General features: G+C 69.8%; 224 protein-coding genes, 1 tRNA gene, 1 pseudogene and 1 riboswitch (1 of these 227 only partly in view). Of the genes and pseudogenes, 105 read left to right on the top strand and 121 right to left on the bottom strand.

Annotated elements, in window-relative coordinates; all coding sequences use genetic code 11:
* The 4 genes from ABD798_RS25075 to ABD798_RS25060 all read left to right on the top strand — a co-directional run.
* Positions 1-228 carry the final stretch of a DUF4232 domain-containing protein gene (locus tag ABD798_RS25075; protein ID WP_344879351.1) on the top strand. The gene continues 270 nt to the left of window position 1, outside the view, so the window shows 228 of its 498 coding nt (coding positions 271-498); its start codon lies beyond the left edge, outside the window; the stop codon is at positions 226-228.
* Positions 210-1,409, top strand: coding sequence for an APC family permease (locus ABD798_RS25070; RefSeq protein WP_344879348.1), 1,200 nt, complete (start codon positions 210-212; stop codon positions 1,407-1,409). The genes ABD798_RS25075 and ABD798_RS25070 overlap by 19 nt, the downstream gene beginning before the upstream one ends.
* 9 nt (positions 1,410-1,418) lie before the next feature.
* Complete coding sequence (locus ABD798_RS25065; protein WP_344879344.1) at positions 1,419-1,922, top strand: hypothetical protein; 504 nt, start codon at positions 1,419-1,421, stop codon at positions 1,920-1,922.
* 79 nt (positions 1,923-2,001) lie between these two features.
* Entirely contained in the window at positions 2,002-2,394 is a 393-nt protein-coding gene (locus tag ABD798_RS25060) for a VOC family protein (RefSeq protein WP_344879342.1), read from the top strand.
* Between the two features lie 22 nt (positions 2,395-2,416).
* Here ABD798_RS25060 and ABD798_RS25055 read toward each other — a convergent pair whose 3' ends face one another.
* From ABD798_RS25055 to ABD798_RS25045, 3 genes are all read right to left on the bottom strand, one after another.
* The gene (locus ABD798_RS25055; protein ID WP_344879339.1) at positions 2,417-2,845 is read right to left on the bottom strand and encodes a YciI family protein; all 429 of its coding nucleotides are present in this window, start codon (positions 2,843-2,845) and stop codon (positions 2,417-2,419) included.
* Positions 2,846-2,924: 79 nt separating this feature from the next.
* Positions 2,925-3,650, bottom strand: coding sequence for an HNH endonuclease family protein (locus ABD798_RS25050; protein WP_344879336.1), 726 nt, complete (start codon positions 3,648-3,650; stop codon positions 2,925-2,927).
* A complete protein-coding gene (locus ABD798_RS25045; protein ID WP_344879334.1) occupies positions 3,647-5,008 on the bottom strand; it encodes an AAA family ATPase in 1,362 nt (453 codons plus the stop codon). The genes ABD798_RS25050 and ABD798_RS25045 overlap by 4 nt, the downstream gene beginning before the upstream one ends.
* Positions 5,009-5,383: 375 nt before the next feature.
* On the opposite strand from ABD798_RS25045, the gene ABD798_RS25040 reads away from it, so the two are divergent.
* The 3 genes from ABD798_RS25040 (at position 5,384) to ABD798_RS25030 (ending at position 8,200) form a co-directional block, all read left to right on the top strand.
* Positions 5,384-6,505, top strand: coding sequence for an HNH endonuclease signature motif containing protein (locus tag ABD798_RS25040; RefSeq protein WP_344879331.1), 1,122 nt, complete (start codon positions 5,384-5,386; stop codon positions 6,503-6,505).
* A gap of 41 nt (positions 6,506-6,546) precedes the next feature.
* Positions 6,547-7,533, top strand: coding sequence for a methyltransferase (locus ABD798_RS25035; RefSeq protein ID WP_425549263.1), 987 nt, complete (start codon positions 6,547-6,549; stop codon positions 7,531-7,533).
* A gap of 133 nt (positions 7,534-7,666) precedes the next feature.
* A complete protein-coding gene (locus ABD798_RS25030; protein ID WP_344879328.1) occupies positions 7,667-8,200 on the top strand; it encodes a hypothetical protein in 534 nt (177 codons plus the stop codon).
* A gap of 67 nt (positions 8,201-8,267) precedes the next feature.
* Here the strand turns inward: ABD798_RS25030 and ABD798_RS25025 are convergent, their stop codons facing one another.
* The 8 genes from ABD798_RS25025 to ABD798_RS24990 form a co-directional block, all read right to left on the bottom strand.
* Positions 8,268-8,852 carry a dihydrofolate reductase family protein gene (locus ABD798_RS25025; protein ID WP_344879325.1) on the bottom strand — a complete coding sequence of 195 codons (585 nt, stop codon included), beginning with the start codon at positions 8,850-8,852 and terminating at the stop codon, positions 8,268-8,270.
* Complete coding sequence (locus ABD798_RS25020) at positions 8,849-9,661, bottom strand: metalloregulator ArsR/SmtB family transcription factor (RefSeq protein ID WP_344879322.1); 813 nt, start codon at positions 9,659-9,661, stop codon at positions 8,849-8,851. The genes ABD798_RS25025 and ABD798_RS25020 overlap by 4 nt, the downstream gene beginning before the upstream one ends.
* Positions 9,662-9,693: 32 nt before the next feature.
* The gene (locus ABD798_RS25015) at positions 9,694-10,215 is read right to left on the bottom strand and encodes a DUF6886 family protein (protein ID WP_344879319.1); all 522 of its coding nucleotides are present in this window, start codon (positions 10,213-10,215) and stop codon (positions 9,694-9,696) included.
* 11 nt (positions 10,216-10,226) lie between these two features.
* Positions 10,227-10,805 carry a VOC family protein gene (locus ABD798_RS25010; RefSeq protein ID WP_344879316.1) on the bottom strand — a complete coding sequence of 193 codons (579 nt, stop codon included), beginning with the start codon at positions 10,803-10,805 and terminating at the stop codon, positions 10,227-10,229.
* A gap of 124 nt (positions 10,806-10,929) precedes the next feature.
* The gene (locus tag ABD798_RS25005) at positions 10,930-12,039 is read right to left on the bottom strand and encodes a ribonucleotide-diphosphate reductase subunit beta (protein ID WP_344880965.1); all 1,110 of its coding nucleotides are present in this window, start codon (positions 12,037-12,039) and stop codon (positions 10,930-10,932) included.
* Complete coding sequence (locus ABD798_RS25000; RefSeq protein WP_425549262.1) at positions 12,030-14,870, bottom strand: ribonucleoside-diphosphate reductase subunit alpha; 2,841 nt, start codon at positions 14,868-14,870, stop codon at positions 12,030-12,032. The genes ABD798_RS25005 and ABD798_RS25000 overlap by 10 nt, the downstream gene beginning before the upstream one ends.
* A 326-nt stretch (positions 14,871-15,196) precedes the next feature.
* A riboswitch (cobalamin riboswitch) is annotated at positions 15,197-15,410 on the bottom strand.
* A 64-nt stretch (positions 15,411-15,474) separates the two neighbouring features.
* Positions 15,475-16,224, bottom strand: a complete 750-nt coding sequence (locus ABD798_RS24995) for an ABC transporter permease (RefSeq protein WP_344879313.1) — start codon at positions 16,222-16,224, stop codon at positions 15,475-15,477.
* Complete coding sequence (locus tag ABD798_RS24990) at positions 16,221-17,177, bottom strand: ATP-binding cassette domain-containing protein (RefSeq protein ID WP_344879310.1); 957 nt, start codon at positions 17,175-17,177, stop codon at positions 16,221-16,223. Before ABD798_RS24990 ends, ABD798_RS24995 begins: the two co-directional genes overlap by 4 nt.
* A gap of 240 nt (positions 17,178-17,417) precedes the next feature.
* Between ABD798_RS24990 and ABD798_RS24985 the strand changes: the two genes are divergently transcribed.
* The 4 genes from ABD798_RS24985 (at position 17,418) to ABD798_RS24970 (ending at position 20,552) form a co-directional block, all read left to right on the top strand.
* Positions 17,418-18,062 carry a PadR family transcriptional regulator gene (locus ABD798_RS24985; RefSeq protein ID WP_344879308.1) on the top strand — a complete coding sequence of 215 codons (645 nt, stop codon included), beginning with the start codon at positions 17,418-17,420 and terminating at the stop codon, positions 18,060-18,062.
* 148 nt (positions 18,063-18,210) lie between these two features.
* Positions 18,211-19,401, top strand: coding sequence for an FAD-dependent oxidoreductase (locus ABD798_RS24980; RefSeq protein WP_344879305.1), 1,191 nt, complete (start codon positions 18,211-18,213; stop codon positions 19,399-19,401).
* A 244-nt stretch (positions 19,402-19,645) separates the two neighbouring features.
* Positions 19,646-19,999, top strand: a complete 354-nt coding sequence (locus ABD798_RS24975; protein WP_344879301.1) for a VOC family protein — start codon at positions 19,646-19,648, stop codon at positions 19,997-19,999.
* A gap of 103 nt (positions 20,000-20,102) precedes the next feature.
* Positions 20,103-20,552, top strand: a complete 450-nt coding sequence (locus tag ABD798_RS24970; protein WP_344879298.1) for a TIGR03618 family F420-dependent PPOX class oxidoreductase — start codon at positions 20,103-20,105, stop codon at positions 20,550-20,552.
* 210 nt (positions 20,553-20,762) lie between these two features.
* Here the strand turns inward: ABD798_RS24970 and ABD798_RS24965 are convergent, their stop codons facing one another.
* Complete coding sequence (locus ABD798_RS24965; protein ID WP_344879295.1) at positions 20,763-21,464, bottom strand: FadR/GntR family transcriptional regulator; 702 nt, start codon at positions 21,462-21,464, stop codon at positions 20,763-20,765.
* Positions 21,465-21,629: 165 nt separating this feature from the next.
* Between ABD798_RS24965 and ABD798_RS24960 the strand changes: the two genes are divergently transcribed.
* The 5 genes from ABD798_RS24960 to ABD798_RS24940 all read left to right on the top strand — a co-directional run bounded on the left by ABD798_RS24960 (position 21,630) and on the right by ABD798_RS24940 (position 26,529).
* Positions 21,630-21,914, top strand: a complete 285-nt coding sequence (locus tag ABD798_RS24960) for a hypothetical protein (RefSeq protein WP_344879292.1) — start codon at positions 21,630-21,632, stop codon at positions 21,912-21,914.
* 27 nt (positions 21,915-21,941) lie between these two features.
* On the top strand, positions 21,942-22,226 hold the full coding sequence (locus ABD798_RS24955; RefSeq protein ID WP_344879288.1) for a hypothetical protein: 285 nt from the start codon (positions 21,942-21,944) through the stop codon (positions 22,224-22,226).
* 87 nt (positions 22,227-22,313) lie between these two features.
* Positions 22,314-23,564 (top strand): SLC13 family permease, encoded by a 1,251-nt coding sequence (locus tag ABD798_RS24950; protein ID WP_344879285.1) that lies wholly within the window; start codon positions 22,314-22,316, stop codon positions 23,562-23,564.
* Between the two features lie 10 nt (positions 23,565-23,574).
* A complete protein-coding gene (locus tag ABD798_RS24945) occupies positions 23,575-25,020 on the top strand; it encodes an acyl-CoA synthetase (RefSeq protein ID WP_344879282.1) in 1,446 nt (481 codons plus the stop codon).
* 183 nt (positions 25,021-25,203) lie between these two features.
* Positions 25,204-26,529, top strand: a complete 1,326-nt coding sequence (locus tag ABD798_RS24940; protein ID WP_344879279.1) for a carboxyl transferase domain-containing protein — start codon at positions 25,204-25,206, stop codon at positions 26,527-26,529.
* Here the strand turns inward: ABD798_RS24940 and ABD798_RS24935 are convergent.
* The 4 genes from ABD798_RS24935 to ABD798_RS24920 all read right to left on the bottom strand — a co-directional run bounded on the left by ABD798_RS24935 (position 26,511) and on the right by ABD798_RS24920 (position 30,631).
* On the bottom strand, positions 26,511-28,268 hold the full coding sequence (locus ABD798_RS24935; protein ID WP_344879276.1) for a GTP-binding protein: 1,758 nt from the start codon (positions 28,266-28,268) through the stop codon (positions 26,511-26,513). The two genes, ABD798_RS24940 and ABD798_RS24935, sit on opposite strands and share 19 nt — an antisense overlap.
* Positions 28,269-28,363: 95 nt before the next feature.
* Positions 28,364-29,521, bottom strand: a complete 1,158-nt coding sequence (locus tag ABD798_RS24930; protein WP_344879273.1) for an MFS transporter — start codon at positions 29,519-29,521, stop codon at positions 28,364-28,366.
* A gap of 55 nt (positions 29,522-29,576) precedes the next feature.
* Positions 29,577-30,155, bottom strand: coding sequence for a TetR/AcrR family transcriptional regulator (locus ABD798_RS24925; protein WP_344879270.1), 579 nt, complete (start codon positions 30,153-30,155; stop codon positions 29,577-29,579).
* A 32-nt stretch (positions 30,156-30,187) separates the two neighbouring features.
* Entirely contained in the window at positions 30,188-30,631 is a 444-nt protein-coding gene (locus tag ABD798_RS24920) for a MarR family winged helix-turn-helix transcriptional regulator (RefSeq protein WP_344879267.1), read from the bottom strand.
* Positions 30,632-30,752: 121 nt separating this feature from the next.
* On the opposite strand from ABD798_RS24920, the gene ABD798_RS24915 reads away from it, so the two are divergent.
* The 3 genes from ABD798_RS24915 (at position 30,753) to ABD798_RS24905 (ending at position 33,735) form a co-directional block, all read left to right on the top strand.
* On the top strand, positions 30,753-31,820 hold the full coding sequence (locus ABD798_RS24915; protein WP_344879263.1) for an oxidoreductase: 1,068 nt from the start codon (positions 30,753-30,755) through the stop codon (positions 31,818-31,820).
* Between the two features lie 212 nt (positions 31,821-32,032).
* Positions 32,033-32,314 (top strand): metal-sensitive transcriptional regulator, encoded by a 282-nt coding sequence (locus ABD798_RS24910; protein WP_086829598.1) that lies wholly within the window; start codon positions 32,033-32,035, stop codon positions 32,312-32,314.
* 29 nt (positions 32,315-32,343) lie between these two features.
* Positions 32,344-33,735 (top strand): ATP-binding protein, encoded by a 1,392-nt coding sequence (locus tag ABD798_RS24905; RefSeq protein ID WP_344879258.1) that lies wholly within the window; start codon positions 32,344-32,346, stop codon positions 33,733-33,735.
* Between the two features lie 209 nt (positions 33,736-33,944).
* On the opposite strand, the gene ABD798_RS24900 is transcribed toward ABD798_RS24905, so the two are convergent.
* Together ABD798_RS24900 and ABD798_RS24895 are read right to left on the bottom strand one after the other, a co-directional pair.
* Positions 33,945-34,457, bottom strand: coding sequence for a DUF6218 family protein (locus ABD798_RS24900; RefSeq protein WP_344879254.1), 513 nt, complete (start codon positions 34,455-34,457; stop codon positions 33,945-33,947).
* Positions 34,454-35,674: an exonuclease domain-containing protein gene (locus ABD798_RS24895; protein ID WP_344879252.1), complete on the bottom strand. Its 1,221-nt coding sequence runs from the start codon at positions 35,672-35,674 to the stop codon at positions 34,454-34,456. Before ABD798_RS24895 ends, ABD798_RS24900 begins: the two co-directional genes overlap by 4 nt.
* A 171-nt stretch (positions 35,675-35,845) precedes the next feature.
* Here ABD798_RS24895 and ABD798_RS24890 point away from each other — a divergent pair, with 171 nt between their 5' ends.
* The 3 genes from ABD798_RS24890 to ABD798_RS24880 all read left to right on the top strand — a co-directional run bounded on the left by ABD798_RS24890 (position 35,846) and on the right by ABD798_RS24880 (position 37,110).
* Positions 35,846-36,019 carry a CsbD family protein gene (locus ABD798_RS24890; RefSeq protein ID WP_344879249.1) on the top strand — a complete coding sequence of 58 codons (174 nt, stop codon included), beginning with the start codon at positions 35,846-35,848 and terminating at the stop codon, positions 36,017-36,019.
* Between the two features lie 131 nt (positions 36,020-36,150).
* The gene (locus ABD798_RS24885) at positions 36,151-36,660 is read left to right on the top strand and encodes a DinB family protein (RefSeq protein ID WP_344879246.1); all 510 of its coding nucleotides are present in this window, start codon (positions 36,151-36,153) and stop codon (positions 36,658-36,660) included.
* Positions 36,661-36,780: 120 nt separating this feature from the next.
* Positions 36,781-37,110 carry a hypothetical protein gene (locus ABD798_RS24880; RefSeq protein WP_344879243.1) on the top strand — a complete coding sequence of 110 codons (330 nt, stop codon included), beginning with the start codon at positions 36,781-36,783 and terminating at the stop codon, positions 37,108-37,110.
* 127 nt (positions 37,111-37,237) lie between these two features.
* Here the strand turns inward: ABD798_RS24880 and ABD798_RS24875 are convergent, their stop codons facing one another.
* From ABD798_RS24875 to ABD798_RS24850, 6 genes are all read right to left on the bottom strand, one after another.
* The gene (locus ABD798_RS24875; protein WP_344879240.1) at positions 37,238-38,470 is read right to left on the bottom strand and encodes a hypothetical protein; all 1,233 of its coding nucleotides are present in this window, start codon (positions 38,468-38,470) and stop codon (positions 37,238-37,240) included.
* Entirely contained in the window at positions 38,467-39,627 is a 1,161-nt protein-coding gene (locus ABD798_RS24870; RefSeq protein WP_344879238.1) for a hypothetical protein, read from the bottom strand. The genes ABD798_RS24875 and ABD798_RS24870 overlap by 4 nt, the downstream gene beginning before the upstream one ends.
* On the bottom strand, positions 39,628-40,380 hold the full coding sequence (locus ABD798_RS24865) for an ABC transporter ATP-binding protein (RefSeq protein WP_344879235.1): 753 nt from the start codon (positions 40,378-40,380) through the stop codon (positions 39,628-39,630).
* Between the two features lie 7 nt (positions 40,381-40,387).
* Positions 40,388-41,233 (bottom strand): zf-HC2 domain-containing protein, encoded by an 846-nt coding sequence (locus ABD798_RS24860; protein WP_344879232.1) that lies wholly within the window; start codon positions 41,231-41,233, stop codon positions 40,388-40,390.
* Positions 41,230-41,781, bottom strand: coding sequence for an RNA polymerase sigma factor (locus ABD798_RS24855; RefSeq protein WP_344879229.1), 552 nt, complete (start codon positions 41,779-41,781; stop codon positions 41,230-41,232). Before ABD798_RS24855 ends, ABD798_RS24860 begins: the two co-directional genes overlap by 4 nt.
* A gap of 241 nt (positions 41,782-42,022) precedes the next feature.
* Positions 42,023-42,724, bottom strand: coding sequence for a class I SAM-dependent methyltransferase (locus ABD798_RS24850; RefSeq protein ID WP_344879227.1), 702 nt, complete (start codon positions 42,722-42,724; stop codon positions 42,023-42,025).
* 55 nt (positions 42,725-42,779) lie between these two features.
* Here ABD798_RS24850 and ABD798_RS24845 point away from each other — a divergent pair, with 55 nt between their 5' ends.
* The 3 genes from ABD798_RS24845 (at position 42,780) to ABD798_RS24835 (ending at position 47,107) form a co-directional block, all read left to right on the top strand.
* A complete protein-coding gene (locus ABD798_RS24845) occupies positions 42,780-45,848 on the top strand; it encodes a UvrD-helicase domain-containing protein (RefSeq protein ID WP_344879224.1) in 3,069 nt (1,022 codons plus the stop codon).
* Positions 45,848-46,621 (top strand): hypothetical protein, encoded by a 774-nt coding sequence (locus ABD798_RS24840; protein WP_344879221.1) that lies wholly within the window; start codon positions 45,848-45,850, stop codon positions 46,619-46,621. Before ABD798_RS24845 ends, ABD798_RS24840 begins: the two co-directional genes overlap by 1 nt.
* A 327-nt stretch (positions 46,622-46,948) precedes the next feature.
* Entirely contained in the window at positions 46,949-47,107 is a 159-nt protein-coding gene (locus ABD798_RS24835) for a hypothetical protein (RefSeq protein ID WP_344879219.1), read from the top strand.
* A gap of 158 nt (positions 47,108-47,265) precedes the next feature.
* On the opposite strand, the gene ABD798_RS24830 is transcribed toward ABD798_RS24835, so the two are convergent.
* A complete protein-coding gene (locus ABD798_RS24830) occupies positions 47,266-48,255 on the bottom strand; it encodes a LysR family transcriptional regulator (RefSeq protein ID WP_344879216.1) in 990 nt (329 codons plus the stop codon).
* Positions 48,256-48,358: 103 nt separating this feature from the next.
* Between ABD798_RS24830 and ABD798_RS24825 the strand changes: the two genes are divergently transcribed.
* The 4 genes from ABD798_RS24825 to ABD798_RS24810 are packed head-to-tail and all read left to right on the top strand — an operon-like array spanning position 48,359 to position 53,547.
* Positions 48,359-49,903: an aldehyde dehydrogenase family protein gene (locus ABD798_RS24825; protein WP_344879213.1), complete on the top strand. Its 1,545-nt coding sequence runs from the start codon at positions 48,359-48,361 to the stop codon at positions 49,901-49,903.
* Positions 49,904-51,058: an NAD(P)/FAD-dependent oxidoreductase gene (locus ABD798_RS24820; protein ID WP_344879210.1), complete on the top strand. Its 1,155-nt coding sequence runs from the start codon at positions 49,904-49,906 to the stop codon at positions 51,056-51,058.
* Positions 51,059-51,066: 8 nt separating this feature from the next.
* A complete protein-coding gene (locus ABD798_RS24815; protein ID WP_344879208.1) occupies positions 51,067-52,398 on the top strand; it encodes a hypothetical protein in 1,332 nt (443 codons plus the stop codon).
* Positions 52,399-52,401: 3 nt separating this feature from the next.
* Positions 52,402-53,547: a Glu/Leu/Phe/Val family dehydrogenase gene (locus tag ABD798_RS24810; protein WP_344879205.1), complete on the top strand. Its 1,146-nt coding sequence runs from the start codon at positions 52,402-52,404 to the stop codon at positions 53,545-53,547.
* On the opposite strand, the gene ABD798_RS24805 is transcribed toward ABD798_RS24810, so the two are convergent.
* Positions 53,525-54,046 (bottom strand): hypothetical protein, encoded by a 522-nt coding sequence (locus ABD798_RS24805; RefSeq protein ID WP_344879202.1) that lies wholly within the window; start codon positions 54,044-54,046, stop codon positions 53,525-53,527. The genes ABD798_RS24810 and ABD798_RS24805 overlap by 23 nt on opposite strands.
* Positions 54,043-55,413: an FAD-dependent monooxygenase gene (locus ABD798_RS24800; protein ID WP_344879199.1), complete on the bottom strand. Its 1,371-nt coding sequence runs from the start codon at positions 55,411-55,413 to the stop codon at positions 54,043-54,045. The genes ABD798_RS24805 and ABD798_RS24800 overlap by 4 nt, the downstream gene beginning before the upstream one ends.
* A gap of 102 nt (positions 55,414-55,515) precedes the next feature.
* On the opposite strand from ABD798_RS24800, the gene ABD798_RS24795 reads away from it, so the two are divergent.
* The 3 genes from ABD798_RS24795 (at position 55,516) to ABD798_RS24785 (ending at position 60,187) form a co-directional block, all read left to right on the top strand.
* The gene (locus tag ABD798_RS24795; RefSeq protein ID WP_344879196.1) at positions 55,516-56,124 is read left to right on the top strand and encodes a TetR/AcrR family transcriptional regulator C-terminal domain-containing protein; all 609 of its coding nucleotides are present in this window, start codon (positions 55,516-55,518) and stop codon (positions 56,122-56,124) included.
* 107 nt (positions 56,125-56,231) lie between these two features.
* Positions 56,232-58,961 (top strand): DEAD/DEAH box helicase, encoded by a 2,730-nt coding sequence (locus tag ABD798_RS24790; protein WP_344880959.1) that lies wholly within the window; start codon positions 56,232-56,234, stop codon positions 58,959-58,961.
* Positions 58,958-60,187 (top strand): SWIM zinc finger family protein, encoded by a 1,230-nt coding sequence (locus tag ABD798_RS24785; RefSeq protein WP_344879193.1) that lies wholly within the window; start codon positions 58,958-58,960, stop codon positions 60,185-60,187. Before ABD798_RS24790 ends, ABD798_RS24785 begins: the two co-directional genes overlap by 4 nt.
* 10 nt (positions 60,188-60,197) lie before the next feature.
* Here the strand turns inward: ABD798_RS24785 and ABD798_RS24780 are convergent, their stop codons facing one another.
* The 3 genes from ABD798_RS24780 to pepN form a co-directional block, all read right to left on the bottom strand.
* Positions 60,198-61,055, bottom strand: a complete 858-nt coding sequence (locus ABD798_RS24780; RefSeq protein WP_344879190.1) for an NmrA family NAD(P)-binding protein — start codon at positions 61,053-61,055, stop codon at positions 60,198-60,200.
* Between the two features lie 18 nt (positions 61,056-61,073).
* Positions 61,074-61,829, bottom strand: a complete 756-nt coding sequence (locus ABD798_RS24775; RefSeq protein WP_344879187.1) for an NAD(P)-binding domain-containing protein — start codon at positions 61,827-61,829, stop codon at positions 61,074-61,076.
* Positions 61,830-62,067: 238 nt separating this feature from the next.
* Complete coding sequence (pepN, locus tag ABD798_RS24770; protein WP_344879184.1) at positions 62,068-64,569, bottom strand: aminopeptidase N; 2,502 nt, start codon at positions 64,567-64,569, stop codon at positions 62,068-62,070.
* Positions 64,570-64,650: 81 nt separating this feature from the next.
* Here pepN and ABD798_RS24765 point away from each other — a divergent pair, with 81 nt between their 5' ends.
* Positions 64,651-65,448, top strand: coding sequence for an alpha/beta hydrolase family protein (locus ABD798_RS24765; protein ID WP_344879180.1), 798 nt, complete (start codon positions 64,651-64,653; stop codon positions 65,446-65,448).
* On the opposite strand, the gene ABD798_RS24760 is transcribed toward ABD798_RS24765, so the two are convergent.
* Positions 65,437-65,856 carry a VOC family protein gene (locus tag ABD798_RS24760; RefSeq protein ID WP_344879178.1) on the bottom strand — a complete coding sequence of 140 codons (420 nt, stop codon included), beginning with the start codon at positions 65,854-65,856 and terminating at the stop codon, positions 65,437-65,439. The genes ABD798_RS24765 and ABD798_RS24760 overlap by 12 nt on opposite strands.
* 92 nt (positions 65,857-65,948) lie before the next feature.
* Between ABD798_RS24760 and ABD798_RS24755 the strand changes: the two genes are divergently transcribed.
* Together ABD798_RS24755 and ABD798_RS24750 are read left to right on the top strand one after the other, a co-directional pair.
* Positions 65,949-66,530 (top strand): TetR/AcrR family transcriptional regulator, encoded by a 582-nt coding sequence (locus ABD798_RS24755; RefSeq protein WP_344879175.1) that lies wholly within the window; start codon positions 65,949-65,951, stop codon positions 66,528-66,530.
* 139 nt (positions 66,531-66,669) lie between these two features.
* Positions 66,670-67,437, top strand: a complete 768-nt coding sequence (locus ABD798_RS24750) for a putative protein N(5)-glutamine methyltransferase (protein ID WP_344879172.1) — start codon at positions 66,670-66,672, stop codon at positions 67,435-67,437.
* A gap of 160 nt (positions 67,438-67,597) precedes the next feature.
* Here ABD798_RS24750 and ABD798_RS24745 read toward each other — a convergent pair whose 3' ends face one another.
* Positions 67,598-68,788: an ATP-binding protein gene (locus tag ABD798_RS24745; RefSeq protein WP_344879169.1), complete on the bottom strand. Its 1,191-nt coding sequence runs from the start codon at positions 68,786-68,788 to the stop codon at positions 67,598-67,600.
* 858 nt (positions 68,789-69,646) lie between these two features.
* Positions 69,647-70,099, bottom strand: a complete 453-nt coding sequence (locus tag ABD798_RS24740) for a nuclear transport factor 2 family protein (RefSeq protein ID WP_344879165.1) — start codon at positions 70,097-70,099, stop codon at positions 69,647-69,649.
* Positions 70,100-70,133: 34 nt separating this feature from the next.
* Between ABD798_RS24740 and ABD798_RS24735 the strand changes: the two genes are divergently transcribed.
* The 4 genes from ABD798_RS24735 to ABD798_RS24720 all read left to right on the top strand — a co-directional run bounded on the left by ABD798_RS24735 (position 70,134) and on the right by ABD798_RS24720 (position 73,024).
* Positions 70,134-70,664, top strand: coding sequence for a DinB family protein (locus ABD798_RS24735; RefSeq protein ID WP_344879162.1), 531 nt, complete (start codon positions 70,134-70,136; stop codon positions 70,662-70,664).
* A 30-nt stretch (positions 70,665-70,694) separates the two neighbouring features.
* On the top strand, positions 70,695-71,084 hold the full coding sequence (locus tag ABD798_RS24730; RefSeq protein WP_344879159.1) for a RidA family protein: 390 nt from the start codon (positions 70,695-70,697) through the stop codon (positions 71,082-71,084).
* A gap of 10 nt (positions 71,085-71,094) precedes the next feature.
* On the top strand, positions 71,095-71,286 hold the full coding sequence (locus ABD798_RS24725; protein WP_344879155.1) for a hypothetical protein: 192 nt from the start codon (positions 71,095-71,097) through the stop codon (positions 71,284-71,286).
* 187 nt (positions 71,287-71,473) lie between these two features.
* Positions 71,474-73,024 (top strand): class I adenylate-forming enzyme family protein, encoded by a 1,551-nt coding sequence (locus tag ABD798_RS24720; protein WP_344879152.1) that lies wholly within the window; start codon positions 71,474-71,476, stop codon positions 73,022-73,024.
* 82 nt (positions 73,025-73,106) lie between these two features.
* Here ABD798_RS24720 and ABD798_RS24715 read toward each other — a convergent pair whose 3' ends face one another.
* The 3 genes from ABD798_RS24715 to ABD798_RS24705 all read right to left on the bottom strand — a co-directional run bounded on the left by ABD798_RS24715 (position 73,107) and on the right by ABD798_RS24705 (position 77,209).
* Positions 73,107-73,595: an SRPBCC family protein gene (locus ABD798_RS24715; protein WP_344879149.1), complete on the bottom strand. Its 489-nt coding sequence runs from the start codon at positions 73,593-73,595 to the stop codon at positions 73,107-73,109.
* Positions 73,592-73,966, bottom strand: a complete 375-nt coding sequence (locus ABD798_RS24710) for an ArsR/SmtB family transcription factor (protein WP_344879147.1) — start codon at positions 73,964-73,966, stop codon at positions 73,592-73,594. The genes ABD798_RS24715 and ABD798_RS24710 overlap by 4 nt, the downstream gene beginning before the upstream one ends.
* Positions 73,967-74,116: 150 nt before the next feature.
* Positions 74,117-77,209 (bottom strand): efflux RND transporter permease subunit, encoded by a 3,093-nt coding sequence (locus ABD798_RS24705; RefSeq protein ID WP_344879144.1) that lies wholly within the window; start codon positions 77,207-77,209, stop codon positions 74,117-74,119.
* Between the two features lie 184 nt (positions 77,210-77,393).
* Here ABD798_RS24705 and ABD798_RS24700 point away from each other — a divergent pair, with 184 nt between their 5' ends.
* The 4 genes from ABD798_RS24700 to ABD798_RS24685 all read left to right on the top strand — a co-directional run bounded on the left by ABD798_RS24700 (position 77,394) and on the right by ABD798_RS24685 (position 82,087).
* Positions 77,394-78,560: a YwqG family protein gene (locus ABD798_RS24700; RefSeq protein WP_344879141.1), complete on the top strand. Its 1,167-nt coding sequence runs from the start codon at positions 77,394-77,396 to the stop codon at positions 78,558-78,560.
* 98 nt (positions 78,561-78,658) lie between these two features.
* Positions 78,659-79,366, top strand: coding sequence for a response regulator transcription factor (locus ABD798_RS24695; protein WP_344879138.1), 708 nt, complete (start codon positions 78,659-78,661; stop codon positions 79,364-79,366).
* Complete coding sequence (locus ABD798_RS24690; protein WP_344879135.1) at positions 79,363-80,835, top strand: sensor histidine kinase; 1,473 nt, start codon at positions 79,363-79,365, stop codon at positions 80,833-80,835. The genes ABD798_RS24695 and ABD798_RS24690 overlap by 4 nt, the downstream gene beginning before the upstream one ends.
* Before the next feature lie 37 nt (positions 80,836-80,872).
* Positions 80,873-82,087 (top strand): cytochrome P450, encoded by a 1,215-nt coding sequence (locus ABD798_RS24685; RefSeq protein WP_344879132.1) that lies wholly within the window; start codon positions 80,873-80,875, stop codon positions 82,085-82,087.
* On the opposite strand, the gene ABD798_RS24680 is transcribed toward ABD798_RS24685, so the two are convergent.
* Positions 82,075-82,674, bottom strand: a complete 600-nt coding sequence (locus ABD798_RS24680) for a hypothetical protein (protein WP_344879129.1) — start codon at positions 82,672-82,674, stop codon at positions 82,075-82,077. The two genes, ABD798_RS24685 and ABD798_RS24680, sit on opposite strands and share 13 nt — an antisense overlap.
* 91 nt (positions 82,675-82,765) lie before the next feature.
* On the opposite strand from ABD798_RS24680, the gene ABD798_RS24675 reads away from it, so the two are divergent.
* Positions 82,766-83,197: a hypothetical protein gene (locus ABD798_RS24675; protein WP_344879126.1), complete on the top strand. Its 432-nt coding sequence runs from the start codon at positions 82,766-82,768 to the stop codon at positions 83,195-83,197.
* A 750-nt stretch (positions 83,198-83,947) separates the two neighbouring features.
* Here the strand turns inward: ABD798_RS24675 and ABD798_RS24670 are convergent.
* The 5 genes and pseudogenes from ABD798_RS24670 to ABD798_RS24650 all read right to left on the bottom strand — a co-directional run.
* A pseudogene (locus tag ABD798_RS24670) lies at positions 83,948-84,916 on the bottom strand (ABC transporter ATP-binding protein); the annotation flags it as partial.
* Positions 84,916-85,923 carry an ABC transporter ATP-binding protein gene (locus ABD798_RS24665; RefSeq protein WP_344879124.1) on the bottom strand — a complete coding sequence of 336 codons (1,008 nt, stop codon included), beginning with the start codon at positions 85,921-85,923 and terminating at the stop codon, positions 84,916-84,918. The gene ABD798_RS24665 and the pseudogene ABD798_RS24670, both read right to left, overlap by 1 nt.
* Positions 85,923-86,828: an ABC transporter permease gene (locus ABD798_RS24660; protein WP_344879119.1), complete on the bottom strand. Its 906-nt coding sequence runs from the start codon at positions 86,826-86,828 to the stop codon at positions 85,923-85,925. Before ABD798_RS24660 ends, ABD798_RS24665 begins: the two co-directional genes overlap by 1 nt.
* Positions 86,825-87,853 (bottom strand): ABC transporter permease, encoded by a 1,029-nt coding sequence (locus tag ABD798_RS24655; protein ID WP_425549261.1) that lies wholly within the window; start codon positions 87,851-87,853, stop codon positions 86,825-86,827. Before ABD798_RS24655 ends, ABD798_RS24660 begins: the two co-directional genes overlap by 4 nt.
* Positions 87,854-87,858: 5 nt before the next feature.
* On the bottom strand, positions 87,859-89,670 hold the full coding sequence (locus ABD798_RS24650) for an ABC transporter substrate-binding protein (RefSeq protein ID WP_344879116.1): 1,812 nt from the start codon (positions 89,668-89,670) through the stop codon (positions 87,859-87,861).
* 102 nt (positions 89,671-89,772) lie between these two features.
* Between ABD798_RS24650 and ABD798_RS24645 the strand changes: the two genes are divergently transcribed.
* Together ABD798_RS24645 and ABD798_RS24640 are read left to right on the top strand one after the other, a co-directional pair.
* On the top strand, positions 89,773-90,603 hold the full coding sequence (locus ABD798_RS24645; protein ID WP_344879113.1) for a M55 family metallopeptidase: 831 nt from the start codon (positions 89,773-89,775) through the stop codon (positions 90,601-90,603).
* Between the two features lie 9 nt (positions 90,604-90,612).
* Positions 90,613-91,440, top strand: a complete 828-nt coding sequence (locus tag ABD798_RS24640; protein ID WP_344879110.1) for an alpha/beta fold hydrolase — start codon at positions 90,613-90,615, stop codon at positions 91,438-91,440.
* A 152-nt stretch (positions 91,441-91,592) separates the two neighbouring features.
* Here ABD798_RS24640 and ABD798_RS24635 read toward each other — a convergent pair whose 3' ends face one another.
* Both ABD798_RS24635 and ABD798_RS24630 read right to left on the bottom strand, forming a co-directional pair.
* Positions 91,593-92,237, bottom strand: coding sequence for a class I SAM-dependent DNA methyltransferase (locus tag ABD798_RS24635; RefSeq protein WP_344879107.1), 645 nt, complete (start codon positions 92,235-92,237; stop codon positions 91,593-91,595).
* A gap of 10 nt (positions 92,238-92,247) precedes the next feature.
* Positions 92,248-92,751: a GNAT family N-acetyltransferase gene (locus ABD798_RS24630; RefSeq protein ID WP_344879104.1), complete on the bottom strand. Its 504-nt coding sequence runs from the start codon at positions 92,749-92,751 to the stop codon at positions 92,248-92,250.
* A 22-nt stretch (positions 92,752-92,773) separates the two neighbouring features.
* On the opposite strand from ABD798_RS24630, the gene ABD798_RS24625 reads away from it, so the two are divergent.
* Positions 92,774-93,412 carry a VOC family protein gene (locus ABD798_RS24625; RefSeq protein ID WP_344879101.1) on the top strand — a complete coding sequence of 213 codons (639 nt, stop codon included), beginning with the start codon at positions 92,774-92,776 and terminating at the stop codon, positions 93,410-93,412.
* On the opposite strand, the gene ABD798_RS24620 is transcribed toward ABD798_RS24625, so the two are convergent.
* Positions 93,387-94,343, bottom strand: a complete 957-nt coding sequence (locus ABD798_RS24620; protein WP_344879098.1) for an AraC family transcriptional regulator — start codon at positions 94,341-94,343, stop codon at positions 93,387-93,389. The genes ABD798_RS24625 and ABD798_RS24620 overlap by 26 nt on opposite strands.
* A 99-nt stretch (positions 94,344-94,442) precedes the next feature.
* Between ABD798_RS24620 and ABD798_RS24615 the strand changes: the two genes are divergently transcribed.
* Genes ABD798_RS24615 through ABD798_RS24605 form a run of 3 tightly spaced genes read left to right on the top strand, consistent with a single transcriptional unit; the run spans position 94,443 to position 96,103 of the window.
* Complete coding sequence (locus ABD798_RS24615) at positions 94,443-95,348, top strand: NmrA family NAD(P)-binding protein (protein ID WP_344879095.1); 906 nt, start codon at positions 94,443-94,445, stop codon at positions 95,346-95,348.
* Positions 95,345-95,773, top strand: a complete 429-nt coding sequence (locus tag ABD798_RS24610; protein ID WP_344879092.1) for an anthrone oxygenase family protein — start codon at positions 95,345-95,347, stop codon at positions 95,771-95,773. The genes ABD798_RS24615 and ABD798_RS24610 overlap by 4 nt, the downstream gene beginning before the upstream one ends.
* Before the next feature lie 45 nt (positions 95,774-95,818).
* Complete coding sequence (locus ABD798_RS24605) at positions 95,819-96,103, top strand: hypothetical protein (protein ID WP_344879089.1); 285 nt, start codon at positions 95,819-95,821, stop codon at positions 96,101-96,103.
* On the opposite strand, the gene ABD798_RS24600 is transcribed toward ABD798_RS24605, so the two are convergent.
* The 6 genes from ABD798_RS24600 to ABD798_RS24575 all read right to left on the bottom strand — a co-directional run bounded on the left by ABD798_RS24600 (position 96,061) and on the right by ABD798_RS24575 (position 103,611).
* Positions 96,061-96,987, bottom strand: coding sequence for a phosphotransferase family protein (locus tag ABD798_RS24600; RefSeq protein WP_344879086.1), 927 nt, complete (start codon positions 96,985-96,987; stop codon positions 96,061-96,063). The genes ABD798_RS24605 and ABD798_RS24600 overlap by 43 nt on opposite strands.
* A 223-nt stretch (positions 96,988-97,210) precedes the next feature.
* Positions 97,211-98,293 (bottom strand): winged helix DNA-binding domain-containing protein, encoded by a 1,083-nt coding sequence (locus ABD798_RS24595; RefSeq protein ID WP_344880953.1) that lies wholly within the window; start codon positions 98,291-98,293, stop codon positions 97,211-97,213.
* A gap of 47 nt (positions 98,294-98,340) precedes the next feature.
* On the bottom strand, positions 98,341-99,792 hold the full coding sequence (locus ABD798_RS24590; protein WP_344879083.1) for an amidase: 1,452 nt from the start codon (positions 99,790-99,792) through the stop codon (positions 98,341-98,343).
* Positions 99,793-100,019: 227 nt separating this feature from the next.
* Positions 100,020-101,144, bottom strand: coding sequence for a coiled-coil domain-containing protein (locus ABD798_RS24585; RefSeq protein WP_344879080.1), 1,125 nt, complete (start codon positions 101,142-101,144; stop codon positions 100,020-100,022).
* Between the two features lie 179 nt (positions 101,145-101,323).
* Positions 101,324-102,583: a hypothetical protein gene (locus ABD798_RS24580; protein ID WP_344879077.1), complete on the bottom strand. Its 1,260-nt coding sequence runs from the start codon at positions 102,581-102,583 to the stop codon at positions 101,324-101,326.
* Positions 102,584-102,621: 38 nt separating this feature from the next.
* Positions 102,622-103,611 carry a zinc-dependent alcohol dehydrogenase family protein gene (locus ABD798_RS24575; protein ID WP_344879074.1) on the bottom strand — a complete coding sequence of 330 codons (990 nt, stop codon included), beginning with the start codon at positions 103,609-103,611 and terminating at the stop codon, positions 102,622-102,624.
* Positions 103,612-103,694: 83 nt separating this feature from the next.
* On the opposite strand from ABD798_RS24575, the gene ABD798_RS24570 reads away from it, so the two are divergent.
* The gene (locus ABD798_RS24570) at positions 103,695-103,994 is read left to right on the top strand and encodes an ArsR/SmtB family transcription factor (protein ID WP_344879071.1); all 300 of its coding nucleotides are present in this window, start codon (positions 103,695-103,697) and stop codon (positions 103,992-103,994) included.
* Positions 103,995-104,003: 9 nt separating this feature from the next.
* Positions 104,004-104,507, top strand: coding sequence for a histidine phosphatase family protein (locus ABD798_RS24565; RefSeq protein WP_344879068.1), 504 nt, complete (start codon positions 104,004-104,006; stop codon positions 104,505-104,507).
* Here ABD798_RS24565 and ABD798_RS24560 read toward each other — a convergent pair.
* Positions 104,467-105,027, bottom strand: a complete 561-nt coding sequence (locus ABD798_RS24560) for a TetR/AcrR family transcriptional regulator (RefSeq protein WP_344879065.1) — start codon at positions 105,025-105,027, stop codon at positions 104,467-104,469. The genes ABD798_RS24565 and ABD798_RS24560 overlap by 41 nt on opposite strands.
* 51 nt (positions 105,028-105,078) lie before the next feature.
* Between ABD798_RS24560 and ABD798_RS24555 the strand changes: the two genes are divergently transcribed.
* A complete protein-coding gene (locus ABD798_RS24555) occupies positions 105,079-105,714 on the top strand; it encodes an FMN-dependent NADH-azoreductase (protein ID WP_344879062.1) in 636 nt (211 codons plus the stop codon).
* Positions 105,711-106,025 carry a DMT family transporter gene (locus tag ABD798_RS24550; RefSeq protein ID WP_344879059.1) on the top strand — a complete coding sequence of 105 codons (315 nt, stop codon included), beginning with the start codon at positions 105,711-105,713 and terminating at the stop codon, positions 106,023-106,025. Before ABD798_RS24555 ends, ABD798_RS24550 begins: the two co-directional genes overlap by 4 nt.
* Here the strand turns inward: ABD798_RS24550 and ABD798_RS24545 are convergent.
* Positions 106,015-106,350: a winged helix-turn-helix transcriptional regulator gene (locus ABD798_RS24545; protein WP_344879056.1), complete on the bottom strand. Its 336-nt coding sequence runs from the start codon at positions 106,348-106,350 to the stop codon at positions 106,015-106,017. The genes ABD798_RS24550 and ABD798_RS24545 overlap by 11 nt on opposite strands.
* 65 nt (positions 106,351-106,415) lie before the next feature.
* Between ABD798_RS24545 and ABD798_RS24540 the strand changes: the two genes are divergently transcribed.
* Positions 106,416-107,030 (top strand): NADPH-dependent F420 reductase, encoded by a 615-nt coding sequence (locus ABD798_RS24540; RefSeq protein WP_344879053.1) that lies wholly within the window; start codon positions 106,416-106,418, stop codon positions 107,028-107,030.
* Here ABD798_RS24540 and ABD798_RS24535 read toward each other — a convergent pair.
* From ABD798_RS24535 to ABD798_RS24515, 5 genes are read right to left on the bottom strand one after another with little or no spacing between them, the layout of a single operon-like run.
* A complete protein-coding gene (locus ABD798_RS24535; protein ID WP_425549260.1) occupies positions 107,027-107,512 on the bottom strand; it encodes a peptidylprolyl isomerase in 486 nt (161 codons plus the stop codon). The two genes, ABD798_RS24540 and ABD798_RS24535, sit on opposite strands and share 4 nt — an antisense overlap.
* Before the next feature lie 37 nt (positions 107,513-107,549).
* Complete coding sequence (locus ABD798_RS24530) at positions 107,550-108,239, bottom strand: isoprenoid biosynthesis enzyme family protein (protein WP_344879047.1); 690 nt, start codon at positions 108,237-108,239, stop codon at positions 107,550-107,552.
* Between the two features lie 52 nt (positions 108,240-108,291).
* A complete protein-coding gene (locus ABD798_RS24525; protein WP_344879045.1) occupies positions 108,292-108,723 on the bottom strand; it encodes a MerR family transcriptional regulator in 432 nt (143 codons plus the stop codon).
* Positions 108,720-109,331, bottom strand: coding sequence for a class I SAM-dependent methyltransferase (locus ABD798_RS24520; protein WP_344879043.1), 612 nt, complete (start codon positions 109,329-109,331; stop codon positions 108,720-108,722). The genes ABD798_RS24525 and ABD798_RS24520 overlap by 4 nt, the downstream gene beginning before the upstream one ends.
* A 42-nt stretch (positions 109,332-109,373) precedes the next feature.
* Positions 109,374-109,994: a hypothetical protein gene (locus ABD798_RS24515; RefSeq protein WP_344879040.1), complete on the bottom strand. Its 621-nt coding sequence runs from the start codon at positions 109,992-109,994 to the stop codon at positions 109,374-109,376.
* Positions 109,995-110,274: 280 nt separating this feature from the next.
* On the opposite strand from ABD798_RS24515, the gene ABD798_RS24510 reads away from it, so the two are divergent.
* The 3 genes from ABD798_RS24510 to ABD798_RS24500 all read left to right on the top strand — a co-directional run bounded on the left by ABD798_RS24510 (position 110,275) and on the right by ABD798_RS24500 (position 111,447).
* Positions 110,275-110,345 (top strand) — tRNA-Cys (locus tag ABD798_RS24510).
* Positions 110,346-110,380: 35 nt separating this feature from the next.
* Entirely contained in the window at positions 110,381-110,965 is a 585-nt protein-coding gene (locus tag ABD798_RS24505; protein ID WP_344879037.1) for a GNAT family N-acetyltransferase, read from the top strand.
* Complete coding sequence (locus ABD798_RS24500; protein WP_344879034.1) at positions 110,959-111,447, top strand: GNAT family N-acetyltransferase; 489 nt, start codon at positions 110,959-110,961, stop codon at positions 111,445-111,447. The genes ABD798_RS24505 and ABD798_RS24500 overlap by 7 nt, the downstream gene beginning before the upstream one ends.
* On the opposite strand, the gene ABD798_RS24495 is transcribed toward ABD798_RS24500, so the two are convergent.
* Genes ABD798_RS24495 through ABD798_RS24480 form a run of 4 tightly spaced genes read right to left on the bottom strand, consistent with a single transcriptional unit; the run spans position 111,428 to position 114,752 of the window.
* Positions 111,428-112,258, bottom strand: coding sequence for an alpha/beta fold hydrolase (locus ABD798_RS24495; RefSeq protein ID WP_344879031.1), 831 nt, complete (start codon positions 112,256-112,258; stop codon positions 111,428-111,430). The two genes, ABD798_RS24500 and ABD798_RS24495, sit on opposite strands and share 20 nt — an antisense overlap.
* Entirely contained in the window at positions 112,258-112,695 is a 438-nt protein-coding gene (locus ABD798_RS24490) for a helix-turn-helix domain-containing protein (protein WP_344879028.1), read from the bottom strand. The genes ABD798_RS24495 and ABD798_RS24490 overlap by 1 nt, the downstream gene beginning before the upstream one ends.
* A gap of 50 nt (positions 112,696-112,745) precedes the next feature.
* Complete coding sequence (locus ABD798_RS24485) at positions 112,746-114,197, bottom strand: carboxylesterase/lipase family protein (RefSeq protein ID WP_344879025.1); 1,452 nt, start codon at positions 114,195-114,197, stop codon at positions 112,746-112,748.
* A gap of 39 nt (positions 114,198-114,236) precedes the next feature.
* Positions 114,237-114,752: an F-box protein gene (locus ABD798_RS24480; protein WP_344879023.1), complete on the bottom strand. Its 516-nt coding sequence runs from the start codon at positions 114,750-114,752 to the stop codon at positions 114,237-114,239.
* Positions 114,753-114,912: 160 nt separating this feature from the next.
* Between ABD798_RS24480 and ABD798_RS24475 the strand changes: the two genes are divergently transcribed.
* Positions 114,913-115,890, top strand: coding sequence for a tetratricopeptide repeat protein (locus ABD798_RS24475; protein ID WP_344879020.1), 978 nt, complete (start codon positions 114,913-114,915; stop codon positions 115,888-115,890).
* Positions 115,891-115,912: 22 nt separating this feature from the next.
* Here ABD798_RS24475 and ABD798_RS24470 read toward each other — a convergent pair whose 3' ends face one another.
* Positions 115,913-116,269: a hypothetical protein gene (locus tag ABD798_RS24470; protein WP_344879016.1), complete on the bottom strand. Its 357-nt coding sequence runs from the start codon at positions 116,267-116,269 to the stop codon at positions 115,913-115,915.
* Positions 116,270-116,324: 55 nt separating this feature from the next.
* Positions 116,325-117,650 (bottom strand): MFS transporter, encoded by a 1,326-nt coding sequence (locus ABD798_RS24465; protein ID WP_344879013.1) that lies wholly within the window; start codon positions 117,648-117,650, stop codon positions 116,325-116,327.
* A gap of 68 nt (positions 117,651-117,718) precedes the next feature.
* Between ABD798_RS24465 and ABD798_RS24460 the strand changes: the two genes are divergently transcribed.
* From ABD798_RS24460 to ABD798_RS24450, 3 genes are all read left to right on the top strand, one after another.
* On the top strand, positions 117,719-118,201 hold the full coding sequence (locus tag ABD798_RS24460) for a winged helix-turn-helix transcriptional regulator (RefSeq protein ID WP_344879010.1): 483 nt from the start codon (positions 117,719-117,721) through the stop codon (positions 118,199-118,201).
* Complete coding sequence (locus ABD798_RS24455; protein WP_344879008.1) at positions 118,152-119,333, top strand: site-specific integrase; 1,182 nt, start codon at positions 118,152-118,154, stop codon at positions 119,331-119,333. The genes ABD798_RS24460 and ABD798_RS24455 overlap by 50 nt, the downstream gene beginning before the upstream one ends.
* A 63-nt stretch (positions 119,334-119,396) precedes the next feature.
* The gene (locus ABD798_RS24450) at positions 119,397-120,218 is read left to right on the top strand and encodes an alpha/beta fold hydrolase (RefSeq protein ID WP_344879005.1); all 822 of its coding nucleotides are present in this window, start codon (positions 119,397-119,399) and stop codon (positions 120,216-120,218) included.
* A gap of 189 nt (positions 120,219-120,407) precedes the next feature.
* Here the strand turns inward: ABD798_RS24450 and ABD798_RS24445 are convergent, their stop codons facing one another.
* Both ABD798_RS24445 and ABD798_RS24440 read right to left on the bottom strand, forming a co-directional pair.
* The gene (locus tag ABD798_RS24445) at positions 120,408-121,355 is read right to left on the bottom strand and encodes an alpha/beta fold hydrolase (RefSeq protein WP_344879004.1); all 948 of its coding nucleotides are present in this window, start codon (positions 121,353-121,355) and stop codon (positions 120,408-120,410) included.
* Positions 121,356-121,400: 45 nt separating this feature from the next.
* Positions 121,401-121,919 carry a winged helix-turn-helix transcriptional regulator gene (locus tag ABD798_RS24440; RefSeq protein ID WP_344879002.1) on the bottom strand — a complete coding sequence of 173 codons (519 nt, stop codon included), beginning with the start codon at positions 121,917-121,919 and terminating at the stop codon, positions 121,401-121,403.
* An 85-nt stretch (positions 121,920-122,004) separates the two neighbouring features.
* Here ABD798_RS24440 and ABD798_RS24435 point away from each other — a divergent pair, with 85 nt between their 5' ends.
* The 4 genes from ABD798_RS24435 (at position 122,005) to ABD798_RS24420 (ending at position 126,527) form a co-directional block, all read left to right on the top strand.
* Positions 122,005-123,360 carry a M20/M25/M40 family metallo-hydrolase gene (locus ABD798_RS24435; RefSeq protein ID WP_344879000.1) on the top strand — a complete coding sequence of 452 codons (1,356 nt, stop codon included), beginning with the start codon at positions 122,005-122,007 and terminating at the stop codon, positions 123,358-123,360.
* Positions 123,357-125,162: a S9 family peptidase gene (locus ABD798_RS24430; protein ID WP_344878997.1), complete on the top strand. Its 1,806-nt coding sequence runs from the start codon at positions 123,357-123,359 to the stop codon at positions 125,160-125,162. The genes ABD798_RS24435 and ABD798_RS24430 overlap by 4 nt, the downstream gene beginning before the upstream one ends.
* Positions 125,163-125,195: 33 nt before the next feature.
* Complete coding sequence (locus tag ABD798_RS24425) at positions 125,196-125,579, top strand: VOC family protein (protein ID WP_344878994.1); 384 nt, start codon at positions 125,196-125,198, stop codon at positions 125,577-125,579.
* Between the two features lie 204 nt (positions 125,580-125,783).
* Positions 125,784-126,527, top strand: coding sequence for a DUF6193 family natural product biosynthesis protein (locus ABD798_RS24420; protein ID WP_344878990.1), 744 nt, complete (start codon positions 125,784-125,786; stop codon positions 126,525-126,527).
* 220 nt (positions 126,528-126,747) lie between these two features.
* On the opposite strand, the gene ABD798_RS24415 is transcribed toward ABD798_RS24420, so the two are convergent.
* Positions 126,748-127,179, bottom strand: coding sequence for a YybH family protein (locus ABD798_RS24415; protein WP_344878987.1), 432 nt, complete (start codon positions 127,177-127,179; stop codon positions 126,748-126,750).
* 102 nt (positions 127,180-127,281) lie between these two features.
* Between ABD798_RS24415 and ABD798_RS24410 the strand changes: the two genes are divergently transcribed.
* The gene (locus ABD798_RS24410) at positions 127,282-127,653 is read left to right on the top strand and encodes a YciI family protein (RefSeq protein ID WP_344878984.1); all 372 of its coding nucleotides are present in this window, start codon (positions 127,282-127,284) and stop codon (positions 127,651-127,653) included.
* On the opposite strand, the gene ABD798_RS24405 is transcribed toward ABD798_RS24410, so the two are convergent.
* Complete coding sequence (locus ABD798_RS24405) at positions 127,654-128,775, bottom strand: HNH endonuclease signature motif containing protein (protein WP_344878981.1); 1,122 nt, start codon at positions 128,773-128,775, stop codon at positions 127,654-127,656. It abuts the gene before it with no gap.
* Positions 128,776-129,041: 266 nt separating this feature from the next.
* Positions 129,042-129,542, bottom strand: coding sequence for a tetratricopeptide repeat protein (locus tag ABD798_RS24400; protein ID WP_344878978.1), 501 nt, complete (start codon positions 129,540-129,542; stop codon positions 129,042-129,044).
* 56 nt (positions 129,543-129,598) lie between these two features.
* On the opposite strand from ABD798_RS24400, the gene ABD798_RS24395 reads away from it, so the two are divergent.
* The 6 genes from ABD798_RS24395 (at position 129,599) to ABD798_RS24370 (ending at position 134,803) form a co-directional block, all read left to right on the top strand.
* The gene (locus tag ABD798_RS24395) at positions 129,599-130,564 is read left to right on the top strand and encodes an MDR family NADP-dependent oxidoreductase (protein ID WP_344878975.1); all 966 of its coding nucleotides are present in this window, start codon (positions 129,599-129,601) and stop codon (positions 130,562-130,564) included.
* 15 nt (positions 130,565-130,579) lie between these two features.
* Positions 130,580-130,930: a MerR family transcriptional regulator gene (locus ABD798_RS24390; RefSeq protein ID WP_344878972.1), complete on the top strand. Its 351-nt coding sequence runs from the start codon at positions 130,580-130,582 to the stop codon at positions 130,928-130,930.
* Positions 130,927-131,613 (top strand): PP2C family protein-serine/threonine phosphatase, encoded by a 687-nt coding sequence (locus ABD798_RS24385; protein WP_344878969.1) that lies wholly within the window; start codon positions 130,927-130,929, stop codon positions 131,611-131,613. The genes ABD798_RS24390 and ABD798_RS24385 overlap by 4 nt, the downstream gene beginning before the upstream one ends.
* 117 nt (positions 131,614-131,730) lie before the next feature.
* Entirely contained in the window at positions 131,731-132,990 is a 1,260-nt protein-coding gene (locus ABD798_RS24380) for an ABC transporter substrate-binding protein (protein WP_344878966.1), read from the top strand.
* Entirely contained in the window at positions 132,987-133,937 is a 951-nt protein-coding gene (locus ABD798_RS24375) for a carbohydrate ABC transporter permease (RefSeq protein ID WP_344878963.1), read from the top strand. Before ABD798_RS24380 ends, ABD798_RS24375 begins: the two co-directional genes overlap by 4 nt.
* 47 nt (positions 133,938-133,984) lie before the next feature.
* Positions 133,985-134,803, top strand: coding sequence for a carbohydrate ABC transporter permease (locus ABD798_RS24370; RefSeq protein WP_344880950.1), 819 nt, complete (start codon positions 133,985-133,987; stop codon positions 134,801-134,803).
* 21 nt (positions 134,804-134,824) lie between these two features.
* Here the strand turns inward: ABD798_RS24370 and ABD798_RS24365 are convergent, their stop codons facing one another.
* From ABD798_RS24365 to ABD798_RS24350, 4 genes are all read right to left on the bottom strand, one after another.
* A complete protein-coding gene (locus ABD798_RS24365) occupies positions 134,825-135,691 on the bottom strand; it encodes a hypothetical protein (protein ID WP_344878960.1) in 867 nt (288 codons plus the stop codon).
* Positions 135,692-135,809: 118 nt separating this feature from the next.
* Positions 135,810-137,597 carry a thiamine pyrophosphate-requiring protein gene (locus ABD798_RS24360; RefSeq protein WP_344878956.1) on the bottom strand — a complete coding sequence of 596 codons (1,788 nt, stop codon included), beginning with the start codon at positions 137,595-137,597 and terminating at the stop codon, positions 135,810-135,812.
* Positions 137,598-137,625: 28 nt separating this feature from the next.
* The gene (locus ABD798_RS24355; protein ID WP_344878953.1) at positions 137,626-138,516 is read right to left on the bottom strand and encodes a DMT family transporter; all 891 of its coding nucleotides are present in this window, start codon (positions 138,514-138,516) and stop codon (positions 137,626-137,628) included.
* Between the two features lie 149 nt (positions 138,517-138,665).
* Positions 138,666-139,739: a winged helix DNA-binding domain-containing protein gene (locus ABD798_RS24350; protein ID WP_344878950.1), complete on the bottom strand. Its 1,074-nt coding sequence runs from the start codon at positions 139,737-139,739 to the stop codon at positions 138,666-138,668.
* 21 nt (positions 139,740-139,760) lie between these two features.
* Between ABD798_RS24350 and ABD798_RS24345 the strand changes: the two genes are divergently transcribed.
* The 3 genes from ABD798_RS24345 to ABD798_RS24335 all read left to right on the top strand — a co-directional run bounded on the left by ABD798_RS24345 (position 139,761) and on the right by ABD798_RS24335 (position 142,516).
* On the top strand, positions 139,761-140,336 hold the full coding sequence (locus ABD798_RS24345; RefSeq protein ID WP_344878947.1) for a CGNR zinc finger domain-containing protein: 576 nt from the start codon (positions 139,761-139,763) through the stop codon (positions 140,334-140,336).
* Between the two features lie 140 nt (positions 140,337-140,476).
* Positions 140,477-141,280 (top strand): phosphotransferase family protein, encoded by an 804-nt coding sequence (locus tag ABD798_RS24340; RefSeq protein WP_344878944.1) that lies wholly within the window; start codon positions 140,477-140,479, stop codon positions 141,278-141,280.
* A 123-nt stretch (positions 141,281-141,403) separates the two neighbouring features.
* Positions 141,404-142,516, top strand: a complete 1,113-nt coding sequence (locus tag ABD798_RS24335) for a S1 family peptidase (RefSeq protein WP_344878942.1) — start codon at positions 141,404-141,406, stop codon at positions 142,514-142,516.
* Between the two features lie 131 nt (positions 142,517-142,647).
* On the opposite strand, the gene ABD798_RS24330 is transcribed toward ABD798_RS24335, so the two are convergent.
* A complete protein-coding gene (locus ABD798_RS24330) occupies positions 142,648-143,976 on the bottom strand; it encodes an oxygenase MpaB family protein (RefSeq protein WP_344878939.1) in 1,329 nt (442 codons plus the stop codon).
* 216 nt (positions 143,977-144,192) lie between these two features.
* On the opposite strand from ABD798_RS24330, the gene ku reads away from it, so the two are divergent.
* The 3 genes from ku (at position 144,193) to ligD (ABD798_RS24315) (ending at position 147,637) form a co-directional block, all read left to right on the top strand.
* Complete coding sequence (gene ku / locus ABD798_RS24325; RefSeq protein WP_486303717.1) at positions 144,193-145,020, top strand: non-homologous end joining protein Ku; 828 nt, start codon at positions 144,193-144,195, stop codon at positions 145,018-145,020.
* A 215-nt stretch (positions 145,021-145,235) separates the two neighbouring features.
* Positions 145,236-146,720, top strand: coding sequence for a non-homologous end-joining DNA ligase (gene ligD / locus ABD798_RS24320; protein ID WP_344878933.1), 1,485 nt, complete (start codon positions 145,236-145,238; stop codon positions 146,718-146,720).
* Positions 146,717-147,637, top strand: a complete 921-nt coding sequence (ligD, locus tag ABD798_RS24315) for a non-homologous end-joining DNA ligase (protein WP_344878930.1) — start codon at positions 146,717-146,719, stop codon at positions 147,635-147,637. Before ligD (ABD798_RS24320) ends, ligD (ABD798_RS24315) begins: the two co-directional genes overlap by 4 nt.
* 174 nt (positions 147,638-147,811) lie before the next feature.
* Here ligD (ABD798_RS24315) and ABD798_RS24310 read toward each other — a convergent pair whose 3' ends face one another.
* The 3 genes from ABD798_RS24310 to ABD798_RS24300 form a co-directional block, all read right to left on the bottom strand.
* Positions 147,812-148,228 (bottom strand): acyl-CoA thioesterase, encoded by a 417-nt coding sequence (locus ABD798_RS24310; protein WP_344878927.1) that lies wholly within the window; start codon positions 148,226-148,228, stop codon positions 147,812-147,814.
* Entirely contained in the window at positions 148,225-150,261 is a 2,037-nt protein-coding gene (locus ABD798_RS24305; protein WP_344878923.1) for a putative bifunctional diguanylate cyclase/phosphodiesterase, read from the bottom strand. The genes ABD798_RS24310 and ABD798_RS24305 overlap by 4 nt, the downstream gene beginning before the upstream one ends.
* A gap of 135 nt (positions 150,262-150,396) precedes the next feature.
* Positions 150,397-150,756, bottom strand: a complete 360-nt coding sequence (locus ABD798_RS24300) for a hypothetical protein (RefSeq protein WP_254237927.1) — start codon at positions 150,754-150,756, stop codon at positions 150,397-150,399.
* Positions 150,757-150,823: 67 nt separating this feature from the next.
* Between ABD798_RS24300 and ABD798_RS24295 the strand changes: the two genes are divergently transcribed.
* The gene (locus tag ABD798_RS24295) at positions 150,824-151,606 is read left to right on the top strand and encodes a glycerophosphodiester phosphodiesterase family protein (protein WP_344878916.1); all 783 of its coding nucleotides are present in this window, start codon (positions 150,824-150,826) and stop codon (positions 151,604-151,606) included.
* 169 nt (positions 151,607-151,775) lie between these two features.
* On the opposite strand, the gene ABD798_RS24290 is transcribed toward ABD798_RS24295, so the two are convergent.
* The gene (locus ABD798_RS24290; RefSeq protein ID WP_344878913.1) at positions 151,776-152,387 is read right to left on the bottom strand and encodes a transglycosylase family protein; all 612 of its coding nucleotides are present in this window, start codon (positions 152,385-152,387) and stop codon (positions 151,776-151,778) included.
* A gap of 177 nt (positions 152,388-152,564) precedes the next feature.
* Here ABD798_RS24290 and ABD798_RS24285 point away from each other — a divergent pair, with 177 nt between their 5' ends.
* From ABD798_RS24285 to ABD798_RS24275, 3 genes are all read left to right on the top strand, one after another.
* Positions 152,565-153,980, top strand: coding sequence for an MFS transporter (locus ABD798_RS24285; protein WP_344878910.1), 1,416 nt, complete (start codon positions 152,565-152,567; stop codon positions 153,978-153,980).
* A gap of 206 nt (positions 153,981-154,186) precedes the next feature.
* On the top strand, positions 154,187-154,705 hold the full coding sequence (locus tag ABD798_RS24280) for a PadR family transcriptional regulator (RefSeq protein WP_344878908.1): 519 nt from the start codon (positions 154,187-154,189) through the stop codon (positions 154,703-154,705).
* Entirely contained in the window at positions 154,702-155,496 is a 795-nt protein-coding gene (locus ABD798_RS24275; protein ID WP_344878905.1) for an alpha/beta fold hydrolase, read from the top strand. Before ABD798_RS24280 ends, ABD798_RS24275 begins: the two co-directional genes overlap by 4 nt.
* Here the strand turns inward: ABD798_RS24275 and ABD798_RS24270 are convergent.
* The 4 genes from ABD798_RS24270 to ABD798_RS24255 form a co-directional block, all read right to left on the bottom strand.
* Complete coding sequence (locus ABD798_RS24270) at positions 155,468-156,601, bottom strand: cytochrome P450 family protein (protein ID WP_344878902.1); 1,134 nt, start codon at positions 156,599-156,601, stop codon at positions 155,468-155,470. The genes ABD798_RS24275 and ABD798_RS24270 overlap by 29 nt on opposite strands.
* A 21-nt stretch (positions 156,602-156,622) precedes the next feature.
* Entirely contained in the window at positions 156,623-157,669 is a 1,047-nt protein-coding gene (locus tag ABD798_RS24265; RefSeq protein WP_344878899.1) for an NlpC/P60 family protein, read from the bottom strand.
* Between the two features lie 279 nt (positions 157,670-157,948).
* On the bottom strand, positions 157,949-158,530 hold the full coding sequence (locus tag ABD798_RS24260) for a pentapeptide repeat-containing protein (RefSeq protein WP_344878896.1): 582 nt from the start codon (positions 158,528-158,530) through the stop codon (positions 157,949-157,951).
* Positions 158,527-160,416: a 4-alpha-glucanotransferase gene (locus ABD798_RS24255; protein ID WP_344878893.1), complete on the bottom strand. Its 1,890-nt coding sequence runs from the start codon at positions 160,414-160,416 to the stop codon at positions 158,527-158,529. The genes ABD798_RS24260 and ABD798_RS24255 overlap by 4 nt, the downstream gene beginning before the upstream one ends.
* Positions 160,417-160,666: 250 nt before the next feature.
* Here ABD798_RS24255 and ABD798_RS24250 point away from each other — a divergent pair, with 250 nt between their 5' ends.
* Positions 160,667-162,073: an FAD-dependent monooxygenase gene (locus tag ABD798_RS24250; RefSeq protein ID WP_344878890.1), complete on the top strand. Its 1,407-nt coding sequence runs from the start codon at positions 160,667-160,669 to the stop codon at positions 162,071-162,073.
* On the opposite strand, the gene ABD798_RS24245 is transcribed toward ABD798_RS24250, so the two are convergent.
* Genes ABD798_RS24245 through ABD798_RS24235 form a run of 3 tightly spaced genes read right to left on the bottom strand, consistent with a single transcriptional unit; the run spans position 162,054 to position 165,004 of the window.
* Positions 162,054-162,485 carry a hypothetical protein gene (locus ABD798_RS24245; protein WP_344878887.1) on the bottom strand — a complete coding sequence of 144 codons (432 nt, stop codon included), beginning with the start codon at positions 162,483-162,485 and terminating at the stop codon, positions 162,054-162,056. The two genes, ABD798_RS24250 and ABD798_RS24245, sit on opposite strands and share 20 nt — an antisense overlap.
* Before the next feature lie 5 nt (positions 162,486-162,490).
* Positions 162,491-164,359 carry a hypothetical protein gene (locus ABD798_RS24240; RefSeq protein ID WP_344878885.1) on the bottom strand — a complete coding sequence of 623 codons (1,869 nt, stop codon included), beginning with the start codon at positions 164,357-164,359 and terminating at the stop codon, positions 162,491-162,493.
* Positions 164,360-164,380: 21 nt separating this feature from the next.
* Positions 164,381-165,004, bottom strand: coding sequence for a helix-turn-helix domain-containing protein (locus ABD798_RS24235; RefSeq protein ID WP_344878883.1), 624 nt, complete (start codon positions 165,002-165,004; stop codon positions 164,381-164,383).
* Between the two features lie 66 nt (positions 165,005-165,070).
* On the opposite strand from ABD798_RS24235, the gene ABD798_RS24230 reads away from it, so the two are divergent.
* Positions 165,071-165,931 carry an oxidoreductase gene (locus ABD798_RS24230; RefSeq protein ID WP_344878880.1) on the top strand — a complete coding sequence of 287 codons (861 nt, stop codon included), beginning with the start codon at positions 165,071-165,073 and terminating at the stop codon, positions 165,929-165,931.
* Here the strand turns inward: ABD798_RS24230 and ABD798_RS24225 are convergent.
* A complete protein-coding gene (locus ABD798_RS24225) occupies positions 165,891-166,244 on the bottom strand; it encodes a nuclear transport factor 2 family protein (protein ID WP_344878877.1) in 354 nt (117 codons plus the stop codon). The two genes, ABD798_RS24230 and ABD798_RS24225, sit on opposite strands and share 41 nt — an antisense overlap.
* 98 nt (positions 166,245-166,342) lie before the next feature.
* On the opposite strand from ABD798_RS24225, the gene ABD798_RS24220 reads away from it, so the two are divergent.
* Positions 166,343-167,116 (top strand): MmyB family transcriptional regulator, encoded by a 774-nt coding sequence (locus tag ABD798_RS24220; RefSeq protein ID WP_344878875.1) that lies wholly within the window; start codon positions 166,343-166,345, stop codon positions 167,114-167,116.
* Between the two features lie 33 nt (positions 167,117-167,149).
* On the top strand, positions 167,150-168,088 hold the full coding sequence (locus ABD798_RS24215) for a zinc-binding dehydrogenase (RefSeq protein ID WP_344878872.1): 939 nt from the start codon (positions 167,150-167,152) through the stop codon (positions 168,086-168,088).
* On the opposite strand, the gene ABD798_RS24210 is transcribed toward ABD798_RS24215, so the two are convergent.
* Both ABD798_RS24210 and ABD798_RS24205 read right to left on the bottom strand, forming a co-directional pair.
* Entirely contained in the window at positions 168,078-169,130 is a 1,053-nt protein-coding gene (locus ABD798_RS24210) for a zinc-binding dehydrogenase (protein ID WP_344878869.1), read from the bottom strand. The two genes, ABD798_RS24215 and ABD798_RS24210, sit on opposite strands and share 11 nt — an antisense overlap.
* A 182-nt stretch (positions 169,131-169,312) precedes the next feature.
* The gene (locus tag ABD798_RS24205) at positions 169,313-170,068 is read right to left on the bottom strand and encodes a sugar phosphate isomerase/epimerase family protein (RefSeq protein WP_344878866.1); all 756 of its coding nucleotides are present in this window, start codon (positions 170,066-170,068) and stop codon (positions 169,313-169,315) included.
* Positions 170,069-170,191: 123 nt separating this feature from the next.
* On the opposite strand from ABD798_RS24205, the gene ABD798_RS24200 reads away from it, so the two are divergent.
* Positions 170,192-170,650 carry a MarR family winged helix-turn-helix transcriptional regulator gene (locus tag ABD798_RS24200; protein WP_344878863.1) on the top strand — a complete coding sequence of 153 codons (459 nt, stop codon included), beginning with the start codon at positions 170,192-170,194 and terminating at the stop codon, positions 170,648-170,650.
* Positions 170,651-170,660: 10 nt separating this feature from the next.
* Here ABD798_RS24200 and ABD798_RS24195 read toward each other — a convergent pair whose 3' ends face one another.
* Positions 170,661-171,371 (bottom strand): hypothetical protein, encoded by a 711-nt coding sequence (locus ABD798_RS24195; RefSeq protein WP_344878860.1) that lies wholly within the window; start codon positions 171,369-171,371, stop codon positions 170,661-170,663.
* Between the two features lie 430 nt (positions 171,372-171,801).
* Here ABD798_RS24195 and ABD798_RS24190 point away from each other — a divergent pair, with 430 nt between their 5' ends.
* Positions 171,802-172,212: a GNAT family N-acetyltransferase gene (locus tag ABD798_RS24190; RefSeq protein ID WP_344878857.1), complete on the top strand. Its 411-nt coding sequence runs from the start codon at positions 171,802-171,804 to the stop codon at positions 172,210-172,212.
* Here ABD798_RS24190 and ABD798_RS24185 read toward each other — a convergent pair.
* From ABD798_RS24185 to ABD798_RS24170, 4 genes are all read right to left on the bottom strand, one after another.
* A complete protein-coding gene (locus tag ABD798_RS24185) occupies positions 172,202-172,768 on the bottom strand; it encodes a dihydrofolate reductase family protein (protein ID WP_344878854.1) in 567 nt (188 codons plus the stop codon). The two genes, ABD798_RS24190 and ABD798_RS24185, sit on opposite strands and share 11 nt — an antisense overlap.
* 73 nt (positions 172,769-172,841) lie before the next feature.
* Positions 172,842-173,990 (bottom strand): epoxide hydrolase family protein, encoded by a 1,149-nt coding sequence (locus tag ABD798_RS24180; RefSeq protein WP_344878851.1) that lies wholly within the window; start codon positions 173,988-173,990, stop codon positions 172,842-172,844.
* Between the two features lie 12 nt (positions 173,991-174,002).
* Positions 174,003-174,497: a hypothetical protein gene (locus ABD798_RS24175; RefSeq protein ID WP_344878848.1), complete on the bottom strand. Its 495-nt coding sequence runs from the start codon at positions 174,495-174,497 to the stop codon at positions 174,003-174,005.
* Positions 174,494-176,251, bottom strand: coding sequence for a DEAD/DEAH box helicase (locus ABD798_RS24170; RefSeq protein ID WP_344878845.1), 1,758 nt, complete (start codon positions 176,249-176,251; stop codon positions 174,494-174,496). The genes ABD798_RS24175 and ABD798_RS24170 overlap by 4 nt, the downstream gene beginning before the upstream one ends.
* A gap of 96 nt (positions 176,252-176,347) precedes the next feature.
* On the opposite strand from ABD798_RS24170, the gene ABD798_RS24165 reads away from it, so the two are divergent.
* Positions 176,348-176,809 (top strand): MarR family winged helix-turn-helix transcriptional regulator, encoded by a 462-nt coding sequence (locus ABD798_RS24165; protein ID WP_344878842.1) that lies wholly within the window; start codon positions 176,348-176,350, stop codon positions 176,807-176,809.
* A gap of 12 nt (positions 176,810-176,821) precedes the next feature.
* Complete coding sequence (locus ABD798_RS24160) at positions 176,822-177,580, top strand: MerR family transcriptional regulator (protein ID WP_344878839.1); 759 nt, start codon at positions 176,822-176,824, stop codon at positions 177,578-177,580.
* Here the strand turns inward: ABD798_RS24160 and ABD798_RS24155 are convergent.
* Positions 177,577-178,461 carry a carbon-nitrogen hydrolase family protein gene (locus tag ABD798_RS24155; RefSeq protein WP_344878836.1) on the bottom strand — a complete coding sequence of 295 codons (885 nt, stop codon included), beginning with the start codon at positions 178,459-178,461 and terminating at the stop codon, positions 177,577-177,579. The genes ABD798_RS24160 and ABD798_RS24155 overlap by 4 nt on opposite strands.
* Before the next feature lie 30 nt (positions 178,462-178,491).
* On the opposite strand from ABD798_RS24155, the gene ABD798_RS24150 reads away from it, so the two are divergent.
* Positions 178,492-178,884, top strand: coding sequence for an NUDIX hydrolase (locus ABD798_RS24150; RefSeq protein WP_344880947.1), 393 nt, complete (start codon positions 178,492-178,494; stop codon positions 178,882-178,884).
* Here the strand turns inward: ABD798_RS24150 and thrS are convergent.
* The 4 genes from thrS to ABD798_RS24130 all read right to left on the bottom strand — a co-directional run bounded on the left by thrS (position 178,844) and on the right by ABD798_RS24130 (position 182,881).
* On the bottom strand, positions 178,844-180,040 hold the full coding sequence (gene thrS / locus ABD798_RS24145) for a threonine--tRNA ligase (protein WP_344878833.1): 1,197 nt from the start codon (positions 180,038-180,040) through the stop codon (positions 178,844-178,846). The genes ABD798_RS24150 and thrS overlap by 41 nt on opposite strands.
* Positions 180,041-180,198: 158 nt before the next feature.
* Positions 180,199-181,584, bottom strand: coding sequence for a dihydrolipoyl dehydrogenase (gene lpdA / locus ABD798_RS24140; protein WP_344878830.1), 1,386 nt, complete (start codon positions 181,582-181,584; stop codon positions 180,199-180,201).
* 291 nt (positions 181,585-181,875) lie between these two features.
* Positions 181,876-182,514, bottom strand: coding sequence for an AAA family ATPase (locus ABD798_RS24135; protein WP_344878827.1), 639 nt, complete (start codon positions 182,512-182,514; stop codon positions 181,876-181,878).
* A gap of 10 nt (positions 182,515-182,524) precedes the next feature.
* A complete protein-coding gene (locus ABD798_RS24130) occupies positions 182,525-182,881 on the bottom strand; it encodes a TFIIB-type zinc ribbon-containing protein (RefSeq protein WP_344878824.1) in 357 nt (118 codons plus the stop codon).
* A 151-nt stretch (positions 182,882-183,032) separates the two neighbouring features.
* Between ABD798_RS24130 and ABD798_RS24125 the strand changes: the two genes are divergently transcribed.
* The 3 genes from ABD798_RS24125 (at position 183,033) to ABD798_RS24115 (ending at position 187,340) form a co-directional block, all read left to right on the top strand.
* The gene (locus ABD798_RS24125; protein WP_344878821.1) at positions 183,033-183,773 is read left to right on the top strand and encodes a DddA-like double-stranded DNA deaminase toxin; all 741 of its coding nucleotides are present in this window, start codon (positions 183,033-183,035) and stop codon (positions 183,771-183,773) included.
* Positions 183,763-184,164: an Imm1 family immunity protein gene (locus ABD798_RS24120; protein ID WP_344878818.1), complete on the top strand. Its 402-nt coding sequence runs from the start codon at positions 183,763-183,765 to the stop codon at positions 184,162-184,164. Before ABD798_RS24125 ends, ABD798_RS24120 begins: the two co-directional genes overlap by 11 nt.
* Positions 184,165-184,826: 662 nt before the next feature.
* A complete protein-coding gene (locus tag ABD798_RS24115; protein WP_344878815.1) occupies positions 184,827-187,340 on the top strand; it encodes a DEAD/DEAH box helicase in 2,514 nt (837 codons plus the stop codon).
* Positions 187,341-187,418: 78 nt separating this feature from the next.
* Here ABD798_RS24115 and ABD798_RS24110 read toward each other — a convergent pair whose 3' ends face one another.
* Together ABD798_RS24110 and ABD798_RS24105 are read right to left on the bottom strand one after the other, a co-directional pair.
* Positions 187,419-187,850 (bottom strand): hypothetical protein, encoded by a 432-nt coding sequence (locus tag ABD798_RS24110; RefSeq protein WP_344878812.1) that lies wholly within the window; start codon positions 187,848-187,850, stop codon positions 187,419-187,421.
* Positions 187,851-188,014: 164 nt separating this feature from the next.
* Entirely contained in the window at positions 188,015-188,359 is a 345-nt protein-coding gene (locus ABD798_RS24105; RefSeq protein ID WP_086822700.1) for a histone-like nucleoid-structuring protein Lsr2, read from the bottom strand.
* A gap of 222 nt (positions 188,360-188,581) precedes the next feature.
* Here ABD798_RS24105 and ABD798_RS24100 point away from each other — a divergent pair, with 222 nt between their 5' ends.
* Entirely contained in the window at positions 188,582-188,962 is a 381-nt protein-coding gene (locus ABD798_RS24100; RefSeq protein ID WP_344878807.1) for a hypothetical protein, read from the top strand.
* On the opposite strand, the gene ABD798_RS24095 is transcribed toward ABD798_RS24100, so the two are convergent.
* The 8 genes from ABD798_RS24095 to ABD798_RS24060 form a co-directional block, all read right to left on the bottom strand.
* Entirely contained in the window at positions 188,959-189,909 is a 951-nt protein-coding gene (locus ABD798_RS24095; RefSeq protein WP_344878804.1) for a caspase family protein, read from the bottom strand. The genes ABD798_RS24100 and ABD798_RS24095 overlap by 4 nt on opposite strands.
* Entirely contained in the window at positions 189,906-191,834 is a 1,929-nt protein-coding gene (locus ABD798_RS24090; RefSeq protein ID WP_344878801.1) for a serine/threonine-protein kinase, read from the bottom strand. Before ABD798_RS24090 ends, ABD798_RS24095 begins: the two co-directional genes overlap by 4 nt.
* Positions 191,835-191,912: 78 nt before the next feature.
* Positions 191,913-192,284: a hypothetical protein gene (locus tag ABD798_RS24085; protein ID WP_344878798.1), complete on the bottom strand. Its 372-nt coding sequence runs from the start codon at positions 192,282-192,284 to the stop codon at positions 191,913-191,915.
* Positions 192,285-192,302: 18 nt separating this feature from the next.
* Positions 192,303-193,289 carry a methylmalonyl Co-A mutase-associated GTPase MeaB gene (gene meaB, locus ABD798_RS24080; RefSeq protein ID WP_344878795.1) on the bottom strand — a complete coding sequence of 329 codons (987 nt, stop codon included), beginning with the start codon at positions 193,287-193,289 and terminating at the stop codon, positions 192,303-192,305.
* Positions 193,289-195,493, bottom strand: a complete 2,205-nt coding sequence (gene scpA / locus ABD798_RS24075; RefSeq protein WP_344878792.1) for a methylmalonyl-CoA mutase — start codon at positions 195,491-195,493, stop codon at positions 193,289-193,291. Before scpA ends, meaB begins: the two co-directional genes overlap by 1 nt.
* The gene (gene mutA / locus ABD798_RS24070; protein WP_344878789.1) at positions 195,493-197,298 is read right to left on the bottom strand and encodes a methylmalonyl-CoA mutase small subunit; all 1,806 of its coding nucleotides are present in this window, start codon (positions 197,296-197,298) and stop codon (positions 195,493-195,495) included. The genes scpA and mutA overlap by 1 nt, the downstream gene beginning before the upstream one ends.
* Before the next feature lie 263 nt (positions 197,299-197,561).
* Positions 197,562-198,449, bottom strand: coding sequence for a serine hydrolase (locus ABD798_RS24065; RefSeq protein ID WP_344878786.1), 888 nt, complete (start codon positions 198,447-198,449; stop codon positions 197,562-197,564).
* Complete coding sequence (locus ABD798_RS24060; RefSeq protein ID WP_344878783.1) at positions 198,446-199,375, bottom strand: LysR family transcriptional regulator; 930 nt, start codon at positions 199,373-199,375, stop codon at positions 198,446-198,448. The genes ABD798_RS24065 and ABD798_RS24060 overlap by 4 nt, the downstream gene beginning before the upstream one ends.
* An 86-nt stretch (positions 199,376-199,461) precedes the next feature.
* Here ABD798_RS24060 and ABD798_RS24055 point away from each other — a divergent pair, with 86 nt between their 5' ends.
* Together ABD798_RS24055 and ABD798_RS24050 are read left to right on the top strand one after the other, a co-directional pair.
* The gene (locus ABD798_RS24055) at positions 199,462-200,409 is read left to right on the top strand and encodes an MBL fold metallo-hydrolase (RefSeq protein ID WP_344878780.1); all 948 of its coding nucleotides are present in this window, start codon (positions 199,462-199,464) and stop codon (positions 200,407-200,409) included.
* Between the two features lie 94 nt (positions 200,410-200,503).
* A complete protein-coding gene (locus tag ABD798_RS24050; protein ID WP_344878777.1) occupies positions 200,504-201,793 on the top strand; it encodes a glycosyltransferase 87 family protein in 1,290 nt (429 codons plus the stop codon).
* Positions 201,794-201,887: 94 nt separating this feature from the next.
* Here the strand turns inward: ABD798_RS24050 and ABD798_RS24045 are convergent, their stop codons facing one another.
* Entirely contained in the window at positions 201,888-202,109 is a 222-nt protein-coding gene (locus tag ABD798_RS24045) for a hypothetical protein (protein ID WP_344878774.1), read from the bottom strand.
* A 162-nt stretch (positions 202,110-202,271) separates the two neighbouring features.
* Between ABD798_RS24045 and ABD798_RS24040 the strand changes: the two genes are divergently transcribed.
* A complete protein-coding gene (locus ABD798_RS24040) occupies positions 202,272-203,795 on the top strand; it encodes a peptide deformylase (RefSeq protein ID WP_344878771.1) in 1,524 nt (507 codons plus the stop codon).
* 93 nt (positions 203,796-203,888) lie between these two features.
* Positions 203,889-204,221, top strand: a complete 333-nt coding sequence (locus ABD798_RS24035) for a hypothetical protein (RefSeq protein ID WP_344878768.1) — start codon at positions 203,889-203,891, stop codon at positions 204,219-204,221.
* Positions 204,222-204,278: 57 nt separating this feature from the next.
* Here ABD798_RS24035 and ABD798_RS24030 read toward each other — a convergent pair whose 3' ends face one another.
* From ABD798_RS24030 to ABD798_RS23990, 9 genes are all read right to left on the bottom strand, one after another.
* A complete protein-coding gene (locus ABD798_RS24030; RefSeq protein ID WP_344878765.1) occupies positions 204,279-204,968 on the bottom strand; it encodes a histidine phosphatase family protein in 690 nt (229 codons plus the stop codon).
* Positions 204,969-204,993: 25 nt separating this feature from the next.
* Complete coding sequence (locus ABD798_RS24025; protein ID WP_344878762.1) at positions 204,994-206,022, bottom strand: hypothetical protein; 1,029 nt, start codon at positions 206,020-206,022, stop codon at positions 204,994-204,996.
* Between the two features lie 10 nt (positions 206,023-206,032).
* Entirely contained in the window at positions 206,033-207,127 is a 1,095-nt protein-coding gene (locus tag ABD798_RS24020; RefSeq protein WP_344878759.1) for a glycoside hydrolase family 5 protein, read from the bottom strand.
* A gap of 106 nt (positions 207,128-207,233) precedes the next feature.
* Positions 207,234-209,348 (bottom strand): polyprenyl synthetase family protein, encoded by a 2,115-nt coding sequence (locus ABD798_RS24015; protein ID WP_344878756.1) that lies wholly within the window; start codon positions 209,346-209,348, stop codon positions 207,234-207,236.
* Positions 209,341-210,765, bottom strand: a complete 1,425-nt coding sequence (locus tag ABD798_RS24010) for a family 2B encapsulin nanocompartment shell protein (protein ID WP_344878753.1) — start codon at positions 210,763-210,765, stop codon at positions 209,341-209,343. Before ABD798_RS24010 ends, ABD798_RS24015 begins: the two co-directional genes overlap by 8 nt.
* A 186-nt stretch (positions 210,766-210,951) precedes the next feature.
* Positions 210,952-211,203, bottom strand: coding sequence for a hypothetical protein (locus tag ABD798_RS24005; protein WP_344878751.1), 252 nt, complete (start codon positions 211,201-211,203; stop codon positions 210,952-210,954).
* A 19-nt stretch (positions 211,204-211,222) separates the two neighbouring features.
* On the bottom strand, positions 211,223-211,825 hold the full coding sequence (locus ABD798_RS24000) for a DM13 domain-containing protein (RefSeq protein ID WP_344878748.1): 603 nt from the start codon (positions 211,823-211,825) through the stop codon (positions 211,223-211,225).
* Positions 211,826-211,895: 70 nt separating this feature from the next.
* Positions 211,896-212,729, bottom strand: a complete 834-nt coding sequence (locus ABD798_RS23995; RefSeq protein ID WP_344878745.1) for an undecaprenyl-diphosphate phosphatase — start codon at positions 212,727-212,729, stop codon at positions 211,896-211,898.
* The gene (locus ABD798_RS23990) at positions 212,730-213,776 is read right to left on the bottom strand and encodes an LLM class F420-dependent oxidoreductase (protein WP_344878742.1); all 1,047 of its coding nucleotides are present in this window, start codon (positions 213,774-213,776) and stop codon (positions 212,730-212,732) included.
* A 126-nt stretch (positions 213,777-213,902) separates the two neighbouring features.
* Between ABD798_RS23990 and ABD798_RS23985 the strand changes: the two genes are divergently transcribed.
* Complete coding sequence (locus ABD798_RS23985) at positions 213,903-214,880, top strand: aldo/keto reductase (protein ID WP_344878739.1); 978 nt, start codon at positions 213,903-213,905, stop codon at positions 214,878-214,880.
* On the opposite strand, the gene ABD798_RS23980 is transcribed toward ABD798_RS23985, so the two are convergent.
* Positions 214,856-215,461: a TetR/AcrR family transcriptional regulator gene (locus ABD798_RS23980; RefSeq protein ID WP_344878735.1), complete on the bottom strand. Its 606-nt coding sequence runs from the start codon at positions 215,459-215,461 to the stop codon at positions 214,856-214,858. The genes ABD798_RS23985 and ABD798_RS23980 overlap by 25 nt on opposite strands.
* A gap of 88 nt (positions 215,462-215,549) precedes the next feature.
* On the opposite strand from ABD798_RS23980, the gene ABD798_RS23975 reads away from it, so the two are divergent.
* From ABD798_RS23975 to ABD798_RS23965, 3 genes are all read left to right on the top strand, one after another.
* Positions 215,550-216,719 (top strand): cytochrome P450, encoded by a 1,170-nt coding sequence (locus ABD798_RS23975; RefSeq protein ID WP_344878732.1) that lies wholly within the window; start codon positions 215,550-215,552, stop codon positions 216,717-216,719.
* A gap of 159 nt (positions 216,720-216,878) precedes the next feature.
* On the top strand, positions 216,879-217,862 hold the full coding sequence (locus tag ABD798_RS23970) for a YncE family protein (protein ID WP_344878729.1): 984 nt from the start codon (positions 216,879-216,881) through the stop codon (positions 217,860-217,862).
* A complete protein-coding gene (locus tag ABD798_RS23965; RefSeq protein WP_168200778.1) occupies positions 217,859-218,086 on the top strand; it encodes a DUF5703 family protein in 228 nt (75 codons plus the stop codon). The genes ABD798_RS23970 and ABD798_RS23965 overlap by 4 nt, the downstream gene beginning before the upstream one ends.
* Before the next feature lie 232 nt (positions 218,087-218,318).
* On the opposite strand, the gene ABD798_RS23960 is transcribed toward ABD798_RS23965, so the two are convergent.
* Positions 218,319-219,659, bottom strand: coding sequence for a protein kinase domain-containing protein (locus ABD798_RS23960; protein WP_344878724.1), 1,341 nt, complete (start codon positions 219,657-219,659; stop codon positions 218,319-218,321).
* A gap of 3 nt (positions 219,660-219,662) precedes the next feature.
* Between ABD798_RS23960 and ABD798_RS23955 the strand changes: the two genes are divergently transcribed.
* A complete protein-coding gene (locus ABD798_RS23955; RefSeq protein WP_344878721.1) occupies positions 219,663-220,217 on the top strand; it encodes an RNA polymerase sigma factor in 555 nt (184 codons plus the stop codon).
* Between the two features lie 14 nt (positions 220,218-220,231).
* Here the strand turns inward: ABD798_RS23955 and ABD798_RS23950 are convergent, their stop codons facing one another.
* On the bottom strand, positions 220,232-221,119 hold the full coding sequence (locus tag ABD798_RS23950) for an alpha/beta fold hydrolase (RefSeq protein WP_344878717.1): 888 nt from the start codon (positions 221,117-221,119) through the stop codon (positions 220,232-220,234).
* Positions 221,120-221,265: the final 146 nt, after the last annotated feature.

Below are 221,265 nucleotides of genomic sequence, written 5' to 3'. Positions count from 1 at the left end.
GACGACCCCGGTGCGAAGCCGTTGTCGATCAAGCCCGCTGAGCAGGTGGTGGCGCACTTGTCGTGGCGGAACACGGTGACCGACATCGACCGGGTGCCGTATTCGGCGACGGCGTTGGAGATCGCGCCGGTGGAGTCGATGCCGGGTCAGAAGGTCGATCCGGGGACGACGTTGGACCTGGGCAACACCAGTCGGGTCGATGTGACGGCGTGGATGCCGAAGAAGTGAGCGGTCTGGTTCGCGGGCTCGGTCTCGGGGACGCGGTGCTGGTGGGCCTCGGCGCGATGATCGGCGCCGGGGTCTTCAGCGTTTTCGCGCCGGCCGCTGCGGCTGCTGGTTCGGGGTTGCTGGTCGGGTTGGCGATCGCGGCGGTGGTGGCTTACTGCAATGCGACGTCTTCTGCGCGGTTGGCGGCTCTGTATCCGGAGTCCGGTGGGACCTATGTCTACGGGCGTGAGCGGTTGGGGCCGTTCTGGGGGTATCTGGCGGGGTGGGCTTTCGTTGTCGGGAAGACCGCTTCGTGTGCGGCGATGGCGTTGACGGTCGGCTTGTACGTGTGGCCGGAGCGGGCTCATCTGGTGGCGGTGGTGGCCGTGGTGGTGTTGACGGCGCTGAACTACGTGGGTGTGAAGAAGGCCGCGCGGGTGATCGTCGCGGCGGTGCTGGTCGTGTTGGCCGGTGTGGTGGTGCTCGGGCTCCGGTCTTCGGGTGTGGAGCTGGGGAATGTGGGTTTCTCCGGCGGTTTCGGGGTGTTGGAGGCGGCGGGGCTGCTGTTCTTCGCCTTCGCCGGGTATGCGCGGGTGGCGACGTTGGGCGAGGAGGTCCGTGATCCTGCTCGCACGATCCCGCGCGCGATCTCTCTCGCTCTGGTGATCACGCTGGTGGTGTATTCGGTCGTCGCGGTGACGGTGTTGTCGGTGCTCGGTCCTTCGCGGTTGGCGGAGTCGACGGCGCCTTTGGTCGATGTGGTTGTGGTGGCGGGGTTTCCGGGCTTGGCGCCGGTGGTGACCGTGGGGGCTGCGTTGGCGGCTCTGGGTGCTTTGCTGGCGTTGGTGCTCGGGGTGTCGCGGACGGTTCTGGCGATGGCTCGTGATCGGCGTCTGCCGGTGGCGTTGGCGGCGGTGCACCCCCGGTTCGGGGTGCCGCACCGCGCTGAGCTGGTGGTCGGGGCGGTGGTGGCGGTTGCCGCTGGTGTGGCGGATCTGCGTGGAGTGATCGGGTTCTCGTCGTTCGGAGTGCTGCTGTACTACGCGATCGCGAACGCCTCGGCGTTCACGTTGGGGCGTCGGGTGGTGCCGGTGGTGGGTTTCCTCGGGTGCGTGGTGCTGGCGGTGACGTTGCCGGTGGCTTCGGTGCTCAGCGGTGCGGCGGTGGTGGTCGTGGGCGGAGTGCTGTACGCGGTCCGTTAGGTTTCGATCATGTCCTCCGGTCAGGTGCCGTTGTGGGTGCCCATCGTCGTCGGTCTTCTCGGTCTCTTCGGTGCTCTCGGAGCGCAGCTCGTCGGCGGGTGGCGGGAGGACCGGCGGTGGCGGCGCGAGGTGGAGCGCGAGGACCGGCGGTGGGAGCGGGAGCGCGAGGCGCGCCGGTACGAGGCGCGGGCGCAGGCCTACACCGATCTGGTTTCGGCGGTGGAGTCCTTCGACTGGGTGCTCTACCAGGCGCGGAAGTCCCCGTCGGCTGAGGTGATGGCGGAGCTGCGGGTGGTCAGCACGCAGGCCCGCAACTCCTTGGGCGGGGTGAACGTGCACGCGCCGGAGGCGATCCGGTCGCTGCTGCGCGAGTCGCTGATCCGGCGCTCGGACCTGGCGAAGCAGTTGCTGGAGGGGGAGAACGGGCCCGCGCAGGACCTGCTGTGGAAGGAAGGGCAGCGGGAGTACCAGGCGCTGCGGAGCAGGATGCGCGAGGACCTGGGGCTGGACTGATGTCCGGTTTCTTCAAGACCCCGCGGCGCGGTCGCGGTTAGCGTGCTCGCACTGGAGTCGCGGAGTTGATCGGAGAGTCATGGACGTGCAGCTGGACCTCGTGGGCATGGTCGTCGCCGACATGGGGAAGTCGCTGGCCTTCTACCGCCACCTCGGGCTGGACATCCCGGCCGGGGCCGATGCGGAGCCGCACGTGGAGGTGAGCCTGCCCGGCGGGCTCCGGCTGGCGTGGGACACGGTGGAGACGGTGCGGTCGTTCGAGCCGGACTACGTGCACCCGGCCGGGCCGATCCGGATGTCGTTGGCGTTCAAGTGCGGTAGCCCTGCCGAGGTCGACGCGGTGTACGCGAAGCTCGTCGGGCTGGGCTACGCCGGGCACCGCGAGCCGTGGGACGCGTTCTGGGGGCAGCGCTACGCGGTGGTCGAGGACCCCGACGGCAACACCGCGGACCTGTTCTGCCCCAACGCTTAGGCCGGGGTCCTCGACCTGGGGCTCAGGAGCGCTGCTGCTCGATCTTCTCGCGCAGCCGGTCCTCCTGGGCCACCATCTCCGGGGTCATCACCGGGGCGAAGTCGGCGGCCTCGATGACCTTGCGGATCTCGACCTCCACCGCCTCGGAGCCGGCGAAGGGGGCGCGCTTCACCCACTCCACGGCCTCCTCCAGCGACGCGACGTCGAGGATCCAGAACCCGGCGATGAGCTCCTTGGTCTCGGCGAACGGGCCGTCGATCACCGTCCGCTTGTCGCCCTCGAAGCGCACCCGGGCGCCCTTGGAGCTGGGCTGAAGACCGTCACCGGCGAGCATGATCCCGGCCTCGACCAGCTCCGCGTTGAACTTGCCCATGGCGTTGAGCTCCTCGGCCGTCGGCAGCGCGCCGGCCTCGGACTCCTCGCTGGCCTTCACGATCACCATGTAGCGCATCGCCTGTCTCCGTCCTGAAGGGTGTGCGTGCTTTCTACCCGAGCGTCGATCGGCGGCGCCGCTTTTCGACACCGAGTCCTCACGAAAGCAGCGCGGCGCGGAGTTCGGGGAGGCGCAGCAGCTCAACGACACCGGGGGAGTCGGAGAAGACCAGGTCCGCCCTCGGCAGCACGGCCTGGCGCAGCATCGACTGGCACACGTCGGCGAAGGGCTGCTCGCGCACGGTCAGCACGGCGCGCGCCCGGTTCGCCGCGCTGCGGGCGCGGGCCCATTCGCGCAGGCAGTAGACGACCACGCGCTGAGCCTGCACGCGGCCTCGGGTCAGCAGGGGGCGGTTGAGGCCGCAGACCTCGATCGTCGCGCGGCCCTTCGCGGTCAGCGGGTGGTACTCGCCCAGCGACAACGCCAGCACCAGGTGCTCGAAGGGGTCCTCGACCGTGGGGTCGATCAGCAGCGGTGTCCCGTCGGCGGCCACCGGGTAGCGGTCGCGCTTGACGTGGCTGTTGCACATCGAGCACGCCAGCAGGTGGTTGAGCCAGTCGAAGGTCCGTAAAGGGTTGCGGGACAACGGTTCGTGGTGATCGATGTCGGTGCCCTGGTTGTCGCCGCAGTACATGCAGTGCTGCCGCCCGGGGGCCATCGCGGTCAACGCCGTGCGCAGGGCCTTGCGATCGGGGTTGGCCCGCCACATCCTGCGCGCGTGCGTGGTCCGGCTCGCGCGCGGTGCCGTGCGCAGGCGTTCGGTGAGCCCCGCGAGCCGCCCGGCGACCTCCTCGGGCAGCTGGGCGCGGGCGAGCCTGATCATTCCTCTGACCAGTCGCGACGCAGGCTCGCCGCGACCTCGTCGACCCGCGCGACCGGAGAGCTGGTCAGCAGGTCCTTCAACTGCTGGTAGCGGTACTTCGCCGCGTCGCTGATCTCCCCCGCGAGCACGCCGACCTCCAGCTCCACCAGCTCGCGGCGGAGTTGTTGCGCGCGCTCGGAGTACGGGGTGTCCAGGCCGAAGAGCTCCGAGAGCACCGCGTCGTCGCCGCTGCCGAACACGATCCGCTCGTAGAGGTCCTGGTCCACCACCAGCGGCGGGTCCTCGCCGTCCGGGCCGGGCAGGCGGATCAGCCCGCCCTCGTCGGCCGCCTGGCACACGTAGGGGCTGTGCGTGGTCACGATGAACTGGATGTGCGGGAAGTGCTCCTTGAGCCAGCCGCCGATCCGCTTCTGCCACGAGACGTGCAGGTGCGCGTCCACCTCGTCGATGATCACCACGCCCGGCACGGTGATCACCGGGGTCTTGCCCTCCCTGCGCACCGGGAGGCTGCCGAAGGCCTCGTGGATCTGCTTGAGCAGGTCCACCACCAGCGCCGCCACCGTCCGGTAGCCGTCGCTCATCTCCCGCAGCGGGAACCGGTGCCCGCCGCGCACCACCCACAACCCGTCGGAGTCCACGCCCTCGATCCGGTAGGAGTCCGGCAGCAACCCGTCCGCCAGCACCCGCAGCGCCGTGTCCTTGAGCTCCAACGCCCCAGGCCGCCCCTCCAGCGACCGCAGGTGCTGCTCGATCAACCAGCTCACGCCCTCAGCGAGCGAGGCGTCCTCGTGGAACAAGCTCGCCAACCGGGCGACGGGCCCGGGGCTGAGCATCAACCGCTGCGCGTCGCTGGCCCCGCCCGCGAGCCTGCGGAACGGCCCGTACGCGGCGCAGAACCAGCCCGTCGGGTTGTCCTGCCACGGCCCGCGACGCGGCATCGCCCGCTGCCGCTCCGGGATCGCCTCGTGCAACGAGGGCTGCACGCTCGCCCGGTACACCTGCGTCTGCTTGTCCGGCGGCGTCCACGCCAGCCCCACCCAGAACTCGTTCTTCGGCGTCCTGCCCTGCCCGGTCATCCGGTCCACGTCCGGATCGAAGGCCAGCTGCACCCGCGTCGTCGCGGTGTCCCGCCCGGAGGTGATCCAGTTCTCGAAGTCCGGCACCAGGTTGCGGGACACAGCGGGACCGCTCACCGCGAGCGCGATCGCCCGCAGGAGAGAGGTCTTGCCGGAGCCGTTGCGGCCCGCGATCACCGTCCAGCCCGCGTGGGTGCCGTCCGGGCGGGTCAGCTCCAGGTCGACCTGGCGGGAGCCGTGGAAGCCCCGGATGTTGCTGAGCCTGACCCGCGAGATGTACATCCTGCGACTGTATCGTCGCGGGCTGTTGTCGGGTGGGAATGAAACCCAGGCGCAACTCAAGTGTGTTGGCTTTCGGTCCGTCGGCGATTCCTGGTGATTCTTATGTTTTGAGTCGTGAGTGAGGGGTTGTCCGCGCCGGTCCTTGCGTGGGGTCGGCTTGACCTGGGGGCCCCTTGCGCGTGCCCCTGGGCCTTACAGGGGCACGGGATAGAACCCCGGCCCTCGCGGAAGCGTATGGCACGCGCACCCCAGGTAAAGCCTCGGTCGTGTTGGCGTCTTGCGTTTTGTGGGGGTTGCGTTTTCGGGGTTGCGGGCGCCTAGGAATTCATTCTTTAGAGCCATGATCCACTATTATTTGCGGGTAGAATTGGGGGTATGACCCTCGATGAACTTCTCGTTGAGGTTGAGGCGAAACAGGCCGCTCTGTGTCATGCGAAAGCGGAACTCGCCACAGCCTTGATCACATTCCACACCGCCGCCGACGATCGCGATTACCGGTTCGTGCAGAATGAGATCGCCTGCGCCCTGCACATCTCCCGACGTGGCGCGGATCGCATCCTGTCCAACGCCTCCGAGCTGACCGAACGCCCCCGAGTGTTGGCGGCTCTGTCGGCTGGGTTGATCGATGAGAGCAAGGCCCTGCTCATCGTGGACCAGGTGCGGATCTTGAAGGAGTCGCAGGCTTCGATCGCCGAGGCGAACCTGCTGGAGTACGCCCCCACTCGCACCTACACCTCGATCCGGCGGCGTGCCCAGACGTTGATCCACAAACTCGACCCCAAGGCCGCCGATCTCCGGCACGAGGAGAAACGCAAACGCAGGTTGGTCGAGAAGATCAACCTCGACGACGGCATGGCCGAACTCCGCCACACCATGACCGCCCACGACACCGCGATGGCCTTCGACCACATCGACAGGATCGCGAAATCCCTGCCCAAGGATGACCGGACCCTGGACCAGAAACGAGCCGACGTCGCCCGAGACCTGCTGCTAGGCCTCGACACCCCGGCACCACAGGGCCAGACCATGGTGTACCTGACGATGCCCATCACCGCACTGCTCGGCCTCACCGACGACCCCGGCATGCTCGCGGGATACGGGCCGATCCCGACCCATGTCGCGCAGGACATAGCGGCAGGCGGAGTCTGGAAACGCATCCTGACCGACCCGGTCACCGGCATGGCCGAAGAAGTCAGCGACACCTACAGGCCGTCGCCGAAACAACGAGAACTCATCAACGCCCGCTACCCCAGGTGCACAGCCATCGGATGCCAGCAACCCGCCCAACGCTGCGACCTCGACCACTGCCGACCGTTCGACGGAACCAACACCACCATCCGCAACCTCCGACCCAAATGCAGGCACCACCACACCATGAAGACCCACTCGAACTGGCGGTGCGAAAACCGAGAAGACGGCACCCACCGGTGGACCACACCAGCGAAGCGCACCTACGACACCGAGCTCGAACCGATCGCAGAACCCGCACCCTTCTAAAACGCGGCGACCATTGCCACAAAGGTCTATAGCCTCGGGCGGTGGACCAAGCACAGTCGATTCTCGCCATGGCCGACCTCGCCACCCCCATGTCCATTCGCGTCGCCGCCACGCTCGGCCTCGTCGAACACGCGGGCGCGAGCGGCGCGACAGCGGAAACCCTCGCGGCCAAAACCGGAACCGACGCGGCGGCCCTGGAACGACTGCTCGAACACCTCGTCGCGGCCGGAGTCTTCGAAGTCGACGCCGAAAGGCGATACCGGGCGACGAGCCTCGGCGCGCAGATGAGCGATGACGCCCCGGAAGGCGTGAAACCCCTGCTCGACATCGACTGTGCCGGTGGACGCGCCGAACTCGCCTTCGTGGACCTGCTCGACACGGTCACCAGCGGCACTCCGGCCTACCCGAAGCGGTACGGACGCGACTTCTGGGCGGACCTCGACGCCCACCCGGAGTTGCGGCGCTCCTTCGACGCGCAGATGACCTGGCGATTCCGGACGCAGGTCACGCAGATCGCGGAGCGCTTCGACTGGAGCCGGTTCCCCCGCGTCGTCGACGTCGGCGGGGGAGACGGGAACGTGCTCGCCGCGATCCTCGAAGCCCATCCCGGGGTGCGCGGGCAGGTCGTGGACCTCGCGCCGACGAGCGGGGCCGCTGCCGAGCGGTTCGCGGCGGCGGGGCTCGGCGATCGTGCGGAGGCGGTGACCGGGAGCTTCTTCGCGGCGCTGCCGGCGGGAGCCGATGCCTATGTGCTGTCGGACATCCTGCACGACTGGGACGACGAGCACTGTCGCAAGATCCTCACCCGTTGCCGCGAAGCCGCCAGGCCGGACAGCACCGTCGTGGTGATCGAGCCCGTGCGCGGCGAAGGCGCCGACACCGGGATCGACCTGTTCATGCTGATGTGCTTCGGCGGCAAGGAAAGATCGGTCGACGAGCTGTCCGCGCTGGCAGGCGAATGCGGCCTGGTCCTCCGCAGGTCGCAGCCCGTCTCCCAAGGCCGCACAGCACTCGAGTTCACCACGTAAAATGGTTCGTGAGTTGGTGTCGGATTTGTCGCGAAAGAATTTCTGAACGTTGACGGGGAGCGGGCAGGGAAACCGCTTCAGGCTTTCCTGAAAGGGTTCGACGCCAAATCGCTTTCCGTGTGAGCGTCCTGCCGTGAAAATCGGACACAAGAAAACGGCGGCGATCGTCGCCGGACTCGTCAGCGTCGCCGGTCTGGTCGGCTCGGGCGTCGCCTCGGCCGCGCCTCAGCCCGGCGCCGCGACGGGCACGTACTGCATGACCACGCTCAAGAAGCTCAAGCCGGGTGAGACGGCATCCGAGGTCGTCTCGCGCGAGTGCGGTAACGACCTCGCCGTTGCCAAGAGCGCGGCGCGTGCCGAAAACGTCCTCGTCACGCTGTACACGGACAACAACTACAAAGGCCACTGGGAGATGTTTTTCGGGAAGGACGGGCCCTGTGACCACAGTGGCTACGGCATCTATACGGTCGGCTACGAGATGGAGAACGCGACTTCGTCGCTCATTACCCATTCGTGGTGCAACGACGTGACGTTGTACAACTGGGTCGGACGTGACCCGGGCGGCGGCACCTACCGGCTGAGGAGCCTTGGCAGTCAGATCTCCGACTGGGAAGCACTGCCGGGATTCAACGACATGACCTCCTCGCTCCACCTCTCCCGGTACTGACCGGAGTTCGCCGGTGACCACAGCTGCTCGCCCACGTGCAAGGCGAGCAGCTGTTCATGCGCGGGAGTCAGCGGAGGCGGTCGTAGACCAGGGCGACGGCGCCGTTGTCGCTGGTGGACTGGCTGACGAGCTTCCACCGGCCCTCGGGCAGCGTGCCGTCGAACATGCGCGGGCCACCGCCGAGGAAGATCGGGAAGATCATCAGCGCGAGCCGGTCGACCTCGTCGGCGGCGAGCAGGGCCTTGATGACGCTGACGCTGGAGAACACCACGATGTCGCCGCCGTCCTGGGCGCGGAGGTCGGCGATCACCTCGGCGGTGGGCTTGTCGACGACGGTCGTGCGCTCCCACGGCGCGGTGCCGAGCGTGGAGGACAGCACGACCTTGTCGGTGGCCACGAGCCACTTCGCGTACGCCTCGTCGCGCGCATCGACACCCTCGGCGCCGATGATCGTCGGCCAGAACCCGAGGAAGCCCTCGGCGTTGCGGCGCCCGAGGAGCGCGGTCGTGGCGGGCATCCACAGGCTGGTCATGTGATCACGCGCCACGTCGCTGGTCGCGTGGGGCAGCACCCAGCTCATGTCGGGGCTGTCCGGTTTGGCGTAGTGGCCGTCCAGGGACAGGTTGATGTTGGCGACGACTCGACGGGTCATGGGGTGCTCCTCCGGGTGATGTCCGCGGCGAGCTTGTCGAGGCTCTGGCCGAAGCCGATCTCGATGCCCGCGATGAAGTCCGCGGAGTCGACTGTGCTGTGGGTGATCCGGTAGCGGACGTCGAGGTCCACTCCGGTATCAGTGCTCTGAAGTGCGAAAACGACGTGTGCGGTGAACGCGGTGCCGCCGTCGGGCAGCAGCGGGGACAGCCGGTAGGCCAAGCGCGAGCCGGGGAGCGCCTCGTCGACGACTCCCTCCGCGCGCCCCACGACCACGTCGGAGCCGTCCGCGTCCTCGGCGTCGCGGTACTCCTGGACGATCCGTCCGCCCGGCCGCGCCTGGAAGGTCAGCTCGGAGACGCGCAGGTCCTCAGGCGTCCACCAGTGCGTGAGCAGATCGGGTTCGGTGAGGTAGCGCCACACCAGCTCCGGGTTCCCGGGCAGCGACCGCAGGAACGTGAACGAGCGGCCATCGGCCCATCCGGCCTCGTTCGCCGCGCGGCGCTCCGACTGGACGCTGTCGGTGTAAAGCTCATACGTACCAACATGATCCGCCGCATCCGCGAGCCTTGTCAGCTCCGCCGCGAGTTCCCGCAGAGCCTCGGCCCGGAGTGCGTAGACGCGGCGTTGGCCGGTGCGTTCGGAGGTGACGAGGCCCGCGCGCTCCAGGGCTTGCAGGTGCTTCGTCGTCTGCGGCTGACGCGCCTCGGCCAGCTGCGCGAGCACGCCGACCGACCGGGGTCGCTGTGCCAGCAAGCTCACGAGTCGCCAGCGGGCTGGGTCCGCGAGAGCCGTCAGGAGTGCGTCCATGCAGCCAGTATTCACACGTGGGAATATTCGTGTCAAGGAATAAGCCTGGGCGAGGCGTTGCGCAGCCGGATGCCGCTGAAGCCGAGCGTGCTCGCGGTGACGACGTCCCAGAACGGCCACAGCGTCGGCAGCACGCGCAGCTCGATGCCTGCCTGCTCGTGCAGCTCGAACAGATCGCCGACCGGCGACGGCGGGCCGAGCGGGTGGACGGTGCGCGTGGCGACGTGGGCGTTGTCCTCGAACGGCTCGAAGTCCGAGGCGCAGAAGCGGTAGGCGAACAACCGCACGGTGCGCATCGCCTCCAACGCCCGGTACTCCACCGCGTGCACGCGAGTGCCCATCAGCCAAGAGCGATCGTCCACAGTGGAGGACGGCGTCACCCACGCCATCGCGCGCGGACACTGCCGGGGAAACCAGTAGTCCGGCGAGCGCGCCGCGTCGACCGCCCACACGTACGCCTCGGGTTGGCGCGCGGTCGCCGCGACGTGCGGCACGAAACGGGTGATGTTCGGATCTTCGGAGAAGTGCAGAACCTCGCCGGGTGCGGCTCTCATAGCCGGAAGGTCTACCCGGCCGTGATCCGTTCGACCAACTCGTCGCGGAAGGCCTGCGCGGCCTGGAGTTCCGGTTCGGAGCCGTCGGTCCGTTTGAGCGCGCCTTCGAGGATCTTCAGTGCCTGCCGCTCGTCGCCCTTCGAATCGGCCAGCCGTGCCGCGTTCTCCAGGGCTTTCGCGAGCTTGGTGCTCGCCTCGGGTTCTTGAGCGGCCTTGTTGATCCGGATCCAGTTGCCACCCGGATCGACCACGCTGAACCCGGTGTAGCGGTCGTTGCGCAGCCGCGGTCTGGTCATGCGCGGAATGCCGGAGACGAGCATTTTCCCGTGCACGGCGCGCATTCCGGCCGCGAACGCCTCGAACAGCGGCCCGGTGTCCTGCACGATGATCAGGCACGAGCTGTGCGACTGTTCGGGAACGTGGCCGTCGAGCACGTAGAAGTGCAGGTTGATGTCCTCGCGTCGCAAGGCGAGATGTGGGTACGGCCGCCGCTGCCGATGGGTGATCGAGAAGCCGAGCATCTCGTAGAAGGACGCGATCTCGTCGATGTCCCGGCAGGGCAGGAGCGGGATCGTCAGTTCGTTCGCCATGTCTCGGACGCTAAGGCCGAAACGGCCGAAACGACACGGAGGTCTTTGCGGAAGCGAACATAAGAGCAGCGCGCCGGTGGCCCCGTGGGAGGGTTCGGGGCCACCGGCGACTACCGCTACCCAGCTAGTCCCAGTCGAGCGCGCCGCCGGACTGGTACTCGATGACCCTGGTCTCGAAGAAGTTCTTCTCCTTCTTCAGGTCCATCATCTCCGACATCCACGGGAACGGGTTCTCCGTCGCCGGGAACACCGGCTCCAGCCCGATCTGGGCGCAGCGCCGGTTGGTGATGAAGTGCATGTACTGCTCGCACAGATCGGCGTTGAGCCCGAGCAGCCCGCGCGGCATGGTGTCGCGGCCGTAGGCCACCTCCAGCTCGCACGCCTCGGTCAGCATGGTGCGGACCTCGGCCTGGAACTCCGGGCTCCACAGGTGCGGGTTCTCGATCTTGATCTGGTTGATCGCGTCGATGCCGAAGTTCAGGTGGATCGACTCATCGCGCAGGATGTACTGGTACTGCTCGGCGATGCCGACCATCTTGTTGCGCCGGCCGAGCGAGAGGATCTGGGCGAAGCCGGTGTAGAACCACATGCCCTCGAAGACCACGTAGAAGGCGATGAGGTCGCGCAGGAACGCCTGGTCGGTCTCGGGGGTCCCGGTGCGGAAGTCCGGGTCCTCCAGGTGCTGGGTGTAGGCCAGCGCCCACGCGGCCTTGTCGGTGATCGACGGGACCTCGCGGTACATGTTGAACAGCTCGCCCTCGTCCAAGCCGAGGCTCTCCACGATGTACTGGAAGGTGTGGGTGTGCACCGCCTCCTCGAAGGCCTGGCGCAGCAGGTACTGGCGGCACTCGGGGTTGGTCAGGTTGCGGTACACGGCCAGCACGATGTTGTTGGCCACCAACGACTCCGACGCGGCGAAGAAGCCGAGGTTGCGCTTGAGGGCGCGGCGCTCGTCCTCGGTCAGCCCGGTGGGGGACTTCCACAGCGCGATGTCGGCCTGCATGGACACCTCGGTCGGCATCCAGTGGTTGTTGCAGCCCGCCAGGTACTTCTCCCACGCCCAGTGGTACTTCAGCGGCAGCAGCTGGTTCACGTCGGCGCGGCAGTTGATCATGCGCTTGTCGTCGACGCTGACCCGCCCGCCGTCGCGGTTGATCTCGCCGAGTCCGCTGGCGATTTCGGTGTTGGTCACGTTCGTTGAGTCCTTACGAGCAGAGAGGCGGGTTACTGGCAGGCTTCGCAGTCGGGGTCCTCGATCGAGCACGCCACACCCGGGTTCGGATCGGCCGGGACGGGCGTGGGCACGACGGGGGAGACGGCGTTGAGCTTGCCGTCGGTGCCGCGCAGCGTGCTCTTCTCCACGTGCGTCGCCGACTGCGAACGCAGGTAGTAGGTGGTCTTCAGCCCGCGCAGCCACGCGTGCTGGTACAGCTCGTCCAGCTTGCGGCCGCTCGGCGCGGCGATGTAGAGGTTCAGCGACTGGGCCTGGTCGATCCACTTCTGCCTGCGCGCCGCGGACTCGATCAGCCAGCGGCTGTCCATCTCGAACGCGGTGGCGTAGAGCGCCTTGACCTCGGCGGGGATGCGGTCGATGGCGCCGAGGCTGCCGTCGAAGTACTTCAGGTCGCCGATCATCACCTCGTCCCACAGGCCCAGTTCCTTGAGCTCGCGGACCAGGGCCGGGTTCACCACGGTGAAGTCACCGGACATGTTCGACTTCACGTACAGGTTGCGGTACAGCGGCTCGATGGACTGCCCGACACCGGTGATGTTGGCGATGGTCGCGGTCGGCGCGATCGCCATCACGTTGGAGTTGCGCATGCCCACCTCGACAACGCGGGCCCGCAGCGTGGCCCAGTCCAAAGTGGACGAACGGTCCAGCTCCAGGTCCGCGCCGCGCGTGTCGGCGAGCAGCTGCACCGAGTCGATCGGCAGGATTCCCTTGCTCCACAAGGAACCCTCGAAGGTCTCGTACCTGCCGCGCTCGGCAGCGAGCTCGGCGGAGGCGGAGATGGCGTAGTAGCTGATCTCCTCCATGCTGCGGTCGGCGAACTCCACCGCGGCCTGCGAGGCCATCGGCACGCGCAGGGTGAACAGCGCGTCCTGGAAGCCCATCAGGCCCAGGCCCACCGGGCGGTGGCGCATGTTGGAGCGCTTGGCCTCGGGGATCGTGTAGAAGTTCACGTCGATCACGTTGTCCAGCATGCGAACGGCCGTGCGCACGGTCTTCTCCAGGCGCGCGTGGTCGATGCCGTCCGGGCCCACGTGCTGCGCCAGGTTCACCGAACCCAGGTTGCACACCGCGACCTCGTCCACCGTGGTGTTGAGGGTGATCTCGGTGCACAGGTTGGAGGAGTGCACGACACCGGAGTGCTGCTGCGGCGAGCGCAGGTTGCACGGGTCCTTGAAGGTGATCCACGGGTGGCCGGTCTCGAAGAGCATGGTCAGCATGCGCCGCCACAGGTCCTTCGCCTTGACCGTGCGGAACACCCGCAGCTCCCCGCGCGAAGCCGCCAGCTCGTAAGCGCGGTAGCGCTCGGTGAACTCCGAGCCGTAGCTGTCGTGCAGGTCCGGGACCTCGTCGGGGGAGAACAGCGTCCAGTCCCCGTCGGCGCGCACGCGGCGCATGAACTCATCCGGCACCCAGTTCGCGGTGTTCATGTCGTGGGTGCGGCGCCGGTCGTCGCCGGTGTTCTTGCGCAGGTCGAGGAACTCCTCGACGTCGATGTGCCAGGTCTCCAGGTACGCGCAGACCGCGCCCTTGCGCTTGCCGCCCTGGTTCACCGCGACCGCCGTGTCGTTGGCGATCTTGAGGAACGGGACCACGCCCTGGGACTGGCCGTTGGTGCCCTTGATGTGCGCGCCGATGCCCCGGACCGGGGTCCAGTCGTTGCCCAGGCCGCCCGCGTACTTCGACAGCAGCGCGTTGTTGCTGATGCCGTGGAAGATCCCCTCCAGGTCGTCGGCGACCGTGGTGAGGAAGCAGGAGGACAGCTGCGGCCGCGTGGTGCCGGCGTTGAACAGCGTCGGGGTGGAGCACATGAAGTCGAAGGTGGAGATCAGGTCGTAGAACTCGATCGCCCGCGCTTCGCGGTCTTCCTCCAGCAGCGACAGGCCCATGGCCACGCGCATGAAGAACGCCTGCGGCAGCTCGTAGCGGTGCTGGTCGCTGTGCAGGAGGTAGCGGTCGTAGAGGGTCTGCATGCCCAGGAACTGGAACCGCAGGTCGCGGTCCGGCACCAGCGCCGCTCCCAGCCGCTCCAGGTCGAAGTTCGCCAGCTCCGGGTCCAGCTGGCCGAGGCCGATGCCCCGGTGCACGAACTCGGCGAAGTAGGCCGGGTAGCGCTCGCCCATCTCGGTGTGGCTGGCCAGCTGCGAACCGCCGTAGACGAACTCCAGCGCCTCCTTGCGCAGCTTGTCCTGCAACAGGCGCGCGCTGACGAAGGAGTAGTTCGGGTCGTTCTCCACCATCGTGCGCGCGGCCATCACCGGCGCGACGGTCAGCTCCGAGACGGTGATGCCGTCGTAGAGGTTGCGCAGCGTCTCCGCCAGCACCGCCTCCGCCGAGACCGCCTCAAGGTCCGCGCACGCCTCGGTGATCACCAGCGTCAGGCGCTCGGTGTCCAGCGGCTCCGTGCGGCCGTCGGCGTGGCGCACGGAGAACGCCGGAGCGGTGACGGGCTCGCGCACCACGGGCTGCTGCGAGCGGGCCTTGGCGTGCTCCTCGCGGTAGAGCACGTAGGCGCGGGCGACCTTGTGGTGGCCGCCGCGCATCAGGGCCAGCTCGACCTGGTCCTGGATCTGCTCGATGTGCAGGGGGTTCTCCGGGCCGCTGTGCCGCAGCAGCGCGGTCTCCACGTGCAGCGTCAGCTCACCGATGAGCTCGCGGACGCGTGTGGAGGTGCCCGCCTCGCGGCCCTCGACCTCCAGGAACGCCTTGGTGACCGCGACGGAGATCTTGGTGGAGTCGAACGGGGAGGAGGTGCCGTCGCGGCGGATCACCGCGACGGAGGCCGGACGGGTGGCAGCGGACGTTGTGGCGGGCTCCGCCGGGTGCACGGTCAAAGGAAGGACTCCTGAACTTGCCGGAACGGTCTCTGGGCAGACTCCACCGTCCGAACACCCGGGAACGGTGTCCGGCAGCGGAAACTCAGTGGGGCGCAAGAGGTTCAGCGAACCTCCGCGCGGAGAGGGCTAGCGCGCCCGGGGGAGCGGGGCGGGAGTGCAGCCGGGTATGCCTGGTCGTGCCGGGGCGGTGAACACGGCGCTCTCCTCACTCGCGGGGCGTGGACCACGGGCCGCGCGGGGGCGAGGGCCGACCCGAACCCCTTGCGGGGCCTCAAGGTCGTCCGCTCGGCCCTCCCACGAGGCCGCGGACCGGGCGCGCCGGGCGGCGCACCCGTCGGATGGCAGGTCTTCGGACTCGCGGGCACTCACCGGTGGAACCGGCCGTCCTACTGACCGTCGCTTCCCGGGCGCGGAGCCCAGTGCTCATGACGGCGTTCGTTCCCACTCACCGCTGCGGGGCAGTCCCGGATTTCCACCGGGTTCCCTCTTGCCTCGCAGCCCCTTTCGGGACCGCGAACCATCGACGCGGGGAATACTACATCTAGTGGTTGATCACGCAAGCCAGCCCCAGATACCGCGTGTTGCGAGTCAGTGGGGATTGTCATAGGCCCTTGCGCATGGCTCTGACGCCCACCGCCAGACCGACCGCGGCGAAGCCGAACGCGGTGAGTGACCCGTACAGCACGGCCGGTTCGGCGAAGCGCCCGGCGAACAGCGCGCGCTCGGCGTCCACGAGATGGGACACGGGGTTGAGCGAGGCCACCACGCGCAGCCAGTCTGGCCCGGACTCCACCGGCAGCAGCACACCTGACAGCAGCAACACGGGAAACATGACCATCTGGGTGACTCCGTAGAACAGCTGCCCGCTCGGCCGGGAGGCGATCGCGAGCACGTAGGACAGCGCGATCAGCCCGGAACCGAACACCACCAGCAGGAGCAGCCCTGCCAGCACACCGAGCGGGAACAGCTCGAAGCCCAACGGCACCGCCGCCCCGATGATCAGCAGCGCCTGCACGAGCAGCAGCAGGAACTCCTTGAGCGTGCGGCCGAACAGCAGCGCCGAGCGGGTGATCGGACTGACCAGCACGCGCTCGAAGGAACCGCTCAACAGCTCGGTGAGCAGGGTGTAGCCGGACATCATCGGCCCGGTCAGGCACATCATGATCAGAATCCCCGGCACGAACCACTGCCACGGCGACGGCCCGCCCGGCGCACCGGTCAGCAGCGACCCGAACAGGATCAGGAACAGCAGCGGCTGACCCATCGTGAAGAGCAGTCCGCTGGGCGTGCGCACGGCGGGCATCAGCTCGCGCAGGAACACGGTCCTGGTGTCCCACAGCAGTTTCCTCACGCCGCCACCTCGTCCTCGCGCAGGCTGCGCCCGGTCAGGGCCAGGAACACGTCATCCAGCGTCGGCCGCGACGAAGCGGCGGTGACCGCCCGCACGTCCTTCTCGCCGAGCGCACGCAAGAACTCCGGCAACGCCGTGTCCGCGCGCGGCACCCGCACCCGCACGGTCGTGGATTCCCTTGCCACATCACCGAAGAACACCCCGACATCGGCGGCGCGCACCGCGTCGGCCTCCGTCGAGGTGGTCACCGTGACGCTGTCCCCGGCCAGTTCGCTCTTGAGCGAGGCGGCCGTGCCGTCGGCGATGATGCGCCCGTTGTCGATGATCACCACCCGCTCGGCCATCGCGTCGGCCTCCTCCAGGTAGTGCGTGGTCAGCACGATCGTCGTCCCGTAGTGCTCGCGCAGCCGCAGCACGTGCTCCCACACGTTGGCCCGGTTGTGCGGGTCCAGGCCGGTCGAGGGCTCGTCCAGGAACAGCAGCTCCGGCCGGTGCACCAACCCGATCGCGATGTCCAGTCGGCGCCGCTGACCGCCGGAGAGGCTGCCCGGCAGGCGCTTGGCCATCGGCCGCAGGTCGAGCAGTTCCAGCATCTCCTCCGCGCGCGCCCGCGCCGCCGCGCGCGAGAGCCCGTAGGCCAGGCCCTGCGTGACGATCTCGTCCAGCACGCGGTAGCTCTCGCCCGCGCTGGAGAGCTGGCCGACGTAGCCGATGCGCTCGCGCACCCCGGCCGGGTCGGTGGCGATGTCGCGGCCCGCCACCGTCGCCGAGCCCGAGGTGGGCGGCAGCAGCGTGGTCAGCATGCGCAGCGTCGTGGACTTGCCGGCGCCGTTCGGGCCGAGCACCGCGACCAGCTGACCGCGCTCGACGTCCAGGTCGACGCCGCGCACGGCCTCCACCGGATCACCTCGCCGGATCGGGAAGCTCTTGGCCAGTTTTCGGGCATGGATCATCGGCCCCTCCTTGCGAGTGGTTCTGGGCATGACGAAAAAGCCCTGGTGAAGGGCTGTTTGGGCGAGAAAGGCAATCTTGGGTGGCGCCGAGCGCGCTGTCAAACATGAACGCCGCGTTCATGTTTGCCCTGACCTGCGGAAACAGAATCGTGCGAGCGCGTTTGCGCAGGTGAGAAAAAATTGTGCTCGCTCCCTGATACTCGTCGACGTATACTCGGCTGCGAGTAGGAGGTGGCGGGGATGGAGCGGCGCAAGGTCGGCAACCTGATGGCTCTCGCGGTGCTCTCGGTCCTCGCGCAGCGGCCGATGCACCCGTACGAGATGGCCTCGATGCTGCGTGCCCGTGGCAAGGACGCCGACATGGGCATCAAGTGGGGCTCGCTCTACACGGTCGTGCGCAACATGGAGAAGCACGGCCTGATCGAGGCCGCCGAGACCGTGCGGCAGGGCGGACGCCCCGAGCGCACGATCTACCGCATCACCGACGACGGCCGCGCGGAGATGGTCGACTGGGTGCGCGAGCTGATCTCCGTGCCCGAACGCGAACGCATGCGCTTCCAGGCCGGGCTCTCCGTGCTCGCCGCACTGGGGCCCGAGGAAGTCGAAACACTGCTGCGGCAACGACTCGCGCTGCTGGAACGGGAAGCCGAGGACAAGCGCGCCGCGCACGAACGCGACTCCCGCGAGGTTCCCCGGCTCTTCCTCATCGAGAACGAGTACGAACTCGCGCTCCTGGACGCCGAACTGGCATGGGTGCGTGCCGTCCTGGACGAGCTGAGCGAGGGCACCTTCGCGGGCCTGGACCAGTGGCGGGCCCTGTACGAGACCGGGGAGGTGTCCGCCGAGCTGGCGGAGCTGGCCGAGAGGGGCAGCGTCACGGACTGAGCACAAGAACGGGCCCCGGCGAGGTGCTGCAACACCGCGCCGGGGCCCTCGACCTCGAACCGAAACCCCGCGAGGGAGCACCGGCCACAAGGTGGCAACCGCAACAATAGCCGGGCTCCTCCTCGCACACGCCCTCTGGAGGGGAAGCATGTCCACGGCACGCACGGCACTGGTCATCGGCGGCGGCATCGCAGGACCGGTCGCCGCGATGGCACTCCACCGCGCCGGAATCGAAGCAGTCGTCCACGAAGCCCACCGCGGCCCCGCTGACGGCGTCGGCGGCGGGCTCGGCCTGGCGCCCAACGGGTTGAGCGCGCTCGGCCTCGTCGGCGCCGAGGAAGCCGTCCGCGACATCGGCATCCCGGTCCCGGCGATGGTGATGCGCAGCTGGACCGGCAAGGAGCTCGCCCGCTTCAGCTCGGCGGACGGATCACCGATCATGCACACCGTCTGGCGCTCCGACCTCTACCGCGCCCTGTGCGACACCGCCGAACGCGCCGGAGTCAAGTTCGTCTACGGCACTCGACTGAAGTCCTTGCAAGAAAACGGCTCCAGCGTCACAGCGTCCTTTGTGGACGGAACGAGCGCGACCGCCGACATCCTCGTAGGCGCCGACGGGGTGCGCTCCACCGTGCGCGGCATCATCGACCCGGGCGCGCCAGGACCCAGCTCCACCGGCCTCGTCGGCTTCGGCGGCTGGTCGAGCGCGAAGATCCCCCACACCGACGGCGCGATGAACTTCGTCTTCGGCAAGCGCGCGTTCTTCAGCTACACCGTCGAACCCAGCGGCCGCGTCGGCTGGTTCGCCAACCTCCCGCGCAAAGCGCACATGACCATCGCCGACACGCAGGCCGTCGGTATGGACAAGTGGCTGCGCCTGCTGGAGGACACCTTCACCGACGACCGCGTCCCCGCCGTGCAGATCCTGCGCGGCAGCTCGCCCGACCAGTGCGTCACCACCGGAACCCTGGAGATCATGCGGCCCGCGCCGCGCTGGCACCGTGGACGCGTCGTGCTCATCGGTGACGCGGCGCACGTGCCCTCGCCCAGCTCCGGGCAAGGCGCGTCACAAGCCATCGAAGGCGCCGTGCACCTCGCGCGCTGCCTGCGCGACCTCCCCGTCGACCAGGCGTTCCGCGCGTACGAAGGACTGCGGCGTGATCGCGTCGAGCGCATCACGACCGCCGCCGAGCGCACCAACCGCAACAAGGCCGCCGGGCCGGTCGCGCGAGTGCTGCGCGACCTGACGATGCCGCCGATCATGCGACTGTTCGCCAAGCCGGACCAATTGGCCTGGCAGTACGACTACCGCATCGACTGGGACGCACCCGTCAGCTGAACCGCGCCGTCGTCAGCGGCCACCCGCTGGCCGCTGACGACGCCCGTTCTTGGACGCGGCCAGCCCGCGGGTTCGCCGGTCTTCATGACCCACAAACCCCCGTCCCAGCGGTCTTCAACGACCACAAACCCCGCGAGCCCGCCGAGTTCGCGGCGGTCAACGATGATCGACAGGGGGGTCGGTGGTCTTGACTTCTGCCGTAAACAGGCCTCGGCGGGGCCTGGGTGGGCCACAATCGCCGACCATGGGCTCAACCGTCTTCAACGTCGCTTTCGACTGCGCGAACCCCTACGAGCTGGCCGCGTTCTGGGAACAGGTCGTCGGCCACCCGCGCCACCCCGAGGACCGGCCCGGTGACGCGGAGACGGTGATCGCGCTCCCCACCGGGATGAACCTCCACTTCAACCGTGTCCCCGAAGGCAAGGTCGTCAAGAACCGCGTGCACGTGTGCCTGCGCCCCGACCAACCCCGCGACGCCGAGGTCGAGCGCCTCTTGGCCCTCGGCGCACGGTTGGTCTCCGACGAACGCAACCCCGACGGCACCGGCTGGGCCGTCCTCGCCGACCCCGAAGACAACGAGTTCTGCCTCCTGCGTTGAGTACGCGACGGCGTTCTTGGCGTCGGCGGTGAGCAAAGGTGTTGCGGGGGAACGAGGAAGTGCCTTCTTCACGAAGCCGCGCGCGAGGGGCACAATCGTGGGCATGAGCGACGAGAAGCCGAAGCCGCGGAGCCTGAGTGCCAGCGAGATCGACGAACTGCTTGCGGCACAACGGTTCGGGGTCGTGGCCACGGTGAAGAAGGACGGCACTCCGCACCTCGCCACGATGCTGCACACGTGGGACCCGGTGGGACGGGTCGCGCGGATCTCCACCACCGCCACACGCGCGAAGCCGGGGCACGTGCGCAGGCACCCGCGCGCCTCGCTGCACGTGGCGGAACCGGACCACATGACCTTCGCGGTGGTGGAAGGTCTCGGCGAGGTCTCGGAGGTGAGCACCACGCCGGGCGACGCGGCCGGACTGGAGCTGCTGGCGATGGCGGGGGAGGTCCCGGACAGAGACGCCTTCCTCGTGGAGATGGTCGCAGAACACCGCCTCGTCCTGCGCATCAAGGCCGAAAGGGTCACCGGGACCACCCTGCACCACGAGTAGGCGAGCCGCAGCAGCAGAGCCTCGGCCGGACCGGGACGACCCGCCCGGCCGAGCCACGCGGCGCCGAGCACGGTCAGCGCCCACACGCCGAGCCCGACCAGGGCTCACCCCCGCCGTGCTCGACATCGGCGAAGCTCTGGTCATGAAGTACGCGCTGGACCACGGCGCCGAACCACCGCAGAGCCACCTGGAGTCCATTGTGGACGAGGTTCAGTTCTCCGGCGTCCAGTCCAGCAACCTGACCCGAGCGACCGTCTTGAGGTGGCGGCGCATCGCCGCACTCGCCGCGCGCGGGTCACCGGCCCGGATCGCCTCGGCGATCGCGCGGTGCTGCGCCAGTGACCGCGACGGCCTGCCGGGCTGGCGCAGCGACTCGCGGCGGCTCTCGGCGACCGGGCCGGAGATGGCTCTCATGAAGTCCGCCAGCAACGTGCTGCGCGCCGCCGCCGCGATGGCCTCGTGGAAACGCCGGTCGCCCTCGTCCACCGCGCCGCCGGAGTCGATCAGCTCCGCCATCAGCTCCAACGCCGCGTCGATCCGCGCCAGGTCCTGCTCGGTGCGGCGCTCGGCGGCCAGCTCGGCGAGCTTGGTCTCCAACGCCTCCCGGGCCTCCAGCACGTCGGGCAACCTGCGCCTGCGCGCCTCCAACTCGGTCACGGGCTCGCCGTCGAGGGTGTCCGCGCGCAGGTAGATCCCGCCGCCCTGGCGCACGTCCACCAGGCCCTGCACCTCGAGCACCACCACGGCCTGCTTCACCGACGCCCGGCTGACCTGGAGCCGCTCGGCGAGATCGCGCTCGGTGGGCAGCTTGTCGCCCCGGCCGAGGCCGTTGGCGGCGACGTACTCCCGCAACCGGTGCAGCACCTGCTCGTAGAGGCGCGGCCTGCCCAGCGGGCGCAACGGTTCGGGCACATGATCAGGCTAACACCACCCTCCGTAGCCGGTCGGCGAATTCAAGTCTCCACATCGGCGATAAAGCTCCGGCCCCCGCCGAATGGTGAAGCACATTCAATTCGTGTTTGTGCATACTCCCGTTGCGGGGTCGATATGTCCCCGTCATCCCGTTGAGAGGAAGTCATGCGCGTTTCCCTGATCGCCACCGCAGTCGCCGCCGCCGTCCTCAGCTCCGGAGGCGCAGCCGTCGCCGCTGAGTCGCAGGTCGCGGGCAAGCAGAGCATGTGCTTCGTGGTCGCCAAGCGGAACACCCCCATTGTTGACATCGCCAGCAGGACTCAGGTCGGCACGCTCAGGAAGGGCAAGTCGAAGGATTCCGCGTGCAGCCCCAAGAAGGGACTCGTCTTCCTGGCAGGCGACAAGACGGTCGTGCTCGCCGAGGATGTCTCCATCAACGCTCGGGTCTGAGGAATTGTCCTTCAACGAGAGGAAGAAATGCGCGTTCTCCTGATCGCGGGCGCGGTGCTCGCCGCCTCCGTCGCTTCCGGTGGAGCGGCCGTCGCCGCCCCGGCTGCCAAGGCCGCGTGCTCGGTGGTCGCCCAGTACAACGGCACCAACGTCTACAACAAGTCGAACAAGCCGGTCGCCACGCTCTCCAAGGGCGGCTCCCGCTCCTCGGAGTGCGGCACCCGGACGTACAACAGGCGCTCCGTGGTGTTCCTCAGCGGCGGCAGCACCTACGTCGAGGCCGCCTACGTGAAGATCGTGCAGAGCGCCTGAGCGGGCGGGCGTGCTCCCCGGTGCTTGACACGGCCGGGGACGCACGCCGATATTGGCTGAGCCAATTGGCCAATCCGGGAGCCGCCGATGTCACCCGAGCTGATCTCCATCCTCGTACTGGCCCTGGTCTTCACCCTGGCCACCACGCTGTCGGTGAACATGGGCGGTCTCGGCTTCGCCGCGGCGTTCCTGGTCGGCACGGGAGTCGGCGGCCTCACCGCGGAGAAGGTGCTCAGCGGTTTCCCCGGCGACATCTTCGTGGTGCTGGTCGGGGTGACCTACCTCTTCGGCATCGCCCGCGCCAACGGCACCGTCGACCGGCTCGTCGACCTCGCCGTGCGGATGGTCGGCGGCCGGATCGCGGTCATCCCGTGGGTGATGTTCGGCGTCACCGGACTGCTCACCGCGATCGGAGCGGTCAGCCCGGCGGCCGTCGCCATCGTCGCGCCGATCGCGCTCAACCTGGCCAACCGCTACGGCATCAACCAGCTGCTCATGGGCGCGCTCGTCGTGCACGGCGCACAGGCCGGCGGCTTCTCGCCCATCAGCGTCTACGGCGCGATCGTCAACGGCGTCGTCGAGCGCAACAGCCTGCCGCAGAACGAGATCGCGCTCTTCCTGGCCAGCCTCGTGGCCAACGCGGTGATCGCCGCGATCGTGTTCGTGGTCTTCGGCGGCCTCAAGCTCGGGCGCGCCGACAAGCCCACCGAGAACTCCGAGAACACCGAGGCGGCGCCGCGCGAGCCGATCACCTTCCACCAGGTGCTGACGCTGCTCGGCCTGGTCACGCTCGTGGTGCTGACGCTGGCGTTCGACCTCAACGTCGGCTTGGTCGCGATCACCATCGCGGTCGTGCTCGGCGTGGCCGCCCCCAAGATCAACGCCGAGGCCGTCAACAAGATCACCTGGCCGACCGTGCTGCTCATCTGCGGCGTGCTCACCTACGTGTCGGTGCTGCAGCAGATGGGTGCGGTGACCTACGTCGGCAACGCCGTGCGGGACGTGGGATCACCCACGCTCGCGGTGCTCCTGCTGCTGTTCATCGGCGCGATCGTCTCCGCGCTCGCGTCCTCGGTCGGCGTGCTCGGCGCGACCATCCCGCTCGCGGTTCCGCTGCTCTCGGTGGGTCACATCGACCCCGTGAGCATGGTCGCCGCCCTCGCCGTCGCCGCGACCGTGGTCGACGTGAGCCCCTTCTCCACCAACGGCGCCATCGTGCTGGCCAACGCCCGCGATGTTGACCGCGACGCGTTCTTCAAGCAGCTTCTGCGGTACGGCGCGATCATCGTCGCCGCCTCACCGGTGGTGTTGTGGGCCGTCCTGGCAGTAGTCGGATGAAGGGCTTGAGATGAACTCCCCGCTGTTCCCGGCGTTGGCCGAACCTACAGAGCGCGAGGCGATCCGCTTCGGCGAGCGCGCGCTGAGCTACCGCGAGCTGGCTGGCGTCGCCGGGCACCTGGCGGGCGAGCTGGCCGGGGTGGGCCGGGTCGCGGTGTGGGCCACCAACAGCATCGAGACGTGCGTGGGCGTGGTCGCCGCGCTGCTCGCCGGTGTGCCCGCGGTCCCGATCAACCCCAAGATCGGCGAGCGCGAGCTGGCGCACATCCTCGGCGACAGCGCGCCCGGTCTGGTCCTGAGCGCACCCGGGACGACGCTGCCCGACGGCTTCGGCGACATCAGGCGCGTCGATGTCGGCCTCGACGTGCCCGCCACCGAGCCGGAGAAGCTGCCCGAGCCGGACGCCGAAGCTCCCGCGCTGGTCATCTACACCTCCGGAACCACCGGCGCCCCCAAGGGCGTCGTGCTGCCTCGGCGTTCGATCTCCAGCAACCTCGACAGCCTCGCGGGCGCGTGGGAGTGGACCAGCGAGGACGTGCTCGTGCACGGGCTGCCGCTGTTCCACGTGCACGGCCTGGGCGTCGGCGTGCTCGGACCGCTGCGCCTCGGCGGCACCCTGCACCACCTGGGCGCCTTCTCCACCGCCGGGATCGGCGCCGAACTGGGCGGCGCGGCCACGATGATGTTCGGCGTCCCGACCATGTACAGCCGCCTGGTCGCCGACGCCGAAGCCGACCCCGAACTGGCCAAGGCCATCGGGCGTGCCCGGCTGCTGGTCTCCGGCTCCGCGCCACTGCCCGCGAGCGTGCACCAGCGCATCTCCGACGCCACCGGCCAGCTCGTCGTGGAGCGCTACGGCATGTCCGAGACGCTGATGAACTGCTCCGTGCGCGCGGCGGGGGAGCGACGTCCCGGCACCGTCGGCCCGCCCGTGGACGGCGTGGACGTGCGGCTCGTGGACGAGTCCGGCGCGCCGATCGAAGGCGAGGACGACGAGACCGTCGGCGAGATCGAAGTCCGAGGCCCCAACCTGTTCCTGGAGTACCTCAACCGCCCCGACGCCACCGCCGAAGCCTTCCGCGACGGCTGGTTCCGCACCGGCGACGTGGCCACGCGCGGCAAGGACGGCTACATCCGCATCGTCGGCCGGCGCGCGGTCGACCTGATCAAGACCGGTGGCTACAAGGTCGGCGCGGGCGAGGTGGAGAACGCGCTGCTGGAGCACCCGGGCGTCGTCGAGGTCGCGGTCACCGGCGAACCCGACGACGACCTGGGAGAGCGGATCGTCGCCTGGGTGGTGCCCGACGGCGAGGCGCCGAGCCCCCAGGAGCTGGCCGACCACGTCGCCCGCCTGCTCACCCCGCACAAGCGACCGCGCGTCGTGCACTACCTCGAAGCGTTGCCCCGCAACGACATGGGCAAGGTCATGAAGAAGGCCCTGAGCCAGAGGAGCTAGACCGCGCCGCGAAAGCCGTCGGGTTCACCAGTCTTCAAGACCCACAAACCCCCGTCTCCACGGTCTTCAACCACGACACACCATCGGGGCCGCCCGAAGTAGGGGGCGGTTGGCGATGATCGAAAGGGGGGTTCGGTGGTCTTGAAGACTGCCCTACCCGCCCTCACACAGGACAGGAGCTAGATGGACCCGCGCAGTGCCCGTGACGTGCTCCGCCTGGTCGCTGAGTCCTTCTCCGGCTTCTCGGAGATCAGCGGCGAGGTGTCCGACCCGCTCGGGTGGCCGGGCTACGCGGAGAAGCAACGCGAGCTGAGCGCCGATCACGGCCCCCGCGAATCCGTCCTTTGTGGACACGGGCGGATTCGCGGGGGCGGCGAGTGCGTGCTGATCTCCTTCGACTTCCGCTACTTCGGCGGCTCACTCGGCTCGCGCACCGGAGACCTCCTCGTCGGAGCCTTCGACGAGGCCGTGCGACGGGGCCTGCCCGTGGTCTCGCTCGTCGCCTCCGGCGGCAGCCGCATGCAGGAAGGCATGCGCGCGCTGCTGCAGATGCAACGCATCGCGGGCGCGGCGGCGCGGCTCCGAGCTGCCGGATTGCCGCACGTCACCGTGCTGCGCAACCCCGTCGCGGGCGGAGCCTGGGCCTCGGTAGCCGCAAGCGCGGACGTCCTGCTCGCGGTCCCCGACGCCACGATCGGCTTCGCCGGAGCACGCGTGCGCGGCGACTCCGACAACTCCGACAACACGGAAGCCTTCACCAGCAAGGGAAAGCTCGCCCTCGGCCAGGTGCACCGACTGGTGGAGCTCGCGGACGTCGGCGCCGCGCTCGCCGAACTCCTGCCGCTGCTCGAACCCACCACCGCCGATGCCCCTGACGTGCCGAACGCGCTCGGGCACAACGACCTCCCGGCCACCGGCGCGGAGGCCGTGCGACGTGCGCGCGCCGCCGAGCGCCCCCGCGCCGAGGCCTACCTGGACGACCACTTCGACCGCCGCTTCCCCCTGGGCAGCGCCGACCCGGGCATGCTCTGCGGCTTCGGTAGCCGCCAAGGGAACACCCTCGCCTACGCCGCGCAGACCGGAACCGCCAACAGCCCAGCCGGATTCCGCGCCGCCGCGCGTCTGGTGCGGCTGGCGAACCGGCTGCGCCTGCCCATCTTGACGCTGGTCGACACGCCCGGAGCCGCCCACGACGCGCTCGCCGAGCAGGACGGGATCGGCCCCGCCATCGCCGAGCTGTTCACCGCCGTCGCCGACGCGAGCGTCCCGATCACCACGCTCGTCATCGGCGAAGGCGGCTCCGGCGGCGCGCTCGCCCTCACCTCGCACACCACGGTGTGGATCACTCCGGACGCCTACTTCTCCGTCATCGCACCCGAGTCGGCGAACGCGATCCTCAAGCGCGAGCCCGGAGAACTCGGCGCGACGATCGATCAACTCAAACTACGACCGCAGGACCTGATCGACCTCGGCGTCGTGCACGGGATCGCTCACCGGAGGAGCACGTAGCGGTCGAACTCCGCCTCCACCACGCCCTCACCACGCGTCAACCCCGGCAGAGCCTGCTGGAACGCGTGCACACGACCAGCCGGAATCTCCGCCTCCAGCTCGCACACCGCCCCACGCAGCACCGGCACCAACGGCACGCCGCGCAGTTTCGCCAACGCCGTCGACACCGCGCCGAGCGTGTCCGCGGGAACCTCCAACCGCAGACGGTGGATGGGCTCCAAGACCTCAGTGCCCGCGCGCCGCAACGCTTCCAGCAGCACCACCGGCGCCAAGCCCCGGAAATCGCCCGCCGTGCTCGACATCGACTTGTCGAAGCTGCCGTGCGCGTGGCTCTGCCGCGCCCAGTAACCCGATCGCGTCATCGTGACCAAGCAGTCGCGCACCTCCGCTCGCTGCAAAGCCGAGCGCACGGACTCTTCGACGGCGCGGAAGAACGAGAACGGCATCGAGCCCAGCTCGACCTCCAGCCGGAACTCCGCAGGCCCGGGCTCCACGCGCAGGCCGACCGTGGCGAGGAACGGATTGGAGTCGGTGTTGATCACCTCCACCGCCTCGCCGACGCCCACCGGCCGCTGGATGTGGATCGTCGTGGTCTCGCGGAAGTCCACGTCGATGCAGTACTCGGCGGCCAGCGTCGCCTGGATGACCTCCTTCTGCACCTCCCCGTACAGCGACACGGAGAAGTCCTCGCGCAGGTTGATCAGCGGGTCCTGCTCCGCCAGCTGCGTCAGCGCCGAGTGCAGCAAGCCCCGCTCCGACGGATCACGCGGCTCCACCACGGTCTCCAACGTCGGCGGAGCGAAGTGTCGCTCCACACCGGCTCGCGGGGCTCCGACGGCGTCGCCGACGCGGACCTTGGACAGGCCCCAGACCTTGCCGATCCGCCCCGAGCCCAGCTCACCGCCGCCGAAGACGCTCAGCGCGGTCACCTTGCCCGCATCGATCCGCTCGCGCGGCCGGAGCACCCCGGAGAACATCCGCACGTAGGCGATCTTCTCGCCACCCGCGCCGCGCTCGACCTTGAACACCGTGCCGGACAGCGGCCCGTCCGTGCTGGACTCCTCGGCGGGCAAGAACTCCGTGATCCCGGCGATCAGCTCGTCCACCCCGGCTCCGCTCACCGCCGAGCCGAAGAAGACCGGGTGCACCAGGGCGCGCCGCGTCTGGGCGACCAGCGCTGATCGCACCCACGAGACCTGGCCGTCCACATAGGACTCGATCAGCTCGTCGTCGTGCTCCGCCAGCACCTCCGCGAGCCGGGCGGTGTCGTCGAGCGGCACGACCGAGCGCGTCAGCTTCTCCGCCATCGCCCGCACCGTGCGAGCGGCGTCGGCGGTGGGCCGGTCCATCTTGTTCACGAACACCAGCGTCGGGATGCGCAGGCGCCGCAACGTGCGCATCAGCACGCGGGTCTGCGCCTGCACGCCCTCCAGGCCCGACACCACCAGCACCGCGCCGTCGAGCACGCTCAGCACGCGCTCGACCTCGGCGATGAAGTCCGGGTGCCCGGGGGTGTCGATGAGGTTCACGGTGACGTCGTCGACGACGAAGGACACCACGGCCGACTTGATGGTGATCCCGCGCTGCCGTTCGAGCGCGAGCGAATCCGTCTGCGTGTCACCGTCGTCGACGCTGCCGGGGCGCTCGATCACCCCGGCGGAGTGCAGCAGCCGTTCGGTCAGGCTGGTCTTACCGGCGTCCACGTGGGCGAGCACGCCCAGGTTGAGAGTGCGAACCACGAATCCCTGTCCTTCGGGTGGCCAACAATTCCCTTGAGGAAGGACGTGGGGACTGGCAACGTGATCGCCTCCGGAGCTCGCGGACGAAGGCCGGACTACACCAGCTGCGGCGCCTGTGAGGCAACCGATTTCCGTGCGGCGAGCAGGCTGGCCAGGCCGAGCACCGCGAACACCACGCCCACCCACAGCGGCGAGGTCAGGCTCAGCCCGGCGCTGATGCCGAGCCCACCCGCCCACGAGCCGAGCCCGACACCGAGGCAGATCACGGCCGTGTGCACGGTGTTCACCAGCGGTCGGCTGTCGGCCGCCCGCATCACGCGAGTCGCCAGCGCCGGGTTCATCGACACCCCGACCAACCCGAGCACCACCACCGCCACGACCGTCACAGGCTGGCTCCCCGCGAACAACGCGAACCCCGACAACGTCACCACCAGCGCGGCCAACCCGAACGTCAGGATCGGCATCATGTGGCGGTCGGCGAAGCGCCCGATCACGGTGTTGCCCACGACCGTCGCGGCGCCGTAGACGGCCAGCAGCACGGGAACGACGGTGGGGGAGAAGCCGCTGACCTCGATGAAGATCGGCGAGAAGTAGCTGAACGCCGCGAACACCGACCCCACCAGCAGCCCGCTGGTCGCGTAGGCCGCCCACAACCTGCCGTTGCGCAGCGCCGCCAGCTCGGTGCGCAGGCTCATGCCCTCCGGACGCGACCCCGACGGCACCACGCGCAGGATCACCAGCCCTGCCAGCAGCGTCACGACCGCGACAGCCCAGAAGCTCGCGCGCCAGCCGTAGAACTGGTCGACCACCGTCGTCGCGGGCAGGCCGAGCACCGTGCCGATCATCAACCCGCCCAGCACCACCGCTGAGGCCCGTCCCCGGCGCTCCGGGCCGGCCATGTCCACCGCGACCGCGATCGCCACCCCGAAGAACGCCGAGGACGCCACACCGGTGATCACCCGTGACAGCAGCATCACGCCGTAGTCCGTCGCGACCGCGCCCAGCGCTTGGCCGACCAAGAACACCCCGGTCAGCGCGAGCAGCGAGTGCTTGCGCGGCACCCGCAACAACCCGACGGTGAGCACCGGGCCGCCCACGACCATCGCCCCGGAGAACGCCGAGATCAGGTAGCCGATCGCGGCCACCGACACCCCGAACTCCCCGGCGAGCGAGGGCATCAACCCCGACACCATGAACTCGCTCGTGGTCATCGCGAAGATCCCGAGCCCCAACACGTACACGGCCAACGGCATGACACAGACCCCAGTTCTGGAACGTACTGTACAAAAGTCGGGCAGAAGAAAAGCACTACAGGGCGGACAGGGTGCCCTCGATGACGTCGAGCAGCGCGGCGCGGTCGTCGGTGACCTTGCCCAGCACGCGCAGCCCGTAGTAGGCGCTCTGGAAGAACCTCGCCGCCTGCAAGGGCGAGCGCTCCGAGGACAGCTCCCCGGAGCTCTGGCCGACGGCCATCATGTGGCAGATCGTCTGTTCCAGGCGCACGAACTGCTTGTGCGCCAGCTCCGCGATCTCCGAGGTGCGGCCGCTGGCGTCCATCGCCGCGTTGATCGCCAGGCAGCCCCGGCGCTCCGGGTCGGCCATGTCCACGTCCACGCACCACACCATCAGCGCGCGCAACCGGTCCTTCACCGAGCCCGGCCGCTCCAGGATCTCCAGCTGCCCCTGCGGCCCGATCACCGAGTAGCGGCGCAGCGCGGCCTCGTAGAGCTGGCGCTTGCTGCCGAAGGCGTTGTACAGGCTGCCGCGCCCCAAGCCCGTGCTCTCGCAGAGGTCCTGCGTCGTGGTCGCCTCGTAGCCCTTGCGCCAGAACACCTCCATGGCGGCGTGCACCGCGGCGGTGTCGTCGAACTCCCTGGGCCTGCCCACGGTCGAAGGCTAGGTGATTCTGTATCGCTCAGTCAACAAGTCTCGACCGAGCCGCGCGCGAACTCGCACAGGTTGCCCTCCACCCGCGCCAACGCCGAGGACAGCGCGGCGACCTCCGCCTCGCTCAGCCCGTTGAGGGTGATCTTCTCCAGCTCGTCCCACGCGGCGAGCACGCGCTCGCGCAGCGCCAGCCCGGCCTTGGTGGACTCCACTTCCCAAGCCCGGCCGTCCGTGCTGCACCGGTTGCGGCGCACGAAACCCGCGTGCTCCAAGCGCTGCACCGTCCTGGTCAGCGTCGAAGCGTCCACGTCCAGCGCCTCCGACAGTGCGCTCTGCCGCTGCGGTCCGTGGTCCCACACCTGCATCATCAGCAGTTCCTGGCCGGGGTGCAGGCCCATCTCGCGCAGCAGCTGGGCGGCCACCGTGCGGTGCAGCCGCGCCACGCGGATCACCTGGGTGTTGACGGGACTGGTCACCGGAGCCTCATTTCGTGGTCGACCACAATATTACGTGTGCCCCAGGTCACTGCCGCAGTCGGAATGTCCGCTCCCGGGAGTTAGTTGGTCGAACAAGTAACTGCGAACTCGGGGAGACGAGATGACCACGGCATTCGATTCGATCGACCTGGCGGGCACCAAGCTGGCCAACCGCATCGCCATGGCGCCGATGACCAGGAGCCGCGCGGGCGAGGGCGGCGTGCCCACCGAGACGATGGCGGCCTACTACGCGCAACGCGCCGCCGCCGGGCTGATCATCACCGAGGGCATCCAGCCGTCCGTCATCGGCCAGGGCTACCCCGACACCCCGGGTCTGCACAGCGCCGAGCAGGTCGCGGGCTGGCGCAAGGTCACCGACGCCGTGCACGCCGCGGGCGGGCGGATCTACGCGCAGATCATGCACACCGGCCGCATCGGCCACCCCAGCCTGCTGCCCGGCGAGCTCGTCCCGACCGGCCCGTCCGCCATCGCCGCGCAGGGCCAGGTCTTCACCGGCACCGGCATGCACGACTTCGTGACGCCGAAGGAGCTGACCGAGCAGGAGATCCACCAGACGATCGCCGACTTCGCCGCCGCCGCGCGCAACGCGATCGAGGCGGGCTTCGACGGTGTGGAACTCCACGGCGCCAACGGCTACCTGATCCAGCAGTTCCTCTCCAGCAACGCCAACGTGCGCACCGACGACTGGGGCGGGACCGTGCGCGGGCGCATCCGCTTCGCCGTGGAGGTCGCTACGGCCGTCGCCGCCGCGATCGGGGCCGACCGCACCGCGCTGCGCATCTCCCCGGCCGGCACCTACAACGACATCGCCGAGGACTCCCACCGCGAGGTCTACACCGCGCTGGTCCAGGAGATCGAGCCGCTCGGGCTGTCCTACCTGCACATCGCCGAGGGCACCGACCGCGACCTCACCCTGGCCATCCGCGAGCGCTTCAGCGGCGTGCTGATCCTCAACCCGTTCACCGAGGGCCGCCCGACCGACCACTCCGAACTGCACCTGGTCGAAGCCGGTGTCGCCGACGTCCTCGCCTTCGGAGCGCAGTTCCTCGCCAACCCCGACCTGCCGGTCCGCCTGGCCACCGCCGGGCCGTACAACACCCCCGACCCCGCCTCCTTCTACGGCGGCGACACCCGGGGCTACACCGACTACCCGGTGCTGACCCCCTGACCCGAGCGAGGGCTCACCCCACTGCGGACGGTGGCCGTTTTCGCGATTGTTGAGCCATGATCTCGACGAGAACGAAGACGGCGCCGGACACCTCGGGTTCGGGGAGGGGACCCGTACCTCGCCCCTGACGACCGCGTGGGACCGGCCGCACGGGCTGCCGTTCAACTCCGAGCCGCACATCATCCGGGCCTTCGACTCGCTAACCTAGACCGATGCGGGGATACACCGAGGGCAAGGACGGCTACCTCAAACGGCTGCGCCGGATCGAGGGCCAGATCCGCGGTCTTCAGCGGATGGTCGACAACGACGAGTACTGCATCGACGTCCTCACGCAGATCTCCGCGGCGACGAAGGCGCTCCAAGCCGTCTCCCTCGGTCTTCTCGACGAGCACCTCAAGCACTGCGTCAGCCAGGCCATCGCCGAGGGCGGCGAGGGCGCGGACGCCAAGATCCGCGAGGCGAGCGACGCCATCGCCCGCCTCGTCCGCTCCTGACCCGGTCCGGCAGGGGTAGCGTCGCGGGGGTGACGAGTCAGCCCTCCGCGCGCACCCTGGGCGAGCTGAAGAGCTCCGGTTACCAGTCCCGCGACGTCAAGACCGAGATCCGGCACAACCTCATCGCCGCGCTGCGCGGCGGAGAACGCGTGTGGTCGGGCATCGTCGGGTTCGACCACTCCGTGCTCCCGCAGCTCGAACGCGCGCTGCTGGCCGGGCACGACGTGGTGCTGCTCGGCGAGCGCGGGCAGGGCAAGACGCGCCTGCTGCGCTCGCTGGTCGCGCTGCTGGACGAGTGGACGCCGGTGATCGACGGCGCCGAGCTGCCGGAGGACCCGTTCGACCCGATCACCCCCGCGTCGCGGCGGCGGGCGGCCGAGCTGGGCGACCAGCTGCCGATCGCCTGGCTGCACCGCGACCAGCGCTACGCGGAGAAGCTCGCCACGCCCGACACCAGCGTCGGTGACCTGGTCGGCGACGTGGACCCGGTGAAGGTCGCGCAGGGCCGCAGCCTCGGCGATCCCGAGACCATCCACTTCGGGCTCGTCCCGCGCGCCCACCGCGGCATCATCGCGCTCAACGAGCTGCCCGACCTCGCCGAGCGCATCCAGGTGGCGCTGCTCAACGTCATGGAGGAGCGCGACATCCAGGTGCGCGGCTACACGCTGCGGCTGCCGCTGGACGTGCTGCTGGTCGCCACGGCCAACCCCGAGGACTACACGAACCGGGGGCGGATCATCACCCCGTTGAAGGACCGCTTCGGCGCGGAGATCCGCACCCACTACCCGCTGGAGATCTCCGACGAGGTCGCCATGGTGCGCCAGGAGGCCGATCTCTGCGCCGAGGTCGCCGACCACCTGCTGGAGGTCGGCGCGCGCTTCGTGCGGCACCTGCGCGAGTCCAACGGCGTCGACCAGCGCTCCGGCGTCTCCGCGCGCTTCGCCATCGCGGCGGCCGAAACCGTCGCGGCGGCGGCACTCCGGCGCGCCGCGCTGACCGAGGAGTGGCCCGCCGTCGCGCGCCCGGTCGACCTGGAGGCCGTGGTCCCCGTGCTGCGCGGGAAGCTGGAGTTCGAGGCAGGCGTGGAGGGCCCGGAGAGCGTCGAGCTGCTGACCCACCTGCTGCGCCGCGCCGTCGCCGACACCGGCCGGGCGCTGCTCGCGGGCGTGGACCTGGCCCCTCTCGCCGCGGCGGTCTCTGGCGGACAACCCGTCACCACCGGGGAGCGCGTACCCGCCACCGACGTGCTCAAGGCACTGCCCGAGCTGCCCGTGCTCGTAGACGTCGCCAAGCGCTTGGGCGTAGAACCCAACGACCCCGTGGGCCGCATCGCCGGAGCCGTCGAGTTCGCGTTGGAGCTCCTCTACCTGAACCGCCGCCTGGGCAAGCAGTCCACCACCACCCACACCACCTACACCTAGGGCTTGTCCTGTAAGTGGTTGCGCTGTGTGTTCCGGTCACGGTGTCGCTGGGGGTTGGGGTGTCTTCAAGACCACCAAACCCCTCTGTTGATCATCGCTAACCGCCGTAAACCCTGCGGTGTTGCCGGGTTTGCCGTCGTTGAAGACGGCTGGGGTGGGGGCTGGGTGGTCTTGAAGACCGGCAGACCCGGTGACTCACAGGACAGGGCCTAGCCGTCCCCCTCGCCTCGACGTGCGTTGAGGGCGTGGGCGAGGCGGAGGTGCGGGGTGGTGGTCTCGTGGTGGGCGGCGATGGTCCAGGTGAGCATGCGGGCCGTGGTCAGGGCTCGGGTCGCGGACGGGCAGGCGTCCTCCGGGCGCACGAGCCCGACGGCCCGGCGGAACGCCATCGCGGTGTCCGGTAGCGGATCAGGGATCACGCGAGTCCACTTCGGACTGTCCACTTGGGAGCGTCGAGCGGCCAGGACATCGTTCAACAGCAGGGGAATCGACGTGCAGTGCGACGGCGTGAAGCCGGTGCGGTCGCGCAGGAGCTGAACGGTGCGCGCGGGGTCCCACGACGCGAGCGAGCGGTCGGAGCACAGCGCGGGAAGGTGCGCGGCGGAGCTGGGGGACAGCAGCCACGCTCCGGTGTGCGTGCCGTCCAGGCCGACGTGCCAGACCGCGACGCTGTCGGCGCCGTCGTGCCCGGGGCCCTGTCCGATCGCGACGTAGCCGATCACCGCTGATCCCGGTCGAGGGCCGCGAGCAGGCGGTGGAACGCGGCCTCGGTGATCACCGGGACCCCGCGCTCGCGCGCCTGCCTGGCCTTGCCGGAGAGCGTGTCCGCGTCGGCCGCGACGACCAGGCGCGTCTTGCCGCTGACGTGGTCAGGCCGCACCACCAGGCCGGCACGCACGGCACGCCGCTCCCACTCCTCGCGCGGCAGCATCGTGTCGCCGGTGAACACCACCCTGTCACCCGGTTGGAGCCGGAAACCCCTGCGCGCCTGGGCCTTTCCGGAGCTCAACGCCTGTGTCACGGCATCGTCGGGCAGGCCGAGCATCCCCGCGACGTCGCGCAGCTCGGCGCGCTCGGACTCCCCGACCCAGCCGGAGCGCCGCGCGGCCGCCGCGAGGGCTTCGAGGTAGCCCAGGTGCAGTCGCTCCACGGTCTCGCGGTCCAGGCCGAGCGTCGCGGCGACCTCGATCAGCTCGTCCTGCTCGCTCAACGACACGTAGCGGTCCAGCATCGCCTTGTCGAGCACGGCCAGGTACGGCTCGGCCCCGGCGGGCTCGTGCACGCGGGGAAGCGTGTCCACCAGGCGCGCCAGGAAGTGCTCGGTCTCAGCACCGGCGACCGCGCGGCGCACGGGCCGCCGTCCCGGCTCGTCGAAGTGCGGCCACGACAGGCTCGCGGCGGAGCTGAGCAGCGAAGACCACGGCTCCGGCCGCCCGCACCGCGTCAGGTACACCGAGAGCAGCCCAGCGGCCGCGTGCGCGTCGTGCAGCGCGGAGTGCGCGTGGTCCAGCACCACACCCGCCACGCGGCAGCACGTGGCCAGCGAGCGCGACGGTGAGTCCAGGTAGGTCTCGGCCAGCGCCATCGTGCAGAGCCCGGACTCCAGCTCCAACGGCGTGCTGACACCGACGCGGTCGAACTCCGCGGTGAGAAAACCCAGGTCGAAGGCCAGGTTGTGGGCGACGAGCACCCGACCGGCCAGCTGAGCGGACAGCTCTCCGGCGATCTGGTCGAAGGTCGGGGCCCTGCGGACCTCGGCGGCTGTGATGCGGTGGATGCGCTGGGGGCCGAGGTCGCGCAGCGGGTTGAGCAGCGTGCACCACTCGCCGGTCACCGCGCCGTGGGCGTCGAGGTGCACCACCGCGACCTCCACGACGCGGTGGTGCATGCCGGGGAGCAGTCCGGTGGTCTCGACGTCGACGACGGCGTAACCCTTCATGATCTCCTGTGTACCGGGGCAAGCTTTCCGTTGTGTCACAACGAGAAGTGCTTCAGGCAACTACCTGGCCCAAGATTTTTCACGAGTAACGCGTTTGGCGGTGTCGCCGCCGGGAACCCGAAGTTCGACACACCAAGAGCTGACATCGACATCGACAACGGCGGAGGCGACATGAGCGACTCGGACAAAATCGAGAACAAGGCCGATGAGCTCAAGGGCAAGGCCAAGGAGAAGGTCGGCGAGGCCACGGACAACGAGCAGTGGCAGGCCGAGGGCAAGGGCGAACAGGTGAAGGCGAACCTGAAGCAGGCCGCCGAGAAGGTGAAGGACGCTTTCCGCGGATGACGGGATGACCCTCCGCTCCCAGTCCTCCGCGACGAAATGAGAAAGGCCCGGCGCAGCAGGGGCGCCGGGCCTTTCTCCTGCCCGGACAAATACCGCGCCGCGCGGGCTCGGGTGACGTAGCGTCCGAGCGCATGAGCCAACGCAAGCGCCCCGCGTTCACCGCGGACGAGCGGACCCAGCTGGTCGGCTGGCTGGACATGCAGCGCGACATCGTGCGCTGGAAGTGCGAAGGGGTCTCCGACACCGACGCTCACCGGGCCGTTCTGCCCGCGTCGCCGAACATGACGATGGCCGGGTTGCTCTCGCACATGCGCTGGACCGAGCAGATGTGGTTCGAGGTGATGCTGCTCGACGCCCCGGCCGTCGGACCGCAGTTCGACGAATCCGACGAGGACGCCGACATGAAGGTCGACGGCGTTCCGCTGGCCCAGTTGCTCGACGAATACGAACGGCAGTGCCACAGGTCCAACGAGATCGTGGCCGGGCTTTCCCTCGACGACATCGGCAAGAACCGGAAGTGGCCGGTCGGGCAGGCTTCCGTGCGCTGGGTCCTGTTGCACATGTTGGAGGAGACCGCGCGGCACCTCGGGCACATGGACGCCATTCGGGAGCTGCTCGACGGCGGGACGGGCTATTACTGAGCGCCATTCGGCCCAGCTCGAAACACGACCGCGAGATTCCGATGTGACTCGCCCGCGTCGACGCTCGCGTGTCAACCTGCGAACGCAGGATTCGTGTTAGCGGGAAAGGGTCTCCAAAAGATGCGCAAGATCTCCGCGTTCGCCGCCGCGACCGTCATCGCCGCCGGACTGTTCACCGTCGGGACCGGGGTCGCCTCGGCCGCCGGTTCGTGCACCGGGGTCGCCAACGCGGTGGCAGGCGTCCAGGTCGAGACCGTGCGCGGTCTGGACTGGGTCTGCCGGGGCAAGGGCGGCCAGTTCAGCAAGGGCTCGACCGCCGCGACGGTCACCGCGTGCTGGGGCAAGTCCGGTTACAAGGTGCAGCTCTACAACGGCTCCACGAAGATCGCCTGCCCCGCCCGGGGCAAGGAGGTCAAGAACTGGACCGGCTTCAAGGTCGTCAAGGCCTGAGCCGCTCCGACCTCGTTGTGGTCAGGCCACCAGCGCGGGCCTGACCACAACGGCGGATCTACGACGGCGAACAAGGTCGCCGGGTGAGCACGCTCGTCGGCCGCGCGGGCGCGGCCTGCTGCAGCCGTTACCGAAGGCTGCTCAGCTCGGCGCGGCCACAGGTTCGGAGGGCGCTCAGCGCACGACCCATCCAGGCGTTCTGCTCCGGCACGGGGAGCTGTTTCACCCGGGCGAGCCAGGCGGCGGCCTCTGGGGAGTGCCGCTCAGGTGAGAACTCCCCGACCCACCAGCCCTCAACGACGACAGTCAGCCACCCGGTGCCGACGCTGGCGCACGGGGAGTACAGGAGTCTGGAGACCATCGCGCGACGCAGTTCGGTGTCGTCGTGGCGGATGCGCCCGCTCCACGTGCGCACGTCGTCGGGCACCGAGATCGGCGCAGACACCCCCGCCCGCGTGCTCGGAAGTGCTTCCCTCGGCGCTCCCGGCACGTCGGCGACCCGAGCCAGCATCCGTCGAGCCGCGTCGGTGACCAGCGGCAACAGGCCCGCGTCTTCTCGTGTCACGCACACCTTCGGCACGCACACCAGCTCCGAAGCCCGGGGATCGACGCCGATGAAGTCCTCCACCGGGAGCAGGGACAGCGCCGTCCCGAGCACCACGGCCACCGCGACCGGTACGACGAGCCGCCCCGCCGCCACGACGGCCAGCAGCAGCACGATCACCGAGGCGAACCACGCGAGCTGGAGCAGTTGAGTGCAGGCCCACAGCTGGGCAGGCGGCCCGTTCAGCCACATGAAGGGCGGCAACGTGACGAGCTGCGCGGTGCCTCCGCCCAGCGACATCACCATCGGCTCGAACACCACGACCACGCCCAGTCCGACCACCGGGCCGACGAGCCGCCCGGGGATCGCCGATCCGAGAGCGACGCCCAGCGCCGCGTGCACCCCGACGCCGACGAACGCGCCCGCGATCATCCACGCCCACCCGCCGCCCAGGTAGTCGGCGTGCGGCGCGATCACCGCGACGTTGACGGCCAGCGTGACGAGCAGTCCGAGCCACGCCGCGCCCGTGATCGAACACCACGTGATCGCGATCCGCTTCCACGGCGCTCGTGGGGTGCTGGCCGACACCTCGTTGAGCCCGTGGTGACGGTCCCGGCCCGCCTGCCACGCGCCGAGCACCACCACGACCGGGCCGAGGACGAGCAGCATGCTGCGGAAGTCGACGGCGAAGCGCATCCACGGGCCGGGCCAGCCGTAGCCCTCGTCGTAGAGGAACAGAAGGCTCACCACAGCGGTGATCGCGGTGATCACCGGCCCGGTCCCGCGCCGGTACTCCGTCCACAGGACCCGGGTCATCGCAGCGCCGCCAACGCGGCGGCGTCGCAGCGCCGCAGCGCGCTCAAGTAGTCGCCGAACCACGTGCGCTGAGCCTCGGGGGAGAGCCGTTCCACCCTCGCCAAGGCTGCCTGCTCCTGGGGCGAGGACACGACACCTGTCCACCACGCCGAGGCGGCAGCCGACAGCTCGTCGTGGGCGGCGCACCGGGCGGTGACGACGGTCTGCACCAGCAAGCGCTTGTACCTGGGAGATTCGGGCTCGAAGAGCTGCTTGCCGTCCCAACCGGTGTGCATGCCGGTGACCCACAGGCTTGCGCCGGTGTTCGAGGGGGCGGCGGTGGTCGGCGCGCCAGGTATGCCCGCGACCTTGTCCAGCAAGGGTTTGGCGATCGCGAAGACCGTGTCGAGCGTGTGGACGGACGCGCGGGACGTGCAGACGGACTCTCGGCAGACCAGCTCCCCGGCACGCGGGTCGACCCGCCAGAACGAGGTCGTGTCGTCGAGGAACATCTGGCACACCAGAGCGGACGGCACCGCCAGCAACGCCATGCGGTGTCGCGAAGCCAACGTGATCAGGGCAAGCACTCCGATTCCGAGCGTGAGCGCGATCAGCGAGTGCGGCCCGGCATCCGGCGTCCAGTATCCGTCGAACGGCGGCCACCACCGGAACGGGCCGCGCCCCTCGCTCAGCACGACGTAGGCCGCCACCCCCAGGACGATCCCCAGCAGCGGCCACGGGAACACCACGCCGACCAACACCCCCAGCGCCGCGTCCGCGCCGATACCCAGGACGGTGATGATGAGCGGCCACCACCACCCCGGCGCCGCATACGCCCCGCGCGCCACCAGCAGCACAACGGCCACACCAACGACCAGGGCCACGCCAAGCGCACCACCGAGAACGATCGATGCCCAGGTCAGTCCCCGTCTGCGCCACGCGGCTCTCGCCGAGGAACCCAGTTGGTCGTCCATGTCGCGACGGCGTTCGCGGCTGGCCTGCCACACCGCGGCGGTGAACACCAGCGGTGCGATCGGTGCCGTGAGAACCTCCGTCGCCGAGTCCAACCACGACCCGGGGAACCGCAAGACCAGCCCGAACAGTCTGAGCCAGACCAGCGCCGCGACGGTGAGGGTGAGCAGCGGCCCCGCTCCGCGCCGGTACTCGGTGAGCAGCACTCAGCTCGCCGCTCGGAAGGCGCGCAGGACGCTGGTGTAGCCGCGCTCCACCGGGGTGTCGCCGTCGCAGTCGGGGTCACCCGCGGCGATGAGCTGCGCGGGGGTGCCCTGGAACACCGACTGCCCGGAGTCGATCAGCGTCACCGCGGTGCACGCGGCCGCCACGTCCTCGATGAGGTGGGTGCTGGTGATGACGCAGTTGTCCCGGCCGATGTCGCGCAGCAGCACCCGGAAGTCCATCCGCTGCTCCGGGTCGAGGCCCGCCGTCGGCTCGTCCAGCAGCAGCACCTCGGGGTCGTTGACGATCGCCTGGGCGATGCCGACGCGCCGGAGCATGCCGCCGGAGAGCGTCTTGAGCCGGTCGTCGGCGCGCTCGCCCAGCCCGACGCGCTCGATCGCCCGGTCCACCGCGTCGCTGAGCCGCCCGCGCGGCACCTCTTTGAGCCAGGCGAAGTACTCGACGAACTCGCGCACGGTGAAGCGCGGGTAGAAGCCGAAGGCCTGCGGCAGGTAACCGATGCGCCTGCGCACCGACCGCAGTCCCGCCTCCGAGCTGAGCGGGTCACCCAGCACGGTGAGCGTTCCGGAGTCCGGCCGGTTCACCGTGGCCAGCATGCGCATGAGGGTGGTCTTGCCCGCGCCGTTCGGCCCGAGCAGCCCGTGCACCCCGGTGCCGAAGCTCAGCGTGAGTCCCTTGATCACCTGGCGCCTGCGGTAGCCGAAGACCAGCTTGTGCGTCTTTACCTGCGGCATGACGGCCTCAGCTCCTGACAAGTTGCGGCGCGTAGGTGAACGAGCGTCGGCGCAGCAGCACCGTCGCCGACGACAGGATGATCACCGGCACCCACACCACCGGCAACGGCGAGGCCAGCACCTGCGGGACCGTCTTCACCAGCAGCGGCACCACGCACGCGGTCAGCCAGCCGCCACCGACCACCAGTGCCGCGTGCCGCAGCTGGACGACCGAGCCCAGCGCGAGGGTGAGCGAGGTCAGCCCGAGCCCCGGCAACAAGGTCAACACCGGGGTTCCGCGCTCGGTGAACAGGCCGATGACCAGCGTCGCGGGCACGACCGTGACCAGCACGAGCAGCGTTCTGATCAACAGCAGCCGAAGTCCGCCGAGCGGGGTGCTCCCGGTCATCTCGTGACAGGGGTCGATCCACGGTCCGTAGGACAGCGCCACCCCGGCGATCTGCAACAACGGCGCCACCAGCACGACGTAGGAGCCGTGGGCGAACCACCACGTGCCCGGCTCGCCGAAGCCCTTGGACAGCGGCGAAGCGTCCAGCAGGCTCGCCGCGACCAGCACCAGGCCCAACGCCAGCAACCAGCTCGACCGTGCTCCGGGAGCGCCGCGCAGCACCAGGAAGAACTGGCGCGTCCACCCCATCGGAGCGCGCCGCGCTGGCAGGTCCAGCTCGATCCGCTCGCGCACCAGGTCCACCGTCGCCGACGCGGGGGTGCCCGCGCTCGCCCTGGTCAGCGCCGCCCGGCAGTCCGCGCAAGCCACCAGGTGCGCCTCAACGGACCAGCTGTCCACGTCGGAGAGGTCTTCGACGGCGTAGGCGACCAGCGTCGGCTCGGGAACGTGCCACTGCCGACTCATGACATTGCCTCCCTGAGGCTTCCCCTGGCCCGCCGGGCCCTTGTCTTGACCGTTCCCTCCGGGATGCCCAGCAGGACGGCGGCCTCCTTCGAGGTCAGGCCGTCGAGCACCGTCGCCTGGAGCACCTCGCGCAGCTCCGGCGCGAGCCCTTTGAGCGCCGACGCCAGCCGCGCGTCGTAGAGCGGCGCCATCACCTCGTCCTCGGCGGAGGGAGCGGTGAGCACGCCCTCCTCGGGTTCGCCGACCGACTCGACCCGGCGCGAGCGCCTGCGCACGGCGTCGATGAGCCTGCTGCCCGCGATCGTCCACAGCCACCCCGCGACCTCGCCGCGCCCAGCATAGGAACCCGCCGAACGCCACACGGTGAGGAAGGTGTCCTGCAACGCCTCGGCGACCAGGTCCTCGTCGCGGGCGCGCCTGCGCAGGCGCAGGGTGATCCAGGTGGCGTGGCGGCGGTACAGCTCGTCGAACGCCGCGCGGTCACCCCGCACGACCCCGCGCAGCAGCACGGCGTCGTCGGCGGAGGTGACGTCGTGTCGATCCCTCACATCAGGTGTGGACGTACGTCAGGGCCGTGATGGTTCTGGCCGGGACACGTACTCCGACCGGCGATCGTGGTCGTCATGGTCAACGAAGGTCCCACTCTGCTCGCCGAATGCCTCGCCGTGTCCCGCGATCGGGTGGGAGGAAAAGCGGCGACGATGCTGGTGTGGCTCTCCGACCGGGCCGCCCACCGGCGTCCAGGGCACCAGCACCGTCACCGCAGCTGTAGTACCACAGGCGTAGTACTTAGCCTCTGATCAGCACTAACGCCTGGTTCTCGTTGGGGTCGCTCGTCCCCTCCACCGTGAGCACCCGCGACCGGACACCCTCGGCGGCCAGGGTCTCCAGCAGCTCCGCCAGCCTCGGATAGGGCACTCCGGAGGAGTCGGTGAGCGGGTGCAGGCGGACCTCGGGAGCCACGCGCAGCAGCTCCCGCAGCGCCGCGAGGTGGAAGGCGTGGTCGAACTGGTCGGCGTAGGTGAACAGCAGGAAGCCCGACAGCGCCAGCGCGAAGCTGTCGTCCTCGAAGGGCAGTTCGGGCAGCAGTGCCGCGCGGTAGTGGCCGGTGCCCTCGGCTCGGTCGCGGGCGAAGTCGGCGAGGAACCGCTTCGCCGAGTCCTGCCACACCGGCGAGTGCTCCCACACGCCGTCCTCGTCGAAGGTGAAGCGGCCGGGCTGCGTCCTCGCCCACTCGATCACCTGGGTCAGGCCGGCGTCGATCGTCGCGGTCAGGTCCTCGACGGAGAGGTTGTACGAGGGGTCCACGCTGACCGCCCGCCCGCCGCGCGCACGCAGCTCCGAGGCGAAGTCGGCGGCGCCGCCGGGGCAGTCCAGCACCGGACCGGCCAGCAGGTCGTCCTCGGTGACGGCGAACTGGCTCAGGTAGTTGGCGAAGGTGCGCGAGCTGATCAGCACCGGGCCCACCAGCGACCGGGGTTCCTGTGTCATGGGCGAGATCCTGCCAGTGCGGGGGACTGTCAGTCCCCTCTGCGAAGATCACGCGGTGCGCTTCTACGCCGACCTGCACATCCACTCGAAGTACTCCAGGGCGTGCAGCCGCAACTGCGACCTGCACCACCTGACCAAGTACGCCCGGCTCAAGGGGATCTCCCTGGTGGGCACGGGCGACTTCACCCACCCCGCGTGGTTCGAGCACCTCCAGGAGTGCCTGGTGCCCGCCGAGCCGGGGCTGTTCCGCATGCGCGAGGACGTGGACCGCGACATCCGCCGCGCGGTACCGCCGAGCTGTGCCGGCGGCGAGGTCCGCTACATGCTCTCGGTGGAGATCTCCACGATCTACAAGCGCGGCGACCGCACCCGCAAGGTCCACCACCTCATCTACATGCCGGACTTCGAGTCGGCGGCGGAGTTCAACGCGCGCCTGGGCCGGATCGGCAACCTGGGCTCCGACGGCCGCCCCATCCTCGGCCTGGACTCCCGCGACCTGCTGGAGATCACCCTCTCCAGCGGCTCCGGCGGCTACCTGGTGCCCGCGCACATCTGGACGCCGTGGTTCGCCGCGCTCGGTTCGAAGTCCGGGTTCGACGCGATCGCGGACTGCTACGTGGACCTGGCCGAGCACATCTTCGCCGTGGAGACGGGCCTGTCCAGCGACCCGGCGATGAACTGGCAGGTCTCCGGCCTGGACAAGTACCGCCTGGTCAGCAACTCCGACGCGCACTCCCCGCCGATGCTCGGGCGCGAGGCCACGGTCTTCGACACCGGTATGGACTACTTCGCGATCCGCCGCGCGCTGGAGACCGGCGACGGCTTCGGCGGCACCGTGGAGTTCTTCCCCGAGGAGGGCAAGTACCACCTCGACGGGCACCGCAAGTGCGACGTGCGGATGGAGCCGGAGCAGACCCGCGCGCACGGCTCGATCTGCCCGGAGTGCCGCAAACCGCTGACCGTGGGCGTGCTCAACCGGATCTCCGAGCTGGCCGACCGGCCGTACGGCACGCGGCCCGAGGGCGCGGCGAGCTTCCGCAACCTGATCCCGCTGCCGGAGATCATGGGCGAGATCCTCGGCGTCGGCCCCAAGAGCAAGAAGGTGCAGGCCGAGGTCGCCGCGCTGACCGCGGCGCACGGGCCCGAACTGTCCATTTTGGACGATGTGCCGCTCGACGACCTGAGCGCGTCCTCGACCCTGGTCGGCGAGGCGATCGCCCGGCTGCGGCGCGGTGAGGTGATCCGCGACTCCGGCTACGACGGCGAGTACGGCGTGATCAAGCTCTTCGAGCCCGGCGAGCTGGACCGCGTCAAGTCCAGGGCCAACCCCAGCCTGTTCGACCTGGATGCGGCGCCGGAGCCTGCTCCAGCGCCCAAGGTCTACGCCGCGCCCGCGCCGGTCGAGGTGCCCGTGGTCGAGGCGCCCGCGCGTTCGGCTCGGGTTTCCGACAGCACGTTGCTGGGCGGGCTCGACGCGGACCAGCGCGCCGCTGCCGAGCTGACCGACGGCCCGTCGCTGATCATCGCCGGTCCGGGCACGGGCAAGACCCGCACGCTGACCCACAAGATCGCGCACCTGGTCACCGCGTGCGGTGTCCCGGCTCAGCAGTGCCTGGCGATCACCTTCACCCGCCGCGCCGCCGAGGAGATGGCCGAGCGGCTGGGCGCGCTCGTCCCGGAGCACGCCGCCAAGCTGACCATCGCGACCTTCCACTCCCTCGGTGTGCGAATCCTGCGCGAGCACCACGCGCTCGTGGGCCTGACCTCGCGTTTCTGTATCGCTGACGAGGCCGCGCAGCTCGCCGTGCTGACCGAGCTGCTGGAGGACGAGAAGGCGGCCAAGCGCGCTCTGTCGGAGCTGTCCGCGCTGCCCGCCGACGCGGAGCTGGCCGACCGCTACACCAAGGCGTTGCGCGCGAAGGACCTGGTGGACTTCGACGAGCTGATCGCGCTGCCCGTGCGGCTGCTGGAGTCCTCGCCGGAGGTCGCCACGCTCTACCGCGAGCGCTTCCAGTGGATCTCCGTCGACGAGTACCAGGACGTCGATGAGACCCAGTACCGGCTGTTGCGCCTGCTCGCGCCGGAGAACGGCAACCTGACCGCGATCGGCGACCCCGACCAGGCGATCTACCGCTTCCGGGGCGCCGACGTCGGGTTCTTCCTGCGGTTCCAGCAGGACTACCCCGGCGCGCGGACCGTGCAGCTGACCCGCAACTACCGCTCCGGCCCGCACATCCTGGCCGGGGCGGTGCAGGCGATCACCCCGACCACGCTCGTGCCCGGTCGCGAGCTGACGCCCGCAGGGCACCACCCCGAGCCCGCGCTGATCGGGCTGCACCACGCCACCGACGAGCACGGCGAGGCCGCGTTCGTGGCGCGCACGATCGATCAGCTGCTCGGCGGCTCGTCCTTCCACTCGTTGGACAGCGGCCGCGTGACCGGCGACGGCAGCCAGGGGCTGGGCTTCGCCGACTTCGCGGTGCTCTACCGCACCGACGCGCAGGCCAAGGCGATCATGGAGGCGCTGACCAGGGCGGGCGTGCCGTTCCAGAAGCGCTCGCACGACCGCCTCGCCGACCGTCCCGGCGTCCGCGAGATCGTCCGCGAACTGCACTTCGAGGGCACCTCCGGCAGCGTCATCGAGCGCATCCACCAGGCCGCGACGCCCGAGGCGCACGCCGCGATCGACCTGCTCGCCCCGCTGGCGCGCCGCTGCGGGGACGACATCGAGCGCTTCCGCACCGAGATCGCGCTGGGCGCCGAGGTCGACACGTGGGACCCGAAGGCCGACCTGGTCACGCTGCTGACCTTGCACGCCGCGAAGGGCTTGGAGTTCCCCGTCGTGTTCATGGTCGGCTGCGAGGACGGCCTGCTGCCCATGCGGTGGCCCGGCGCCGAGCCGGACCAGGAGGAGGAGAACGAGGAACGGCGGCTGTTCTTCGTCGGCATGACCCGCGCGCAGCGGCACCTCTACCTCAGCCACGCCGCGCAGCGCGTGCGCCAGGGCTCTTCGCGGCCCATGCCACCGTCGCCGTTCCTCTCGGACCTGGACTCCGACGTGGTTGAGCGCATCGGCGACGCTCAGCCTCCGCGCCGCAAGGCCACGCAGCTCAGGTTGCTGTAGTGGACTTCCTGGTCGATGTGATCACTTCGGGCACCGTGCGGGGAGCCGACGCGTACTGCACGCCCGAGGAGGTCGCGGAGATCCTCGGCACGGACTTCGTGGTGAACCGCAGCCGCCGCTCCCTGACCCACGCCTACTCGGTTGCGGAGTTCTCGTGGACTCGCAGCACTCCACAGGACCCGTGGCTGGGCTGGACCTTCAAGGTCGTTCCGCCGGAGCAGCTGCTGTTCTCCTCCGTGCACGCGGCGGTCTCGGCGCGCGGGTTCTCGTTGCAGCCCGTTCCGAATGGCTGGTGGCAGCCCGACGCCGCCGTGCTGATCGTGGTGGACGACGGGCGCGTTCGCGGTGTCTGGGCTCCCCACCAACCGCGCCCGACCAAGGAGTTCCCCAGCCTGAACAAGCAGGCTGTCACCCATCTCCGCTCCGCGACCCCCGCCGAGCGCGAATCGTGGCTGGCCAAACGCCGCCCCACACCGGAGGACTCCGCCGAGTGGTGGCGGACCCTGCTCGCCACGATCCGCATCCGCGAGCAGGAGCACCACGGCCCCGCGTGGCCCTGGCTCCCGCTCTACCGCTGGGCCCTCACCCACGCCGACCTCCCGGCCCACGAACGCGCCCTGCTCTTGTCCGCCGCGGCCCCCGCCGAAGCGGTTTCCTTGTGCGAGTCCGCCCTCCCACCCATCACCACCGGCACCACCCCCGAGGCCGTCCGCTCCACGCGCATCCGCCGCGCCCTCCAAGCCGCGCTCGGGCTTCCCGCGAGCCGGAGGTGATCCAGCCACGAATCGCTAACGAACAGGTGTTTCCGCTTCGGTAACCGCCGGAGCGCGGCGCATGCTTGTTTCAGCTTCAACAACAAACCTCCCGGGAAGTCCACTGTGGACTTGCCGGTCGGGTTGTCACGATGACGACAGCAGGGTGCGGCAGGGGTGCCCTCCTGGCGTTGCGCCATTGGTGGGGCGTGATCGTGACACCACTCCGGCCGTTCGGGCCTCCTTCTCGTGTCGGGTAAGGGGGCCCGAACGGTCGTATGTAAGGGGTCGTAAGGCCCGAAGCACGTGATCGTCCGATGTCCGGCCCCACGCCTTACGGCAACTCTGGTGACCACACCGAGAGCGAAGGGGTCCGAGATGGACATGTGGAGCCAGGAACAGGTCAAGGCCGAGGTCGCCTACCGCCGCGAGCGCGCGCTGCGCACCGGCCGCCGCGTCCGCGTCGCCGCCAAACGGCGTTGGTGGGTGCGGGGGAAGGCCACCTAGCGCGTCTGACCGCGCACCACCCGGCCGCTGGGGAAGATCGGGCCCCAGCGGCCATTTTTATGCCCCGAGGGGTTCAGCGGTCTTCAAGACCACCCAACCCCCACCCCAGCCGTCTCCAACGACAGCAAACCCCCGTCAGGCCGCTGGGTTTGCGGCGGTTAACGATGATCAACAGGAGGGTTTGTGGGTCTTGAAGACACCCCAACCGTCGGCGGCACCGTCGCTCGCGTGGTGGGGGTGAGGAAGTCGCTGGCCACGGCCTCGCACGCGGCGGTCAAGGCGGCGAGCGCGGGTGGCAGCAGCGGGTTGGTGTTCGCGGTGCGGTGCAGCGCGAGGACGGTGCGCCGCACGGGGTTCCCGAACGGTCGGAGTGCGCGGAGCCCCTCGGAGGGCTGGTGGCCCAGAGCGGGCACGAGCGCCACGCCGACGCCCGCGGACACCAAGCCTTGGACGACGTCGTAGTCGTTGCTGCGGTGGGCGATGCGCGGCACGAAGCCGTGAGCGGCGCACAACCTCAACAAGCACGTCGAGCCCGCTGAGCCGTCGCGGCTGGCGATCCACGTGGCCTCGCGCAAGGACTCCAACCGCACGCGCGCGCCCTGGGCCGCAGTGTGCGAGCTGGGCAGGAGCACGACGAGCGACTCCTCCAGCAGCGCGGTCGCGGTCAGCTCGTCGGGCCAGCTGCGGGGCACGAGGTCGTAGGCGTAGACCAAAGCGATGTCGAGGTCTCCGCGCAGCACGGCGGGCAGGCAGTCGTCGGGCTCGCTCTCGTCGAGCAGGATCTCCGCCTCGGGCCGGTCACGGGTGAGGCTGGCAATCGCGTGCGGCACGACGCGCGCGCCCGCGGTGGGGAAGGTGCCCAACCGCAGCCGTCCGAGCCGCCCGGAGGTGAACGCGCCGATCTCCTCCTGCAAGCCCTCCAGAGCGGCGAGGAGTTCGGCGCCGCGCTCGGCGATGAAGTGGGCGGCGTCCGCGGTGCGGACGCTGTGCGCGGACCGCTCGAACAGGGGGAGGCCGATCGCTCGTTCGAGGGCGGAGATCTGTTGGGACACCGCCGACGGCGTGTAGCCGAGCTCGCGGGCGGCCTCGGCGAAGGACCCGGTGCGGACCACGACGGACAGCGTGCGCAGGTGCAACGGGTTGAGCATCAGCACAACTTACGCTCAAGGCCATCAGCTCGTGGTCTGCTCCCTCTTGGCGTGGCCGGGCTCCACCGCCAAGGTGGGGTGAGGCCCCCAGGAAGGACTTTCCGTGTCTCGTCTTGCCTCCGTTGTCGCAGGCGCCCCTGTTCCCGGCACTGCCGTCTACCGCTCGACCAGCTCCGCCGACACCGCTGACCTGGTCGCGGAGGTCGAACTGGGCGACGCGGGGACCTTCGTGAAGGCGGCTGAGGCGGCCAAGGCGGCGCAGCGGGAGTGGGCGCGGGTCCCGGCTCCGGTGCGCGGTCAGGTGATCGCCAACATCGGCCGGCTGGTGTCGGCGAACGCGGACGCGCTGGCGCGGCTGGTGACCCGTGAGATCGGCAAGCCGCTGGCGGAGGCGCGTGGCGAGGTGCAGGAAATCGTGGACACCTGCGACTTCTTCCTGGGGGAGGGCCGTCGCCTGTACGGGCAGACGGTGCCCTCGGAGATGCCGGACAAGCAGCTGTTCACCTTCCGCGCGCCGGTGGGCGTGGCGGCGGTGATCACGGCGGGGAACTTCCCGGTGGCGGTGCCGTCCTGGTACTTGGTGCCCGCGCTGTTGTGCGGCAACGCGGTGGTGTGGAAGCCCGCCGAGTACGCCTCCGCGAGCGCGAAGGCGGTGTTCGACCTGTTCACGCGCGGTGGTCTGCCCGAGGGGGTGCTGAACCTGGTCTTCGCCGAGGGGTCGGAGACCTTCAGCGGTCTGGAGCGCTCGCTGGAGCACGGACTGGTGCAGAAGGTCGGCTTCACCGGCTCGACCGAGGTGGGTTCCCGGGTCGGTGAGCTGTGCGGGCGACACCTCCAGACCCCGTGCTTGGAGCTGGGCGGCAAGAACCCGATGGTGGTCACCGAGGACGCGAACCTGGAGTTGGCGGTGGAGGGCGCGTTGTTCTCCGGCTTCGGCACCGCCGGGCAGCGCTGCACCTCGCTGGGCACGGCGATCGTGCACGAGTCGGTGCACGCGGAGTTCCTGGACCGCCTGGTCGCGGCGACCGAGGCGGCGCGCGTGGGCGATCCGGCGCAGGAGGTCCTGTTCGGGCCGTTGCTGGACGCGCGCTTCGCCGAGAACCACGAGCGGCACCTGGGCTGGATCGGCGAGCACCACCGCGTGCTGGGCTCCACGGGCACGGGGCGGATCACCTCGGCCAACCCGCGCAAGGACTTCGTCGGAGATCCGGAAGCCGGGCTGTTCTACCACCCGGTGATCGTGGACGGGGTGCGCTCCGACGACCGGATCTTCCTGGAGGAGACCTTCGGCCCGCTGATCGGCGTGACGACCTACCGCGAGCTGGACGAGGCGGTCGAGCTGGGCAACCTCCCCGGCTACGGCCTGTCGTGCTCGATCTACACCACCGACCCGGCGAAGGCCTTCCGCTTCCGCGACGGCATCGGCGCGGGCATGGTCAGCGTGAACAACTCGACCTCGGGCGCGGAGGCGCACCTGCCCTTCGGCGGCAACGGGCGTTCGGGCAACGGCTCGCGCCAGTCCGGGGTGTGGGTGCTGGACCAGTTCACCCGCTGGCAGTCGATGAACTGGGACTACTCCGGCAAGTTGCAGAAGGCGCAGATGGACGTGCTGGAGGTCTCCGCCGACCTGGACTTCCGGCTGTCCTAAGTGGACACATCAGCGGCGGTGGTGATCATCGGCGGTGGGGTGATGGGCGTGAGCATCGCCTTCCACCTCGCCGAGGCCGGGGTGCGCGACGTGCTGCTGCTGGAGCGCGCGGAGCTGGGGTCGGGCTCGACGTGCAAGGCGGCGGGCGGGGTCCGTGCCCAGTTCTCCGACGAGATCAACATCGCACTGGGCGCGCGCAGCCTCGCCGCGTTCGCCCGCTTCACCGAACGCCCTGGTCAGGAGATCGATCTCCAGCGCGACGGCTACCTCTTCCTGCTGTCGCGGTCGGAGGACGTGGCCGCGTTCGAGCGGAACGTGGCGTTGCAGAACTCCCTGGGCGTGCCCAGCCGCATGATCGACATCGACGAAGCTCGGCGGTTGTCCCCGCTGATCGACACCGACGGGCTGCTGGCGGCGGCGTTCTCCCCGGAGGACGGGCACTGCACGCCGGAGTCGGTGGTGCTCGGCTACGCCACGGCCGCGCGGCGGCTTGGGGCGCGGTTACGCACGCACGTCACCGTGACCGGCATCGGCACCGCTGGCGGCGAGGTGCGCGCGGTGCACACCGACCAGGGCTCGATCGCCACGAACACCGTGATCTGCGCGGCGGGAGCGTGGTCGCGCGAGGTCGGCGCGATGGCTGGCGTGGAGCTGCCGGTGACGCCGTTGCGGCGGCAGGTCCTGGTCACCGAGCCGATCTCCGACCTGCCGCCGGAGCTGGCGTTCACCATCGACTTCGCGAGCACCTTCTACTTCCACCGCGAGGGACGCGGGCTGCTCATGGGCATGTCCGATCCCGACCAGGAGCCCGGCTTCCACCTGCACCGCGACGACGCGTGGCTGCCGGGGTTGGCCGAGGCGATGCGGCGGCGCGCGCCGGGTCTGCTGGACGTGGGCGTTGCCTCGGGGTGGGCCGGGTTGTACGAGGTCACCCCCGATCACAACGCGCTGATCGGCGAGGACGCCTCGGTCGGCCGTTTCCTGTACGCGACCGGCTTCTCCGGGCACGGGTTCCTCCAGGGACCCGCGGTCGGCGAAGTGGTACGCGATCTCTACCTCCGACGAACTCCGGTGATCGACGTGAGCAGCCTCAGCGCCCAGCGCTTCAGTGCTGGATCACGCAACGCGCACCGGCCCGAACTCAACTGCGTGTAGGAGTGGTGATGGCGGAGTTCACGTGGGAGTTGCAGCCGAGGGCGGAGGCCCTGGTCGACGAGCTGGTCGACGCGGCGGTGCTCAACAGTCCCCGGTTGTCGGCGCTCGCGCGGAGCCTGGGCGCGCGGACCTCGACGCGGTTGCAGGACTGGCTGGACCACATCGGCGGCCCGGTCTCCGACGAGCAGTTGATCGAGGTCGGCTACGTCGAAGTGCTGCCTGACCTGTGGCGGCACCCCGGCGCGCAGCTGCCCGCGATCGTGCCTGGCGATCGGCGCCTGGTGGCGTTGCGGGTGGACGACGCGGGGGTGTTCGCGGTCGCGCAGGGCTCGGCGGCCGGCGTGCAGGGCAGCCCGCGCTCGGGATACCGCAGTGCGGTGGTCTCCGGCTCCGACGCCGTGGTGATCGCGGGCGTGGAGCGGCGGTCGTGGTCGTGCGGGATCACTCCGCAGGAGTTCGACCCGGGCGAGGTGTTGCGCTCGGCGCAGGCGTGGCGGCTGCTGGCGGAGCGCCCGCGCGGCTCGGGCGGGCCGGAGCAGGTGAGCGCGGCGACGGAGCTGATGGGCCAGGTGGTGAAGCTCGTCGGCGAGGACCTGGCGGCGAGCTACTTCCTGGAGCTGGAGCGGCAGTACTGGCAGCGCCGCAACACAGCTGCGGTACTCCAGCACTCGCGCCAGGACCGCCTCGGGCTCGGCTGGGGCAACAACGACCACCACACGTTCCGCTCCAGCCGGGCATGCTTCGATCGGTTGATCACCCTGCTCACGACCTTGGGTTTTGCCGTGCGGGAGCGCTTCTACGCGGGCGCTGAGGCGGGCTGGGGCGCGCAGGTGCTGGAGCACCCCGGCTGTGGTGGAGTGATCTTCGCTGACGTCGACCTCAACCCGTCCGACGTGGACCTGGACTTCGCGCACGTCGAGCTTCAGGAGGGCGGCAAGCTCGGCACGGTCGGCCTGTGGTGCGCTCTGCACGGCGAGTCGATCCTGGCAGCGGGCATGCACCACCTGGAGGGCCAGTTCGACTTCGACCGGCTGCGCGAGGACCTCGGCGTGCTCGGCGTCGGCCACATGAAGCCGTTCTCCGACTTCCCGCACCTGCGGCAGGCCTTCACCGAGGCGGAGCGCTGGCCCGTGCGGCAGCTGCGCCTGGCCGAGCTGGTCGCGGCCGGGCAGATCAGCGAGGAGACCGCCGAGGAGTTCGGCAGGCTCGGCGCCGCGGGCTCGCACCTGGAGAACCTGGCTCGGCGTGGCGGCTTCAAGGGCTTCAACCAGCACAACGTGTCGACGACGATGCGCGCGACCGACCCCCGGATCTACCGGCCCGTGAACGCGGGTGAGTGAGCCGTGTTCGAGCTGATCGACGAGTGGGGCCCGGAGAAGGTCGTCGTCGTGTCGGACTCGCGCACCGGGATGCGCGGAGCGCTGGTGATCGACAACACCGCGCGCGGCATGGGCAAGGGCGGCACGCGGATGAGCCCGACGGTGTCGGTGGCCGAGGTGGCGCGCCTGGCTCGGGTGATGACGTGGAAGTGGGCCGGGGTCGACCTCTTCTACGGCGGCGCGAAGGCCGGTATCCGCTTCGACCCGGCCTCGCCGGACAAGGAGGCGGCGCTGCGGGCGTTCGTGCGGCGGCTGTCGAACGAGGTCCCGCGCGAGTACGTGCTGGGCCTGGACATGGGCTTGACCGAGCGTGATGCGGCGATCGTGCAGGACGAGCTCGGTGATCGCGGAGCGGCCGTCGGAACGCCCGCTGAGCTGGGCGGAGTGCCCTACGACGAGCTGGGCGTGACCGGGTTCGGCGTGGCGGAGACGGCGTGCGCGGCCTCGGCGGTGATCGGGGTGCCGTTGGCCGGGGCGCGGGTGTCGGTGCAGGGCTTCGGCGCGGTCGGCTGGGCGGCGGCCAGGCGCTTCGCTGAGCTGGGCGCGTCGGTGGTCGCGGTGTCCACTGTGGAGGGTGTGCTGCACGATCCGTCCGGTTTGGACCTCGCGCGGTTGCTGGAGCTGCGCGCGGAGCACGGGGACGCGGTGGTGCGCTCCTACGGCGGCACGGTGCTGGCCTCGGGCGAGGAACTGCTGGTGGACGCGGAGGTGCTGGTGCCCGCCGCGGTGCAGGACGTGATCTCCGAGGAGCTGGCCGGGCAGGTCAAGGCCCGGCTCGTGGTGGAGGGCGCGAACCTGCCGACCACGCCCGCCGCGCAGCAGGTGCTGGCCGAGCGCGGGATCGCGGTGGTGCCGGACTTCGTGGCCAACGCCGGTGGTGTGGTGGCGGCGGGCTTCGCGATGGACGCGCGCTACTCCGCGTTCCGCCCGGAGCCCGCCGAGATCTTCGCGACGATCTCGGCGAAGCTGCGCGCCAACACCGAGCTGGTGCTGGCCGAGGCGGCTCGTCGGCGGTGCACGACGCACGTGGCGGCGCGGGAGCTGGCTCAGGGCCGGGTGCGCACCGCGATGGAACTACGGGGTCGGATCAGTACGCGCACTGGAGGGTGAAGTCGTCCAGCCGGACCCACTCGCCGTCGAAGCCCCGGTTGTTGTCCTGGATCTCGTAGCGGAAGTTCAGCGTCTTGTAGCCCTGGATGTCGACGTCGACGGTGATGGGCTCGTAGCCGCTGCCGTAGTGCAGGGACGCGTGCATGGTCGTGTAGAGGTGGCCTTCGGAGTCGGTGACGACGACACGGTCGATCTCGGTGCTGCGGTTGTTGAGCGCGTTGGCGTAGATGCGGGCGGTGCAGATGCTCGGCCCGTTGGTGCCGGTCGCGACGTTGATGTCGACGGAGGCGTTGCCCAGCGAGTTGCCGGTGTGCAGCCACGCGTTGTTCTGGCCGGTCCTGGCGTTGCCGATGTTGTAGTCGAACCCGGCGTGGTTGACCGCGCGCCACTTGGTCGCGGGGGAGCCCTCGAAGCCGTCCTGGAACTGGCGCACTCCGGCGTGCGCGGTCCCGGTGAACAGCAGCAGTGTGGTGGCGAGGGAGAGGGCCGTGATCTTCATGCCCCCAGGCTGGCCTGCGGTTCGCGTGCTGCCAATGGGCGAAGGTGCAGCCTTAGGTGCCGCAGGTACTCGGTCACCTCGTCGAGGTCGTCGGTGCTGATCGCGACGTGGCGGTCGGGGCGGACCAGGACGTACTCGCAGCCGTAGTGCTCGCGCAGCTCGTGCCCGGTGCCGAGGGTGAGCAGCGTGAAGTCCGGGCCGTGGACGGGCGCGGGGACGCGGTCGCCGCCGTGCTCGCCGCGCGCGAGGGAGCTGCCTCGGTAGGTGAGGTGCAGCTGCTGGGTTTCCTTGCCGCGCTTGAAGCCGTCGGCCTCGCCGCGGACGTTCTTGCCGAGCAGGTCGGTGCTGAGCCCGAGCACGCTGGCGGCGATGGGCAGGCGTTCTTCCTCGTAGGTGTCCAGCAGAACATCCGGTGAGCCGTTGAGGACTGCGGCGAGCTTCCACCCGAGGTTGTAGGCGTCCTGCACGCCGGTGTTGAGGCCTTGGCCGCCGGTGGGTGGGTGCACGTGCGCGGCGTCTCCGGCGAGCAGGACGCGGCCGACGCGGTAGGTGTCGACCATGCGCGCGTTGGAGCGGTAGACCGAGGTCCACGTGGGGTCGGTGAGGGTGACGTCCGTGCGGCCGGTGCGCTCGTGGAGTGCGTTGCGCAGGTAGTCCGCCGAAGATTCGCTCGCGGGATCGAGCAGTGACGCCGTGAGGTCGGGGTGCTCGTCCGGGCGCAGGCCGATCATGAGCTGGAAGCGGTCGGGCGCGCCGGGCAGGGGGCAGATGCCGATCATGGTGGGCTTCGCCTGGGGCCAGATGTGCCAGCGCTCGCGGTCCAGTCCGCGTGAGGTGACGTCGGCGATGACCATGCGCATCTCCTCGACGGGGTGGCCGTGGAAGGCGAGGCCGAGGTGCTTGCGCACGAAGCTGTGCCCGCCGTCGGCGCCGATGAGGTAGTCCGCGTGGATCTCGGTGTCGTTGACCGTGGCGGTGAGGCCGTCGTCATTCTGGGTGAAGCCGGTCAGTTCGCGGCCGAGTTCGACGTGCACGCCGTAGGTGGCGAGCTTGGCGCGCAGGATCGCCTCGAACTCGCCTTGGCCGAGCATCCAGGGCTTGGCGGCGTCGTCCTCGTGCATCGAACGGTCGGCGTGCCCGTCTGGGCCGTGCACGCGCAGCAGCGGGTAGGGGCAGCCCGAGGCGAGGACCTCCTCCAGCACGCCCAGATCGGCCAGTACTTCGAGGGTGCGGGGTTGCAGGCCCTTGCCGCGCGAGCCGACGAAGTGGTGGCCGGCCTTGTCGATGACGCGGACGTCGACGCCACGCCGGGCGAGGTCGATCGCGAGGGTGAGGCCGGTGGGCCCGGCTCCGGCGATGAGGATCACGACAGCTCCTTAACGTCATTAAATTTAACGTCGTTAAGGGTTACTTGAATGCTGTTAAGGTGTCAAGCCCCGAGCCCGTGACCACGACTGCGAGGACGCCGGATGGCCCTGGACCGCGACACCGTCGTGCGCACGGCGCTGCGTGTGCTGGACGAGGTCGGCATCGACAACCTGACGCTGCGCCGCATCGCCACCGAGCTCAACGTCCAGGCCCCCGCCCTGTACTGGCACTTCAAGAACAAGCAGGAGCTGGTCGACGAGATGGCCAGCACCGTGCTCGCCGAGGCTGTCGGTGCCGCGGAGTACGGTGAGGACTGGGCGGAGCTGCTGGTCAACTACGGTCGGGCGTTGCGCGGGGCACTGCTGAGCCACCGCGACGGCGCCAAGGTCTTCAGCGGCACCTACCTCACCCGAACCGATGTCTACAAAGGACAGGAGCAGGCGCTGCGCGTGGTCACCGACGCCGGTTTCTCCCTGGCCGAGGCAGTCGCCGGGCTGATGACCGTGCACTGCTACGCCACCGGCCACGCCGTGGAGGAGCAGGCCAGCACCGACGACCCGCGCTACGACCCGCGGGCGCGCGCCGAGCGCGTCGGTGACGAGCTGCCCCTGGCCCAGGCCGCCGGCGAAGGACTCTTCGAGAAGCCGGACGAGCGCTTCGAGCGCGGTCTGGCACTGATCGTGAACGGAATGCGGAAGGCGAGGGTGTGACCCGCTCCCACCAGTCCAGCCTGCTCAACCTGACCGCCGCGCAGATCGCGGAACTCAGCCGCTGCGCCGTGGTGTTCGAACCGGTCGACCCGCCGAGGTCGAGCCAGATGGCGTTCTGGTGCCCGGACGGCTCCGAGCCCCCTGAGCTGGGCGAACCCGGCACGCTCACCGTCGGCCTGCCGACCGGGGAGATCGACACCGTCCCGGCGCGGCGGCTCTACGTCGCCGAGTCCGTCCCGGTGCTCACCCGCGCGCGCTCGGCCGTGGCGGCGCACCCGGCGACCCGCTTCTGGGGCACGGCGGCCGTGCTGGCGTTGCAGTTCACCGCGCGCGGCCGGGTGCTGCCATGGGTGACCGACGACGACAACGACGCGTGGCGGATCGCCCAGCTCACCAGCGAGGACCTCGCGCAGGTGCGCCAGCTCGCCGACGCGATGCCCGCCGAGGCGCGCGCCACGCCGACCGAGTCCGCGGAGCTGCCCGCCGCCGAGCCGTTGCTGCGCGGGTTCCTGGACGCGGTCGCCGACGGGCTCCCGCGCACCGCGGCGTCGATCTTCGTCTCCGGCAAGCACGAGTTCGCCAAGGGCCCGCCGTTCCGCCCCAGCGAGGCCCGCAAGGTCCCGCAGCTGCGGAAATGGGCCAACGAGATCGCTGCCGGGCGCGATGACGGACTGCGGGTGTCACTGCGCGTGGAGGTCGCGAGCGGCGACTACGAGCGCGGTCGCTTCCACGCGGTCGTGCAGGTGCACAGCCTCGGCGATTCCTCCCTGGTGGCCGACGCGGCGCGGCTGTGGGCCGACCCCGACCACCCCTTCGGCGCGCAGGCGCACGTGGACGTGATGCTCGCCGTGCGCCGAGCCGCGCGCGCGTGGACTCCGCTGGAGAGCCTGCTCGCGTCCTCGGTCCCCGACGAGCTGGAGCTGGGTGACGAGGAGGTCGTGGACCTGCTCGGCGTCGGCGCGGCGCGGTTGGGCGCGGTCGGTGTGGACGTGCACTGGCCGAAGGAGCTGGCCCGCGAGCTGAGCGCGCACACCGTGGTCGGTGACGCCAAGCGCCAGCCCAAGGACATGGCCGCCTTCTTCGGCCGCGGCAGGCCGTTGAGCTTCAACTGGCGGCTCGCGCTCGGCGACACGCCGCTGACGCCGGAGGAGATGGACCAGCTCGCCGAGGCGCACCGGCCGGTCGTGCGGTTGCGCGACCAGTGGGTGCTGGTCGATCCGGCGCTCGCGGCGAAGGCCCGCAACCGCAAGATCAAGTCGCTGCCCCCGGTCGCCGCGCTCGGCGCCGCTCTGACCGGCACGGCGGAGGTCGACGGCGCGCTGGTCCCGGTCGCCACGACCGGCTGGCTGGAGGCCCTGCGCGAGCGGATCGCCGTCCCCGACGCCGATGTCACCGCCGATGGCACCGCCGGGGACGGCGCGATCGAGCAGCCCGCCGCGTTGCAGGCGAAGCTGCGCGACTACCAGCTGCGCGGTCTGCGGTGGCTGGACAGGATGAGCTCGCTCGGGCTGGGCGCGTGCCTGGCCGACGACATGGGCCTGGGCAAGACGATCACGGTGATCGCGCTGCACCTGCACCGCGCGGCCACCGCGCCCACGCTGGTGGTGTGCCCGGCCTCGCTGATGGGCAACTGGGAGCGCGAGATCGCCCGCTTCGCCCCCGGCACGCCCGTGCGGCGCTTCCACGGCGGCAACCGCACCCTCGACGGCGCCGACGGCGGGTTCGTGCTGACCACCTACGGGACGATGCGGCTGGACTCCGAGCTGCTGGCCGCGCACGAGTGGGACCTGGTCGTGGCCGATGAGGCCCAGCACGTGAAGAACCACCGCTCCAGCACGGCGAAGGCGCTGCGGGAGATCCCCTCGGCCGCGCGCGTGGCGCTGACCGGTACGCCGGTGGAGAACAGCCTGGCCGAGCTGTGGGCGATCCTGGACTGGACGACCCCCGGGCTGCTGGGCGGGCTGAGCGCCTTCCGGGGGCGGTGGGCCAAGCGGATCGAGGGCGAGCGCGACCAGGCGGTTGCCGAGCGCTTCGCCCGGCTGATCGCGCCGTTCCTGCTGCGGCGGCGCAAGTCCGATCCGGGGATCGCGCCCGAGCTGCCGCCGAAGACCGAGACCGACCACTCGGTGCCGCTGACCAAGGAGCAGGCCGCGCTCTACGAGGCGGTGGTGCGCGAGACGATGGCCGAGATCGCCGAGGTGGGCGGGATGACCAGGCGCGGGTTGATCATCAAGCTGCTGACCTCGCTCAAGCAGGTGTGCAACCACCCCGCGCACTACCTCGCCGAGGACGCCTCCCGGCTGGCCGGGCGCTCGGGCAAGCTCGACCTGCTCGAGGAGCTGCTGGCCACGATCCTCGCCGAGGGCGGATCGGTGCTGGTGTTCACCCAGTACGTCGCCATGGCCCGGTTGCTGGAGTCGCACCTGGCCGCGCGCGGGGTGTCGGCGCGGCTGCTGCACGGCGGTACCCCGGTGGCCGCCCGCGATGAGCTGGTCAAGGACTTCCAGGACGGAAAGATCCCGGTGTTCCTGTTGTCGCTCAAGGCCGCGGGCACCGGGCTCAACCTGACGCGCGCCGATCACGTCGTGCACTTCGACCGCTGGTGGAACCCGGCGGTGGAGGAGCAGGCCACCGACCGCGCCTACCGCATCGGCCAGACCCGGCCGGTGCAGGTGCACCGCTTCGTCTCCGAGGGCACGATCGAGGACCGCATCGCCGAGATGCTCACCGCCAAGCGCGAGCTGGCCGAGGCGGTGCTCAGCGGCGGCGAGTCGGCGTTGACCGAGCTGAGCGACGTGGAGCTGGCGAACCTGGTCGAGCTGAGGAGCGCCCGATGAGAACCGCCGCACGCGGGTTCCCCTCCTTCGGCCGCATCCCGCGCAAGCTCGGCCCGATCGCCGCCACCTCCTGGGGCAGGGCGTGGAACGCGGCCATGGAGGACGTGGCCGTCGACGAACAACCGCTCAAGGACGGGCGCAAGCTCGCCCACACCGGCGTCATCGGCCCGATCACCCTCAGCCCCGGCCTGGTGCGCGCCGAGATCGGCGACGGCGGCGAGCTGCTGGGCACGCTGATCGAGCTCCCGACGATGACCGACCGCGCGTGGGAACTGGTGCTGGAACAGATCTCCGCCCGCGCCGGGCACGTCGCGGCGCTGCTGGACGGCGAGCTGTCCGGGGAGCTGATCACCGAGCTGGCCGAGGCCGGGCTGCCGCTGGTGCCGTTGCCGTCCGAGCTGGAGCCGGAGTGCGACTGCTCCATGGGCTACGAGATCCCGTGCAAGCACGCGGCCGCGCTGAGCTACCAGGTGTCGTGGCTGCTGGATGCCGAACCGTTCCTGCTGATGCTCCTGCGCGGCATGGACCAGCAGGAACTGACCCGGCGGCTGAGCTCGCGCAAGCGCCCGCGCGCCCGGCCGCGCCGCGGCACCTCGATCGCCGCCGCCTACAAGCGCGAGCCCGGGCCGCTGCCGGAGATCTCCGCCGAGCCGCCCACCGGCCCCTACCCGGTGGTGGACATCGAGCCCCCGCCCGGACTGCCGGACTTCCTGGTGCCGCGCATGTTCGCCAACGCGGTGTGGCAGGCCCGCGACCTGCTGGGCGACCTCGTCAACGCCGAACCGACGCCGTGGATCGAGATGTACCAGGACAACGTGCGCCTGTCGGTGCTCTACCCGGAGCTGATCGCCGACCACCTGGGCTCGCACGAGACCGCGGCGGCCTGGCGCCTCGGCGGCCGCGCGGGCCTGGCGGTGGAGAAGGAGAAGCGCAAGCTCACCCCGACGGAGCTGGCCAAGGCGCGGGCCGCGCTGGAAGCCGCTGAGCTGGGTGAGTTCGAGGTGGGCAAGGAGTGGGGCGAGCCGTGCAACCACTTCACCTTCACCGGCCAGCGCAGGCAGCTGCGCCTGGGCGAGGACGGCCTCTGGTACTCCTACTACGACATGAAGGGCTGGGGCCAGTGGCTCATGGCGGGCCCGCCCGACCGGGACCCGGCGGTGGCCTTCGACGTGCCACCGCCGGACAAACCCAAGCGCGCCCTCAGGAGGCGCCTGCCCAAGTGCTAGCCCCCAGGGCTCAGGCGGCGAACTCGCGCGCGTGGTCGCGGGCCCAGTCCCGGAAGGACAGCGGCGCGGTCCCGATCAGCTCGGTGACGGTGGGGGAGACCAGCGCCGGCTGGCGTTCGAAGCCGTCCCAGGCGCCGAGCAGCCCGTCGGCGAACTCCACCGGCCACCCGTGGTCGATCATCCGCTGCCGCGCCGCGGCCGGGCTCAGCTCCTCGAAGCGCACGTCGCGGCCGATGACCTCGCCGATGATCCGCGCCTGCTCGGCCTGAGTGACCGGCTCCGGGCCGGTCAGCACGTAGCGCGCGCCCACGTGCCCGTCCTCCACCAGGACCTTCGCGGCGACCGCGGCGAGGTCGCGTTCGTGCACCACCGCGCGCGCCGCGCCGCCGTGGGCCTCGCGGACGGTGGAGCTGGCGCGGATCTCCTCGGCCCACCCGAGCGCGTTGGCGGCGAAGGTGCCCGCGCGCAGCATCGTCCACTCCGCCTTCGACGCCCGGATCGCGCGCTCGACGGTGAAGTGCAGTTGGTTGATCGGGTCGCTCTGCTCGTCGGCGCCGTCGTTCACGCCGAAGGAGGACAGGTAGACCAGCCGCCGCGTTCCGAGCGCCGCGACGGCCGCTTCGATGCCTTCCGGTGACAGGAACGGCCACATCAGGAACACCGCGCCGGTCCCGTCGGCGGCCTTGGTGAGGCTGGCGGTGTCGTGCAGGTCGCCCACGGCCAGCTCGACCCCGTCCGGCACCTCGGCCGTGGCGGCGTCGCGGACCAGTGCCCGGACGCCGACCCCGCGCTGCTGGAGCGCGCGCACCACGTTCCCGCCGACGTTGCCGGTCGCGCCGATCACCAGGACCTTGTCGTTGTCGCTCATGGTGATCACGCTAGAAACTCAACCGCGGTTGAGGTCAAGTCTCGTCAGCACCTTGTCCAAGCCCCGGCGCACCATCTCCGGCAGCCCGTCCGCGCGCAGCTCGGCCAGGAACTGCTCGTTGAGCCCGCCCGGCGTCATGTGCTTGCCCGTCAGCTCCGCCAGCGGCCCCGTGTGCTGCGCGAGGGACTGCCCGAGCTGGCCGAAGATGTGTGCGGTGTAAGCGGTCGCGGCTCCGGCCTCCACTCCGTGCTCGGTCATCCAGGCCGCGATCGCCGTGAGGTAGTCCAGGTGCGCGGCGAAAGTGGCCGTGGCCGCGCTGAAGACCTCCAACGCCTCTTCGGTGCTTGGTGTCAGCACTCCGCCGACCTGCGCGAACAGCTCGCGCGCGGCGGCGTGGTCGGGGTAGAGCACCGTCAAGCTCTGTCGGCGCGCGGCTTGGGGGAGGGGGATGGCACGCACCACCTGCGCGGGCGCGGTCCACACGCGCAGCTGCTCCAGGCGCACTCCGGCCAGCGCGCTGATCACCACGTGCTCCGCGCGGAAGTGCAGCTCGCCCAGTACCGCTTGGACGATGTCGGGCCGCACGGCGAGCACGACCGTGGTGGCGTTGTCGAGCACCTCCTGATTGCTGGCGCACACCTGCACGTGCTCGAAGCGCTCGGCCAGCTGCTGTGCGACGTGCCGTCCGCGCGGGGAGACGAAGACCGGCTTCGCCTCGCCCAAGCCTTCGACGATCGCCGCGGTGATCTCGCCCGTCCCGATGAACCCGTACACGGCGCTTCCTTCCAGCTGACGGTGCTAGAGCCTGTCCTGTAAGTGGTTGTGCTGTGTGTTCCGGTCACGGTGCCGCCGGGGTTGGGGTGTCTTCAAGACCACCAAACCCCCCTGTTGATCATCGCTAACCACCGCAAACCCCCGCGGCCTTGCAGGGGTTAGCTGTCGTTGGAGACGGCTGGGATGGGGGTTGGGTGGTCTTGAAGACCGGCGAACCTGACGACTTACAGGACAGGGCCTAGGCGTTCTGGGCGCGCAGCGTGCGCTTGAGCTCGTCACCGCATTCGAGCACCAGGCGCCGCAACCACCACGGGGGAGCGGCCTCGGCGAGGTAAGCCTCCGTGCTGGCCAAGGTCTCCTCCGACACCGCCGAGGACGGGTAGCCCGCCTTCGCCAGCACACGCGTCAGCTCGGTCGGCCACACCTCCGACACCGCCCGCAACGCCGCGAAGTACTCCTGCGCGTAGGGCGCCAGCACCTGGGCGTCCGCGACATCCTGGAAGCCGTCGAGCGTCGAGCGCAGGATCTCGTTCGACAGCTCGCCCGACACCACGCGCTCCCACGCCGCAGCCTTCGCGGTCGCCACGGCCGCACGGCACTCCGCGGCACTGCGCTCACCACTGGCGGTCGCATCGCGCTGAAGCTCAGCATCGATCTCCGCTTCACCCGCGCGCCCGTGCACGACCAAGCGCCGCAGCAACGACCAGCGCAGATCGGTGTCCACGGTCAATCCGTCCAGCACAGTCGACCCGTCGAGCAGCCCGGCCACGACGTCCAACTGCTCGGCCGAACACGCCACCGACGCGAAGGACTGCACGTAGGCCAACTGCTCCTCACCACCGGCCTCAGCGGCACGCGCCAAGCGCAGCACCCCGTCGGCCAACGCGCCCACGACCTCGGCCCGCGTGGACGGCGAGGTGTACTGCTGCGCGGCAGAACGCGCCTGATTGAGCAGCGTCCGCAGGATCGACACACCAACCGACGGCGCCCCGGAAAGCACCAACCGCACGTAGTCGCGCGCGGAAAGATCAGCGTCGCGAGTCATGTCCCACGCGATCGTCCAGCACACCGCCTGCGGCAGCGGATCGGCGAACTCACCGATCCCGCCGAGCATCGCCGCCAGCGACTCGTCGTCGAAGCGGATCTTGGCGTAGGTGAGGTCGTCGTCGTTGAGCAGCACCAGCTCCGGCCGCGCCACCCCGACCAGCTCCGCGACCTCGGTGCGCTCGCCGGAGATCTCCAGCTCCACCCGCCGCTGCCGATGTCCCTTGTCGTACAAGCCGATCGCGATCCGGTGCGGCCGCAACGTCGGGTAGTCCACGGGCGCCGTCTGCACGATGGCGAAGGAGCTGAACCGGCCTTCACCGTCGACAGTGAACTCCGGGCGCAGCGTGTTCGGCCCCGAGGTGCGCAGCCACAGATCGGCCCACGTCGACAGATCCCGCCCGGACTTCTCCTCCACCGCGCGCAGCAGATCCGCCAACGTCGTGTTGCCCCAGGCGTGCCGCTGGAAGTACAGGCGCAGGCCCGCCAGGAAGTCCTCCAGGCCGATCGAGGACACCAGCTGCTTCAGCACCGAAGCGCCCTTGTGGTAGGTGATCGCGTCGAAGTTCACCTCCATCGAGGTGATGTCCACGATGTCGGCCACCACCGGGTGCGTGGAGGGGAACTGGTCGGCCTGGTAGGCCAATCCCTTGTAGCGGTCGGCGAAACTGGCCCACCCGTTGTCCCACCGCGTCGCCGACACCAGCGCCAGCGACGCCGCGTAGGTCGCGAAGGACTCGTTGAGCCACAGGTCGTCCCACCACCGCATCGTCACGAGGTCGCCGAACCACATGTGCGCCATCTCGTGCAGGATCGTGGTCGCCCGGCGCTCGTAGTCGGCATCGGTGACCTTCGAGCGGAAGACGTACTGCTCGCGGAAGGTCACGCAGCCGGGGTTCTCCATCGCCCCGAAGTTGAACTCCGGCACGAACACCTGGTCGTACTTGCCGAAGGGGTAGCGCATCTCGAAGGCGCCCTCGTAGAAGCCGAACCCGCGCCGCGTCACGTCGAAGATCGCCTCGGCGTCCAAGTGCTCGGCCAGCGAGGCCCGGCACAGCAGCCGCAGGGGAATGCGCCCGTCGTAGTCCTCATCGGCCACCACGTGGTACGGCCCCGCGCACACCGCCGCGAGGTAGGTGGAGATCCGCTCGGAGGCCGGGAAGCTCCACCGCCGAGTCGCACCTTCGGTGGAGGCCGAAGAAACGGCGGTGTTGCTGACGACCTCCCAGTGCGCGGGCGCGGTGACGGTGAACGCGAACGCGGCCTTGAGGTCCGGCTGGTCGAAGCAGGCGAACACCCGCTGCGCGTCGGCGGTGGCGAACTGGCTGTAGAGGTAGACCTCGCCGTCGGCCGGATCGGTGAAGCGGTGCAGGCCCTGCCCGGAGCGCGAGTACGCGCAGTCCGCGACCACGCGCAGCTCGTTGTCCTCGGCCAGCCCCGTCAGCGGGATGCGCCCCTTCTCCGCGTCGTAGAGCGCGGGGTCCACGGGGGAGCCGTTCAACGTCACCTCGCGCACCACCGCGTCGGCGAGGTCGCAGAACACCTCGCCACCGCTCTCCGAGCTGCGAAAGCGCGCCACCGTCGTGGAGGAGAAGCGCTCCGGACCGGTGGTCAGGTCCAGTTCGACCGCGTAGGAGTCGACGGTGAGCAGACGGGAGCGCTCCAGCGCTTCGTCCCGCGTCAGATTTCCAGCCATCCCAGCACCCTAATCGGGGCGGCCGTTGCGCTGACGGCGGAACCTGAACCGATCGCGCACTCGCGCTCCTACGGTGGCCGCATGACGACTCCGATCACGGGCACCGCGGCGGGCGTGCCGTTCACCGCGCTCGGCCCGGCCGACGGCGGCCCCGCGCCGCTGATCATCACCTGGCACATGCTCGACGCACCGCGCTCGGACCCGGCCTTCGCCGCGGCGCTGCCGATGCACGGCCTGCCCGCGTGGCGAGTGCACCTCGGAATGCCGATGTGCGGGGCGCGCATGGTCAACGGCTCCATGGACGCGGCCCTGGAGCTGGTGCACAAGGACCCGCTCATGGCCTACCTGCACCCCTTCGTCGAGCAGGCCGTGAGCGAGTTCCCGGCCGCACTCGCCTCGATCCGCGAGCAACTGCCCGTGGGCGAGGGCCCGATCGGCGTGCTGGGCGGCTCCCTCGGCGGCGCCGTCGCGCTGCGCGTGCTCGCCGACACCCAGACGCCGATCTTCGCCGGAGCAGTGGTGAACGCCGCGATCCGCATGCGCTCGGTCGTCGAGCTGTTCCCCGGCGAGTACCCCTACGACGCCGCCTCCACCAAGGCAGTGGACAGCCTGGACTTCCTCGCCAAGACAGACGTCCTGGCCGAGCGCGCGCCGCTGCTGGTCGTCAGCGGCGAGCAGGACCACCCCGGGCTGCGCGCCGACGCGCTCACCCTCACCGAGGCGATGGGGGAGCGCGCGGAGCTGCTGTCGATCCCCGGCATGGCGCACCCGCTCGCCGAGGAACCCGGCATCGAGCCGGCCCCGCAGCTGCCGCACGCCCGCGCCGTCGACGACGGTCTCATCGCGTGGTTCGGCCGCCACCTGCGGTCACTGGGGTAAGGCCTCCGCGCTGTACTGCTCGACGAACTCCCCGGTCGGCGGGATCGGGGTGATCACGTCGATCAGCACGCCGTTGGGGTCGGCGACGATGAAGTGCCGCTGGCCGAACGCCTCGCTGCGCAGCGACCGCGCCAGCGGCAGGCCCGCCCCGGTGACCAGGCGCTCGTACTCGGCGTCCACGTCGTCGACCTCGAAGTTCAGCAGCAGTCCGGCCACCGGGGCGCCATAGCCGTCGGGAATGGTCGGGTGCGCGGGGTCGAGCACCGCGAGCTCGTAGCCGTCGAGCTGGAGGCTGATGTACCAGTCCGCCTCGAAGGTCACCTCGAAGCCGAAGTGCTCCACGTAGAAGTCCCGCGTCTCGGTCAGCTTGGTCGTCATGATCACCGGATAGGTGCTGGTGAGAGCCATGGTGTCCGCCTCTGATCGACAATACCGACTGTCGGTATGTATTATCGACCATAAGAAACCGACCGACGGTATGTCAACAGGGGGCGCCACCCATGGCCACCAAGCGCGAACAACGCGAACAGACCAGCGCCGCACTGCGCACCACCGCACGCCGCCTCTTCGCCGAACACGGCTACGCCCACGTCGGCCTGGAAACCATCGCCCAAGCCGCCGGCGTCACCAAAGGCGCCCTCTACCACCACTTCAGCAGCAAAGCCGTCCTCTTCCGCCAGGTCCTCGCCGACGTCCAGAACGAAGTGGGGGAGCAGGTCCAACACGCCGCAGAAGCCCAACCCGACCCCTGGACCTACCTCGTCGAAGGCTGCCGCGCCTTCCTCACCGCCAGCACCCACCCCGACATCCAACGCATCATGCTCATCGACGGCCCCTCCGTCCTCGGCTGGAACGACTGGCGCGCACTCGACGAACAGTCCTCGGCCCGCCTGCTCACCGAAGCCCTCACCACCCTCATCGACGCAGGCACCATCCCGCGCCAACCCGTCGAACCCGCCGCCCGCCTGCTCTCCGGCGCCATGAACGAAGCCGCACTCTGGCTCGCCCAGTCCGGCAACACCGACGCCGACCGCGACGCCACCATGACCGCGCTCACCCGCATGCTCACCTCGCTCAAGTAGAGTGACGCCCGACCGATCGCCAGCACCCGCGAGGGAGGTGGGAACCCATGTCCGCACCAGCAGGACGGGCGCTCACCCCCACCCCCACGCCCTAGGGGACACGCGAGCGCCCGTGGGACACCCCCGAAAGGCACTCCGCATGTCACACCAAGCGATCACCACCCGGCTCCGCGCGGCAGGATGCGTCTTCGCCGAAGACGAAGCACACCTGCTCACCACCGCCGCGACCGACACCACCCACCTCGACACCATGGTCGAGCAACGCGTCTCCGGACTCCCACTCGAACACATCCTCGGATGGGCCGAGTTCCACGGACTCCGCATCACCGTCACACCCGGCGTCTTCGTCCCCCGACGCCGCACCTCACACCTCGTCAACCACGCGATCCCACTGCTGCGCCCAGGCGCCGTCGTCCTCGACCTCTGCTGCGGCTCCGGAGCACTCGGCGCGGCACTCGCGACCGCCGAACCCCGCATCCACCTCCACGCCGCAGACATCGAACCCACCGCCACCGCCTGCGCCCACCACAACATCACCCCGCACGGGGGAGCGGTCCACCACGGCGACCTCTACGACGCCCTGCCCAGCGCACTGCGCGGCCGCGTCGACCTCATCGTCGCCAACGCCCCCTACGTCCCCACCAACGCCCTCGCGCTCATGCCACCCGAAGCACGAGACCACGAACCCCGCGTCGCACTCGACGGCGGCACCGACGGACTCGCCCTCCACCGCCGCATCACCGCCGAAGCGCCCCACTGGCTCGCCCCCGGCGGCCACCTGATCATCGAAACCAGCCGACGCCAAGCCCCCCACACCGCCGAAGCCTTCACCGCCAACGGTTTCCACCCCGCCACCCACCACGACGACGACCTCGGCGCCACCCTCGTCCACGGCACCCGCCCCTAGCCGCCCGTCCGGCCAGTCACGCGCCCCAACCCCAGCGCCGCCGGGGTTCGCCAGTCTTCAAGACCACCAAACCCCCTTCTCGATCATCGCCAACCGCCACAAACCCCGAGACCCACAGGACAAGGCCGAGCCGCCCCGAACCAGGGGAGGGGTGGCGGGGCTAGACGAGCTTCTCGATGCGGCCCTTGATCACGATGTACGGCGGCAACAGGGGATCGCGGAACCGGTAGCGAAAACGCCGAGACGTCCCGATCCGCTGCAGAATCCCACCCCGCGACCCCTCCGACGAGAAGTTCTTCAAGTGCACCGCGAACGCCGGGATGTCATACGCCTTCCCCGTGATCAACCGCAACTTCTCCCGCACATCAGGGGCACCGAAAGACCCCAGATCGTCCTTCTCCGCCACCGCGCACGCCAACAACACCTCCTTGTACAACGTCTCCCGATTGCTCTGCGTCGCCCGGTGATACCGCTCCCGCACACTCTGCGACGCCGCGTCCAACGCATCGGTCAACGCGTCCTCGAAGTCCGCCCGCTTCACCAGCTCCCGCCCGGCCTCCAACGCCCGCGTCGTCCCGTACTGCCCCAACAGGTGCGTGTAGTGCGGCAACCCCTGCGACATCTCCGCCACCGCGTCCACGAACTTCGGCTGCGCCTGCATCGACAACGCCCGCACACCCCGCCGCACGATCTCCCGCAACTCCTCGTCGGTCATCCGCGGCATCTGCACCTGCACCAACGACCGCTGGATCGACGCGTGCTCACTCACCAACTCGTCCACCGTGTCCGCGACACCCACCAGCACCACGGTCGCCTCGATCGACCGATCCGCCAGGATCTTGATCGTGTCCGCGATCAACGTCCGCACCCGCTGATCCCTCGGCCGGTCGAACTCGTCGATCAACACCACGATCGACACGCTCTCGCACAACATCGCCAGCACCCGCACCACCGAGTGCGGCGTCACCCGCCCCGGCAACAGATCCGTCCCCGACTGGAGCACGCGCCGCGCCGAGTGCCCGAACCCCATCCGACCCTCCTGCGTCAGGATCGGGATCTGCTCGAACACCCCCGTCCAGATCGACTTGAAGCTGTCCTCGGAATTGCACACGTAGTACGGCGCCACCACCGAGTCCGGCAACAGGTTCTGCGTCACCCGGGCCAACGACGTCTTCCCGACCCCGCGCTCCCCGTAGATCAACGCGTGCTGGCCCCGCTGCGCCGCCACCCCCGTCAACGTCCGCAACTGCGACTTCCGCCCGGCGAACAGATCCCGGTCCATGATCGGAGCCGCCGGGCTGAACGCCCGCCCGACCGCACCCGCCCGCTCCACGTACTCGACCTCGTCCACGGTGATCGCCTCCGACCGGTCGTGGTACCCCGAACCCCCGACTATCCCGAACCATGATCAGCGTCCAGGTTCGTTCCGGTCACGGTTCACACCCGGCTGAACACGGGGGACAGGCACGCGGTTCCCGCCAGGCGTCGTCAGCATGACGCTCCGATCACGAGGCCCCCTCACATCAACCGGGCGGGAACGCCCCGTCGCCAGTGCACGGGGTCTCATGTCAGCGAGCAGCCGCAGAAGCTGTCTGGACAACGAGCGCCACGCGTACTTCAAGGATTGAGGTGAGGGAGTGCCATCTGGGCTCCACGGGAGACCCTGGAACGCCTAGTTGACATAATGTAGATTATCGGCGTTTTGCCGACCTGCGAGAACGGTGTCCGAGAGGGGCCGCAGAACGCTTGGTGCAGCCAGGATTCTTCTGGGCTCGCAGCTCGCTGACGCTACGTGCGCCGCTGTTGTGACGCATCGCCGTCGCGCCGTGAACGCCGCCGGTTGTCTCGCTGCCATGGCGCGCAGCGGGGCCCTGGGGCAGCCAACGCCCCGGAGGGCCTCAAGGGGCTCGCCCACCGGCGTCCGGACACCTTCCCTCATTTCGTCACAGTGACGCATATGGGCATGGTGTCCGGGCGCCGACATGGAAGCGCGCATGTGCGCCCAAGCGAATTGAGGGACGATTCTCCCTCTCCCCGAGCGGGATTAGTGGAAATCGACCAAACCCCATCCGCAAGTGGTGGATAACAGTAATTATCCACCAAACTGGCAACGGTGGTTACTGTCCTGAGCGGCGGACAAAGCTTTGATGAGATCGCGAATGCGCGGGATGCCCACGGCGGTGAACGAATACGGCTCGTCGAGCGCGGATCAGGCGGGTGAACTGGCGCCTGGCGGGAGGCGGTCGATGTCGAAGGACGTGGAGATCTCGCGGTAGGTGATGCGCCAGATGCCGTTGCGGCGGGTGTAGACGTCGCGGTAGGTGCCGCCGCCGCGGACCCAAGAGCCGTCGGGGAACTGGACGGAGACTTCGGCGTCGGACTCGCCGCTGGCGCGGTCGCCGTCGAGGGTGATGACGAGGTTGGCGGTCCAGTGGTGCATCTGTTGGTACTTCTGCCATTCGGCCTTGATGCCGGTGCGGATGGCGTCGAGTCCGTCGTGGCGGCGGCCGGGTGTGGGCGCCCAGACGGCGTCCTCGTGCCAGATGGCGGTGAAGCGGCGCAGGTCCTGCTTGTCGGCGCCGTGGCAGTACTCGTGCACGAGCCGCTGGATGGCCAGCTCGCTCTCGACGCGGTCGAGCCGGTCGGCCAGGTCTTCTGTCATACCGGCGACTCTAGGCGGGTCTAGCCTCGGCGGAATGGCGAATGAGGTGTGGGGGCTCGACGGTGTTGCCCGATCGTGGCCGAAGGAGCTCGCTGCGGACGAGTTGCGGTTGCAGTGGGAGTTCTTGGCGTTCTTGCGCGCCACTGCGGTGAACAAGGTGGTGGGTGCGACGCCGGAGCAGGCTGCGGCGACGCCGTGGCCGACGTCGCCGTTGATGAGCTTGTTGGGCGTGGTGAAGCATTTGACCGCTGTGGAGCGGTTCTGGCTGTCGCGTGTCGGTGGTGGGTTGGACGTGCCGTTGTTGTGGGACTCGGAGGACGAGTGCGCGGAGTTCCGGCTCTCCCCCGCTGACACTCCCGAGGCGGTGTTGTCGGCGTATCAGGCGGAGTGGGTGCGCTCGGAGGAGGCGTTGGCTGGGTTGGGTCCGGATGATCTGGCGTTGCGCGAGGTCGGTGGGGACCGGACGGTGCGGTGGATCTTGGCGCACGTGGTGCAGGAGACGGCTCGGCACGTGGGGCACCTGGATGTGTTGCGGGAGTTCGCTGACGGGTTGGTCGGCGAGTAATCCGGTTGCTGTCGGCGGCAGGATCGTGGCATGGGTGTTGAGCTTGTTCGTGGTGTGAAGCTGAGTGATGTGGCCGAGTACGCGTACGCGTCGGTGGCGCGGGGTGTGGTGTTCACGGCGGGTGCGTGTCCGTTGGACGCTTCGGGCGAGACGGTCGCGGTCGGCGATTTCGCGGGGCAGGCGCGGCAGGTGATGGAGAACCTGGAGGTGGCGCTGCGGGCCGCGGGTTCGTCGTTGGGGCAGGTGGCGAAGTCGACGGTGTACGTGCGGTCGTCGGAACAGGCGGATCTGGTGGCGGTGTGGGAGGTCGTGCGCGCGGCGTTCGGTGATCACGATGCGCCGAGCACGTTGTTGGGTGTCGCGGCGCTCGGTTACAACGACCAGCTGGTCGAGGTTGAGGCTGTCGCCGTTCGGGGCTGAGGGGTCTCCGGTGGAGGTCTTCCTGCTCTGGCACGTTCGGCACGCCAGGAACCTGGACGACTCGGTCGATCACGTCGACGCTGACGGTGAGCTGGCCTGTGACGACGAGGAGGGCGATGACCTGAAGCTCCTCGGCGTCTGCTCGTCGGAGCGGCGTGCTCGTGAGCGGATCGAGCGCGCGGGGGCTGCCTGGTTTCGCTGATGAGCCCGACTGCTTCTTCACGATCTGGCGCGGGGTGGGCAATGGGTAGTTCGTGGGTGCGTCGACGGCTGTCGTCTGTGCGCGGAGTAATTACCTGCCGGTAACGGAATGTGATGAGCGGGTGTGGGCGGTACCGGTCCTGACGTAGCGTCGCTGGCCTTATCCCCTGCTGGACCAGGGAGGACCTGTGACCGCCTCCGCGTTGCACCCGCTCTCCCGCGTGCTGGAGTTCACCGCGCGTGGTTGGTGGGGGCCGGAGACGGTGGACGGGTTGTTCCGTCGGCAGGTGCGGGAGCGGCCGGGTGCGTTGGCGGTGGTGGACTCCCCCGAGAAGGCGGAGCTGACGGGGATCGCGTCGCACCGGTGGAGCTGGGCGCGGTTGCACGTGGAGGTGGACCGGCTGGCGGCGCTGTTGCAGCGCAATGGTGTGGGGCCGGGCGACATCGTGGGTGTGCAGTTGCCGGGCTGTGTGGAGCTGGTGGCGACGTTCCTCGCGGTGGTGCGCTTGGGGGGCGTGGTGTGTCCGTTGCCGGTGCGGTATCGGGAGTACGAGCTGCGGGCGTTGTTGCCTTTGGCGGGTGTGCGGACGTTGGTGACGGCGACGCGGATCGGTGGGCGGCGGCACGCGGAGGTGGCGCGTCAGGCGTGTGGTGACGCGGTGACCGTGCTGGCGTTCGGGCCGAAGGTGCCGCGTCGGGTGGTGAGTGTGGATGGGGCGGAGCGGGCGGTCGCGCGTGCGGGGTATGAGGCCGATCCGAACCACTGTGTGTCGATCTGTTGGACGTCGGGGACGGAGGGCACGCCGAAGGCGGTTCCTCGGGCGCACTACGACTGGTTGGCGATTGCGCGCGCGTGTGCCGGTGCGGTGGCGTTGACGGCGGACGATGTGATCGTGAGTGCGTTTCCGCTGGTCAACGTGGCGGGGATCGCTGGGGCGGTGTTGCCGTGGTTGTTGTCGGGGTGTCGGTTGGTCGCGGGGCAGCCGGTCGATCTGGTGCGTCAGGTCTCGGTGGAGCACGTGACGTGCGCGGTGTTGCCGCCCGCGTTGGTGGCGTCGTTGGTGCGGCGGGAGTTGCCGTCGTTGCGGGCGGTGGTGGGTTCGGGGTCGCTGTCCCCCGCTGTGGTGCGGGAGTGGCAGGAGCGGCGTGGTGTGCCGGTGGTGAGTTTTTTCGGCTCGTGCGAGGGCACGGTGCTGTTCAGCACGGCGGCGGATGTCGCTGATCCGGAGGCGCGGGCGCGGTTGTTCCCGCGTGGGGCGTTGCGGATGCGTTTGGTGGATCCGGTGTCGGAGCGGGAGATCACCGAGTCGGGGCGTGTGGGTGAGCTGCGGGTGGCGGGTCCGACGGTGTTTCCGGGTTATCTGTTGGGCACCGGTGATGATCCGTTCGATGAGCTGGGGTTTCTGCGGACGGGTGATCTGTTCGAGTTCGCCGGGCCGTTCCTGCGCTACGTCGACCGCGTGCGGGATGTGATCGTGCGGGACGGGGTGCGGGTGGTGCCGTCGGAGGTGGAGTCGGCGTTGGCGGAGCACCCGTCGGTCGTGGAGGCAGCAGTGGTGGCGTCGCCGGAGGGTGAGGTGTGCGCGTTCGTGGTGGGGCGCTCCCCTGGTGTGGAGGAGTTGGGTTCGTTCGTGCGGGGTCGTGGTGTGGTGGTGCCGGATCGGTTCGAGGTGGTCGACGCTCTCCCCCGCACCTTCGCGGGCACGTTGGTGCGGCGGGAGCTGCGTCGTCGTCTCTAGGGCGGTGCGGGTTTGCCGTCGTTGGAGACCGTGCGGGCGGGGGTTCGCGGGTCTTGAAGACTGGTGAACCGCGGTGGGTGGTTCAGAGGTCGGTGAGGAGTTCGTCGAGCTTCTGGTAGCCCTCGACGACGCCGGTCTCCATGCCGCTGGCGATCATGGCGTCGCGGGCTTCCATGGTGTCGACGACGGAGAGGCCGACGACGCGGCTGCGGCCGTCGCCGAGGTCCTCGAAGGTCATGGTCTCCAGGCTGACGCCGTCGGGGTAGCCGTCGTAGGTGAAGGTCTGGACGAGGCGTTCGCCGTCGCGGACCTCGTGGAAGGAGCCGTAGAAGGAGGCTAGGACCTCGCCGTTGCGGGAGTTGGTGAAGCGGTAGTTGCCGCCGGTGCTGGCGTTCCAGTCCTGGATCTCGGTGGTGACGCTGCGGGGGCCGATCCACTTGGCGTAGAGCTCGGGGTCGGTGTAGGCGCGGAAGACCTTGGCGGCGGGGGCGTCGAACTCGCGGGTGATGCGGATGGTGGGCAGGTCGGGGTCGGCCTCGATGGTGGTCTCGTTGCGGGTCGTGGTCGTCATGACGCTGCTCCTTCTTCGCGTGTGTCCTGGGTGTCGGTGTCGTCCATGGCCGCCAGGAGGGCGTCGAGGCGGGTGAACCGCTCTTCGGCCTGGCGGCGGTAGCGCTCGATCCACTTGGTCATGAGGTCGAACACCTCCGCTTCGAGGTGGCACGGCCGTTTCTGGGCGTCGCGGCTGCGGCTGACCAGTCCGGCGTCCTCCAGGACCTTGAGGTGCTTGGAGACCGCCTGGGTGGAGACCTCGTACGGTTCGGCCAGCTCGCCCACGGTCGCGTCGGCGAGGGAGAGCCGGGCGACGATGTCGCGGCGGATGGGGTCCGACAGTGCCGCGAAGACCCGGTTGAGCCTGTCGTCCGGTTGGGGCGCGGTCATCGGGTCACCTCCAGCTCGTTTGCAACCATTTGGTTGAGCAAGACTGTACGAGCGGGCGCCGACGTTGTCAACCGGGTGGTTGTGCAAGTGACTTGAGCTGCACGTACAGCGGCCCCCACCCATTCCGGGCGGGGGCCGCTGTGCGCCGGATCAGACGCGGGCGTGCTTGGGCATCGGCGAGGCGAGCGGGTCGATCTCCTCGTGCCGGCGACCGGTCAGCCTGTCGACCACCGCGTAGAGCACGGGCACCACCACCAGCGTCAGCAGCGTCGAGCTGACCAGGCCGCCGATCACCACCACGGCCAGCGGCTGCGAGATGAACCCCCCGCCGCCGGTCAGCCCGAGCGCCATCGGCGTCAGCGCGCCGATCGTGGCCAGCGCGGTCATCAGGATCGGGCGCAGCCGGTGCCGCCCGCCCTCCACGATCGCCTCCGTGGCCCCCATGCCCTCGGCGCGGTAGTGGTTGATCAGGTCGATCAGCACGATCGCGTTGGTCACCACGATCCCGACCAGCATCAACAGGCCGATCAGCGCGGGAACGCCGAGCGGGGTGCCGGTGACCAGCAGCAGCCCGAGCGCGCCGGTCGCGGCGAAGGGCACCGAGACCAGCAGGATCAGCGGCTGCACCAGGCTGTGGAAGGTCGCCACCATCACCAGGAACACCAGCACGATCGCGGCGACCAGGGCCACGCCGAGGTCGGCGAAGGCGTCCTGCTGCTGCGAGGTCGCGCCGCCGATCTCGTAGGAGGCGCCCGCGGGCAGCTTGAGCGCCTGCAACCGCTTGGACAGCTCCGCGCTGGTGGCGCCGAGGTCGGAGCCGGTGGCCGCGGCGGTCACGGTGGCGCTGCGCGCGCCGTCGGTCCTGGTCAGCTGCGTCGGCCCGGTCGAGGTCCGCACCTCGGCGATGCTGTCCAGGCGCACCGGGCCTGCCAGGGTCGGCACCTGCATCGCCTTGAGGCTGTCCACGCTGGACGGGGTGCCGGAGCCGCGCAGCACGACCTCCTGCTCGGTGCCGTTGACCACGACCTTGCTCAGCGTGGTGCCGCGCAGTGCCTCGCCGACGACCTGGCCGACGGCGGCTTCGGTGAGCCCGGCGCGCGCGGCGGCCTGGCGGTCGACCTTCACGTCGACCAGCGGGGCGTCGGCGGTGAGGTTGCTCGCCACGTCCGTGGTGCCCGGGGTCTCGGCGACCGTGCGGCGGACGTCGTCGGTGGCCTTGGCCAGCGCGGCGTCGTCGGGGCCTTGGACGAGGACCTCCAGCTTGGAGCCGTCGAAGCCGCCGCCTGCGGCCTGGACGCTGACCTTGCCGACCTCCACCAACGCGGTGACGCGGTTGCGCAGGTCCCTCTCGATCGCGGCCTGGTCGGCTTCCACGTCGGTGGTGACCGAGAACGACGCGGTGGTCGCGCCGCCCGCCGGTCCGCCGAGCCCGGGGAAGCCGCCCCCGCCGCCGATGGTGGCCTGGTAGGACTGCACGCCCTTGACCTTGCCCAGCACGTTCTCGATCTTCTTCGCCGCGGCGTCGGTGGTGGCCAGGCTGGTGCCGACGGGCATCTCCTGCTTGATCGAGAGGGTGTTCTGGCCGTCGCCGCCGATGAAGTTGGTCTTGAGCTGCGGCACCAGGGCGAGCGTGCCGAGGAAGATGCCGAGCGCGACGAGCAGGACGGTGGCGCGGTGGGTGACCGACCACCTCAGCACCGGGACGTAGCTGCGCTGGAGGAAGCCGTTGCGCTCCTTCTCCTCGGCTTCCTCGCGGTCGGCGGTGGAGGGCTTGAGGAACCAGTACGCCAGCACCGGCACGATGGTCAGCGACACCACCAGTGAGGCCAGCAGCGCCACGGTGACGGTGAGGGCGAAGGGTGCGAAGAGCTGGCCGACCATGCCGCCGACCACGGCGATCGGCAGGAACACCGCGACCGTGGTGATCGTGGAGGAGGTCACCGCGCCCGCCACCTCGCGGACGGCGGTGGTGATCGCCACGCCCTTGGGTTCGCCGTAGCCGAGGTGCCGTTTGACGTTCTCCAGCACGACGATGGAGTCGTCGACCACTCGGCCCACCGCGATCGTGAGCGCGCCGAGGGTCAGCATGTTCAGCGAGTACTCCCCCAGCCACAGCGCGATCAGCGCGATGAGCACCGACAGCGGGATGGAGACGGCGGTGACCAGGGTGGAGCGCACGGAGAACAGGAAGACCAGGATCACCAGGACGGCGAAGACGAGGCCGAGCAGGCCTTCGGTGGTGAGGCCCTCGATGGAGCGCTCGACGAAGGGGGCCTGGTCGAAGACCACGGTCAGCGCGGCGCCCTGGCCGAGTGCGGTGCGCAGCTGCGGCAGCTTGTCGTTGACGGCGTGCGAGATCGCCACGGCGTTGCCGTCGGGGCCGGCGGTGACGCCGACGCCGAGGCTGGGGCGCCCGTTGGTCCTGGTCAGCGTGCTGGCTTCGGCGAGGCCCTGCTCGACGGTGGCGACGTCGCTGAGCTTGACGGGCGTGCCGGGGCGGGTGGTGGAGCTCAGCGGCAGGTTCTTGAGGTCCTCGACGGAGGAGAAGGCGCCGCCGACGGAGACCGAGGAGGACTTGCCGTCGTCGGTGAGGGTGCCGCCGGGGATGGCGATGCCGTTGGCCTTGAGCGCGTTGCTCACCGACAGCGAGCTCATCCCGGCGCGCAGCATCTTCGCGGTGTCCGGGGTGATGGTGATCTGCGGGTCGCGGGCGCCGGTCAGCGCGGCCTCGCGGACGCCCTCGATGCCCTGGAGCTCGGGCAGGACGTTCTGCCGCAGCGCCTTGGCCAGCGCTTGTTCGTCGGAGCCGCCGCTGGCGGCCAGTTGCACCACGGGCAGGTCGCTGGTGGTGCCCGCGACCACGCGCGGGGTGACGTTCTCCGGCAGCTGCGCGGAGATGCGGCTGATCGCGCGCTCGACCTCGCCGGTGATGGAGGAGACGGCGGTGCCGTAGTCGAAGGTGATCTGCACGGTCGCCGAGCCGGAGCGGGAGAACGCGGTCGTCTCGGTCACCCCCTGCACGGAGCGGACGGCGCGCTCGATCGGGACGGTCACCTGGGACTCCACGATCGCCGGGGCGGAGCCCGGGTAGGGCGCGACCACGGAGATCGTGGGCAGTTGCAGGTCGGGCAGCATCTGCTGCTTGAGCGCGGGCACGGCCCACGCGCCGAAGCCGGTGATCGCGATCGCGATCAGGGCGATGAGCCCGCGGTTGGCGAGGCTGAGCCGGGCCAGTGCTGACATCTCGGGATCGTCTCCTCGCGGCAGGGGTCTCTGGAGAACAGCTGAGCACCCCAGCCCGAAGGACAGCTCGAACGAACCTGGAAGTCCGCTGAAAAATCGTCGCGACCTGCGTCACGACCGCTATGACGGCCGGTATGACGGCCGCTGTGAGGGCACTGTCAGACCAGCCGGGCAGGATGCGCGCATGGGTTTCACCACGCCGGACAAGCCGGTCGACGTCGCAGCGCTGTTCCCTGAACTGGCAGAGCTGGCCCGCACTGCGGTTCGCCTGCATCCCCGTGAGGGCACGACGACCGCGCACGAGTCGTCGCTGGGCGGGCCGCTGCTGTGGCCCGCCGAGGAGCCGTGGCCGGTGTGCACGATCGACCACGACGACCCCCGCCCGTTGACCAGCGCGGAAGGGCGGGTGCTGGAGGTGCGCAAGAACGCGCTCCACGACGAGATGAACGCCCTCGTCGGAGTGGGAACCCAAGGCGACATGGCGCCCTTCTATCGCGAGCTCGACAAGGTGCAGGCGAGTATCCGGGAAGTGCGGCGCGTGGAGTTCGCCGACGATCCGGCCGCTTCGTTGCCGATGGTGGCGATCGCCCAGTTCTACGCGCGCGACATTCCGGAACTGCCTTTCCCCGAGGGCACCGACGTGTGCCAGGTGCTGTGGTGTCCGGTCGACCACGAGCCTCACTACGCGCCACGACCCCAGGTGTGGTGGCGGGACAGCTCGACGGTAAAGGCGCTGGCCACGGCACTGGAACCCGATGAGGACAGCGAGCCTGGTTGCCTTCCCCGGGCTTGCCGGATCGCGCCGGAACGGGTGGTGGAGTTCCCCGACAGCGACGAGTTGGCCTCAGCGGAACTGCGCGATCGGATCGCCGAATGGGAGCAGGGGCAGAAGTGGAGGTACGGCCCGCACTTGTCCGCCGCTCCCGGAACGAAGGTCGGCGGATGGGGTTATTGGATTCAGGACATCGCTCAGCCGGAATGCTCCGAGGGGCACCGGATGGATCTCCTGCTGACCGTGGCTTCCGCTGAGCACGGCGACGTCGGTGTGTGGATGGCGCAGGAGACGGCCGCGGAGCTGGAGTTCCAGCGGGAGGTGCGCTTCACCTTGACCAACGGCTCCACCGGCAACACCTGGATCGGGAAGGACGAGGAGTTCGACGCCGCCGGGTTCTCCCTGTTCGGCCACGGCGTGGCACCCGGGTCGGTGACGGTCTCGGAGGAACTCGTCCCCGTCACCAACAGCGCGCCCAGAGGAATGGACCTGATGCTCGGCGACGTCGGCAACCTCTACCTCTTCGTGTGCCCCACCTGCCCCGACCGGCCCACCGCCGTGGAGTTCCAGTGCTACTGAGCGCCGCGCTTTGAGGTGATATTCAGGATCCGGTCAGGCTGCTTGCAGGCTCGTGCGCCAAGCTTCGCCCACACGCGACACGGGAGGAGACCGGCGGGGTGAGCGCCCAGGAGAAGACGCGGCTGCTCGTCGTCGACGACGAGCCGACGATCACCGCGCTGCTGAGCACCAGCCTGCGCTTCGTCGGCTTCGACGTCCGCACCGCTGCCTCCGGTACCGAGGCGCTCGCGGTGGCCTCGGAGTTCCAGCCCGAACTGCTGGTGCTGGACGTGATGCTGCCCGACCTGGACGGCTTCGAGGTCACCCGGCTCCTCCGCTCGCGCGGGGTGCGGGCTCCGGTGATCTTCCTGACCGCCCGCGACACCACCGACGACAAGATCACCGGGCTGACCATCGGCGGCGACGACTACGTCACCAAGCCGTTCAGCCTGGAGGAGGTCGTCGCCCGCATCCGGGTGGTGCTGCGGCGGGTCGGCGGCGAGGACGAGGCCGACCCGCCGCGCCCGGTGCTGCGCTTCGCCGACCTGGAGCTGGACGAGGAGACCTGCGACGTGCGCAGGGCCGGGCGGATCGTGAAGCTCTCCCCCACCGAGTACAAGCTGCTGCACTACCTGCTGCTCAACGCGGGCAAGGTGGTCAACAAGGCGCAGATCCTGGACCACGTGTGGCGCTACGACTTCACCGGGGACGCGCGGATCGTGGAGTCCTACATCAGCCTGCTGCGCCGCAAGGTCGACATCGTCGAGCCGTCGCTGATCCACACCCTGCGCGGCTTCGGCTACAGCCTGAGGCTGCCGCAGACGTGAAGCTGCTCAACCGCACCACGACCCGGCTGCGCAGGCTCTCCCTGCGCGCGCGGCTGCTCATCGGCACCCTGGTGGTGTCCGGGTTCGGGCTGCTCATCGCGGCGGCCGCGGCGGCGAGCCTGCTCGGCACCTACCTCACCGCGCGCATCGACGAACAGCTCAAGGTCGTGCACGAGGCGCTCACCCACCTCGAAGAGACCAACGACCCTTTCAACCCGCCGCCCAACGCCGTGCGCGTCGAGGGCATCCCGCACGAGTACGTGATCGAGTACCGCAGGCCCGACGGGTCGCTGGGCAGGCGTTTCGCCGCCGACGAGCGCCCGCGCACGCTGCCCGAGCTGCCGTCGCTGGACCTGGAGTCCGCGCGGGCGCGCGGCGGGCAGTCCTTCGACGTCCAAGCGCTCGGCGGAGAACGGCACCAGGGCTACCGCGTCAGCGTTCGCGTGATGGCCGGTGACCGGGGCGTCGCGGTCGTCGCCTTCGACACCACCAGCCGCGCCGAGACCCAGGGCAGCCTCGCGCTGATCGAGCTCGGCGTGGCGATCGTGGTGCTGATCGTGCTCACCACGCTCGGCATCGCCGCCGTGCGCGTCGGGCTGAAACCCCTGGAAGACGTCGAGGGGACGGCGGAGTCGATCATCGCGCGCGGCGACCTCTCCCGACGTGTCCCCGTGCGCAGCGGGCCGGGCACGGAGATCGGGCGCCTGGCGATGACGCTGAACACGATGCTCACCCAGATCGACGGGGCCTTCCAGCAGCGCGCGGAGTCCGAAGCCCGGTTGCGGCGCTTCGTTGCCGACGCCTCCCACGAGCTGCGCACGCCGCTGGCCGGGATCAGGGGGCTGGCGGAGCTGCACCGGCAGGGCGCGGTCACGCCGGAGGAGGTGACGCACCTGCTCAGCCGGGTGGAGGCGGAGTCGCGGCGGATGAGCGTGCTCGTGGACGACCTGCTGCTGCTGGCGCGCCTGGACGAGGAGCGGCCGGCGGACCGCCAGCCCGTGGACCTCATCCCGGTCGCGGCCGAGGCCGTCGAGTCGGTGCGCGCGCTGGACCCCGAACGCCCGGTCAGCCTGGTGATCCTGCCCGAGGACTCCGGCGACGACGTCGCACCGCCGCTGGTGCTGGGTGATGAGCAGCGGCTGCACCAGGTCGCGGCGAACCTGCTGGGCAACGCCTTCGCGCACACCCCGCCCGGCACACCGGTGACGGTGCGCGCCGGGGTGTCGCCGGACGGGGCGCACGGGCTGCTGGAGGTCATCGACCACGGCCCCGGCCTCACCGCTGACCAGGTCGAACACGCCTTCGAACGCTTCTACCGGGGTGATCCCTCGCGCACCCGCAGCACCGGCGGCTCCGGGCTGGGCCTGTCGATCGTGGCCGCGATCGTGGACACCCACGACGGCACCGTCGAGCACGTGCCCACCCCGGGCGGCGGCGCGACGTTCCGGGTGCTGCTCCCCCTGCTCTAGGGTGTCGGCACCCCCTGGTCGAAGGGTGGTGGGGTCGGTGATCAGCTGGCCGCTGCTCGGCCACCTGCCCGCCATGGCGCGCGGGCCCTTCGCGTTCCTGGCTTCGCTGAGCCGGCGCGGCGACCTCGTGCGCGTCGACGTCGGCACCCTGCCCGTGTACGCGCTGACCAGCCCGGAGCTGATCCACCGGGTCCTGGTCACCGACGCGCGCGACTACACCAAGGGCAGGCTCTTCGACCGCGTCCGGCCGCTGCTGGGCTCCGGCCTGGTCACCGCCGACCGCGAAACCCACCAACGCCAGCGGCGGCTGGTGCAGCCCGCCTTCCACCGCGCTCGCATGCCCGGCTACGCCGAGGTCGTGCGCCGCCGGGCCCACGCCCTCGTCGAGTCCTGGCAGGCCGGGCAGACCGTCGCGGTGGACAAGGCCATGCACGAGCTGACCCTCGGCGCGATCACCGAGACGATGTTCTCCGCCGAGCCCACCGAAGCCGCCATCGCCGAGATCCACCGCTCCCTGCCGGTGATCTCCCGCAACACCGCGATCCGGGCGCTCGCCCCAAAAGCGCTCGACCGCGTGCCCATCCGCGCGCACCGCGACTTCGACACCGCGTCGCGGCGGCTGCGGGCAGTGCTGGAGGAGATCATCAGCCACTACCACGCCCGGGGCATCGACCGGGGCGATCTGCTGTCGCTGCTGCTCTCGACGCCGATGAGCGACGCCCAGGTCCGCGACGAGCTGATCACCATCCTGCTCGCCGGGACCGAGACCTCAGCCGCCGCGCTGAGCTGGGCCTTCCACCACCTCGGCCAGCACCCGGAGATCGCCGCGCGCGTCCGGGAGGAGCCACCCTGCGCCGAGCGCGTGCTGGATGAAGTGCTGCGCCTGCACTCAGTACCGCTGGTGATGCGACGCGCCCTGGTGCCGGTGCAGTTGGCTGGACGAGAGTTGCCTGCGGGAACGGAACTGGTGATCAGTCCCTACGCGCTGCACCGCGACCCACGGTGGTATCCCGAGCCGCAGCGCTTCGATCCCGACCGCGCGCCGCCTCCGGCCGGGGCCTTCCTGCCGTTCGGTGAAGGCGCGCGCAAGTGCATCGGTGACACCTTCGCCCGCACGGAGATGACGATCGTGCTCACCACCGTCCTGCGACGGTGGCGCCTGGACCCCGTGCCCGGTCATCGCGTGCGCGAGGTCTTCGCCGGGGTCCCGCACCCGCGTTCGCTGCCGATGATCGTGGCTCAGCCCCGGTAGCAACGCGCCGCGGCGGTGATGCGCGGGTACTCGCGGACGATCGCGTTGCGCAACGTCACGTCGTTGTCGATCACCACGATGGTGCCCATCTCGCCGTTGAGCTTGACCAGCCGATCGGTCGGTTCCGCCGACGGCAGCCGCTTGCCCACGCTGTGCGAGCCCAGGATCGCGCGCAGCACGCCGTTGCCCGCGTCCACGCCCGTCACGTACAGCAGGAACGTCAGTCCGGGGCCTTCTTCGACCTGCGGCACCGGGTTCGGGTTGCCCGGCTCGGCGGTGATGAGCGTGATCTCCGGGTTGAACACGAACGGTTCCGTGCCGAAGAACGCCTCCGCGACCGTGCGCATCCACGGCTGGCCGAAGGCCCACTTCAAGGTCACGCCCTCGGCGCCGTCGTCGTCCTGGCGCAGCACCACGCGGTCGCCGTGCTCGTGCGTCAGGTTTCTGGCCTCCCGGAACAGCGGCCGCCTGTCGTTGCCGTTGACCTGCTCGACCAGCACCGCCACGCCGTACTTCGACACCTGCTCCACGACCTCGGCCGGATCGGTCTCGTACAGCTCGTACGGGAGGAAGGTGTCGTCGTACACGGCTGCTCCTGTTCTCCGGAAACGTCGGCGGATTCGACCACGGCGCGCTGCCCGGATGGCGGAGCCGCGCCAGGCACGAGATGGTGAAGCGATGACTACCCAGGTACCCAAAGCACCCGTGTGGTCGGAAGTGGCGCTGGTCGGAGCCGGTGCGCTCATCACGTGGTGGGCCGTCGGCGACCAGTCCGCGCAGGTGCCACCGGACACACGGCTGGACTACTACTACCAACTGCCCGCCTACCACCCCGCCGTCGACGTCGCGCTGGGCGTCGCTGGTGTCATCGTCGGCGTGGCGGTGTTCGTGCGCGCGAAGGGACTGTGGCGGTTGCCCTTCGCCGGAGCACTGCTGCTCGGCGCCGCGCTCGGCCTCTTCGGCCGCGTGCTCACCGCCGGAGGAATCGGCGCCAACATCGGCGCGGGCATGGTCTTCATGATCGGCCTGCCGCTCACCGCGCTGTGCCTCATCGGCCTGCTCACCGGCAGCAAACTCCACACGGCCCGCCAGCGGCGTGAAAGTAATTGACGAACGATCGCCGATCAATGTCAAAGTTTCACGCAGAACTGAACCTCTTCGCTCCGTGACAGTGACGCCGTTACTTTCGGGCGCCGTACCGGAGAATTGAGGAGAACACGATGAGGAAGTCCCTGTTCGCTGCGGCCGCCGTGCCCGTCGCCGTAGCTCTGGCCACCATGGGGACTGGAGTCGCCACCGCTGACACCAGCGCTGGGACGCGCGCCGCGGTCCAGCAGATGGCGAGCTGCGACTCGATCTCAGTCCTCAGTGACAGGGCCCACGGTACGTGTTACGGCATCGCATTCCGCGTGGGTGTCCGATGCGAATCGACTCGCGGCAACTGGCAGAACTTCTTCAGCCTCTGGACACTGCAGGGCCACCAAGCGACTGCCACCTGCCCTGCCACGTGGAAGGCCGTCAGCGCCGAATACGATCTGCCCGACTAAGAGCTGTCCTGCATGTCGTCAGGTTTGCAGGTCTTCAAGACCACCCAACCCCCGCCCCAGCCGTCTTCAACGACAGCAAACCCCGCAACACCGCAGGGTTTACGGCGGTTAACGATGATCAACAGAGGGGTTTGCGGGTCTTGAAGACACCCCAACCCCCAGCGACACCGTGACCGGAACACACAGCGCAACCACTTACAGGACAGGCGCTAAGAGCGAAGCGTCGACTCCCGAGCAAACCCCCGCGCTGAGGCGGGGGTTTGCTGTCGTTGGCGACCGTGCGGGCGGGGGTGCGGTGGTCTTGAAGACCGTCTTACCCGGTGGTGGCCCGGGCGGTTGCGACGTGGCAGGCGACCTGGGTCTGCTCGCCGCTGGTGAGGATCGGGACGTCCTGCGTGCGGCAGCGGCGCTCCATCTCCTCCGGCAGCCCGGCCGCCACCACCTGGCAGCGCGGGTGGAAACGGCAGCCGCCGGGGATGCGCGTCGGGTCCGGCGGCTCACCGGAGAGCACGATCGGCTCCTCCGTTTCCGAGAGCACCGACAGCAACGCCTGCGTGTACGGGTGCTTGGGCGCGGTCAGGACCTCCTCGACCGGGCCGACCTCCACGAGCCTGCCCAGGTACATCACCGCGACCCGGTCGGCGATGTTCCACGCCAGCCCCAGATCGTGGGTGACCACCAGCGCCGCGAGGCCCAGGTCCTGCCGCAACTTCAGCAGCAGAGCCAAGATCTCCCCGCGCACTGAGGCGTCCAGTGACGCGACCGGCTCGTCGGCGATGAGCAACTTCGGCTGCAACGCCAACGCGCCCGCGATCACCACGCGCTGCCGCTGCCCGCCGGAGAGCTCGTGCGGGAACGCCAGGAAGTACCGCTCCGGCGGCCGCAGCCCTGCCCTCGACAAGGCATCGGCGACCAGTTCGCGCTCATCACCGGGCACCTTGTGGATGCGCAGCCCCTCGGCCACCGCCTCGTAGACGCTGTGCCGGGGGTTGAGCGCGCCCGTGGGGTCCTGCAACACCAGCTGCGCCTGCCTGCGGTAGGCCTTGAGGCCCTTCGAGGTGGTCGGCAGCGGCTCGCCCTCGAACCGGATCGAGCCCTGCGCGGGCTGGACCAGGCCCAGCAGCGAGCGCGCGAGCGAGGTCTTGCCGCAGCCGGACTCACCGACCAGCGCCACGATCTCGCCCTTGCGCACCGTCAGCTCGACACCGTCCACCGCGCGCGCGGTCGCACCGCCGCGCGCCTTGAACCGCACCGACAGGTCCTCGGCCCTGATCAGCTCGCTCATACCGGCTCCCCCGCAGTCTCCGTGACGTTCTCAGGGACGCGCACGCACGCCGCCTGGTGCTCCGGATCTGCTTGGCGCAGAAGCACATCCGTGCTCTCACACTCCACAGTGGACACAGGGCAGCGCGGGTGGAACGGGCACCCGCCCGGCAGGTTCGTCGGATCGGGTGGATCGCCCGGCAAGCCCTGCGGAGCCATCCGCGACGCCGGATCGCCGACCGTCGGGAACGCCGCCGCCAGCGCCTTGCTGTAGGGGTGCGCGGGCTGGTGCATCACCTGGGCGCTCGGCCCCAGCTCCACCATCCGGCCCGCGTACATCACCGCCAGCCGCTGACAGGTCTGGGCCAGCACCGACAGGTCGTGGCTGATCATCATCAACCCGATCCCGGACTCGCTGACCAGCTCGCCCAGCAGCTTCAGCACCTGCGCCTGCACCATCACGTCCAGCGCGGTGGTCGGCTCGTCGGCGATCACCAGGCGCGGCCCGCAGGCCAGCGCCATCGCGATCATCACGCGCTGCTTCTGCCCACCGGAGAGCTCGTGCGGGTAGGCCTTCGCGTGCCGCCGGGGCAGCCCGACGCGCTCCAGCAGCTCACCGACCGCGCGCTGCACGTCGGCGGGCGAGTTGGACTTCGCACCCGCCCCGCCGTGCAGCGTGATCGGCTCCGCGAGCTGGTCACCGATGCGCAGCACCGGGTTGAGCGCGTGCATCGCGCCCTGGAACACCACCGACGCGCCCGCCCAGCGGACGGCGCGCAGCCGCCCGAAGGACATCGTGCGCACGTCCTCGCCGTCCAGCAGCACCTCGCCGCCGATCACCGCCGTCTTCGGCAGCAACCGCAGCACGGACATGGCCAGCGTCGACTTCCCGCAGCCGGACTCGCCCGCCATGCCGAGCGTCTGCCCGGCCTCCAGGGTGAGGTTGACCCCGCGCACGGCGGGCACCAGGCCACGGCGCGAGCGGTAGTCGATGGTCAGGTCGCGCAGTTCCAGCAGTGCCGACATCAGCGCTCCCCTCGCAGCCTCGGGTTGAGCACGGTCTCCAGAGCCCTTCCGCACAGGGTGAAGGCGAGCACCACGGCCACAATGCCCAGGCCGGGCGGCAGCAGGTACCACCACGCGCCGGTGGTCACCGCGCCGTTGCTCGCCGCCGACTTCAGCATCGATCCCCACGTGACCTGCGTCGGATCGCCCAGGCCGAGGAAGGACAGCGTGGACTCGGCGATGATCGCGCTGGCCACCGCGAGCGTGGTGTTCGCGAAGACCAGCGGCAGCACCGAGGGCAGCACGTGCTTGGTGATCACGTGCGTGTGCCCGCCGCCCAACGCCCGCGCCCGCTCGATGTACGGGCGCGCCTCCACCGACAGGGTCTGCGCCCGCACCAGGCGCGCCGTGCTCGGCCACGAGGTCAACCCGATCGCCAGGATGATCGTGAACAGCCCCCGGTCCAGGACCGTGGACAGCGCGATCGCCAGCACCAGCGACGGCAGCACCAGAAAGAAGTCGGTGAAGCGCATCAGGATCGCCGACACCCAGCCGCCGAAGTGCGCCGACAGCACACCGATCACCGTGCCGATGACCACCGACAGCAGCGCAGCCGACAGGCCGACGGTGAGCGAGACGCGCGCGCCCCACCACGTCAGCAGCAGCACCGAACGGCCGTTCTCGTCGGTACCCAGCAGGTAGTCCCCGCTCGGCGCGCCCAGAGAGGGGCCGTTGACCTTGGTGACGTCGAGCTGGGCGGAGTCGGTCAGCACCGGGGCCAGGATCGCCAGCGCCGCGATCACCCCGAGCGCGATCAGCCCGGCCAGGCCGCTGCGCTGCACGCGGAACTGCTTCCACGCCCGCGAGGCGGCCTCCTTGCGCCGCGCCCACGCGAGCTGGCTCGGAGTCTGCTGCTTCTCGCTCATACGGCACGCACCCTGGGGTCGAACACCCGGTAGAGCAGGTCGGCGACCACGTTCATCGCCACCACGCTCCCGGCGAGGACGGTGAACACGCCCTGCAACAGCGGCAGGTCGGGGTAGCTCAACGCCTCGTAGAGCAGCAGGCCCAGCCCCGGCCAGGAGAACACCGTCTCCACCGTGATCGCGCCCTGCACCACGAGCCCGAGGTGCAGGAACACCAGGGTGATCGCGGGCAGCATCGCGTTCGGCACGGCGTGCCTGCGGCGCACCATGTCCTCGCGCATGCCCTTGGCGCGGGCGGTGTTGAGGTAGTCCGCGCCCATCTCCTCCAGCAGCGAGGAGCGCATCACCAGCTGGTACTGCGCGTAGACCACCGCGACGAAGGTGATGCACGGCAGCACCAGGTGGTGGGCGGTGTCCAGCAGCTGCGGCAGGAACTCCTTCGGCGTGCTCGGGTCGACCATGCCGCCGGAGGGGAACAGGTTGCCGGTCAGCATCAGCAGCAGCAGACCCAGCCAGAACGTCGGCACCGACCACAGGGTCAGCGCGAGGCTGGTGGTGGTGCGGTCGAAGCGGCTGCCGTGCTCCCACGCGCCGCGGATGCCGATCCACATGCCGAGGATGACCGCGAGGATCGTGCCCGTCCCGACCAGCAGCAGGGTCGGGCCGACGCGCTCCAGGATCATCTCGCCGACCGGGCGGCTGTAGGCGTAGGAGGTGCCGAAGTCGCCGGTCAGCAGCCCGCCGACGTAGTCGAGGAACTGCTTCCACAGCGGGTCGTCGAGGCCGAAGCGGATGCGCAGCTCGGCGATCGCCTCAGGGGTGGTGGGACGGCCTCGGGTCATGGTCAGGACGGGATCACCCGGCAGCACGCGGAAGAGCAGGAAACCCAGCCCCGCCACGAAGGCGACGCTGATGACCGCGCCGCCGAGCTTGCCGAGGACGAAGCGGAGGGTGCCAGACGAGGACCGCCGGCCAGTGCTGGCCGGCGGCTCCGTCTGCTCACCCGGGGTGAGCAGGTCAGTCACGAGACTTACTCCCGGTCGTCCGAGGACACCTTGCGGCGCTTGGAGATCACGACGATGGCGATACCGCCGAGCACGATCACGGCGATCACGACACCGATCAGCACGCCGGTGTTGGAGCCGCCGCCGGAGCCCGAGGAGCCGACGGGCTGCGCGCCGTAGTAGCCCCACACGCCGTTCTGCTCGCGGATCACGCCGTTGCCCTCGGGCTGCTTGGTGAACCCGGAGAACTTGTCGGAGCGGTAGGCCTCCAGCGCGTTCTCGTAGTAGAGCACCAGCGACGGCCGGACCTCGTTGTAGCGGGCCTGCGCCTGCTTGACCAGCTCGGCGCGCTTGGCCGGGTCGAACTCGGCCAGCTGCTTGGCGTAGAGCTCGTCGTAGGTCTTGTCGCACATGTAGGCGGCGGTGGTGCCGCCCTTGCCGTCGGCGCCGGGGCGCTGCGAGCAGGTGCTCAGCGACAGGATGTAGTCCGGGTCGGGGTTGGTGCCCCAGCCGGAGAACGCCAGGTCGTAGTTGCCGGTGTTGGTCTGCTCGTTCATCTGGTTGCCGGAGATCGTGGTGAAGTCCACGGCGATGCCGATGTCGAGCATCCACTGCTTGATGAACTCGCCCGAGGTCACGTCGTTCGGGCGGTCGTTGCGCGCGTACAGGCGCAGCTTCAGCGGCTTGCCGTCGGTGCTGATCCGCACGCCGTCCGCGCCCTTGCGCATGCCCAGCTCGTCCAGCGCCTTGTTCGCCGCTGCCGGGTCGAAGGTGTTGACCTCCGCGCCCTTGGGCTCCCAGTGGAAGTCGGAGAACACCGGCGGGATGATGCCCTTGCCCTGCTCGCCGAAGCCCTTGAGCACGCGCTCGACCAGCGCCTTGGTGTCGATGCCCTGGCTGATCGCCTTGCGCACTCGCACGTCCTTGAGCGCGGCGTTGCCGTCACCGATGGCCACGTTGTCGCGGGTGGCCGCGCCCGGGTTGATCAGCAGCTCGCTGAAGCGGCGGCCCGGCGCCTTGTTCAGCGTGATGTTCGCGTCCGAGCCCAGCGCCTGGTACTGCGTCGGGGTCAGCCGGTTGATCAGGTCGACCTCGCCCTTGCGCAGGGCCTGCACCGCGGCGTCGCTGTTCTTGAAGTACAGGAACTGGAGCTCGTCGATCTTCGGGGCGCCGCGCCAGTAGTCCTTGTTGGCCTTGAGCCGGATGAACTGGTCCGGCTTGTGCTCGGTCAGGATGAAGGGCCCGGAACCGACGACCGGCATCTGGTCGTTGGCGAACTTGCCGATGTCGGAGACCTTGGACCACAGGTGCTCGGGAACGATCGGCACGTCCAGGGAGAGCATGGTCGCCTGCGGGGACTTGGTCTCGATGACCAGCGTCCGCTCGTCCTTGGCGGTGACCGACTTGAACGTGCTGACGAAGCTGCCGTTGGCGGTGGCGGCCGCGTCGTTGGTCACCATCAGGTTGTAGGTGAACGCGACGTCCTTGGCCGTGATCGGCGTGCCGTCGGTCCACTTCGCCCCTGAGCGAATGGTGTAGGTCCAGGTGAGCTTGTCCGGGGAGGACTCCCACTTCTCAGCCAGACCCGGCGCGGGCGAGTTGTCCTTCGCCGCGTTGGCGTTGAGGAAGTCGTACATCAACCGGCCGAGCTCGGTCGAGGACTGGAACACCGCGAGGAACGGGTTCAGCGAATCGATGTTCTGCAGCAGTCCCACCCGCAGCACCGGCCCAGGCTGTTGTTGCTGCTGGGCGTGCGCGGGGACGGCGACGGGAGCCGCCAGTAAACCGCCGCACACCAAGGCGCTGAGAAAACCTGCCAACCGGCGACCTGCCGACATTGTTCACCTCACCCTTCTCGCTGGGTGCGAGAAAATAACCACTTACGCGATGTGGAAGTCAACGAGTACCTAAAACGGCGGCCAAGACGTAACGTGGGCGCCGTGCGGATCTTGATCTCAGCGGACATGGAGGGCGTCACCGGGGTCACCTTCGGTGGCGACGTTGCGCCAGGCAGCCCCGGATGGCAACGCTTCCGCCCCGTGTTCACCGGAGACGTCAACGCCTGCGTCGAGGGACTCTACGCGGGCGGTGCGGCAGAGGTGATCGTGAACGAGGCGCACAGCTCGCAGCGCAACCTGCTGATCGAGGAACTGGACGTGCGCGCCCGCATGCTCACCGGCCGGCACAAGCCGCTGTCGATGATGCAGGGCGTGGACTCCGGAGTGGACGGAGTGGTGTTCCTGGGCTACCACGCCGCCGCCGGGCAGGAGGGCGTCCTCGCGCACACCTACTTGGAGAACAGCGTCACCGCCGTGCACCTCGACGGCGTCCTCGCCAGCGAGGGCAGGCTCAACGCCGCGCTCGCCGCCGAGCACGGCGTCCCGGTGCTGATGATCACCGGCGACGACCGCTGCTGCGTCGACGCCGCCGACTACGTCCCCGACGCCGAGCACGTCGCGGTCAAGGAGTGCGTCAGCCGCTACGCCGCGATCTGCCTGCCCCCGGCGCGCGCGTGGGAGCTGATCCGCGACGGCGCCGAGAAGTCCATGGCCCGCGCCGGGCGTGTCGCGGTCGAGGCCCCCGCTCCGCACCGCATCGAGGTCTCCTTCGACGCCTCCCACCTCGCCGCCGCCGCTGCCGTGATCCCGACGGTGGAGCAGATCGACGTGCTGCGCGTCGGCTTTGACGCACCGAACATGACCGAGGCGATGAAGTGCTTCAAGATCGTCTGCGCGATCGCCTCCGGCGCCAAGGAGCCCGACTGGGGTTAGCGTCGGGGCATGACGCAGACCTTCGGCGACGTTCGGTGGCGCACGCTCGGTGACGCCGGGAAGCCGCCCGTCGTGCTGTGCCACGGCACCCCGTTCTCCTCCTACGTGTGGCGTGCGGTGGCTCGGTCCCTCGCGCGCCACTACGAGGTGTTCCTGTGGGACATGCCCGGCTACGGAGCTTCCGCCCAGTACGACGGCCAGGACGTTTCCCTCGCCGCGCAGGGCCAGGTGTTCGCGTCGCTGCTCGACCACTGGGGCCTGGAGTCGCCCTTGGTGGTGGCGCACGACTTCGGCGGAGCGGTGTCGTTGCGCGCGCACCTGCTGCACGGCGCCCGCTACCGAGCCCTCGCGCTCGTCGACCCGGTCGCGCTCGCGCCGTGGGGCTCGCCGTTCTTCCGCCTCGTCGGCCAGCACGCCCCCGTCTTCGAGCAGCTGCCGCCCGCGCTGCACCGCGCCCTCGTGCGCGAGTACGTCAGTTCAGCCAGCGCCAAGGGCCTGCACCCCGACGTCCTCGACCAGCTCGTCGCGCCGTGGCTCGGCGAGGCAGGCCAAGGCGCGTTCTACCGGCAGATCGCCCAGTCCGACCAGCGCTTCACCGACGAGGTCCAGCCCCGCTACCCGGAGATCGACATCCCCGTGCTCATCTGCTGGGGCGAGGAGGACACGTGGATCCCGATCGCCAAGGGCCGCGAGCTGGCCGAGCTCATCCCCGGCGCCCGCTTCGAACTCATCGCGGACGCCGGGCACCTCGTGCAGGAGGACGCCCCCGCCGAACTCACCACCGCGCTGCTGGACTTCCTGGCCGCCAACAGGTTTCGAGTGCCTGGCGGGGGTTGAGGTGTCTTCAAGACCAGCAAACCCCTCTGTTGATCATCGTTAACCGCCGCAAACCCTGCTGCCTTGCAGGGGTTTGCTGTCGTTGGAGACGGCTGGTGCGGGGGTTGGGTGGTCTTGAAGACCGGCGAACCTGACGACTTGCAGGACAGGGCCTAGACGGCGCGGGCGGTGAGGTAGGCCTGCGAGGTCTTCTCGTCCGGGTTGGGGCCGCGTTCGGTGCGCGTGTACACCTCGAAACCGGCCGCGCCCAGCAACTCCGCGACGTGTGCGGCCTCGCGGCGGTAGAAGTCCAGCGACAGCGCGTGGCCGAAGCCCTCGTCGTAGTGCTGGACGTGGTCGCCGGACTGGAAGGCGAGCACGAGCCAGCCGCCCGGCTCCAGAACGCGGCGGAAGCCGGAGAGCACGCCGGGCAGCTCAGCGTCCGGGATGTGGATCGTGGAGTACCACGCGCACACCCCGCCCAGAGAACCCTCCGGCAGCTCCAACGCGGTCATCGAGCCTTCCTCGAAGCGCACGCCCGGCCGCATCCCCCGCGCGAGCGCCACCATCTCCGAGGACAGGTCGATGCCGAAGATGTTGAGCCCCAACGACTTCAAGTACTCCGTGACGTGGCCCGGGCCGGAACCGACATCGACGGCGTCGACGTTGCCGGTGCGGCGCACCAGTTCCGCGAAGACCGCGAGCACGGCACGGTCGATCGGCATGTCGTCGATGCCGGACTTGAAGTGCTCGGTGTAGGAAGCGGCCATGGCGTTGTAGGAAACCCGCGTGTCGCGCAGGAAATCAGGCTCGGTCACGGCGAGCACCCTAGTCGGCGACGAAGCCCAGGCGCCGGTTCATCTTGATGGCCGAAACGTTGAGCGGGTGGTGGAAGGTCCGCAGCCACCGGAAGCCCGACTCGCGCACGTAGCGGATCGCCAACAGCTTGAGCGCCAACGACAATCCACGTCCGCGCTCCGGCGCGAGCACACCGGTCATCTCCGTGAAGGCCGTGTCCTTGGCCGGGTGCAACGAGGTCAGCGTCATCCCCACCCACGCGCCGTCGCGCACCGCCAGCACGATGCCGTCCATGGTCACGCCAGGGGCTTCGATGCGGCGAGCCACGTACTCCTCGTAGCTGAAGAACTCGCCACGCTCGGGGATGTCGGCCGAGCACGTCTTGTTCAGCTCGTAGAGCGCGCGGCGCTGCTCAGGCGTGTCGCGCATCGTGGTGAACTCGATGCCGGAAGCGCGCGCCTTCTCCCAGTACGGCACGAACTCCGCGTCCTCGAAAGCGTCGACGTCCAGCCGAAGTCGCACCCAGTCCACCATGATCGCAGCGTAGCCTGACGCGATGAACGCCAACCGCTTGAGCAGGGCTCACATCTCCGCGGCGGTGGCCGGCACGCGGTGGCGGTTCGTGCTCGGTTCACTGCGCGCCTCGGTCGCCGTGACCTCGCTGACCGAAGCCGCCGAGGTCGCGAAGCGCCTGTCCCCCACCGGTGACGGCCTCGCGCTGGACCTGCGCCGCGAGCGTGTCGCGCTGACCCTCCAGACCGACGGCTGGGTCACCGCCGCCGACATCGAGCAGGCCAAGCACATCGCCACGCTCGTCGACCTGGGCGCGCCGGGCCGCTCCGAACAGGTCGTGGAACTCGCCATCGACGCCATGGACATCGCCCGCGTGAGGCCGTTCTGGCGCGCGATCCTCGCCTACACCGACGAGCCCGGCGCGGGCCCCGAAGACGGCGTCGTCGACCCGCTCGGCCAGGGACCGTCGGTGTGGTTCCAGCAGATGAGCGAGCCCCGCCCGCAGCGCAACCGCATCCACTTCGACATCGCCGTCCCGCACGACGAAGCCGCGGCACGCATGGCGGCGGCGAAGAACGCCGGCGGCACGCTGATCCACGACGGCGAAGCGCCCGCGTTCTGGGTGCTCGCCGACCCCGAAGGCAACGAAGCCTGCATCACCACGTGGCAAGGGCGGGACTGACGCGCTTCACCGAACCCGGCGACACCCCGACGATCCGCTTGAAAGCCCGGCTGAACGCCGCCTCCGACTGGTAGCCCAGTCGCCCGGCGAGCGCGGCGACCGAAGCGCCTTCGGTGCGCAGCACGTCCAGCGCCACGAGCATCCGCCACCGCGTCACGTACTGCATCGCCGGTTCTCCGACCAGGTCGGTGAACCGCGCCGCGAACGCCGAACGCGACATCGCCAGCTCCGAGGCGAGCGAGGCCACCGTCCACTCGCGCTCCGGCTCGCGGTGGACCATCGTCAGCGCGCGCCCGATCTGGGAGTCCCGCAACGCCCCCAACCAGCCCGTGCGCGCCGACGGATCGTTCTCCAACCAGGACCGGACCCCTTGCACCACAAGGATGTCCGAGAGCCGCGTGATCACCGCTTCTCCGCCGGGGCGCAGCGTCGCCGCCTCCGCCGCGATCAACCGGAGCGTGCTCTGCATCCACTCCGCCTGCGGCGCGCCCGCGGGCTCGACGTGGATGATCTTCGGCAGCAGGTCCACCAGGTAGCGGGCCGTCGGGTGGTCGAAGCGCACCGCCCCGCACACCAGGACCGTCTCCGCGCCGCCCCCGCCGTACTGCAAGATCGCATAGCGGTCGCTGACGTAGTTGTGCGCGATCCCCTCGATCGCGGGCACCGCAGCGCCGGGCGTGCCGCGCAGCACGTGGCCCCGGCCGTGCGGGACCAGCACGAGGTCGCCGGGAAGCAGCGTGCGCGGCTCGGCCCCCTCGACCTCCAGGACGCAGCGGCCCGCCGTCACGACGTGGAACCACAGGCAGTCCGTCACCGGCGGCAGCGTGACGCCCCACGGCGCGGTGAACTCGGAGCGGCAGTAGAAGACCCCGGTCATCCGCAGCGCGTGCAGCGCCTCGGCGAGCGGGTCGAACTCGGCGTCGAGCTTCATGCCACCAGTGTGCACAGTCCAGTCAAGCTGGACGATCGAGCATGAAACAGCGACACATGGTCATAGATAATCCACATCGAGGCCTGCAAGCTGGATGACATGCAGAACAACGAGCTCATCACCGTCATGGGAGCCACCGGCAACACCGGCTCCGAGATCACCAAGCGCCTGCTCGCCGCCGGACATCGCGTCCGCGCGCTGGGCCGCTCCCGGGCCAAGCTCGCCGAGCTCGCGGTCGCCGGGGCCGAGACCGTCGCGGGAGAGGCCACCGACCCCGGCTTCCTCACCGAGGCCTTCCGCGGCTCCGCCGCCGTCTACACGCTGCTGCCCGTCGACGTGACCTGGCAGGACTACCACGCCGAGGTCGGAGTCATCGGCTCCGCCGTCGTCAAGGCCGTGCGCGCCGCCGGCGTCCGGCACGTCGTCGCGCTCAGCTCCCTCGGCGCGGAACTGCCGTCCGGAACCGGTTTCCTGAGCAGCCTCCACGACCAGGAGCAGCGGTGGGCCGCCCTGCCCGGCGCCAACGTCCTGCTGCTGCGACCGGGCATGTTCTTCGAGAGCTTCCACCCCGCGCTGGGCATGATCGAGGCCGAGGGCGTCTACGGGGACTCCGTCGCCCCGGACGTCAGCATCCCGATGATCGCCGCACGCGACATCTCCGAGGTCGCGGCCCGTGCGCTTGCCGCGCGGGACTGGAGCGGGATCGTCGTCCGCGAGCTGCTCGGACAGCGCGACCTGACCTACCGCGAGGTCACCTCCGTGCTCGGCGCCGCGCTGGGCCGCACAGAACTGCCATACGTGCAGTTCGGTTACGAGGCTATGACGCAGGCTCTGACCGAGATCGGGTTCTCGCAGAATGTCGCCAGCCAGCACGTGGCGATGACGAAGGCGTTCAACGAGGGCCGGGTCGTCTCGCTCGGCGGCAGGACAGCCGAGAGCAGCACTCCGACGACGTTCGAGGACTTCGCCGGGGAGCTGGTCGAGACCTCCCGGAGGGCAACGTGATCACCACCCTGCAGATCCTGGTCATCCTCACCGGCGGACTGCTCGGAGGCGTGTACTTCGCGTTCTCCACCAGCGTCATGCCCGGCCTGCGCAGGCTCCCCGCGGCACAGGGGATGGCGTTGATGCGCGAGATCAACGCCGCGATCCTCAACCCCGCCTTCTTCCTGGTGTTCTTCGGAGCGCCGGTCGGCAGCATCGCGCTGGCGATCCTCGCGCCCACGCCGTGGGTGATCGCCGCCGCGGTACTGCACGTCGGGCCGAGCCTGCTGCTGACCATGTTCGTCAACGTGCCGCTGAACAACGCCATCGACGCGGCCGAGCCCGGCGACGAGCAGGTCTGGAACCACTACCTGCCCAACTGGACGCGGTGGAACACCCTGCGCGCGCTCGCGTGCGCGGCGGCCACCGTCTGCCTCATGGTGTGAGTTCCTGGGACACCGACGCGCGGCTCTCGACACTACTTTGGACTCATGATCCACGAGATCCGCTTTCCCGGTGCGCCCGACGACACCGACGCGGTCGCGCGGCTGCTGTGCCCGGTCGAGGAGCACGACGGGCCGTGCGACGTGCCGTGGAGCCTGGCCGCCTACGACGGCGAGGTCGTGCTCGGCATCCACGCGGAGCAGCGCAAGGCCGAGGAGGTCGCTGACCGGGTGCGAGCGTTCGTCGGCGACGCTCGGCCGGTCACCCTCGCCGAGGGCGATCCCGAGTACTACGCGGAACTGGTCGAGCAGGCCAGGATCGAGTCCAGGTAGTCCTCCAGGCGCTCGGCGAGCACGGCGGGAGTCAGGTCCTCGCGCCCGACCTCCCGCCACGGCACCGCGACCTTCTCCGCGTCCGGGGCGAAGGCCAACGCGTCCAGCAACCGCCAGTACCGATGATCTTCCTCGGCTCTCAGCACGCCTCCGGCGGCGCGGTACTCCTCGGCGACACGCATCCCGGCAGGCACCCCGTGCAGCAGCGCGATCGCCGTGGAGCACTGCGCCACGTCCAGGTCGGCCGGTCCCCACGAGGTCTCCACCCAGTCCACGACTCCGGAGATCGTCAAGTCAGCGCCCGCTCCGGTGAAGAGCACGTTGCCGGGGTGGAAGTCGCGGTGCAGGAAGCATGCTTCGAACGCGGGCGGCTCGCGCCGGATCAGCTCCACCGCGCGCCGCCACAACTCCGGGCGCGTGGTGTTCTCCGGCACTCGGACGCGGTCCGGCCCAGTCCACGCTTGATAAGCACGCGGTCGCGACGGCACAGAGAGCCGGTGAATCGCGAGCAGCTGCCGAACGAGGAGCGGGATCTTGCGATCGACATCGTCCTCGTCGAGCCGAATCTGCCCTGGTAGCAACGACATCAGCAACGACGGGTGCTCGCAGTGCTCGGCGGCCGCATCGACGGCGAGCAGGCGCGCTGCCGGAATCCCAGTGCCCGCGAGCAAACGCAGCACGTCGGCTTCGCGAGTGAGCAGCCCGAGCGCGTGCTGGACGTAGAACTCCTTCACGAAAGACCGCAGCACCACCGAGTACGGGCCCGCCCGGCCGTCGATCTCCAGGCGCGACATGCGCGAGGTCCAGCCACCGCGCAGCACCGTGGTCGAGCGGATGCGATCCCCAGGCGGAAGGCTCCGCTCAACCCACAGGCGCGTGTCCACGAGCGGCAGCCTAGGCCCTCTCTTGCAGGTCACCAGGTTCGCCGGTCTTCAAGACCACCCAACCCCCACCACAACCGTCTCCAACGACAGCAAACCCCGCAAGACCGCAGAGTTTGCGGCGGTTAACGATGATCAACAGAGAGGTTTGGTGGTCTTGAAGACCGCCCAACCCCCGCTGGCACCGTGACCGGGATGCGCGGCGCAACCACTTACAGGACAGGCGCTAGCCAGCGATGCGCGCGCTGTTGCTCGCCTTGTCCGACAGGAACGACGCGGTTTCGCGGCCCTCTTCGACCACGTCCGTGCGCTCCGCGCGGGTGAGGTCGCGCAGCGGGAAGACGATCACCTCGTCCTCGTCGACGGTCCACGTCGCCGACACCCGCCCGTCGACCAGCACGACGCGCTCACCCGCGATCGACAGGTTGCGGTGCTCGTCATCGACGATGCGCGTGCGGTCGTCGTAGCCCAGCAGTGCGTTGTCGAAGGCCGGGAGGAACCGCACCGGAGCGGGGGTGTCCTCGTCGGGGCGCGGCGCGTCGGGCAGGTCCAGCAGCTCGCGGCCACGCTCGTCGCGGAAACTGATCAGCTCGTCCCGAACCGCCTTCACCGCGCCGGGCAACCCGGCCACACCGCTCCAAGCCCGCAGGTCAGCCGTGGTGGCGGGCCCGTACGCGGCGAGGTAGCGGCGCACCAGCTCCGCTCCGACCGGATCGGTGCCCTCGGGGGCGAGTGCGTCGACCTCACGGCCCAGCCAGGAGTCGAGCGGGGTGTTGCGCACTCCGCCCTTCGTCCGCCACAACCCTCGCGGCGGCATCTGCGCCGTCGGGATGAGCGCCGCGACCAGCATCTCTCCGAGCGCACGCACACCCGCCTCCGGCCAACGCTCCTCCACAGCCCGTGCGAGGTCGCTCATCGAACGCCCCTCCCCGTCGGCCAGCACCGCGCGCCCGGCCGCCGCGAGCTCGGCGAGATCAACTCCGTCGAGCTCGCGGCGGTAGACCCCGAGCACCTTCTGCTTCAGCATCGCGTCGTGGCGCGAGCGCCAGGCCAGCACGTCCGCCGAGGTCACCAGGTGCACGGTGCGACGCATGAGGTGCGTGCGCACGACCTGCCGCCCGGTCAGCAACTCATCCAGCGCCGCCGGGTCGAAGTCGCGCAGCCGGGACCACAGACCGATGAACGGCTCCTGCGGCTCCTGCGCTTGCAGGCCCCCGAGGTGGGACACCGCGTCGAGCACCGGCACGTCGGCGCGGTCCAGGAGCAGCTGTCGGGCGAGCGATGCGCGGTTCAGCGCGCGGCTGGTCATCACGGTCACAAAAGCACTCTGACACCCATTGCGGTCAGATGCTGTCCTTAATTGGGCGCGTGGAAGCCACCGATCTTCTGCTCCAGCAGTTCGGCCAACCGCAGCGGGGTGCGGTCCTCGAACATCGGGCCGATGAGCTGCACGCCCACCGGCAGCCCCTCGGGCGTCAGGCCCGTGGGGATGGCGGTGGCGGGCAGGCCCGGCATGGTCGCCACACCGGCCCAGACGAGCTGGTCGAAGTACGGGTACTCCACGCCGTCGATGTCGATCCGGCGCCCGAACACGTCGTCGTTGTGGTCGTGCGGGAACGCGGGAGTCGGCGTGATCGGGCAGAGCACAACGTCGAACTCGGCGAAGAGCTGCCGCCAGCCTTGGCGGTGCAGTTCGCGACAGCTGTTCGCCGTGATCCAGTCACGGTGACTGGTTCCCATGGCGCGGAGCCGCGCCGCGTCAAGACTCTGGTCGTCCGCGCTCAGTCCGGCGGCGACGCTCCGCAGCTCTTCGTAGGCTTCGGCGGGATATCCGGCGGCGGCGCCCGCGAAGTGCAACTGCGTGTAGACCGCCGCGGCTTCGGTCAGGTCTGGCACCAGCGAACTGTGCCGTTCGATGCGGGCACCGCCATCAGCAAGCACGTCGGCCACCCGGTTCACTCCCGCCCGCACAGCGGCTCCGGTCGGGATGAGCGGATGCTCGTCGAGCACCAGGACCCGGAAGTCGCTGAGCCGCTCGTGGCGCGCGGGCGGCAGCGTCACCTTGTGCGCCACCCCGAACGTCAACGGGTCCGGCCCGGCCATCACGTCGAGCAGCAGCGTGAGGTCACGGGCGGTACGCGCCATCGGGCCGACAACGGCGAGATCGAGCTCGACCGGCAAGGCCGGCGCCGACGGACGGACCATGCCGCGACTGGCCGCCAGCCCGAGCGTCGGCTTGTGGGCGTACACGCCGCAGAAGTGCGCGGGAGTGCGCAGCGAACCGGCGATGTCGGAGCCGATGGACAGCGCGCCGAATCCAGCAGCCAGGGCCGCCGACGAGCCGCCGGAGGATCCGCCCGCCGTGCGAGCGTGATCCCACGGGTTGTTGGTGGTTCCGTAGACCTCGTTGAAGCTCTGAATGTCTTGCAGCCCCAGAGGCACGTTGGTCTTGCCGAGCACCACCGCTCCGGCGGCCTTGATCCGCGACACCTGCACCGCGTCCTCGGCTGGCACGAAGTCCCGGTGTTCCGGCGCGCCCCAGGTCGTGGGCAGGCCAGCCATGTTGTAGGACTCCTTGACCGTCACCGGGATGCCCAGCAGCGGGCGGTCCTCACCACGAGCCCGTGCCTGGTCGGCCTCGCGCGCGGCGTCCCGGGCGCGGTCGAAGTCCGGCACGCAGATCGCGTTGATCGTCTTGTCGTCCCGCTCGATCCGAGCGATTGCCTCTTCGGTCAATTCGATCGAAGTCACCTCGCCAGCGCGCATAGCAGCTGCGAGGTCTTCTGCCGAAACAAAGCTCCACTCCATGAATACGAACGTACGGACCCCTCGGAGTAGCCATAAAATGCTACTTGACGCAACGGGAAGTGCCTTCGTTCTGCCATCGAGGACGCTCCGAGCCAGGTCAGCGGCTCAACGGCCGGAAATCCGTCGGCGTGAGCCACGAAATTCCGCTTCTCTCAACGCGACGGACATCTCAATCTCAGTCACCATGTTCGCCCGCACGAGCACACTTGGCGGCTGTCTGAGCACGATTACTTCGCGGGAGCCTGCTGCTGTTCGCGGAGTCCGCGCACCTCAGCCATCAACCCGTCCAGCTGCTGCTCGGCGCGCTCCGCCCGAGCGAGGGTCTGGGCTCGGGCCTCGTCGAGCGCGGTGATCCGCTCGGTCGCGGCCTTGCGGGCGTCCTCGATCGCCGCGCTCGCCCGGGCGCGTTCGGCGGTGATGTCGGCAGCGGCCTGACGGCGGGCTTCAGCGTTCTCCTCGCGCTGTTGCTGGAGTTCGGCTCGGGCGCGCTCCAGCTCCGCGCGGGCGTCGGCGGCGACCTGTTCGGAGCGCTCCGCCACGCGTTCGGCGCGCTCGGCCCGCTGACGGATCTCCTCCTGCTCGGCGCGGGCCTCCTTGATCTGCTCCGCCGCGACGGCGCGGATCTGCTCGACCTCCTTGGAAGCCAGCCTGCGTGCCTGTTCTGCCTGGTTGACGGCGTCGGCGCGGGCCTGCTCCACGGTCGCGGCCGCATCGCGGCGGACGGCTTCGACGGCGACTTCGGCTTCGTTGCGCGCGGCCAGGACGTCCTCGTCGGCCTTCCTGCGCACCACATCCAGCTCGGCGACGGCGTGCTCCCGGGCGGCGAGCGCCTCGGTCGCCTCGCGCTCGAACCGCTCCGCTTCCGTGCCCGCGTCCTCAGCGGCTTCATCGGCGAGGAGCTTGTCCTTCTCCGCCTGGCGAGCGCGCTGCTGTGCGGCGACAGTGGCGGCCTCCGCCTCGGCGATGCGGCGGGCGGCTTCGGCCTGCGCGGCCTGGACCTGGGCTTCCGCCGCGCTCGGGTCGGCCAGCGTGGACAGCTCGGCCACCGCTGAGTTCAGGTTCTCACCGAGGCGCTTGGCCAGCGTCCGGAACTCCACCAGCAGCTCGTCGGCGCGGGCCTTCGCGGCGGTCACCGGCCCCTGGGTTTTCGTCACCGTGACGGATGTGGCCGGGGTGTCCGCATCCTGCTGTTGCAGGCGCTGACGCTCCTTCCAGGCCCTCCAGCGGGTGTGTTCTGCCAGGTCGCAGTACTCCGAAGGACGGCCGGGGCCGCCTCCGCGGAAGGCCGGGCGGGTACAGCCCGGGTAGTTGCACTCCCCGGCGGGGCGCTGAGCGGGCTCTGCGGTCGTCACACGGAAAACCTAGCCCACATACCGTGTTTCGTTTCGTCAACACACGCAACACAACACGAAAAGACGAGGGTGGATCGCCGCAGGTGGTCACCGCCGATAAGGGAACATTATCGGCGGTGACACCTCGGGCGATCTTGCTTCCGTTTGGTTTACGTTACGTCACACCCAACGTAACGAAACTAGGTGGAACTGATGCTCAGAACTGTGGAGGTCGCGGTCAGGCCCAGAACCCGGAATCGGACGGTCTTGCCGCCGGTCTGACCGAAGGACGAGGAACCGCTGCCGCTCTGCATCCGCGTCACAGCGGTGCCATTGGCCACCGACACACCCCCGTCCCGCACGGTCACCACGAAAAGCCGCCCGTCGATGGTGACCTCCGCCCGGCCCGTCACCTGGACCTGGCACGTCCCGCTGGCACAAGAGCCCAGGTCAGAGCCGTTGCGAGCAGGCGGAAGCTCGGAGGCTCCGGCCGGGGTGCACCTGGGCGCGAGGTCGTAGGCAGCACCGAGGGCGGCATCTGTGCGTACCGCGAGATCCAGTCCCGCAGCGGTGGGCCGGATCAGCCCGTACGCCTCGACGACCTTCCCGGCCTCTGCCTTGCGCGCGTCGGTGGGCACGCTCCAGAAGTCCCTCATGCCCACGTCACGGGGCAGCTTGCCCGCAGCGTCCTTCAGCGCGGCCTGCATCCGCGAGCGGTACTCATCCGCCGCCTTGACCCCGATGGGCGCGAGCTTGCCGACGCTCTCGCTGAGCTCCTTCACCCGGGACTCCCCCGAGCTGATGAACATCCCCAGCTCAGCGCTCCCGAGAAGGTCCGCCGACACCTGCGGCACAGCCGCCGGAAGGCCCTGCACCGCCTTTGCGGTGGCGCACATGGAGTCCGCCCAGACCACGGACTGCCGGGCCGGAGCCCTCGGGCCGACCGGATCGCAGCCCGGGGCGAGGTCGTAGGCGGTGTCCAACTCCGGTGTCCCGCCCGCCACGCTCGCCAGCAATGGGACCTGTGGCGCGATCTCGGCGACCACCGCCGCGATCTGCCGGGCCTTCGACACCTTCTGGGCCTCGGGCAGCCCACTCACTGCCGGGTCGTTCGACGCGGGCAGCCGCGGGCGGATCGTCTCCAACGCCTTGACCAGGCCGGAGACGTAGCCGTCCGCGCTCGCGATCCGTGTCGGCTCGACGTCCTTGAGGTCGGCGACCAGGTCGTCCACCGAGCTGGTGATGCCGTCCAGGTAGCGCTCGGCCTGCGCCGGTTCGATCGCCGCATTGGCTTGACCACGCAGCTCGTCGACCGACTTCGCCTTGGCGCACAAGGAGTTCGACCAGACGACCACGGCCCGCACCGCCGGAGGAGCAGGCACGTCCACCGCCTCGCCGGGGACCGAACACCCGGCGAGCACCCCACCCGTCACGACCATCGACACAGTCAGCCAGCGCATGCCCGACGCTAAGCCGGAGCCGCCGGGAGGGGTCCCGGCTAGCTGGTCGTGACGACGATCTTGCCGACCTGGGTGTTGGACTCCATGTGCTTGTGCGCCAAGGAGATCTCCGCCAACGGGAACACCCGGTCGACCACAGCGCGGAACGCGCCCGTGCGCAGGCCCGAGGTCACGAACGCGGCGGCGCGGCGCAGGCGCTCCGGAGCTCGGGTGATCTCGTGGACGGTGAACGTGCGCATGGCGAGCGCGGGCATGCCCAGGTCGAAGCCCGGATACGGCGTCGGCAGCCCGCTCTGCGCCCCCCACAGGAACAACGTCCCGTCGGCGGCGACCACGCGGCCGAGCTCCAGGACTCCTGGGCCCGCGACCGCGTCGAAGACGAACTCCGCGCCCCTGCCGCCGGTCAGCGCGAGGATCGCGGCGGCCACGTCCTGCTCGTCAGAAACGATCACCTCCGCCGCGCCTTCCTCCAGCAGCCGCTGCTTCTTCGCCTCGGTGCGCGTCACCGCGATCGGCGTGGCACCAAGGCGGTTCGCGGTGTGGATCGCGGCGATGCCGACACTGCTCGACGCCGCGTTGATCACCGCCGTGTCGCCCGCGCGCATCCCGCCGACCTCCACCATCGCGCCGTAAGCGGTGAGGTACGGCATCCACACCGCCGCGCCCGTCACCGCGTCCACGCCGTCCGGGCGGTGCACCAGCGCGTCGGCGGGCACGATGGCCTGCTCGGCGTAGACGCTGTAGTCGTTCTGCGAGAACGCGGGCAGCACGCTCACGCGATCTCCCACGGCGAAGCTCACACCAGCGCCGACCGCCTCGACGACGCCGGCGGCCTCCGCGCCGAGCCCAGCGGGCAACTTCGGCGCCTGGATGTACTGGCCGCTGCGGAAGAGCACCTCCGCCCGGTTGACTCCGATCGCCTCCACGCGCAACAGCACTTCGCCCGGCCCGGGCGCACCCGGCTCCACGTCCTCCAGGCGCAGCACGTCAGGGCCGCCGATCTCGTGGAACCGCACGGTTCTCGCCATCTCGTCCTCCTCGGTCGCAGGTCAACCGAAGCACAGAAGTACGACGGCCGTCAAACTTCGACTGGTGTCGTACTATGGACCGCATGGGACGCGCCCCCGCACACCCCGACGTCGAGCGCTTCGACCTGCAACGGGTCCTCGAAGCCCTGGTCGACCCGGTTCGGCGGAGCATCATCACGCAGCTCGCCCGCTCGGCCGAGGACATCAAGTGCGGTGACTTCGACATCCCGGTCAGCAAGTCCACCGCCACCCACCACTTCACCGTGCTGCGCGAGGCCGGACTGATCCGCCAGCACTACGTCGGCACGGCGCGGCTGAACACCCTGCGCCGCGCGGAGATGGATGAGGCCTTTCCCGGTCTGCTCGACGCGATCACTCCGTAAGGTGTCCGCGTGCCCGAACGTCTGCTGTACCTCGTCAACCACGGCGCGCAGGAGGACTGCATCCTCCTTGCCGACCGGCTGAGCAGCGAGGACTTCACCGCCCTGCACCACTCACCGCTGGCGCACGCGGTCGAGACGGCGCAGGTTCTGGCACAACGGCTGCCGGGCGTGCCGGTGCACCAGGACGACCTGCTCGACGACGACATCCCGGAGCATGTCGACACGCATGCGGCCTACAGCGCGTTTCGTGAGACCGGCGGACTGAAGAACGCGCAGGCCGCCGAAGAGCGCTACGTCGGCGTCCCCGAGCGCGACGAGCGCCTGCTGATCGTCACGAACACGGTCCTCATCGCCTGGTTCGCCCGAAGCGCCATCGCCACTCCGCCGTGGCGGTGGGCGGGACTCAAGCTGCGCGGCTGCGGGCTCACCATCTTGTCCTGCAAGGAAAATCGTCCGCCCGCGATCGTCAGCTTCAACGACGCTGAGCACCTAGAACCGCGGTCAGGCGAGTGAGGGCGGCGGTGATCTCGGCCGGGCCGAGGCCGCGGTCCTCGCGCTGATAGGCGTAGACCTCGGGGGCCAGCGGAGCGAGCAGCGCCTCCACCAGCGCGTCCGGTTCAGTCACGGCGGCCGCGACGAGCAGCGAGCGGACGTGCGCGCGCCAGAAGCCGTAAGCGCCGGTCTCGAAGCGCGAGCGCCCGACCTCGCTGCCGAGCACGAGGTGCCGGTGGTTCTCCAGCAGCTCCACCATCGCCGCGTAGAACGCCGCCAGCCGCTCGGCGGGAGGGGCACCCGGGCCCAGCGGAGGCTCACCGCGCATCAGGCTCTCCTGGAGAACGCGTTCGTGCTCGTCGAGCAGCGCCACCGCGATCGAGGCGCGGTCGGGATAGCGGCGGTAGAGGGTGCCCCGGCCGACACCCGCGGCCTTGGCGATCTCGTCCATCGTGACCTCGTGCGCTGGCTTGGTCGAGAACACCTCGGCGGCCGCCGCGAGGATGCGGGCCCGGTTGCGCGCGGCGTCTGCTCTCTCCATGTGAGCAGTCTATCTGGACACGGCGTCCGCTTCCGTGTTTAAGTGGACAGCATGTCCACTTTATTGCACCTCGACGCCAGCGCGCGCCGGAACTCGATCTCCCGCCGACTCTCGATGGCATACGCCGAAGCCTGGCAAATGCAGAATCCAGCAGGTCAGTACCGGTATCGCGACCTCGCGGCAGCGCCGGTCCCCCACATCACCGAGGCGTGGACCGAGCTCTGCGACCACGTCCTCGCCAACGGGATCACCGAGATCAGCCGCTACCGCGAGGCCGTGCGCACGCCGGAGCAGCGCGAGGCGTGGCGAGTCCTGGAACCGCTGCTGGACGAGCTGGTCTCCGCCGATGTCGTCCTGATCGGCACGCCCATGTACAACTTCTCGATCCCCTCGGCGCTGAAGGCGTGGATCGACCAGGTCACCTTCCCCAAGATGTCGCTCGCGGGGCGCCGCTTCGTGGTCACGAGCGCGCGCGGCGGTGCCTACGGCCCGGGAACTCCGCGCGAGCCCTACGACCACCAGGAGCGCTACCTGCGCGACTTCTTCCTGGGGCACTTCGCCGTCGAGGACGTGCGCTTCATCAACGCCGAGCTGGTCAACGCCACGATCGACCCGGCGTTGGCACATCGGCGGGACGAGCACGCGGCGTCGCTGGAAGCCGCTCTGCGCGAGGCGGCCGTGCTGTGAGCTGGCTGATCCTGGTGGCGGCCGGTGTGGTCGAGGTGGCCTGGTCGCAGAGCATCAAACCGACGCAGAACTTCACCAGGCCGCTGCCCACGCTGATCTGCCTGCTGCTCATGGCGGGCGCGGTGCTGCTGCTGTCGATCGCGATGAACTCGATCCCGGTCGGCACCGCCTACGCGGTCTTCACCGGCATCGGCGCCGTCGGGGCGGTCGCGCTGGGCGTGCTGCTCGACGACGATCCGTTGAGCTTGGGCCGCGTCCTCGCGCTCGCGATGATCACCGGCGGAGTTCTGCTGGCACGGCTCACTGGATGAGCTGGTCACCGTGCTCGTGGACCCACTCGCCGAGCGCGCGCATCGGCCCCTCGAACAGGGATCTCCCGAGCGCGGTCAACGCGTACTCGACCCGAGGCGGGACCTCCGCGAAGCGCCGCCGCTCCACGAGGCCGTAGCCGAGCAGGCGGCGCAGCGTCTCGGTCAGCACCTTGTCGCTGATCCCGCCGATCGAAGCGCGCAGCTCCACCCGCCGTCGCGGTGCTTCGTGCAGTGCGACGAGCACCACCGGGTTCCAGGTGTGGGCGAAGAGGTCGGTCGCCGCGCGGAGCCGGCAGTCCGCGACCAGCTCAAAGCAGTCGGCCATGTCTCCATCATGCCCTGCCTGACACGCACCGTTCGGTGCGCGTTGAGTTGCCTAGCGTTGCCGGTATGCGAATTGGAATCTTGGGAACGGGAACGGTCGCGACGGCTCTCGCACAGAGCTGGGCGCGGGCAGGTCACGACATCGAGGTCGGCGGACGATCGGCGGAGAAGGCGCGGGCGATCGCCGAACAGGTGGGCGGACGCGCGGCGCCGCCACGGGAAGTGGTGCGGGACAAGGACGCCGTGCTGCTCGCCGTCTCGTGGGACGGTGTCGAGGAGATGCTGCTGAGCGCGGGAGCGGCGGAGGGCTCGCTGCGCGGCACGCCGCTGGTCGAGCCGACGAACGCCGTCGAGCACGGGGTCGGCGTGCTGCTCACCACGACCTCCGCCGCCGAGCGCGTTGCTGAACTGGCACCGGGCGCGCACGTGGTGAAGGCGTTCCACCTGTTCGCCGCCGACCAGTGGACCAAGCCGGACGCCCAGCCGGTCACGGTCGCGATGTGCGGCGACGACGCCGAAGCGCTGCGCGTGGTCAGCGAGCTGGTGCGCGATGCCGGTGGGAGTCCGGCGGTGTTGGGACCGCTGAGCCGCGCTCGGCAGCTGGAGGAGACGGCCGGGTTCGTGATCGGCCTGGCTTTCTCCGGGTTCGACCCCAACTCCGCCGTTCCGCGCGTGGGTTAGACGATCTCGGCCTTGGTGATGACCACGGTCTCCACGGGCACGTCGCCGCCGCCGGTGCGCACGCCGCCGATGGAGTCCACAGTGGAGTGCCCCTCGGTCACCTTGCCGAAGACCGTGTAGCCCCAGCCCTGCGAGGTCGGTGCGGTGTGGTTGAGGAAGCCGTTGTCGGTGGTGTTGATGAAGAACTGCGCGGTGGCCGAGTGCGGGTCGCCGGTGCGCGCCATCGCCACGGTGTAGTGGTCGTTCTTCAGGCCGTTGGTGGCCTCGTTCTCGATCGGGGCGGCGGTCGGCTTCTTGGACATGTCCGGGTTGTGGCCGCCGCCCTGGATCATGAAGTTCGCGATCACGCGGTGGAAGATCGTGCCGTCGTAGTGCCCGTTCTTCACGTACTCGACGAAGTTCGCCACGGTCTTGGGCGCCTTCTCGGCGTCCAGTTCCAGGACGATCTCGCCGTGGGAGGTGTGCAGCTTGACGTTGGTCATGGCCAAGATCCTGCCAACTCCCCGGCGAGCTCGCGGATCAGGGGCTGATCTCCTGGCGCCACGCCAGCCGCGCGCCGGGGATGGCGCAGATCGTCTCCGCCACCTCCAGTACCGGGGCGTAGATCGCCGGGTGGCAGCTGCGGAGGTGGCGCACGAGCTCCAGCTGGGCGGCGGAGAGCCGGTCGAGCCGGTGCTGGACCTCCTCCATCGGCGGGTCCTGCTCGCACCACTCGGTGAGCTCGCCGACCGTGACGCAGATCGTCCTCCACGCGGTGGAGTGCGCGATGCCGATCGGGATCTCCGTGCGGCGCACCGACTCCACGATGTCGTAGACGATGAGGCCGCTGCCGTCGTGGGCGTGCTGGAGGCAGCGGCGCCGCCAGGACAGCGACATGCCGACGGCGGTGCGCGGCCACAGATCGGCGAGCGCGAGCACGGTCGGCGCGGCCTCGTCGGCGGGCACGGTGCCCTCGATGACCGAGGCGAGGTCGGCGTGCGCGGCGGTGCTGGGCTGGGCCGCGAGCCACGCGGTCCACTGCGCGAGCAGTTCGACGTTCACCCGCGCGCCGTCGGGCAGGACCCTCGCGGCGAGCACGTGGAAGCGGGCTTCGCGGAGCCGCTCGTCGCCGAGGGAGAACTGGTCCAGCCACGCCAGCAGAGCGGCGCCGATCGAGTCGACGGCCGGGTGCACGCGCTGGGCTTCGGGCTGGACCCGGGCTCCGGACATGAGCCAATTCTGTGTCCTGACCGCCCAGGTCGACAGTGGTCGGACGGATGATTCACCGTGCGGTGGAACGCCCTCGCATCGCGTTGACCTGCGAGCGCACGCTGTCGCGGAACTCGGGGCACTCGGTGAACGCGCCAGGGCACTCCAGGGCGTGCACGAGCATCTGCCGCGCGCGCTCGGCCTCGGCGATGCGCTCCTCCAGCTCGGTCAGCTTCGCCGTCGCCAGGACCCGCCAGCCCGGCCCCGGCATCCCGGTGTCGCGGTCGAGGCAGCCGGAGACCTCGGAGATGGTGAAGCCCGCGAGCTTGCCCAGCTCCACCACGGCGAGCCTGGCCAGGATGTCCGGGTCGTACACGCGCCGCCCGGCTCCGTCCCTGGCCACGGAGGTGATCAGGCCTTCGCGCTCGTAGAAGCGCAGCGTGGAGGTCGGCAGCTTCGTCGCCGCGACGACCTCGGCGATCGTCATCACCTGGGAGCGCGTCATGGTGGCTCCTGTTCCGTCTTGCGCGCGGTGAACGCGATGGACTTGCCCTTCTCCGCCCGCGCCCGCCAGTGCCTGGCGTCGTCGAGCCCCGCGTGCGCGCACACCTCGGCGGTGTCGCGCGCCCACGTCCGGACGTCCTTGCCGGTGACACGGGTGATCGCCCACTCGTGGGTGTACGCGACGAGCCTGCCGCCGGGGCGCAGCACGCGGGAGATCTCGCCGACCGAGGCCGCGAGCGGCTCCCAGAACTGGATGGTGTTCACGGTGATCACCCCGTCGAAGTCGTCGTCGGGGAACGGGAGCGCGTCCGCCCGCGCTCGGTGCAGCTCGATCCGGCCCTCGGCGACCGCGCGCCGGTTGCGCCTGGTCGCCGAGCGGAGCATCACCGCGGACGGATCGACCCCGGCGATGTGGCCTTCTGGCAGGTGTACGTCGAGCAGGCGGAGGCCGACGCCGGGCCCGAAACCGACCACCAGGACGCGGTGGTGCGGTCGCGGGTCCAGCTCGGCGACAGCCTCTGCCTCGGCGGCGCGGTTGCCGTGAGCCATGATCAGCGCCGTGATCCGGCCGAGGACGCCGTCGAAGATCCGATCGGGGTTCGCTGCCACGGCTGGACACTCTCAGGTGAACCGCGCTTCAACGCAACCGCGCTAGCTGAGGTGCTTGGAGCGGCGCGGCTCCCACTGGCCCTTGTCGGAGAAGTACGGGTAGGGGATCTTGCGGTAGGCGGTGCCGCCCTGGCTGCCGGACTGGTCGTAGCCCCAGTAGTGCGTCCGGTTCGCGCCGGTCCACTTGTCGAAGAGGACCACGTGCCGGGTGCGGTTGGTCCCGTGCCAGTCGAGCAGGACGTCACCCGTCTTCAGGTCGGCCTTGGTGATCTTGGTCGTGTAGCTCTTGGCGAGGCCCACGGTGTTGGTGCCGCCGTACTTGCCCTTCGGCAGCTTCCACGCCATGGACACGTAACCGGAGCAGTCCTGCCGGTAGCCGTCGCGCCACTTCCGCTTCTGGCTGTAGGGCACCTTGCCGCCGCCGTTGGCGGTGAGCCACACCTCGGCGCGCCGGATGATCTCCGCCCTGGCGATCTTCTCCTCCTCGGCGCCGGGTTCGAGGGTGTCCTCGTGCGGAACGGCCTCGGGCCCCTCCGGGCCGAGGCCGCCGATGTCGCCGCTGAGGTCCTGGGCGGGGGTGGCCAGGACCTCGGCGGCCAGCGCCGAGGCCGGGCCGAGCGCCAGGAACGCGACGAGCGCGACGGCGATGCTTGCTGTTCTCATGGTCCACCTCAATGAGCAGGGGTAGGTGGTAGATCGACGAAGCTTCTCCCAGAGCGCTTAAGCACCGCCTAAGCACCGCTTAGCGGACCTCGCCCGTAAACCGTTGAGGAGAATTGTTGACGCCGTCGTGAATCCGGGGCATAGTGGTTCACATGAAGCGCATCGACCTCCACTGTTGTTGTCCCGGCTCTCCGCCGTGACCTGAGTGTCGGTCATGTCCGGGAGCCGCCCGTCGAATAGTCGACGCAGGCGGCTCTGTTGTTTTAGCGCGTCATTTTTCGGCCGAGTGCCCGAGTGGTTAGGGAGCCGCCTGCAAAGCGGTCCACGCCGGTTCGAATCCGGTCTTGGCCTCAAATTCGAGAATCAGCACTGATACGCTTTTCCGCATGCCAGAACTCGGCCCCGTCGCCTGGCCGCCCGCGCCGATCCGGACCGAGCGGCTCGTGCTCCGCCGGTCCGAGGCTCGGGACCGCGCGACGTTCATCGAACTCTTCGCCTCGCCCGAGGTCGGCACCTACGTCGGCGGCGCCAGCGCCGTTGATGATCTTGAGCGCAGGGTGCCCGAGGTTCCCGGCCGTCGCCCCGGCTTCTTCGTGGTCGAGCTCGGCGGGGCGATGATCGGCATGATCACGCTCGACCGGCGCGGCGCGGAGCCCTTGGGCGGCGGAGCCGCCGAACTCGGCTACCTGTTCCTGCCGCGAGCGTGGGGACACGGGTACGCCGCCGAGGCGTGCGCGGCGGCGCTCGACTGGTTCGACGAGACGCTCCCCGGTGAGCCGGTTGTGCTCTGCACGCAGACCGCCAACGAGCGCGCGATGCGCCTCGCGGCGAAGCTCGGCTTCACGGAGGTGGAGCTGTTCGAGGCGTACGGCGCCGAGCAGTGGTTCGGTGTGCGGTCCGGGGGTTCTCCCGCAGGCAGGAAAACCCCTCGCGCGCGCGGCGGCGGTCGCCGAGACTCGGCGCCGTGCTGATCAGAGAAGCTGTGGACGGCGACTGGCCGTCGATCTGGCCGTTCCTGCACGAGATCGTCTCCGCCGGGGAGACCTTCAGTTGGCCGCAGGACGTCGACGAGGTCACCGCACGGGAGATGTGGATGCCCACCGCGAAGCGCCGCACCGTCGTCGCGGTCGACCCCGACGGCACCGTCCTGGGCTCGGCCAGCATGTACGCCAACCACATGGGCCCCGCCTCGCACATCGCGAGCGCGAGCTTCATGGTCGACGCCGCGCACGCGCGCAAGGGCGTCGGGCGGGCGCTGGGCCAGCACATGATCGACTGGGCCGCCGGAGCCGGCTTCCGGGGCATCCAGTTCAACGCCGTGGTGGAGAGCAACACCAGGGCGGTCGCGCTGTGGCGATCACTCGGCTTCGAGGTGATCGGCACCGTGCCGGAGGGCTTCCGGTCCTCCGAGCACGGCTACGTCGGGCTGCACATCATGTACCGGAAGCTGTGAAGCCCACGGCGGCCGGGACCTGAGCGGACAGGTCGTGTCCCGCCTGCACCACGGTGACCGACGCGTGCGGGACGACGTCCCGGAAGCGCCGAGCGGTCTCCGCGGTGTCGAGCATCGGGTCCTGCTCGCCGACGATCACCGAGACGGGCATGCTCAGCCGCCTCAGCTGCTCGTCGGTGAACGTCGGAATCCGCATGCGCGGCTTGAAGTGCTTGAAGATCAGCACCAGCGCGTTCACCACCTCGGGCTGGACGTCCTCGCCCAGCGCGGCCTTCACGGACTTCCGCAGCCCGCGTTCTCCGGCGAGGGTCATCGCGAGGAGCTTGAACAGCAGGCCCTTCGGTCGCCTGCCAACCCCGGCGGGCGTCAGCAGCGACAGGCGCGACACCCGCTCCGGCCGCCGCGACGCGTAGTCGATGGCCATCCAGCCGCCGAGCGACATGCCGAGCACCGGGACCGGCGCGGTGAACCCGAGGCCGTCGAGCACGTCGTCCAGCCACCGCGCGTACGCGTCGCTGCCCATCTCCGGGCGCTTCGGCGCACTCAGGCCGGGCTCGCCGATCATGTCGACGGCGTACACGCGGTGGTGCTCGGCCATCTCGACGGCGTTGGAGAGCCAGTTCGTGGCGTTGGCGCCGGAGCCGTGCAGTGCCACCAGCGGCGGCGCGCCTGCCCTGCCGAAGGCGAGCACGAAGGTCTCGCCCTCGCGCGTGGGCAGCACGACGCGCTCGGCCGGGACGGGCCAGCGCTCCAGTGCCGCCTCGTACATCTCGCGGACCTGCTCGCCGCCCCCGGTGCTGCGGTAGATCATCATCGGTCCCCCTCCAGGAACTCGCCGATCAGCTTGATCACGTCCGCGGTCAGGTCGGGCTCGCCGATCACCACGATCTTCATGCTGGCCCGCTGCTCGTCGTAGATCGTCTGCACGCGCAGCATCCCGCCGCCGGGGCCGCGACCGTTGAGCGAGCCGGTGATGCCCGTGCTCACCCGGCTCGCGTCGGCCTGGTTGATCGCGTCCACCTGGACCACCGCGGAGACCTCGACGTGCCGGGTCCGCCGCGCCGACTCGCTCGGCGTCGCGGGCACGGCGCCGCCGGTCAGCTCCTCCAGGTCGGAGCGGCTGATCCGGTACTGCTTGCCGATCCGGACGGCCTTCAACCGCCCGTCGCGCACGTAGTTGCGCACCGTGCGCACGTGCAGGTTGAGCCGCTCAGCGACCTGCTCAACCGAGTAGAGTTCTTCCGTCATGTTCCCCAAGCTACCCTATGAGACTGCAAATAGGGAGCGATAGGGACGTTTTAGGTAAACCAGGTGCTCGACGGCCAGGTCGCATCGCCCCACGCGAGCCGTTCGGCCCGGCGCGGGTCCAGCTCCAACCGAGGTCCGTCCTCGCCGAGCACCAGCACGGGGCGCCGCTCGGAGTCGTAGGCCCGCCAGCCCGGGTCGCCGTCGCGGATGAACGACACCCACGCCTGGTGCATCCGCTTGCCCAGCTCAACGCGCTCCGGCTTCGGCGACCGCGGCGCGCGCATGCCCGGCAGCGGCTCCGGGACGTCCCAGGCCATCGCCGTCTCCGTGCCGTGGGTGCCGTCGAGCTCGCGCGTCAGGCCGGGAGCGGCCACGTCGACGCGGTAGCGGTGCACGGTCGCGAACCGCGACTGCGCGTCGGCGAGGCGCTGTGTCGGGACGCCGTAGCGCTCATCCCCCATTGCCGCCACCATCGCGGCAACGTCGCTGGTCAGACCGCGCGTGCTGCGGTAGGCCTTGAGCAGCGCCTCGTAGCCGTCGGCGCCCAGGATCGAGCCGATCACCGCCTCGGCGGGCGCGGTGACCTCCTCAGCTCCGTACATCGCCGCGTACATGCCGGCCTCGTTGCCGTTGTGGCCGACCAGCAGCGAGACCCCGGCCGCGCTGCCCGCCGCGATCAGCTCGATCGGGACGGCCGGGAGCACCTGCGGGTGGATCGACGGGCGCCACAACCACAAAGCCTCCATGCCCGACCGGATGCGCTCCTGCGCGGCGACGACCTCCTCCGCCGGGACCGCGCGGGCCGCTTCGACGTCAGCGCAGCCCAGCTCGTCGAGCAGGCGCCGCCCGAGCTCCGCGCCGACCTCGGGCGTGGACACGTGATCACCGCCGCCGCTGCTGGAGATCGCGCGCGCGAACAGGCCCTTCGCCTCCGGGCTGGCCATCAAGTTGGCGACGCCCTTCGCCCCCGCGGAGACGCCGTAGATCGTGACCCGCTCAGGATCTCCGCCGAACGCCGCGATGTTCTCCCGCACCCAGCGCAGCGCCGCGACCTGGTCGAGCAGCCCGCACACGCCCGAGTCCGGCTCGCCGTCCAACCGCGCGAACCCGAGCGCGCCCAGCCGGTAGTTGATCGTGACGACCACGACGCCAGCCCTGGCGAACGCGACGCCCTCACCCATCTGCCGCGCGTTGCCCGTCCGATAACCACCGCCGTGCAGCCACACCAACACCGGCATGCCCTCGCCGCTCTTCGGCGCGCACACGTTGAGGTACAGGCAGTCCTCGCTCGCCGGGTACTTCGTCGAGCCCAGGGCGTTCGCCGGTTGCGGCGCCTGCGGTCCGAACTCCGTCGCCTCCCGCACGCCGTCCCAGCTCCGCGCCGGTCGCGGAGCACGCCACCGCAGCTCGCCGACCGGCGGGCTCGCGTAGGGAATTCCGCGCCACACAACGTGATCGTCGTGTTCCACCCCGCGCAGCGCGCCCTGCCGAACAATCACCATGCCGACGAGCCTAGGCGTGCCGCGCTCGCTCGTCCCAGCTCACTGGCGCAGCGACTCCAGCTTCACGCTCAGCGTCTGCGGCACGGCGCCGGAGAAGTCGAAAGTGCCCTCGTCCAGCTTGTTCAGCAACCACTCGGCGAGCTGGTCGACCTCCTCGCTGGTGGCGATCATCTGGGCCTCGGTGTCGGGCAGGCAGCGTCCCTGGAACTGCCCGACACTGCTTCGGAAGGCGATGACCAGTTCGGCGAGCATGTCCGCCCCGTCAGCGTCGCAGTCCCAGGTCTGGTTCTGCGCGATCGTCTGCGTCAGCGACGTCATGTAGCCCCGCCACTCCTGCTCCCACGCGGGCGCGACGGCCGCGTTCACGCTCCTGTTCACCCGGCGGAAAGACGCGATGTCCACGGCGGGCAGGTACGCCGCGATCGTGTTGATCAGCTCCGGCGGCAGGGTCTGCAAGAAGTTCTTCAGGCTGTTCTCGTACGACGCGGACACGCTCTCCGCGAACGCCTTGATGTCGATGTCGCCGAAATCAGCCTGCTCACCAGTGGGATTCACCGCGCTGCCTCCTGGACTACGCCTTCAACGTCACCGCCGACCGTATGACCGGGACGCCGGGCCATCCGTGCTGGCGGACACGGGCGCTGGGGCACGAAGCACGTCCCGAAAGGGCACCGCTCCCGACAGGTCGGCAGGTCTTCGCAGATACACTCCGCCGGTGTCGAACCGGGATGTAGTAGCTGGTGCAAGCATCGCGCGGGTGATGGCGCACTGCGGGAACGACCTCGCGGCGGCCGTGCACCACCTGGCAGGCGCGATCACCTCCGCGCCGGAGAACCCGGAGCCCTACGAGGTTCTCGCCGAGTTGTGGCGGGACAGGCCTTCCGAGCTGACCGAAGCCGTCCAGGGGACCGGCTTGCCACAGGTGATCGCGCAGTCCTACGTCAGCTTTCTCCAGGGCGACATGGACATCGCGGCGATGACGATCGGTTCGATCACGGGCGTGCGGCCCGGCACCGCGTGGGCCGCCGCGCCCTGGTTCACCGACGAGCGCTTTCTCGGCGTGGTGAGCGCTGAAGCTCTGGCAGAGGCCGCTCTGCGCGTGATGGACCACGGCCACGACCTGGACAGTGACGGCATGCGCGAGCGGCTTCGGTTGTGGTTGCACGCCATCGACGTGGTGATCGGCCGCCAACCGGTACCGGAGGCCATGGCCAGGATGGCGATCCTGCTGCGGGCCTGCGGTCTCACGGACGCGTCGTTCGCCTTGTGCGACCGGGCGGATTCCGTTGAACGGATCGTGCTGACGGAGGTGGTCCGGGCCGGGACCTGGCGAAAGCTCGGTGAGCCCGAGCAGACCACGGCGGCCTTCGAACGCGCCATCGCCCTCGACCCGACCAACTGGTCGCTCCACCTCGACCTGGCCGACATGCACGCCGCGCGAGGCGACTTCGCCGCTGCGGTCCGGTCGGCCGACCAAGGCCTGGAGCACGAGCCGTCCGAGCTCACCCTGCGCGCGGCCAGGGCCGCATACCGGGCGCGACTCACCGGCTCGGCCACCGACCTGAGCGAACTCATCGACCTGGCGCCACTCCTGTCGAACGACTCGTACCGGAACGTGCTGATCGACCACGCGTGCGCCGGTCCTGACCTACCCGCCGACCTCGTGGCCGACGCTCGCGACGTCCAAGCCTGACCTCACGATCGGCCACACGCGGTCACGAGAAATCGACCGCGAGGAGCTTGCCCGCCACCGCTTTCCTGGCAACACCGTCCACTTCCACACAGATGCCGAAGACACGGTCGTGGCCGGTCCAGCCGTTGACGCGACCACGGTTGTTGCTGATCTGCACCCGCTTCCTGGCGAGGTCCAAGGCCGACACCAAGTGCAAGTAGACAGTCCCGGAAACACGCGCTAGGACGATGTCGCCGACCTCCAGTTTGGCCGGGTCTACGGGAGCGACGACCACCTGCTGCCGACTGCGTACCAGGGGGACCATTGACGAGCCGCTGGGCCTGAACGTCACCGTGGCCCCTCCAGAAACGCGACTCGCCACCGCGTCCAACATGCCCATCTGGACACGGTGGCACATACGACCGTGGCAACCGACGGAATTTCCTTCTTCACCATCACGACCGCAACGCCGTGACGGCGGCGAGCAGGGCGCAGACGAGGGGCACGACGAGGGCGGCGTGCAAGCCCAGGGCCAGGGCGCCGGTGACGGCGGAGAGGCCGAGCGCGGCGCCGAACTGGAAGGACGTGTAGAGCAGGCCGCTGGCCAGGCCGTGCTCGGACTCGGCGGCACCGTCGGTCGCGGTGATGGTCAGCGGGCCGTAGGCGAACGCGAACGACACGCCGAGCAGGACCATCGTCGGGAACATCGCCGCGAAACCCCAGTCCGGGCTGACGGGGAGGAACAACGCGTAGGCCAGCACCGCCAGCAGCACTCCGACGATGATCACGCGACGGTGGCCGAACCGGGCGGTCAGGCGCGGGGTGAGCGTCGGCGCGAGCACGGCGTCCAGGCCGATGGCCAGCATCATGAAGCTGGTTTCGAGCGTGGACCAGCCGAGCACTTCGCGCAGGTAGAGCACGGCGACGAACTGGAAGCCGAAGAACCCGGCTGCGACCAGCAGCGTCGTGAGGTTGGCGTGCACCAGCCGCACCGAACGCAGGATTCCCAAGCGCACCAAGGGTTGTGCGGCGCGACGCTCCCACAACACGAACAACGCGAACAACGCTAGGGACGCCGCCCCGGAGACAGCGGTCGAGACGAGCGAGGCGTGTGGAGCGCGTTCGATGGTGAGCACGAGCAGCACCAGGGCGGCGGTGACGCTGATCGCGCCGACGAAGTCGATGTCGCGGAAGGAGCGCGTGGTGCGAGGGTCGCGGGGGATCAACGGGATGGCGCCCGCGAGCAGGCACAGCGCGAAGATCACCGGCGCGAGGAAGACCCACCGCCAGTCGATCGCGGTCAGCACCCCGCCGATGACCAGGCCGAGCGAGAACCCGGCGGCGGCCGTGCCCGCGTAGATCATCAGGGCGCGCTCGCGGACCGGGCCCTCCGGCAGGGTGGTCGTGATGATCGACAGCCCCGCCGGGGTCAGGAACGCCGCGGCGACACCGGTGACGAAACGCGCGGTGATCAACGTCCAGCCGTCGCCCGCGATCGCGCCGAGCCCGGAGAACAGGATGAACACGGTGAGCCAGAACAGGAACACCCGCCGCCTGCCGAACAGGTCCCCCGCGCGCCCGCCGAGCAGCATGAACCCGCCGTAGCCGAGCACGTAGGCGCTCATCACCCACTGCAGCGCGCCCGTGGACAGCCCGAGGTCGGCCCGGATCGACGGCAGCGCGACGTTCATCATCGCGATGTCCACGCCCTCCAGGAAGATCGCCCCGCAGAGCACCGCCAGCAGCGCGCCGTACCGCTGCCTTTCCACCGCCACTACCACTGAATCTCCTTCTGACCTGCACGGTTCCCTCTTGTAACCAAGACGAGCTTCGAGCAGACTCAGCCGCTGTGGAAGAAGGCACTTCAAAGTCAGCCAGTTACTCCGAGGGAACCGAAGACCCCTACGACGCCTGCCAGTGGGACGTCCGCGAGGGCTGCGAGGTGCGCCAGATCCTGGACCGCATCGCCGACAAGTGGTCGCTGCTCGTGGTGGCACTGCTGGCCAGCAGGCGGATGCGGTTCACCGAGCTGCTGCGCGAGGTCGACGGCGTCAGCCAGCGGATGCTGACCGTCACGCTGCGCCAGCTCGAACGCGACGGCCTGGTCGAGCGCACGGTGTACCCGGTGGTGCCGCCGCGCGTGGAGTACGAGCTGACCTCGCTCGGCGTGACGCTGCACTCGGCGGTGCAGTCGCTGGTGGTGTGGACCGAGACGCACCAGGTGGAGATCGCCTCGGCGCGCGCTGCCTACGACCGCGCCCAGCAGGCCCTAGAATCCGATCATGGGCGAACTGATCCCGCTCCCGGAGCCGGTGCGCGTCGCGCTCGGTGAACGGCCGCGCAGCGTCCTGATCGACTCCGCCGCGCTCGCCGAGGTGCGGGCGCGCTTCGCCGACGCCCAAGCCGAAGCGTTGGCCAAGTACCTCGAAGAGTCCCAGTCCCCCAACACTTTGCGGGCCTACCGCGCTGACTGGATCGGCTGGGCGGGATGGTGTTCTCGCGAAGGACGGCAAGCCCTGCCAGCCGATGCGCTCGACGTGGCCGTGTACCTCGCGGCGGCCGCGGAGGCGCGCGCGGACGACGGAGTTCGCTGGGCCTTCGCACCGTCCACTTTGGAGCGCAAGGCTGCCGCCATCGCCGCCGTGCACGCCGCGAACGGTTTGCCGTCGCCGACGCGCTCGGACGTGGTTCGCTTGACACTGCGCGGAATTCGGCGCAGTCGCCGCGCCCAGCCCAAGCGCAAACGGCCCGTCCTGCTGCACACGCTCACCGAGCTGTTGGCGCAGTTGCCCGAGCCCGGCTGGCCGACCGAACCGGCGCGCAGGCGCGACGCACTGGTGCTGCTGATCGGCTTCGCCGGGGCGCTGCGCCGCAGTGAGCTGGCCACGATCTCCCTCGACGACGTCGATGTGCAGACCGATCCGGGAACCGGCGAACCCGTGCTGATCATCAGGCTCGCCGTCACCAAGACCGACCCCACCGGCGTGCGCCAGCAACAGGTCGTGCTCCCGCGCGGTCAGCGGCCGGACACGTGCCCGGTGTGCGCCTACGTCGCGTGGACGGAGCTGCTGGAGATCCCGACGCACGACGAGCTCCGCTCACACACGTTCGAGACGACGAAAGTCCACCGCTGCCACGGCTTCGCGGGCACCGCGCTCAGCGACGGCACCGGCAGGCCGCTGTTCCCGTCGGTCAGCCAGCACGGGCGGATCGCCGCGACCGCGATGTCCGGGCGCGCGGTGGCCGAGCTGGTCAAGCGCTACGCGGCGAAGGCCGGTCTCGACCCGCAGCTGTTCTCCGGGCACTCGCTGCGCTCCGGTTTCGCCACGCAGGCCGCGCTCGGCGGCGCCAGCGACCGCGAGATCATGCGCCAGGGCCGCTGGGCCAACCCGCGCACGGTCCACCGCTACATCCGCATCGCCACGCCGCTGGAGGACAACGCGGTCACCAAGCTCGGTCTCTGAGCTGCTGCCCGATGGGGCGGAGATCCACGGCGGTCGTCGGTGCCCGGACCTACGATCTGGCCCATGAGTCAGACAGTGCGCTCCGCCGACGGCACGACCATCGCCTACGACCGGTTCGGCTCCGGCCCGGCGCTGATCTACGTCGGCGGCGCGACGATGACCAGGAACTCCGATCCCGACCTGTCGGCACTGCTCGCCGAGCGCTTCACCGTGTTCTGCTTCGACCGCAGGGGACGCGGGGACAGCGGCGACCCGATGCCGCCCGGCGCGCCCGCGCAGAACGAGGAGCGGGCCGCCGCCAGCGAGGTCGAGGACGTCGCCGCGCTCATCGCCGAAGCAGGCGGATCGGCGATGCTCTACGGCATGTCCTCCGGCGGCGCACTGGCCCTGGAGGCAACCGCGTCCGGCCTGCCGGTGACCCGCCTCGCGATCTACGAGGCCCCGTTCGCCGAGGACAGCCCCGCCCAGCGCAAGGGCGCCGCCGAGTACGCCACCCGCCTCACCGAACTCCTCGGCGAGGGCAGGCGCGGAGACGCGGCCGCGTTGTTCATGAGCATCACCGGCATGCCAGAGGAGACCGTCGCACAGATCAGGAACATGCAGACCTGGGCGGCGATGGAGGCCGTCGCGCCTTCGCTCGCCTACGACGCGGCAGTGCTGCGCTACTACTCCAGGGGCGGAACCGTGCCCGTCGAATCCCTTGCTGCCGTTACGGTTCCTACGCTCGCGTTGAGCGGCGGTGACAGTCCGGCGTTCTTCGGCTCAGCCGCGCAGAAGATCGCCGACGGAGTGCTCAACGGCGAACACCGCGTGCTCGCCGGGCAGACCCACTACGTCGACCCGCACGTCCTCTCGGCGGCACTGATCGAGTTCCTGGGCGCATAGCTCAGCCGGTTCTGGCCGTAGTGGGTGGCAGCGGAGGTTTGCCAGTCTTCAAGTACCCCGAACCCCCGGTCCTGAGGTCGTTAACCGCCACAAACCCTTCGCCTGGTGGGGTTTGGGGGTCTTCAAGTACGCCTAACCCCCGTCGCGGGGGTCTTCAACCACCACAAACCCCGGTGGGCCTGGGGCGGTTCACGTACCCAATGTGGCATTTGTTTCGTCAGACGTAACCGATGCCACATTGGGTTCATCAGTCGGTGCTGAGGGGGTTGAGAAGGGAAGGAGGAGCGAGCGGAGGATGGGGGCGGCGTGGGTCCAGAGGAGGGCGCCGCCCGCACCGTCCACAATGGAGCGGCGGGCGGAGGGCAGGCGGGCGGCCAGGGATTCGCCGAGGTCTGGGGAGTGCACGGGGCTGGTGTCCTCGGCGCCGAACCAGAGCTCGACGGGCACGGTGATCGCGGTGAGGTCGAAGGGCCACGGGCGCATGGCAAGCACGGTGTCGCGCGCGTACCCGGCGGGGCCCTGGGCGAAGCACTCGGCCATCGCGGACCGGTAGGCGCGCGCGAAGTTCGGTCCTGTGTAGACGCAGCGATCGCCCGCGCCGCTCATGGTGATCACCATGTCCCACATGGCGTCCGCGCTCATGCCGGAGAACAGCCGCTCCGCCGCGCCGGGGTCGTTCACGGCCAGGTCGACCATGCGCCGCACGTCGGGAACGAGGCGGTCGGCGAAGATCGGGTTGGCCAGCTCATCGCCCGCCGAGACCAGCGCGACCGCGCGCACGAGCCCGGCCGCGGCGCACGCCAGCGCGAAGGGCGCTCCCTGGGAGAAGCCCACGACAGCGGGAACGCCGAGCGAACGGGCCTTGAGCAGATGGGCGATGTTGTCGGCCCAGGACGTCAGCGAACGTCCGGGCTGCGGGTCGGACGCGCCGAGCCCGGGGCGGTCGACGGAGATCAACCGCACGTTCATCGCGGGCAACGAGTCCGTGCCGAAGCCGAGTCGCCGGCTCGTCGCGGCGCCGGGGCAGAGCAGCACGGGGCGCCCGTCCGAAGGTCCCCACTCCGCCCAGCCCAGCGCCCTGCCGTCCGGCAAGCGCGTCTGACCGACAAGTTCCGGCTCCGCGACACCAGTCTCCACAGTGGACCATCCTGCCGCCCGGCACACCGCGCTGTGAAACGAGATTCAGGGGCGGAGAGCGATCGACCAGAGGTAGCTCAGCGGTTCGCCGTCGGGCTCGTCGCGGGCCTCGAACTCGGCGAGCAGGTCGGCGAGGCGCTTGCGCAGCTCGGCCTGCGACTCCTCGGACAGCCGCAGCACGCCGCGCGCGAGGTCACGGCTCGCGTCGGGGCCGGCCTGAGCGAGTTCGGCGCGGTGGGCGGAGAGCAGCGCGAGGTCCATTTGCTGCACCAGCTCGGCGGCGTCCAGGTCGAGCGAGGCGAGGCCGCGAGTGCGCCTGGTCGCGCGGTACGGCCGTTCCAAGGAGCCGCGAGCGCCGGTGCGCACCTCGGTCGCCTCCAGGAACTCGGTGTTCACCAGGGCGCGGACGTGCCGGAGCGTGGTCGCGGGCGACATCTCCAGCCGCTGCGCGATCTGCTGGTTGGTCAACGCCTGGTCCAGGCACAGCCGGAGGATGCGCCAGCGCAGCGGATGGCCGAGCGCCTTGAGCTCGGCCACCGTCGCGCTCCGCGTCGGTCGTGACATTCGTGCAGGTTAACCGACGTCCGCTTGTTCGATCAGCCCCGTTCGTGCTACCGATTTCATAAAGTGCAATCACTTTGGGGGTGTCGTGGACGCGCTGATCGACCAGGTCCGGCTGTGGGTGGCGGACCGCTCGGAGAGCCTGATCACCGAACTGGGCGCGTGGGTCGCACAGCCCAGCGTCAGCCGAACCGGTGAGGGCATGCCGGAGGCGCTGCTGCACGGGCTGGACCTGCTGCGCTCCAGCGGCCTCGACGCCGAGGTGGTGCCGACCGACGGCCAGCCCGCCCTGATCGGCAGGGCGGACGGCCCGACCGGCGCTCCGCACGTGCTGATCTACGGGCACTACGACGTCCAGCCGGCGGGCCCGCTCGACGAGTGGATCTCTCCGCCGTTTGACCCCGAGGTGCGCGACGGCCGCATGTACGGGCGCGGCACCGGCGACAACAAGGGCCAGCACCTAGCGCAGCTACTGGGCTTGCGAGCGCTGCGCGAGCTGACCGGAGGACTGCCGTGCCGCGTCACGGTGCTGCTCGACGGTGAGGAGGAGGTCGGCAGCCCGAACCTCGCGCGGGTCGTCCATGAGCGCTTCACCGACGACCGCCCTGACCTGGTGTTGTGGAGCGACGGGCCGGTGCACGAGTCAGGCCGCGCTTGCGTGGTGCTGGGCGTGCGCGGCATCGTCACCTTCGAGCTGCGAGCCACCGGCCCCCGCGCGCCGCTGCACTCCGGGAACTGGGGAGGCGTCGCGCTCAACCCCGCGTGGCAGCTCGTGCAGCTGCTCGCCACGATGCGCGACGCGGACGGAAACGTGCTGGTCAAGGGCTGCGCGGACGACGTGGACCCGCTGTCGGCCGAGGAGCGCGCCGCGCTGGAGGCCTTGCCGCTGGACCTGCCCGAGGTGCTCGCCGAGATGGGGACGACGCGCCTGGAGCCCTCGCCGCTGGAGGGCTACTACGAGCGCCTGACCGCGCCGACCTTCACGATCAACTCGCTGACCTGCGAGGACGGCGACGAGCACCGGACGGTGATCCCGAGCGTGGCGATCGCGCGCTGCGACATGCGCCTGGTCGGGGGCCAGAAGGTGGAGGACGTCATCGAGGCGCTGCGCAGGCACGTCGCCGAGCGCGCGCCGGACATCGAGTTCATCCCAGGAGGTTCCATGCCGCCATCACGCACGCTGCCGGAGACGCCCTACACCCGCGCGATCCTCGCGGGCACCGAACTCGGGCTCAGCGAGCCGCCGCTGCTCGTGCCCGCGCTCGGCGGCAGCCTGCCGATCGCCGCGTTCACCGACGTCCTCGACGTGCCGTGCTACGGCGTTCCGCTGGCCAACGCCGACGAACGCAACCACGCGCCGAACGAGAACATGGAGATCGACCGCTTCCTCAACGGCATCGTCGCCGCCGCGGCGATCCAGCACACCCTGGGCGGCCCGCGATGATTCACGACGACCTCAGCGGATTCGCCCCGAGCCCCGACGGCACGCTGCTGGCACACATCTCCGACGCCAGCGGATCACCACAACCGTGGTTGTCCACTATGGACGGTGCGAGGCCACCGCGGCTGCTCGACGTGGACGGCACGGTCACCAGGCTGGCGTGGCGGCCGGACGGGAGCAGGCTGCTCGTCCAGGTCGACCCCACCGGCGCGGAGAACTACCGGCTCGCCGAGATCGACATCGCCACCGGTGCCGTCGAGTGGCTGACCAGCGAGAACACCCGCGCGGAGATCGGCGTGCCCTACGCCAGCTCCGGCAACCCGTACAGCCCGGACGGCCGCTTCCTGGCGTTCTCGACCAGCGCCAGGGACGAGAGCGTCTTCGACGTGTTCGTCCGCGACCTCACCACGGGCGCGGTGACGACCGTGCTTCAAGCTGGGGTTGAGGTCAGCGAGGACCGCTACCTGCCGATGTTCTTCTCCCCCGACTCGCGGCAACTGCTGGTGCTGCGGATGCACCAGGGCACCGAGCACGACCTGTTCGCCTGCCACGTCGACACCGGCGCGATCGAGCACCTCACCCCGCACGACGGCCCAGCGAAGTTCCTGCCAGCTGGGTGGTCGGAGGACGGGATCTACGTCTGCACCACCCTCGGCCGCGACCACACCGGGCTCGCGCTGCTCAAGCCGGACGGCTCGCTGGACTGGGTGGCCACGCCGGAGCACGACATCGACGGCGCGGTGCTCTCGCCCGACGGTGAGTGGCTGGTGTGGGGCGTCAACGTCGCGACCTACTCCCGGCTGGAGTGGCTCAACCCGCGCACCGGCGAGCGCGGCACTGTCGACGGACTCCCCCGCTGCGTCGCGATGCAGGAGTTCGGCTACGACGGACAGACCGTCCACGTGCGCGGTGAGGAGCTGTTCACGCTGATCAGCAGGCCGACCGCGGCGAAGGACGTGTGGACGGCGAACCTCGTGACCGGCCGAGTCCGCCAGCTCACCGACTCCGGCCCGGACCTGCCCGCGGACCTCATCGAACCCGAGATCGTGCGCTTCCCGAGCGCGGACGGCCGCACCGTGCACGGCCTGCTCTACCGCCCGCGCGGGGTCACATCGGCCGGGGTCGTGGTCGACGTCCACGGCGGGCCGGAGTTCCAGACCCGCCCGTGGTTCTGGCCGGTGACCCAGATGCTGCTCGCGCGCGGGATCGGCGTGCTCGCGACGAACATCCGCGGCTCTTCCGGCTACGGGCTGAGCTACCAGCGCCTGATCTACCGCGACTGGGGCGGCGGCGACCTGGACGACCTCGCGGGTGCTGCCGCCTACCTCAACGGCCTGAGCTGGGTGGACGGTGCGCGGCTCGGGGTGCTCGGCGCGTCCTACGGCGGCTTCGCGACGCTGAGCTGCCTCAGCAGGCTGCCGCAGCTGTGGCGCGCGGGCGTGTCGATCTGCGGGGTGTCCGACCTGGTCAGCGACGTGCGCTCGTTCCCGCCGACGTGGCGGCGCCGCGCGAAGGACTGGCTCGGCGATCCCGACGACCCCGCCGACTTCGCCCGGCTGAAGGAGGCCAGCCCGTACGTGCACGCCCACCGGGTGCGGGCGCCGCTGCTGCTGGTGCACGGGATCAACGACACGCGTGTGTCCATCGAGGAGTCCGACCGGATGGCCGCGCGGATGGTGGAACTCGACCTGCCGGTGAAGCTCGTGCGAGTGGACGGCGAGGGGCACGTGGTGGCCGACCGCGAGACCAAGCAGAGCGAGGAGCAGCTCGTCGTCGACTGGTTCGCGCAGCACCTCGCGCCTTGACCTCAAGCGTTGTGGAGGTTCTACGGTCCGATCATGACCGTGCAGCTGAACCACACCATCGTCCACTCGACCGACCGCGCGGCCACCGCGCGGTTCCTGACCTCGGTGCTCGGGCTGCCCGATGCGGTGCCGTTCGGGCCGTTCCTGGTCGTGGAGACCGCGAACGGGGTCTCGCTCGACGTCATGCACGACTCCGGCGAGTTCACCAGGCAGCACTACGCGTTCCTCGTCGAAGAGGAGGAGTTCGACGTCATCTTCGGCCGCCTCCGCGAGCGCGGCCTGCCCTACTGGGCCGGGCCCGGTCACCGTGGAGCTGGCCAGATCAACACCAACGACGGCGGCCGGGGCGTGTACTTCGACGACCCCGACGGCCACAACCTGGAGATCCTCACCCGCCCCTACGGCTCCGGCGAATGAGTGACCCAGGTCACATCGCGTGCCGGGAACACGGGGGCGGGTCTGTCAGTTGATCGACTGGGGCGGTGCGGATTTGTGTCCCCCGGGCCTACAACGGGCCGTCGCGGAATACCGTTCGGCTGGAGCCGCGTTCGTGCCACCCGCCGTGAGGCGACCACCGCACCGTCCCCCCTTCCTCGGTCACGAAAGTCCTTGAGGAATGCTGTGCTGGTCATCCACCGGCCCGCACACGACGAGGACCACTCCCACCCCATGCGCGACGACATGCGTCCCCACTACCCCGAGCTCGTCGAAGCGGGCGATCTGAGCACCGCCCTGCTGCAGCAGTCCACCGAGGACGGCGCCGCGCTCGTGTTCGAGGCCGACCAGCACCCGCACTCCGCTCGCGTGCTCAGCGCACGCGGTGTCGTCGAGGTCGATCTCGCGTGCCGGGAGCGTTCTTTCCAGCTCAGCCTGTGGAGCCGTGGCGTGAACCTCGCTCGCGGCGACACCGCCGACATCACCGAGGTCGTCGGCATCTGCCGCGCCTGGGAGGCCGGCGCCCGCCTCGCCGATCTCCGCGCGGGCTGGCCGCTGCTGTCCTACACGGAGCTGGCCGAGGCCCACGAGCGCGGCGACGCCGTCGAGGTGAAGTGGCGGATGCTGCTGGAGGACGGCGACCCCCACCTCCGCCCGCTCGTCGAGGCCGCGCTCATCGAGCCGCGCCTGCGCGAGCTGTTCCCCTTCACCAGCCGCCGCGCGCTGCTGTTCAGCCGCTGCACCGGCTACCCGTACCTCAGCGTCCCGCCCGTCGTGGTCCCCCTCGGCGCGGGCCGCTACCGCGTGGTCGGCCCCGACGACACCGTGCTCGGCGAGGACGATGCCGCCGGAGCCGTGGCGGTCACCGTCGCCGCCCTGCCCGCCGACTGCGGCCCCGCCGTGCCCGGCACCGCCGAGGACTTCCACTAGAACGTGTCCTGCAAGTGGTTGCGCTGTGTGTTCCGCACGGTGTCGCCGGGGGGTTGGGGTGTCTTCAAGACCAGCAAACCCCGCTGCTGATCATCGTTAACCGCCGCAAACCCAGCGGTCTTACGGGGTTTGCTGTCGTTGAAGACGGCTGGGGCGGGGGTTAGGTGGTCTTGAAGACCGGCAAACCCGATGGCTTGCAGGACAGTCCCCAGCCCTCCGGCTAGGACTCCGGCTTGAGGTCCGTCGCCGCGCGGAACGAGCCGTCCATGTAGAACGGCGTCGACGCGTGCTCGTGCGTGATCTTCCAGTCACCGTCCACCCGGCGCAGCCCCAGCGTGACGCGGAACCACATCTCAAAGCCTTCCGGCGAGCCGTGCGGGGTCGCGGCGAGCCGGTTCAGGCTGTGGCAGAACGCCACGTCGGCGCCCTCGGTCACCACCAGCTCGGTCACCTCGTAGCCCACCGGCCCGGCGAACTTCGAGAACCACGCCCGAATCCCGTCCGGATCGGTGACTTCGGCGCCCGTCGTCCCCAGCGGCGGCGCGAGGTCGAACCTCACCACCTCCGGCGCGTAGGCGGCCACGACCCGCTCCGGGTCCTTGTCCCGCATCGCGGCGGCGCGGTCGGCGATGATCTGCTCGATGACTGTCATGGGGTGCTCCTACTGTGTCGTCGTCCGTCCTTGCGCCTGGGACGTCGAAGCCGATCCCGCCCGCTCGACACGCTCGCCGAAGAAATGTTCAGGAGATCCCCCGTGAAGTACGTGATCTTGATCCAGAGCAACGCCGCGTCCCTCGCCCGGTGGGAGCTGCTGACCGATCAGCAGCGCTCCGACTTCGGCCACGGCCACATGAACCTCACCGAGGAGCTCAGGAAGTCCGGTCACCTCGTAGCCTCCGAGGGCCTCGGCGATCCCCAGCTCGGCAGGCACGTGTCCCTCCGCGACGGCAAGCCCCTCGTCACCGACGGCCCCTACGCCGAGGCCAAGGAACACCTCGCCGGTTTCTACGTCGTCGAGTGCGCATCCTTCGACGAGGCCGCCTCGATCGCCGCGCGCATGCCCGACGTGCTCATCGGCGGCTCGGTGGAGGTCCGTCCCGTGTTCGATCCCGCCGTTCTCGACTGATCAGAAGGGCGCGGGTTCGGCGATCGGCTCCAGCTCGGTGTCATAGGTGCGCTTGGCCGGGGTCGTCCATCGGTGGGTGCCGTCGTCGAGGTTTTCGCAGCGCCAGTTGGAGTGGGTCTTCATGGTGTGGTGATGACGGCATTTCGGCCGCAGGTTGCGCACTGTCGTGTTGGTTCCGTCGAACGGGCAGCAATGATCGAGGTCGCATCGGTGTGAGGGCTGCTGACATCCGATCGCTGTGCAGCGCGGGTACCGGGCGTTGATCAACTCTCGCTGTTTCGGCGACGGCCGATAGGCGTCACTGACCTCTTCTGCCATCCCAGTCACCGGGTCGGTGAGGATGCGTTTCCAGATACCGCCTGCTGCGATGTCTTGGGCGACGTGGGTGGGGATCGGCCCGTACCCGGCCAGCATGCCCGGATCATCGGTGAGACCGAGGAGTGCCGTGATGGGCATGGTGAGGTAGACCATCGTCTGGCCCTGCGGTGCCGGGGTGTCCAGGCCTAGCAGCAGGTCTCGGGCGACGTCGGCTCGTTTCTGGTCCAGGGTTCGGTCGTCTTTCAGGAGGCTGCGCGCGATCCTGTCGATGTGGTCGAAGGCCATCGCCGTGTCATGCGCGGTCATGGTGTGGCGGAGTTCGGCCATGCCGTCGTCGAGGTTGATCTTCTCCACCAGGCGCCGTTTGCGCTTCTCCTCGTGCCGGAGATCGGCGGCTTTGGGGTCGAGTTTGTGGATCAACGTCTGAGCACGCCGCCGGATCGAGGTGTAGGTCCGGGTGGGGGCGTACTCCAGCAGGTTCGCCTCGGCGATGGAGGTCTGGGGTTCTTTGAGGATGCGGATCTGGTCGACGATGAGCAGGGCTTTGCTCTCATTGATCTTCCCGGCCGCCAGGGCTGCGAGCACCCGGGGGCGTTCGGTCAGCTCGGAGGCGTTGGACAGGATGCGATCCGCCCCGCGTCGGGAGATGTGCAGGGCGCAGGCGATCTCATTCTGCACGAACCGGTAATCACGATCGTCAGCGGCGACGTGGAATGTGATCAAGGCTGTGGCGAGTTCCGCTTTCGCATGACACAGAGCGGCCTGTTTCGCCTCAACCTCGACCAAGAGTTCATCGAGGGTCATACCCCCAATTCTACCCGCAAATAATAGTGGATCATGGCTCTAAAGAATGAATTCCCAGGCGCCCAAACTCCCGAAATGCCCCACGCTGGAACGTAAGCCGCCAACAGAACCGAGGCTTTACCTGGGGTGCGCGTGCCATACGCTTCCGCGAGGGCCGGGTGTTCTATCCCGTGCCCCTGTAAGGCCCAGGGGCACGCGCAAGGGGCCCCCAGGTCAAGCCGACCCCACGCAGGAACCAGCGCCCCCCAAGCAAAAAAGAGGCGAACCTAATCCCACACCTGATCCAAATCCCGAGCATACAACGCAATAGCCTCAGAATAAGACTTCACCGAAGAATCCCCAGTAGTGTCCAGCACAAGGTTCAGCAACGTGGACACAGCCTCCTTGTGCTCCCCGCAGTTATACAACGTCATCGCCAAAAAAGCCTTCAATGGCGCAAAGTCCGGAAACTCCGCCACCCCGCGCCGAAGCGTCTCCAGTGACTCCTCGTACCGCCCCAGAGTCCGATAAGTGCTCCCCAACCCCAGAAAAACCCCGTGCCGCTCCACCGGGCTCAACCCCGGCAAACTCAGCGCCCGAGAATAGAACGGCACCGCCGCGCTCTCCTTGCCGAGCTTGTCGTGCGCCCACCCCGCCTGGTACGCCACGCGCGCGTCGTCCGGGTGTTCCGCCGCCAGCTCCAGCGCCAGCTCCAACGCTTCCTCGTGCCGCCCAGCCGCGCGAGCCGACGTTACGCGCGCGATCCCGGCTTCGATCGTCTCTGACATGCTCCGATGATGTCAGGGCTTGCCCCTGACGCGCGGGTCAAGATCTAGCGTCCGGCATGACCAACTCACGCGAAGTCCGCCTGACAGCGATCCCGGACGGACTGCCCACCCCCGACCACTTCACCATCGCCGAGACCACGCTCCCGGCGCCCGGCGAAGGCGAGGTCCTGGTCAGGAACCGGTACTTCCAGGTGTTCCCAGCGGTGCGCACGCTCTTCGGCGGTGGCGTGGAGGGCGCGCCGTTCCCGGGGATCAAGGCGGGTGAACCGTTGATCGGCGTCGCGATCGGCGAGGTCGTCGACGGACCCCTCCAAGGAACGCTGGTCTCGCACTGGCAGGGGTGGCGTGAGTACGCGGTCGTCCCGGCCGAGCAGACCACGGCGCTCAGCGACGTCCTGCCCGACCCGATCCTGCACCTGTCCCAAGGGCTCACCGCCTACACCGCTTTCGCCCGAGGCGCGGAGATCCGCAAAGGCGACACGGTGTTCATCTCCGGCGGAGCGGGTGGGGTCGGATCGCTCGCCGCGCAGTACGCCAAGCAGCTCGGCGCGGGGCGGGTCGTCGGCAGCACCGGCTCGGCGTGGAAGGCGGAGCGCATGCGCACCGAACTCGGCTACGACGACGTCCTCCCCAGAGGCGAAGCGCCTGACGGGATCGACGTGTTCCTGGACAACGTCGGCGGCGAGCAACTGACCACCGCAGTCACCAAGGCCAACGACAGCGCGCGATTCGTGCTCGTCGGAGCGCTGTCCAGCCAGCTCGCGCCGGACCACGCCGGAATCACCGCCTTCACCGAGGTCGACCTCCTGCAGCTGATCACGAAGCGGATCACCGTGCGCGGGCTGAGCCCCAAGGACTGCTGGCCGGCGCAGGCGGAGTGGGAGCAGCGCTTCAGCGAGTGGTTGCGCGCTGGCGAAGTCTCCTTCCCGCACACGAAGATCTCGGGCATAGAAAACGCTCCGCGAGCGCTGCACGAGCTACTGACCGGGCAGCACGTCGGCTCGGTGGTGGTGGAGCTCTAGCCAGGAGGAGTGCGGATGCGGATCGGTGACGCGGCGGCAGCGGCGGGCACGACGCCAAGGGCCCTGCGCTTCTACGAGCAGCGAGGTCTTCTGCCGCCGCCGACCCGAACGCACACCGGCCAGCGCGTCTACGACGTCCACGACGTCAAACGGGTGCGCGTGATCCGCGAGCTCCTCGCGCTCGGCCTCACCGTCGAGGACCTGCGCGGATGCGCGGACCGCCTCGACCAGATCGGCACAACTCCGTGCCCGCGGAGCCCTCGGGACGGGGTCGCGGCGCGGCGGTTGGAAACCCTCAGCGCGGAGATCGACCGCCTCACGGCCGTCCGGGACAGCCTCGCGCAGCGCATGGAGCTGACCAGGTGATCACCGCCGCCGCCGGGAGCGAGATCGGCAGGCGCTACGACGCGAACTACGACGTCGTGCACCTCTCCGAAGCGCCGCTGCGAGCCGTCGTCGCGGACGGCATGGGCGACGGCGAAGGCAGCGCTCGGGCCGGACGCGCAGCCGTCGACACGTTCGTCAACAGCCTGACCACGGGCATCACGCCGGAGATGTTGCGCGCAGCCGTCGCCAACGCCCAGCACGAGGTCGCCAAGATCCCGGGCTTCGCGGGCTGCACGCTCACCGCGCTGGTCCAGTCGCGAACGGGGTTCTGGATCACTCAGCTCGGGGACTCGCGCGTGTACCGGCTGCGGCAAGGGCTCCTGGAGCTGCTGACCGTGGACCACACCATGGCCTGGCTCGGCGCGGTGAACGGCTGGTACCCGTTCGACTCGAGCGAGGCGGCGGCAGCGCGCTACCACCTCACCCGCTACGTCGGGCACCCCGACCGGCCGGAGCCGGACGTGCTCAGCGTGAGCGTGCGGCCGGGCGACACCTACCTGCTGTGCACCGACGGGATCGCCGAGCAGGTGTCCTTCCACCGGATTCGCGAGGTGCTCGGCCAGCCCAAGGCCGCGATCGCGAAGGTGACGACCTTGCTGGCCGATGCCGACGCGGCCGGCGGAGCGGACAACGCGAGCGCTGTTCTGATCTCGGCGGAGTGATCACAACAGGCTGATCCCAGCTCCCGGGATTGATCGACGAGGGTCGTCCGCGCGTGATGAAGTCCGTGTGGGAAAGTCACCGGCCACGTGGTCGATGTTCGTGCGATGGAGGTACCGATGTCCTCAACACCGCTGTCCAGACGCGGTTTTCTGAACGCGGCGGGCGCCGTCGCGCTCGCGGGTGCCTTCGGCAGCGCGTGCGGCTCGAACACCGGCCGCGGCGGCAACGGTGCCCAGGGCCTCCAGCAGTGGTACCACGCCTACGGCGAGAACGGCGTCCAGCAGGCCGTGGAGCGCTACGCCAAGGCCTACACCGCGACCCCGGTGTCCGTGCAGTGGAACCCGGGCGACTACACCTCGAAGCTCTCGACCGCGCTGCTCTCCGGCGGCGGTCCCGACGTCTTCGAGTCCACGTTGCAGATCAGCATGGTGCGCGCCAACCAGATCGTCCCGCTGGACGACGTGATCGCGCCCGCCAAGGACGACTTCGCCGCGACCGTGCTCGCCGGGCACACAGTGGACGGCAAGATCTACGGCGTTCCGCAGGCCATCGACATGCAGATGCTCTTCTACCGCAAGAGCATGCTGGACAAGGCCGGGGTGAAGCCGCCGACCTCCGTCGACGAGCTGATCGACGCCGCGCGCAAGCTCAGCACCGGCGGGGTGAAGGGCCTGTTCGTCGGCAACGACGGCGGTGTGTCCACGCTCGGCGGGCCCGCGCTGTGGTCGGTCGGCCTGGACTACGTCACCCCCGAGCACAAAGTCGGCTTCGACGATCCGGCCGCCGCCTCCGCGATCGCCAAGCTGCGCGAACTGAACACCAGCAACAGCCTCCTGCTCGGCGCCGTCAAGGACTGGTCGGAGCCGGATGCGTTCATCCAGGGCCAGGTCGCCATGCAGTGGTGCGGTCTGTGGGCGGTTCCCGCCGTGCAGAAGGCGCTGGGCGAGGACTTCGGCGTGCTGCCGTGGCCGAAGCACTCCGGCGCGGGCGCCCCGTCGGTCCCGGTCGGCGCGTACGGCGCGATGGTCAACGCCAAGAGCACCAAGATCGACCAGGCCAAGGCGTTCATCAAGTGGCTGTGGATCGACCGCACGGAGCACCAGGAGGACTTCAACCTCTCCTACGGCTTCCACATCCCGCCGCGCAACTCCTTGTCCGCCAAGGCCGACAAGCTCAAGTCCGGCCCGGCCGCCGACGCGGTGCGCTTCGTGAAGGAGCACGCCCGCTCGTCCAACCCGCCGGACTGGACCCAGGCCATGCGCACCGCGTACCAGGACGCGCTGTCGCGGGTCGTGCGCGAGGGCGCGAACGCCGACGCCGAGCTGCGCGGCGCGGTGGCCAAGGCCCAGGACGAGCTGAAGCGCCTCTACGGATGAGTTCGGTCGCCGCCCCCGCCACTGCGCCGCTCACTCCGGTCAAGAGGAAGAGGAAACCGGGCAACGCCAAGGCTTTCTGGCTCTTCGTCGGCCCGTTCGCCGCGGGCCTGGTGGTCTTCGCCTACCTGCCCATCGGCTGGAGCCTGCTGCTCAGCTTCTTCGACGCGCACAACACGGTCACCCCGACCGAGTTCGTCGGTGTCGACAACTACGTCGACATGCTCACCGACGGCGCGTTCCTGCAGAGCATGGGCACCTTCACCCTGTTCGCGCTGTTCATCGTGCCGTTGACGTTCGTGCTGTCGCTGGCGTTGGCGCTGCTGGTCAACCAGATCAGCTTCATGCGGACGTTCTTCCGGTCGGTGTTCTTCCTGCCGACGGCGTGCTCCTACGTGGTCGCGTCGCTGATCTGGAAGCTGTCGATCTTCAACGGCCTGCGCTACGGGCTGGCCAACGCCTTCCTGTCCCTGTTCGGGATCGAGCCGATCGCGTGGACGGTCTCCACCGATCCGCCGTGGTACTGGCTGGTGCTGGTGTCGCTGCGGTTGTGGTTACAGCTCGGCTTCTACATGATCCTGTTCATCGCCGGTCTGCAACGGATCCCGCAGCACCTCTACGAGGCGGCGTGGATCGACGGGGCGAAGCCGGGGTGGCAGACGCTGCGCCACATCACGCTGCCGCAGCTGCGCGCGACCTCGGTGTCGGTCGTCCTGCTCACGCTCATCGCGGCCTACCAGGCCTTCGACGAGTTCTACAACGTGCTCGGCTCGGCCGACGGCTACCCGCCCTTCGCCAGACCGCCGCTGGTCTACCTCTACTACACGGCGCTGGGCAGCGGTGGTCAGGACTTCGGCCACGGCAGCGCGGGCGCGGTGATCCTCGCCCTGCTGATCGCGCTGGTGACGTTGTTGCAAGGCAGGCTGTTCGGCTTCAGGAGGGGCGAGTGAAGGCGCACGTGCACCGCCCGGCCGGGTACCGGCGCACCCCGGCGGGCGTGGTCACCTCGGTGCTGCGCTACCTCGCGCTCGGGGTCGCGGCGCTGCTGTTCCTGGTGCCGTTCTACCTGCTGCTGCGCAACGGTCTGGCCACCGAGGCGGAGATCGCGGCGCCGGACTGGAAGTTCTTCCCGGACACGCTGCACTGGGAGAACTTCGCCGAGCTGTTCGCCGATCCGTCGGTGCCGCTGCTGGCCAGCCTGGGCAACTCGGTGGTCGTGTCGGTGTTGCAGACGATCGGCCAGCTGCTGCTGTGCGGGCTCGCGGGCTACGGTCTGGCGCGCATCCCGTACCGCCACGCGGACAAGGTCTTCTACGCGATCGTGGCGACGCTGATGATCCCGGCGGCGGTGACGTTCGTGCCGAGCTTCGTCGTGGTGTCCAGCCTCGGCTGGCTCAGCGACCTGCGCGGCCTGGTCATCCCCGGCCTGTTCAGCGGGTTCACCGCGTTCCTGTTCCGCCAGTACTTCCTCGCGTTCCCGAAGGAGCTGGAGGAGGCGGCGCGGATCGACGGCCTCGGCTACTGGGGCACGTTCTGGCGGATCGTGGTGCCGAACTCCGGCAACTTCATCGCCGCGCTCGCGGTGATCTCCTTCATCGGCAGCTGGAACGCGTTCCTGTGGCCGTTGGTGATCGCCCAGGACCAGTCCTCGTGGACCGTGCAGGTGGCGCTGTCGAGCTTCCTCACCGCGCAGAACCTGAACGTGCACCAGCTGTTCCTGGCCGCGGCCGTGTCGATCCTGCCGCTGGTCATCGTCTTCGTGACGTTGCAGCGCTTCCTGGTCAGGGGTGTCGCGGAGACCGGCATCAAGGGCTGAGTTCCTCCGCCGGGGGTGGTGCTAGAAACCGCCGCCCCCGGCGTAGCCGCCCGCGCCGCCGTCGCTGCCGTAGTTGCTGGACGGCCCGCCGTGGTACTTCGAGAACGGCCGCGCGGAGCGGTCGTTCGGGTCGATGGGCTCGACGATGATCACCTCGCCGGTGAGGCGGGCCCAGCCGGAGGCCTCGGTCTCGTACTTCTCCTTGAGCGCCAACGAGGTCTCCGGCCCCCAGGACACGCCCGTGTACTGGTGTTCCGCGCGCTCGGCCGTGAGCGCTGCCTGCACCTCCGCCGGGGTGTGCGTGCCTTCGTGGGCGCGGTCCACGGTCGTCAGGTAGATGGAGAACCGCCGACGCCCGCCAGTGGCGATCTTGTAGGCCCAGACCGGCCCCGTCGCGCCCTCCATGGCCTCCAGCCGCCGTCGCCGGGCTTGCTCCAGCTCGCGGCGCTGGCGCTCCTTCTCCCGCCGGGCGAACTCCTTCATGTACTCCGGCAGGTCCGCGGCCTTCGCCAGATAGGCGGCGAGCGCGGCGTCGAAGTCCGATTCCAGCTTTGCGCTGGCCTCGTCATAGCGCCTGCGCAGCACCATGTTCCGGCGCGCGTGGCGGATGCTCCACAGCAGGCGGCCCTTCCACGGCGGGCGCAGGTGGGCGCCGATCTCCTTCTCGCGCTCCTGGAGTTCGCCGATGGTCAGCAGGAACTGACTGGTCGCCGAGCACCAGCGGTCGTGGTCGGTCCTGCTCGCCCTGACGACGCGGTCCATCGAACGGCCGCGGTCGTCGTGCCCGCACAGCAGGCGGGAGTGCTCGCTCAGCCTGGCGCCGATCACGTTGACCTCCCAACCACCGAGGAGGGCACCGAGATCCGCGATGTGGACGTCAAGCTCCATCGGGTCATCCTGGCAGCGAAAGGGGGCTCCCGGCCATCCGCCGGGTCACGAGATCAGTTCGTGATCGTCACGCACGGCAGGCCGTCCTCGCCGCCGCTCTTGTATCCCTCCGCGCACATCAGCGGCCGGGGAACAGCTCCTTGAGCTTGGTCCGCACGCCCTGGCCGATCATGTGCCAGGCGTTGGGCTCGCCGCTCAGCACGGCCTTCGTCATGGCCGCGACCTGCTCGAACGTCGCGTGCGGAGGGATCGGCGGCACCTCGGGGTCGCAGCGCACGTCGAGCAGCACCGGTCCGGTGGCCGCGAGCGCCCGATCCCACGCCGGGCCGACGTCCTCGGGCTTGTCCACGGCGATCCCCTCCAGCCCGAGCGAGCGCGCCAGCCCCGCGTAGTCGACGTCGGGCAGCACCTGCGACTCCTCGAACTTCGGCGCCCCGCCCATCGCGCGCAGCTCCCACGTGACCTGGTTGAGGTCGTTGTTGTGGAACACGCAGATCACGCAGCGCCGGTCCGCCCACAGGTGCTCGTACCTGGCCAGCGTGATCAGCTCCGCGAGCCCGTTCATCTGCATGGCGCCGTCGCCGACGAGCGCGATCACCGGGCGGTCCGGGTGGGCGAACTTGGCGCCAATCGCGTAGGGCACCGCGCAGCCCATGGTGGCCAGCGTGCCGGAGAGCGATCCTCGGACGTCACCGCGCATGCGCAGGTTCTTCGCGTACCAGTTGGTGGCCGAGCCGGAATCGGCGGTGATCAGCGCGTTGTCCGGGACGCGCGAGGACAGCTCGTGAACGATCCGCATCGGGTTGACCGGGTCGGCGTCGAGCATCGCCTGCGCTTCAACGCTGTCCCACCACTTGTCCACAGTGGACTCGATTGTCTCGCGCCACGTGCGGTCTTCCTTGTGCCGCAACAAGGGCAGCATTGCGGCGAGGGTGGCTTTGGCGTCGCCGACCAGGTTCACCTCGGTGGGGTAGCGCATACCGATCATGCCTCCGTCGGCGTCGATCTGCACCGCGCGCGCCTTGCCGTACTCCGGCAGGAACTGGCTGTAGGGGAAGCTCGACCCGACGATCAGCAGTGTGTCGCAGTCGCGCATCATCTCGTAGCTCGGGCGCGTACCGAGCAGCCCGATCGAGCCGGTCACGAACGGCAGCTCGTCGGAGAGGACGTCCTTGCCCAGCAAGGCTTTCGCGATGCCCGCGCCGGTGGCCGCCGCGACGTCGAGCACCTCCTGCCGAGCGCCGCGCGCACCCTGTCCGAGCAGGATCGCCACCCGCTCCCCCGCGTTGAGCACCTCCGCCGCCCGCGCGATCTCCTCGCCCGGTGGGACGGCAGCGCCGATGGCCAGCCCGGGTTTGCTGGACGGGACGTGCTTGAACTCGTGCTTGGGCGGCTCGTACGGCTGTTCCTGCACGTCGTTGGGGATGATCAGCGCGGTGGGCGCGCGCTGCGAGAGCGCGGTCCGCATCGCCCGGTCCAGCGCGTTCGGCAGCTGCTCGGGCACGGTGACCTCGACGAGGTACTCGCTGGCCACGTCCTTGAGCAGCGCCTGGAGGTCCACCTCCTGCTGGTAGCTGCCGCCGCGCGCCGTTCGGGCGGTCTGCCCGACGATCGCCACGACCGGCACGTGGTCCAGCTTCGCGTCATAGAGGCCGTTGAGCAGGTGGATCGCGCCGGGGCCCGATGTGGCGAGACAGACCCCGGCGCGCCCACTGAACTTCGCGTAGCCGACCGCCTGGAACGCGGCCATCTCCTCGTGCCTCGCCTGGACGAAGCGCGGGTCGTTGCCGGCCTCGCCGAAGGCGGCCACGATGCCGTTGATGCCGTCGCCCGGATAGCCGAAGACGTGCTCGACGCCCCAGTCGCGCAGGCGTTGGAGCAGGTAGTCAGCAACGGTAGGAGCCATGCACCTCGGCTACCCGGAAGTCAGCGACTCATCCCCGACGGGCCGAGATGATCACCGCGGCGGACAGCAGGGCCGCGCCCAGCCACCCGAGCAGCGTCAGCCGTTCGCCGAGGAACAGCATCGCCAGCACGGTCCCGGTCAACGGCTCCAGCAGAGCCATCACCGCGCCCGCGCTCGCCCCGGCTCCGCGCAGTCCACGGAAGTACAGCGTGTACGCGAAGGCGGTGGGCAGCAGTGCCAGCGCCGCGAGCAGCGCGAGCGAACTCGGGCTCACCGTGAACGCGACACCGGTGAAGGGCAGCATCACCACACCGCCGAGCAGGAAGGAGTACCCGCTGGTGGTGAGGTCGTCGAGCCCGTCGACCGGGCGCGAACCGACGATCGTCATCGTGGCGAAGGCGGAGGCCGCGAGGACGGCGAACGCCGCGCTGGCCAGCACGTCGGTCCCGGAGAAGTCCCCTGAGGGAACTCCGACGAGCAGGACGAGCCCGACCAGCGCGAGCGCGAGGACCAGCACGGCGCCCGCGTCGATCACGCGCCGGCCGGTCACCCGCTCCGCGATCAGCACGAGCACCGGGGAGCAGCCGATGGTCACGAGCGTGGCGACGCTGACCGAGCTGAGCGAGACGGAGGTGAAGTAGCCGCTCTGGAAGACCAGGGCCAGCGCCCCGATCACGCCGACGCGGGTCCACGCGGCGCGCCCCTTCGGCAGGCCCCTGCCGGTGGCCAGCAGGAACGCCACGATGAGCGCTCCGCCGACGAAGAGGCGGGCGGCGGCGACCGCGACCGGGGAGAGCCCGGCGGTGCGGCCGAGGAGGGTGCCGAGCAGTCCACTGGTTCCCCAGAGGACTCCGGCGACGACGAGGCTCGACATCCCGTGGGCACGGGTGGACGGCCTGGACAGCGTTGAGGTCTGCATGTTCTGGCGCTCCTGCGACAGTTGGGGCGGTTGGTCGCGGAAGCGGGGCACGCCGAACAGGCGCCTGCCGGTCAGGCGGCGCGCTGGGAAGTGGGGTCCCCGCTAGGAGGCCGGGGGCGGGGTGACGATGAAGATTCGGTGCACGGCGGTCACAGTAGAGATCTTCCGGGGAGAAGGCGAGCAACTTCGGCAACAAGAGTTTTCTTCGGCAAGCGTTCGAACTGCTCGACGCTCACTCCGCCGTCCTCCTCCTTCCACACGCCCGCGACGCGCCCGCCGTGCAGCACCACCGGCGAGATCCACCCGGCCGTCCGGCTGACCTTGGCCAGGTGCTCGGCGGGGATCAGGTCGCGGTTGGCGGCGATCACGTACTGGTCGAAGGCGGGCAGCAGTCGCACGAGCTCGTTCGGCGCGGTGCCCACGAGTTCGTCCAGGTCCTCGGCGCGGGCGAACATCTTCGTGCCGTCGACGGTGACCTCTGCCAGCTCGTCGCGGGCGCTCGCGAACCACGTCTTGAGCAGGGAAGCCTTGGCGCTACGGGCGAACCACCGCTCGAAATCGGCCACAGTGGACGGTCCGTGGGCGCCGAGGTAGCGCTTGATCAGCTCCGGCCCCGCCACCTCGGCGGTGACCTGGCGCCAGCCCGGAAGCCACGTGGACGGGCTGGTGAAGGTGACCCGGTTGCCCTCCGACGGGCCGTGGCACAGCAGGCCCAGCCAGCTCGCGGGCTTGAGCGCGAAACCCCAGCCCGAGCGCAGGACTTCGGCCAGGTGCGGCGATCCCGTGTGCTCCAGGACCGCCTCGGTCAGCTCCTCGCGCGTCAGCACGCGCCCCGGCAGCACCTCGGCGACCGCGTCGATGATCGCCGTGACCTCCGCGAGCGTGACGCCGTGCCCGCGCAGCACGCTCGGCCGCTCCCAGGTCCGCACGGCCGCCATCGCCGAGCCGTAGAGCGGGGCGTCCTCGGACGCGTGCAGGTGCAGGGTCCCGCGCACCGACCACATCCTGACCAGCGTCTTCTCCTCGCGCAGCGCGCGGTCGATCTCGTGCTCGTCCGGCTCGGCCTGGCGGAAGGCGACGGCCTGCGCGGCGGAGGACGGCACCTGCGCCTGCACCCCGGCCAGCCGCCGCGCGATCTCCACAGCGCTCACCGCGCCGGGCTCGCTCAGGTGCTGCCGCCGCATCCGCCATGCCAGCACCTGAGCGCGTGTCACCGTCGTCATGACACCGGTTATAGTGGTGTCATGACGACCGGGTCAACCCCGCACGAGCTGCGCCTGCGCTGGCCCGGCGATGTCGAGTTCGGCTTCGACGCGGGCGCGGTGTGCCTCGAACTGCTCACCACCGGAGGGGTCGGCCGCTACACCGCGCACGACTCGCTGCCCACCCCGGCTGCCCTCACCGCGTGGCTGGAGCGCTCGCGCCTCGGCGTCGCCGCGAAGTCCACTGTGGACGACCTGGATGTCTTGTCCCGCCTGCGCACCGCGATCTGGGACATCGCCCAGGCGCACTTGAAGGGACAAGCGCTTCCGCGTGCGGCCGTCTCCGCTCTGAACTCCGTCGCGGCCTCGCCTCCCCTGGTTCCCGCGCTCTCGTCCAGCGGACGCACGCGGTCGAAACCGACTGCCGCGCAGGCGCTCTCGACCATCGCCAGGGACGCGGTGGAGTTGTTCGGCACTCCTGCGCGGGAGCGCCTTCGGGAGTGCTCGGCGGACAACTGCCAGCTGGTGTTCGTCGACCTCTCGCGCCCTGGACAGCGCCGCTGGTGCTCGATGGACCGCTGTGGCAACCGTGCCAAGCAACGCGCCCGCCGCCGCTGACCTGCGTTCGGCGCGCGGTGTTCGGTTCTCCGCACAGAATCTCCTGGCCGGAGAGGACTTCCTCCTGTTGATGTTGGAGGGTGCACCTCACGACTGACCTAGAGGAACTCTTCGCCCGCCGCGGATGGTCGCGGGACGACTTGGAGAAGCGGTCCGACCTGCCGGTCCCGTCCTACTACCCGGACTACGGCATCATGCTGAAACTGTTCCCACGCGGCTGCGAAGATCGCCGGGAGACCGAGATCGCGGCCTTGGAGACGTTGGCCGGGAGTTCGCTCTTCGTCGCGGACTGCCCGGAGATCGAGGAAGCGGGCCCGCGCCACCTCGTTCTGCGCTGCCCGCGTGGGCAGGAGCTGGGCGAGCATTGGTCGGAGATGACCGGCGAAGAGCGCGAGGACATCGCGCACCACCTCGGCCTCACGCTCGCCGGCCTGCACGAATCCCGTCACGGTAAGCTCCCGGCGACCCCGTGGGCGGATTTCGTCGCGCGGCAGCGGGCCGGGCTCGTCCAGCGCCAGCGCTCGCTCGGCGCGCCGCCGCAGTGGCTGAGGCAGCTCACGCCGTTCCTGGACGAGATGGACCAGCTCGCCTCGGACGAACTGGTGCTGCTGCACACCAGACTCACGTTCTCCACCGCGCTCACGCGGCACGGAGCGGGCGGCTGGACGGTGACCGGTGTCCAGGACTTCGAGCACGCGATGCTCGGGCCCCGGGAGTTCGACATCGCGTGGACGCTGTTGTCCGTCGCCAAAGGCAAGCGCCCCCTCGTGCGGAGGATTCTCGACGGCTTGGACGTGCAACGGCGTGACCTCGAACTCCAACGGCGCCTGCTCGGGATGGTGCTGGTGCACCCGGCGTTCGACCTGGCGAAGTGCTTGCGCAGACTCGGCGTCCCGCGCCTGTTGACGATGAACGACCTCGCACGGCGGTGGTTCCCGTTGTGAGCGCGGGACATGAGAGAGCTTCCGTGTATTCAACAAGCTTCCCGGACGAGGTTTTCGTGGGTCTCCGTAGTTAGGTTCGCCGGGTGGCGCCCTGCATCCGCCACCCGAAGACGAGGGAGACCCATGTACCGCACCGTGACCGGCGTCGGGGCCGTGCTCCTGGCCGCTGGCGTGCTGACCGCCCCGGCCGCGAGCGCACAGGACAACTACTCGCCGGAGCTGCTGCACGCGGTCCAGCGCGACCTCGGCCTTGACGCCCAGCAGGCCCGCGCTCGGTTGCAGAGCGACGCCAAGGCCGTTGACGTCGAGCAGCGCGCGATGGCCACCGCCGGAGATTCCTTTGGTGGCACGTGGATTCAGGGCGGCAAGCTCGTTGTGGCCGTGACCGATGCGGCCAAGGCGGACGCGGTGCGCGCGCAGGGCGCCGAGGTCGCGGTGGTGCGGCACGCGCACAGCAAGCTCAAGGCTGCGAAGCAGCAGCTCGACGGCATGAAGGCGCCCGCGTCGGTCACCGGCTGGCGCGTCGACGAGCGCGGCAACTCCGTGGTCGTGGAGGTCAGCCGGGGCGCCACGGACGCCGAGGAGTTCTTAGCCGCGGCCCGACGCCTCTCCCCCGCGGTCACCGTCGAGGAGACCGGCGAGGCTCCTCGGCTGATGTACGACGTGCGCGGCGGCGACGCGATCTACAACGGCGGCAGCCCGTGCTCGGTCGGCTTCTCGGTCAAGGGCGGCTTCGTCACGGCGGGCCACTGCGGCGACAAGGGCGACAGCATCAAGGGCTTCAACCAGGTCCCGATCGGCACCTACGAGGGATCTTCCTTCCCCAGCAACGATTACGCGTGGGTCAAGACGAACGCCGACTGGACCGCGAAGCCGTGGGTGAACCGGCAGAACGGCACCACCATCACGGTCAAGGGCTCGGCCGAGGCTGCGGTTGGCGCGGCGATCTGCCGGTCGGGACGCACCACGGGCTGGCACTGCGGGACCGTGCTCGCCAAGGACCAGACCGTCAACTACGGCGGCGGCGAGGGCCAGGTCACCGGGCTGACCAAGAGCGACGCGTGCGCGGAGGCGGGTGACTCGGGTGGTTCCTGGATCGCTGGCGAGGGCTTCACCCAGGCGCAGGGCGTGCTCTCCGGCGGCGCGGGCAACTGCCGTGGTGGGACGGCGACGAGCTTCTTCCAGCCGCTCCAGGAGATCCTGAACGCGTACAACCTCACGCTCCTCCTCGGCTGAGCAGGGTTCGCCAGTCTTCAAGACCCGCAAACCCCCGGCGCAGCGGTCTCCAACAGCGGCGAACCCCATGGGACCGTCGTTGGCGAGCGCCAGGGTTTGCGGTGGTCACCACCGCCCGCTCTGCGGACGGCTCACCTCGTCCCGAGCAGGTGGCGGTCGACCAGGGAGCCCTTGCGCCCCAGGAAGAACTCGCCGAGCCCGACCGCGAACTCCGCGACCGTGAGCCGTCCGTCGGAGTCGGTGTCCAGCTGGCGGAAGCTCGCCACGACCTCCGGTTCCGGTGCTCCGCCGAGCAGGTGCGCGTACTCGGCCAGCTCCACGTAGCCGTCGTCGTCCTTGTCGACCCCGGCCGCCACCGCGTCCATCGCCGCGCGCAACGCGCTGCCCTCGAAGACCGCCGCCGAGTACTCCTCGCGGCTGACCGTGCCACTGCCGTCGGCGTCGGCCATCTCGCGCAGCTCCTGCCACCACGCGTGGAAGGTGTCGTAGAGGGCCGTCTCCTCCTTCTCGTCCAGGTCGAGCCGCCAGGCGATGACCCGCGCCGACGCCGCGAGGTCGGCCCAGCTGAGGACGCCGTCGTCGTTCTGGTCGAGGACCCTGGAGAAGATCTCCGAGCCGCCGAGTCCCGGGCTCTGCGGGCTCAGCCGGACCTGGTGCTCGCTGGTCTGCGCGACGGAGGCGACCGGCATGTAGCGCAGGCTCAGCGGCAGCACGCTTTCGAGCAGGGCGGCGCCCCGGCAGACCACGGAGGTCAGCGCGGAGCCGATCGCGCTGGGGCGCATGCCCAGGCGCTCCTGGAGCTCCGGTGACAGCAGGGTCGCGGTGATGTCGGCGTACGTCCTGGCCATCGTCACGCTGATCAGGTGCCACACCGGCGCGGGGAGGAACTCCAGGGCTCGCGGGGCGGGGAACCCCTTGTCGAGCGCCTCGATCAGGTCCTTGAGCCCCTGCGTCCGCTCCAGCACCTCGGTGGTCGTGCGCTCGAAGTAGACCCAGAAGTCGGCGATCGTCGCGGGCATGTCCTGCGGCCCGAGCCCGAAGAACACACCACCCGCGATCCATTCGTCGTAGAGCCGCTCCTCGTCCTCCGGCGACAGCGGATCGCCGCCCGCCCTGCACATGGTGACGATGCCCTCGAACAGGGTGAGGTAGACCCACGCCTTCGCGGCCGGGTCGAGCGCGCTGTAGCCCTCGCCCTTGATGTGCTTGTGCATCCGGTCCAGCCGGGCGGTCTCCTTCTCCCGGCCCCGGGTGTCGGAGTAGATCATCCGCTGGATGCTCAGCATGGTCTGCTCGGCCCGCCGCCACGGGCGGGTCCGGTAGGTGGAGAACTCGGCGACGCCCGCGCCGATCACCGGGTGCGCGGTCTCCAGGACGAGCGCGCGCCCCAGCACGATCCCGAAGCGCCACAGTCCGGAGTACTTCCAGGCGAGTGAGCCCGGTCCAGGCAAGGAAGTCATGGCTCCCAGGACACCGGCCGGTGATCACGACTCGGACGCGGCTGCGCTCTGATCACCCGAAAGGCTCGCCGATGACCGGCAAGTGCCAGGCCGGCCGGGGTGCGCGGATCAGCACGACTCGGCCACGAATGCCCCGGCCGAGATGCGAAACCGCAGTTGAGCAGGTACGCATGGGCCATGCGGGCGATGTGGAGCGGCGCAATCTCCTTTGGTCTGGTGACCATTGGCGTTCGCCTGTTCTCCGCCACCGAGGAGCACGACTTCCGCTTCCACCAGGTGCACCGGGAGGACGGCGGGCGCATCCGCTACAAGCGCGTCTGCCAGGTCTGCTCCGAGGAGGTGCCCTACGCCGACATCGCCAAGGGCTACGAGCTGGAGGACGGCCGGATGGTCGTCCTGGACCGCGAGGACTTCGAGAAGCTGCCGATCTCCACCGACCGCGCGATCGAGGTGGTGGAGTTCGTGCCCACCGAGGAGATCGACCCGATCTACTTCCAGAAGAGCTACTACCTGGAGCCGGACAAGGCGGCGGTGCGGCCGTACGTGCTGCTCAGGACGGCGCTGGAGCGGGCGGACCGGCTCGCGGTCGTCAAGATCACCATGCGGCAGCGGCAGTCCCTGGCGATGGTGCGCGCCCGCGACGACGTGCTGGTGCTGCACACGATGATGTGGCCGGACGAGATCCGCGCGCCCGAGTTCGGCTTCCTCGACGGTGAGGTCGAGGTGCGGCCGCAGGAGCTGCGGATGGCCGAGTCGCTGATCGAGAGCATGGCGGGCACCTTCGAGCCCGACGAGTTCACCGACGACTACCGCGACGCCATGGCGAAGCTGGTCGACGCGAAGGCCGAGGGCGCGGAGCTGCCCGAGCAGCCGGAGGCCGAGGACACCGGCGAGGTGATCGACCTGATGGCCGCGCTGGAGCGCAGCGTCGCGCAGGCGAAGGCCAACCGGTCCGAGACCGCGTCCCCCGCCAAGAAGAAGACGGCTGCGAAAACGGCGAAGAAGGCGCCCGCGAAGAAGAGCGGCAAGAGCAAGAGCGCCTGACCCATGTCCTGTCGGCCGCCGGGTTCGCCGGTCTTCAAGTCCCGCAAACCCCCGTCCCCACGGTCGTCAACGACGACAAGCACTCGGCCGCGCCGAGGTGGGGGGCGGTTGGCGATGATCGAGAGGCGGGTTTGGTGGTCTTGAAGACTGGCGAACCCCTGCGCCACCGTCGTCGGGGTGCTCGCCTCAACCACGTGCACGACAGGTTGTAGGCCATGGGCAGCGACGCGCTCGACCCCGCGAGCGGCTCTTCCGCACTCCGCGACTACCACCGCAAACGCGATGCGGCGCGGACTCCGGAGCCCATGCCGGAGACGGTCGTCGGCGGCGGCAACAACGATCTCTTCGTCATCCAGGAGCACCACGCGCGGCGGCTGCACTGGGACGTGCGGCTGGAGCGGGACGGCGTGCTCGCGTCGTGGGCGGTGCCGAAGGGCCTGCCGGTGGAGCAGGGCGACATCCGCCTGGCGGTGCACACCGAGGACCACCCGATGGAGTACCTCACGTTCTCTGGAGAAATCCCGAAGGGTGAGTACGGCGGCGGCAGGATGACCATCTGGGACACCGGCCGCTACGACACGCTCAAGTGGTCCGAGCACGAGGTCGAGGTGGTCTTCCACGGGGCTCGCGCGCGGGGGCGCTACGTGTTCTTCCGCTCCGACCGGCGCGACCGCGACGGCAAGAACTGGATGGTCCGCCTCGGCAAACAGGCCCCCGGCAAGGCCCCGCCGCGAGTTCCGCCGCCGGAGAAGCTGTCCCCCATGCTCGCGACCCGGGGCACGCTTCCCGGGCCGGACGAGGACGAACAGTTCTCCTACGAGTTCAAGTGGGACGGTGTGCGAGCGCTCGCGCGGATCACCGGCGGGCGGTTGCAGCTGCTCGCGCGCAGCGGCGCCGACATCACCGCGACGTACCCGGAACTGCGCGACCTCGGTCCGCGCTTCCCCGGGACCGTGCTGCTGGACGGCGAGGTCGTGGTGTTCGAGGACGGGCGGCCCAGCTTCGGCGCGCTGCAGAAGCGGATCAACATCTCCGGCGCCGCGCAGATCGCCCGCCTCGCCGAGCGCCAGCCGGTCACCTACCTGATCTTCGACCTGCTCCACCTGGACGGCCGGTCCTGTCTCGAACTGGAGTACGACCAGCGCAGGCGGCTGCTGGAGTCCCTGGAGCTGCGCGGCGCGCACTGGCTCACCCCGCCCGCCTACACCGCCGACGGAGCCGCGGTGCTGCACGCCGCGCGCGAGCAGCGGCTGGAGGGCGTGGTCGCCAAGCGCAGGTCCTCGCGCTACCGGCCCGGCCAGCGCACGACGGAGTGGATCAAGATCACTGATCTTGAAACTCGGGAGGTGGTGATCGGCGGGTGGCAGCCGGGCGAGGGCAAGCGCGCGGGACTGATCGGATCGCTGCTGGTGGGGCTGCCGCAGGCGGACGGCGCGCTGCGCTACATCGGCAAGGTCGGCACCGGGTTCAGCGATGCCGTGCTACGGGCCCTGACCGAAAGGTTGCGCGGGCTCTCGCGGCGCACCAGCCCGTTCTCCCCCGACGTCCCGCGCGAGTTCGCCCGCAAGGCCGAGTGGGTGAGCCCCGATCTGGTCGGCGAGGTCGTGTTCCAGAGCTGGACCTCCGACGGGCGGTTGCGCCTGCCGAGGTGGCGCGGCCTGCGGCCGGACAGGTCGCCGGAGGAGGTGGGTGAGCCATGAGCGAGGCAACGCCGGTGCGGGTGGACGGCAGGACGCTGAAGCTGACCAACCTGGACAAGGTGCTCTACCCCGAGCACGGCTTCACCAAGGGCGAGGTGATCGACTACTACGCCAGGATCGCGCCCGTTCTGTTGCCGCACTTGGCCGATCGCGCGCTGACGCTCAAGCGGTATCCCAACGGTGTCGACGGCACGTCGTTCTTCGAGAAGAACGTCTCGCGGCACGCACCGGAGTGGGTGCGCACGGTCCGCCTGGACACGCCGGGCAGCAGCCGGGGCGCCGAGCACGCCGACTACGCGGTCGTCGAGGACACCGCGACCTTGGTGTGGGCGGCCAATCTCGCCGCTCTGGAACTGCACGTTCCACAGTGGACAGTGGGTCCGCGCGGTGCTCGGCGCGACCCCGATCTGCTCGTGTTCGACCTCGATCCCGGAGCTCCGGCGACCGTCGTGGAGTGCTGCCGCGTCGCCGAGCTGCTGCGCGAGGCCCTCGCCGAGGACGGCCTGACCGCGTACGCGAAAACCAGTGGCTCCAAAGGACTTCAGCTGTACGTGCCGATCGACCCGGTGGACGCCGAGCGGCCCCGTGAGTACGCGCACGAGCTGGCCGAGCGGTTGGCGGGCGAGCACCCGAAGCGGATCGTGTCGAAGATGGTGCGCGCGCTGCGCGGCGGCAAGGTGCTCATCGACTGGAGCCAGAACAACACCGCGAAGACCACCATCGCGCCGTACTCGCTGCGCGCCCGCGAGAACCCCACCGTTTCGACACCCGTGACCTGGGCGGAGGTCGCCGACTGCGCGAGCCCGCAGGACCTGGTGTTCACCGCGCCCGAGGTGCTCGACCGCGTCGCCGAGCACGGGGACCTGCTCGCTGACCTCCGCTCGCAGGACCGCGCGTCCTTGCCCCGCAGAACCTGAAGCCCACCAGTTGGGCAGTCTTCAAGACCCCCGAACCCCACCCCCAGCCGTCTCCAACCGCTACAAACCCCGCGTTGCCCTCCGTCGGCGCGCGAGGGTTCGGGGTGGTTGAAGACCGTCGCGGAGGGGGTTGGGTGTACTTGAAGACTGGGGAACCCCGCCGGAGCTAGCGGTCTAGAGGCCGAGGACGGAGGGGTCTTCGGCGATCTCGGCGAACTTCTCGGCGGGGTTGGCGACGAGCTTGCGCAGCGCGAGGTCCATGACGCCGCTGATCACGCGCATCTCGGCCGCGACAACGCCGTCCGTGCGGATGATCTGCTGGTCGATGCGGAAGGTCTTGCCCGCGCCCCAGGTGAACTCGCAGGTCACGTCGACCTCGTCGCCCGCGCCCAGTTCGGCGAGGTAGCGGATGTTGATCTCCAGCATGACCGGGCCGACGCCGTTGGCCAGCAGTTTCTCCTGCGGAGCGCCCGCCTGGCGCAGGATCTCCCAGCGCGCGTGCTCGCCGTAGTCCTGGTAGATCGCGCCGTGCAGGTGCCCCTGGGTGTCCAGCTCGTAGCCGCGAACGGCGATGCGCGTGCTGAAGGTCATCGGCCCGCCCGGCGGCTGGGCAGCCCGTGCGCGGCGTCGGTGGGCACCTGGTGCTCGCGGCGGTGGCGCAGCATGTCCTTGAGCGGTGTGGGCTGGCCGAGGTGGAAGCCCTGGCCGACCCGGACGCCGAGCCTGGCCAGCGCGTCGACCTGCGACGGCCGCTCGACCCACTCCGCGACCGTGGACAGGCCGAGCCCGCGCGCGATCTCCAGGATTCCGCTGACCAGCACGGCGTCGCTGGTGCCCCGGTCGATGCCGCGCACGAACTCGCCGTCGATCTTGAGGCCGGTGATCGGCAGGTGCTTGAGGTGCACGAACGAGCCGAAGCCCGCGCCGAAGTCGTCCAGGGTGATCCGGCAGCCGGTCGCGCGCAGCTGTTCGGCCAGGTCGCGCACGGCGTCGAGGTTGGTCATCGCGGCGGTCTCGGTGATCTCCAGGCCGAGCCTGCCCGGCGTCACCCCGGCGGCGATCAGCCGGTCCAGCACGAACTTGGCGAAGTCGGCGTCCTCCAGCGTGCGGCCGGAGACGTTGACGTTGAACCGCAGGTCCGAGTCGGGGTGCTTGACCAGCGTGTCCAGTGCCTTGTCCAGCACCCAGCGGTCGATGTCGAGCACCAGACCGGAGCGCTCCGCCTCGGGCAGGAACTCCGCCGGGCCGGGGGCGGGGCCGTCACCGTCCTCCAGGCGCAGCAGCAGTTCGTAGCCGAGGATGCGCCCGGTGCGCAGGTGCACCATCGGCATGGCGTGCAGCGCGAAACCGTCGTTGTCCAGTGCGAAGCGCAGGCGGTCCAGCACGGACACGCGCTTGACGGTGTCGGCGTAGTGGCCGGGCTCGTAGACGGTGACCCTGTTGCGGCCCGCGGCTTTCGAGGCGTAGAGCGCGAGGTCGGCGTTGGCCAGCACGTCCTCCCACCCGGCTCCGTCGCCGAAGGGCGCGACGCCGGTGCTGGCGGTCATCCTGGTCGCGGCGGCTCCGGTGACCACCGGCAGCGCGGAGATGCCCGAGGCCAGCTTCTCCGCGAGCGCGGCGGCTTGCGCGGTGTCCACGTCGGGCAGCACCACGGCGAACTCGTCACCGCCGAGGCGGCCGAGCAGCTGCCCCGGGCCGAGCTGACCGGTGAGCTTCGCCGCGAGCGTGCGCATCACGCGGTCGCCGACGGCGTGCCCGCGCAGGTCGTTGACGTCCTTGAAGTTGTCCAGGTCCAGCAACAGCAGCGCGCCCGAGCTGCCCGCGGCGAGCTGGCGCTCCAGCTCCCTGGTGAGCGCGCGCCGGTTCGGCAACCCGGTGAGCGGGTCCTCTTCGGACAGGCGCAGGAGCTCGCTGTGCAGGCGGTGCGACTGGGTCACGTCGTGGGCGGTGCCGAGCATCCGCACGGGGCGGCCCGCTTCGTCCTTGACGACCTCGCCGAAGCACTCGAACACCAGCTCGGAGCCGCAGTCCGCGCGGCTGATCCGGTGCGTGTAGGTGAACTGCCCGCCCGTGCGCAGCGAGCGCTCCACGACGCGCTGGAACTCCGGGCGGTCGTCCTCGTGGATCAATGAGAGGTAAGCGGCGTAGTCCAGCTCCGTGCCGGGCGTGTGCCCGACGAGGTCCAGCAACGCGTCCGACCAGACCACGCGGTCGTCGGGCAGGTACCACTCCCAGTTGCCCATCCGCCCCAGCATCTGCGCGCGGTGCAACGCCTGCGCCTGCTGGGTGGCCTCGAGCTCGCGCGAGCGCCACGCCGTCACGTCGATCGCGCGGTAGAGCAGGTTCTCGGAGTCCTCCAGCTGCGTGCAGCTGACCTCCAGCCAGCGGTGCCCCTGCGGGCGGGCCGAGGGTGCGAGCAGCGCGGCCATCCCGGCCTTGGGGCAGTCGGGGACTCCGGGCATCAGCGCGGGCAGCGAGCGGCCTTCGGCGCCGTCCTCGGGGATGCCGAGCAGCGCCGCCAGAGCAGCGTTCACCCACAGCAACCGACCAGCACTGTCGGTGACCGCAAATCCGACGTCCGTGTGCCGCAGCACCGCGAACTGCGCCGCACCGTCGTCCGACACCTAACGCCTCCTCGCCGCTGAGCGCCATGGTCGCCGCCCCGTGCACCCGTGGGCAAGGGCCCAACGTTGCCAGTTCTTGATACAGGTACCAGGCGTCCCCGCAGGTCTCCAAAGCACCAAGAACTCAGAGTGGCACTAGCGCAGCCGCTCCAGACCCTTGGCTTCCTGAACCAGACCGGCGGCCATCCTGCGCAGCTCGCCGCTGTCGGCGCCGTCCTCGGCGGCGGTCGCCACGTCCTCGGCCGCGCAGCGCAGCTGGAACAGTCGATCTTGCAGGTCGGCCAGCTCGGCGGCGGAGAGCACGACCGCGTCCTCCGGCAGGCCTCCGCGCTGCATGGCCGCGCGCCGTTCGTAGGCGCGCTGGCGGCAGGAGTGCCCGCAGTACCGGCGGGGCCTGCCGCGTCCCTCGCCGTCCGCCAACCGCTGACCGCACCACCCGCAGTGCCGCGCCTCGGGACGCCTGCCCCAGCCGGTGCCCTCGCTACCCGCCCGCACGGGAGGTGACGCTATCCGGATACCGGGCCGACACCCCCGCGCCACGCCGCCCAGGCACACTCGAAGGGTGGCACGCACCCATCCCTACCTCGACGGCCCCTACCCGAGGGCTTTCGCGCACCGCGGCTGGCACGTCGACGACCTCGACGGCATGGAGAACTCGCTGAGCGCGTTCCGGCGCGCGTCGGCCGAGGGCTTCCAGTACATCGAGACCGACGTGCACGCGACCAGCGACGGCGTCGTCGTCGTGCACCACGACGCGCTGCTGGACCGCACCACCGACCGCACCGGCCTGGTCTCCACGCAGCGCTGGGCCGAGGTCGGCAAGGCCAAGATCTCCGGTCGCGAGCAGGTCAGCCGCCTCGAAGACGTCCTCGAAGAGCTTCCCGACACCTTCTTCAACATCGACGTCAAGTCCGACACCGCCGTCGACCCCGTGCTGCGCGTGGTCCACCGGCTCGGCGCGTGGCACCGCGTGTGCCTGGCCTCCTTCGCCGACAAGCGGCTCAACCGGCTGCGGCTCCGCGGTGGTGCTCGCCTGCTCACCGCTCTCGGCAGCCGCTCCGCCGGCGCGCTGTGGGCCGCCGCGCGGTTGCCCGTGATCCCCGTGCGCTCCGCCGTGCGCGGTCAGCTCGCGCAGCTGCCCGTGCGCCGAGGTCGCGTGACCGTGATCGAGAACAGACTGCTCCGCATCGCGCACAGACTGGGGTTGGAGGTGCACGCCTGGACCGTCGACACCGCCGCCGAGATGGCCGCGCTCCTCGACATGGGCGTGGACGGCCTCGTCACCGACCGCCCCGACACCCTCAGAGACCTCTTCCGCCACCGCAAGATCTGGTCCCCCGCGTAAGCCCCGAACGACCCGTTCAGGTACTTCAACGCACCGAACGACCCGTTTAGGTACTTCAACGCACCAAACGACCCGTTGAGGGAGTTGAACGCACTGAACGGGTCGTTCAGCGCGTTAGACGCACCTAATGCGGCGTTGATCTTGCAGGCGGTGTTGGGCGGCGGCGACGCTAGCGCGGGCGTTTGCCGTTCCACGCGGCGTCCCAGGTCTTGGGGCCGAGCAGGCCGGAGTCCTTGATGCCGTTGGCCCTTTGCAACGCCAGCACGGCGTCCTTGGTCTCGGCGTAGTAGCAGCCGGTGCCTTGGAACTTGTAGCCGAAAGCGTTCATCCGCAGCTGCCACGCGCGCAGCGCCGGATCGCAGTCGCCGTAGTCGTAGACCTTGCCCGGCCACGGCGGGAAGGCCGGGTGGTTGCCGATGTAGGCGGACTCGGCGTAGCTCGGCTGGCGCTTGGTCCTGGCGTCGCGGTCGTCGCGCAGGCCGAGCTTGCCCGCGCACTCCCACGGCTGCCACCCGCGCATCCGGTAGAGGTAGAGCGCGCGGAAGTCCTGCTCGGCCTTGGAGGCCTGGCTCGGCAGCCCGGTGCCGCCGACGCTGCGCCAGGTGGGCAGGTCGAACTGGTAGGCGCCGTAGTAGCCGTTCCCGGTGTTGGTGTCGTAGCGGTCGGTGGACTCGCACATCCGCAGCCGCTGCCAGTCGCTCACGCTCGGATCGGCCGAGGCCGCACCGGACCACACCACGATCAGCAGCCCGACCAGCGCTAACAGGCGCACCAAGAACATAAACGGGGACCGTAAGGCCGCCGGGGCGAGCCCACCACCGGTGTCCCGCGATCGAGGGGTGGGGAACGGGAAGGTAGCGATTGGTGGTCGAGTCGACCCGGGTCGTCACCGGCGTCCGGTCGGCCCAGTACAGTCCGCGTGCCGGGTGTTCTGGATCACTCCCGGCGGGAGGGATTCATGAGCACGGAGCACGGCGCCGCCACGGTCGCCGACCCCGACCCGGCAGCTCGCAAGCGCGAGCAGCGGGGCTGGATCTGGTACGACTGGGCCAACTCGGTCTTCCCGACCTCGGTGTCGACCGTGTTCCTGTCGATCTACCTCACCACGATCGCGCAGTCCGCCGCCCAGGCCGACACCGCGCTCAACGGGCCCACCCCGTGCCCCGGCGACGACACGCTGCGCAACTGCGACATCGTGGCGTTCGGGCTGCAGATCCCGGCGGGCTCGCTGTGGGGCTACCTGCTCTCGATCGCCACGGTCGTGCAGGTGCTGGTGCTGCCGATCAGCGGCGCCATCGCCGACCGCGCGCAGAACAAGCGCAGGATGCTGGCCGGGTTCGCCTTCGCGGGCTCCGCGGCCACGATGGCGCTGGCGCTGGTCTCCGGCTCCAACTGGGAGCTGGGCGCGATCCTGTTCGTGCTGGGCAACATCTGCTACGGCGCCTCGATCGTCGTCTACTACGCGTTCCTGCCCGAGATCGCCGATCCGGACGAGCGCGACGCGGTCTCCTCGCGCGGCTGGGCCTTCGGCTACCTCGGCGGCGGGCTCGCGCTCGCGTTGCAGCTGGTGCTGTTCCTGCTGCACGAGCAGGTCGGCATCGAGCAGGGCACCGCCGTCCAGCTCTGCTTCCTGATCACCGGCATCTGGTGGGCCGGTTTCACCCTGGTCCCGCTGAGCAGGCTCAAGCGGCACCGCGCGCCCGCCAAGCGCGACCCCGGCACCAACGTGGTCGTCGACGGCTTCCGCGAACTGCGCTCCACGGTCACCGCCGCGCGCGCGTTCCCGTTGACCCTGGCCTTCCTCGGCGCGTACCTGATCTACACCGACGGCATCTCCACCGTGGCGAACGTGGCGGGCCAGTACGGCAGGCTCGAACTGAAGCTGGACCAGGACGTCCTGATCGCCACGATCCTGCTGACCCAGTTCATCGCCTTCATCGGCGGTGTCGTGCACGGCATGGCGGCCAGGGTCATCGGCGCGAAGCGGACGATCATCATCAGCCTCGCGCTGTGGATCGTGGTGCTGGCGGCAGCGTTCTTCGTCGAGGCCGGGGAGATGTTCCAGTTCTTCGGCGTCGCGGTCGGCATCGGCTTCGTGCTCGGCGGGACGAACGCGCTCTCGCGCTCGTTGTTCAGCCAGATGGTGCCGCCGGGCCGGGAGGCGCAGTACTTCTCCCTCTACGAGATCGGCGAGCGCTCCACGTCCTGGCTCGGCCCGATGCTCTACGCGGGCATCGGCCAGGCGACCGGCTCGTTCCGCTACGCCATCCTGTCGCTGATGATCTTCTTCATCGTGGGCATCGTCCTGATCTCGATGGTGGACGTGCGGAAGGCCATCGAGCGCTCCGGGAACACGGTGCCCACCCTCGTGTGAGGCGTGTTACCTGCGGGAACAAGCGCGAACCCGGTTCACGTTGTCGTAGTGTGTCCGGGTCGAGCGCTCCCGGCGCGCCCCGCGCGGATGCTCCCCGGACCGCCGTCGGCCAGCCATCGCGACCCCCAGCGCGAGGCGGGCCGGCGGCCCTTTTTTGCCCTCACCGCCTAGTTGACAAGTCGACTAGAGGATTTGTCTACTAGGGCATGGTTCTCGCGCGCATCATCCTGGGGTTGTTGGCGATCGCGCCCATGACCGGCTACGACCTCAAACGGCACTTCGACTCGACCGCCGGTCACTTCTGGACGGCGGACAAGGCGCAGATCTACCGCACCCTCGCCAAGCTCGTCGCCGACGGGCACGCGGCGGTCGAAACCGTGGCGGGGTCGGGGGCACCGGACCGCCAGGAACACCGCATCACCGCTGCCGGGCAGGCTGAACTGGCCGCATGGCTCGCGAGCGAGCCGGAGCGCCAGACCGAGCGCGATCCGTTCCTGGCGCGGGTGTTCTTCGGTGCCGGGCTCGACGAGGACGGTCTCCGGTCACTGTTCGCGGGTCGTCGTGAGGCGGTTCAGGAGCGCTTGGCGCGTTATGAGCAGCTGCGCGCGGAGAACGCCGCGACCGACCGCGGAGCCCGGTTGCGCCTGCTCACGCTGGACAACGGGATCGCGCACCTGCGCACTGAACTGGCGTGGCTCGACGCGGCCGAGGAGGAACTGGCATGAGCGGCTTCCCCGAGGTCCACGCACCCCGAACGGCCGGAGCGGCGCGTCCGCTGGTGCTGCTGCACGGCGGCAACGTCGCGAACTGGATGTGGGAGCCGCAGCTGCCCGCGCTCGCGGATCGGCTGGTGATCACGCCGGATCTGCCGGGTTTCGGGGCGCGGGTCGACGAGGACTGGCCGGGGTTGGACGCGGCTGCCGATGACGTGGTGGCGCGAGCGACCGAGCACGGCATCGACGGCCCCTTCGACCTCGTCGGGCTTTCGCTGGGCGCGATGACGGCGCTGCGCGTGCTGGTGAGGCATCCCGAGCGGGTGCGATCGGCGCTGGTCACCGGCGCGTTGCTGGAGCGGCTCGGCGCGGGGACGCGCTTGACCGCTCGGCTGCAACTGGCGTTCTGGCGAGCGCCGTGGTTCTGGCGCGGCCTGGCCACGGCGATGGGGCTGCCGGAAGAGGCTCGCGAACGCTATGTCGCCCACGGCCTGTCGGTGCGGCGCGAGACCGCGGCGGCGATGTTCGCCGACGTCAACGCGGGCGGTGTTCCCGACGAGCTGGGCGACTACTCGGGTGCTCTGCTGGCGATCGCCGGTGAGAAGGAGAGCGCGACGGCTCGACGATCGTTGCTGGCGCTGGCCCGGGTCGCGCCTCGGGCGGAGCTGAGGTTCGCGCCGGGCATGCACCACATCTGGAACGTCGAGGACGTCGACCTGTTCAACGACGTGCTGCTCTCGTGGCTGGACAACGGAACAGCGGACGCGCGCTTGATCAGCCTAGGAGCACTGGTAGCGCGCTGAGCGAACGGGACCGGAATGACGTGCGCCAGCGCAGCTCCGAGACCGGCACCGCCAAGGCGAGCGAGGGGAATCGGCGTAGCAGCACGCTGATCGCGACTTCGACCTCCATGCGCGCGAGCGCGGCGCCGACGCAGTGGTGAACACCGTGGCCGAACGTCACGTGCGCGTTGTCCGTGCGGCGGACGTCGAAGCGGTCGGGATCGGGGAAGCGCGCGGGGTCGCGGTTGGCGGCCGCGAGGCTCAACATCACGGTCTCCCCCGCCTCCCAGTGCTCGCCGTCGGCCAGGGCGAAGCGACGGATCGCCAAGGGGCTGACGGGGTCGTGGCGCAGGATCTCCTCGACCGCTCCGCGCAGGAGCCCGGGGTCCGCGCGCAGATCGACCAGCTGCTCAGGATGGCTCAGCAGCAGGAAGATCCCCGTGCCGATCGTGTTCTGGACGTTCTCCACGCCCGCGCCGAGCAGCAGGAAAGCCAGCGACACCAGCTCATCGCGGCTGAGTTCCGACGTGGTCAGCTCCGACAGCAGGTCCTCGCCGGGACTGCGCGTGCGCGCCGCGACGAGGTCGGTGAGGAACTCCGTGATCTCCGCGATCGTGGTGGGCAGCTCGCGCGGGTTCTCCGGCACGAGCATGCGGCCGATCAGCCCGGAGAAGGCGCCTTGGTCGGCTGGGGAGACGCCGAGCAGCGCGCCGAGTGCCACCGACGGGATCGGCATCGCGTACTCGGCGATCAGGTCGGACGGCGAGATGAGCTTGTCCGCCAAGGATTCCGCGTGCTCGGCGACGCGCGGGCGCAGCTCCTGAACCCGCCGCACGGTGAACGCCTTGGTCACCAGGCGGCGGATGCGCGTGTGCTGTGGCGGGTCCATGTTGAGCAGGTTCGCGTCCAGGGCGGGCGGTAGGGAGAACCCCGCGTAGCCGCCGCGCGAACGCTTCTTGTCCAACGACAGTCCGGGATCGGCCAGCCCGGCGCGCACCAGCTCGTAGGGGCAGACCAGGCGCGCGGGTGAGCCGTCTGGCAGCGCGATGCGGTGGCTCGGCGCGGCTTCACGCAGCCTGGCGTTGTGCCCGTGCGGGTCGGCCAGGTATTCGGCGTTGAACAACACGAGCCTGATCTTCGCAGCCGGTCAGGAGCCGATGCGGCGGACTCCGACCAGGTTGCTCTGCACGTTGCTGTACTTCAGCGGCTCCCCGGCCTGGGAGGCGTGGAACTGGGTGTTGCCGCCGACGAAGATCGCCACGTGGCTGACGCCCTCACCGGGGTGGGCGAAGAACAGCAGATCACCGGCCTTCCACGCGCTTCGGTTGCCGGTCGGGATCGGCGTTCCGACGCGGGCCTGCTGGGCGCTGGAGCGGGGCAGGGACACGCCGACCTTGGCGAAGGCCCAGATGACGAGGCCGGAGCAGTCGAAGCGCTCGGGTCCGGACTTGCCCCAGCCGTACATCTTGCCGCGCTGGGTGACCGCGTGGCGCAGTGCGGCGGCGCCGATGCCGCCCTCGGGCAGGTCGGAGAGGTCGATGTCCAGCCCGGCGTCGGAGAGCTTGTCCCGTTCGGCGCGGCTGAGCTGGGAGTAGAGCTGTTCGGCCTTGGTCTGCTTGGCCTTGGCGTCCTTCGTGCGCGCGTCGAGGCTCTGCTTGATCCCGGTGGCCGCCTCCGCCGCCTTGGCCGCGTTCGCCTTGGCGTCATCCGCCCTCTTCGCGGCGGCTCCGGCCTGCGCGATGGTGGCGTTGAGCCGGTCCATCGCGGCCTTGTTCTCGGCGGTGATCAGGTCGGTCATGGACAGCTGGTCCAGCAGTTCACGCGGGGACTTGCTCATCAGCAGCGCGCTAATGTGGTTCATCCGCGCGCCCTGGAACGCGGAGCTGGCCATCTGGTCGACGTGCCCGCGCAGCTCGCCCTCCTGCCGCCTCGCCTGCTCCCCCGCGGCGTTGGCCCTGGTCAGCTCGTCGTTGGCCTTGGCGACCTCGCCTTCCTTGGCCTTGAGGTCGTCGTTGGCCTTGTGCAGCGCCTCGGTGAGCTTTTCGGCCTCCTCGTTGACCGCCTTGAGCTGTTTGAGCGCCTCCGATGCGGTGCTCGGGTCGGGCGCCGCGGCCGCGGTGCTCAGCGGGATCACGCTCACCGCCGCCACGACCGCTCCGGCCGCCACCGCGCGCTTCACTCGATTGGGGGACATGTCGGCGGACAGTAGCGGTCGCGTGCGGTCGGACTCAAAGAGAAAGTTCTTATGCCGCAAGCGGATGGTCGGCGAGATCGACGCGGTCGCCGGTGTCCTTGTCCGCCTTGAGCATCAGTTTCATCACCGCTGACCCGCTCAGCGGCCGGTTGCGCGCGGTGAGGCCGAAACCTGTTCGTGGGGCAAGGAGCTCGCCGGTTCGACTGCCGCCCTTCTGGCATCCTTCGGCGAAGCGCAGCGGTGATCATCGTCCGATGTGGACAGTCGCCCGGACCGGCGCTAACCGAAGCGGAGGCCTAGTCCGGCCGCGAGGACCATGGCTTGTTCGGGTTCGATCAAGGCACCTTTCAGGGACACCACCAAGGGGTCCACCGCGGACAGGTCGCTGCCGCGGAGGTCGCAGCGCTCCAGGTTGGCCTTGTCCAGCACCGCGCCGGAGAGGTCGACGCGGTGCAGGGTCGCGCCTTGGCAGCGTGCGCCGGTGAGGTCGGCTTCGCGCATGCGCACTCCGGTGAAGGAGGCTCTGCGCAGGTCAGCGCCGGGCAGTGCGGCGAAGGACCAGTCTCCGCCGACGACCTTGGTGAGGCCGAAGGCGCAGCGGTCGAAGCGGCTGCCGACGAACTTGCAGTCGGTGAAGGTGGCGTCGAAGAGATCGCACCTGGTGAAGACGCAGTTGAGGAACGCCGAGCCGGAGTGCTGCGAGACGTTGAACAGCGAGTCGCGAAAGGTGCACTCCGTGAACGTGGCGCCCTGGCCGACCGCCTCGGTGAGGTCGATGTCGACGAAGGCCACGCGCTCGAAGCTCAACCCGGTCAGGTCGTCGTGGTCCCAGTCCGGCCCGGTGATCGTCCGCGTGATCACGCCTTGAACCTGCGCATGACCTCGCGGACGCGGGGGTCGGCCTGGAGTTCGGGCAGCGTGAGGGGCAGCGGGAGCCTCCAGTTGGGGTACTCCGACACCGTCCCGGGCAGGTTGGGTTGGCGGAGCTCGCCGACGACGTCGTAGGGCGAGACGAGCAGCACGCGGCACGGGCTGTGCGCGAGCAGTCCGTGCAGCGCCACCACGATCTCGTCGTCGCTGGCCTCGCCCTCGCCGAGCAGGGATTCGGCGCGCAGCAGCGCCAAGAAGTCCGCGCGCTCAGCCGAGGCGTGCGCCTGTTCCTCGGCGAGGGAGCGGCCGAGCACACCGATCTCGGCGCGGACGCGGACGTGCTCGCCGCGCAGAAAGCCCGGCGCGGTGGGCAGATCGTGGGTGGAGATGCTGGCGACGGCGTTGGCGGGCCACGACGCGGGCGGGATCAGCGGGCGGTCCTCGGCCTCGTGGTCGCGCTGGAACCACACGACGGTGGAGCCGAGCATGTTCTGCGCGTGCAGCGCCTCGGTGACCTCGGGCTCGACGGTGCCGAGGTCTTCGCCGATGACCACGGCGTTGGCGCGATGCGCTTCCAGGGCAAGCACTCCGAGCATCGCCTCGGCGTCGTAGCGGACGTAGGTGCCGCGCTCGGGGCCGGAGCCCTCGGGCACCCACCACAGCCGCCACAGGCCCGCGACGTGGTCGATGCGGATGCCGTCGGCGTGCCGGAGCACGGCGCGCAGCACATCGCGATATGGCCGGTATCCCTGCTCTGCCAAGCGATCCGGGCGCCACGGCGGCAAGCCCCAGTTCTGGCCCTGCTGGTTGAACTCATCGGGTGGAGCGCCGACGCTGGCCTTGGCGAGGACGTCCTGGAGCATCCAGCCGTCGGCGCCCGCCGGGTTGACGCCGACGGCGAGGTCGTGGACGACGCGGACGCCTTGACGAGCGCGGGAGAGCTGAGCGGCGCACAACTGTTGCAGCCACGCGTAGAACCGCACGCGGTCATCGTCGTGGTGCACGTTCTTGGGGTGCCGCAACGCTTCCGGCCACGAGCGCCAGTCGGGGCCGTGCTTCTCGGCGATGACGCAGAACGTCGCGAAGGCCCGCAACGCGGAGTCCGGTTCGGCGACTTCAGCGAAGGGCCACAACAGCTCCAGCGCGGCGCGCTTGGCCCGCCACACCTCGTCGTAGTCGATGCGGTCGCCATTCGGCGCGCGCAGCGAGTCGACCTGAGCGCGGGTTTCGGCATCTGCTCGGGCGTAGGCGTCGGTGTGCTCGACGCGGAGGTAGAGCGGGTTGACGAACTGGCGGCTGGACGGCGAGTACGGCGAGGGCTCGACCGGCTCGACGAGGTTCGGCGCGTGCAGCGGGTTGACCAGCACCATCCCCGCGCCGTTGTCGGCGGCCCAGCGCGTGAACTCCGCCAGGTCGGCGAGGTCGCCCATCCCCCACGACTGCGCCGAGCGCACGGCGTAGAGCTGGAGCATCCACCCCCAGGCGCGCGGCGGTTCGGGCAGCGCGGGCGGGGCGAGGACAACGGTGATCACCTGGTCGGCGACGCGCAGTTCGTGCCAGCCCAGCGGGAGGTCGGCGGGCAGCTCGCCGTCCACGTCGATCGAGGTGCCGTCCTCGCAGGTCAGCACGCCCGCTCCGACGGCGCGGGTGGCTCCTTGGCGTAGCACGATCGTCGGCGGCAGCCGGTTCTCGGTCGCGCGCGCTCGGACGCGGTCCAGCTCGGCGCGCACGGATTCCGGCGTCGAGGCGTCCACGTCGAGCAGCGCGAGCACCTCGGCCACGACGTCGGGGGCGACGTCGACGCGCTCCAGGTTGCCGTCCTCGTACCAGGTCGCGACGCCGTGCGCTTCGGCGAGAGCCACAAGATCGTCATCCACGGCCTCAGTCTTCCAGCAGCGGCGTGTCCGGGCTGGCTCCCGCCCCGATCGGAGCAAGCGCTCGGAGCGAGCCGGAAACGCGGTCGACGCGGCGGTGGCCGGGCTTGTAGTTTGCCGCTGACCGCGATCCTGTCCGAGGAGGTGAGACCCGTGAACGCAGAAGCGATGTGGGTGCTCCCCCTCCCGTCACGGTCGGGCGACTGACGCAGGTGTCGCCGGGAGTGCCCCGCCACTCCCGAAAGGCACTGCCATGTATGACGTGATCATCGCCGGGTGCGGGCCGACCGGCGCGATGCTGGCCGCTGAGCTGCGGTTGCACGATGTCCGGGTTCTCGTTCTGGAGAAGGAGACCGAGCCGGTTTCGTTCGTTCGGATCGTCGGTCTGCACATTCGCAGCATCGAGTTGTTGGCCATGCGCGGGTTGCTGGAACGCGTTGCCGCACGCGGTCGGCAGCGGCCGGCGGCCGGATTCTTCGCCGCTATCCCCAAGCCCGCGCCTGAATGCCTGGATTCCGCGCACGCGTATCTGGTCGGCATTCCGCAGCCTGTCGTCGTCGATCTGCTCGAACACCACGCGATCACGCTCGGCGCGCACATCAGGCGTGGTTGTGCGGTGGCCGGTTTCGCGCAGGACGACGAGGGCGTGACTGTGGAGCTGTCTGACGGGGAACGGCTCCGCACGCGTTATCTCGTCGGCTGCGACGGCGGGCGCAGCACTGTGCGCAAGGTGCTCGGCGTCGGTTTCCCCGGTGAGCCCTCGCGGACGCAGACACTGATGGGCGAGATGGAGATCGGCGCGTCGCAGGAGGAGATCTCCGCCGTGCTGGCCGAACTCCGCGAGCGCGACAGGAGTTTCAGCGTCGGCCCTTTCGGCCGGGTTGTGGTTCCCGCCGAGGGGATCAGCACCGCACCGCCGACGCTGGAGGATTTCCAGAAGCAGTTGCGCGCTGTCGCGGGAACGGATTTCGGTGTGCACTCCCCGCGTTGGATGTCGCGGTTCGGGGATGCGACTCGGCTGGCTGAGCACTATCGCGTCGGGCGCGTGTTGTTGGCGGGCGATGCGGCGCACATTCACCCGCCGATCGGTGGGCAGGGCTTGAATCTGGGTGTGCAGGACGCCTTCAACCTCGGGTGGAAGCTGGCCGCGCAGATCCGGGGCTGGGCGCCGGAATTCTTGCTGGACACCTATCAGGCCGAACGCCACCCGGTCGCCGCTGACGTGCTGGACAACACCCGCGCTCAGATGGAATTGCTGTCCCCGGAGCCGGGTGCGCGTGCTGTGCGCAGGCTGCTGACCGAGCTGATGGACATCGAGGAGGTGAATCGCCGCCTGATCGAGAAGATCACCGGCATCGGCATTCGCTACGACTTCGGCGGTGGCCACGATCTCGTGGGTCGCCGTCTGCGCGACCTCGACGTGCAGCACGGCCGCCTCTACGACCTGCTGCACCGAGGGCGTGGTCTGTTGCTGGATCGCACCGCGCAGTTGAGCGTCGGCAGCTGGGCCGATCGGGTCGATCAGCTCACTGACCCCACTGCGGCGTTGGAGGTTCCGGCTCTTCTGCTCCGGCCGGACGGCTACGTCGCGTGGGTCGGCTGTGATCAGCAGGACCTCGAAGCGCATCTCGCGCGGTGGTTCAGACCTGGTCCTGGTTGATGCCGGTGGCCAGATCGAGCGCGATGGTGTCGAGGCGGTCCTCCAGCACCGTCAGCTCGCGGTTGAACTCGGCGGGGTCGAGCGGCTGGTTGCGCCACCGGTGCGTGAACGCCTCGCAGCCGTTCAGCACCGCCGAGGCAACGCGGTCGGCTCCGCCGTCCGGTGCGCGCTGGCCTTCGGTCTCCATCACGGCGCGCACTCGCATGACCAGGTCGTCGACGCGCAACACGGAGGTCAGCGCCAACAGCTCGGCCATGGTCCCGCGCCGAGCGTCGGCTCCGGGATCGAAGGTCGTGTACGCCACGGGCCGGACGACCAGCTCGACGAGCAGGATCGCTCCCAGGTTCTGGTCCGCTTCGTTGACCGGTGTCCACTGATCACCGGGCTCGTGCGGCCGACGGAGATGTCGCATGGGAATTAGTTGCCCTGTGTCGGCCCAAAAAAACCTAGAAAGTTCGAACAGGCGCGCAGCAGTTCCTGGTCCTCGCTGACCGCGTCGGCGAAGTGGACGCCGACGTTGTGCCTGCGTGGCTGAGCGAGCTCCGCGCGCAGCAGCCCTTCGGCGGTGTGCGCGGCCGGGCCGATCTCCGCGAGGCACCGCGCCACGACCGTGCGGCAGTGCGAGCTGCCGCGCCAGGCGGTGATCAGCGCCGGGACCACCGCTTCGGCGTCGCCGGTGATCTCCCAGAGCGCGAGCGCGGCGTGCATGCGGGACCACGCGTCGCAGGCTTCGGCCAGGCGCGCGCGGACGAGCGGCAGCGCGTCGGTGGCGGCGGGCCCGAGGGCGGCGGCCAGGCGCATGCCGTTGTCGCTCGCGTCGATCACGGCCAGCGCGGGCACGGGGTCGCCCGCGATCCGCCACAGCGCGAGCGGGGCGTCGAAGGGGTGCTCCGTGCAGAGCTGCCGCAAGGTCGACGTGGCCGCTGCTGAAGCCGGACCGAGTGCGCGCAGCGCGTAGAACAGGGCGCTGTCGCGGGCTCCGGATTCCAGTAGCTCCACCAGATTCGGTGCCGCGTCGGCTCCGGTGTGCTCCAGGTTGCCGATCGCGGTGAGCAGGCCGCCGCGTCGGCGCACGTCGTTCACATCGCTCAGTCGCTCAAGTAGGAGCGGGAGCAAGGGCAAGGCGTGCGCACGGATGCCGTAGAGCATGCCACCGATGTCGTGAGGGATGTCTTTGCGGCCCAAGGCTTCTCGCACTGCCGAGACGGCACGTGCGTCGCCAGTGCGCGCGAGGGCTCGTAGGAGGTGCGGCGATCCGTCTTGTGCCGCAAGCAAAGCATCGGCCGCGGGCGCCGCGTCCGGGCCGAAGTAGTCCAGGGTCTCGGTGGCGTCCTTGGCCAGCTCGGGAGTCACCAGCAGCGCGCCAACGCGTCGGGCCAGCTCGCTGTGGTCCCCGCGCCACTCGCGCACGAGCGCGCGGGCAAGCGCACAGCCCAGCCGACGAACATCGTTGGAGCCACAGGAAAGCAGCTCGGTGATGAGCGCGGTTCGTTCAGCGGTTCTTCCGCAGAGGGCTGTGTCCAAGGACAGCACGTGCTGCGCCACGGACGTGCCGTCGACGGCTCGGACGGCGGCTGCCGCGATGGAGGCGACGTCGTCGGGCAGCGCGCCCGGGTCGATGTCGGCGAGCGTCGCCAGCGCGCGGAGCTGCACGATCGGACGGTCGTTGTCGGCAGCGCGCTCGGTGATCCACGCGAGCGCCGCATCGAGTTCAGCGTCCTCTTCGAGGTGCGGCGCGATCATGCCGACCGCCTGCACGACGGCGGCTCGCGCGTGCGGGTCGGGCTCGGCGGTGATGCGACTCCGGAGAACGGAAAGCGTTGTGGTCCAGTGCTCTTGGCACACCGCGAGGACGATTGGGAGGGCTCGGCGAACCTCGACTGAGGGGTCGTCGAAGAGCGTGAGGAGCTGGGGCAGTTCGGCGCCGACGAACGCTCGGGCGGTGGCGGCGTGGCGGTGGTTCTCGTGCGGATCGGGCTCGCCCGGCGTCCACGTGTCCAGGCCGGTGTCGTCGACTCCGCAGACGCTGGCGATCAACCCGAGCAGCTCCGCGCGCTGCGGCGTCGAGGGCTCGAACACGGCTTCGAGAAGGAACGGCACGCACAACGCGGTGGGCTCGTACACGTCACCGCCGTGGTGCAGCGCGTCGGCGAAGTCCTCGTAGGCCAGCTCACGGGCCTCGGGATCGCTCGAAACGAGGCCGCGCAGGATCTCCGGGACTTCGGCCGCGGGTCCGTACGCGTGCTCCAGCGATAACCAGTCGATCTTGTCGAGCCCCGCGAACACCGGGCAACCGTACCCGGATGATCACACCAGCCCGAGTTCGCGGGCCCGCACACCGGCCTGGAACCGGGAGGTGGCGCCCAGCGCGGTCATCAGCTCGGCGACGCGCCGCCGGTAGGTGCGCACGCCGAGGTTCAGCTCGCGCGCGGCCGTCTCGTCCTTGCTGCCCGAGGCGAGCACCTCCAGCAGGCGCGGCGCGAGCGCCCGCAGCTCGGCGAAGCTGCGGTCGTAGGTCCTCAGCGGGCTGGCCACCCGCCACGCGGCGTCGTAGAGCGTGGACACGCTGCGCGCGACGTCGGCGCTGTCGAAGACCCTGAACTCGCGGGTCGCGCCGACGAGTTCGCCCGCGAGGATGACGATGCGGCGGTCGAGGATGATCGTCTCGTTGATCTCGTCGGGGCTGATCCGCACGTCGACACCGACCTGGTCCAGCTCGTGCAGGTGGGCGGCGGAGCGCGGGTCGAGCAGCACGCCGGGGCGGAACATCTTGCGGATGCGCTTGTCGCCGTGCAGTTGCGGGCGCGGCCGGGGCTTGGAGGTCGCCCAGGTGTTGAGGTCGTCGGCGGCGCAGGCCACCTCGGAGGCCGCCGCGAACAGGTGGGCCGTGCGGGCGAACAGCGCTTCTTCACTGCGCACGATCGTGCTCATGGAGCCAGTGTGGCAGGAAGTTGCCGTTGCCCGGCGTCCTCGCCGCGGCGGGCGCAGGCTGGGGGCATGACGACCTCGACCTGGGAGCTGGGCGACCGCAAGGTCAACCGGCTCGGCTACGGCGCGATGCGCCTGACCACCCGCCCGCTCGACCGCGATCAGGCCGTCGCCGTGCTGCGGCGCGCGGTGGAGCTGGGCGTGAACCACATCGACACCGCCTCCTTCTACTTCTCGCCGGCGTTGTCGGCGAACGAGCTGATCAACTCCGCACTGCGCCCCTACGCGGACGATCTGGTGATCGTGACCAAGGTCGGACCGGGCCGGGACCCCTCCGGCGAGTGGTACCGGGCGCGGCCGGAGCAGCTGCGCGGGCAGGTGGAGGAGAACCTGCGCCAGCTCGGCCTGGAGGCTCTGGACGTGGTGAACCTGCGCATCGGTGCTGGTCTGGAGCGTGGGACCGGGTCGATCGCGGAGCACTTCGGCGCGTTGGCGGAGCTGCGCGAGGCGGGGTTGATCCGGCACCTCGGGATCTCCAACGTCGGTACCGCGCACCTCGCGGAGGCGTTGTCGATCGCGCCGGTGGTGTGCGTGCAGAACCTCTACGGGCTGGGTGCTCGTGACGCCGAGGACGATGCCCTGCTCGACCAGTGCGCCGAGCAGGGCATCGCGTTCGCGCCGTTCTTCTCCGTGGACCGGGGCGCTCCACAGGGAGTCGTCGCGGAGATCGCCGCCGCGCACGGTGTGACCGCCGCGCAGGTGTTGATCGCGTGGACGTTGCACCGGGGGCCGAACGTGCTGGCCATCCCGGGCACGGGCGATCTCGGGCACCTGGAGCAGAACGTGGCGGCGGCGGAGATCACGCTCTCCGAGGAGGAGATGGAGCGGCTCAGCCCGGGATCCGGTCCAGGAACCCCAGCACGGAGCTGATGCGGTCGCCGTTCACGCGCACCACGTCGAAGCCGATCACCAGCGGTTCCGCCTCGCCCGCGACGCCGAGGTGCCACTGGAAGCGGGCGATGTCGTGGTGCGCGTCGGCCTCGGCGGGGACGCTGAAGACGAGTCCGGCGAACTGCTGCTGGGCGCCCGCGATGACCATGTCGATGCCGTCGCGCCCGGCCACCTCGGCCAGCGGGTCGGTGTAGGTGGCGTCCTCGGTGAACAGCTCGTCCACGAGGTGCCTGCGCTTCGCCGCGTCGGTCTCGTTCCAGACGGCGATGTAGCGAGCGGCGATGTCGGTCACTGCGGTCTCCTTCGGTTGGTGTGGAACAACAATCGACCGGAGGAGGTCGTGGTGTCGATTACGCCGGAGGTAATGGCGGGTGCGCTTAAGCTCGGTGCATGAGCACCCCGGTTGGCGAGATGCTGCGCGACTGGCGCGGTCGGCGTCGGTTGTCGCAGTTGGACCTCGCGCTGCGCGCCGACATCTCCGCGCGGCACTTGAGCTTCGTGGAGACGGGTCGGTCCACGCCGAGCCGGGACATGGTGCTGCGCCTGGCCGAGCAGTTGGAGGTGCCGCTGCGCGAGCGCAACCGGCTGTTGCTGGCGGCCGGGTTCGCGCCTGCCTACCGCGAGAGCGCGCTGGACTCGCCGCGGCTGAGCGCGGTGCAGGCGGCGGTGCGTCAGGTGCTGGCCGCGCACGAGCCGTTTCCGTCGGTGGCGGTCGATCGGCGGTGGAATCTGGTGGAGGCCAACGCGGCCAGCTCGTTGTTCACCGACGACATCGCCCCGCACCTGCTCGAAGGCCAGCCCAACGCGTTGCGGATGAGCTTGCACCCCGACGGCATGGCTGCGCGCATCGCCAATCTCGGTCAGTGGCGCGCGCACCTGCTCAGCCGCCTTGCCCGCGAGGTGGCGGTGAGTGGCGACGAGGAGGTGGCGGCGTTGCTGGAGGAGCTGCGCGAGTACCCGTGCGCAGAGCCGTCGCTGGCGGAGGTGCCCGACACCGGTGAGGTCTTCGTGCCTCTGCGAATCCGCTACGAGGACGTCGAACTCAGCCTGTTGAGCACTGTGTCGACCTTCGGTACGGCGTTGGACATCACCGTCGCGGAGCTGTCCGTGGAGTCCTTCTTCCCGGCCGATGCGGTGACGGCGGAGTTCCTGCGAAACCGTTGACCTGAACGCGAGTTGAGGTTGAAGACTCGCGGCATGCGAGTTGTGGAACTGACGCGGTTCGGCGGTCCCGAGGTGCTGGTCCCCGGGTCCGCTCCTGCCCCTTCCGCAGGTTCGGGGGAGGTGCTCGTCGAGGTCTGCTTCGTTGGACTGACCTTTGTGGACACCCAGATCCGGCGCGGTGTGGACGAGTGGCACGAGGTGCCCGAGCCGCCTTATGTGCCCGGCGGCATCGTCGCGGGGACGGTCGTCTCCGGCGACGCGCGGTGGCTCGGTCGACGTGTGCTCGCCGATCCGGGGATGACGGGGGCGTTCGCGGAGTTGGCCGTGGCTCCGGTCGAGTCGCTGATCGAGGTGCCGGAGGGCCTGGGGCTGGCCGAGGCGGTCGGCCTGCACACCGATGGTTCCACGGCGCTCGGACTCGTTGAGGGAGCACGTGTTCGGGCCGGGGACGTGGTCCTCGTGGAGGCCGCCGCGGGTGGTGTGGGGAGTCTGCTCGTGCAGCTGGCCAAGGCGCGCGGGGCTCGCGTGATCGGGGCGACTCGGGGTGCCCGCAAGCTCGCCCTGGTGCGTTCCCTCGGCGCGGACGCGGTGCTCGACTACTCCGCCATGGACTGGACGGAGGGGCTCGGGCCGGTCGACGTCGTGTTCGACGGGGTCGGCGGCGAGATCGGCCGAGCGGCGTTCGGCCTGGTCAGGCCTGGCGGCCGGTTCTCCGTGCACGGCGCGTCCAGCGGCGCGGTGTCCTCCTTCGACGGCGTCGGCACGGGTGTGGAGGTGCTCGGGATCGACCAGCTCTTCGGCTTCGGCGAGCGCGTCCGTGGCTGGGCGGAGCGCGTGCTGGCCGAAGCCGCTGGGGGCGGTCTGCGGCCGGTGATCGGGCAGAGGTTCCCGTTGGAGCGCGCCGCGGACGCCCACACGGCGATGGAGTCTCGCGGCGCGCTCGGGAAGACCTTGCTGGTCGTCAGGGGGTGAGCACGAGGCGGATCGGGTCGCCGACCTTGTCGTGCAGCTGCTTCACCGCGCGCTCGGCCTCGGCGAGCGGGATGCGGTCGGTGATCGAGCGCGAGAAGTCCAGCCGACCGTGCCCGGCGAGCGCGATCAGGTCCTCCACGTGCTGGGGCAGCGACCCGTAGTGGCCCATGACCTGCTGCTGCTCGAAGCAGAAGCCGATGCTGTCGCCGATCTCCAGCTGTTCGGGGGTGAGCCCGGCGAGCACGAGCTTTCCCTTGCGGGACAAGGACTTCGCGGCTTGCTTGCGTGCGGCCCCGGATCCGGCGAAGTCGAAGGCGTGGTCCAGTCCCCTGCCGCCGGTCGCCGCGCGCAGCTGCTCGGCGAAGTCTTCGGCCAGCGGGTCCAGCGCGGTGTCGGCGCCGAAGCCGAGCGCGCGCTCGCGGGCGGCCTTGTTCGGGTCGATGGCGATGATCGGGGCCGAGCCGACCAGGCGCAGGACCTGCACGGCGTGCGTGCCGAGCCCGCCGGTCCCCCACACGCCCGCCGACTCGCCGACCGTGACCTGCGCCGTCGTCACGATCGCCGCGTAGGGCGTGGAGACCGCGTCGGGGATGATCGCCGCCTGCTCGAAGGGGAGGCTGTCGGGGATCGGGACCACCGTGTCGTGGCGGGCGACCGTGTACTCCGCCCAGCCTCCGTCGTAGTCCACGCCGCGTGTGAGCACGCGCAGGCACGGGCTGAGCGCGCGGACGCAGTTGTCGCAGGCCCCGCAGGACTGCCCCGCCTGGAGCGCGACGCGCTGGCCCACGCGCAGCCTGTCCGGCACGTCCGCGCCGAGCGCTTCGATCACTCCGGCGACCTCGTGGCCGAGGGTGACCGCCTTCGCCGGGTTGTACGCGGGCGTGAACGCGCCGCCGATGAGGTGCAGGTCGGACAGGCACACCCCGGAGGCGCGGACCGCGACCAGGACCTCGTTCCGCGCCGGTCGGGGTACCGGCACCTCCTCCACCGCGAAGCGCTTGGTGGTCAGGTCCAGCCGTCCGGCGAGCATCGTGGCAGTCACGCCGACCAATCTCGCACAACCACCCCGCGAAGATCACTACCGGGTGGCGCCGCGGTTCGCCGGTCTTCAAGACCCGCAAACCCCCGCCGCCACGGTCTTCAACGACGACACACCATCGGGTTGGGGGCGGTTAACGATGATCGACAGGGGGGTTCGGTGGTCTTGAAGACGCCATGACCCGGCTACGCGCCGGTCCAGCTCAGCAGGGCGGTGGCGTCGGCGTGGAACTGCTCGACGGAGTCGTCGAGGACGAATTCCAGGAGCACGAACCGGTCCTGCTCGTCGGCGTTGAGCTCGGCGAGCACGGGCTGCCACAGGTCGGCGCGTTCGGCCAGGGTGAGGCGTTCGGTGAACCCGTCCGGCCCCCAGGAGAAGGCGTGCGCGGTGCGCAGTTTCGGCAGCAGTGACCGCACTTCCTTGAGGCAGGAGTCCACGTGCGGGGTTTCCTTGGGCTGCCAGTACGGCACGAGCGCGGGCACGTCGTCGAACAGGCGCGTCGCGGAGTCGATGTCGTCGGTCAGCGTCTGCACGTGGTACTCCACCGCGACGCGAACTCCGTGCACGGCGGCGAGTTCGGCGCAGCGCCGGAGGTCCTCGGTGACGGCGGCGCGGCGCGCGGGGTCGGTGTCGGCGGTTCCGGTGACGCCCGCCCAGACGCGGATCACGGGCGCGCCCAGTGCGACGGCGGTGCGCAGGGCGTCGGCGAACGCGGCGGGCTCGGTGTCCCCGGCCTTGTAGTAGGAGCCGTAGCCCTCGACGAGCAGGCCTGCCTCGGCGGTCAGGGTCCTGGCGCGTTCGGCGGCGGCGAGGTCGCCGACGGGCACGTGCACGTCACCGGCCCAGGTGATCGCGCGGAGCCCGGAATCGGCTGTGACCTGCACGATCTCGGGCACGGACAACTGTCGGAAGGTCACCGAGACCACTCCGGGAACGATCACTGCGCTCTCCCCGCTCTCCGCTGGACGACCGCCCCCACCCTACTCGATAACGATAATCACAACCAGGTTCGGTTCGCGCTGTAATTTCGTTCGCCGAACGAATATCTCGATATGATCATGATCGTGGCCAACAGTCGGGACGAGCTCGTAGACCAGGTCCTCGCGGCGGGCAGGCGGCTCGCCGCGGCCGCGGTGCGGCTGCACTCCGCCGTCGCCGACAAGCAGGGGCTCTCGCCGGTGGAGGAGAAGGCGTTGGAGCTGCTGGAGAACAGCGGCGCGCTGACCCCGGGCGAGCTGTCGCAGCGCTGCGGGCTGGCGCCGGCCTCGATCACCGGGCTGATCAACCGGTTGGAGCAGAAGGGTTTCGCGCGGCGCAGCCCGCACCCGCAGGACCGCAGGCGGTTGCTGGTGCACGTGCACCGGGACCGGCAGCGCGGAGCGGACGCGCTGCTGAAGGACTACCTCGACACGGTCGTGCGGCTGTGCGCCGACTACGACGACGAGAAGCTGCGCACGATCGCGGAGTTCACCGAGGAGATCGCCCGCCGTCAGCGCGAGGCCGCCGAGCGGCTCTCGCGCTGACGAACAGCAGTCACGCCGAGGCGGGGGCCTCGATGCGGTAGCGGCCGACCCACGCGCTGGCGGCCACGTCCTGCACCGCGTCCTCGACCTTGCCGGGCAGGCGCCCAGCGGGCGGCAGCGGGAACCGGTAGCGCGTGGCGGGAAGGCCTTCGCGCGGCGGCACCTCGTCGACGCGCCACTGGTCGAGTTCGGGGTAGCGGGCCGGGAAGGCCGGGTCGGCGGGGAAGACCTCCAGGCCGACGCGCCGGTCGGGCCGCACGACGCTGGCGCGGTCCAGCAGCGGCCGGGTGCTGATGCCGACGGCGCCGATCTCCCGCCAGGGCACGGCGTGCAGCGTTCCGTCGGCGCGCCACCACAGCGCGCGCCGGTCGACGATCACGCCCCGGCCGCGCAGCGAGGCGCGCGCGCTGCTGACGAACCACAGGAACGCCGCGCCGGAGAGGATCTGCCAGAGCCAGACCCAGGGGTGCGTCTCGCCGTCGGTGAGGATGGCCGCGCAGACCACGGCGAGAAATCCGGAGATCCCGCCGCCGAGCATCAGCCACCGCGCCCCGGACACGCCGAAGTCGAGATCGACCGCCCCGGGCTGCATCGCCGTCGCCTGTGCCCTCTCGGGTACCGCGATCCTCATCGTCGGCGGGCGTTGCGGGTTCACCACGGAGGTCTCTGCCACTGAAGACGGAGCGGGCACCCGCTCCCAGCCACCACGTCGCCACTTCACGTGATCAACCCTAGTGACCTCACCGGTGCCACCGCCGCGTGTCCCCGTTCGAGCCACGGGTACCCCTCGGGCCCCGTCATCGGTGGCGCACCGCAGCCACCCACCACTCGCGCGCACAACCAGGGCAGGCCCTGATCGATGAGCACGTGATCACCACCTCATCGCCTCGCGTGGTCTTTATCCGGTCACTTCCTAGGACGCGCCGGGCACCGGCTCGTTGGCTCCGGAAGCTCCTCGCGCCATCACGCGCGCAGGCGCTCCAGCGCGGCACGGACGTTCTTGATCATCACACGCGTCCACCTCGCGGGAAGGCCGCACCATGCTCGAACCATTGTTTAGTTAATTAAAAAAATGCGCGTGCTACAGTCGCGCCATGACTCCGAGAATCATTGTTTCGACCGCTGATGACATTGACGATCTCGTGTTGTCGGTGAATGGTTTGTTCGCTGAGGACGGTGGGCTGCGTGATCGGTTCATGGACACCGGTTGGCCCGCTCGGGAGGGTGCCGCCTACTACTCCGAGCTGGTCGGCAACCCGGACGCGGTGTGCTTGCTGGCCAGGGAGGACCGGGTGGCGGGCCATCTGGTGGGCCGGATCGGGCGGTCGTCGATGCGGCCGGGCGCGGTGACGGGGGTGTTGGAGAGCATGCGGGTCGATCCCGCTTTCCGTCGGCGTGGAATCGCTTCGGCGTTGGTGGAGCGGTTCTTCGAGTGGGCCGGTTCTCGCGGGGTGAACGAATTTTCGGTGTCGGCGTATTCGAGCAACGAAGCCGCGCTCGCCCTCTACGGCAAGCACGGCTTCGCCGCGTTCGAGACGAAGCTGATCCGACCTATTTCTTGATCTCGTAGCGCAGGATGACGATGCCGTTGCCGTAGGCGGTGGCCTCGACGGCGTGCAGGTCTCGCGAGTCCTCGAAGAGGCGGGTTCCCCTGCCGCGCGAGCACGGGCTGACCATCATGCGGACCTCGTCGACCAGGCCGGCGTCGATGAGGGAGCGCATCAGGCTCAGGCTCCCCCACAGCCACAGGTCCTTGCCGTCCTGCTGCTTGAGCTCGCGGACGGTGGCGGCCGGGTCGGTGGTCACGGTCGCGGCGGGGAACTCGCCCCAGGGCGCCTCCTCCAGGGTGGTGGAGGCGACGTACTTGGTGAGGCTGTTGAGCTTCTCGCCGTACTCGCCCTGGTCCTCGGCGTAGGGCCAGTAGCCCTTGGACTGGTTGTAGGTGGTCGCGCCGAGGATCATGGTGTCGACGGTGTCGATGAAGGCCATGACGTCGTCCTTGAACGCGGGGTCGCTGTCCTCGGAGAACGCCTCGCCCGAGACGAAGCCGAGCCCGCCGTCCTCCTCCGCGGCGATGTTGTCGACGGTGACCCACTGCTGGACGATGAGCTTGCGCATGACGGTTCTCCCGGTTCGATCGGCCACTACCGCCCCTGGGACGGAGCCGTCGCGCCGGTCTCGACATCCTCGCTCAAGATTTTTTCGGGGCCACCAGCCGGAAGAACGAGCGGACGTCCCGCACGAACAGTTCTGGCTGCTCGAAGGCGCCGAAGTGCCCGCCGCGCGGCAGTTCGCTCCACTGGCGCAGGTCGGTGAAACGCTTGGCGACCCAGCGCCGGGAGGGGCTGAGCAGTTCTGCGGGGAAGAGCGCGGCGCCGACCGGGACGTCCACTGTGGACGGTGTGGGTTCGGTGAAGATCTTCTGGATCTCGGCGATGCTCTCCCAGTACAGGCGCGCGGAGGAGGTCGCGGTGCCGGTGAGCCAGTAGAGGGTGATGTTGTCCAGCATCTGCTCGCGGGTGAGCGGGTGCTTGGGGTCGGTCCAGGCGTGGAACTTCTCCAGGATCCACGCGCACTGCCCCACGGGGGAGTCGGTGAGGGCGTAGCCGAGGGTCTGCGGCCGGGTGCCCTGTTGGACGGAGTAGCCGTCCTCGGTCTTCTTGGCGCGGTCCAGGTCGGCGATCGCGGCGCGCTCGGCGTCGGTGAGGTCGTCGAAGGTGTCGGGGTCGGGTGGGGCCAGCGGTGGCGCGAGGTGGATGCCGATGATCCGTTCGGGGACGCGTTGGGCGATGCCGGTGGTGATGCTGGTGCCCCAGTCGCCGCCGTGCGCGCCGAAGCGCTGGTAGCCGAGGCGGTCCATCAGCTCGATCCACGCCTCCGCGATGCGGTGGACGTTCCAGCCGGGGGTGCGGGGTTTGTCGCTGAAGCCGTAGCCGGGCAGCGACGGGCACACGACGTGGAAGGCATCCGCCGGGTCGTCAGGGTTGGTGAGCGGGTCGATGGCGTCGAGGAACTCCAGCACGGAGCCGGGCCAGCCGTGGGTGAGCAGCAGCGGCGTGGCGTCCGGGTGGGGTGAGCGGACGTGCAGGAAGTGGATGCCGAGGCCGTCGATCTCCGTGCGGTACTGGGGGAAGGCGTTCAGCCGGGATTCGGCGGCGCGCCAGTCGTAGTCCTTCTCCCAGTGCTCGCAGAGTTCGCGCAGCTGGTCCAGGGGCACGCCCTGGGTCCAGTCGTCGACGGTCTCGGCGTCGGGCCAGCGGGTTTCGCTCAGCCGCCTGCGCAGGTCGGCGAGGGCTGTTTCGGGGATCTCGACGCGGAAGCGCGTGATGTTCTCCGACATGCGGCCAGGCTTTCAGTCTCCGTAGAAGCCCGCAACGCCGATCTCGGTGAGGGGGATCCAATCGGGGTCGGTTGGCTCGGTGAGCGGGTAGCGCAGCGCGGCGGCGAGGACGGGGCGTTCGTCGACGCGCTGCGACAGCGCGTACAGGGTCGCGAGAACGTGAGCGCAGTGCGGGTTTCTTGTTCTGCACGCGCATTCGGTGTGCTGGTCGGCCAGGGGCACGGCGATGTCGATGCTGTCGGCGAGCTCGTCGGGCAGGTCGCCGGTGTGGTCGGCGACGAGCCCGTCAGGCACGTCCGTCCACAGTGGAAGTCCGATGTGGACGGTGTGGCCGGAGACGGTGGCGGTGACGCTGCCCGTTTCGGCGCGCAGGTCGGTGACGGCGTTGTTGCGGGCGAGGCTGCGTGCTTTGGGCAGCAACGGGTTCGGGCGGGTGACGGCGGTGGACTCCACGGCGCGGACCCAGGCCCTGCCCCAGGGGGTCGCGCCGAACTCGGGTTGGGTCAACTGAACGCTCCGGGGTCGAGTGCGAGGACGTCGTGCAGTTGCTCGTCGGGGAGTTCGGCGAGCGCGTTCTCCGAGCCGGTGACGGCGTCGGCGAGTGCGCGTTTGTTCTCGTGCAGGCGGGCGATGTGGTCCTCGATGGTGCCGCCGGTGACGAGGGTGTGCACGGTGAGCGGCCGGGTCTGGCCGATGCGGTGCGCGCGGTCGGTGGCTTGTTCCTCCACGGCGGGGTTCCACCAGCGGTCGAAGTGCATGACGTGTCCGGCGCGGGTCAGGTTGAGGCCGAACCCGGCCGCGCGCAGGCTCAGCAGCAGCACCGGAGGCGCGTCGGCGTCGTGCTGGAAGGAGCGCACGAGTTCGTCGCGTTGCGCGGCCCCGAGCCCGCCGTGCAGGAAGGGCACGGGCGCGCCGATGTGCTCGGCGAGGTGCCGGGAGAGCAGTTCGCCGGTGACCGTGTACTGGGTGAACACCAGAGCGCGGTCGTCGTCTTCGACGATCTCGGTGAGCATTTCCGTCGCGCGGTCGAACTTCCCGGAGCGCCCGGCCAGCGGCAGCTCGTCGGGCCGGTACTGGGCGGGGTGGTTGCAGATCTGCTTGAGCGCGGTGAGCAGCGCCAGCACGCGGCCCCGGCGCTCGAACCCGGACCCGAGCCCGAGGCTGAAGGCGCGGTCGACGGCGTCGCGGTAGAGCGCGGCCTGCTCGCTGGTGAGGGTGCAGGCCACCGTGGAGTACAGCTTCGGGGGGAGGTCGGTGGCGACCGCGGCCTTGGTGCGCCGCAGGACGTGCGGGGTGATCAGCGCGGTGAGCCGGGCCGCGGCGGTGGCGGAGCGGCGTTGCTCGATCGGAGTGCCGAAGCGCTGCCGGAACCGCGCGCGGGTGCCCAGCAGGCCGGGGTTGGTGAGCGACATGATCGCCCACAGCTCGTCGAGCCGGTTCTCCACCGGCGTGCCCGTCATCGCGATACGGCGCTGCGCGGACAGGCGCGCGGCGGCCTTGCTGGCTTGGGCGTCGGGGTTCTTGACCTGCTGGGCCTCGTCCAGCACCACCACGTCCCAGTCGCGGCTCGTGAGGTCGTCCTCGCCGCGCAGCACGCTGTAGCTGGTGACCACGACCGTGCGAGCCGGGATCACCTCGGGCAGCTCGCGGCGCGGTCCGTGGTGGGTGAGCACGGGCGTGTCCGGGGCGAAACGTGCGATCTCGCGCCGCCAGTTGCCGACCAGCGAGGTCGGGCACACCACCAGGTGCGGTCCCTCGCGCGTGGCGAGCAGGCAGATCGCCTGGAGCGTCTTGCCCAGACCCATCTCGTCGGCCAGGACTCCCCCGCCGGGCACGGAGTGCAGCCACGCCACGCCGTCCACCTGGTAGGGGCGCAGTTCGGCGTCGATGGCCCCGAGCTTGGCGCGCGCGGCGGCTGCTTGACGGTAGCTGTCAAGCAGCGCGGCGGCGGAGCTGATCGCGGTCTCCTCGCTGTTGAGCACGGCGTGCGCCACCGGCGGCATGCGCTCCGCCAGCTCGGCGAACGCCTCGTCGCCAGCGCCCCGCTCGACCAGCCGGACGGCGTCGCGCCAGGCCCGCGCCGAGGCGGTGGTGTCAGGCAACTCGTGCGGCTCCACGAGGCTCACCCGCACGTCAGCGGCTTCGACGTGGTCACCGCGCGGCACGGCGAGGCGGCACACGACCTGGCGCCCGGCGGTGGCGGCTCCCCACACGGCGAAGGCCCCGTGCGCGGGCACGTAGGTGACGTGCCGGTCAGCCATGGACGACCCCCTGGAACACTTGACGAGCGTCGCACACTTATTGCACGACGCACTGATTGCGTCGCACAACTTACTTGAACGATCGGGCCGTGTCACATGACGAACAAGGACGAGCTCGTCGACGAGCTGATCGACTCCATGCCGGACTGGACGGTGGCCCTGGTCCAGCTCAACGGGCTCATCGCGGACCGGATGGGCGTGGTCAGCACCGACCTGCACTGCCTGCACGCCCTCAACCACCACGGCCCCGCCACCCCCGGCGTGCTGGCCGAACGCGTCGGGCTCACCCCCGGCTCCGCCTCGCGCATGGTCGACCGCCTCGACGCCGCCGGCTGCGTGCGCCGCGTCCCCGACCCGCAGGACCGCCGCCGCGTGCTCATCGAACCCACCGAGGAAGGCCTGCGCCGGGTCGCCCGCTACTACGAGGGCCTGGCCGCGCGCACCCGCGAGGACCTCGCCGACTTCCCCGCCGAGCACCTCCGCGCACTGCTCGACTTCATCACCGCCACCCGCGCCAGCACGCTCGCCGAGCTGACCCGCCTGCGCTCCACGTCCTGACGGGGGATCGCCATGCCCGATCTCAACTCCGGCGATCTCTTCCCGATCGGCCGTTTCGCCCGGCTCTGCCGCCTCAGCGTCAAGCAGCTGCGCCACTACGACGACCTCGGCCTGCTGCGCCCCGCCCACGTCGACCCCAGCAGCGGCTACCGCTACTACACCCGCTCGCAGACCCGCGCGGCGCTGACGATCGGCTTGCTGCGCACGCTCGACATGCCGCTCCCGGCGATCGCCGACCTGCTCGCGGGCGACGAGCAGGTGCTGCGCGGAGAACGCGACCGCATCGACGGAGAGCTCCGCCGCCGGCGAGCCGCCCTCCGCAGCGTCGACAGACTGCTCAAGGAAGGCCTGGGGCGCACCGACATCACGCTCACCGACGAACCCGAGCGCCGCATCGCCGTGCAGCGCGCGAGCTGCGCCCAGGAGGACATCGGCCGCACCTACGGCGAGTGCGTCACCCGCCTGTTCACCACGGTCCACGACGTCCAAGGCCCACCCATCGGCCTGTTCCCGCTCGACCTCACCCCGACCCTGGACGTCGCAGCGGCCGTGGAAACCGCGAGCCCCACCGAAACCCTGCCCGCCACCCCGGCCGCCACGATCATCCACAGTGGACCCTACGAGGAGATCTCCCTGACCTACCACGCCCTCTTCGCGTGGATCCACGAACACGGCCACACCCCGCACGGCCTGGTCCGCGAGACCTACCTGACCGATCCCCGCACCACCCCGCCCGAGCACCTCACCACCCGCATCACCGTGCCCCTCTAACGGAAGACAACGGCGGAGCGCGGCGTCTCATCGACGGAGAGCGTGAAGACGTCGGGCCGCGCGTAGTGGCCGGTCACGTCGAAGTCGTAGCGGGCACCCGCCAGGGACGCGAGGTCCACGGGCGCGGTGATCAAGCCCTCCTTCCCCGTCAACGGCCCCGCCAGCACCTCGCCGAGCGGACCCACGATCACGCTGCCGCCGTTGATCCGCGAACCCGGCACCTCCGGCCGCTCCTGCTGGAACTGGCAGGCCGCCGCCACGAAGCACCGGCCCTCCACCGCGATGTGGCGCATCGTGGACTGCCACACCTCACGATCGTCCACAGTGGGCGCACACCACACCTGAACTCCCTTGGCGTACATGGCCGTCCGCAACAACGGCATGTAGTTCTCCCAGCAGATCACCGCGCCCGCCAAGCCCGCCCCGGTCTGCACCACCGGCAGCGTCGAGCCGTCGCCCTGACCCCAGATCAACCGCTCGGCGGCGGTCGGCATCAGCTTGCGGTGCTTGGCAACCAAACCCTCGACCGGATCGAGGAACACCGCCGTGCAGTACAGCGTCGAGCCCGCCCGCTCGATCACCCCGACCACCAACGACACCCCGGTCCGCGCCGACAACCCCGCCAGCTCCGCGATCTCCGGGCCGGGCACGTCCACCGCGCCGGCGAAGTACTCCGCGAACTCCTCCCGCCCCGACGGCAGCCGGTACCCGACGCGCGTCCCGAACGACGCGCCCTTCGGGTAACCGCCGAGCAGCGCTTCCGGCAGCACCACCAGCGACGCTCCCGAGTCCCGCAGCTCCCGCTCGTAGCCGAGCACCTTCTCCACGGTTGCCTCAGTGGAAACACACGAACCCACCTGGAGCGCACCCACCACCGACATCAGCCCACCACTCCCTACGATCGAAACATGATCATCGACAAGATCGCCTGGATCCACCTCGAAGCCGGACGCGTCCTGTCCACCCGCTCACGCGGCAAGGACACCTTCTACCTGCCCGGCGGCAAACGCGATCCCGGCGAGAGCGACCTCCAGACCCTCGTGCGCGAGATCGCCGAGGAGCTGACCGTCGTGGTCGACCCCACCAGCGCCCTCCACGTCGGCACCTTCCAAGCCCAGGCCCACGGCCACCCCGACGGCGTCGAAGTCCGCATGACCTGCTACTCAGCCACCTTCTCCGGAACGCTCGCCCCCGCCAGCGAGATCGAGGAGATCACCTGGCTCACCCACGCCGACCGCGACCGCGTCGCCCCCGTCGACCAGATCATCTTCGACCACCTGCACCAGGCCGGGCAGCTGCACTGATCCGCGCCACCACCTCCGCGACCGGCGCGGGCTCCCACTTCCCGCCCTCGCGCAACCGCACCGACGCCAACCCCGCCGCGGCCTCACGCGCACCGATCACCACCTGGAACGGCACCAGCCGCGCCGCCCGCACCCGAGCACCCAGACTCCCCCGCTCCGGCCCCGCCACCTCCACCCGCAGGTCAACCGACTCAGCGAACTCCCGCGCGCACGGCAGCTCCGCCTCCGACACCGGCAGCACCACGACCTGGGTCGGCGCCAACCACGCCGGGAACGCCCCACCGTGCACCTCGATCAGGTGCGCCACCACGCGTTCGAGACTGCCGATGATGCTCCGGTGCACCATCACCGGCCGATGCTTCGCCCCGTCCGGGCCGATGTAGGACAGGTCGAACTGGCGCGGCTGGTGGAAGTCCACCTGCACGGTCGACAAGGTCGACTCCCGCCCCGCCCTGTCGGCGATCTGCACGTCGATCTTCGGGCCGTAGAACGCTGCTTCCCCCTCCACAGCCTCGAAGTCCACATCGGAGAGAACCTCGCGCAGCACCGCCTCCGCCCGCCGCCACAACTCCGGATCGGCCACGTACTTCCCACCAGCACCCGGCAACGACAACCGGTAGCGCACCGGCTCGATCCCCAACACCCGATGCGCCCGCCGCACCAGCTCCAACGCCGCCCGCGCCTCATCAGCGACCTGGTCAGGGGTGCAGAACACGTGCGCGTCGTTGAGCTGGATCGCCCGCACCCGACTCAACCCGCCGAGCACCCCCGACAACTCCGCCCGGTACATCCCGCCCAGCTCCGCCATCCGCAACGGCAGATCCCGGTAGCTGTGCGGCCGCGACCGGAAGATCACCGCGTGGTGCGGGCACAAGCTCGGCCGCAGCACCACCTGCTCACCGCCGAGGTCCATCGGCGGGAACATGTCCTCGCTGTAGTGCGACCAGTGCCCCGACAGCTCGAACAGCTCCCGCTTGCCCAGCACCGGCGAGTACACGTGCCGGTACCCCGCGCGCCGCTCCAGATCGCGGACGAACTCCTCCAAGGTGTGCCGCACCACCGCCCCGTCGGGCAACCAGTACGGCAAACCCGCGCCCATCAACGGATCGGAGTCGAACAGGTCCAGCTCACGGCCGAGCTTGCGGTGATCGTGCATCACGGTCTCCTCGCGGGAAAACGAAGCGAGCGACCACAGAGAAGAGAAGAGCCCCGGGGCACTCGCCCCGGGGCTCTTCGTCAGACAGGTGTCAGCGCGCCGGGACAGAATCCGGCGTCGTCGTCACGAAAGCGCGCTGCATGCCACCACCGTAGCACCTACATGTTGATCATGTGCCCGGCGAGACCGTGGATGGCCTCCTTCACCGCCTCACCCAACGTCGGGTGCGCGTGCACGTTGCGCGCCACCTCGTGCACGGTCAGATCCCACTGCTGCGCCAAGGTCAGCTCCGGCAGCAGCTCCGTCACCTCTGGCCCGATCAGGTGCGCGCCGAGCAGTTCCCCGTGCGCGGCATCGCTGATGATCTTCACGAAACCCGCGGTCTCACCGAGCCCGTGCGCCTTCCCGTTGGCGGTGAACGGGAACTTCGCCACCTTCACGTCGAAGCCCTGCTCGCGCGCCTGCGCCTCGGTCCACCCGAAGCTCGCGATCTGCGGCTGGCAGTACGTGGCCCGGGGGATCATCACGTAGTCCAGCTCCATCGTCTCCGCCTCCGCGATGGTCTCCGCCGCGATCACCCCCATCGACTCCGCCGCGTGCGCCAGCATCAGCTTCGCCGTCACGTCACCGATCGCGAAGATGTGCGGCACGCTCGTCCGGCACCGCCCGTCGATGTCGATCGCACCACGCTCGGTCAACCGCACCCCGGTCCGCTCCAGGCCGTAACCCTCAACCCGAGGCACGAAACCGATGGCCTGCAAGACCTTCCCGGCCTCCAGCACCCGCTGACCGTCCTTAGTGGACACAGTCACCCGCACACCGCGACCGGTGTCCTCGATGGACTCCACCTTCGTCGAGGTCAACACCTCGATGCCCAACCGCTTGTACCGCTTCGCCAACTCCGCCGACACCTCGGCGTCCTCCAACGGCACCACCCGATCGGCGAACTCGACGATCGTGACCTTGACGCCGTAGTTGTGCAGCACATAAGCGAACTCGACACCGATCGCACCAGCACCGGCGATCACGATGCTCTCCGGCAACTCCTCGCTGAGGATCTGCTCCTCGTAGGTCACCACGCGCGGCCCCAACGCCGTCCCCGGCAACAACCGCGTCGTCGCACCCGCCGCGATGACGCAGTGGTCGAAGGACACGACCTCGTCGCCGACCTTGATCGAGTTCGCGTCCACGAACTCACCACGCCCGGTGAACTGCGTGATCGAGTTCTTCTTCATCAGGTAGTGCACGCCCTTGACGCGCCCGTCAGCCACCTTCCGGCTGCGCTGGAACGCCGCCGAGTAGTCGAAGGACACCTGCCCGTCCACCCGGATGCCATAGGACTTCGCCTCATGCTGGAACAGGTGCGCCAGCTCGGCGTTGCGCAACAGCGCCTTCGAGGGAATGCAGCCCACGTTGAGACAGACCCCGCCCCAGTACCGCTCCTCGATGATCGCCGTCCGCAGCCCCAGCTGGGCTGACCGGATCGCGGCCACGTACCCACCCGGGCCAGCGCCCAGGACCACGACGTCGAAGTGAGTGCTCATACCCCAGACCCTATGCGCTGCCCCACCACCCCGAAGATCACAACGACCAAAACCCGTCAGGCCGGGGGCTCACGTTCTGGGCCCTGTCCTGCAAGTCATCGGGTTCGCCGGTCTTCAAGACCACCCAACCCCCACCCCAGCCGTCTTCAACGACAGCAAACCCCCGCAAGGCCGCGGGGGTTTGCAGGGGTTAGCGATGATCAACAGAGGGGTTTGCTGGTCTTGAAGACACCCCAACCCTCGGCGGCACCGTGACCGGGACACGCAGCGCAACCACCTACAGGACAGCCGCTAGGCGCGCGAGAGCTCCAACGTCGCCTCGACCCACGCGCACACCGCGTCCACCGTCTCCGACAACGGCGCCTCCGTGGTGTCCAACAACCCCACCGGTGGCGACAACGAAGCACCCTCATCACGCAGCCACTGCGCGTACTCCAACGTCTCCACGATCCGCGGCTCCGACCACCCGCGCCACGCGGGCCGCCGCCGCAACCGCTCCGACAACGGCTCCGGATCGCACATCAACGCCAGATAGTGCACATCCGAGAACAACACCCGCTCCGGCAACGGCTCGAACTCCGGCGGCACCACCGTCCCGCACAACAACACCGGCCGACCGTTCTGGTGGATCATCGAGATCATCCGCAACCACGTCGACCGGAACGCACGATGGTCCTCAGCCGGATCGCGCAAACCCTCCACCCACAGCACGTCCTGCTCCAGCACCACCACGTGCTCCGACAGCCGCGCCGCCAACTCCCGGCACACCGTCGACTTCCCCGTGCCACTCGGCCCGGTCAAGCACAACAACGGCAACCGGTGAAAACCCCGCCGGTGCCCGCAATCCACGCACACCACGACAGCGGGAGAACCCTCGACGCGCGGGACATCGGTCCGAGCCCCGCACGCCGGGCAGATCAACAGGTTCACTCAGGACCGCTCAGTCGAAGAGCTGGTCGAAGAAGCTCTTCTTCCGCTTGTGCCCGTAGTGCTTCGGCGAATCGTGGTACCCACCGCCGCGGTACGGCTTCGGCGAGTCCCCGTACCCACCCCGGTAGGGCTTCGGCGAATCGTGGTGACCCCGGTACGGCTTCGGCGAGTCATGGTGCCCAACGTGCCCACCCGCGTACGGCGGCGGAGGCGGCGGCGCGCTGTTGTAGTAGCGCTGCTCCGCCTGGGCGATCTGCTCCAGCTCCCCACGATCGAGGAAAATGCCCCGGCAGCCGGTGCACTGCTCGATGTGGACGCCCTGGCGATCCACGGTCTGCATCACGTTCTGACACTTGGGACAAATCACCACATAAACATACACAGATGAGAACCCCGCACGCGATCATGACGCCCGCTTCGCCGCGAAGTCCCACTCCGCTGGTCAGCACGCTGCCCCAACCAGGTACAGCAGCACGGATTCGCGTCGGCATCGCCCGCCTCCTGCCAATGTCGAAGACATGGCGTCACTACGCGAGGTGGCTCGGGCCGCTCGGGCGGTGGTGGCCGCTCTGCCGGTCCAGCACGTCATCGCCGCCGAGGAGTCGCTGGACGAGGCCGCCACCCAATGGCAGGAACACACCGAAGGCAGCGCTGATCCAGCCGCGGACGAGGTGCACAACTTGCTGCACGCCGCCAAGGACTCCCTGGACAACCTGCTGCACACGATCACGACCACAGCGCCAGCGACCATCGGCCGGTGGATCGCCGCGTGGGAGGCCACCACGAACACCGCAGCGATGACCACAGAAACTCCACCACCCCGAATGTCCGCCGCTCAGCGCACGAGCCGCTTGGAGCGGACTCGCCGAACCATGCCGAAGCCCGTGCTCAAGGCTCGCGCGTCAGGCGCCTGGGTGCGACCGGACGGGACGATCGAGCCGTTGTCCAGCGGCAGGACGACACAGTGGTTCGCGCCGACGCAGGAATGGGCGCAGGCCAACGGCTACGCCCTCCCTCGTGGCACGTGGTGGTTGTCGGTGCACATCGAAATGCAGTTCGCAGTGCGCATGCGTGTCATGGGACTGACCGATGAGACGATCCTGGTCGATCGCCGACCGTGTGAACCCGCTCTTCCCGGCCAAGACTCCTGTGACACGCTGCTCGGGGACTTCCTGCCCGAGGGCGCCCGGTTGACCGTCATCGACCGCGATGGCAATCGCTACACCTACCCCAAGGAGAACAGCGCAGATGACGCTTGAGGTGTCCTACCGAGCGGGAGCCGACGCGGCCACTGTCGGTGTCGTCATCGACAACGCTGGCCAGCTTGCCCAGCTCCTCACCGCGCTCGCTGCTGACGACACCTCCGACGCGCTCGTCATACACCGCGACCGGCCACGCGTCGGGCCCCGCCACATCCCGGACCACCAAGTGCTCGTCGGAGTCCGAGGCGAGGTCGGCGCCATCCACTTCACCGACCCCACCGGCTCTTGGGTCACCCATGGCGACGGCCCGGCAGACGAACCCGTGTACGCCGAGATGGAGTTCCCCTCTCACTGCGAGGTCCCCGTCAGCGACCTCGAACAAGCACTCGCGGAGTTCCTCCACAGCCACCAACGGCCGACCCATGTCGCCTGGCAGGACGCCGACTGACCATCCGGCTGTGGCCCTTCCCAGCGACGCATCGCCTTCGATACCGATAACCGACCCTCTGGCTATCGGCCGCGCATACCGTCACGTCCATGAGCGTCAAAGCCATGCTGCGCGGCCACGAAGCTGACCTCTCAGCCTTCGCGCGTCACTTCGCAGACGGCGACGTCCGAGTCAGCCAGGAGCCAGACGGGTGTTACCACCTCACGGCAACTCGTTGCAGTGAGCATGGTCGAAGAGGTGAACATCGCGTCCGCTGTGACGATCTCGGTCAACGGGCTGCCACATTTACCTCGGCGATCCCGGGCTCATCAGGTCCAACGTCCACAAGCTTGAGCCAGGGCACAGCTTTAAGAAGGTCCTCGCCGCAAAGGGCTGGAAGTCCCAGGAAGAGCTAGACGCCTTCACCAACACAGCCAACAACCCTGCTGTGAGCGGTGAGGCCGCTCGACACGCTCGGGAAACTCACCCCTTCGCACCCGCCGGGACCACGACACTCCCCGAAAGCCGAGCGATGATCAACGATCTTGTGACTACGTGGTCGAATTGGCTCAGCTCCCAGCTCTGAGCGCCACAGCTCGGTGGTTGCGCAAGCCCCACCACCAAAGCCGATCATGGACCCGCCGACACCCCACCCGGAACGGCCAGGCACGATCGAGGGCACCATGACGCTCACCGACCAGCTCCCCGGCAGCGCCGACCCCGACGCGCTCTTCGACGCCTTCACCACCTGGACCACCGAACAGGGCATCGAGCTCTACCCGGCCCAGCAGGAAGCGCTCATCGAGATCGTCTCCGGCGCCAACCTCATCCTCAGCACCCCGACCGGCTCAGGAAAGAGCCTCGTCGCGGTCGGCGCCCACTTCACCGCCATGGCCGCGGGCCAGCGCACCTTCTACACCGCGCCCATCAAAGCCCTGGTCTCGGAGAAGTTCTTCGCGCTCTGCGACACCTTCGGGCCCGCCAACGTCGGCATGCTCACCGGCGACTCCAGCGTCAACTCCGACGCCCCCATCATCTGCTGCACCGCCGAGATCCTCGCCAACATCGCACTCCGCGACGGCGCGGACGCCAACGTCGGCCAGGTCGTCATGGACGAGTTCCACTTCTACTCCGAACCCGACCGCGGCTGGGCCTGGCAGGTCCCCCTGCTGGAACTCCCCCGCGCACAGTTCGTCCTCATGTCCGCCACCCTCGGCGACGTCCGGCGCTTCCAGACCGACCTCACCCACCGCACCGGCCGCCCCACCTCCGTCGTCGCCAACACCGAACGCCCCATCCCCCTGCACTACCGCTACGCCATGACCCCCCTCCAGGAAACCCTGGAAGAACTCCTCGCCACCCAGGGCGCCCCCGTCTACGTCGTGCACTTCAGCCAGGCCGCCGCACTCGAACGCGCGCAGGCCCTGATGAGCATCAACGTCAGCACCAAGGACGAGAAGGCCGCCATCGCCGAACTCATCGGCAACTTCCGCTTCACCGCGGGCTTCGGCAAAACCCTCTCCCGCCTCGTCCGCCACGGCATCGGCGTCCACCACGCCGGCATGCTCCCCAAGTACCGCCGCCTCGTCGAACAACTCGCCCAGGCAGGCCTGCTCAAAATCATCTGCGGCACCGACACCCTCGGCGTCGGCATCAACGTCCCCATCCGCACCGTCGTGCTCACCGCGCTCAGCAAGTACGACGGCGTCCGCACCCGCCACCTCAAAGCCCGCGAGTTCCACCAGATCGCCGGACGCGCGGGCCGCGCGGGCTACGACACCGCGGGCACGGTCGTCGTCCAAGCCCCCGACCACGACATCGAGAACGAACGCGCCGTCGCCAAAGCCGGCGACGACCCCAAGAAGAAGCGCAAGATCGTCCGCAAGAAGGCCCCAGAAGGCTTCGTCTCCTGGGGCAAACCCACCTTCGAGCGCCAGATCGCCGCCGAACCCGAACCGCTGACCTCCACCTTCAAGGTCAGCCACGCCATGCTGCTCAACGTCATCAACCGGCCGGGCGACGCCTTCACCGCCATGCGCCACCTCCTCGAGGAGAACCACGAGGACCGCCCCACCCAGCGCAAGCTCATCCGCCGCGCCATCGCCATGTACCGCGGCCTGCTCGCCGCCGGCGTCGTCGAACAGCTCCCCGAACCCGACGAGGAAGGCCGCCGCGTCCGCCTCACCGTCGACCTCCAGTTCGACTTCGCCCTCAACCAGCCGCTGTCCCCGCTCGCGCTCGCCGCCATCGACCTGCTCGACCGCGAGTCCGAGACCTACGCGCTCGACGTCGTCTCGATCATCGAATCCATCGTCGAGAACCCGCGCCCGATCCTGTCCCAACAGCAGTTCAAGGCACGCGGCGAAGCGGTCAACAAGATGAAGGCCGAAGGCATCGAGTACGAGGAGCGCATGGCGCTGCTCGAAGACGTCACCCACCCCAAGCCGCTCGCCGACCTGCTCGAAGCCGCCTACAACATGTACCGGCGCGGTCACCCCTGGGTCGCCGACCACGAGCTGCACCCGAAATCCGTCGTCCGCGACATGTACGAGCGCGCGATGACCTTCGTCGAGTACGTGTCCTTCTACCAGGTCGCCCGCTCCGAAGGCCTCGTGCTCCGCTACCTCGCCGACGTCTACAAGGCGCTGCGGCACACCGTCCCCGACGAGGCCAAGACCGACGAGCTCACCGACATCATCGAGTGGCTCGGCGAACTCGTCCGCCAGGTCGACTCCAGCCTGCTCGACGAGTGGGAACGCCTGCGCAACCCCGAAGACGAAGACGGCGAAGTCCGCCCGGACCAGCAGGTCGACACCGGCCCTCCGCCGGTCACCGCCAACGCCCGCGCCTTCAAGGTCCTCGTGCGCAACCAGCTCTTCCGCCGCGTCGAACTCGCCGCCCGCCGCAACTCCTACGAGCTCGGCGAACTGGACAAGCACTCGGGCTGGGACGCCGAAGCCTGGCGCGAGGCCCTCGAGGAGTACTTCGACACCTACGACGAGATCGGCACCGGCGCCAACGCGCGCGGCCCGGAGATGCTGATGATCACCGAGGAGCCGGAGCGCTGGGTCGTCCGGCAGACCTTCGACGACCCCGACGGCAACCGCGACTGGGGCATCGTCGCCGAGGTCGACCTCGCGGGCTCCGACGAGGAGGGCACGGCCGTCATCTACGTCACCGAGGTCGGCGAGTTCTGACCCAGCGTTGACGTACCCAATGTGGCATTTGTTTCGTCTGACGCAACAAATGCCACATTGGGTACGACCCCGAAGGGGTTAACGGGCGCCGCGTTCGACGGTGTCGGTGACCGCTCGGAGGAGGCGGAAGACCTTGGCGTCACCGCCGACGTCCGGGTGCCACCGGCGCGAGGCCGCGCGGTAGGCCGTCTTCGGATGCAGGAACCACAGCTTGTCGCCGCTCAGCTCCGCCATCAGCAGTCGAGCGTCCACATAGGACAGCGGCGTCATCGGGGTGATGCGGTCGAAGATCGCGTGCAGCCGCTCCAACCGCTCGCGGCGCCTGCGGTCCCGGCCCAGTTCCGCGCGCTGGCCCCCCTCCGAGGCCGACGACACCGACGCCGCCGAGCCTCGGCGCGACGCCTGCTTGCACGCGTCCGAGCACCACCAGATCGGCATCCCCGACTGCACGACCCGATTCCGTTCGAGTCCGCACCACGCGCACGCGACCCGCGTGACCGGCCGCCTCACTCCCTCACCACCGCCGAATCTTCGCAGAGCCCGCCCGTCAGGGCGTTTGAGGCCCTTCGGTCTTCCTGAACGATTAATTTTACTCGACACTGAAGTCATCGAGATAGTAAAGATACAAGGGCAGAAGAAAACCCGCTGCCGCGTCGGCAGCGGGTTCGCCCAGGTCAGGCCTGCGCGGCCTCGAAGGCCTCGATCACGTTGCCGGGGATGCGGCCGCGGTCGGAGACCTCGTGGCCGTTGGCCTTGGCCCAGTCGCGGATCGCCTTGGTCTCCTCCTTGCTGCGCCCCTCCCCCGCGGCGCGGCGGCCGGTGCCGGACTTGGCGCGGCCACCGACGCGGCGGGCGGCCTCGACGAAGGGGGTCAGCTTCTCGCGCAGCGCGGCGGAGTTCGACTCGTTGAGGTCGATCTCGTAGGTGAGACCGTCCAGACCGAACTCCACGCGGGAAATGTCGGTGCTGGTGCTGCCGTCCAAGTCGTCGATCAGCTGGACGATAGTGCGTTGTGCCATGAGAGCGCCTCACAGGAAAGTGACTGAGCAAGTGTTGGGGCAACGCTATCAAGCCTCCCGAGGGCATTCACATCCCCATAGGGGTAAGCCCGGTAAACAGCCCACCAACTGCACCGCAATCCCGTTGCACACCATTCCCCGGCGCGCCTGCCTCGAATTACCCAGACAGCCCGCCGCACTCTGCGGAAACCGCGCCCTTTCCGACGCGGGTACGCTCTGCACATGTCGGTGACTGACCACCTCCACGCCCTCAACGCTGTGCTTCCGGGCGAGGAACCGCTCGTCCTCCAAGAGAGCCAGGACTTCTGGGACGACCGTTCCGAGGAGGTCGTCGATGCCGCGCACGCGGAAATCGAGGCCGCTCATCAGGCGCTCGCCGCCGCGCTGACAGAACGCTGGGGCGAGCCGAAGAAGGTCGACCTCGGGCCCTACCTGGAAGACGACGAGGCCGACGAGGAGCCCATGAGCCACCTCAGTCAGCTCTGCGGCGACGTGCTGGTCTGGCAGCGGGAGTCCGACTGGCTGGCGCTCGCGATCGGCCAAGCCGACGCGGAGTTCCCCATCCAGCTCCTGGCGGCGGCGGGAACGGCCACGCTCCCCTAGCGCCCGGTGCGGCGGGGTTTCCTGGCGATTCGCGTGCGGTCGGCCAGCAGGGCAGCGTGCAGGCGGGCGGCCTCGGCCACGTCACCGGTGCGGCCGATCCAGTGGGCGTGCTGTTCACGGGCTTTCAGGGTGCTGGGGTGGTCAGCTCCGAGCGTTCGAATGCGGTCGGCGACCAGTTCCGCGTAGCGCAGCGCGGCGGCGTCGGGCTCGTCCGGGTGGAGCGCGCGGTTGACCGACAGCGCGAGCAGCTCGGTGGTCCGCGTGCTGCCTTGTTGCGGCCGGGGCAGACCGCGATCGGTGAAGACGCGCAGCAACCGCCGGTAGATCTCGCCGAGTGTCAGCAGCGGAGGCCCGTCGGGGATTCCCTTGGCCAGCAACGTGATCAGCTCACCGGTGAACAGCGTGTGGACAGCCCCGACGGGGGCCATCGCCGCGCGGTTGGCGGGCGTCGCGGTGAGCGTGAACGTGCCGCTCACGGCGAGCTGCCCGGCCACCACTTCAGCGGCGCTGGACATGAACTCGGTGATCGCGTGCCCGGAGAAGCAGCAGTCCAGGATCAGCACGCGGTTGCGCGCGCCGGCGTCGGCCAGGGTCTCGCGCAGCCGCGCGAACGGCAGGCTGGTCCACCCGGGGCGCTCGGGATGCGTCGACGGCATGGCCAAGTGCAGCTCGCCGCGCGAGTCGACGAGCCCGTGCCCCGCGTAGTACACGAGCAGCACGTCCTTCGCCTGCTCCGCCGCCTCGGCCAAGCGCGCCCCGATCGCGGCGAGGTCGGGTTCGTCGATGAGCGCGGCGCAGTGCTTGAGCCCGGTGCCGGTCGTGGACGTGAGGATCGCCGCCAGGTCGGTCACGTTGTTGCGCACGGCAGGCAAGTCGTGCAGGTGCTCGAAGCGGCTCGCGCCGATCAGCACCGCGCGCGACAGCTCGGGGTCGGGCAGCCGCGTCACCGGCGGAACAGCTCGTAGGTCCCAGCAAGCACCTTGTCGCCGCTGAGCTTGACCTTGTTGTCGCCGTCGGCCTGGATGGTCACCGTCACCGTGCCCCCGTCCGCGAAATGCGGCCTGCACGTCAACCGCGTCTCGATCACCTCACCGGACGTGTCGGCTTTCCCCGTGCAGCCCGGTCCGCTCCCGGCGTCCCCTTCGACGCCACCGACGCTCCTGGACATTGACAGCGTCCCGTTGTTGATGCCGAGGTAATACACGACGGCGTTGTTGCGGCTACTGCGCCACGTCGCGTTCAAGTCGCGCTTGCGAACGGACGGCGCGGTGACGTCGACCGGCGCTTCGAAGTTGCTGAAGCGGACCTCGACTTCGGCGGAGACGAACGCAACCAGGCGGCCCCGGTCCTTTTCGATGCTCGCGGTGAAGGTGATCGGCGGTTTCCCCAGCTGGGTGATCGTGCCGCTGAAGTCGCAGCCGTTTCGGTCGACCGCGGCCACTCTCGGCAGCACCGCTTTCACCGCGGCGGTCGGTGCCGCGGCGACCGCGAGCAGTTTTCCCCTGTCCGAGGAAGCGTCGACCTCGGACCACTTGTCGGCAGCCCCCGCGTAAAGCTTCCCGCCGACCACCCGCGCTTCCTCACCAGCCGGCAGGGAAAGGCGCACTTCCCTCGCGACGGGATCGGCGGCACCACTGGCGGTGATCCGCTCCCCCACTCGCAGCGTGAACTCGTGCCCCGTCTGGTTGACCAGGTCGGCGCCGTCAGCGAGCACCTGCGTGTACGGCTTGTCGCCCACGACGAGGTTGCACGTGCTGTCGTCGTAGATCTGCTTCCCGACGAAGCCGCCGCCGACCCCGACCGCCGCGACGACCACGGACACGACGACGACCTTGGTCACCGCGACTCCCCCGGTCGTCGCCGCCGCGGTGGCTGCCGTCCCGGCACTCGCGGCAGTTCCAGCGGTGACGGCCGCCCCGGTCCCGGTCGCGGCCACGACAGCGCCGGAACCGGCTCCCCCAGCGCTGACAACGCCTCCGACCACGCCGAGCGTCCCGCCGACAGCGGTGATCAACGCGGCGGTCCGCTTGCCGACACGACCGCTGCCGCGCCCGCCCAGCAGATGAGGAGAAACCGGTGCCGCGCGATCGACCTCCTGGAGATCCAATCCGAGCAGCCAGTCCCGCAACTGCGCCGCAGTGGGCCGCGCAGCCGAATCCACGGACACCGTGGCGCGCAACAGATCGAGCAGATCCGCCGACACATCGGGCAGGCCCGGCAAGGGCGCGCTCCGCAGGGCGAGGTCCATCGGTGCGTCCTGCCACGGCACCGAGCCGCCGAGCGCCGCGTACAGCGTCACGCCCAGGCCGTACACGTCCCCGGCCTCGCTCGCCGCAGCACGCCCAACGGAGACTTCGGCGAGGTGCTCCGGCGCGGTGTAGGCGTCCACCACGGCAGGCACCGCGAGCCCAGGAGCCGTGGTCCCGAACCCGGCGAGCACCGCGCCATCGTCGATCACCAGAACGGTGCCGAGCTGAACCGCCCCGTGCGCGAGCCCGGCCGCGTGCGCGGAAGCCAGCGCGTCGGCGACTCCGACGCCGTAGCCCTGCGCGGTCCACACCGAAAGCGCGCCGCTGTCGAACAACCGCGCCGCCAGGGCCTCGCCCGTGCCGCACAGCAGGTGTGGCCGCCCGTCGCGGGTCAACCCGGCGGAGAGCACGTCCGCGATGTTCGGCGAGGCCGCGGCGACGGTCAGCGCGTCGGCCCAGCGCAGGCACTCCGCCCGCTCCTCTTCGGCGGCCGGCGAGCGCGCGACGGTCAGCACGGCCTCGCGCCGAGCGCCCCGCACGAGGTACGTGGTGGCGACGGGATCGGAGTCGATCAGCTCGACGACCTCGAAGCCCGCGGGCAACGCTCCGTGCATGTCACTCATCGAGTTCCCCTCACCACTCAGAGCGACTTCGGAGCGTATCGGGAATGATCACCCGCTCACACCACGATGAGGTTGCAATCAGCGCTCGGCGATGTGGGCGTCCCGCCGCGCCAAGGCTTCTGCCAGAGAAATGCCTTCGCGGCGCGCGACGGCACGACGAGCACGGAGGTCGGCACGGGTGCGCGGCCGGTACTTCGGGTCCTTGCCGCAACCGCAGGGCTCGAAGCCCTCGTAGCGCAGCCCTTCGTCGACGACCGCCCGCACGACCGACCACGCGCGCGTGTCGCGACGCGACGGAGCCGCGAAGTCGTGGCCCGCGCAGCGCATGGGCTCGGCGCACGTCGGGCACAGGTGCTGACGACCCTGTTCCGGGAAGTGCCGCTTGAAGCTCACACGGCACTCAGTGCACACGAAATGCAGCTTGTAGTGCGCGAACGCGTAAACACACACGCCGCCAACGGTACAAGCTCAGTCCCGGAAGGCCGCCAGGATTTGCTGAGCCGCCAGCGCCGGGGTGAGCGTGCCGTCGGCGACCTGCTGGTCCAGCGACGGCCCCAGCTCACGGACCTTCGGGTGCTCGGCGAGGTCCTGGAGCAGCTGGTCGCGCACCATCGTCCACGTCCAGCCCAGGAGTTGCTTGCGCCGCACCGCATCCAGCGCTCCGGAGGCGGAGAGCTGGTCGCGGTGCTGGATGATCTTCGCCCACACGCCGTCGACGCCGGTGTTCTCCAGCGCGCTGCACGTGAGCACCGGCGGGTCCCACCCGTCGTCGCCCATGCGCAGCAGCCGCAGCGCTCCGGCCAGCTCCCTGGACGCCTTCTTCGCTTCGCGCGCGTGGTCGCCGTCGGCCTTGTTCACCGCGATCACGTCGGCCAGCTCCAGCACGCCCTTCTTGATGCCTTGGAGCTGGTCGCCGGTGCGCGCGAGGGTGAGCAGCAGGAACGTGTCCACCATGTCGGCGACGGTGACTTCGGACTGCCCGACGCCGACCGTCTCCACCAGGACCACGTCGTAGCCCGCCGCCTCCATGACCACGATGGTCTCGCGGGTGGCCTTGGCGACACCGCCGAGCGTGCCCGCGGTCGGCGAGGGCCGGACGAAGGCGCGCGGGTCCACGGCGAGCCTGGCCATGCGCGTCTTGTCGCCGAGGATGCTGCCGCCGCTGCGCGTGGAGGACGGGTCGACCGCCAGCACCGCGACCTGGTGCCCGGCTTCGGTGAGCGAGGTGCCCAGGGTGTCGATGAAGGTCGACTTGCCCGCGCCCGGCACGCCCGTGATGCCGACGCGCCGTGCCTTGCCCGCGTGCGGGAGCAGCTCGGTCAGCAGCTCCTGAGCGGCGGCGCGGTGATCGGCCCTGCGGGACTCCACCAGCGTGATCGCGCGAGCGATCCAGGCACGCGAGCCCGCCAGGACCCCGTCGGCGTACTGGCCGACCTCGACCGGCTTGGCAGCCATCAGGCGGCGTGCCCGTGCTGCTGGGAGAGCTGGGCGAGCAGGTCCAGCGCCGCGTCGGCGATCACCGTGCCGGGCGGGAAGATCGCGGTGGCGCCCGCCTGGTAGAGCTCGTCGAAGTCGCCGGGCGGGATGACGCCGCCGACCACGATCATGATGTCCTCGCGGCCCAGGTCGGCGAGTTCCTTGCGCAGCGCCGGCACCAGCGTGAGGTGCCCGGCGGCCAGCGAGGAGACGCCGACGATGTGCACGTCCGCCTCGATCGCCTGCGTGGCGACCTCGGCGGGGGTCTGGAACAGCGGGCCCACGTCCACGTCGAAGCCCAGGTCGGCGAAGGCCGTGGCGATCACCTTCTGGCCGCGGTCGTGGCCGTCCTGGCCCATCTTCGCGACCAGGATGCGCGGCCTGCGGCCCTCCGCGAGCTCGAACTCCTCGGCGGCGCGGCGCGTCCTCTCGATGTTGCTCACTTCCCCGGCCTCCTGCCGGTAGACCCCGGAGATGGTGCGGATCTGGCCCGCGTGCCGACCGTAGACCTTCTCCAGCGCGTCGGAGATCTCGCCGACGGTGGCCTTGGCCCGCGCGGCGTCGATGGCCATCGCCAGCAGGTTCTGGTCCAGGCCCGGTCCCCTGCTCCCGGAGATCGCGGCGTCGGCGGCCTTGGTCAGCGCGCTCAACGCCTCCTGGCAGACCTGCTCGTCGCGCTCTTCGCGCAGCCTGCGCAGCTTGTCCAGCTGCTGGGCGAGCACGCCCTTGTTGTCGACCTTGAGCACCTCGATGGCCTCGTCGGCGTCCACGCGGTACTTGTTCACGCCGATCACCGGCTGGCGGCCGGAGTCGATGCGGGCCTGCGTGCGCGCGGCTGCCTCCTCCACGCGCAGCTTCGGGATGCCCTCGTCGATTGCCTTGGCCATGCCGCCCGCGGCCTCGACCTCCTGGATGTGGCTCCAGGCGCGGCGGGCGAGGTCGTAGGTGAGGCGCTCGACGTAGGCGCTGCCGCCCCACGGGTCGATCACGCGGGTGGTGCCGGACTCCTGCTGGAGCAGCAGCTGAGTGTTGCGGGCGATGCGCGCGGAGAAGTCCGTCGGCAGCGCGAGCGCTTCGTCCAGGGCGTTGGTGTGCAAGGACTGCGTGTGCCCCTGGGTGGCGGCCATGGCTTCGACGCAGGTGCGGGCGACGTTGTTAAAGACGTCCTGCGCGGTCAGCGACCAGCCCGAGGTCTGGCTGTGCGTGCGCAAGCTGAGCGACTTGGAGTTCTTCGGCTCGAACTGGTTGACCAGTTTCGCCCACAGCAGGCGCGCGGCGCGGAGCTTGGCGACCTCCATGAAGAAGTTCATGCCGATCGCCCAGAAGAAGGACAGGCGCGGTGCGAAGGCGTCGATGTCCAGTCCGGCCTCGCGCCCGGCGCGCAGGTACTCCACGCCGTCGGCGAGGGTGTAGGCCAGCTCCAGGTCGGCGGTCGCCCCGGCTTCCTGGATGTGGTAGCCGGAGATGGAGATCGAGTTGTACTTCGGCATCTTCTGCGAGGTGAACGCGAAGATGTCGGAGATGACCCGCATCGAGGGCTGCGGCGGGTAGATGTAGGTGTTGCGGACCATGAACTCCTTGAGGATGTCGTTCTGGATGGTCCCGGTGAGCTTCTCCGGCGCCACCCCCTGTTCCTCCGCGGCGACGATGTAGAGCGCCAGCACGGGCAGGACCGCGCCGTTCATGGTCATCGACACGCTCATCTTGTCCAGCGGGATGCCGTCGAAGAGCTGGCGCATGTCGTAGATGGAGTCGATCGCCACGCCCGCCATGCCGACGTCGCCGGGCACGCGCGGGTGGTCGGAGTCGTAGCCGCGGTGGGTCGCCAGGTCGAAGGCGACCGAGAGGCCCTTCTGCCCGGCGGCGAGGTTGCGGCGGTAGAAGGCGTTGGACTCCTCGGCGGTGGAGAAGCCCGCGTACTGCCGGATCGTCCACGGCTGGTTCACGTACATCGTCGGGTACGGCCCGCGCAGGTACGGCGTCGCGCCCGGGTAGGTGCTCAGGAAGTCAAGTCCCGCAAGGTCTTCGGCGGTGTACAGCTGCTGGACCGGGATGCCCTCCGGTGTCTCCCACAGCAGTTCGGCGGGGTCCTGGTCGAGCCGGTCCCGCCACTGCTGGACGCCCGGGGCGCTCTGCTGCGCGCCGAGGTCGAGGTTGCCGAAGTCGGGGATGTGCGGCGCCATCAGAGCGCTCCTGCCTGGCTCAGGGTGGTCCGGAGGACGTCGAGGGCGTCGCAGCCCGCGTACACGTAACCGTCAATGACATTTTCGCGGTCACCTGCCCGCTCTCCGGGTTTCCCGGCGAGCAGCACGGTCTTGGCGCCCGCCTCCTTCAGCGCGCGAGCGACGGGTTCAGCGTGCTCGGCGTAGTCCTTGTCGTGGCCGCACAGGCACGCGACAGTCGCCCCGCTGTCCACAAAGGACTTCGCGATGGCGTCGGGGTCGGTGCCCGGACCGGCGGCGGGGGTCTCGATGCCACCGGCCTGGAAGAGGTTGCCCGCGAAGGTCGAGCGCGCAGTGTAGGCCGCGACCGCGCCGATCGTCGCCAGGAACACCTTCGGCCTGCTCGGCGCGGCGTCGGCGGCGTCGCGCAGCCGCTCGAAGGGCTCGGCGTAGCGGCGGCGTGGCAGTCCGCCCTCGGGTCGGGCCGGAGCCGCCGGGCGCACGGGCAGCTTCTCGGTGAGGTTCGGGAACTCGCTGACGCCGGTGATCGCGTCCTTGCGGTGGGCGATCCGCTTGAGGCGCTTGGCCCACGTCGCCTCCAGCCGCCGCTCGATCAGCCCCTCGCGCAGCGCGGTGGCGAACCCGCCCGCGCGCTCGATCTCGGTGAACCACTCCCACGCCGCGGCGGCGAGGTCGTCGGTCAGCTTCTCCACGTAGTAGGAGCCGCCCGCCGGGTCCAGCACGCGCGCGACGTGGGACTCCTCCAGCAGCAGCGACTGCGTGTTGCGGGCGATGCGGCGCGAGAAGTCGTCCGGCAGGCCCAGGCACGCGTCGAAGGGCTGCACCGTCACGGAGTCCGCGCCGCCGACTCCGGCCGCGAAGGTCGCCAGCGTCGTGCGCAGCATGTTCACCCACGGGTCGCGGGCGGTCATCATCGCCGAGGACGTCACCGCGTGCTGCCGCTGCGGCTCATCAGGGGCGCCCGAGAGTTCCGCGACGCGAGCCCACAACCGCCGCGCCGCACGGAACTTCGCGATGGTCAGGAACTGGTCGGCGGTGGCCGCGTAGCGGAACTCGATCTGCCGGAAAGCGTCCACAACGGACAGTCCAGCGTCGGTGAGCACGCGCAGGTAGGCCACCGCGGCGGCCAGCGAACAGCCCAGCTCTTCGGCGTCGCTGCCGCCCGCGTCGTGGTAGGGCAGCGCGTCGACCATGATCGTCCGCAGGTTGGGCGCGCGGTTGGCGTAGGCGGCGATCTCCGCGAGGTCACCCGCGACGCCGGTCTTCGCCTCCAGGCCGAGCGGGTCGAACCCCAGGTTCCCGCTGGGCTCCTCCGTGAGCGCCAGCAACGCCTCCGCCGCGCGCGCCGAGTCGGCTCCCGCGTCCAGGACGACTCCGGCCAGGTCCAGGTAGACGCCGTCGAGGGCTTCGCCGAGCTTGTCGATGGGCAGGCCCTGCGCTCCGACGGTCAGCCACAGCGACGTGACGCCGTTCTCCAGGTCCGCCAGGATCGCGTCGTTGGTGGCCTTCGCGTCGGACAGGGCGTGGCGCTGCCGCACGTCCCACGCCTCGCGCCTGGCCTGGCCACCGCGCACGAACGGCGCGAGCCCCGGCACTCCGGCGGCGGGCACCACGTCCTCGGCGGTGTAGAGCGGGGCGACGGTGATCCCGTCGTAGGTCGTCCGCGCGAACCGGTCCTCGGGCCGGTCGAGCCCTTCAGTGTCCACACCGGACTTCTTCAGCACACCAGCGACCAGTGCGCGCCAGTCCTCTCTGCTCACCGCTGGGAAGTCGGTGGCGAGGGACAGCTCGGACGGCAGCGTCATGCGGGGGATCGTAGCCAGTCCGCCGCAGGCCGGGGACGATCAAGGTGGCAACTCTCACCCCTATTCGACCCCTTCTCTAGCCAATCCCCTAACCCACCCAACCCCACCGCTCGCCCATCGCTCCGCTTAAGCCCTGAACGGGTCGTTTGGTGCGTTGAGCGCACTAAACGACCCGTTCAGGGCTCCCAACGCACCAGACGCGGCGTTCGCGTGCGGCGCAGGTGGTGGCCAGCGGGGGTTTGCGGGTCTGAAGACGGCGTGGACTACGGCGTGCGGGCGCGGAGGTGGTCGACGGCCAGGCGGGCGGTGGTGCCGATGACGGCGTCGGCGGCGGGGAGCGTGAGGGACGTGCGCACGCTCGCGGTGAACACGGCCACGGCGTAGCGGCCGCCGTCCGGGTACTCGACGACCCCCACCTCGTTGCGCAGCGTGGGCAGCGTGCCGGTCTTGCCCGCGACGCGCACGTCGTCGAAGGGGAAGCCTGACGCGAGGCGGTGTGGCCACACCTGCAACCCGAGCAGCCGCCGCATCGCCGCGCACGACTCGGGCGACGCGGCCTCGTCGCGCCACAGCGCGGCGAGCAGCGCGGTCATCTCGCGGGGCGTGCTGCGGTTGGTGTGCTCCGGCCGCAACGCGCTGAGGGTCCGCAGCACTCGGCGGTCGGTCAGCAGCGGCGCGAGCGAGGCCGCGTCGGCGACCCCGGCGTCGCGCACCATCGACGCGGTCTGCTCACGGCTGCGCTGCACCACACATGTGGTGCTCAGCCCGAGCGAGGCGGTCGCGCGGTTGATCGCCGAGAAGCCGACGAGGTCCACCAGCGCGTCGGCCGCCGCGTTGTCGGAGACCGTCATGGCGAGCAGCGCGAGGTCCCGCACGGACATGCTGACCTGGTCGAACATCGCGCCGATCCCGGTCGGCCCACCGCTGCGCGCCCCAGCCTCAAGTGTCACTCGACCCTCCAGATCCACCTCACCCGTCTCCGCGGCCCGGAACACCGCGAGCAGCAGTGACAGCTTGAACACGCTGGCCAGCACCACAGGTGTGTCAGCGCTGACCGCGACCTCGCCCGGACCGTCGATCTCGCGGGCGTGCAGCCAACCGGTCACTCCGGCGTCGGCGAAGCGCTCCGCCACCTCAGCGATCACTGTCATGGCAGGTACTCCGTGGTGGGCCGGGGGTGAAGAGGCGGGCGCGGCACGACGACGGCGGGCATGGCCGCGGTCAAGATCGCCGCGAAGGCGGCGACGGCCGGGGTGTGCTTGCCGCGCGGCCACACCGGCGAAGTCCGCCAAGCCAGCGGCGAGCCCACGAGCGGACGGCAGTGCACGTCCGGGTGTGGAGCCGGGGAGTCGAGGTGGTGCAGGGCCACAGCGGAGCCCGCCAGCACCAGGCCCAGCGCGAAGCCCGGTGTCGCCGCCTCGTGCACGACGCGCGGGGTGAAGCCGTGGCGAGCGCACGTGGAGAGCAGCTCGTCGTGCGAAGCGGGCGCGGTCGCCCGAGGGAAGATCACCAGTTCGTGCCCGGCGAGCTCGGCCAACCGCACGGGACCGGGAGGCCAGCCTGGTGGGCACAGCACCCCCAGCGGTCGGCTCAGCACTTCGCCCTGGTCCAGCCACGGCGCGTCGAAGGGGTGCCGCAGCACGCCGACGTCCAACGTGCGGTCGGCCAGCGCGCGCAGTTGCTCGGCGGTGCTCAGCTCGCGCAGCGTGAGCCGCACGTCGGGGCAGCGCTCGCGGAACTCCGACACCAGGCTCGCCACCACGTCGCCGGGCAGGTCGGGAAGCATCCCGCCGCGCAGCACCCCCGCTGCCCCGCGCCGCAACCGGTCGGCGACGGTGTGCAGGTGGTCGACGCGGCCGAGCACTTCGCGGGCCTCCACCAGCAGCGCGGCACCCGCATCCGTGAGCTGGACCTGACGTGAGGCGCGGTCGAACAGCCGCACGCCGAGCTCGTGCTCCAAGCGCTGGATTCGCTGTGACAGCGGCGGCTGGGACATGTGCAGGCGGCGCGCGGCACGGCCGAAGTGCAGCTCCTCGGCCACCGCCAAGAAGTACCGCAGATGCCGCACCAGGTCCACGAGCCGGGACGATATCGGATTCGATATGGACACGGTTCCGATATTGGTGTTGGACTCGATCCGCGAAGCGCTGATCTGCTCGAGCCATGTGCACAGGACATCTGAGCAGGCGCGGACTCCTCCGAAGCGCGGCCGTCGCCGGCGCGGCCATGAGCCTGCCGGGAACCGCAGCCGCTGCCCCGGCGCCGCTCAGCGGACCGGGCGCCACCCTCCGCTGGCTCGGCGTGGCGGGCTGGGAGCTGAGCGCGAACGGGCGGCGAGTGCTCTTCGACCCCTACCTCAGCCGTATGGAGTACCGGGTGCCCGGCGGCTCGGCGATCAACGAGCGCGGGCGGCTCGCGCTGCGCCCCGACCTGGTCGACCGCACGATCACCGAGGCGCCTGAGCTGATCATGGTCAGCCACGGCCACTGGGACCACGTCGCCGACGTGCCGCACCTGCTCGCCCGCTTCCCCGCCGCGCGCGTGGTCTGCGGGCGCAGCACAGCCTTCCTGCTGGAGGCGTGGGACGTGCCGCGCACGCGGATGATCGTCGTCCGAGGCGGGGAGAACCTGGAGTTCGGCGGCCTGAGCGTGCAGGTCGTGCCCAGCCTGCACTCGATGACCGCCGAGCACGCCTACCTGCTGCCCGGAGAGCTGAGCGCGAAGCCGCGCCCGCCCAGGACGCTCGGCGAGCTCGTCGAGGGCGAGACCTTCGCCTTCCAGGTCGGCTTCGGCACCCGGGAAGTCCTGCTCTTCGGCGCGACGAACTACGCGGAGCGGGAGCTGGCCGGGCTCACCCCGGACGTCCTGGTGGCCAGCATGACCTCGTGGAAGCCGGTCCACGCCTATCCGGCGCGGCTGGTGCGGGCGCTCGGCTCACCGCCGCTGACGGTGGCCAGCCACCACGACGACATGATCACCTCTCTGGACTCCCCCGACCTGCCCGCCACGATCAACACGGCGGGGCCCGCGGCGTTCCGGACCGAGGTCGCGGCGGCGGGACTCGTGACGAACGTTCACGAACCGACTCATCGCAAGCCCTTCACCGTGTGATCTGGGGCACTTGTCGGCAACTCGCCAGGGGGGCCGTTCTGTCTAGTGGGGGCGACGGCGGAAGAATGCGCCGGCCCCCATCGAAAGGTCACCGATGCGCACGAGCCCGGCCGAGCCGGAGACCCGCGACGACGATCCGAAGCCCACCGCTCCGGGACGGCGCAAGCTGCCATGCCCGCCGTGGCTGCTCGCGGGAGCGGTGGCGTTGTTCGCGTTCTCCGTCCACCTGCGCGTCTCCGACATGCTCGCCTGGGAGCCGTTCCGCGCGCACATGCACGACCTCGCCGTCTACTACAGCGCGGGCCAGGACCTCTGGAACAACACCGGGCTCTACACCAAGAACCACGCGGGTCTGCCGTTCCTCTACTCCCCGTTCGCGGCGCTGTTCGCCTCCGCGATGACGCTGCTGCCGCTGGGCAGCGTGCCGTGGGTGATGACCGGGCTGAGCATCCTGTCGGTGCTCGTGGCGATCTGGTGTGCGTGGGGCATCGCCGGGTTCGCGGTCTCCTCCGGGCGCCTGGCGCTCACGCTGGGCGTCGGCGCGGTGGCCATGCACCTGGAGCCGATCCAGTCCAACATCGCCTTCGGCCAGGTCAACGCGCTGCTGATGGGCCTGGTGCTGCTCGACTTCGCGCTGCCGAAGGAGAACCGGCTCAAGGGCGTCGCGCTCGGCCTGGCCGCCTCGGTCAAGCTCATCCCGGGCGTGTTCATCCTCTACCTGCTGCTCACCGGGCGGATCAGGGCCGGGGTGACCGCGATCAGCACCGTCGTGGCCACGATCGCCATCGGCACCGCGTTCCTGCCCGTGCAGTCCGCGCAGTTCTGGACCGGCGGCTTCGCCGACAGCTCGCGGATGGGCGCCTACCTCTTCTGGCACGGCAACCAGTCGATCAACGGCATGGCCGGTCAGGCGTTCGTCTTCGACCAGCCCGCGCTGCACGTCACCCGGCTCTGCCTGGCCGCGCTCCTCGGCGTCATCGGGCTGATCGTGGCGACCAGGCTCGGCAGGCGCGGCATGGAACTGCCCGGCGTGCTGATGACCGCGCTCACCGCGCTGCTGGTCTCACCGATCTCCTGGCACCACCACTGGGTCTGGGTCGCCCCGTTCCTGGTGCTGCTGATCAGCCAGGCGATGCGCCCGATCGGACCCCGGCTGACCTGCGCGGCGGCTGCGGTGAGCCTGGTGCTGATCACCGCGTGCTGGCCCGACCCGTACGCCAAGGACCCACCGGGCTCGATCGGCTTCCTGTGGTGGGGCATCCCCCAGGACGACCCCGCGCACGCGTTGATCTTCGTCGTGCACAACCTCTACACGATCGCCGGGCTGGTCGCCTTCGTCGTCGTGGCCGTCGCGACGCTGCGGCGCCCGACTGGTCCGAGGTGATCAGGGGGTTCCTTCCCGGTCCGGCGTTCGCAGGCGCCGAAACCCCCTGATCACCTCTGCTTGGCGTTCACTGCGGCACCGCGGTTTCCGGGGCCTAGGACACGCTGCGGTGCCACAGGAGCTCGCCAAGATCAATGTCGGGGACAACCGTGGCGTTCGCCATGGCCACCGTCCGCATCTGGGCCTCGTCCGGGCCGTCGATCCACACCACCTGGTACCGCCGCAGCAGCCGGTCGTAGCGGACGACGACGTGCACCCCGGTCCGGACGGCCAGCAGGCTGGCCAACCGGCGGGCGGAACGAGCCCTTGTGCTCACGGTGATCACGGTTCACTTCCGATCCGTAGGCAGTTCCCTTATTTCTGCAGATCCCGTGCTGTCCCTTCGGAAACGAGGACACCACGGGGGCCTCGTTTCGATCTAGGCTGAGTGGGACTCACGCGGCGCTCACGCTCACTCACGGTGCGAGACGGAGGCGAGATGACCGAAGACCAGGACTTAGCTCCCGGGCTCGTACTCCCCCACGACGCCTTCGTCGAGGAGTTCCGCCGCTGGCGGGACGTGCGCGCGCTGTCCAAGACCGCGCTGGCCGAGGCCATGGGCTACAGCCGCTCCTACGTCTCCAAGGTCGAGAGCGGCCACGAGCGGGCCTCCCGCGAGTTCGCCAAGGCCGCCGACATCGCGCTGGGCGCCGGTGGGGCTTTGCGCCGGGCGTGGCGCGGCTACGAGCAGGCACGCGGGCACCAGCCGCCGCACCCGAGGACCCCGACCCCGCCGGAGTACCTCGTCGACCCCACCCAGCACGGCAGCCTGCTCGTCGAGCACGACCACGCCGAGCTGCACTACGACGGGCACACCTACCGGGCGACGATGCGGCGCAAGCTGTTCAACAACGGCGCTGATCCGATCACCCGCTACCTGATCCGCATTTCGGTCGACCGCTTCCCCGGCCGCCCGGACCAGTCCAACCGGCTCTACCGCGACCAGCCGCTCACGTGGGAAGAAATAGATCTCCACGCGTGGTGGGGCGAGGACCGGGCGGAGCCGATGCAGTTCGTGCCCCAGCACGACCGGGACGCCGTCAAGGAGGTGTGGCTGCTCTTCGCCAACGACAGCGGGCACTTCCCGCTGTACCCGGGCGAGAGCACGTGGATCGAGTACACCTACGCGGTCGGCGACGACAAGTGGGGCAACTGGTTCCAGCGGGCCGTGCGGCTGCCGACGAAGCGGCTGTCGATCCGGCTGGACTTCCCCGCCGAGCTGGGCCCCTCGGTCTGGGGCCTGCACACGTCGATGACCGCGGACTCGATGCCGTTCCGCACCGCCATATCCGACCAGCACGAGGGAGACCGACGGATCTACTCCTGGGCGACGGAGGACCCGCCGATGAACGCTCGGTACCGGTTGGAGTGGCACTTCCGGCGCAGGCCCGCCGAAGCCGCGACACGACAGGCCAAGCCCAGCGAGACCATGCGCTCGCTCGGCGTCATCCAGCACGACGAACCCCTGCTGCGCAGGCCCGCGCGCCCGTTCACGCTGCCCGAGGACGCCGAGGACGCCAAGCGGGTGGTCTCGGAGTTACAGGCGGCCACCGCACGGGTGGCTCGGGCGCACGTGTTCGGCAAGGGCATGGGCATCGCGGCGAACCAGATCGGCATCGACCGCGCGGCGGCGATGATCTGCCCGCCCGCCGGGGCCGACGTGATCACCCTGTTCAACCCGAGGGTGATCGAGTCCTCCGACGAGGTCGACGAGCAGTACGAGGGCTGCCTGAGCTTCTTCGACGTGCGCGGCATGGTCCCCCGGCCGCTGTCGGTGCACGTGGAGCACCAGGACCTCGACGGGACGCGCCGGATCACGATCTTCAACCAGGGGGTGGCCCGGCTCGTCCAGCACGAGGTGGACCACCTGCACGGCCGGTTCTACACCGACCGCATGGCCCCCGACGTCCACCCCATCCCCGTCGAGCTCTACCGGGGCGTCGGCGCCGACTGGAAGTACTGATCACCTTTCGGGCGGGCCCGAAGCCGATTTATGAGGGTTTTTCCTGGGTGTCACGGTGGTCAGGACCACCGAAAGCTCTCGAAAGGGACACCCATGCGCATGCGCTCCGTGCTCGCCGCCGCCACCACCGTGCTCGGCCTGCTCGCGCTGCCCTCGGCGGCTCAGGCCGCGCCCGTGACGGACGAGGCGAAGAGGTGCGCCGACAACGCTTTCGTCGTCAAGGGCATCTACATCAGCTACGGCAGCGGCGACCTGTTCTGCCTGACGGCGGGACGCCCGGAGCTGTACCCGATCGAGGGCGCGACCGGGTGCGGACCGCTCAGCAAGGGCGGCACCGGCCACGGGTTCACCAAGGACAACAAGAAGATCAGCTGCAACCTGCCGGTCAACTTCGCCCGGCAGGACATGCGCTTCGCCACCAAGTAGGGCCCGGGGGTCGTGAAGACACCCCGACCCCCAGCGACAGCGTGACCGGAGTCCAGCTCAGGCGGTCGAGCCGCCGACGGCGGCGTGCGCGGTCGCCATGGCCGCCGCGTCCGCGCGCGGCACCAGGCTCGACAGGTCCCCGCCGGTGTCGTTGACGCGCAGCACGTAGGGCCGGGTCTCGGTGTAGGTCACCACCGACATCGAGCACGGCTCGACGACGATCCGCTGGAAGGAGTCCAGGTGCAGGCCGAGCGCGTCGGCCAGCACGGCCTTGATCACGTCGCCGTGGCTGCACGCGATCCACACCGCGTTCTCGCCGTGCTCCGCCGTCACCCGGGCGTCGTGCTCCCTGATCGCCGCGACCGCGCGCGCCTGGACCTCCGCCAAGCCCTCACCGCCGGGGAAGACCGCCGCGGAAGGGTGCTGTTGCACGACCTTCCACAGCGGCTCCTCCAGCAGGTCCTTGATGCCCTTGCCGGTCCACTCGCCGTAGTCCACTTCGGACAGACGCGGCTCCTCGACGGCGGTCAGCCCGAGCTTGGCGCTCAGCGGCTCCAGCGTCTGCACGCAGCGGTGCAGCGGGGAGCGCACCAGGCCAGCCACCGGGACCCCGGCGAGGCGGTCGACCAGCTCCCGCGCCTGCTCCTCACCGCGCTCGGCCAGCCCGACCCCCGGCGTGCGCCCGGCGAGGACACCGGCGCCGTTCGCGGTGGAACGCGCATGTCGAAGCAGGATCACGGTAGCCACGAGACCAGCCTAGGTCACCCCGCTCTCAGCGCACCCCTTCCCTGACCCAGCGGAACTGCCCGGTCTCCGACAACGACAGGAACGAGTCGCCCAGCGGTGGATGCGTCCACGCGATGGCCTCGGTCGCGACCAGCGCGTGGTCGGGCTCCCAGTAGGCATGCGCCTTCGGGGGTGCCGAGGCCAGCGCCTTGACCAGCTCGTCGCCCCGCAACGCGGGGGAAGCCTCGTAGCGCAGCCACCCGTTCGCGGTCGCGACCAGCAGTTTCCCGTCGCGGAGGTCCGCCCCGGTCGGCTTGTGGTTGCGCTCGGGAACACCGGTCGGCGGAGGCAGGACGGCGACCGCGACCGCCTCGGCGACGGTGCCCGGCTCAGCGGGGACGGGGAGCTTCAGCACGTGGCCCTGCCTCAGCTCCGAGCCGCTCGGCGCGGTCTTCACCAGCAGGTGCGGGACCCCGTCCACGAGGAACAGCGACTCGGAGTTGATCCGGGCGGCGGTGTAGCGGTAGGAGAGGTCGGCGCGCACCTCGGTCGCGCGCAGCGGGTCGGGCTCGGGGAAGCGGAACAGCTCCCCCGGCTTGTCCGCGTGCGGGTTGTTGCCGATGTTGCCCAGCCACAGGGAGTCGGTCGCCGGGTCGAGCGCGACGTCCTCGATGTCGACGTTGGGCACGTTGGTGCCGTCGGCGCGCTTGAGGTAGACGTACTTCGCGTAGCCGTCGCACGAGCGCTGCGGCACCCCGTCCGGCCAGCGCAGCAGCTTGCCCGCCGCCGGGTCCAGCCACACCGCCAGCACGGTCCGGCGGTAGCCGACGCGCACGGGATCGGGGTTGGCGGTGCCGTCCCTGATGATCCAGAACACGCCGGGATACCGGTGGCTGGCCACGATCCCGCTCGCCTCGTGCAGGTTCGCGCCGTTGTACAGCTCGCCGGTGCGTTCCGGGAAGGTGTCGTTGTTCAGCACCGGTTGGAGCTTGGTGGTGCTGTCGGTCCCTCGTTGTCCAACCAGGAGCGCGGCGCTGACCAGCGTCAGCAACCTCCGTCGGTCGATTCCACGCACAGCTGTCCCCTCACCAAGTCCGGAAACGGTCGCGAACGTTGGCTCCGGCGTCCGGCCCGCGCACAGGCTCGCCGTTGACGCAGCCGGAGCCCTCCAGCGTGGTCGGCTCCCAGTTCGGGTGCAGCGCCTTGACCATCGTTCCCGGCACGTCGAAGGCGTGGGCGAGCAGCGGCACGCCGCGCTGGCGCAGGTAGTCCAGGAACGGCTCGACCATGCCCGGCATCCCCGCGCGGCACGCGTCGTGGTGCGCGTTCCACTCCGTGACGATCACCGCCGCGCCGCGGTCGAGGAGGTGGCCGAAGCGCTCCTCCCACCGCACACGATTGCGCTCAAGGGAGTTGTTCGCCGCGAAGTGCCAGTAGTACGGGTGCGTCGCGTATGCCACCTGCCCCAACGGATCGGCCAGCCGGTGCGGCCACATCCCCTCGAAACGCTCCGCCAGCGCCGCCCCGTTCACCACGAGCACGTTCCGCGCGCCCAGACCCCGCACCGCGTTCACGAGCTGCTGGTGGCCGACGACGTCAGCGCCGTCGCCGTCGCGCCACACCTTCCACCCCGCCTCCGAGGTGTCGTTGCGCGGCTCGTTGAACAGCTCGAACAGCACGCCGTGATCGCCCGCGAACTTCGGCGCCAGCGTCGTCCACGACCGGATGGTCCGCCGCGACGGCATGAAGTTCACGTCGCCGCACGTCGCCACCTGGTCCTGCATCGACAGGATCACCGTGAACCCCGCCGCGCGCGCCTTCGCCACTCCGGCCTTCACCCACGCCAGGTAGGCCCCGCCCGCGTAGTACGGGTGCTGCGGGTCCAGTGCCACCTGGCTCACCTGGAACCGCAGCGTGTCCGCGCTCCACTTCCCTTTGGCCGCAGCGAGTTCCGCGTCCGAGTTGTCCGCGAAGGTGTCGTGCGCGTGCTTCGCCCAGCCCGGCGCCTTGCCCTCGTCGAGGCACTTCTGCGGCGTGGCCAGCGCGACCATGTTGAAGCCGTGCGGGAAGAAGGGCTGTCCGCCTCGAAGCCACTGGGTGCCGTGGAGCCGGACGGCGTCGTCCGGTGGCGCTGTCACCGGCGCCAGGACGAGGAGGAGAGCGAGCAGGGGTTTCAGCATGGGCGGGGATCCCATACTCGTTCACGTTGGCCGGACAAGGCCTTTCACCGTGGGGCGAACACAAGCGGAGAACGGACCGTTCTGCTTGCAGGGCAAGCGAAAACGGTCATCGAGCACAGTTGAGCAGCCGCCGTGCCGTCGCCGTGCCGAAACCCGTGGGCCCGGCGAGCCTGCGGCTGATCGACTCGACGACCACCGGCGCGTCGGCTTCTCCGTAACGGCTGGTGCGCTTCTGCCATTCGAGCCACCCGGGCAGCCAGTCGCGGAGCGTGTCCACGTAGCCGGCCACGACGGCGCGCTCCTCCGGTGTGAGGCTGTGCTCGTCGCACATCTCGGGGATCTCGACGTCGGCGATGTGCTCGAACTGCCGCACCCTGGCCGTCAGCATGTCGTTGGTCGCGGCCACCGCGCGCCGCGTGTCGCAGCCGAGGAATTCCTTGAGCACCAACACCATGTTGGCCGTCTCGACCCCGTCGACCACCTCGCGCTCGTAGGAGAACAGGTCGTTGAGCAGCAAAGCGCTCTCGCTGACGGCGTCCACCAACGCACGCACCGTCGGCCCGTCCGCGACAGCTTGAGGAAGCTCCGCGCAGCGGGCGAACTCGGCCAAGCACGAGGACACAGCCCCACCGTTGGTCTTGCGCTTCATCTCCACGTACTCGACCGGAGTCGCGGTGCGCTGCGAGGTGGCACACCGCAGCTCCTGGAGGTGCCCGGCCAACAGTTGTTCCACCGCACCACGAATCCGGCTTCGCCAACCGGTGGACATCCGTGGCGCGACTCGCGACCACAGGTCGGCCAGCCCGCGCTCCGCCGGGATGGCCGGGATCGGAGCTTCCAGGTCGAGATCGACCGGCATGAACGGCGGAAACCTTGCCAGATAAGCCTTTGCGCCCGCCAGGTCGCCGGTGCGGCCGAACGCTTCGACGAGGTGGTCGTCCAGGTGGAACAGCCAGGTGTACCAGTCGCCGATGGTGTTGAGCTCGTCGATGGGCGCGTCGGCGAACTTGAGGGAGCAGAGCAACCCGAAGTCGTTCGCGGCGAGCTCTGCCGTCGTCCACGGCAGAACGTCCGCGTCGGGGTCGATCAGGCCGATCTCCTCGGCCCACGACAACGTGTGCGCGCGAGCCGCCTCCAATCGCGGATTCACTCTGGCAGTACGGGTGATCTGAACATCGGGCAGCTCAAAGGACTCCTGCTCGGGCACCTGCTTGGCCTGCGCTGTGCAGAGCCGCTGGGCGAGCGCGGCCAGCTCGGCGGCGGCTCCCGGTTCGGGGTTCGCGGCTTGCAAGCACGCCATCGCGGCGTCGAGCTGGCGATGCGTCTCCTCGTGCGCCCACGCCCGCGCGCCGGCTTGCTCGATGAGGTCGGCACAGGTCCGCAGCTCGGCGTCGTCCAACGGCTCGCTCCGGTAGTACAGCTCGGCGAGCCGCGCGGCGGCACCGTTGCCCGCGTTGAGCGCCGCCACGACCGGAAGGGATTTCTTGCGGGCACGCAGATCGGCCAGCACGGGCTTGCCGGTGTTGTCCGGATCTCCCCAGATACCAAGGAGATCGTCGGCGAGTTGGAACGCGAGACCGAGGTGTTCGCCGAACTGGCGCAGCTGCCAGACGCGCTCCGGCGATGAGCCCGCTGACAGTGCGCCGAGCTCGCACGCGACGGCGAACAACGCGCCGGTCTTGTCGGCGGCCATTGTCATGCACTCGTCCAACGTCACGTCACGGCGAGCTTCGAAGGCCGTGTCGGCCGCCTGGCCGTCGACGAGCCGCAGCATCGCCGCGTTGAGCCGCTCAACGCCTTTGGTGGACAGCGGCGGGCCGTCGTTGGCGAGGGCTTCGGTGGACAGGGTGATCAACGCGTCGCCCGCGAGGATCGCGGCGGGCACGCCGTAGACCGTCCACGCGGTCGGCCGATGTCTCCTCGTGCGGTCCTCGTCCATCACGTCGTCGTGCAGCAGCGAGTAGTTGTGCGCGAGCTCGACCGCCACACCCGCGTTCTTCGAGCGCTCCGCCGCGCTGCCGACGGCCTCCGCCGCCAGCATCGCCAGCGCGGGCCGCACCGCCTTGCCGCTGTCGCCGTCCAAGGGGCGGCCGTGCTCGTCCCACCAGCCGAAGTGGTAGCCGATGACCTGGCGGGTGGCGGGGTTCATCCGGTCGGCCGCCGCCCGCAGCCCGGGCGTGACCAGCGCACGCGCCCGGGCGAAGGGGTCGGCCTCAGCCACGGCCGTCGACGCTCCCGAGCTGGACGTGCTCCAGCACGCCCAGCGCGTCCGGCACCAGGACGGCCAGCGAGTAGTAGCAGGTGATCAGGTAGTTGACGATGGCCTTCTCGTCGATGCTCATGAACCGCACGCTCAGGCCCGGCTCGTACTCGTCGATCAGCCCCGTCTTGCGCAGGCCGATGACGCCCTGGTCCGCTTCGCCGGTCCGCATGACCATGATCGAGGTGGTGCGCTGCTCGGTGATCGGGATCTTCCAGCACGGGTAGATCGGCACGCCGCGCCACGCGGAGACCCGGCCACCGGGCACGTGCACCGTCTCCGGCGAGACCCCCTGCCGGGTGCACTCGTCGCGGAAGGCCGCGATGGCTTCCGGATGGGCCAGGATGAACCCGGGGTTCTTCCACACCGTGTTGAGCAGCCGGTCCATGTCGTGCGGCGTGGGTGGGCCGTTGCGGGTGTAGATGCGCTGGCCGAAGTCCGCGTTGTGCAGCAGCCCGAAGTCGCGGTTGTTGATCAGCTCGTGCTCTTGGCGCTCGCGCACCGCCTCGATGGTCAACCGGAGCTGCTGTTCGAGCTGGTCGATCGGCTCGTTGTAGAGGTCCTGCACGCGCGTGTGCACCCGGAGCACGGTCTGGGCGATGCTCAGCTCGTACTCGCGCGGCTTCATCTCGTAGTCGACGAACGTCCCGCTCAACGCCTGCTCACCGCGGTGCCCGGACAGGATGTCGACCTCGGCCTCGCCGTACGGGTTCTGCGCCTTTTCGGCGAGCGCGAGCTGCTGCGCGATATGCGTGCGCAATTCCTCGGACCGGTCGAGGAGTTCGTGGAAATCGGACTTCGACAGGGACATCAACGTGCACGCGGTGGCCGCTTTGACCGAATAGTCCCAGGTGCTTCCGGTATCGAGCAGGAACTCGTCGCCGAAATAGTCGCCGTCGGCCATGATGGTCAACGTCGATTCCTGGCCGTAGTCGCCCTCGCGGAGTTTGGTGAGGCGGCCGTGCACCAGCAGGAAAACCTCCTCCGCCGGGCTGTCCGCGGTGACGACGAGCTCGCCCGCCCCGTACTCGCGCTGGGCGAACCGGCCGGCGAGCGTGCCGAGCAGGTCCATGTCGGAGCAGCTGCGCAGCAGTGGCAGCTCGGTCAGCTCGGCCGGGATGACCTGCACTTCGCTGCCGGTGGTGTGGAAGGCGAGGCGGCCGTCGCCGAGGGTGTAGTTGAGCCGCCGGTTGACCCGGTACGCACCGCCTCGCGCCTCCACCCACGGCAGCAGGTTGAGCAGCCAGCGCGGGGTGATGCCCTGCATCTGCGGCACGGACTTGGACGTCGACGACAATTTCCGTGCGGCCTCGGTACTGAGGCTGAGCCGCGCACCGCCGTTGTTCCCGCCGCCAAGAGCAGAACGTTCCCCGGTCATTTCGGGCACGACTCGACCACCAATCACAGAATGGGGATTGCGCTGACGCGGTTCCGCAGCCGTGATGACGCTAGGTCGACATGATCGACAGGACAAGAGCGCTCGGCGCGGTTGACGCGATCGAGTTTCCCAGGTTGGTATGTCAGGGTGATCGACAACATTTTCGCGGCGGTGTATGCGAAAGCGCTAGCCCGTCACGACGAGCAACCCGATGGGCCGATCGGTGAGCTCGGCGACGGGATCGCCGACAGCCAGGCGCAGCCCGGCCGCCTCCAGCAGGCCGACGATCTTCTCCGCCGCGTTGCGCCGGCCCGCCGGGCTCGCGGCCATCACGAGCGCGAGCGTCGTACCGGACTCCGTCGAGCCGATCTCGTAGCTCGCGGCGCGAACGGAACGCAGGGCGTAGCGAACACGGTCAGGATGGATTGCTTCAGGCACAACGCATTCTGGCACTGGGTCACAGGGACAGCGGCGCGGACCCGAACGCGACGTTGAAGCGGTCGCACCAGATCACCACGCTGCGCAGGCCACCGAGATCGGCACCGGCCGGGATCGCGTAGTTCTGGTTGCCGTGGGTGCCCTTGAGCGCGCCGAGCTTCACGTAGCGGCCGTCGTCGTACTTGCCCCACGAACCGCCCGCCGTGGCGTCGGTGAGCCAGACGTGCAGGTCGGGACCGTCCGAAGTGGCCAGTCCCTCCAAACGCAGCACGCGGTTGCCGTCAGCCAGCTTCAGCACCTTCGCCGTGCCGGTGGTCTTGTGCTCCTGGGTCACGAACGCACCCGAGGCCAGCTCCACAGTGGTCGGACGAGCGGAGGACGGAGCAGCTGACGACGGGACAGCGGACGACGGAGCAGCTGACGGCGCCGCCGAGGTCGTAGAAGCGGACGTCGTAGGTGCGGCGGAAGACGACACCGCGACGGGAGCCATCGGCAGGGCCTCGTCGACGGTGCTACTGGTGAACAGCCGCCACGGCTGGAACAACCACAGGCCCACGGCCACCACGACGACACCGACGGCCAGCCCGGCCTGGACCCAACGCTTCCTCAGCAACTGACGCATGCGGCATTTCTATCGCGCCGACGCCGCATTCGCACTGGTAGGAGCCTTACGGAGTCCTTACACCGTGTCCTCACACCGCGTTGATCGCGCCCGCACCGAGCATCGCGAACAGGAACAGGCCGAGCGCGATGCGGTACCAGACGAAGACGTACACGCTGTGCTTGGCGACGTAACGCAGCAGCCACGCGATGCTGGCGTAGCCGATCCCGAACGCGATCACCGTCGCGACGATCATCTGCGCCACGCTGGGCTGGAGTCCGGCGCCGCCCTGCTCGAAGACGTCGGGGATGCTGAACACGCCCGAGGCGACCACCGCGGGGATGGCCAGCAGGAACGAATAGCGGGTCGCGGCCTCGCGGGTGAGCCCGATGGCCAGACCCGCGGTGATGGTGCCACCGGAACGGGACACGCCGGGCACGAGCGCCATCGCCTGGGCGCAACCCATGATCACGCCGTCCTTCATGGTCATCTGCTCGACGGCGCGCTGCTGCCGCCCGAAGCGCTCGGCCAACCCGAGGATGACCGCGAACACGATCAGCGTCGTGGCGACGAGCCACAGGTTGCGGGCCGAGGTGCGGATCTCGTCCTTGAACAGGTAGCCGAGCACGCCGATCGGAATGGTGCCGATGACGACGTACCAGGCGATCCGGTAGTCGGCGGTGCGCCGCACGCTCGCGTCGACGAACCCGCGGAACCACGTGCTGAGCAACCGCCAGATGTCCTTGGCGAAGTAGATGAGCACCGCGGCCTCGGTCCCCAGCTGCGTCACAGCGGTGAACGAGGCCCCGGCGTCACTGTCGAAGAACAGCTCCGAGGTGATGCGCAGATGGGCGGAGGAGGAGATGGGCAGGAACTCCGTGAGTCCTTGAACGACGCCCAGTACCAGTGCCTGCACCCAGTCCACTTACGCGACCCCTGACTTCTCCAATGCCTCGACGGCCGTGCGCAGCGCCGCCTTGCCCTGCTCGTGATCCTGCAGCACCACGGACACGGACAGGGTGGTGACACCCGCTTCGGCCATCGCTTGCATCCGATCGGCGACCCGCTCGGGCGGTCCGAGCAGCGAGGTCTGATCGATGAACTCCAGGGGAACAGCCGCCGCCGCGCCGAGGTAGTCCTTGGCGAGGAACTTCTCCTGAACTTCGCGTGCCGCGTCGCCGTACCCCATCCGGGTGGCCAGCTCGTTGTAGAAGTTCTTCTTCCTGGAGCCCATGCCGCCGATGTAGAGCGCGCAGTAGGCGCGCACGTTGTCGGCGCAGGCCTTCCAGTCCTCGCCGATCACCAGGGGCACGGTGGGCACGACGTCGAAGCCCTCCATGGTCTTGCCCGACTTCGCCCGGCCCGCGCGCACCTGCGCCATCGGCTCCTCGAAGTGCTCGGGCGAGAAGAAGATCGCCAGCCAGCCGTCGGCGATCTCCCCTGCCAGCTCCAGGTTCTTCGGGCCGACCGCGGCGAGGTAGACCGGCAGCTGCTCGCGCACCGGGTGCACGGTCAGCTTGACCGCCTTGCCGGGGCCGTCCGGCAGCGGCAGCGTGTAGTGCTCGCCCTCGTAGGTCAGCCGCTCGCGGCGCAGCGCGGCGCGCACCACGTCGACGTACTCCCTGGTCCGGCCCAGCGGCTTGTCGAAGCGCACGCCGTGCCAGCCCTCGGAGACCTGCGGCCCGGACACGCCGAGGCCGAGCCGGAACCGCCCGCCGGAGAGGGTGTCCAGGGTCGCCGCCGTCATCGCGGTCATCGCCGGGGTCCGCGCGGGGATCTGCATGACCGCGCTGCCCACGTCGACGCGTTCGGTCTGCGCCGCCACCCACGACAGCACCGTCGGCGCGTCGGAGCCGTACGCCTCCGCGGCCCACACCACGGAGTAGCCGAGCTTGTCGGCCTCCTTGGCGAGTTCGAGGTTGTCGGCGTCGTTGCCGGCGCCCCAGTAGCCCAGGTTCAGTCCAAGTCGCACCGGCATGACACTACTCACCGGTAACAAGACGGGAAGTCCGACGTGATCCGCGTCACCCAAAGGGGAGACGCGCCCCACCACCGGGATAACCGCGCTCACGGCGGGGCACTGTCTAGGCTCCTGCACGTGGAGCATCGACAGCTCGGCCACAGCGGCCTGCGGGTGTCCCGACTGGGACTGGGCACCATGACCTGGGGCCAGGACACCACGACCGAGGAGGCCGCGAGCCAGCTGACCGCGTTCGTCGACGCGGGCGGCTCCTTCGTGGACACCGCCGACGTCTACAACGAGGGCGAGAGCGAAACCGTCGTCGGCGGCCTGCTCGGCGACGTCGTCCCGCGCGAGAACATCGTGCTGGCGACCAAGGCCGTCGCCCGCCGCACCGACGGCCCCTTCGGCGGCGGAGCCTCCAGGGGCGCGCTGCTCACCGCGCTCGACGGCTCCCTGCGCAGGCTCAAGGTGGACCACGTCGACCTCTGGCAGCTGCACGCCTGGGACGCCTCGGTCCCGGTCGAGGAGACGCTGTCCGCACTGGACGCGGCGATCGCCAGCGGCAAGGTCCGCTACGTCGGCATCTCCAACTACTCCGGCTGGCAACTGGCCACCGCCGCCACGCTCCAGGCCGCCAAGCCCGCGCACCACCCGCTGATCTCCACCCAGGTCGAGTACTCCCTGCTGGAGCGCGGAGTCGAACGCGAGGTCGTCCCCGCCGCCGTGCACCACGGCCTCGGACTGCTCCCCTGGGCCCCACTCGGCAGAGGCGTGCTCACCGGCAAGTACCGCAACGGCACCCCGGCCGACTCGCGCGCGGCCTCGCAGAACCTCTCCCGCTACGTCGAGCACCACCGCACCGAGCGTGCCGCGCGCATCGTCCAGGCCGTCGTCACCGCCGCTGACGGCCTGGGCACCTCACCGCTGTGCGTCGCGCTGGCGTGGGTCCGCGACCGCCCGGGCGTGATCGCGCCGATCATCGGCCCCAAGGACACCGGCCAGCTCACCGGCTGCCTCGCCGCCGAGGACCTCGAACTCCCGAGGGCGATCCGCGCCGCGCTCGACGACGTCAGCGCCCCGACGATCACCTACCCCGAACGCCGCATGGACTGACCCAGCAACAGCTCCAGGTGCGCGTCGAGCACCGCCAACGCCTCCTCCTGCGCGTAGTGCTCGCCGAGCACGTGCACACCCAAGCCCTCGACCAGCGCCACCAGCCCGGTCGCGGCCTGGAGCGGTTCCATGCCCAATCGGTTCTCCCCCGCCCACACCCGCGCGATCTGCCCGGCGAAGTGCTCCCGCATCGCCACGGTGTTCTGCCGCAGCACCTCCGCCAGCTCCGGCCGCCCGGTCGAGTACGACATGAACGCCAGCACCACGCGCCCCTCGACCCGGCGCGCCTCGTCCAACGGCAGGAGCGCGGTCAGCAGCGCCCGGACCTCCTCGCGGACCGACCCCGCCTCGCCGACCGCCGCCGTCGCACGCGCGTGAGCCCGCTCCGTGACCACCTCGAGGGCGAAGGACATCAGCTCGTCCTTGCTGCGGAAGTAGTGCTGCACCATGCCCGAGGTCACCCCGGCCTCGGCGCCGACGTGCCGCAGGCTCACCGCTTCGAAGCCCCGCTCGGCGGCGATCCGCATCAGCGCCTCGGCCAGCTGCGCGCGGCGTTCCGCGTGGTCCACCCGCTTCGGCATGGCCGCATCTTTTCACATTTCAGTCGTATTGACATGCCTCCGGCGGCCTTTTACGTTGCACTCGTAACGCAAAAATCGAGGAGGCCAGATGACCCGCAGACTCCCCTTCACCCAGCCCGACCCGACCGCACCACCCCCGGCCTACGCCGAGCTCCGCGCGAGCTGCCCCGTCGCCAGGGTCACCACCCCCGACGGCGCCCCCGCCTGGCTGATCACCTCCTACCACGCCGCGGGCACCGTGCTTGGCGACTCCCGCTTCGGCATGGCCCCCGCAGGCGCGGACAGCACCGGCAACGACACCCTCTTCCAGGACGGCCCCACCCACACCCGGCTCCGCCGCCTCGTGACCAAGGCCTTCACCCCGGGCTCGATCGAAGCCCTGCGCCCGTTCATCGAGCGGCACTGCGCCGAACTCGTCAAGGCCATGCGCGCCAACGGGACCGCCGCCGACCTGGTCGACGACTTCGCCGCACCGCTCTCCATGGCGGTGATCAGCGAGATGTTCGGCGTGACGTTGGCCGACCGCGAGCGCTTCAGCGAGCTGGCCGAGATCGTCAGCACCGCCGACCTGCACTCCGGTGACGAACACGCCCTCGCCGTCGCGCGCAAGGCGTGGCAGGAACTGGGCCTCTACTCCGCCAGGCTGATCTCCGCCAAGCGCGAGACGCCCGGAACCGACGTGCTCAGCGGCCTCATCGCGATCCGCGACGACGAGGACGGGCGCCTCTCCGACGCCGAGCTGATCGGCATGGTCTCCACGCTCGTGCTCGCCGGGTACCAGACGGCCCGCAACGCCATCTGCGTCGCCACGATCGACCTGCTCGACGAAGGCCGCCTGCACGAGGTGCTGACCGACGAGTCCGGCGCCGTCCTGGACGAGGTCCTGCGCCGCCTCGGCGGAACCGTCGGCAACCCGCTGGCTCGCTGGGCGCACGAGGACATCGAGGTCGCCGGCACGCGCATCGCAAAGGGCGAACAGGTCCTCGTGCGGCTCGACGCGGCCAACCGCGACCCGGCCCGCTTCGCCGAGCCCGACGAGTTCCGCGCGGACCGCACAGCGTTGCCGCACATGAGCTTCGGCCGCGGCGCGCACCACTGCCTCGGCGCATCGCTGGCCAAGGTGGAGGTCGGCGTCGCACTGCGCACCCTGGCCGCCGAACTGCCAGGGCTGCGGCTCACCCTGCCGATCACGGAGATCCCGTGGACCGCCGCCACCGCGATCGACCGCGGCCCCGAGTCGGTGCCCGTCACCTGGTGAAGCCGCTTGATCACGGCTCAGCCGCGCGCGTGTGCCAACCGGGTGCCCGCGCGTGACCCTCCCCGCCACGTCGTGGATGCTGGTATCCAGGACATGTAGGCCGGGTACACCCCGGCCGCGCCGGAGGAGGTCGGATTGCGTCGCCGTGCGGTGGCAGTGGTGCCCGTCGTCATCGGAGCCCTGGCGCTGAGCGCCTGCGCCCCGGACCGCACGCCCAGCGATCCGCTGCTCGTCGGCGACGAACTCGTGGCCCCGTCGCCCGCCGCCTCCCCGCCCAGCTCCTCCCCCGCCGGGACCGTGCTGCCGCTGGACGGCCCGGCCCGCGCGCTCGCGCTGGACACCACGACCCGCACGCTCGCGGTCGCCATGGACGGCAAGGAGATCCGGCTGTTCTCCGTGGACGACCCGCAGGCCCCGCCGCGCGTGGTCGCCGTCCCGGACAAGGTCAGCTCGCTCAGCCCGGCCGGTGACGGCGCGCTCTTCGCGGCGGTGCCCTCCGCCAACGCCTTGGTGCGCGTCGACCTCCGCACCGGAGCCACCGAGCAGACCACCGTCGAAGGTGCCCCGAGCGGTGCGACCGTCGTGAATGGACAGACGGTGGTCTCGCTCAGGAACCGCAACGCCGTCGCAGTGCTCAACGGCGGCAAGGTGGCCCGCGAGGTCACCGGCTTCTTCGCCCCCACGGCGGTCCTGCCCGGCGGCGCCGGCGACGCACTGGTGCTCGACATCAACCGCACCGCGCTGCTGGAGGTCAAGGTCGCCGAGGGCACCGTCGGCTCCGCGATCCGCGCGGGCGACGGCGCCACCAACGCGGTCACCGACCGGTTCGGCCGGGCGCTCGTGGTCGACACCAGGGGCGGCGAGCTGCTCGCGTTCTCCACGGGACCGTTCCTGATGAAGCAGCGCTTTCCCGTCGCGGGCACGCCGTACGGGATCGCCTACGACACCAAGCGCGACCTCGCGTGGGTCACGCTCACCGAACGCAACGAGGTCGTCGGTTTCCACGTCGCGGGTGGCGAACCGGTGGAGAAGCACCGCTTCCCCACCGTCCGCCAACCCGATTCGGTGGCCGTCGACCCGGACAGCGGCAGGGTCTTCGTCGCGTCCGCGGACCGGGAAGGGATCCAGGTGGTGCAACCGTGAGCGACGAGGGCAACGGCTCGATCATCGACGGGGACTGGGAGTACCGCCCGCTCAGGCTGCCCCCGGGCGTCTCCCGCAAGACGGCCATGACCCAGCTCGCGCTGCACGCGGAGTTCTCCGGCTGGGAGCTGGCCAGGGTGCTGCTCTTCGCCGACGGCACCCGCAAGATCTGGCTGCGCCGCCGCTACCGGCCCAACCAGATGCTTCCCGGCATCATCGCCTGATCCCCGCCTCCTGGCGTTCGCGGTCTTCCCTTGCACCGAGCATTGATTTCACTCGGCACTGAAGTCATCGTGACAGCGAAGATTTCTGCGCAGACCTCAGCGAGGCCCCGCCCTCCCACTGGTCGCCTTCGGTCCACAGTGGACAGTTCATGGTGATCTCCCCCAAGGGCATCGTGGTGCTGACACCGGTGTGATGCCGCCTGGGAGGGAAAGGTTGGGCGAGAAGGAGAACTTATCCCGTGGCCCACACGACGGGACCGACCTCGACCTGGCCGCCGTCACCGACCGGCCCCTTGTCCCACGGGAAGACCACGAGATCGAGCGAGCCCGGCAGACGGAACTCCATCCGCGCGGGGGTCAGCGGTTTCACGTCGCGGTTCTTGGCGTCGACGTCCCAGTTCAACTGCACGGAGGCCCAGCCGCCCTCACCGACCTGGACCTCCACCGGCTCGCCCTGGCCGTCGCCGTAGCGCAACGGGATGACCTTGCCGTCGGCCTGGACGAACCGCACGTCCTCCAGCCTGCCGAAGAGCTTGCACTCCCGCTTGTCCGAGGCGAAGAACAGCTCCATGTTCCTGCGGTTGCTGTTCAACGGTTCGGCTCCGTCACCGCCGGTGAGCACCCGCAGGTCACCCGCACGGCACAGCGCCGGGTCGATCGGCTTGACGGTGGTCGTCGGCGCGGCACCCTGCTGCTGTCGCTGCTGTTCGACCGGCTTCTGCTGCCAGTAGAACAGCCCCGCCGCCAGCCCGAGCACGCTCACCGCCACCACTCCGGGCAGTACGAAACGCTTGCGCGACAGGGATTTCTCGCCCGCGGCCACCGCACGCAGCTCCTCGACGAAGGCGCGTGCGCTCGGCCAGCGCCGGTCAGGATCGGCCTGCAGAGCACGCCGCACCGCGCGCCCGAGCCTGCCCTCCAGGCGCGCACTCGGCTCCCCCACCGTGCTGCCCGACAGCAGTCGGTGCGCCAGCGCGCCGAGCCCGTAGACGTCGGTGCGCTCGTCGACCACCGCGCCGCTGCGCGACTGCTCCGGCGCCATGTAGCCCGGCGAGCCCGCGACCTGCGTCAACCCCGACCCCTGGGCGAGCGCCTTCGCCAGGCCCAGATCGGCCAGCACCACGCGATCGCGGTGGATCAGCACGTTCGACGGCTTGAGGTCGCGGTGCACGATGTCCAGCGCGTGCAGCACGCACACGGCTTCGGCGACCTCGACCAGCACCGCCAGCGCTTCGTCCTCGGGCAACGGCCCCTTGGCGAGGCGGTCCTCCAGGCTGCCGCCGTCGGCGAGCACCGTCACGAAGTACGGTCGCCCGTCCGGCAGCTCGCCGATGTCCAGCACGCGCAGGATGCGGTCGGAATCGGCCAGCCGCAACAACTTCGCCTCGGAGACGAAGCGCTCGCGCACGTCGAGGTGGCGAGCCCAGTTGTCGGCGAGAACCTTGATCGCCACGGGTGCGTCGAGGGTGTCGTCCTCCGCGCGCCACACCGAGGCGAACGCTCCGGTGCCCAGCAACCCCGACACGCGGTAGCGGCCAATGGAATCGATCCCGAGCCTCCTCGATATGGTCACACCATGCTAGGCGATCAGGACGCGGAGGCGTTGGCCAGAAGGGTCACCCAGGGGGACCGTTCAGCCCTGGACGAATTGCTCCGGGTGATCCAGCCCGGGGTGCTGAGGCACTGCGGCCGCTACCTCCCCTGCCGCCAGGACGCCGAGGAGGCGTGCCAGGACGCGCTGCTGCGGGTCGCGGAGAAACTGCCCACTTTCGAGTGGCGCAGCAAGTTCAGCACGTGGCTGCACACCGTGGTCTCCAACAGCGCGCTCAGCACCTACCGCTCGATGAAGCGCCGCGCCGACAAGCAGGGCGGCGATGACACGGTTCTCGCCACCCGTCCCGACCCCAGGACCACCAGCGTCATCGCCGGCTCGCGGATCGACCTGCTCGACGCCTTGGAGCGCCTGGAGTCCGAGCGCCCGCGCATCGCCGCCGCGTTCGTGCTGCGCGATGTCTCCCGCTTGACCTACAACGAGATCGCCGAACACCTCGACGCCCCCGTCGGCACCATCAAGAGCCAGGTCCACGACGCCCGCGTGGTCGTCCGCGAATGGCTCGCCGACCAGTCCTGACCGCCGTCGTTCTGCTAGCGGACGGCCTCGCGGACGAGGGCGGCGATGTGCGCGGTCACGTCGTCGGGGCGTTCCAGGGGAAGCATGTGGCCCGCGCCCGGCAGGACGAGCTGTTCGCCGCCACCGCAGATCTCGACGATCTTGGCGACGTGTGAGGCGGGGCAGAGCTTGTCCTTCTCCCCCGCCATCACCACGATCGGCTTGCCCTGGATGACCGTGAGGGCGGCTGTGCGGTCGTGGCGGTCGAAGGCGGGACGGAACAGCGCCACGGTCTCGGGCCACTGGGACCACACCATCTCGGCGGTGATCGCTACGTCCTCGTCCCGCGGGTCGTCGCCGAAGAGCCACCAGCGCAGTCCTGCCGTCTTGGCGGGTTCGATGCGCTCGCGGACCTTGCGCACGAGGGGTCCGAAGACGTTCTCCAGCTCCTGCACGAGCTTTCCCGCGAGCGTCGGCAGCCCGAGCTGGACCTCCGCCGCTCCGCCCGCCGACGTGGACACGAACGCCACGCCGCCGACGCGCTGACCGAACAGCCTCGGCCTGCGCTCGGCGAAAGCCATGATCGCCATGCCGCCCATCGAGTGCCCGACGAGCACGACCGTTCCCGTGGGCGCGAGCTGTTCGATCACCTGCGCCAGGTCGTCCCCGAGCTGTTCGACCGTCGCGGTCTCCTCGGTGGCGTCCCCGGACTTGCCGTGACCGCGGTGGTCGTAGGAGATCAGTCGGACCTGCTGGTCGAGCACCGCGGGCAGCAGGTCGAACTGCCTGCCCCAGGTCCGGTGGTCCAGCGCGTAGCCGTGCGTGAAGATCACCGTGACCGGCGCGTCCGCCGCTCCGGCCTGGACGGCGTTGAGCAGGGTGCCGTCCTCGAGCAGCGTCACCGTCTCCGAAGTTCCCGACATGGCAGGAGATGGTGGCACGCCCACCCGGATTTATCTACCCGCGAGTAGCTTCAGTGGGGCGGCCACGTCCGGGAAAAGACCCCGGACATGCCTGAAGGGGCCCCAGAAATCTGGGGCCCCTTCAGGGAAAAATTGTTCGGCGGCGT

It is taken from the genome of Allokutzneria multivorans (assembly GCF_039537405.1).
Classification (GTDB): domain Bacteria; phylum Actinomycetota; class Actinomycetes; order Mycobacteriales; family Pseudonocardiaceae; genus Allokutzneria; species Allokutzneria multivorans.
Note: the sequence above shows the minus strand (reverse complement) of the source record. Positions and strands in the feature narration are given on the sequence as shown.

What these genes read in the sequence shown, in the direction of transcription:
- ABD798_RS24115 (WP_344878815.1), top strand. Translation starts at nt 184,827, where the DNA reads ATGACGCTCACCGACCAGCTCCCCGGCAGCGCCGACCCCGACGCGCTC.
- ABD798_RS24525 (WP_344879045.1), bottom strand. Translation starts at nt 108,723, where the DNA reads ATGACGCGCTCCCAGGTGATGACGATCGCCGAGGTCGTCGCGGCGACG.
- ABD798_RS24660 (WP_344879119.1), bottom strand. Translation starts at nt 86,828, where the DNA reads ATGAGCGAGAAGCAGCAGACTCCGAGCCAGCTCGCGTGGGCGCGGCGC.
- ABD798_RS25025 (WP_344879325.1), bottom strand. Translation starts at nt 8,852, where the DNA reads ATGACCCGTCGAGTCGTCGCCAACATCAACCTGTCCCTGGACGGCCAC.
- ABD798_RS24815 (WP_344879208.1), top strand. Translation starts at nt 51,067, where the DNA reads ATGGCGGAGTTCACGTGGGAGTTGCAGCCGAGGGCGGAGGCCCTGGTC.
- ABD798_RS24055 (WP_344878780.1), top strand. Translation starts at nt 199,462, where the DNA reads ATGTGCACAGGACATCTGAGCAGGCGCGGACTCCTCCGAAGCGCGGCC.
- ABD798_RS24750 (WP_344879172.1), top strand. Translation starts at nt 66,670, where the DNA reads ATGTCACACCAAGCGATCACCACCCGGCTCCGCGCGGCAGGATGCGTC.
- ABD798_RS25055 (WP_344879339.1), bottom strand. Translation starts at nt 2,845, where the DNA reads ATGCGCTACATGGTGATCGTGAAGGCCAGCGAGGAGTCCGAGGCCGGC.
- ABD798_RS25045 (WP_344879334.1), bottom strand. Translation starts at nt 5,008, where the DNA reads ATGTACATCTCGCGGGTCAGGCTCAGCAACATCCGGGGCTTCCACGGC.
- ABD798_RS24990 (WP_344879310.1), bottom strand. Translation starts at nt 17,177, where the DNA reads ATGATCCATGCCCGAAAACTGGCCAAGAGCTTCCCGATCCGGCGAGGT.
- ABD798_RS24970 (WP_344879298.1), top strand. Translation starts at nt 20,103, where the DNA reads ATGAGCGACGAGAAGCCGAAGCCGCGGAGCCTGAGTGCCAGCGAGATC.
- ABD798_RS24860 (WP_344879232.1), bottom strand. Translation starts at nt 41,233, where the DNA reads ATGAGTCGGCAGTGGCACGTTCCCGAGCCGACGCTGGTCGCCTACGCC.
- ABD798_RS24805 (WP_344879202.1), bottom strand. Translation starts at nt 54,046, where the DNA reads ATGAAGATCACGGCCCTCTCCCTCGCCACCACACTGCTGCTGTTCACC.
- ABD798_RS24675 (WP_344879126.1), top strand. Translation starts at nt 82,766, where the DNA reads ATGACTACCCAGGTACCCAAAGCACCCGTGTGGTCGGAAGTGGCGCTG.
- ABD798_RS24355 (WP_344878953.1), bottom strand. Translation starts at nt 138,516, where the DNA reads ATGCAGACCTCAACGCTGTCCAGGCCGTCCACCCGTGCCCACGGGATG.
- ABD798_RS24450 (WP_344879005.1), top strand. Translation starts at nt 119,397, where the DNA reads ATGAGTCAGACAGTGCGCTCCGCCGACGGCACGACCATCGCCTACGAC.
- ABD798_RS24930 (WP_344879273.1), bottom strand. Translation starts at nt 29,521, where the DNA reads ATGCCGTTGGCCGTGTACGTGTTGGGGCTCGGGATCTTCGCGATGACC.
- ABD798_RS24830 (WP_344879216.1), bottom strand. Translation starts at nt 48,255, where the DNA reads ATGCTCAACCCGTTGCACCTGCGCACGCTGTCCGTCGTGGTCCGCACC.
- ABD798_RS24275 (WP_344878905.1), top strand. Translation starts at nt 154,702, where the DNA reads ATGAGCGGCTTCCCCGAGGTCCACGCACCCCGAACGGCCGGAGCGGCG.
- ABD798_RS24535 (WP_425549260.1), bottom strand. Translation starts at nt 107,512, where the DNA reads ATGACCAACGTCAAGCTGCACACCTCCCACGGCGAGATCGTCCTGGAA.
- ABD798_RS24715 (WP_344879149.1), bottom strand. Translation starts at nt 73,595, where the DNA reads ATGACGACCACGACCCGCAACGAGACCACCATCGAGGCCGACCCCGAC.
- ABD798_RS24000 (WP_344878748.1), bottom strand. Translation starts at nt 211,825, where the DNA reads ATGCGTCAGTTGCTGAGGAAGCGTTGGGTCCAGGCCGGGCTGGCCGTC.
- pepN (WP_344879184.1), bottom strand. Translation starts at nt 64,569, where the DNA reads ATGGCTGGAAATCTGACGCGGGACGAAGCGCTGGAGCGCTCCCGTCTG.
- ABD798_RS23955 (WP_344878721.1), top strand. Translation starts at nt 219,663, where the DNA reads ATGCTAGGCGATCAGGACGCGGAGGCGTTGGCCAGAAGGGTCACCCAG.
- ABD798_RS24530 (WP_344879047.1), bottom strand. Translation starts at nt 108,239, where the DNA reads ATGTCCGGAGCCCGGGTCCAGCCCGAAGCCCAGCGCGTGCACCCGGCC.
- ABD798_RS24915 (WP_344879263.1), top strand. Translation starts at nt 30,753, where the DNA reads ATGACCACGGCATTCGATTCGATCGACCTGGCGGGCACCAAGCTGGCC.
- meaB (WP_344878795.1), bottom strand. Translation starts at nt 193,289, where the DNA reads ATGGCTGCCAAGCCGGTCGAGGTCGGCCAGTACGCCGACGGGGTCCTG.
- ABD798_RS24865 (WP_344879235.1), bottom strand. Translation starts at nt 40,380, where the DNA reads ATGCCGCAGGTAAAGACGCACAAGCTGGTCTTCGGCTACCGCAGGCGC.
- ABD798_RS25020 (WP_344879322.1), bottom strand. Translation starts at nt 9,661, where the DNA reads ATGGACGCACTCCTGACGGCTCTCGCGGACCCAGCCCGCTGGCGACTC.
- ABD798_RS24365 (WP_344878960.1), bottom strand. Translation starts at nt 135,691, where the DNA reads ATGGAGCTTGACGTCCACATCGCGGATCTCGGTGCCCTCCTCGGTGGT.
- ABD798_RS24415 (WP_344878987.1), bottom strand. Translation starts at nt 127,179, where the DNA reads ATGACAGTCATCGAGCAGATCATCGCCGACCGCGCCGCCGCGATGCGG.
- ABD798_RS24570 (WP_344879071.1), top strand. Translation starts at nt 103,695, where the DNA reads ATGGGACGCGCCCCCGCACACCCCGACGTCGAGCGCTTCGACCTGCAA.
- ABD798_RS24180 (WP_344878851.1), bottom strand. Translation starts at nt 173,990, where the DNA reads ATGTCGGAGAACATCACGCGCTTCCGCGTCGAGATCCCCGAAACAGCC.
- ABD798_RS24230 (WP_344878880.1), top strand. Translation starts at nt 165,071, where the DNA reads ATGACGACCTCGACCTGGGAGCTGGGCGACCGCAAGGTCAACCGGCTC.
- ABD798_RS25050 (WP_344879336.1), bottom strand. Translation starts at nt 3,650, where the DNA reads ATGATCAGGCTCGCCCGCGCCCAGCTGCCCGAGGAGGTCGCCGGGCGG.
- ABD798_RS24580 (WP_344879077.1), bottom strand. Translation starts at nt 102,583, where the DNA reads ATGCGCTGGCTGACTGTGTCGATGGTCGTGACGGGTGGGGTGCTCGCC.
- ABD798_RS24940 (WP_344879279.1), top strand. Translation starts at nt 25,204, where the DNA reads ATGGACCCGCGCAGTGCCCGTGACGTGCTCCGCCTGGTCGCTGAGTCC.
- ABD798_RS24405 (WP_344878981.1), bottom strand. Translation starts at nt 128,775, where the DNA reads ATGACCCTCGATGAACTCTTGGTCGAGGTTGAGGCGAAACAGGCCGCT.
- ABD798_RS24350 (WP_344878950.1), bottom strand. Translation starts at nt 139,739, where the DNA reads ATGACGACGGTGACACGCGCTCAGGTGCTGGCATGGCGGATGCGGCGG.
- ABD798_RS24035 (WP_344878768.1), top strand. Translation starts at nt 203,889, where the DNA reads ATGCGCATGCGCTCCGTGCTCGCCGCCGCCACCACCGTGCTCGGCCTG.
- ABD798_RS24545 (WP_344879056.1), bottom strand. Translation starts at nt 106,350, where the DNA reads ATGGCCGACTGCTTTGAGCTGGTCGCGGACTGCCGGCTCCGCGCGGCG.
- ABD798_RS24615 (WP_344879095.1), top strand. Translation starts at nt 94,443, where the DNA reads ATGCAGAACAACGAGCTCATCACCGTCATGGGAGCCACCGGCAACACC.
- ABD798_RS23980 (WP_344878735.1), bottom strand. Translation starts at nt 215,461, where the DNA reads ATGCCGAAGCGGGTGGACCACGCGGAACGCCGCGCGCAGCTGGCCGAG.
- ABD798_RS24705 (WP_344879144.1), bottom strand. Translation starts at nt 77,209, where the DNA reads ATGTCAGCACTGGCCCGGCTCAGCCTCGCCAACCGCGGGCTCATCGCC.
- ABD798_RS24105 (WP_086822700.1), bottom strand. Translation starts at nt 188,359, where the DNA reads ATGGCACAACGCACTATCGTCCAGCTGATCGACGACTTGGACGGCAGC.
- ABD798_RS24885 (WP_344879246.1), top strand. Translation starts at nt 36,151, where the DNA reads ATGAGCCAACGCAAGCGCCCCGCGTTCACCGCGGACGAGCGGACCCAG.
- ABD798_RS24345 (WP_344878947.1), top strand. Translation starts at nt 139,761, where the DNA reads ATGACGACCGGGTCAACCCCGCACGAGCTGCGCCTGCGCTGGCCCGGC.
- ABD798_RS24505 (WP_344879037.1), top strand. Translation starts at nt 110,381, where the DNA reads ATGCCAGAACTCGGCCCCGTCGCCTGGCCGCCCGCGCCGATCCGGACC.
- ABD798_RS24555 (WP_344879062.1), top strand. Translation starts at nt 105,079, where the DNA reads ATGTCCACTTTATTGCACCTCGACGCCAGCGCGCGCCGGAACTCGATC.
- ABD798_RS24430 (WP_344878997.1), top strand. Translation starts at nt 123,357, where the DNA reads ATGATTCACGACGACCTCAGCGGATTCGCCCCGAGCCCCGACGGCACG.
- ABD798_RS24250 (WP_344878890.1), top strand. Translation starts at nt 160,667, where the DNA reads ATGTATGACGTGATCATCGCCGGGTGCGGGCCGACCGGCGCGATGCTG.
- ABD798_RS24650 (WP_344879116.1), bottom strand. Translation starts at nt 89,670, where the DNA reads ATGTCGGCAGGTCGCCGGTTGGCAGGTTTTCTCAGCGCCTTGGTGTGC.
- ABD798_RS24700 (WP_344879141.1), top strand. Translation starts at nt 77,394, where the DNA reads ATGGGTTTCACCACGCCGGACAAGCCGGTCGACGTCGCAGCGCTGTTC.
- ABD798_RS24335 (WP_344878942.1), top strand. Translation starts at nt 141,404, where the DNA reads ATGTACCGCACCGTGACCGGCGTCGGGGCCGTGCTCCTGGCCGCTGGC.
- ABD798_RS24220 (WP_344878875.1), top strand. Translation starts at nt 166,343, where the DNA reads ATGAGCACCCCGGTTGGCGAGATGCTGCGCGACTGGCGCGGTCGGCGT.
- ABD798_RS24640 (WP_344879110.1), top strand. Translation starts at nt 90,613, where the DNA reads ATGACGCAGACCTTCGGCGACGTTCGGTGGCGCACGCTCGGTGACGCC.
- ABD798_RS24490 (WP_344879028.1), bottom strand. Translation starts at nt 112,695, where the DNA reads ATGACGGAAGAACTCTACTCGGTTGAGCAGGTCGCTGAGCGGCTCAAC.
- ABD798_RS24890 (WP_344879249.1), top strand. Translation starts at nt 35,846, where the DNA reads ATGAGCGACTCGGACAAAATCGAGAACAAGGCCGATGAGCTCAAGGGC.
- ABD798_RS24960 (WP_344879292.1), top strand. Translation starts at nt 21,630, where the DNA reads ATGCGCGTTTCCCTGATCGCCACCGCAGTCGCCGCCGCCGTCCTCAGC.
- ABD798_RS24515 (WP_344879040.1), bottom strand. Translation starts at nt 109,994, where the DNA reads ATGAGAACAGCAAGCATCGCCGTCGCGCTCGTCGCGTTCCTGGCGCTC.
- ABD798_RS24215 (WP_344878872.1), top strand. Translation starts at nt 167,150, where the DNA reads ATGCGAGTTGTGGAACTGACGCGGTTCGGCGGTCCCGAGGTGCTGGTC.
- ABD798_RS24625 (WP_344879101.1), top strand. Translation starts at nt 92,774, where the DNA reads ATGAACGCCAACCGCTTGAGCAGGGCTCACATCTCCGCGGCGGTGGCC.
- ABD798_RS24605 (WP_344879089.1), top strand. Translation starts at nt 95,819, where the DNA reads ATGATCCACGAGATCCGCTTTCCCGGTGCGCCCGACGACACCGACGCG.
- ABD798_RS24360 (WP_344878956.1), bottom strand. Translation starts at nt 137,597, where the DNA reads ATGGCTCCTACCGTTGCTGACTACCTGCTCCAACGCCTGCGCGACTGG.
- ABD798_RS24985 (WP_344879308.1), top strand. Translation starts at nt 17,418, where the DNA reads ATGGAGCGGCGCAAGGTCGGCAACCTGATGGCTCTCGCGGTGCTCTCG.
- ABD798_RS24790 (WP_344880959.1), top strand. Translation starts at nt 56,232, where the DNA reads ATGGCGTTCTGGTGCCCGGACGGCTCCGAGCCCCCTGAGCTGGGCGAA.
- ABD798_RS24910 (WP_086829598.1), top strand. Translation starts at nt 32,033, where the DNA reads ATGCGGGGATACACCGAGGGCAAGGACGGCTACCTCAAACGGCTGCGC.
- ABD798_RS24950 (WP_344879285.1), top strand. Translation starts at nt 22,314, where the DNA reads ATGTCACCCGAGCTGATCTCCATCCTCGTACTGGCCCTGGTCTTCACC.
- ABD798_RS24020 (WP_344878759.1), bottom strand. Translation starts at nt 207,127, where the DNA reads ATGCTGAAACCCCTGCTCGCTCTCCTCCTCGTCCTGGCGCCGGTGACA.
- ABD798_RS24380 (WP_344878966.1), top strand. Translation starts at nt 131,731, where the DNA reads ATGTCCTCAACACCGCTGTCCAGACGCGGTTTTCTGAACGCGGCGGGC.
- ABD798_RS25015 (WP_344879319.1), bottom strand. Translation starts at nt 10,215, where the DNA reads ATGAGAGCCGCACCCGGCGAGGTTCTGCACTTCTCCGAAGATCCGAAC.
- ABD798_RS24290 (WP_344878913.1), bottom strand. Translation starts at nt 152,387, where the DNA reads ATGTTCTTGGTGCGCCTGTTAGCGCTGGTCGGGCTGCTGATCGTGGTG.
- ABD798_RS24710 (WP_344879147.1), bottom strand. Translation starts at nt 73,966, where the DNA reads ATGACCGCGCCCCAACCGGACGACAGGCTCAACCGGGTCTTCGCGGCA.
- ABD798_RS24590 (WP_344879083.1), bottom strand. Translation starts at nt 99,792, where the DNA reads ATGGAGTGGAGCTTTGTTTCGGCAGAAGACCTCGCAGCTGCTATGCGC.
- ABD798_RS24245 (WP_344878887.1), bottom strand. Translation starts at nt 162,485, where the DNA reads ATGCGACATCTCCGTCGGCCGCACGAGCCCGGTGATCAGTGGACACCG.
- ABD798_RS24630 (WP_344879104.1), bottom strand. Translation starts at nt 92,751, where the DNA reads ATGGTGGACTGGGTGCGACTTCGGCTGGACGTCGACGCTTTCGAGGAC.
- ligD (WP_344878930.1), top strand. Translation starts at nt 146,717, where the DNA reads ATGAGCGAGGCAACGCCGGTGCGGGTGGACGGCAGGACGCTGAAGCTG.
- ABD798_RS24540 (WP_344879053.1), top strand. Translation starts at nt 106,416, where the DNA reads ATGCGAATTGGAATCTTGGGAACGGGAACGGTCGCGACGGCTCTCGCA.
- ABD798_RS24765 (WP_344879180.1), top strand. Translation starts at nt 64,651, where the DNA reads ATGACGACTCCGATCACGGGCACCGCGGCGGGCGTGCCGTTCACCGCG.
- ABD798_RS24595 (WP_344880953.1), bottom strand. Translation starts at nt 98,293, where the DNA reads ATGACCAGCCGCGCGCTGAACCGCGCATCGCTCGCCCGACAGCTGCTC.
- ABD798_RS24120 (WP_344878818.1), top strand. Translation starts at nt 183,763, where the DNA reads ATGACGCTTGAGGTGTCCTACCGAGCGGGAGCCGACGCGGCCACTGTC.
- mutA (WP_344878789.1), bottom strand. Translation starts at nt 197,298, where the DNA reads ATGACGCTGCCGTCCGAGCTGTCCCTCGCCACCGACTTCCCAGCGGTG.
- ABD798_RS24895 (WP_344879252.1), bottom strand. Translation starts at nt 35,674, where the DNA reads ATGAAGGGTTACGCCGTCGTCGACGTCGAGACCACCGGACTGCTCCCC.
- ABD798_RS24100 (WP_344878807.1), top strand. Translation starts at nt 188,582, where the DNA reads ATGTCGGTGACTGACCACCTCCACGCCCTCAACGCTGTGCTTCCGGGC.
- ABD798_RS24780 (WP_344879190.1), bottom strand. Translation starts at nt 61,055, where the DNA reads ATGAGCGACAACGACAAGGTCCTGGTGATCGGCGCGACCGGCAACGTC.
- ABD798_RS24575 (WP_344879074.1), bottom strand. Translation starts at nt 103,611, where the DNA reads ATGGCGAGAACCGTGCGGTTCCACGAGATCGGCGGCCCTGACGTGCTG.
- ABD798_RS24945 (WP_344879282.1), top strand. Translation starts at nt 23,575, where the DNA reads ATGAACTCCCCGCTGTTCCCGGCGTTGGCCGAACCTACAGAGCGCGAG.
- ABD798_RS24235 (WP_344878883.1), bottom strand. Translation starts at nt 165,004, where the DNA reads ATGAGCACGATCGTGCGCAGTGAAGAAGCGCTGTTCGCCCGCACGGCC.
- ABD798_RS24495 (WP_344879031.1), bottom strand. Translation starts at nt 112,258, where the DNA reads ATGATCTACCGCAGCACCGGGGGCGGCGAGCAGGTCCGCGAGATGTAC.
- ABD798_RS24160 (WP_344878839.1), top strand. Translation starts at nt 176,822, where the DNA reads ATGCCCGATCTCAACTCCGGCGATCTCTTCCCGATCGGCCGTTTCGCC.
- ABD798_RS24375 (WP_344878963.1), top strand. Translation starts at nt 132,987, where the DNA reads ATGAGTTCGGTCGCCGCCCCCGCCACTGCGCCGCTCACTCCGGTCAAG.
- ABD798_RS24165 (WP_344878842.1), top strand. Translation starts at nt 176,348, where the DNA reads ATGACGAACAAGGACGAGCTCGTCGACGAGCTGATCGACTCCATGCCG.
- ABD798_RS24850 (WP_344879227.1), bottom strand. Translation starts at nt 42,724, where the DNA reads ATGACACAGGAACCCCGGTCGCTGGTGGGCCCGGTGCTGATCAGCTCG.
- ABD798_RS24880 (WP_344879243.1), top strand. Translation starts at nt 36,781, where the DNA reads ATGCGCAAGATCTCCGCGTTCGCCGCCGCGACCGTCATCGCCGCCGGA.
- ABD798_RS24620 (WP_344879098.1), bottom strand. Translation starts at nt 94,343, where the DNA reads ATGAAGCTCGACGCCGAGTTCGACCCGCTCGCCGAGGCGCTGCACGCG.
- ABD798_RS24395 (WP_344878975.1), top strand. Translation starts at nt 129,599, where the DNA reads ATGACCAACTCACGCGAAGTCCGCCTGACAGCGATCCCGGACGGACTG.
- ABD798_RS24285 (WP_344878910.1), top strand. Translation starts at nt 152,565, where the DNA reads ATGAGCACGGAGCACGGCGCCGCCACGGTCGCCGACCCCGACCCGGCA.
- ABD798_RS24425 (WP_344878994.1), top strand. Translation starts at nt 125,196, where the DNA reads ATGACCGTGCAGCTGAACCACACCATCGTCCACTCGACCGACCGCGCG.
- ABD798_RS24795 (WP_344879196.1), top strand. Translation starts at nt 55,516, where the DNA reads ATGGCCCTGGACCGCGACACCGTCGTGCGCACGGCGCTGCGTGTGCTG.
- lpdA (WP_344878830.1), bottom strand. Translation starts at nt 181,584, where the DNA reads ATGAGCACTCACTTCGACGTCGTGGTCCTGGGCGCTGGCCCGGGTGGG.
- ABD798_RS24730 (WP_344879159.1), top strand. Translation starts at nt 70,695, where the DNA reads ATGGGTGTTGAGCTTGTTCGTGGTGTGAAGCTGAGTGATGTGGCCGAG.
- ABD798_RS24665 (WP_344879124.1), bottom strand. Translation starts at nt 85,923, where the DNA reads ATGTCGGCACTGCTGGAACTGCGCGACCTGACCATCGACTACCGCTCG.
- ABD798_RS24400 (WP_344878978.1), bottom strand. Translation starts at nt 129,542, where the DNA reads ATGTCAGAGACGATCGAAGCCGGGATCGCGCGCGTAACGTCGGCTCGC.
- ABD798_RS24185 (WP_344878854.1), bottom strand. Translation starts at nt 172,768, where the DNA reads ATGCGCAAGCTCATCGTCCAGCAGTGGGTCACCGTCGACAACATCGCC.
- ABD798_RS24050 (WP_344878777.1), top strand. Translation starts at nt 200,504, where the DNA reads ATGCGCACGAGCCCGGCCGAGCCGGAGACCCGCGACGACGATCCGAAG.
- ABD798_RS24155 (WP_344878836.1), bottom strand. Translation starts at nt 178,461, where the DNA reads ATGTCGGTGGTGGGTGCGCTCCAGGTGGGTTCGTGTGTTTCCACTGAG.
- ABD798_RS25010 (WP_344879316.1), bottom strand. Translation starts at nt 10,805, where the DNA reads ATGGCGAACGAACTGACGATCCCGCTCCTGCCCTGCCGGGACATCGAC.
- ABD798_RS24975 (WP_344879301.1), top strand. Translation starts at nt 19,646, where the DNA reads ATGGGCTCAACCGTCTTCAACGTCGCTTTCGACTGCGCGAACCCCTAC.
- ABD798_RS24980 (WP_344879305.1), top strand. Translation starts at nt 18,211, where the DNA reads ATGTCCACGGCACGCACGGCACTGGTCATCGGCGGCGGCATCGCAGGA.
- ABD798_RS25065 (WP_344879344.1), top strand. Translation starts at nt 1,419, where the DNA reads ATGTCCTCCGGTCAGGTGCCGTTGTGGGTGCCCATCGTCGTCGGTCTT.
- ABD798_RS24265 (WP_344878899.1), bottom strand. Translation starts at nt 157,669, where the DNA reads ATGTCCCCCAATCGAGTGAAGCGCGCGGTGGCGGCCGGAGCGGTCGTG.
- ABD798_RS24065 (WP_344878786.1), bottom strand. Translation starts at nt 198,449, where the DNA reads ATGACAGTGATCGCTGAGGTGGCGGAGCGCTTCGCCGACGCCGGAGTG.
- ABD798_RS24125 (WP_344878821.1), top strand. Translation starts at nt 183,033, where the DNA reads ATGGCGTCACTACGCGAGGTGGCTCGGGCCGCTCGGGCGGTGGTGGCC.
- ABD798_RS24760 (WP_344879178.1), bottom strand. Translation starts at nt 65,856, where the DNA reads ATGGCTCTCACCAGCACCTATCCGGTGATCATGACGACCAAGCTGACC.
- ABD798_RS24310 (WP_344878927.1), bottom strand. Translation starts at nt 148,228, where the DNA reads ATGACCTTCAGCACGCGCATCGCCGTTCGCGGCTACGAGCTGGACACC.
- ABD798_RS24440 (WP_344879002.1), bottom strand. Translation starts at nt 121,919, where the DNA reads ATGTCACGACCGACGCGGAGCGCGACGGTGGCCGAGCTCAAGGCGCTC.
- ABD798_RS24280 (WP_344878908.1), top strand. Translation starts at nt 154,187, where the DNA reads ATGGTTCTCGCGCGCATCATCCTGGGGTTGTTGGCGATCGCGCCCATG.
- ABD798_RS24560 (WP_344879065.1), bottom strand. Translation starts at nt 105,027, where the DNA reads ATGGAGAGAGCAGACGCCGCGCGCAACCGGGCCCGCATCCTCGCGGCG.
- ABD798_RS24170 (WP_344878845.1), bottom strand. Translation starts at nt 176,251, where the DNA reads ATGGCTGACCGGCACGTCACCTACGTGCCCGCGCACGGGGCCTTCGCC.
- ABD798_RS25060 (WP_344879342.1), top strand. Translation starts at nt 2,002, where the DNA reads ATGGACGTGCAGCTGGACCTCGTGGGCATGGTCGTCGCCGACATGGGG.
- ABD798_RS24740 (WP_344879165.1), bottom strand. Translation starts at nt 70,099, where the DNA reads ATGACAGAAGACCTGGCCGACCGGCTCGACCGCGTCGAGAGCGAGCTG.
- ABD798_RS24470 (WP_344879016.1), bottom strand. Translation starts at nt 116,269, where the DNA reads ATGGGCATGTTGGACGCGGTGGCGAGTCGCGTTTCTGGAGGGGCCACG.
- ABD798_RS24735 (WP_344879162.1), top strand. Translation starts at nt 70,134, where the DNA reads ATGGCGAATGAGGTGTGGGGGCTCGACGGTGTTGCCCGATCGTGGCCG.
- ABD798_RS24330 (WP_344878939.1), bottom strand. Translation starts at nt 143,976, where the DNA reads ATGACTTCCTTGCCTGGACCGGGCTCACTCGCCTGGAAGTACTCCGGA.
- ABD798_RS24455 (WP_344879008.1), top strand. Translation starts at nt 118,152, where the DNA reads ATGGGCGAACTGATCCCGCTCCCGGAGCCGGTGCGCGTCGCGCTCGGT.
- ABD798_RS24875 (WP_344879240.1), bottom strand. Translation starts at nt 38,470, where the DNA reads ATGACCCGGGTCCTGTGGACGGAGTACCGGCGCGGGACCGGGCCGGTG.
- ABD798_RS24010 (WP_344878753.1), bottom strand. Translation starts at nt 210,765, where the DNA reads ATGACCGGGGAACGTTCTGCTCTTGGCGGCGGGAACAACGGCGGTGCG.
- ABD798_RS24755 (WP_344879175.1), top strand. Translation starts at nt 65,949, where the DNA reads ATGGCCACCAAGCGCGAACAACGCGAACAGACCAGCGCCGCACTGCGC.
- ABD798_RS24390 (WP_344878972.1), top strand. Translation starts at nt 130,580, where the DNA reads ATGCGGATCGGTGACGCGGCGGCAGCGGCGGGCACGACGCCAAGGGCC.
- ligD (WP_344878933.1), top strand. Translation starts at nt 145,236, where the DNA reads ATGGGCAGCGACGCGCTCGACCCCGCGAGCGGCTCTTCCGCACTCCGC.
- ABD798_RS24040 (WP_344878771.1), top strand. Translation starts at nt 202,272, where the DNA reads ATGACCGAAGACCAGGACTTAGCTCCCGGGCTCGTACTCCCCCACGAC.
- scpA (WP_344878792.1), bottom strand. Translation starts at nt 195,493, where the DNA reads ATGGCGCCGCACATCCCCGACTTCGGCAACCTCGACCTCGGCGCGCAG.
- ABD798_RS24785 (WP_344879193.1), top strand. Translation starts at nt 58,958, where the DNA reads ATGAGAACCGCCGCACGCGGGTTCCCCTCCTTCGGCCGCATCCCGCGC.
- thrS (WP_344878833.1), bottom strand. Translation starts at nt 180,040, where the DNA reads ATGCACGATCACCGCAAGCTCGGCCGTGAGCTGGACCTGTTCGACTCC.
- ABD798_RS23950 (WP_344878717.1), bottom strand. Translation starts at nt 221,119, where the DNA reads ATGTCGGGAACTTCGGAGACGGTGACGCTGCTCGAGGACGGCACCCTG.
- ABD798_RS24485 (WP_344879025.1), bottom strand. Translation starts at nt 114,197, where the DNA reads ATGGTGATTGTTCGGCAGGGCGCGCTGCGCGGGGTGGAACACGACGAT.
- ABD798_RS25040 (WP_344879331.1), top strand. Translation starts at nt 5,384, where the DNA reads ATGACCCTCGATGAACTTCTCGTTGAGGTTGAGGCGAAACAGGCCGCT.
- ABD798_RS24955 (WP_344879288.1), top strand. Translation starts at nt 21,942, where the DNA reads ATGCGCGTTCTCCTGATCGCGGGCGCGGTGCTCGCCGCCTCCGTCGCT.
- ABD798_RS23975 (WP_344878732.1), top strand. Translation starts at nt 215,550, where the DNA reads ATGACCCGCAGACTCCCCTTCACCCAGCCCGACCCGACCGCACCACCC.
- ABD798_RS24090 (WP_344878801.1), bottom strand. Translation starts at nt 191,834, where the DNA reads ATGAGTGACATGCACGGAGCGTTGCCCGCGGGCTTCGAGGTCGTCGAG.